The 230,686-nt window shown below is 70.4% G+C and carries 178 protein-coding genes, 1 tRNA gene and 2 riboswitches (2 of these 181 running past the window's edge); of the genes, 105 read left to right on the plus strand and 74 right to left on the minus strand.

What is annotated here, in order from left to right; all coding sequences use genetic code 11:
- Positions 1 to 136 carry the final stretch of an energy transducer TonB gene (locus tag RC1_RS18350; protein ID WP_012568951.1) on the plus strand. Its footprint begins 671 nt before the window's first position, so the window shows 136 of its 807 coding nt (coding positions 672-807); its start codon lies beyond the left edge, outside the window; it ends in the stop codon at positions 134 to 136.
- Between the two features lie 91 nt (positions 137 to 227).
- Here the strand turns inward: RC1_RS18350 and RC1_RS18355 are convergent, their stop codons facing one another.
- The 4 genes from RC1_RS18355 to RC1_RS18370 all read right to left on the minus strand — a co-directional run bounded on the left by RC1_RS18355 (position 228) and on the right by RC1_RS18370 (position 5,905).
- Positions 228 to 1,499, minus strand: coding sequence for a DUF4857 domain-containing protein (locus RC1_RS18355; protein ID WP_012568952.1), 1,272 nt, complete (start codon positions 1,497 to 1,499; stop codon positions 228 to 230).
- A complete protein-coding gene (locus RC1_RS18360; protein ID WP_012568953.1) occupies positions 1,499 to 2,170 on the minus strand; it encodes a hypothetical protein in 672 nt (223 codons plus the stop codon). The genes RC1_RS18355 and RC1_RS18360 overlap by 1 nt, the downstream gene beginning before the upstream one ends.
- Positions 2,171 to 2,180: 10 nt before the next feature.
- Positions 2,181 to 3,068 (minus strand): ABC transporter ATP-binding protein, encoded by an 888-nt coding sequence (locus RC1_RS18365; RefSeq protein WP_012568954.1) that lies wholly within the window; start codon positions 3,066 to 3,068, stop codon positions 2,181 to 2,183.
- Positions 3,069 to 3,166: 98 nt separating this feature from the next.
- Positions 3,167 to 5,905, minus strand: a complete 2,739-nt coding sequence (locus RC1_RS18370; RefSeq protein WP_012568956.1) for a TonB-dependent receptor plug domain-containing protein — start codon at positions 5,903 to 5,905, stop codon at positions 3,167 to 3,169.
- Positions 5,906 to 6,180: 275 nt separating this feature from the next.
- On the opposite strand from RC1_RS18370, the gene dmeF reads away from it, so the two are divergent.
- From dmeF to hutX, 3 genes are read left to right on the plus strand one after another with little or no spacing between them, the layout of a single operon-like run.
- Positions 6,181 to 7,161: a CDF family Co(II)/Ni(II) efflux transporter DmeF gene (dmeF, locus tag RC1_RS18375; RefSeq protein ID WP_012568957.1), complete on the plus strand. Its 981-nt coding sequence runs from the start codon at positions 6,181 to 6,183 to the stop codon at positions 7,159 to 7,161.
- A 37-nt stretch (positions 7,162 to 7,198) separates the two neighbouring features.
- The gene (gene hutW / locus RC1_RS18380; RefSeq protein WP_012568958.1) at positions 7,199 to 8,695 is read left to right on the plus strand and encodes a heme anaerobic degradation radical SAM methyltransferase ChuW/HutW; all 1,497 of its coding nucleotides are present in this window, start codon (positions 7,199 to 7,201) and stop codon (positions 8,693 to 8,695) included.
- Positions 8,692 to 9,189: a heme utilization cystosolic carrier protein HutX gene (gene hutX, locus RC1_RS18385; protein ID WP_012568959.1), complete on the plus strand. Its 498-nt coding sequence runs from the start codon at positions 8,692 to 8,694 to the stop codon at positions 9,187 to 9,189. Before hutW ends, hutX begins: the two co-directional genes overlap by 4 nt.
- 24 nt (positions 9,190 to 9,213) lie before the next feature.
- On the opposite strand, the gene RC1_RS18390 is transcribed toward hutX, so the two are convergent.
- From RC1_RS18390 to RC1_RS18400, 3 genes are all read right to left on the minus strand, one after another.
- Positions 9,214 to 10,143 (minus strand): FecR family protein, encoded by a 930-nt coding sequence (locus RC1_RS18390; protein ID WP_012568960.1) that lies wholly within the window; start codon positions 10,141 to 10,143, stop codon positions 9,214 to 9,216.
- A gap of 89 nt (positions 10,144 to 10,232) precedes the next feature.
- Positions 10,233 to 11,735, minus strand: a complete 1,503-nt coding sequence (locus RC1_RS18395; protein ID WP_012568961.1) for a helicase HerA domain-containing protein — start codon at positions 11,733 to 11,735, stop codon at positions 10,233 to 10,235.
- 96 nt (positions 11,736 to 11,831) lie between these two features.
- The gene (locus RC1_RS18400; protein ID WP_012568962.1) at positions 11,832 to 12,335 is read right to left on the minus strand and encodes an RNA polymerase sigma factor; all 504 of its coding nucleotides are present in this window, start codon (positions 12,333 to 12,335) and stop codon (positions 11,832 to 11,834) included.
- Positions 12,336 to 12,823: 488 nt separating this feature from the next.
- Here RC1_RS18400 and RC1_RS18405 point away from each other — a divergent pair, with 488 nt between their 5' ends.
- Positions 12,824 to 14,650: a tetratricopeptide repeat protein gene (locus tag RC1_RS18405; RefSeq protein WP_012568963.1), complete on the plus strand. Its 1,827-nt coding sequence runs from the start codon at positions 12,824 to 12,826 to the stop codon at positions 14,648 to 14,650.
- Positions 14,651 to 14,791: 141 nt separating this feature from the next.
- On the plus strand, positions 14,792 to 15,145 hold the full coding sequence (locus RC1_RS20490; RefSeq protein ID WP_012568964.1) for an RNA chaperone Hfq: 354 nt from the start codon (positions 14,792 to 14,794) through the stop codon (positions 15,143 to 15,145).
- A gap of 72 nt (positions 15,146 to 15,217) precedes the next feature.
- Here RC1_RS20490 and RC1_RS18415 read toward each other — a convergent pair whose 3' ends face one another.
- The 3 genes from RC1_RS18415 to RC1_RS18425 form a co-directional block, all read right to left on the minus strand.
- Entirely contained in the window at positions 15,218 to 15,550 is a 333-nt protein-coding gene (locus RC1_RS18415; protein WP_012568965.1) for a hypothetical protein, read from the minus strand.
- Positions 15,551 to 15,721: 171 nt separating this feature from the next.
- The gene (locus RC1_RS18420) at positions 15,722 to 16,273 is read right to left on the minus strand and encodes a cytochrome b (RefSeq protein WP_012568966.1); all 552 of its coding nucleotides are present in this window, start codon (positions 16,271 to 16,273) and stop codon (positions 15,722 to 15,724) included.
- Positions 16,274 to 16,469: 196 nt separating this feature from the next.
- A complete protein-coding gene (locus RC1_RS18425; protein ID WP_012568967.1) occupies positions 16,470 to 17,177 on the minus strand; it encodes a Crp/Fnr family transcriptional regulator in 708 nt (235 codons plus the stop codon).
- A 182-nt stretch (positions 17,178 to 17,359) separates the two neighbouring features.
- Here RC1_RS18425 and RC1_RS18430 point away from each other — a divergent pair, with 182 nt between their 5' ends.
- Positions 17,360 to 17,755, plus strand: coding sequence for a rhodanese-like domain-containing protein (locus RC1_RS18430; protein ID WP_012568968.1), 396 nt, complete (start codon positions 17,360 to 17,362; stop codon positions 17,753 to 17,755).
- Positions 17,756 to 17,869: 114 nt separating this feature from the next.
- A complete protein-coding gene (locus RC1_RS18435; RefSeq protein WP_012568969.1) occupies positions 17,870 to 18,310 on the plus strand; it encodes an OsmC family protein in 441 nt (146 codons plus the stop codon).
- Positions 18,311 to 18,372: 62 nt separating this feature from the next.
- On the opposite strand, the gene RC1_RS18440 is transcribed toward RC1_RS18435, so the two are convergent.
- Positions 18,373 to 19,377, minus strand: a complete 1,005-nt coding sequence (locus RC1_RS18440) for an SLAC1 anion channel family protein (protein ID WP_012568970.1) — start codon at positions 19,375 to 19,377, stop codon at positions 18,373 to 18,375.
- 303 nt (positions 19,378 to 19,680) lie between these two features.
- Here RC1_RS18440 and RC1_RS18445 point away from each other — a divergent pair, with 303 nt between their 5' ends.
- From RC1_RS18445 to RC1_RS18565, 25 genes are all read left to right on the plus strand, one after another.
- The gene (locus RC1_RS18445; RefSeq protein ID WP_012568971.1) at positions 19,681 to 20,418 is read left to right on the plus strand and encodes a creatininase family protein; all 738 of its coding nucleotides are present in this window, start codon (positions 19,681 to 19,683) and stop codon (positions 20,416 to 20,418) included.
- Between the two features lie 379 nt (positions 20,419 to 20,797).
- A complete protein-coding gene (locus tag RC1_RS18450) occupies positions 20,798 to 22,876 on the plus strand; it encodes a TonB-dependent hemoglobin/transferrin/lactoferrin family receptor (protein ID WP_012568972.1) in 2,079 nt (692 codons plus the stop codon).
- 99 nt (positions 22,877 to 22,975) lie between these two features.
- Complete coding sequence (gene hemP, locus RC1_RS22355; RefSeq protein ID WP_272912050.1) at positions 22,976 to 23,095, plus strand: hemin uptake protein HemP; 120 nt, start codon at positions 22,976 to 22,978, stop codon at positions 23,093 to 23,095.
- 44 nt (positions 23,096 to 23,139) lie between these two features.
- Complete coding sequence (locus RC1_RS18460) at positions 23,140 to 24,234, plus strand: hemin-degrading factor (RefSeq protein WP_012568974.1); 1,095 nt, start codon at positions 23,140 to 23,142, stop codon at positions 24,232 to 24,234.
- On the plus strand, positions 24,231 to 25,148 hold the full coding sequence (locus RC1_RS18465; protein ID WP_012568975.1) for a heme/hemin ABC transporter substrate-binding protein: 918 nt from the start codon (positions 24,231 to 24,233) through the stop codon (positions 25,146 to 25,148). Before RC1_RS18460 ends, RC1_RS18465 begins: the two co-directional genes overlap by 4 nt.
- A gap of 2 nt (positions 25,149 to 25,150) precedes the next feature.
- Positions 25,151 to 26,242, plus strand: a complete 1,092-nt coding sequence (locus RC1_RS18470) for a FecCD family ABC transporter permease (RefSeq protein ID WP_012568976.1) — start codon at positions 25,151 to 25,153, stop codon at positions 26,240 to 26,242.
- Complete coding sequence (locus tag RC1_RS18475) at positions 26,239 to 27,051, plus strand: heme ABC transporter ATP-binding protein (RefSeq protein ID WP_012568977.1); 813 nt, start codon at positions 26,239 to 26,241, stop codon at positions 27,049 to 27,051. The genes RC1_RS18470 and RC1_RS18475 overlap by 4 nt, the downstream gene beginning before the upstream one ends.
- A 139-nt stretch (positions 27,052 to 27,190) precedes the next feature.
- On the plus strand, positions 27,191 to 27,661 hold the full coding sequence (locus tag RC1_RS18480) for an RrF2 family transcriptional regulator (protein WP_012568978.1): 471 nt from the start codon (positions 27,191 to 27,193) through the stop codon (positions 27,659 to 27,661).
- A 181-nt stretch (positions 27,662 to 27,842) separates the two neighbouring features.
- Positions 27,843 to 30,272: a methyl-accepting chemotaxis protein gene (locus RC1_RS18485; RefSeq protein WP_012568979.1), complete on the plus strand. Its 2,430-nt coding sequence runs from the start codon at positions 27,843 to 27,845 to the stop codon at positions 30,270 to 30,272.
- A 379-nt stretch (positions 30,273 to 30,651) separates the two neighbouring features.
- Positions 30,652 to 31,671 carry a sulfate ABC transporter substrate-binding protein gene (locus RC1_RS18490; protein WP_012568980.1) on the plus strand — a complete coding sequence of 340 codons (1,020 nt, stop codon included), beginning with the start codon at positions 30,652 to 30,654 and terminating at the stop codon, positions 31,669 to 31,671.
- A 151-nt stretch (positions 31,672 to 31,822) separates the two neighbouring features.
- Positions 31,823 to 32,671 carry a sulfate ABC transporter permease subunit CysT gene (gene cysT, locus RC1_RS18495; RefSeq protein ID WP_012568981.1) on the plus strand — a complete coding sequence of 283 codons (849 nt, stop codon included), beginning with the start codon at positions 31,823 to 31,825 and terminating at the stop codon, positions 32,669 to 32,671.
- A complete protein-coding gene (gene cysW, locus RC1_RS18500; protein ID WP_012568982.1) occupies positions 32,656 to 33,636 on the plus strand; it encodes a sulfate ABC transporter permease subunit CysW in 981 nt (326 codons plus the stop codon). The genes cysT and cysW overlap by 16 nt, the downstream gene beginning before the upstream one ends.
- A gap of 10 nt (positions 33,637 to 33,646) precedes the next feature.
- Positions 33,647 to 34,693, plus strand: coding sequence for a sulfate/molybdate ABC transporter ATP-binding protein (locus tag RC1_RS18505; RefSeq protein ID WP_012568983.1), 1,047 nt, complete (start codon positions 33,647 to 33,649; stop codon positions 34,691 to 34,693).
- A gap of 149 nt (positions 34,694 to 34,842) precedes the next feature.
- On the plus strand, positions 34,843 to 35,163 hold the full coding sequence (locus RC1_RS18510; protein WP_012568984.1) for a hypothetical protein: 321 nt from the start codon (positions 34,843 to 34,845) through the stop codon (positions 35,161 to 35,163).
- A gap of 126 nt (positions 35,164 to 35,289) precedes the next feature.
- A riboswitch (cobalamin riboswitch) is annotated at positions 35,290 to 35,485 on the plus strand.
- 198 nt (positions 35,486 to 35,683) lie between these two features.
- Positions 35,684 to 37,573, plus strand: coding sequence for a TonB-dependent receptor plug domain-containing protein (locus tag RC1_RS18515; protein ID WP_012568986.1), 1,890 nt, complete (start codon positions 35,684 to 35,686; stop codon positions 37,571 to 37,573).
- 2 nt (positions 37,574 to 37,575) lie between these two features.
- Positions 37,576 to 38,460: an ABC transporter substrate-binding protein gene (locus tag RC1_RS18520; protein ID WP_012568987.1), complete on the plus strand. Its 885-nt coding sequence runs from the start codon at positions 37,576 to 37,578 to the stop codon at positions 38,458 to 38,460.
- Positions 38,457 to 39,497 (plus strand): FecCD family ABC transporter permease, encoded by a 1,041-nt coding sequence (locus RC1_RS18525; protein ID WP_012568988.1) that lies wholly within the window; start codon positions 38,457 to 38,459, stop codon positions 39,495 to 39,497. The genes RC1_RS18520 and RC1_RS18525 overlap by 4 nt, the downstream gene beginning before the upstream one ends.
- The gene (locus tag RC1_RS18530) at positions 39,494 to 40,300 is read left to right on the plus strand and encodes an ABC transporter ATP-binding protein (RefSeq protein WP_012568989.1); all 807 of its coding nucleotides are present in this window, start codon (positions 39,494 to 39,496) and stop codon (positions 40,298 to 40,300) included. Before RC1_RS18525 ends, RC1_RS18530 begins: the two co-directional genes overlap by 4 nt.
- 133 nt (positions 40,301 to 40,433) lie before the next feature.
- Entirely contained in the window at positions 40,434 to 41,453 is a 1,020-nt protein-coding gene (gene cobD / locus RC1_RS18535; RefSeq protein WP_012568990.1) for a threonine-phosphate decarboxylase CobD, read from the plus strand.
- A gap of 80 nt (positions 41,454 to 41,533) precedes the next feature.
- A complete protein-coding gene (locus RC1_RS21910; protein WP_012568991.1) occupies positions 41,534 to 42,088 on the plus strand; it encodes a hypothetical protein in 555 nt (184 codons plus the stop codon).
- A gap of 542 nt (positions 42,089 to 42,630) precedes the next feature.
- Complete coding sequence (locus RC1_RS18545) at positions 42,631 to 44,763, plus strand: bifunctional diguanylate cyclase/phosphodiesterase (protein WP_041785547.1); 2,133 nt, start codon at positions 42,631 to 42,633, stop codon at positions 44,761 to 44,763.
- Positions 44,760 to 47,744 carry a CheR family methyltransferase gene (locus RC1_RS18550; protein WP_012568994.1) on the plus strand — a complete coding sequence of 995 codons (2,985 nt, stop codon included), beginning with the start codon at positions 44,760 to 44,762 and terminating at the stop codon, positions 47,742 to 47,744. Before RC1_RS18545 ends, RC1_RS18550 begins: the two co-directional genes overlap by 4 nt.
- Positions 47,734 to 48,219, plus strand: a complete 486-nt coding sequence (locus tag RC1_RS18555) for a PAS domain-containing protein (protein ID WP_012568995.1) — start codon at positions 47,734 to 47,736, stop codon at positions 48,217 to 48,219. Before RC1_RS18550 ends, RC1_RS18555 begins: the two co-directional genes overlap by 11 nt.
- A 98-nt stretch (positions 48,220 to 48,317) precedes the next feature.
- A complete protein-coding gene (locus RC1_RS18560) occupies positions 48,318 to 49,442 on the plus strand; it encodes a hypothetical protein (RefSeq protein WP_041785550.1) in 1,125 nt (374 codons plus the stop codon).
- A 139-nt stretch (positions 49,443 to 49,581) separates the two neighbouring features.
- Positions 49,582 to 52,599 (plus strand): ligand-binding sensor domain-containing diguanylate cyclase, encoded by a 3,018-nt coding sequence (locus tag RC1_RS18565; protein WP_041785553.1) that lies wholly within the window; start codon positions 49,582 to 49,584, stop codon positions 52,597 to 52,599.
- Between the two features lie 31 nt (positions 52,600 to 52,630).
- On the opposite strand, the gene RC1_RS18570 is transcribed toward RC1_RS18565, so the two are convergent.
- The gene (locus RC1_RS18570; RefSeq protein WP_012568998.1) at positions 52,631 to 53,089 is read right to left on the minus strand and encodes a hypothetical protein; all 459 of its coding nucleotides are present in this window, start codon (positions 53,087 to 53,089) and stop codon (positions 52,631 to 52,633) included.
- A 118-nt stretch (positions 53,090 to 53,207) separates the two neighbouring features.
- On the opposite strand from RC1_RS18570, the gene RC1_RS18575 reads away from it, so the two are divergent.
- From RC1_RS18575 to RC1_RS18585, 3 genes are all read left to right on the plus strand, one after another.
- Positions 53,208 to 53,675 carry a MarR family winged helix-turn-helix transcriptional regulator gene (locus RC1_RS18575; protein ID WP_041785555.1) on the plus strand — a complete coding sequence of 156 codons (468 nt, stop codon included), beginning with the start codon at positions 53,208 to 53,210 and terminating at the stop codon, positions 53,673 to 53,675.
- A gap of 131 nt (positions 53,676 to 53,806) precedes the next feature.
- Entirely contained in the window at positions 53,807 to 55,006 is a 1,200-nt protein-coding gene (locus RC1_RS18580) for an efflux RND transporter periplasmic adaptor subunit (protein WP_012569001.1), read from the plus strand.
- A gap of 6 nt (positions 55,007 to 55,012) precedes the next feature.
- Positions 55,013 to 58,159 (plus strand): efflux RND transporter permease subunit, encoded by a 3,147-nt coding sequence (locus RC1_RS18585; RefSeq protein WP_012569002.1) that lies wholly within the window; start codon positions 55,013 to 55,015, stop codon positions 58,157 to 58,159.
- A gap of 58 nt (positions 58,160 to 58,217) precedes the next feature.
- On the opposite strand, the gene RC1_RS18590 is transcribed toward RC1_RS18585, so the two are convergent.
- The 3 genes from RC1_RS18590 to RC1_RS18600 form a co-directional block, all read right to left on the minus strand.
- The gene (locus RC1_RS18590; RefSeq protein WP_012569003.1) at positions 58,218 to 60,533 is read right to left on the minus strand and encodes a glucose/quinate/shikimate family membrane-bound PQQ-dependent dehydrogenase; all 2,316 of its coding nucleotides are present in this window, start codon (positions 60,531 to 60,533) and stop codon (positions 58,218 to 58,220) included.
- Positions 60,534 to 60,766: 233 nt separating this feature from the next.
- Positions 60,767 to 62,461 carry a methyl-accepting chemotaxis protein gene (locus RC1_RS18595; RefSeq protein WP_012569004.1) on the minus strand — a complete coding sequence of 565 codons (1,695 nt, stop codon included), beginning with the start codon at positions 62,459 to 62,461 and terminating at the stop codon, positions 60,767 to 60,769.
- A 472-nt stretch (positions 62,462 to 62,933) separates the two neighbouring features.
- The gene (locus tag RC1_RS18600; RefSeq protein ID WP_012569006.1) at positions 62,934 to 65,111 is read right to left on the minus strand and encodes a methyl-accepting chemotaxis protein; all 2,178 of its coding nucleotides are present in this window, start codon (positions 65,109 to 65,111) and stop codon (positions 62,934 to 62,936) included.
- A gap of 355 nt (positions 65,112 to 65,466) precedes the next feature.
- Between RC1_RS18600 and RC1_RS18605 the strand changes: the two genes are divergently transcribed.
- The 5 genes from RC1_RS18605 to RC1_RS18625 all read left to right on the plus strand — a co-directional run bounded on the left by RC1_RS18605 (position 65,467) and on the right by RC1_RS18625 (position 71,903).
- The gene (locus RC1_RS18605; RefSeq protein WP_012569008.1) at positions 65,467 to 67,659 is read left to right on the plus strand and encodes a TonB-dependent receptor; all 2,193 of its coding nucleotides are present in this window, start codon (positions 65,467 to 65,469) and stop codon (positions 67,657 to 67,659) included.
- Between the two features lie 35 nt (positions 67,660 to 67,694).
- Positions 67,695 to 68,258, plus strand: a complete 564-nt coding sequence (locus tag RC1_RS18610) for a hypothetical protein (protein WP_012569009.1) — start codon at positions 67,695 to 67,697, stop codon at positions 68,256 to 68,258.
- A gap of 29 nt (positions 68,259 to 68,287) precedes the next feature.
- On the plus strand, positions 68,288 to 69,748 hold the full coding sequence (locus RC1_RS18615; protein ID WP_012569010.1) for a PepSY-associated TM helix domain-containing protein: 1,461 nt from the start codon (positions 68,288 to 68,290) through the stop codon (positions 69,746 to 69,748).
- A gap of 216 nt (positions 69,749 to 69,964) precedes the next feature.
- Positions 69,965 to 70,318: a hypothetical protein gene (locus RC1_RS18620; RefSeq protein ID WP_012569011.1), complete on the plus strand. Its 354-nt coding sequence runs from the start codon at positions 69,965 to 69,967 to the stop codon at positions 70,316 to 70,318.
- Positions 70,319 to 70,445: 127 nt separating this feature from the next.
- Positions 70,446 to 71,903 carry a hypothetical protein gene (locus tag RC1_RS18625; RefSeq protein WP_012569012.1) on the plus strand — a complete coding sequence of 486 codons (1,458 nt, stop codon included), beginning with the start codon at positions 70,446 to 70,448 and terminating at the stop codon, positions 71,901 to 71,903.
- A 20-nt stretch (positions 71,904 to 71,923) separates the two neighbouring features.
- On the opposite strand, the gene RC1_RS18630 is transcribed toward RC1_RS18625, so the two are convergent.
- The 3 genes from RC1_RS18630 to RC1_RS18640 all read right to left on the minus strand — a co-directional run bounded on the left by RC1_RS18630 (position 71,924) and on the right by RC1_RS18640 (position 77,580).
- Positions 71,924 to 72,910 (minus strand): alpha/beta hydrolase, encoded by a 987-nt coding sequence (locus tag RC1_RS18630; protein ID WP_012569013.1) that lies wholly within the window; start codon positions 72,908 to 72,910, stop codon positions 71,924 to 71,926.
- Positions 72,911 to 73,132: 222 nt separating this feature from the next.
- A complete protein-coding gene (locus tag RC1_RS18635) occupies positions 73,133 to 76,276 on the minus strand; it encodes an efflux RND transporter permease subunit (RefSeq protein WP_012569014.1) in 3,144 nt (1,047 codons plus the stop codon).
- A gap of 110 nt (positions 76,277 to 76,386) precedes the next feature.
- On the minus strand, positions 76,387 to 77,580 hold the full coding sequence (locus RC1_RS18640; protein WP_012569015.1) for an efflux RND transporter periplasmic adaptor subunit: 1,194 nt from the start codon (positions 77,578 to 77,580) through the stop codon (positions 76,387 to 76,389).
- A 200-nt stretch (positions 77,581 to 77,780) separates the two neighbouring features.
- On the opposite strand from RC1_RS18640, the gene RC1_RS18645 reads away from it, so the two are divergent.
- Positions 77,781 to 78,461: a TetR/AcrR family transcriptional regulator gene (locus RC1_RS18645; protein ID WP_234703798.1), complete on the plus strand. Its 681-nt coding sequence runs from the start codon at positions 77,781 to 77,783 to the stop codon at positions 78,459 to 78,461.
- Positions 78,462 to 78,471: 10 nt separating this feature from the next.
- On the opposite strand, the gene RC1_RS18650 is transcribed toward RC1_RS18645, so the two are convergent.
- From RC1_RS18650 to RC1_RS18660, 3 genes are read right to left on the minus strand one after another with little or no spacing between them, the layout of a single operon-like run.
- Positions 78,472 to 78,996, minus strand: a complete 525-nt coding sequence (locus RC1_RS18650; RefSeq protein ID WP_012569017.1) for a periplasmic heavy metal sensor — start codon at positions 78,994 to 78,996, stop codon at positions 78,472 to 78,474.
- Complete coding sequence (locus RC1_RS20495) at positions 78,993 to 79,478, minus strand: hypothetical protein (RefSeq protein ID WP_012569018.1); 486 nt, start codon at positions 79,476 to 79,478, stop codon at positions 78,993 to 78,995. Before RC1_RS20495 ends, RC1_RS18650 begins: the two co-directional genes overlap by 4 nt.
- Positions 79,475 to 80,080 carry a sigma-70 family RNA polymerase sigma factor gene (locus RC1_RS18660; protein ID WP_234703799.1) on the minus strand — a complete coding sequence of 202 codons (606 nt, stop codon included), beginning with the start codon at positions 80,078 to 80,080 and terminating at the stop codon, positions 79,475 to 79,477. Before RC1_RS18660 ends, RC1_RS20495 begins: the two co-directional genes overlap by 4 nt.
- Before the next feature lie 1,791 nt (positions 80,081 to 81,871).
- On the opposite strand from RC1_RS18660, the gene RC1_RS18665 reads away from it, so the two are divergent.
- Positions 81,872 to 87,325 carry a DUF4347 domain-containing protein gene (locus RC1_RS18665; RefSeq protein WP_041785560.1) on the plus strand — a complete coding sequence of 1,818 codons (5,454 nt, stop codon included), beginning with the start codon at positions 81,872 to 81,874 and terminating at the stop codon, positions 87,323 to 87,325.
- Between the two features lie 61 nt (positions 87,326 to 87,386).
- The gene (locus tag RC1_RS22580; protein WP_012569021.1) at positions 87,387 to 90,125 is read left to right on the plus strand and encodes a cadherin domain-containing protein; all 2,739 of its coding nucleotides are present in this window, start codon (positions 87,387 to 87,389) and stop codon (positions 90,123 to 90,125) included.
- 67 nt (positions 90,126 to 90,192) lie between these two features.
- Here RC1_RS22580 and RC1_RS18675 read toward each other — a convergent pair whose 3' ends face one another.
- The 7 genes from RC1_RS18675 to RC1_RS18705 form a co-directional block, all read right to left on the minus strand.
- On the minus strand, positions 90,193 to 91,191 hold the full coding sequence (locus tag RC1_RS18675; RefSeq protein WP_012569022.1) for an FAD:protein FMN transferase: 999 nt from the start codon (positions 91,189 to 91,191) through the stop codon (positions 90,193 to 90,195).
- Entirely contained in the window at positions 91,178 to 91,750 is a 573-nt protein-coding gene (locus RC1_RS18680; RefSeq protein WP_012569023.1) for a nitrous oxide reductase accessory protein NosL, read from the minus strand. The genes RC1_RS18675 and RC1_RS18680 overlap by 14 nt, the downstream gene beginning before the upstream one ends.
- Positions 91,750 to 92,580 (minus strand): ABC transporter permease, encoded by an 831-nt coding sequence (locus RC1_RS18685; protein ID WP_012569024.1) that lies wholly within the window; start codon positions 92,578 to 92,580, stop codon positions 91,750 to 91,752. Before RC1_RS18685 ends, RC1_RS18680 begins: the two co-directional genes overlap by 1 nt.
- Complete coding sequence (locus RC1_RS18690) at positions 92,577 to 93,494, minus strand: ABC transporter ATP-binding protein (RefSeq protein ID WP_012569025.1); 918 nt, start codon at positions 93,492 to 93,494, stop codon at positions 92,577 to 92,579. The genes RC1_RS18685 and RC1_RS18690 overlap by 4 nt, the downstream gene beginning before the upstream one ends.
- On the minus strand, positions 93,491 to 94,879 hold the full coding sequence (locus RC1_RS18695; RefSeq protein WP_012569026.1) for a nitrous oxide reductase family maturation protein NosD: 1,389 nt from the start codon (positions 94,877 to 94,879) through the stop codon (positions 93,491 to 93,493). The genes RC1_RS18690 and RC1_RS18695 overlap by 4 nt, the downstream gene beginning before the upstream one ends.
- A gap of 72 nt (positions 94,880 to 94,951) precedes the next feature.
- Positions 94,952 to 96,880 (minus strand): TAT-dependent nitrous-oxide reductase, encoded by a 1,929-nt coding sequence (nosZ, locus tag RC1_RS18700; protein ID WP_012569027.1) that lies wholly within the window; start codon positions 96,878 to 96,880, stop codon positions 94,952 to 94,954.
- Between the two features lie 52 nt (positions 96,881 to 96,932).
- On the minus strand, positions 96,933 to 99,053 hold the full coding sequence (locus RC1_RS18705) for a NosR/NirI family protein (protein WP_012569028.1): 2,121 nt from the start codon (positions 99,051 to 99,053) through the stop codon (positions 96,933 to 96,935).
- A 448-nt stretch (positions 99,054 to 99,501) separates the two neighbouring features.
- Here RC1_RS18705 and RC1_RS20500 point away from each other — a divergent pair, with 448 nt between their 5' ends.
- The 8 genes from RC1_RS20500 to RC1_RS18745 all read left to right on the plus strand — a co-directional run bounded on the left by RC1_RS20500 (position 99,502) and on the right by RC1_RS18745 (position 111,937).
- On the plus strand, positions 99,502 to 101,883 hold the full coding sequence (locus tag RC1_RS20500) for a PAS domain-containing protein (protein WP_012569030.1): 2,382 nt from the start codon (positions 99,502 to 99,504) through the stop codon (positions 101,881 to 101,883).
- Positions 101,884 to 102,096: 213 nt separating this feature from the next.
- Positions 102,097 to 103,395, plus strand: a complete 1,299-nt coding sequence (locus RC1_RS18715) for an alpha/beta fold hydrolase (protein WP_012569031.1) — start codon at positions 102,097 to 102,099, stop codon at positions 103,393 to 103,395.
- A gap of 8 nt (positions 103,396 to 103,403) precedes the next feature.
- On the plus strand, positions 103,404 to 104,168 hold the full coding sequence (locus RC1_RS18720) for an MlaA family lipoprotein (RefSeq protein WP_012569032.1): 765 nt from the start codon (positions 103,404 to 103,406) through the stop codon (positions 104,166 to 104,168).
- Positions 104,169 to 104,525: 357 nt separating this feature from the next.
- Entirely contained in the window at positions 104,526 to 105,041 is a 516-nt protein-coding gene (locus tag RC1_RS18725; RefSeq protein WP_012569033.1) for a RidA family protein, read from the plus strand.
- 205 nt (positions 105,042 to 105,246) lie between these two features.
- Complete coding sequence (locus tag RC1_RS18730; RefSeq protein ID WP_234703800.1) at positions 105,247 to 107,745, plus strand: TonB-dependent receptor plug domain-containing protein; 2,499 nt, start codon at positions 105,247 to 105,249, stop codon at positions 107,743 to 107,745.
- 183 nt (positions 107,746 to 107,928) lie between these two features.
- A complete protein-coding gene (locus tag RC1_RS18735) occupies positions 107,929 to 109,491 on the plus strand; it encodes a flavin monoamine oxidase family protein (protein WP_234703801.1) in 1,563 nt (520 codons plus the stop codon).
- Positions 109,492 to 109,507: 16 nt separating this feature from the next.
- A complete protein-coding gene (locus tag RC1_RS18740) occupies positions 109,508 to 109,960 on the plus strand; it encodes a c-type cytochrome (RefSeq protein WP_012569037.1) in 453 nt (150 codons plus the stop codon).
- Between the two features lie 192 nt (positions 109,961 to 110,152).
- Entirely contained in the window at positions 110,153 to 111,937 is a 1,785-nt protein-coding gene (locus RC1_RS18745; protein ID WP_012569038.1) for a sensor domain-containing diguanylate cyclase, read from the plus strand.
- A gap of 9 nt (positions 111,938 to 111,946) precedes the next feature.
- Here the strand turns inward: RC1_RS18745 and RC1_RS18750 are convergent, their stop codons facing one another.
- The 4 genes from RC1_RS18750 to RC1_RS18765 all read right to left on the minus strand — a co-directional run bounded on the left by RC1_RS18750 (position 111,947) and on the right by RC1_RS18765 (position 121,578).
- Complete coding sequence (locus RC1_RS18750) at positions 111,947 to 113,254, minus strand: NAD(P)/FAD-dependent oxidoreductase (protein WP_012569039.1); 1,308 nt, start codon at positions 113,252 to 113,254, stop codon at positions 111,947 to 111,949.
- 334 nt (positions 113,255 to 113,588) lie between these two features.
- A complete protein-coding gene (locus RC1_RS18755) occupies positions 113,589 to 118,055 on the minus strand; it encodes a translocation/assembly module TamB domain-containing protein (RefSeq protein WP_012569040.1) in 4,467 nt (1,488 codons plus the stop codon).
- Positions 118,056 to 118,130: 75 nt separating this feature from the next.
- Positions 118,131 to 119,981: an autotransporter assembly complex protein TamA gene (locus tag RC1_RS18760; RefSeq protein ID WP_234703802.1), complete on the minus strand. Its 1,851-nt coding sequence runs from the start codon at positions 119,979 to 119,981 to the stop codon at positions 118,131 to 118,133.
- Between the two features lie 94 nt (positions 119,982 to 120,075).
- The gene (locus RC1_RS18765; protein WP_012569042.1) at positions 120,076 to 121,578 is read right to left on the minus strand and encodes an AMP nucleosidase; all 1,503 of its coding nucleotides are present in this window, start codon (positions 121,576 to 121,578) and stop codon (positions 120,076 to 120,078) included.
- A gap of 125 nt (positions 121,579 to 121,703) precedes the next feature.
- Here RC1_RS18765 and RC1_RS18770 point away from each other — a divergent pair, with 125 nt between their 5' ends.
- Complete coding sequence (locus RC1_RS18770) at positions 121,704 to 122,540, plus strand: trypsin-like serine peptidase (RefSeq protein ID WP_012569044.1); 837 nt, start codon at positions 121,704 to 121,706, stop codon at positions 122,538 to 122,540.
- A 9-nt stretch (positions 122,541 to 122,549) separates the two neighbouring features.
- On the opposite strand, the gene RC1_RS18775 is transcribed toward RC1_RS18770, so the two are convergent.
- The gene (locus tag RC1_RS18775; protein WP_012569045.1) at positions 122,550 to 123,416 is read right to left on the minus strand and encodes an HpcH/HpaI aldolase/citrate lyase family protein; all 867 of its coding nucleotides are present in this window, start codon (positions 123,414 to 123,416) and stop codon (positions 122,550 to 122,552) included.
- An 80-nt stretch (positions 123,417 to 123,496) separates the two neighbouring features.
- Here RC1_RS18775 and pdxY point away from each other — a divergent pair, with 80 nt between their 5' ends.
- The gene (gene pdxY, locus RC1_RS18780) at positions 123,497 to 124,357 is read left to right on the plus strand and encodes a pyridoxal kinase PdxY (protein WP_012569046.1); all 861 of its coding nucleotides are present in this window, start codon (positions 123,497 to 123,499) and stop codon (positions 124,355 to 124,357) included.
- A 108-nt stretch (positions 124,358 to 124,465) separates the two neighbouring features.
- Positions 124,466 to 124,897 carry a hypothetical protein gene (locus tag RC1_RS18785; protein ID WP_012569047.1) on the plus strand — a complete coding sequence of 144 codons (432 nt, stop codon included), beginning with the start codon at positions 124,466 to 124,468 and terminating at the stop codon, positions 124,895 to 124,897.
- An 84-nt stretch (positions 124,898 to 124,981) separates the two neighbouring features.
- Here RC1_RS18785 and RC1_RS18790 read toward each other — a convergent pair whose 3' ends face one another.
- Complete coding sequence (locus RC1_RS18790) at positions 124,982 to 125,998, minus strand: aspartate-semialdehyde dehydrogenase (RefSeq protein ID WP_012569048.1); 1,017 nt, start codon at positions 125,996 to 125,998, stop codon at positions 124,982 to 124,984.
- Positions 125,999 to 126,136: 138 nt separating this feature from the next.
- Between RC1_RS18790 and RC1_RS18795 the strand changes: the two genes are divergently transcribed.
- From RC1_RS18795 to RC1_RS18810, 4 genes are all read left to right on the plus strand, one after another.
- Positions 126,137 to 126,478: an Mpo1-like protein gene (locus RC1_RS18795; RefSeq protein WP_012569049.1), complete on the plus strand. Its 342-nt coding sequence runs from the start codon at positions 126,137 to 126,139 to the stop codon at positions 126,476 to 126,478.
- Between the two features lie 21 nt (positions 126,479 to 126,499).
- Positions 126,500 to 126,760 carry a hypothetical protein gene (locus tag RC1_RS18800; RefSeq protein WP_012569050.1) on the plus strand — a complete coding sequence of 87 codons (261 nt, stop codon included), beginning with the start codon at positions 126,500 to 126,502 and terminating at the stop codon, positions 126,758 to 126,760.
- A 138-nt stretch (positions 126,761 to 126,898) separates the two neighbouring features.
- The gene (locus RC1_RS18805; RefSeq protein WP_012569051.1) at positions 126,899 to 128,188 is read left to right on the plus strand and encodes a pentapeptide repeat-containing protein; all 1,290 of its coding nucleotides are present in this window, start codon (positions 126,899 to 126,901) and stop codon (positions 128,186 to 128,188) included.
- 165 nt (positions 128,189 to 128,353) lie between these two features.
- A complete protein-coding gene (locus RC1_RS18810) occupies positions 128,354 to 130,480 on the plus strand; it encodes a TonB-dependent receptor (protein WP_012569052.1) in 2,127 nt (708 codons plus the stop codon).
- Here RC1_RS18810 and RC1_RS18815 read toward each other — a convergent pair.
- Positions 130,477 to 131,256, minus strand: coding sequence for a GNAT family N-acetyltransferase (locus tag RC1_RS18815; protein WP_012569053.1), 780 nt, complete (start codon positions 131,254 to 131,256; stop codon positions 130,477 to 130,479). The two genes, RC1_RS18810 and RC1_RS18815, sit on opposite strands and share 4 nt — an antisense overlap.
- Before the next feature lie 299 nt (positions 131,257 to 131,555).
- Between RC1_RS18815 and sdhC the strand changes: the two genes are divergently transcribed.
- From sdhC to RC1_RS18835, 4 genes are all read left to right on the plus strand, one after another.
- On the plus strand, positions 131,556 to 131,972 hold the full coding sequence (sdhC, locus tag RC1_RS18820; protein ID WP_012569054.1) for a succinate dehydrogenase, cytochrome b556 subunit: 417 nt from the start codon (positions 131,556 to 131,558) through the stop codon (positions 131,970 to 131,972).
- A gap of 14 nt (positions 131,973 to 131,986) precedes the next feature.
- The gene (sdhD, locus tag RC1_RS18825; RefSeq protein WP_012569055.1) at positions 131,987 to 132,385 is read left to right on the plus strand and encodes a succinate dehydrogenase, hydrophobic membrane anchor protein; all 399 of its coding nucleotides are present in this window, start codon (positions 131,987 to 131,989) and stop codon (positions 132,383 to 132,385) included.
- 11 nt (positions 132,386 to 132,396) lie between these two features.
- Positions 132,397 to 134,187 (plus strand): succinate dehydrogenase flavoprotein subunit, encoded by a 1,791-nt coding sequence (gene sdhA / locus RC1_RS18830; protein ID WP_012569056.1) that lies wholly within the window; start codon positions 132,397 to 132,399, stop codon positions 134,185 to 134,187.
- A gap of 142 nt (positions 134,188 to 134,329) precedes the next feature.
- The gene (locus RC1_RS18835) at positions 134,330 to 135,112 is read left to right on the plus strand and encodes a succinate dehydrogenase iron-sulfur subunit (RefSeq protein WP_012569057.1); all 783 of its coding nucleotides are present in this window, start codon (positions 134,330 to 134,332) and stop codon (positions 135,110 to 135,112) included.
- Between the two features lie 100 nt (positions 135,113 to 135,212).
- Here the strand turns inward: RC1_RS18835 and RC1_RS18840 are convergent, their stop codons facing one another.
- From RC1_RS18840 to RC1_RS18850, 3 genes are all read right to left on the minus strand, one after another.
- A complete protein-coding gene (locus tag RC1_RS18840) occupies positions 135,213 to 135,611 on the minus strand; it encodes a hypothetical protein (protein ID WP_012569058.1) in 399 nt (132 codons plus the stop codon).
- A 169-nt stretch (positions 135,612 to 135,780) separates the two neighbouring features.
- Complete coding sequence (locus RC1_RS18845) at positions 135,781 to 136,572, minus strand: SDR family oxidoreductase (RefSeq protein WP_012569059.1); 792 nt, start codon at positions 136,570 to 136,572, stop codon at positions 135,781 to 135,783.
- Positions 136,569 to 137,267: a septation protein A gene (locus RC1_RS18850; protein ID WP_012569060.1), complete on the minus strand. Its 699-nt coding sequence runs from the start codon at positions 137,265 to 137,267 to the stop codon at positions 136,569 to 136,571. Before RC1_RS18850 ends, RC1_RS18845 begins: the two co-directional genes overlap by 4 nt.
- Positions 137,268 to 137,520: 253 nt before the next feature.
- On the opposite strand from RC1_RS18850, the gene typA reads away from it, so the two are divergent.
- From typA to yddG, 6 genes are all read left to right on the plus strand, one after another.
- On the plus strand, positions 137,521 to 139,344 hold the full coding sequence (gene typA / locus RC1_RS18855) for a translational GTPase TypA (RefSeq protein WP_012569061.1): 1,824 nt from the start codon (positions 137,521 to 137,523) through the stop codon (positions 139,342 to 139,344).
- Between the two features lie 200 nt (positions 139,345 to 139,544).
- Complete coding sequence (locus RC1_RS20505) at positions 139,545 to 141,050, plus strand: sensor histidine kinase (protein ID WP_012569062.1); 1,506 nt, start codon at positions 139,545 to 139,547, stop codon at positions 141,048 to 141,050.
- A gap of 149 nt (positions 141,051 to 141,199) precedes the next feature.
- On the plus strand, positions 141,200 to 142,375 hold the full coding sequence (locus RC1_RS18865; protein WP_012569063.1) for an acetyl-CoA C-acetyltransferase: 1,176 nt from the start codon (positions 141,200 to 141,202) through the stop codon (positions 142,373 to 142,375).
- Positions 142,376 to 142,453: 78 nt separating this feature from the next.
- Positions 142,454 to 143,176: an acetoacetyl-CoA reductase gene (gene phbB, locus RC1_RS18870; protein WP_012569064.1), complete on the plus strand. Its 723-nt coding sequence runs from the start codon at positions 142,454 to 142,456 to the stop codon at positions 143,174 to 143,176.
- A 109-nt stretch (positions 143,177 to 143,285) separates the two neighbouring features.
- Positions 143,286 to 143,744 (plus strand): NUDIX hydrolase, encoded by a 459-nt coding sequence (locus RC1_RS18875; protein WP_012569065.1) that lies wholly within the window; start codon positions 143,286 to 143,288, stop codon positions 143,742 to 143,744.
- A gap of 72 nt (positions 143,745 to 143,816) precedes the next feature.
- On the plus strand, positions 143,817 to 144,722 hold the full coding sequence (yddG, locus tag RC1_RS18880; RefSeq protein ID WP_012569066.1) for an aromatic amino acid exporter YddG: 906 nt from the start codon (positions 143,817 to 143,819) through the stop codon (positions 144,720 to 144,722).
- Between the two features lie 23 nt (positions 144,723 to 144,745).
- Here the strand turns inward: yddG and RC1_RS18885 are convergent, their stop codons facing one another.
- Positions 144,746 to 145,501: a class I SAM-dependent methyltransferase gene (locus RC1_RS18885; protein ID WP_012569067.1), complete on the minus strand. Its 756-nt coding sequence runs from the start codon at positions 145,499 to 145,501 to the stop codon at positions 144,746 to 144,748.
- A gap of 112 nt (positions 145,502 to 145,613) precedes the next feature.
- On the opposite strand from RC1_RS18885, the gene RC1_RS18890 reads away from it, so the two are divergent.
- Complete coding sequence (locus RC1_RS18890) at positions 145,614 to 146,588, plus strand: radical SAM protein (protein WP_012569068.1); 975 nt, start codon at positions 145,614 to 145,616, stop codon at positions 146,586 to 146,588.
- A gap of 171 nt (positions 146,589 to 146,759) precedes the next feature.
- Positions 146,760 to 148,166 carry a porin gene (locus RC1_RS18895; protein WP_012569069.1) on the plus strand — a complete coding sequence of 469 codons (1,407 nt, stop codon included), beginning with the start codon at positions 146,760 to 146,762 and terminating at the stop codon, positions 148,164 to 148,166.
- A gap of 107 nt (positions 148,167 to 148,273) precedes the next feature.
- On the opposite strand, the gene RC1_RS18900 is transcribed toward RC1_RS18895, so the two are convergent.
- Positions 148,274 to 148,966: a UdgX family uracil-DNA binding protein gene (locus RC1_RS18900; protein ID WP_012569070.1), complete on the minus strand. Its 693-nt coding sequence runs from the start codon at positions 148,964 to 148,966 to the stop codon at positions 148,274 to 148,276.
- Between the two features lie 184 nt (positions 148,967 to 149,150).
- Between RC1_RS18900 and RC1_RS18905 the strand changes: the two genes are divergently transcribed.
- Positions 149,151 to 150,128, plus strand: coding sequence for an SDR family oxidoreductase (locus RC1_RS18905; RefSeq protein ID WP_012569071.1), 978 nt, complete (start codon positions 149,151 to 149,153; stop codon positions 150,126 to 150,128).
- An 85-nt stretch (positions 150,129 to 150,213) separates the two neighbouring features.
- Here the strand turns inward: RC1_RS18905 and RC1_RS18910 are convergent, their stop codons facing one another.
- From RC1_RS18910 to RC1_RS18920, 3 genes are read right to left on the minus strand one after another with little or no spacing between them, the layout of a single operon-like run.
- Complete coding sequence (locus RC1_RS18910) at positions 150,214 to 151,200, minus strand: tripartite tricarboxylate transporter substrate-binding protein (protein ID WP_012569072.1); 987 nt, start codon at positions 151,198 to 151,200, stop codon at positions 150,214 to 150,216.
- A gap of 40 nt (positions 151,201 to 151,240) precedes the next feature.
- Entirely contained in the window at positions 151,241 to 152,740 is a 1,500-nt protein-coding gene (locus RC1_RS18915) for a tripartite tricarboxylate transporter permease (protein ID WP_012569073.1), read from the minus strand.
- Positions 152,740 to 153,192, minus strand: coding sequence for a tripartite tricarboxylate transporter TctB family protein (locus tag RC1_RS18920; RefSeq protein ID WP_012569074.1), 453 nt, complete (start codon positions 153,190 to 153,192; stop codon positions 152,740 to 152,742). The genes RC1_RS18915 and RC1_RS18920 overlap by 1 nt, the downstream gene beginning before the upstream one ends.
- 366 nt (positions 153,193 to 153,558) lie before the next feature.
- On the opposite strand from RC1_RS18920, the gene leuD reads away from it, so the two are divergent.
- The 4 genes from leuD to RC1_RS18940 all read left to right on the plus strand — a co-directional run bounded on the left by leuD (position 153,559) and on the right by RC1_RS18940 (position 156,240).
- Positions 153,559 to 154,170: a 3-isopropylmalate dehydratase small subunit gene (leuD, locus tag RC1_RS18925; RefSeq protein ID WP_012569076.1), complete on the plus strand. Its 612-nt coding sequence runs from the start codon at positions 153,559 to 153,561 to the stop codon at positions 154,168 to 154,170.
- A 71-nt stretch (positions 154,171 to 154,241) separates the two neighbouring features.
- Positions 154,242 to 155,354, plus strand: coding sequence for a 3-isopropylmalate dehydrogenase (gene leuB / locus RC1_RS18930; RefSeq protein ID WP_012569077.1), 1,113 nt, complete (start codon positions 154,242 to 154,244; stop codon positions 155,352 to 155,354).
- Positions 155,344 to 155,871 carry a GNAT family N-acetyltransferase gene (locus RC1_RS20510; protein WP_049766767.1) on the plus strand — a complete coding sequence of 176 codons (528 nt, stop codon included), beginning with the start codon at positions 155,344 to 155,346 and terminating at the stop codon, positions 155,869 to 155,871. Before leuB ends, RC1_RS20510 begins: the two co-directional genes overlap by 11 nt.
- 48 nt (positions 155,872 to 155,919) lie before the next feature.
- Positions 155,920 to 156,240, plus strand: coding sequence for a helix-turn-helix domain-containing transcriptional regulator (locus RC1_RS18940; RefSeq protein ID WP_012569079.1), 321 nt, complete (start codon positions 155,920 to 155,922; stop codon positions 156,238 to 156,240).
- 42 nt (positions 156,241 to 156,282) lie between these two features.
- Here the strand turns inward: RC1_RS18940 and gpmA are convergent, their stop codons facing one another.
- Both gpmA and RC1_RS18950 read right to left on the minus strand, forming a co-directional pair.
- Positions 156,283 to 156,969, minus strand: a complete 687-nt coding sequence (gene gpmA, locus RC1_RS18945) for a 2,3-diphosphoglycerate-dependent phosphoglycerate mutase (protein ID WP_012569080.1) — start codon at positions 156,967 to 156,969, stop codon at positions 156,283 to 156,285.
- Positions 156,970 to 157,231: 262 nt separating this feature from the next.
- Positions 157,232 to 158,014 (minus strand): substrate-binding periplasmic protein, encoded by a 783-nt coding sequence (locus tag RC1_RS18950; protein ID WP_041785568.1) that lies wholly within the window; start codon positions 158,012 to 158,014, stop codon positions 157,232 to 157,234.
- Positions 158,015 to 158,263: 249 nt separating this feature from the next.
- On the opposite strand from RC1_RS18950, the gene zapE reads away from it, so the two are divergent.
- Positions 158,264 to 159,388 (plus strand): cell division protein ZapE, encoded by a 1,125-nt coding sequence (gene zapE, locus RC1_RS18955; RefSeq protein ID WP_012569082.1) that lies wholly within the window; start codon positions 158,264 to 158,266, stop codon positions 159,386 to 159,388.
- Positions 159,389 to 159,560: 172 nt separating this feature from the next.
- On the opposite strand, the gene RC1_RS18960 is transcribed toward zapE, so the two are convergent.
- Positions 159,561 to 159,634: transfer RNA gene (locus tag RC1_RS18960), tRNA-Gln, on the minus strand.
- Between the two features lie 362 nt (positions 159,635 to 159,996).
- On the opposite strand from RC1_RS18960, the gene RC1_RS18965 reads away from it, so the two are divergent.
- From RC1_RS18965 to RC1_RS18985, 5 genes are all read left to right on the plus strand, one after another.
- Complete coding sequence (locus RC1_RS18965; protein WP_012569083.1) at positions 159,997 to 160,602, plus strand: GNAT family N-acetyltransferase; 606 nt, start codon at positions 159,997 to 159,999, stop codon at positions 160,600 to 160,602.
- A 119-nt stretch (positions 160,603 to 160,721) separates the two neighbouring features.
- Positions 160,722 to 160,852, plus strand: a riboswitch (TPP riboswitch).
- 64 nt (positions 160,853 to 160,916) lie between these two features.
- Positions 160,917 to 162,788, plus strand: a complete 1,872-nt coding sequence (gene thiC / locus RC1_RS18970) for a phosphomethylpyrimidine synthase ThiC (protein WP_012569084.1) — start codon at positions 160,917 to 160,919, stop codon at positions 162,786 to 162,788.
- A gap of 100 nt (positions 162,789 to 162,888) precedes the next feature.
- Positions 162,889 to 163,581 (plus strand): DUF2987 domain-containing protein, encoded by a 693-nt coding sequence (locus RC1_RS18975; protein WP_012569085.1) that lies wholly within the window; start codon positions 162,889 to 162,891, stop codon positions 163,579 to 163,581.
- A 176-nt stretch (positions 163,582 to 163,757) separates the two neighbouring features.
- Positions 163,758 to 165,335, plus strand: coding sequence for a glutamine-hydrolyzing GMP synthase (gene guaA, locus RC1_RS18980; protein WP_012569086.1), 1,578 nt, complete (start codon positions 163,758 to 163,760; stop codon positions 165,333 to 165,335).
- Positions 165,336 to 165,395: 60 nt separating this feature from the next.
- A complete protein-coding gene (locus RC1_RS18985) occupies positions 165,396 to 165,965 on the plus strand; it encodes a GNAT family N-acetyltransferase (RefSeq protein WP_012569087.1) in 570 nt (189 codons plus the stop codon).
- Positions 165,966 to 165,980: 15 nt separating this feature from the next.
- On the opposite strand, the gene RC1_RS18990 is transcribed toward RC1_RS18985, so the two are convergent.
- Positions 165,981 to 166,739 (minus strand): SDR family oxidoreductase, encoded by a 759-nt coding sequence (locus tag RC1_RS18990; RefSeq protein ID WP_336884701.1) that lies wholly within the window; start codon positions 166,737 to 166,739, stop codon positions 165,981 to 165,983.
- Positions 166,740 to 166,908: 169 nt separating this feature from the next.
- On the minus strand, positions 166,909 to 167,478 hold the full coding sequence (locus tag RC1_RS18995; RefSeq protein WP_012569089.1) for a hemerythrin domain-containing protein: 570 nt from the start codon (positions 167,476 to 167,478) through the stop codon (positions 166,909 to 166,911).
- Positions 167,479 to 167,750: 272 nt separating this feature from the next.
- Here RC1_RS18995 and RC1_RS19000 point away from each other — a divergent pair, with 272 nt between their 5' ends.
- On the plus strand, positions 167,751 to 170,009 hold the full coding sequence (locus RC1_RS19000; RefSeq protein WP_012569090.1) for a nitric-oxide reductase large subunit: 2,259 nt from the start codon (positions 167,751 to 167,753) through the stop codon (positions 170,007 to 170,009).
- 76 nt (positions 170,010 to 170,085) lie between these two features.
- On the opposite strand, the gene RC1_RS19005 is transcribed toward RC1_RS19000, so the two are convergent.
- The 5 genes from RC1_RS19005 to RC1_RS19025 all read right to left on the minus strand — a co-directional run bounded on the left by RC1_RS19005 (position 170,086) and on the right by RC1_RS19025 (position 175,751).
- A complete protein-coding gene (locus RC1_RS19005) occupies positions 170,086 to 170,811 on the minus strand; it encodes a Crp/Fnr family transcriptional regulator (RefSeq protein WP_012569091.1) in 726 nt (241 codons plus the stop codon).
- Positions 170,812 to 170,982: 171 nt separating this feature from the next.
- Positions 170,983 to 172,185 (minus strand): NnrS family protein, encoded by a 1,203-nt coding sequence (locus tag RC1_RS19010; protein ID WP_012569092.1) that lies wholly within the window; start codon positions 172,183 to 172,185, stop codon positions 170,983 to 170,985.
- An 84-nt stretch (positions 172,186 to 172,269) separates the two neighbouring features.
- Positions 172,270 to 172,815, minus strand: a complete 546-nt coding sequence (locus tag RC1_RS19015) for a TlpA family protein disulfide reductase (protein ID WP_041785571.1) — start codon at positions 172,813 to 172,815, stop codon at positions 172,270 to 172,272.
- Positions 172,790 to 174,907 carry a TonB-dependent receptor plug domain-containing protein gene (locus tag RC1_RS19020; protein ID WP_202795551.1) on the minus strand — a complete coding sequence of 706 codons (2,118 nt, stop codon included), beginning with the start codon at positions 174,905 to 174,907 and terminating at the stop codon, positions 172,790 to 172,792. Before RC1_RS19020 ends, RC1_RS19015 begins: the two co-directional genes overlap by 26 nt.
- 412 nt (positions 174,908 to 175,319) lie before the next feature.
- A complete protein-coding gene (locus tag RC1_RS19025) occupies positions 175,320 to 175,751 on the minus strand; it encodes a c-type cytochrome (RefSeq protein WP_012569095.1) in 432 nt (143 codons plus the stop codon).
- Positions 175,752 to 176,053: 302 nt separating this feature from the next.
- On the opposite strand from RC1_RS19025, the gene RC1_RS19030 reads away from it, so the two are divergent.
- Positions 176,054 to 177,136, plus strand: a complete 1,083-nt coding sequence (locus RC1_RS19030; protein WP_049766769.1) for a glycosyltransferase — start codon at positions 176,054 to 176,056, stop codon at positions 177,134 to 177,136.
- Here the strand turns inward: RC1_RS19030 and RC1_RS19035 are convergent.
- The 8 genes from RC1_RS19035 to RC1_RS19070 all read right to left on the minus strand — a co-directional run bounded on the left by RC1_RS19035 (position 177,073) and on the right by RC1_RS19070 (position 186,097).
- Complete coding sequence (locus RC1_RS19035) at positions 177,073 to 178,260, minus strand: NAD(P)/FAD-dependent oxidoreductase (protein WP_012569097.1); 1,188 nt, start codon at positions 178,258 to 178,260, stop codon at positions 177,073 to 177,075. The genes RC1_RS19030 and RC1_RS19035 overlap by 64 nt on opposite strands.
- Positions 178,261 to 178,297: 37 nt before the next feature.
- On the minus strand, positions 178,298 to 179,569 hold the full coding sequence (locus tag RC1_RS19040; protein ID WP_012569098.1) for a class I SAM-dependent methyltransferase: 1,272 nt from the start codon (positions 179,567 to 179,569) through the stop codon (positions 178,298 to 178,300).
- Between the two features lie 43 nt (positions 179,570 to 179,612).
- Positions 179,613 to 180,362 carry an SDR family oxidoreductase gene (locus tag RC1_RS19045; protein ID WP_012569099.1) on the minus strand — a complete coding sequence of 250 codons (750 nt, stop codon included), beginning with the start codon at positions 180,360 to 180,362 and terminating at the stop codon, positions 179,613 to 179,615.
- Positions 180,363 to 181,688: a DUF4910 domain-containing protein gene (locus tag RC1_RS19050; RefSeq protein ID WP_012569100.1), complete on the minus strand. Its 1,326-nt coding sequence runs from the start codon at positions 181,686 to 181,688 to the stop codon at positions 180,363 to 180,365.
- Between the two features lie 9 nt (positions 181,689 to 181,697).
- On the minus strand, positions 181,698 to 182,285 hold the full coding sequence (locus RC1_RS19055) for a dTDP-4-dehydrorhamnose 3,5-epimerase family protein (protein WP_012569101.1): 588 nt from the start codon (positions 182,283 to 182,285) through the stop codon (positions 181,698 to 181,700).
- A gap of 14 nt (positions 182,286 to 182,299) precedes the next feature.
- On the minus strand, positions 182,300 to 183,121 hold the full coding sequence (gene rfbF / locus RC1_RS19060) for a glucose-1-phosphate cytidylyltransferase (protein WP_012569102.1): 822 nt from the start codon (positions 183,119 to 183,121) through the stop codon (positions 182,300 to 182,302).
- A 203-nt stretch (positions 183,122 to 183,324) separates the two neighbouring features.
- On the minus strand, positions 183,325 to 184,881 hold the full coding sequence (locus RC1_RS19065) for a lipopolysaccharide biosynthesis protein (RefSeq protein WP_012569103.1): 1,557 nt from the start codon (positions 184,879 to 184,881) through the stop codon (positions 183,325 to 183,327).
- A gap of 190 nt (positions 184,882 to 185,071) precedes the next feature.
- Entirely contained in the window at positions 185,072 to 186,097 is a 1,026-nt protein-coding gene (locus tag RC1_RS19070; protein WP_148213503.1) for an NAD-dependent epimerase/dehydratase family protein, read from the minus strand.
- A gap of 407 nt (positions 186,098 to 186,504) precedes the next feature.
- Here RC1_RS19070 and RC1_RS19075 point away from each other — a divergent pair, with 407 nt between their 5' ends.
- The 3 genes from RC1_RS19075 (at position 186,505) to RC1_RS19085 (ending at position 189,937) form a co-directional block, all read left to right on the plus strand.
- Positions 186,505 to 187,605, plus strand: coding sequence for an NAD-dependent epimerase/dehydratase family protein (locus RC1_RS19075; RefSeq protein WP_012569106.1), 1,101 nt, complete (start codon positions 186,505 to 186,507; stop codon positions 187,603 to 187,605).
- A 13-nt stretch (positions 187,606 to 187,618) separates the two neighbouring features.
- Positions 187,619 to 188,818 (plus strand): VanZ family protein, encoded by a 1,200-nt coding sequence (locus RC1_RS19080; RefSeq protein WP_012569107.1) that lies wholly within the window; start codon positions 187,619 to 187,621, stop codon positions 188,816 to 188,818.
- Between the two features lie 216 nt (positions 188,819 to 189,034).
- Positions 189,035 to 189,937 carry a glycosyltransferase family 2 protein gene (locus tag RC1_RS19085; RefSeq protein WP_012569108.1) on the plus strand — a complete coding sequence of 301 codons (903 nt, stop codon included), beginning with the start codon at positions 189,035 to 189,037 and terminating at the stop codon, positions 189,935 to 189,937.
- Between the two features lie 72 nt (positions 189,938 to 190,009).
- Here RC1_RS19085 and RC1_RS19090 read toward each other — a convergent pair whose 3' ends face one another.
- The 4 genes from RC1_RS19090 to RC1_RS19105 all read right to left on the minus strand — a co-directional run bounded on the left by RC1_RS19090 (position 190,010) and on the right by RC1_RS19105 (position 193,808).
- Positions 190,010 to 190,663, minus strand: coding sequence for a PIG-L deacetylase family protein (locus RC1_RS19090; protein ID WP_012569109.1), 654 nt, complete (start codon positions 190,661 to 190,663; stop codon positions 190,010 to 190,012).
- Positions 190,664 to 190,670: 7 nt separating this feature from the next.
- A complete protein-coding gene (locus RC1_RS19095) occupies positions 190,671 to 191,510 on the minus strand; it encodes a glucose-1-phosphate cytidylyltransferase (protein WP_012569110.1) in 840 nt (279 codons plus the stop codon).
- Positions 191,507 to 192,823, minus strand: a complete 1,317-nt coding sequence (locus RC1_RS19100) for a class I SAM-dependent methyltransferase (RefSeq protein ID WP_012569111.1) — start codon at positions 192,821 to 192,823, stop codon at positions 191,507 to 191,509. The genes RC1_RS19095 and RC1_RS19100 overlap by 4 nt, the downstream gene beginning before the upstream one ends.
- A gap of 181 nt (positions 192,824 to 193,004) precedes the next feature.
- Positions 193,005 to 193,808, minus strand: coding sequence for an FkbM family methyltransferase (locus RC1_RS19105; RefSeq protein ID WP_012569112.1), 804 nt, complete (start codon positions 193,806 to 193,808; stop codon positions 193,005 to 193,007).
- A 296-nt stretch (positions 193,809 to 194,104) separates the two neighbouring features.
- Here RC1_RS19105 and RC1_RS19110 point away from each other — a divergent pair, with 296 nt between their 5' ends.
- The 3 genes from RC1_RS19110 (at position 194,105) to RC1_RS19120 (ending at position 201,061) form a co-directional block, all read left to right on the plus strand.
- Positions 194,105 to 194,740 (plus strand): sensor histidine kinase, encoded by a 636-nt coding sequence (locus tag RC1_RS19110; protein ID WP_148213504.1) that lies wholly within the window; start codon positions 194,105 to 194,107, stop codon positions 194,738 to 194,740.
- A 165-nt stretch (positions 194,741 to 194,905) separates the two neighbouring features.
- Positions 194,906 to 196,366: a lipopolysaccharide biosynthesis protein gene (locus RC1_RS19115; RefSeq protein ID WP_012569114.1), complete on the plus strand. Its 1,461-nt coding sequence runs from the start codon at positions 194,906 to 194,908 to the stop codon at positions 196,364 to 196,366.
- A gap of 171 nt (positions 196,367 to 196,537) precedes the next feature.
- The gene (locus tag RC1_RS19120; RefSeq protein WP_041785580.1) at positions 196,538 to 201,061 is read left to right on the plus strand and encodes an Ig-like domain-containing protein; all 4,524 of its coding nucleotides are present in this window, start codon (positions 196,538 to 196,540) and stop codon (positions 201,059 to 201,061) included.
- 232 nt (positions 201,062 to 201,293) lie between these two features.
- On the opposite strand, the gene RC1_RS19125 is transcribed toward RC1_RS19120, so the two are convergent.
- The gene (locus tag RC1_RS19125; RefSeq protein WP_012569116.1) at positions 201,294 to 202,736 is read right to left on the minus strand and encodes an undecaprenyl-phosphate glucose phosphotransferase; all 1,443 of its coding nucleotides are present in this window, start codon (positions 202,734 to 202,736) and stop codon (positions 201,294 to 201,296) included.
- An 836-nt stretch (positions 202,737 to 203,572) separates the two neighbouring features.
- Here RC1_RS19125 and RC1_RS19130 point away from each other — a divergent pair.
- From RC1_RS19130 to RC1_RS19140, 3 genes are all read left to right on the plus strand, one after another.
- Entirely contained in the window at positions 203,573 to 204,802 is a 1,230-nt protein-coding gene (locus RC1_RS19130; RefSeq protein ID WP_012569117.1) for an outer membrane beta-barrel protein, read from the plus strand.
- Positions 204,803 to 205,118: 316 nt separating this feature from the next.
- A complete protein-coding gene (locus RC1_RS19135) occupies positions 205,119 to 205,691 on the plus strand; it encodes a polysaccharide biosynthesis/export family protein (RefSeq protein WP_012569118.1) in 573 nt (190 codons plus the stop codon).
- A gap of 85 nt (positions 205,692 to 205,776) precedes the next feature.
- Complete coding sequence (locus RC1_RS19140; RefSeq protein ID WP_012569119.1) at positions 205,777 to 208,017, plus strand: GumC family protein; 2,241 nt, start codon at positions 205,777 to 205,779, stop codon at positions 208,015 to 208,017.
- On the opposite strand, the gene RC1_RS19145 is transcribed toward RC1_RS19140, so the two are convergent.
- Positions 208,005 to 209,249: a WcaI family glycosyltransferase gene (locus RC1_RS19145; RefSeq protein WP_012569120.1), complete on the minus strand. Its 1,245-nt coding sequence runs from the start codon at positions 209,247 to 209,249 to the stop codon at positions 208,005 to 208,007. The genes RC1_RS19140 and RC1_RS19145 overlap by 13 nt on opposite strands.
- Before the next feature lie 132 nt (positions 209,250 to 209,381).
- Between RC1_RS19145 and RC1_RS19150 the strand changes: the two genes are divergently transcribed.
- The 6 genes from RC1_RS19150 to RC1_RS19175 all read left to right on the plus strand — a co-directional run bounded on the left by RC1_RS19150 (position 209,382) and on the right by RC1_RS19175 (position 214,850).
- On the plus strand, positions 209,382 to 209,717 hold the full coding sequence (locus tag RC1_RS19150; protein WP_012569121.1) for a hypothetical protein: 336 nt from the start codon (positions 209,382 to 209,384) through the stop codon (positions 209,715 to 209,717).
- Complete coding sequence (locus tag RC1_RS19155) at positions 209,717 to 210,694, plus strand: hypothetical protein (RefSeq protein WP_012569122.1); 978 nt, start codon at positions 209,717 to 209,719, stop codon at positions 210,692 to 210,694. The genes RC1_RS19150 and RC1_RS19155 overlap by 1 nt, the downstream gene beginning before the upstream one ends.
- A gap of 65 nt (positions 210,695 to 210,759) precedes the next feature.
- The gene (locus RC1_RS20515; RefSeq protein ID WP_012569123.1) at positions 210,760 to 211,608 is read left to right on the plus strand and encodes a class I SAM-dependent methyltransferase; all 849 of its coding nucleotides are present in this window, start codon (positions 210,760 to 210,762) and stop codon (positions 211,606 to 211,608) included.
- Positions 211,605 to 212,813 (plus strand): glycosyltransferase, encoded by a 1,209-nt coding sequence (locus RC1_RS21915; RefSeq protein ID WP_184446402.1) that lies wholly within the window; start codon positions 211,605 to 211,607, stop codon positions 212,811 to 212,813. Before RC1_RS20515 ends, RC1_RS21915 begins: the two co-directional genes overlap by 4 nt.
- A 55-nt stretch (positions 212,814 to 212,868) precedes the next feature.
- A complete protein-coding gene (locus tag RC1_RS19170) occupies positions 212,869 to 214,071 on the plus strand; it encodes a glycosyltransferase family 4 protein (RefSeq protein ID WP_012569125.1) in 1,203 nt (400 codons plus the stop codon).
- The gene (locus RC1_RS19175; protein ID WP_012569126.1) at positions 214,056 to 214,850 is read left to right on the plus strand and encodes an FkbM family methyltransferase; all 795 of its coding nucleotides are present in this window, start codon (positions 214,056 to 214,058) and stop codon (positions 214,848 to 214,850) included. Before RC1_RS19170 ends, RC1_RS19175 begins: the two co-directional genes overlap by 16 nt.
- Here RC1_RS19175 and RC1_RS19180 read toward each other — a convergent pair.
- Positions 214,801 to 215,748: a glycosyltransferase family 2 protein gene (locus RC1_RS19180; protein ID WP_012569127.1), complete on the minus strand. Its 948-nt coding sequence runs from the start codon at positions 215,746 to 215,748 to the stop codon at positions 214,801 to 214,803. The two genes, RC1_RS19175 and RC1_RS19180, sit on opposite strands and share 50 nt — an antisense overlap.
- A 212-nt stretch (positions 215,749 to 215,960) precedes the next feature.
- On the opposite strand from RC1_RS19180, the gene RC1_RS19185 reads away from it, so the two are divergent.
- Positions 215,961 to 216,638, plus strand: coding sequence for a methyltransferase domain-containing protein (locus RC1_RS19185; protein WP_012569128.1), 678 nt, complete (start codon positions 215,961 to 215,963; stop codon positions 216,636 to 216,638).
- Here the strand turns inward: RC1_RS19185 and RC1_RS20520 are convergent.
- Complete coding sequence (locus RC1_RS20520; RefSeq protein WP_012569129.1) at positions 216,596 to 218,746, minus strand: Gfo/Idh/MocA family oxidoreductase; 2,151 nt, start codon at positions 218,744 to 218,746, stop codon at positions 216,596 to 216,598. The two genes, RC1_RS19185 and RC1_RS20520, sit on opposite strands and share 43 nt — an antisense overlap.
- A gap of 4 nt (positions 218,747 to 218,750) precedes the next feature.
- On the minus strand, positions 218,751 to 219,782 hold the full coding sequence (locus tag RC1_RS19195) for a glycosyltransferase family 2 protein (protein WP_012569130.1): 1,032 nt from the start codon (positions 219,780 to 219,782) through the stop codon (positions 218,751 to 218,753).
- 344 nt (positions 219,783 to 220,126) lie between these two features.
- On the opposite strand from RC1_RS19195, the gene RC1_RS20525 reads away from it, so the two are divergent.
- Positions 220,127 to 221,086, plus strand: coding sequence for a glycosyltransferase family 17 protein (locus RC1_RS20525; protein ID WP_012569131.1), 960 nt, complete (start codon positions 220,127 to 220,129; stop codon positions 221,084 to 221,086).
- A gap of 13 nt (positions 221,087 to 221,099) precedes the next feature.
- Here RC1_RS20525 and RC1_RS19205 read toward each other — a convergent pair whose 3' ends face one another.
- Positions 221,100 to 221,870 (minus strand): class I SAM-dependent methyltransferase, encoded by a 771-nt coding sequence (locus RC1_RS19205; RefSeq protein WP_012569132.1) that lies wholly within the window; start codon positions 221,868 to 221,870, stop codon positions 221,100 to 221,102.
- Positions 221,871 to 221,955: 85 nt separating this feature from the next.
- Entirely contained in the window at positions 221,956 to 222,858 is a 903-nt protein-coding gene (locus tag RC1_RS20530) for a class I SAM-dependent methyltransferase (RefSeq protein ID WP_012569133.1), read from the minus strand.
- Between the two features lie 200 nt (positions 222,859 to 223,058).
- Here RC1_RS20530 and RC1_RS19215 point away from each other — a divergent pair, with 200 nt between their 5' ends.
- Positions 223,059 to 224,585, plus strand: coding sequence for a hypothetical protein (locus tag RC1_RS19215; protein WP_012569134.1), 1,527 nt, complete (start codon positions 223,059 to 223,061; stop codon positions 224,583 to 224,585).
- Positions 224,586 to 224,625: 40 nt separating this feature from the next.
- Positions 224,626 to 226,284: a lipopolysaccharide biosynthesis protein gene (locus RC1_RS19220; RefSeq protein WP_012569135.1), complete on the plus strand. Its 1,659-nt coding sequence runs from the start codon at positions 224,626 to 224,628 to the stop codon at positions 226,282 to 226,284.
- Here RC1_RS19220 and RC1_RS21920 read toward each other — a convergent pair.
- Entirely contained in the window at positions 226,174 to 227,028 is an 855-nt protein-coding gene (locus RC1_RS21920; protein WP_049766771.1) for a class I SAM-dependent methyltransferase, read from the minus strand. The two genes, RC1_RS19220 and RC1_RS21920, sit on opposite strands and share 111 nt — an antisense overlap.
- A gap of 258 nt (positions 227,029 to 227,286) precedes the next feature.
- On the opposite strand from RC1_RS21920, the gene RC1_RS19230 reads away from it, so the two are divergent.
- Positions 227,287 to 228,282, plus strand: a complete 996-nt coding sequence (locus RC1_RS19230) for a CgeB family protein (protein WP_012569136.1) — start codon at positions 227,287 to 227,289, stop codon at positions 228,280 to 228,282.
- A complete protein-coding gene (locus RC1_RS19235) occupies positions 228,279 to 229,304 on the plus strand; it encodes a CgeB family protein (RefSeq protein WP_012569137.1) in 1,026 nt (341 codons plus the stop codon). Before RC1_RS19230 ends, RC1_RS19235 begins: the two co-directional genes overlap by 4 nt.
- Positions 229,305 to 229,350: 46 nt before the next feature.
- Here RC1_RS19235 and RC1_RS19240 read toward each other — a convergent pair whose 3' ends face one another.
- Positions 229,351 to 230,686: the 3' portion of an O-antigen ligase family protein gene (locus tag RC1_RS19240; protein WP_012569138.1), read on the minus strand. The gene runs 101 nt beyond the window's last position; 1,336 of the gene's 1,437 nt are visible here — the last part of the coding sequence; the start codon falls outside the window, past its right edge; its stop codon occupies positions 229,351 to 229,353.

The raw sequence follows: 230,686 nt of genomic DNA on the forward strand, positions 1-230,686 counted from the left end.
CGGGGTGGACAGCCTGGACGAGGAGGCGCTGGCGCTGGTGGACCGGGCCCAGCCCTTCCCGCCGCCGCCGCCGGAGATCCAGGGCGAGCGGGTTGAGCTGGTGGTGCCCGTCGATTTCTCCATCCGCACCCGCTGACAGCCTTCCGTTCACCGGACGGTCACCGCCCTTCCGGGGTCCCTGCGGGACAGGAAGGGCGGCGGCCGGGCTGGTCGGATATCCCCTGGGATCAGGCGTCGGCGGCCCGCTGCCGGGACAGTGGTCCCAGCAGCAGCAACGCCAGAAGACCCGCCACCCCGGTCAGCAGGGTCGTGACCAGCTCCAGCGGATGCAGCGGTGCCCGGCTGCGCCGGCGCCAGAGCCAGAGCAGGGCGCAGCACAGCAGCCCGCCGGCCGCCGCCAGCCCGAGATGCTCCGCCGGAACGAGGTGCAGGTGGAGCAGATCGTCCGTCTCCGAGGTCTGCGAGACCGTCAGCGGAAACAGGGCGGACCCGACCATGCTCCGCCGTTCCAGCGAAGCCAGATACTCCGCGGGCAGGGGCAGGTCGAAGCTGTGGACCGGCCGGTACTCCCTGTCCGTCGCCGTCAGGTGGTAGGGGGTGTCGGTGCTGCCGCTCAGGTCGGTGCTCAGCACCGTGCGGTTCAGCGGATCGGTACGCAGCGAGACGGACACCGTGTCGGCGTCGAAACCGGCGGCGGGCAGCGGCACCAGCCGGTCGTCATAGGTCACCAGATGGACGGCATCGTCGCTGACGACGGCACCGATGAACTCGCGGCGCTGGTGTTCTGACACCGTCGCCGCCCGTACACGGCCCGGAACGGTCAGCCCCGTCGCCCGGCACTCGGGCTCCCCCTTCACCAGCTTGAGCTGGAACAGCCGGTTGGCGGAATCGACCAGCAGATAGCCTTCGTCGAACTCCTTGCGGGTGGAGGGGTTGCCGCCGATGGCGACCAGCGGCCAGACGACCCCGGCCCGCGTCATGGCGGCGGTGAAGCGGTCGGACAGGTCCCGGTCCACGCGGCCGTCGGCCACGCGCAGGAATTCCAGCCCGGCCGGCATCACCCGGAACATGTGGTCCGGCAGCGACAGCCGGGCACCCCAGGGGGCGGATTCGATCAGGGTGTGCAGGTTCAGCCCGCCGGAATTCCAGTCGCGCGGCGCCAGCCGCAGCATCTGCAACTGCCGCCGCGCCTCCGCCACGGTGACCGGTACGCCGGCCACCGTTTCGGGGAACTCGCCGTGCTTCTCCAGATCGGCGAAGTAGAGGAAGGGCAGACCGCGGCGGAACGCTTCCTCCGTCACGGGATTGCCCTGTTCGTCCTGGAAACGGGTGTCGTCACGGCCATCCACCCGGACCAGGAAGCTGCCGGCATCGGCGCTGTAGTAGCCCGAGCTCCGCACCGGCTCGGGCAGCGCCGCCCGGTCATACAGGTCGGGCAGGAACCAGCACAGGGCCAGAACGGCCACGAACAGCGTGGCGAGACGGGAGACGGGCGGCATCACGAACTCTCCTTGGTGCGCTGGGCCGCCGCTTCCAGCGGCAGCAGCCAGGGCAGGCAGGCCAGGGCGTACCAGCCCAGGCTGCCGGACATGCCGGCGAAGATGGTGGTGCGGGTCAGCAGGGTGACGAAGGCCAGCCCGGCCAGCGCGATGACAAGACGGCGGTGCAGCGCCGGATCGGCCAGCGTGGCCGCGGTGGCGAGATAGGCCACCATGCCGGCGAGGCACCAGGGCAGGGCGGTCTCCACCATCGGCCCCCAGAGCTGCGGCGGCAGGTTCAGCGACCCGGCCACGGCGGCCAGACCGCCCAGCGCCAGGACCGAGCAGAGCAGCACCAGCCCGAGCCCGACCGCGACCGGGACATAGAGCCCCAGCCACGGCGACACCGGCAGGTGGAACATCAGGCGCAGCCGCCGGCCGGTGCATTCCGGCAGGAACTGCACGCAGGCGTACCAGATCCCCGCGAACGGCAGCACATAGGCCAGGCTGTCGAAGGTGATCTCCTGCTTGTAGGTCAGGGCGTTCCAGAGCTGGGCCGGACCGCGCATGCTGTTGAAGGCGCGCAGGGTCAGCCAGGTATCGACCAGGGCGGCCAGGACGACCAGCGGTGGCACCCAGAAGAGCCGGCGCAGCTTGATGGTTTCCTTGAGCAGGAGGGGCTTCAGCGGCATCGGTCTCTCCTCAGGCGCGGCCGGTCAGGCCGATGAAGGCGTCTTCGAAGCCCATCGGCACCTCTTCCAGGGCATCCACGGCGACGCCGTGGGCGGACAGGTGGGCGGCCATGGCGGCACGGTCGGCGTAGCCGAAGACGGAGACGGAGTGCAGGTTGCGCTCCACGTTGACGACCGGCCCCTCGCGCCGCAGGGCGTCGGTCGCGCCGCTGCGGGGCAGGCGGTACTGCCGGAACCGCTCCATGAAGTCCGCCCGCGTGCAGTCCACGAGCACACGGCCCGCCTGGAGCACGATCATGCGGTCGATCAGCTTCTCCAGTTCCTGCACCACATGGGAGGTCAGCAGCACGGTGGTGCCGCGCTCGCGCACATAGTCCCGCAGCAGGTCCAGGAACAGCCGGCGGTAGCCGACATCCAGGCCCATGGAATAGTCGTCCAGGATCATCAGCCGCGGGTTCTGCGCCATGATCAGGCCCAGCACGACCTGCGAGCGCTGGCCGCAGGACATCCGCGAGACCCGCCGGCTGCGCGGCAGGTTCAACTGGTCCACCAGATCGTAGAAGGCGCTGCGGTCCCAGCGCGGGTAGAAGGGGGCGTGGAAGCGTTCGATCTCGTCGATCGACATGAAGTCGTACTGGATGAAGCCCTCGTGCAGCAGTCCGATGTCCTGCCGCACGGCCGGGGGCAGGGCATGGCTGGGATGGCCCAGCACCCGGCATTCGCCCGACTGGGGCCGCAGGAAGCCCATCAGGATGTTGATGGCGGTGCTCTTGCCGGCGCCGTTCTTGCCCAGAAGGCCGAAGATGCCGCCTTCCTCCACGCGGAAATCCAGCCCGTGCAGCACGGGGGTGTCCCCGTAGCTGTGCCGGAGCTGTCTGCATTCGATCATCGTGCTCATGCGGCCATCGCGGTCGTGGGTCCTTGGAAATCACCGGCCCTGGGGCCGGTCCCGGAACGGGAACCGCCGCCGGCCCAGGGACCGGCGGCGGCAGCGGATCAGAACCGGTAGCCGGCTCCCAGCCAGAAGGCCCTGCCCCGTTCGTAGGGAGCATTGGCATCGGCCGTGTAGGTGCGCGAGTCCAGCAGGTTCTCCACCGTCAGGGTCAGGTCGAGATGCTGGTCCGTCCAGGTCTCGATCCGGTAGACGGCGTTGAGGTCGAACCGCCAGGTGCCGTGGTTCGTGCGCTTCTCGTAGATGTAGTAGGTCGAGTTGTTGACCCGGATGGTCTTGTCCGTGGCGACGATCTCGTCATGGGAGAAGCGGTACTTGCCGGTGACGTTGGTCGACAGCCGGTCGTCGAACCAGTCGGCGGTCCACACCGCGTTGATGGTTACCGGCTGGCCGTAGGTGTCCGCGATCAGCGACAGGTCCCCGCGGCTCACGACCCGTCCGTCGTAATAGACGCTGGTGGTGCCTTCGTCGTCCGGCGTGTTCAGATAGTTCAGGATGTTACGGTCCGTGTCCGACCACGTGCCGTTGATCATGAAGGCGTGGTTGTCGAGCGTCTTCACCCATTCCAGGCTGACCGACCGGTAGTCGATGCGCCCGTTGTTCGTCGGACGGCGGACGGTCCGGCCATCGACCGAGGCCAGTTCCATGGCGATGTCGTCGCGGGTGTCGCGGTCGATGTACTTGGCGCGCGCCTCACCCCACAGCAGCGGGAAGGTCAGGGCGGCCGTCAGTTCGTCCGAATAGGGCGTGTCCACCTCGGCGGACAGGTACGGGTAGGACGGCGTCGTGACGGCCCATTCGTTCCTGTAGACATTGCGGCTTGCCGCGACGCGGGTCTCGCTGACGACGGCCGGGTCCCTGGCATAGAAGGCATAGACCAGCGTGTCGGTCCCGTAGTACCGGCCGGCCGCGAGCGTCAGGCCGACATCGGCCGGCAGGTTGAAGGTGGTGGACAGGCGCGGCGACCAGTTCAGGTTTTCCCAGAAGTCGCCGTAGTCGGCCCGCAGGCCGGCCCGCAGGTCGATGCTCTTCAGGTAGTCGGCGCCCACCTCCAGCGTCCTGTCGGCCTGGAGCCAGAGGCCGTAGGTCGACACGTCCGCCGAGTAGTCACGCTGCGGATAGAAGTTGCGCCGGGTCAGCACCTGTTCGCCGGCGATGCAGCCCGGATCATTCGGATCCGCGCAGACGATGGCGCTGCTGACGGTCGGGGAGAAGTAATGCACCGCCTCGTCATCGCGCTTGCGGGTGCCCTCGGTCCGGTTGAAGTCGAAGCCCGCCGACCAGTCCACCGTCAGGAAGGTCGTGGCCGCCTCGCCCTTGATCTCGATGTTCTCCTGGCTGTCGGCGATGTCGCCGTAGCCGCCCTCCACGCACTGGGTCCCGCCGGCACAGACGCTGGTCTTGCTGCCCGTGCGGCGCCAGGTGTAGGCGGTGTCGGGGGCGTCGCGCTCGGTTTCCCTCAGGCTGTAGCCGGCGGTCAGTTTCGCCGTGACCGCGCTGCCGGTGTAGCGCAGGTCGCCGGTGACCTGGTAGGCGTCCTTCGTCGTTTCCTGGCGGTCGTTCGCCATGTTCCAGCGGGTGTATTCCTGCGTGTAGGGCGAATAGAGGCCCTTCACGTCCAGCACCAGCGCTTCGCTCAGATCCGCCGAGATCCCGGCCAGATAGGTGGCGCTGGTGCTTTTCGTCGCCGGCCGGGTGCCGTCGTCGTAGTTCGCGGTGCGGACGCGGTCCTGTTCCGCCTCGACATAGGAGGCGCCGACCATGCTGCGCAACCCCGGCAGCAGGGGAATGTCGATCAGCGCGTCATAGGACGTCTTCTTGAACTTCGGCTTTTCGGCCGTGGCGTCGGGCTCCTCCCATTCGTAATGGTAGTCCACCCAGGAGTCGCGCTGGTGGGAGATGCTGGCCGATCCGCCAAAGACATCCCGCGGGGCGCGCAGCTTCATCGAGACGACGCCGCCGGTGAAGCCGCTGTAACGGACCGGGACGTTCGAATCGTAGATGGCGATTTCGTCCAGCAGGTCGGCGTTGGTGAACAGCGCCAGCGGATTGTGGATGCCGATATGGTCGGCGTGCGCCTCGTTCGTCTCGGTGACGTCGAAGATCGAACCGTTGTCCAGCCCGTCGATCAGGTACTTGTTGTCGTAGTCCTTGCCGCCGGAGATGCTGATGCGGGCCGGCGACAGGTCCTGTTCCGTCAGCGTGCCGTTGCCGGCGGCGTTCCCCACGGCATAGAGGTCGTCGGCGAAGACGACGTTGGGCGTCGCGCGCAGCAGGCGCATCGGGTCCCGGTTCGGCGTGCCCATCGCCCCGATCAGCTCCCGGCCGATCACGGTGGCGCCGGTCTCGCCGGCCGGCAGGCTGAACTGCTCGGGAATGCCGACGACCCGGACCGGGTCCAGCACCTGCACCGAGGTGTCGCCCGCGGCGACGCCGCGACCGACGATCAGAGCGCCCTCGGCGAAGCGGTAGGGAACCTCGCGCCCTGCCAGCAGGCGGCCGACGGCTTCCTCCGGGCTCATCCGGCCGGAAACGGCGGCGGCGCGCATGTCGGACGGCGTGTCCGGCAGGATCGTCAGCGGGATGCCCGTCTGCCGGGAGAAGGCCTGCAACGCCTCATGCAGCGGCTGGGCCGGGATGTCCAGGCGGACCGTCTCCGGCACGGCGGCACCCGGTTGTGCGCCGCTTTCCTGCGCCAGGGCCGTTCCCTGGCAGGCCAGCAGTGAAATCGGCAGCACGACAGTGGCGGCAAGGCGCCGGACCCGGCCAACGCGATCGCGCATGGGACCCCCTTTTCTTATGCAATTGCGTATCCTTCGCAGCCAAGACGCTGCGCCGCGGCAAATCCGGACACACTTTTTTGCAGCCGATCCGTGGGGCGGCCGGACGAACGGGCGGGGCGCGGGCCGCGTCCTGGGCGCTTGCTCAATCTTGCGAATGCGTCGCATAAGCAGTTGACGCGCCCCGACTGCGGACCTTAGCCTCCCGTCCGTGATCGGCGGCCGGAGCGGGCCGGGGTGCCGGACCGCCGCCGTCACTGACCGCCGGGAGCGTTCCCATGCACAGCCATTCGATGGACCGCTGGACCCACAGCCACAGTTTCGGCCAGGACCGTCCCGCCTCCGGGGAGCGCCGGACCCTGCTGGTCGTCGCCCTGACCGCCATCACCATGGTGGTGGAGGTCGCGGCCGGACTCTGGACCGGTTCCATGGCCCTTCTGGCCGACGGCGTCCACATGGCATCGCACACCCTGGCGCTGGGCATCGCCGCCTTCGCCTATGTCTATGCGCGGCGCCATGCCCATGACGACCGCTTCAGCTTCGGCACCGGCAAGGTCAATGCCCTGGGGGGCTTCACCGGGGCGCTGCTGCTGGCGGTGGTGGCGCTCGGCATGGGCTGGGAGAGCGTGTCGCGGCTGTTCTCCCCGGGCGCGATCGCCTTCGAGGAGGCGATCGTGGTGGCGGTGCTGGGGCTCGTGGTCAATGCCGCCAGTGTCCTGATCCTCGGCGGGCATGGGCACGATCATCATGACCACGATCACCATGGCCACGATCATGCTCACGACCACGATCATGACCATGACCACCTTCATCGCCACGAAGGGCATGCGGCCGGGCACGAGGATCACAATCTCCGTTCCGCCTATCTGCACGTCCTTGCCGACGCCCTGACCTCCGTCCTGGCGATCGTGGCGTTGCTGGGGGCGAAGTATCTCGGCGCCGGCTGGCTCGACCCGGCCATGGGAATCGTGGGGGCGCTGCTGGTCGCCAACTGGTCGCGGGGCCTGATGGCGAGCACCAGCCGGGTCCTGCTCGACCATCAGGCGCCGGACGCCGTCCGGGCGCGTCTGCGCGCCGAGTTCGAGCACGACGGCGACAGGCTGGCCGATCTGCATGTCTGGTCCGTGGGGCCGGGCGTGAGCGCGGCCATTCTCAGCATCGTCACCCACGCGCCGCAGTCGCCCGAGCACTACCGGGCGCGCATCCCCGCCGAACTGGGCATCCGGCACGCGAGCATCGAGGTGAACCGCTGCGGCTGAGGCCCTGCGGTCCGCCCGTCCCGGGAGGAGGTGAACCATGACCCAGGTCGGAGTGCAGCCGCGGGCGTCGCACGCGCCCGCAGCCCCGGAGCGTCCCCACCGGCCCGCCGGGCCGCCTGCCGGGCATTCCGGGGGGCATCCCGGAGGACATCCCGGGGGCCCGCCCGGCGCTGCGGAGCCGCCACCGCTGGAGTCCTTCTTCGCCCGGACCGGGGGCGACCCGCTGGCCACCGCGTTTCCCGGCCGGCGCCCGGTGCATCCGGCCAGCGCCATGGACACGGTGCCCGAGGACGAGATCGTCCCGCTCTGGCAGCGCCTGCACGCCACCGGGCGGACGCGCCGCGCCGTGGCCTATGTGCATGTGCCCTTCTGCGAAAACCACTGCCTGTTCTGCGGTTTCTACCAGAACCCCTGGCGGGCCGAAGCGGGGGCGCCCTATGTCGATGCGGTCATCGCCCAGATGGCCGCCTTCGCCCGCACCCCGGCCCATGCCGGCCCACCGCTCCAGGCGGTCTATCTGGGGGGCGGCACCCCCACGGCGCTGTCCGGCCCCGACATCGCCCGGCTGGTGCGCGCCATCCGCACCCACCTGCCGCTCGCCCCGGACTGCGAGATCACGCTGGAGGGGCGCATCCATTCCTTCGGCCTGGAGAAGGCCCGCGCCGCCTTCGACGCCGGGGTCACCCGCATGTCCTTCGGTGTGCAGAGCTTCTCCGACACCATCCGCCGCCCGCTCGGCCGCAAGGCTCCGCGCCGGCAGCTCATCGCCGAACTGGAAGGGCTCGTGGCGCTGGACCGCGGCGCCATCGTCGCCGACCTGATCTACGGCCTGCCGGACCAGACGCCCGAGGACGTGGCGGCCGACGTGCGGCTCTGCGCGGCGCTGGGGCTGGACGGCTTCGACCTCTATTCGCTGAACGTGATCCCCGGCACGCCGCTGCTGAGCGCCATCGAGAAGGGCAAGAAGCGCGTCGCCGCGCCGGAGGAGCTGGGGCGCTACTTCGCCGCGGGCGAGGAGGCGGCCGAGGCCGAAGGCATGGTGTCGATCTCGACCACGCACTGGCAGGGCAGCCTGCGCGAGCGCAACGTCTACAATCTGGCCGTCAAGACCGGCGCCGACTGCCTGGCCTTCGGTGCCGGGGCCGGCGGGTTCCTGGGCGGCTGCAGTTACCGCATCACCACCGATCTCGACGATTACGCCGCCCGCTCGGGATCGGGCGACTGCCTCACCCGGGGCATGATGCGGCAGGGGGCGGGGTCGGCCGTCGGCCATGCGATCCGCTACGGCATGGAACGCGGGCTGCTGGACCTGTCCCGCGCCGAGGCCGCCCTCACCGCGCTCTGCCCCGCCCCGCGCACAACGCTGGCGGCACACGTCGCACCGCTGCTGGCACAGTGGCAGGAGGCCGGTCTGCTGGCGCCGCAGCACCGTTTCCACCGCCTCACCCGGCCCGGCCGCTTCTGGCAGGTGGCGATGACCGGGCGGCTTCTGGGCTGGCTTGCCCGGCACCCCGACATGAAGGAACTCCGATGACCGCCACCCTGGCCGAGGCGCTCGCCGCGAACCCGACCGCCGCCCTCGAAGACATCGCCCGCGCCGCGGGCACGACGCCGCTCGCCGTCCTCGACGCCCTGCCCGCGGGCGAGGTCACGTCCCTGCCCGGCCACCTCATGGTGGAGGTGCTGGACGACATGGCGGGCTGGGGCGAGATCACCCTGATCGTCAATACCGGCCCCGTGATCCTGGAGGTGAAGGCCCCGCTGAAGGGCGGCACGGTGGCGCACGGCATGTACAACTTCAAGGGCAAGCCGATCGGCGGGCACCTCAAGGTCGATGCCTGCATCCGCGTCGCCTTCGTGCGCCGCCGGCTCTTCTCGACGGAGACCCGCTCGGTCCAGTTCTACGATGCCGACGGGGCCTGCATGTTCAAGGTCTATCTCGGCCGCGATGCCAGGCGGCAGCTTCTTCCCGAACAGATCGCCGCGTTCGACGCGCTGGAGGCCCGTCTGCTGAGCGTGGCGGCGTGACGGGCCGGCGGGCGGGGTGGCTGGTCAGTAGATCACCGTCGTGCCCGGCCAGGGCTGCAGCCGGCGCAGGCCGTAGGCGTCGGCCAGCAGCGCCAGGGTTGCGCCGGCGTCCCGCATCCGGAAGCGCCCGGTGACCGCGGCCGCCGGGGCGGTCGGCAGGACCAGGATGCGCTCCCCACTGGCCGCCGCGAGGGCCCCGGTCACGTCCGCCAGCGGTGCCGCGGCGAAGCTGCGCCAGCCCTGGCGCACCTCGTCCGGGGTGTCCGCCACCGTGCCCGGCGCCGGTTCAACGATCCCCGCCGGGGTGATCTGCACATGGTCGGGCGGGCGCAGGGTGCGCCGCTCCTCCGGTTGGGCGGCGGCCACCGTCTCCACCACCCCGTGGCTGACCGTGACCCCGGTGCGGGAGCCGTCGGCGACCACCAGGAAGCGGGTGCCGACGACGCGGACGCTGCCGTGCGGCGTCTCCACCACCAGGGGCCGCTGCGGGTCCGGGGCGGCCTCGACGATGACGCTGCCGGTGTCCAGCCGGATTTCCCGCAGCCGTTCGTCGAACCGCAGCCAGCCGCGGGAACCGGGGCCGAACGCGACCCCGCTGCCGTCGGCCAGCCGGTCCTCCTGCCACTGCCCGGGCGGCACGGCGATGTCCGGCCGCGGTTCCAGGCCATGGGCGCCGATGACGGCGGCGGCCAGCACGGCCGCCAGCGCCAGGGCCGGGCGCCACGAGCGCCGCGGCGCCGGCCGGGGTGAGCGTGCCGGTCCGGACGGGCCCAGACGGCGGCAGGCTTCCTCGAAGGCGGCGGGATGGGCCGGGTCGGCCTCCAGCCAGTCGCTGAACGCGGCCAGAAGCTGGGGCGCCGCCGCGTCGTCGCGCATCAGCAGCCACCAGCGGCCGGCCTCGGCGCGGGCCGTGGCACGGCGTCGGTCCAGGAAGGGGAAGAGTCGGGTCAGCATGGGTGTCGTGGCCGTCGGGCTTGCTTCAACACCTAAGACGCGGCAGCCGGCGGAATCCGGATACTGCGGAACGCGATTTCCGTCGCCGGTCAGACCGGGCCGGGATCGCCGGCCGGATCGGGTGCCGCCGGATCGCCGGGCCGGGTCTGCCAGCCCAGGCCGGGCAGGGCGACGATGCGCTCCCCTGCCAGGGCCGTGCGCAGGACGATCACGCCGCGCTGCTCCATGTAGGAGAGAAGCCGCCGCGCCCGGCCCGGGGACCGGCTGCCGCAGGCGCGCGCGACCTGGGCGTCGGAGGGGCAGGGGGCGCGTTCCATCGCCGCCCGGGCCAGCAGCAGGAAGACGCCCTGCATCTCCTCCGGCAGCGTGGCCGCGGCGGCCACCGCCCGTTCCCAGTCGGGACTCTCCGCCGACTCCAGATCCACGCCGGCCCGGATCACGCTGACCCGGCGGCGGAACCCGGGCAGGTCCAGGCTCTCCCCCCGCACCCGGTTCATCCGGCAGCGGACCAGGAAATCCTGGTACAGCACCGCATCGCTGCGGAAGGCGCTGTCCGGATCGGCCAGCACCTCGCGCAGCACGGCGTCGAGCTGTGCGGGGTCCGCCTCGGCCTGGGTCTCCGCGCTCTCCGCCGCGGGGCGGGGACGGGCCATGCGCAGCAGCGCGTTGATGTCCTGGGGCGGCGGGGGCGGCGGCCGCCGGGGCGGCAGCGGCACGGGGGAGGCCAGTTCCTCCGCGTCCGGGGTCAGGATCAGGTCGCGGGCGTCGGCCTGCGGCGTCTCCGGCAGCGGCATCAGCTTCGGCGTGCCGCCGCGCCCGGAGGTCTCCACCCCGCCGATCCGGACCGGCAGGGGCCGGCGGCTGACGGCGGGACCCAGCGCCACGAAATGCCCCCGTGCCAGATCGCGGAACATCTCCGCCTGGCGCCGCTCCATGCCCAGCAGGTCGGCGGCGCGGGCCATGTCGATGTCCAGGAAGGTGCGGCCCATGAGGAAGTTGCTGGCCTCGGCAGCCACGTTCTTCGCCAGCTTCGCCAGACGCTGGGTGGCGATGACGCCGGCCAGGCCGCGTTTGCGGCCGCGGCACATCAGGTTGGTCATGGCGCCCAGGCTGGCCTTGCGCGCCTCGTCCGACACCTCGCCGGCGGCGGCCGGGGCGAAGAGCTGCGCCTCGTCCACCACCACCAGCATCGGATACCAGTGGTCACGGTCGGCGTCGAACAGGCCGCCCAGGAAGGCGGCGGCCAGACGCATCTGCATCTCCACCTCCGCCCCTTCCAGGTTCAGCACGACGGAGACGCGGTGCTGGCGGACCCGCGCGGCCACCCGTTGCAGGGCGCCCTCGGAGTGGGCCGCGGCGTCCACCACGACATGGCCGAAGCGGTCGGCCAGGGTCACGAAGTCACCCTCGGGATCGACCACGCACTGCTGCACCCACGGCGCCGACTGCTCCAGCAGGCGCCGCAGCAGGTGCGACTTGCCGGAGCCGGAATTGCCCTGCACCAGCAGCCGGGTCGCCAGCAGCTCCTCCAGGTCCATCTCCACCGGCCTGCCGTCGCCGGCGGCCGTGCCCATGTCGATGCCGACCTTCATCCCGTGTCCTTCGTTGCGAGAGGGGCCGGATATAGCGCAGCCGGGCGCTCGCGGGGAGGGCCATGGGCGGGAGGCGGGTGTGCTTTCCCGGAACGGTCAGTCCCGGACGCTGCGGCGGAGGCGCTGCATGGCCCGGACGATGTGCTTTTCCACCGCCGGCCGGCTCAGGCCGGTCACGGCGCTGATGTCCGCGTGCGACAGGCCGTCGATGCGGCACAGGGTGAAGACCCGGCGGCAGACCGGCGGCAGGGCGTCGATCCCCGCCTGGGCCGCGCGCAGCCGCCGCCGGGCCAGCAGCGTCTCTTCCGGGTCTGGCGCCGCGGCCGGGATGCAGACGGCCTCCGATCCGTCGGCGTCCGCCAGTTCGACCGACCGCCGGCGCCGCCTGCGGATGTCGTGGATCACGTTCAGATGGATGCGGGTCAGCATCGCCTCGGGACTCTGGACCGAGCCCCAGGCCACGTCGCGGCACTTCAGATAGGTGTCCTGGACGGCATCCTCCGCATCCGCGGCCGAGCCCAGGCGCTGGAAGGCCAGGGCGTAGAGCGCGCGCCGTCGGGTCTGGAACAGGGCGTCGATCGGGGCGGGGGGCTGGGTCATCGCGGCGGGGTGGCGGGAACCGGACCGCCGGGGACGGCGGTGTGTTGATTTGCGAATGATTATGACTTGATCGCGCGTCCGGCAAGCACGCCGCTGCAGGGCAGGGCTGTGGCAAAGTCACAGGCAGAGCGCCGGTGCCCCGGGGTTTGCCGGCACCGGCGGAACCTGACGTGATATCGGCCGGGTCGCTACCGGATATCGGAAGGTCCCGGGCGATCCTCGCGTTCCACGCCGCGGTGACACCACTGAACCTGTTCCGTCCGGTGGAAGTCGCGGCTCGGAATCCTGGCACGAGAATTAATGGTTAATGCCCCTCTGCAGTAAACAACTCCTTATGGTTTCCGGAAATATTGAAGTTCTGGCGGGCCATTGTTAAAATTCGGACATGTCTCTGCCATGCATTTCTTTCCTCCTGCGGCGCACACGCTGCCCGGTCCGACGGACCGGCCGCGGCGGGCCGTGCGGCGGCCCCTCGGCGCGGTGAGGCCATGAGGCGACCGGACCGGACTGCTGCCGGCCCCCTCCCGGAACTGCTGCGCCTGGGACTCCGGGCGTGGCGGGAGGGCGACCTGATCCTGGCCGGACGTCTGGCGCGGCAGGTACTCGATCTGGCGCCCGGGCAGGTCAGCGCCCTGCATCTGCTCGGTCTCGTGGCGCGCGACGGCGGCGACGGGGACGAAGCCGTGCGGCTGCTGCGTGCCGCGGTTGCGGCAGCGCCCGGTGATCCGGACCTGCTCTGCGATCTCGGTGCCCTGACGTTCAAGCAGGGCGCTGCCTCCGAAGCGCTCGGTCTGTTCTCCCGGGCCGCCATGCTGGCCCCGGACAGGGCTGCCCCGTTCCATGCCATGGCAGGGGTCCTGGAGGCGCTGGGCCGGACGGAGGAGGCTGAAGCCGCCCTGCGCACGGCACAGCGCCTTTCGCCGGTCGATCCGGGGGTGGCGGCGGATCTCGGGCTGCTGCTGCTCCGCTCCGGCCGGCAGACGGAGGCGCTCGACCTGCTGCGCCGGGCATCGGTGCGCTGTGGCGCCTCCGTGGCACTCGCCCAGGCGCAGGGGCTTGTCCTGCTCGCCCTGGGCCGGACGGAAGAGGCCATCGTCTGGCTGCGCCGGGCCGTGGCGCTGGAGCCTGACCGGGCCGATCTCTGGACCGGGCTCGGGCGGGCCAGTGCCGAGGCGGGGGCCGCCGCGGACGCGCTGCGTGCCTTCCGTCGGGCCACCGCGCTGGCTCCGCTGGATGCCGAGGCGCACGCCCGGCTCGGTCGCTTTCTCTGCCGTCTCGGTCGGCAGGGGGAGGCGATCCACGGCTACCGGGAGCTGGAGCGGTCCCTGCCGCCTTCTGCGGCCCGCAGCCGCCTGATCGCGGACGGGGAGGCTGCGTTCGGCGATCCCGAGCGCGCCCTCGGCCTTTTCGATTCGCTGCTGGCGGAGGGCGGTGACAGCCCCGCAGCCCGCGCCGCCCTCCTGGGCCGGACTGCGGCGCTCCATCTCCGTCTCGGGCGGCCGCGCGCAGCGTGGGCGCAGGCGGAAGCGGCGCTGGCGCTTGATCCCGTCTGTTCCGGCGCACTCCTTGCCGGTGCGGAGGCCGCGCTGCGCGACGACCGTCCGCACGCGGCCCTGGAACTGGCGCGGCGGGCAACGGAAAGCGGCAGGCCACGGGCCGTGGCCCTGATGGCAACGGCCTTGCAGTGCCTGGGTGATCCGCTCGGGCGACGCCTCGCCGACCCTGCGGCGCTGGTCCGGGTGGAGGATCTGCCTCCCCCGCCGGACATGGGGGGACCCGACGGCTTCCGGCGAGCGCTGCTGGAGACGCTTCTGCCGCTGCATGCCGTGCCGGAGGCCTCGACGGGTCCGTCGCCGCTGCTGGAATCGCGGACGGTGGGCAACCTGTTCGCCCGGCCGGCGCTGTCCGCCCCGCTGGAGGCGCTGCGCCGGCAGATCATGGCGGCACTGGACCGTCATCTCGCCGTCCTTCCGGTCGATCCGGAGCATCCGGTGCTGTGCCGTCGGCCGGCGCACCTGCGCATCGTGGACTCCTGGTCGGTGCGTGGCCGTCGCCGCGGCTGTGCCGCCGACCCCGACCAGGGACAGGGATGGCTGTACGGCATCTACCACGTCGATGCGCCGGCCGATGCCGGCAGCCTCAGCTTCGGCCGCCCTCCCTTCGGGACCGGACCCGGGCCGGACCTCCCCTTTCTGGTCCCGCCGCGTCCCGGCCGGCTGGTCCTGTTCCCGTCCTTCCTCTGGCACGGAGCGGTGTCGGGAGAGGGTTCCTGCGTCACCCTGGCCTTCGAGGCGGCCCCCGCCGACGGAGCATGACGGAGGGACCGGCCGGGGCGGGCGGTTGTCCACGCTGTATGCGCGGCCCCGGTCCGCGTGCGAACCCGTTGCAAAGGTGACGCATTGCCCCGATAGTCCGATCGCCCTAGGGTGCCCGGAAGACAAGGAGTCATCAGGTCTATGGCGTTTTCGGAAGCCCTTCAGTCCAAAGTTCTTGATGTACTGCGGACCGGAGGAACAGAGGTCACCGTGTTCCTGGTCACGGGGGTCAGACTGGTCGGGCGTATCGTTGCGCACGACGCCTACAGCCTTGCCCTGACCGGGCATGGCGGTGGTCTGCAACTCATCTACAAGCATGCCGTGACGACTCTGGTTCCGTCGTCGCCGCTCAGCCTGTACGATCCCTCCTCTTCGGCTGACAGGCCTGCAGCGGCGGCTCCGGTCGCCCCGGCGCCGGCGCGGCCCGCCGAACCGCCGAAGAAGCTCAAGCTGGTCCGTCAGGGCACGCGCCTGTCGCTCGCCGCGGAGGAGTGACGGGGCGCCCGCTTTCCGGGCGGCACCGACCCGTCTGCCAGAACGGGCCTTCCCCCGCAGGGGTGGCCGCGGTCAGGGCATGGCCGCGCCGAGCGGTGCGGCGGGGCTGTCCGTCGCGGCGCGCTGTGCTGTCCGCAGCTTGGCATGCGCGCGGGCCATCAGGCCCAGCATCACGGCCTGGCAGACGATGGTCAGAACGGACATGGCGATCAGCGCGCGGTCATGGTTGACCGCCAACGCATAGGCCAGACTGTTCAGGCTGATCCCGAACCAGCCGAGCCACGACCAGGGGGAGATGCCCGCCACCAGCGCGGGCGTCCGCCAGAGCCGCAGCCATTGCGGCACATGGAAGAAAGCCGCGGCGATGCCGCCGACGGCATAGGTCAGCGTGAGAAGGTCCTGCATGGGATGGGCTCGGGGGAGGCGTGAGAACCTCACCTTGCCATGCCATCGGTTAACGGGCCTTCACCGGAACCGGAGGGATCCAGGTCGAAGCGGGGGCAAAGCGGGGACAGGCGCCCGGCGGGGCGTCCCTGAAAGGTCACGCCTTCCGCCTGCCGGCGCCGTCTCCAGGGCTCAGCGCCGCAGGAACGGGATCATCCGCGCCAGCGTGCCGTCGCGCAGGATCAGCGCGTGCTTCATCGCCCCGGCGACATGCAGCACCAGCGCCAGCAGGAACAGCATGGCGACCGCGCCGTGGACACCGCCGGCCAGAGCGTGCAGCGACTCCGACGGCGCTCCCGCCGGCAGGTCGAACAGCCCGGCGACGGAGACCGTAGCACCGCTGGTCAGGACGGCGGTCATGCCCAGCACGGGCAGCGCCAGCATCGTCAGGTAGAGCACGCCCTGCACCGCCTTGGCGACGATCACGTCGCGCCGCGGCCCCTCGGGTGCCGGGGCGGCCCCGCGCAGGACGTTGATGAACCGTGGGATCGCCAGCGCGAGGACCAGCAGGCCGGCCAGCGCGTGCCAGCCCAGCGCGGCGATCTTCTCCGGCCCGTCGGGCATGTCCTCCATCACCTTGCCGAGGACGAAGGCGGCGATCATCGCGGCGGCCATGACCCAGTGGATCACGATCATGCCGGTCGGGTATCTCTCGGTCGGGGCGGCGTTCATCGGGCCGGTCATGGGGGGCGGTCCTGGATCGGTGGAACTGCGGTCGGTCAGCGGTAGGCTGCCCGGCGTCCGCCGTCCTTGACATTCCGCAAGGCAGGGCGGCCCCGGCCTCCCTATCCTGCGATGCGATGCATCAGGACTTGCACGCGCGGAGACGCGGTTGATCCACCGCCCCCGGTCCATCCTCTCCGGTCCAGGCCAGCGTCCGTCAGGCCTGTTCGGCGATGGCCGACAGGGCCGGGCGGTCGCACAGGACCAGGTTGTAGCCTACCTCCCGGATGGCGCCCGTCCGCTTGAACTCGGCGATGGTCCGGCTCGTCGTCTCCAGCGTCACCGCCAGGATCGCCCCCAGATCCTCCCGCGAGAACAGCCGCACCGGCGCCTGCGGCGCCTCTTCCGACAGCAGCAGCAGCAGGCGGGCCAGCCGCTGGCGCACGCTGCCCACCGACAGGTCGGTCAGGAAGTCGTCGGCGATGCTCAGGGCCTCGTGCCACTTCTCCATCAGCCGGAAATGCAGGCGTGGCGTCTCCGCCTGCAGGCGCTGCACGACGGTGACGGGGATGCGGCAGACCTCTACGGGTTGCAGGGCCACGGCGCTGTGGGCGTAGCCGGGCCGCAGCAGCGCCTCCAGCCCGGCGACGCCGCCCGACCGGATCAGCCGGACGATGCGCTGGGTGCCGTCATGTTGCAGGTGGACCAGCTTGACCAGCCCGCGCCGGACGGTGAAGACGGCTTCCGCCGGGTCGTCCACCCCGTAGATCTGGCTGCCGGCCTCGTAGCGCAGCTCCTCGATCGGCGTGTGGATGTGGGCGAAGTCGGACTCCTGGAGATCGGCGAACAGGGCCAGATGGCGGATGCCGCATGTCTGGCACGCCGCCAGCCCCTTCCAGGCCGCCTCGATCTGTGGAGCCCTCACCGCGAATCTCCGATGCCATCCATCCCTGACTTATGCATCCTGCCCGCCATCGGGCAAGGCCCAGCATTGTCGCTCGACCGGGCCGTGGTCGCGGCCGGTCCCACCGGGACGGGCGGATGACCGCCCGTGCAACAGCCACCGGGCCCGCCGGCAGGCGGGCCGTCACGACAAGGGAGAGAAAGATGCCCCAGATCGAATCCTTCGGCATGGCCGAACTGGCCAACTACACCCCGGAGGAGGTCCGCGCCGCCCTGGAGGCCGGCCAGATCACCCTGATCGACGTCCGCACGCCGCACGAATACGCGCTGGAGCACATCCAGGGCGCCCTGCTGTCGCCGATGCCGTTCCTGGAGCCCCGCTACCTGCCGGTCGCCGAGGGGGCCCGGCCGATCGTGTTCCACTGCGGCTCGGGCATGCGCTCGCGCATCGTGGCGCAGCGCTGCATCGATTCGGGCTTCACCCGGGTCGCCCACATGGTCGGCGGCATGGCGGCCTGGAAGCAGGCCGGGCTGCCCTACATCGCCACCGACCTCGCCACCGGCGGCCCGGTCTGGAAGCCGGAAGCGGCCAAGGCCTGACGCCGCCCGGCGGGGCCGCCGGCCTTGCGGATTCTCAATCCGGCCGCCCCGCCGCGGTGCGATCATGGCCCATCCATCCAATCCCGCCCCACCGGATCTGACGAGGTTCCAGGGATGCAAGCCCTCCCCCATATCTATCTGACCAAGGCCACCGGCACCGCCCAGGGCAATGTCCGCCTGGAGGCCGAGGCCGACGTGCCGGCGCTGGACACCGCCGCCCCGCCGCAGTTCGGCGGGCCGAACGGTTTCTGGTCGCCGGAGACCCTGTTCGTCGGCGCCGTCGCCGACTGCTACATCCTGACCTTCCGGGCCATCGCCCGCGCCTCCAAGCTGGAGTGGGAGAGCCTGGAGGTCGATGTCGAAGGCGTGCTCGACCGGGTCGAAGGCGTCAACCGCTTCACCCGCTTCACCGTGAAGCCCCGCCTGCTGGTGAAGGCCGCGGCCGACGCGGAGCGCGCGACGACTCTGCTGGAAAAGGCGGAGCGCACCTGCCTCATCACCAACTCGCTGACCGCGGAAATCCATCTGGAGCCCTCGGTCGGCGTGGCCGCCTGAACCGGCCGGGCCGGTCCCCGCGGACCGGCCCGCCTGCTCCCCCGTGGTGCCGGCGGGGGCCATCACTCCGGGGCGAACAGCGTGCCACCCAGGAGCGCCATCAGCGTGCGGGCCGCCACCGTGGCCACGATGACCGTCGCCAGCAGCAGGGCGGCCGCGGCCAGCCCCGTGGCCCAGGCCGGTCCCTGAAGCCCCCCGTCCTGAACCGCTCCGGTCAGTTCGGCGAGGCGCAGGCAGGCGAGCGCCAGCGCCGCCGAGGGGAAGGTGAAGGCCCACCAGGACACGGCGAAGGGCAGGTTCCGGAAGGACCGCGCCCGCGACAGCAGGATCGCCGCCAGGAAGACCGCCGGCCCCAGCAGGATGCGGGCTGCGGCGTCCAGCACGCCGCCGTTCAGCGCCAGCCAGGACAGGAACCCCACCGACGGCGGCGCCACCAGGATCGCCAGCGTCGGCAGCAGTCGCGCCGGCATCATCCCGTGGAACAGGATGCGGTTCAGCACCACCGGGAACAGCACCAGCCAGAACAGCAGCCCGACGCTGAACAGGAACCAGGACAGCTCCGTATGGCCGAGCGGGACCCCGACGACGGGGGCCAGGATGTTGCCGACCACGGGGATGAACCAGGCCGGCCCGGCCGTGGCGATCTGCTGTTCCCGCGTGATCCAGCGCCCGATGATCAGGCCGGCCAGGGCGATCTGCCCGACCGCTCCGGCCAGCCACAGCCCCTCGGCCACAGCGGGGCGGTAGGGCAGCAGACCGCCGGCCAGGATCATCAGCCCGATGGTCGCGGCCGGGTAGAAGTTCACCCGCACCGGATGGCGGGACTCCGCCGCGGCTTCCTCCGGATGGCGGACCACCTTCAGCAGGTAGAGCGCGCCGACCGCGACGAAGAGGACCGCGGCCAGGGCCAGCAGACCCTCGCCGACAACGGCGGGCAGGCCCAGGACGGTGTGCGCCTTGCGCCAGGCGAGCCCCAGCCCGCCGACGCCCATCACCGTGGCGAACAGGGGCAGGGGCACATGGGCGACCCAGGAGGCCGGCGCGTGGGGGGCGGGAAGGACGGTCATGGGCCGCTCGCGGGACAGGAGGGGGCGGGCAAAGGGGGCACGCCGGGGGCGTCTGGGCCAGAGGCGTGTGGGCTTTGTCAGCGACTGGCCGATCCTGGCAGGGTCCGTCGCGGTCCGTTTTGCGGTTTCGCAAGACAGGCGCGGAATTGACGCAGGAGAACCGGCGGGACAGGGAAGAGGCGGCGGCCGCCACCGGGGCGACGGGCAGGGGTGTGACGGTCGCCGCTTGCGCAGCGTGGCCGGGCGGCGCCAAATCGCCCGATCGAACCCCGAACGGCTCCCCTGAGACCGGAAAGCAGAATCATGCGTCTTCAACTCATGTCCTGGCCCGAGGTCGAGACCTACCTCCAGCGCCGGACGGACATCATCATTCCCATCGGTTCCACCGAACAGCACGGCCCCACCGGCCTGCTGGGCACCGACGCCATCACGGCCGAGGCGATCGCCTGGAAGCTGGGCGAGGCGGTCGGCGCCTGCGTCGGCCCGACGCTGGGGGTCGGCATGGCGCACCACCATCTGGCCTTCGCCGGCACGGTGTCGCTCCGCCCCTCCACCCTGGCCGCCGTGGTGGCCGACGTGGTAGCGAGCCTGCACCGCCACGGTTTCACCCACATGCTGTTCGTCAACGGCCATGGCGGCAATGTCGCCACGGTGAACATGGCGTTCCAGGAGATCGCGGCCGCCAGCTCCTTCGGCGGCGGCTCGGTGCCGCCCGTGTGCAGCATCGTGAACTGGTGGGACGGCAACCGGGTGAAGGATCTGGCCCGCTCGCTCTATGGCGATCAGGACGGCAGCCACGGCACGGCGAGCGAGATCTCCGTCACCTGGGCGGTGCATCCCGACCAGGTCCGCCGTGCCGAGTTCGGTCCCGCCCCGGCGGCGCGGCCCTGGACCGACGCGGCCGACTTCCGCCGCCATTTCCCGGACGGCCGCATCGGCTCCAACCCCGCCCTGTCCGATCCCGCCCATGGCACCGCCCTGATCGACGCGGCGGTGGCCGACCTCACGGAGCGCCACGCCAGCTTCGCCGCGCGCACCTGATCGCCGGCCGGCGGGGAGGGAACTGCCTTCCCGCCGGCCGCCTGCCCCTGCTCTCCATACCGTCTGCCCCTGCACGCCGCTCCCGCACCGGCTCCCCCCGCCGTCCGGCGGGCGCGGCCGTGCGGCCTGCACCTGCCCCAATCCCTTCACCCGCGTATCCCCCGGATCGGGTAGCCCGTCCGTCGCTGGCGTGTTCCGTTGGCGGACAGTCGGGAAACATGATACTTGATAATGCGAACAACTCGCATTACTACGGTCTGATCCTGGTTCAAGCCAGCCGAGACGGCCCGGCCCCATGGTCCCCGTCGGACGCCAGCCAGAACGCCGAACCCTGCCGACCCGCCTTCGATCCGGTCGGGCAGCCCGTTTGGAGTCTCGCATGTCGGTTCGACGCCTTCGCCGGTCCACGGCCCTTGCTCCCCTGCTCACGCTCGCCATCGCCTTCGTGCCGGGTGCCCTCGTCCCGGCGGCCGCTGCTGCCCAGTCCGGCGGCACGGCGCCGGCCGATCCTGCCGCGTCTCCCCCGGCCGAGGACGAGCCGGTCATCCGTCTGAAGCGGATCACCGTCACCGCCACCCGCACGCCGCGTCCGGCGATCGAGGTGCCGGCCGCCATCACCGTAATCGACGAGGAGGAGATCCTGCGCCGTCAGGCCCAGAGCCTGGACGATCTGCTGCGCGACGTTCCCGGCCTGGAGATGGCCGGCGGTCCGCGCACGACGGCGGAACAGCCCAGCATCCGCGGGCTGGGCGATGAACGCATTCTGATCCGCCTGGACGGCGCCCGGCAGAACTTCCAGGCCGGGCACAAGGGGCGGACCTTCCTCGATCCCTCGCTGCTGAAGCAGGTGGACGTGCTCCGCGGACCGGCGTCGGCGCTGTACGGCAGCGGGGCGCTGGGCGGTGTCATCGCCCTCACCACCAAGGATCCCGCCGACCTGCTGAAGGACGGCGACAAGGCGGGCGGACGGGCGCGGCTGTCCTGGCAGGACAACGGCGACGAATTCGTCGCCAGCCTGACCGGCTACGGCGCGCCCAGCGACACGGTCGGCCTTCTGGCCAGCGCCACCTACCGCAACAGCGGCGATGTGGATTCCGGCTCCGACCTGAGCATCCCCTACACCGGCGACGATCTGGTCAGCGGCCTTGTCAAGATGGACTGGGCGGTGCAGCCGGACCACCGGCTGCGGCTGTCCTGGCAGGGCTACCGCAACGACCAGGACCTGCCGTCGGCCCCGGACACCGACGACCTCAGCATCCTGGTGGACCGGATCACCCGCCAGGACACGGCGACGCTCGCCTATGAGGGGCAGTCCGGCCCCTGGTTCGACATGCGCGGCACCGTCTACTGGACGCGCACGAAGCTGGACGAGGACAGGATCGGCCAGCCCCGGGCGGACGATACGGAGCTGGAGACGATCGGCGTCGATCTCGCCAACACCAGCCGCTTCACGGCCGGTCCCGCCGCCGTGGCCCTGACCTACGGCATCGAGGCCTACCGGGACGAGCAGCGCGGCACCCGCGACGGCGGGCCGCGGCCGCAGTTCCCCGATGCCGACAGCGAGGTGCTGGGCCTGTTCGCCCAGGCCGAAACGGTGTTCGCCGAGCGCTTCACCCTGACCCCGGCCATCCGCTACGACCGCTTCGACCAGTCGGCGGACGGGCAGGAGGGGCGCACCGATTCCGAGGTCTCGCCCAGCCTCCGGGCGGCGTTCGACGCGACGCCCTGGATGACCCTGTACGCCAGCTACGCCACGGCCTTCCGGTCGCCCTCGCTGACCGAGCTGTACAACAGCGGCCTGCACTTCCCCGGCGTCTGCCCGATTCCGGGCCGCCCCTGCATCATCCCCAACAACTTCTTCGTCCCGAACCCCGATCTGGAGCCGGAGAGCGGGGCCACCGTCGAGATCGGCGGCAATCTGGATTTCGACGATGTCTTCCTGGCGCGCGACCGGCTGCTCTTGAAGGCCGCCCTGTTCCGCAACGACGTGGACGACTTCATCGAGCAGGCGGTCCTGATCTCCCAGGGCCAGACCACCCGCCGCAACGTGCAGGACGCCATCATCAAGGGCATGGAGGTCGAACTGACCTACGACAGCCCGACCTGGTTCGGCAGCGTGTCGGGCTCTCTGCTGCGCGGCGAGGACGACGACACCGGCCTGTCGCTGGACTCCATCCCGGCCGACCGGCTGGTGCTGACCGCCGGGCGCACCCTGCCGGAGTACGACCTGAGCGCAGGCTGGCGCACGACTCTGGCCGACGAGCAGGACCGGGTGGCGTCGGCCGAGCCCACGGCCGGTTATGTGATCCACGACCTGTTCGTCGTCTGGCAGCCGCGGGAGGCGCTACGGCTGGACCTCGGCATCGACAACATCTTCGACAAGGCCTACCGCCGCCACCTGTCCAGCATCCCCGAGCGGGGCCGGACCTTCAAGGTGGCCGCGGGGGTCAGCTTCTGAAGCATGCAGGAGAAGGAGACACCCATGCTCTCGGAGAGCGACGCCCGGACCGGCCCCCGGGCGCCATCCGGTCCTCCGGACCCCGGACGGGTCCCGCGTGTGCCGCGCATCGACAGCCGTGACCTGCTGCGCGGCGGGCGCGAGATCGTGATCGTCCACGAGGGGGAGGAGTACCGCCTGCGCAGGACCAGCCAAGGCAAGCTGATCCTGACGAAATAACGGCCGACACCACTGAGGCCGACACGACGGAGAGGGAGAGGCGCATGGATCAGATACTGACCGGCTCGCTGCCGGACCTGAAGGCGGCATGGCTGCGGCTGCTGGAGACGACGCCCGGGCTGCGGGCCCGCGACGCCGCCGCCCGGCTCGGGGTGAGCGAGGGCGAACTGGTCGCCGCCCGGGTGGGCGAGGGGCCGGGGGCGGCGCGCGTCGTCCGCCTGGACCCCGGCACGGCGGCCAACGGCTGGGGCGGGCTCATCGAACAGTTGCCCACGCTGGGCGAGGTGATGACCCTGACCCGCAACGAGCATGCCGTGCATGAGAAGCACGGCACCTTCGAGACGGTCTCGATCGGGCCGGGCAGCGGCCTCGTGCTGGGGCTGGAGATCGACCTGCGCCTCTTCCTCAACCACTGGCGCCACGGTTTCGCCGTGCGCGAGGAGGTGAAGAGCGGCCTGCGCCACAGCCTCCAGTTCTTCGACATCGACGGCACCGCCGTCCACAAGGTCTATGTGACAGAGGCGACGGACCGCGCGGCGTTCGACCGGCTGGTCGAGCATTTCCGCGCCCCCGACCAGACTCCGGGCATGGGGGTGCTGCCCTTGCCGGTGCCGCCGCCCGACCGCCCCGATGCGGAGATCGACCTGGCCGGCTTCCGCCGGCACTGGGAGAACCTTCAGGACGCGCACGACTTCTTCCCCATGCTGCGTGAGTTCGGCATCGGGCGGCACCAGGCGTTCCGCCTGATCGGCAGCGACTTCGCGCGGCCCGTGTCGGTGCAGGCGCTGGCGCTCTGCCTGCGCCTCGCTGCCCAGCGGCAGGTGCCGATCATGGTCTTCGCCGGCAATGCCGGCTGCATCCAGATCCATACCGGCCCGGTCGAGCGGATCGAGCCGACGGGTCCCTGGATCAACGTGCTGGATCCCCGCTTCAACCTGCATGTCCGGCAGGACCGGATCGCCAGCGCCTGGGTCGTGCGCAAGCCGACGCGCGAGGGCGTCGTCACCTCGCTGGAGCTGTTCGACGCCGAGGACCGCCAGTTCCTCCAGCTCTTCGGGGAGCGTCGCGGTGGCAAGCCGGAGCGGGCGACCTGGCGCGGCATCCTGGCCGACCTGCCGGAACCGGAGATCGCGGCATGAGATCCCTTCTGCGGGCGGCCCTCGCGCCGCTGATCGGTCTGCTGCTGGCCGCCGCTCCGGCGGCTGCCGATCCGTCCGCCCCCGATCCGTCTCCCCCCGATCCGTCTGCCGCCAGCCGCATCGTCAGCGTGGACGGTGCGGTGACGGAGATCGTCTACGCGCTGGGTCAGGGCGGCCGGGTGGTGGCGACGGACACGACCAGTTCCTGGCCGGCGGAGGTCGCTTCCCTGCCGAAGGTGGGCTACAAGCGCTCCCTGACACCGGAGGGGTTGCTGTCGCTGCGGCCGGACCTGATCCTCGCCAGCAGCACCGCCGGCCCGGCACAGGTGCTGGACGCCGTGCGTGCGGCCGGGGTGCCGGTGGTGACGGTGCCCGATGCGCATTCGACCGAGGGCGTGCTGGCCAAGGTCCGCGCCGTTGCCGTGGCGCTGGGGCTGCCGGCCCAGGGCGAGGCGCTGGCCGGGCGGATCGCCGCCGACCTGGAGACCCAGGCGGCCCGGCTCGCCACGGTCCGGGAACGGCCGCGGGTCCTGTTCGTGATGGATACGGGCCAGGGCGGACTGATGGCCGCCGGGCGCGACACGGCGGCGGACGCGGCCATCGCGCTGGCCGGCGGCATCAACGCCTTCGCCGGGGTCACCGGGCTGAAGCCGCTGACTCCGGAGGCCGCCGTCCTGGCAGCCCCGCAGGTCATCGTCGTGACGCATCAGGCCGCCGACCGCCAGGGCGGGCTCGCCAGCATCGCGGCACACCCCGCGCTGGCCCTGACCCCCGCCGTGCGGGACGGACGCCTCGTCTCTCTCGACGCGCTGCTGGTGCTGGGGTTCGGCCCCCGCATCGGGGAGGCCGTGCGGGTGATGGTGGCGGCTTTCCATCCGGAGCTGCCGGCGCAGGCGGCCGAGGTCCCGCGGTGACGATGGCCGCGGGCGCGAGGCGGGCCGCGCGCGCCGGTGACGCCGGCCGGGAGCGATCCCGGCTCCGGCGCGGTGGCCTGCTGCTGCCGGGGCTGGCGGCGGCGCTGGTCGTGGGCGTCGTCCTGGCGCTCGGCATCGGTGCCCTTCCGGTGCCGCCCGACCGGGTGCTGGGGGCCTTGGGCGTGCGGCTGGGGCTCGTGGCGCCGGATCCTGCCTCCCTGCACGAGGTGGCGGTGGTCACCGGAATCCGCCTGCCGCGCATTCTGATGGCGCTGGCGGTGGGGGCGGCGCTCGCCGTCGCCGGTGCCGTCTTGCAGGCCTGGTTCCGCAACCCCCTGGCCGACCCCGGCCTGATCGGCGTTTCCAGCGGTGCCGCCCTGGCCGCCGTCGCCATGATCGTGCTGGGCGGGCCGCTCGCGGCCCTGCTGGGGGTCTGGGCGCTGCCGCTGGCCGCCTTCGTGGGCGGCACCGCGACGACCCTGCTGATCCACAGCCTCGCCCGGGTGGAGGGGCAGGTGGACGTGGCGACCCTGCTGCTGGCCGGCATCGCCATCAACGCCATCGCCGGGGCGGGCATCGGCATCCTCTCCTTCTTCAGCGACGACCAGCAGCTCCGGGCGCTGACCTTCTGGACCATGGGCAGCCTCACCGTGTCCGACTGGAAGGCCCTGGCCGTGGCGGTGCCGTTGCTGCTGCTGCCGCTGGTCCCGCTGCTGACCATGGCGCGGGGGCTCGACCAGCTCAGCCTGGGCGAGGAGGCGGCCCGCCATCTCGGTCTCGATATCCGCCGGATGAAGACCGTCTCCATCCTGGGCGTCGCGGTGATGGTGGGAGCCGCGGTGGCGGCGGTGGGCCCGATCGGCTTCGTCGGGCTGGTGGTGCCGCACCTGATCCGGCTGCTGGCCGGACCCGGCCACCGTATCCTGCTGCCCGCCGCGGCCCTGGGCGGGGCGCTCCTGGTGCTGCTGGCGGACACGGTGGCGCGCACGCTGGTGGCGCCGGCGGAACTGCCCATCGGTCTGCTGACCGCCGCCATCGGCGGTCCGTTCTTCCTGGGACTGCTGCTCCATCGCAAGGGAGGGCTGCGCGGATGACCCTGGCGGCAAGCGATCTCCGCATCGTGCAGGGCGGGCGGACCCTGCTGGACCGCGTCGATCTCAGCCTCGATCCCGGAGCCTTCACGGTCATCCTGGGACCGAACGGGGCCGGCAAATCCACCCTGCTGCGGGCCCTCTGCGGGGACCTGAAGCCGGCGCGGGGCCGGGTCACGCTGGACGGCGCGGATGTCTGGCGCCTGGGTCCGGTCGAGCTGGCCCGCCGGCGGGCCGTGCTGCCGCAGGACATCAGCGTTTCCTTCCCCTTCCCGGCGCGCGAGGTGGTGGGCTGGGGGGTGCGCGACCTGCCGCCGGCCGCGGCCGACGCGCTGGTGGCCCGCGCCCTGGCCGCGGCCGACGCCGCCCATCTGGCCGACCGCCCCGTCACCCGGCTGTCGGGGGGCGAGCGGCGCCGGGTGCATCTGGCCCGCGCCCTGGCCCAGGCCTGGGCTGCCGACCGACCGGACCTGCGGGCGGTGCTGCTGCTGGACGAGCCGACGGCCGGGCTGGACCCGCGGCACCAGCATCTGGTGCTCCGGCTGGCGGCGGATCTCGCGCGGCAGGGCATGGCGGTGGCCGCCGTGCTGCACGATCTGGACCTTGCCGCGCGCTACGCCGACCGGGTGATGCTGCTGGCCGACGGCCGTCTGGTCGCCCTGGGACCGCCGTCAGCGGTGCTGACGCCCGACACGATCCGCACGGTGTTCGAACTGGACGCCTGGGTGGACCATTGCCGCATCACCGGCGCGCCCCGCATCTACATCCATCCCCCGGTCCCGCCCCCGGTGGTCGCAGAGGCGGCGGAGTAGGGCAGGAGAGCGGGCCTCCGGTGCCACCCTGTGTTGCGCCGGCAACGCTGCACCGCCCGGCAGGCAGAGGGTGCAATCCCCCATTGATGCGCCGGCACCGGAGCCCCACAAAGAGGGGAGCCTTCCGGGAGCGGTATCGATGGCCTCCTCCTCGTCCATGCTGTCACAGCGCTGCAAGTACGCCCTGCGGGCAGCGGTCCACCTGGCCGGACTTTCCGAGCAGGAGGGCTGCGCCCGGATCGCCGACATCGCGGCGGCGGAGAACATCCCGCACAAGTTCCTGGAAGCCATCCTGCTGGATCTGCGCAAGGCGGGCCTGCTGAAGAGCGTCCGTGGCCGTGACGGTGGCTACCGTCTGGCGAAGCCGCCCGAGCATGTCTCCATGGGCGACATCATCCGGGTGGTGGAAGGCACCATCGCCCCGATCCGCTGCGCCAGCCGGAACCGCTTCGAACCCTGCGAAGACTGCGGCAACCCGGACGAGTGCGTGATCCGCTGGGCCATGGTAAAGGCGCGCGACGCCATGGCCGAAGTGCTGGACCGCTGCACGCTGGCCGAAGCCGCCCGCCGCCGGCGGACTCTGGGCACTCCCCTCGACTTCGTGATCTGACGATGTCCGGGCCAGCCGGAGGGGCGTTCTGTCACCCGCGAGTTCCTACCCGCAAACCTTGTGCCAGCCGGCCGATCCGAAGGTTATGGATGACATACAAACTTATGCTTAGGTGGAAATAACCCCGTCCACTATAAAGACTTTGACTTTTTCCACCAGAAAGAGACGACAGGAGGCCGCCTTGCGCGACAACGGGCCCGTGACGGGACGTGAGGTGATGCTCGGCGACGGGGATCTGCTGGTCTCCCGCACCGACACGGCGGGCCGGATCACCTTCGCCAACGATGCGTTCGTGAAGATATCGGGCTTCAGCGAAAAGGAACTGCTGGGCGCGCCGCACAACCTCGTCCGCCACCCGCACATGCCGAAGGAGGCCTTCGCCGACCTCTGGGCCACGGTGAAGTCCGGCCAGCCCTGGGAGGGTCTGGTCAAGAACCGTTGCAAGAACGGCGACCATTACTGGGTCCGCGCCAACGTCACCCCCGTGGTCGAGGCTGGCGAGGTGAAGGGCTATATCTCCATCCGCACCCGGCCCGCCCGGGCGGATGTCGAGGCGGCGGAGCGTCTGTACGCCGCGATCCGCGCCGGCACCGCCAAGGACATCGCCGTCGTCGGCGGCGAACCCGTGCGCAAGGGGCTGTCGGCCTGGGTCCGTCGCACCGCAGCCAGCCTGACCGGCCGTCTCGTCGCCTCCTTCGCCATCATGGTCGTGCTGGTCGCCGCCCTGGGCTGGGTCGGCCTCCAGGGACTGTCCGATACCCAGGAGGGGCTGCGCACGGTCTACGAGGACCGGGTCGTCGCCCTGCGCGACCTGAAGCTGGTATCGGACGAGGTCGCCGTCGCCATCGTGGACGCCGCCAACAAGGTGCGCAGCGGCAGCCTGTCTCCGGCGGAGGGGGCCGATTCCGTCGAGCGGGCTCAGGGAATCCTGAGCAAAGGCTGGAGCGCCTTCAAGGCCACCAGCCTCGATGCGGAGGAGGCCCGGCTCGTCGCCGGGGCGGAAGCCCCTCTGCTGCGGGCCGACGGGGCCATCACCGACCTTCTCGCCCTGTTGCGGCAGGGGGACCGGGCGGCGCTCGACCTGTTCATCCGGGACCGGCTGTACCAGGAGGTGGCGCCCGTCGTCGGCGCCCTGAACGGTCTCGCGGACCTCCAGGTGCGGGTCGCCGCCGAGGAATACGCCAGGGCCAGCGGTCGGTTCGGCACCGTCGTCTGGCTGTTCGCGGCGATGCTGGTGATCGGCGCCGTGGTGGCGGCCGGCGCTGCGACCCTGCTGCTGCGCACCGTGCTCCGGCCGCTCGCCACCCTGGGCCGGCATTTCGAGGCCATCGCCCGGGGCAACCGCGGCCACACCATCGCCCTGCCGCCGGCGGCCGAGTTCCGCCCGGTCACGGCGCAGCTCCGGTCGCTGCGGGCCCGGCTGGCCTTCGCCGCGGAGGAGACGGAGACGCAGACCCGGCGTGCCGCGCTGGAGCGCCAGCGCGCCGTCCTTTCCATGGCCGAGACGGTCGAACGCGAGAGCAACGCCGCCGTCGAGGCGGTGGCCGACCGCACCGGCACCATGGCCCGGGATGCCGACGGCATGGCGAATTCCGCCGACCGCGTCAGCAGCGCCGCCGGGGGCGTCGCCGCCGCGGCCGACCAGGCGCTCGCCAACGCCCAGGCGGTCGCCAGCGCGGCCGAGGAGCTGTCCGCCTCGATCAACGAGATCGTGGCCCAGGTCACCCATGCCAGCGTGATCACCCGCAGCGCGGTGGCCGAGGGCCAGAACACGGCGGAGGCGATCCGCGCCCTGTCCGAGCAGGTCGCCGGGATCGGCGAGGTGGCCCGGCTGATCAACGACATCGCCGCCCGCACCAACCTGCTGGCGCTGAACGCGACGATCGAGGCGGCGCGGGCCGGAGAGGCCGGCAAGGGCTTCGCCGTCGTGGCCGGCGAGGTGAAGTCGCTGGCCAACCAGACCTCGCAGGCGACGGACGAGATCACGGCGCAGATCACGGAGATCCAGCGCGCGACCGCCGCGGCCGTCACCGCGGTCTCCAGCATCGGCCAGCGCATCGGCGAGGTGGATCAGGTGTCCACCACCGTCGCCGCCGCCATGGAGCAGCAGAGCGCGGCCACCCGCGAGATCAGCCGCAACGTCGTGGAGACGACCCAGGCCGCCCGGCAGGTGTCCGAACTGATCGGCACCGTGGCCCGCGATGCCGCGGAGACGGGGCAGCAGGCGGCGGCGGTGCGGGCCAATGCCGGCAGTGTGGCGGACAGCATCCGCGAGCTGCGCCAGGTGCTGGTGCGGGTGGTGCGGACCTCCACCCGCGAGGCGGACCGTCGGACCGAGCAGCGCTTCGCCGTGGACATCCCCTGCGAGGTCCGGCTGGTCGGCGGCAGCCGGCAGGAGGTCCGCTTGAGCGACCTGTCCGTCGGCGGGGCCACGCTGGCCGGAGCGCAGGCGGACATCGGCAGCGAGGGGCTGCTGCACCTGCCCGGCCTGCCGGAGCCGGTGCCCTTCACCGTCCGCGCGGCCGACGGGACCGGCCTGCACGTCGCCTTCGAGCCCCGCCTGCCGGACGGCGTGCCGGCCCGGCTGGCCGGCCACGGCACGGCCGCCTGACGCTGGGGGCCGCCCGTCGTCGCTGCCGGGGCCGATCCGGCGGGGCGATGGCGGGCGGAATCCCGCGGCCACATCCCTCGGCCACATATCACATGCAATGCGCGGCCAATCGCGTCACCAAATCCTATTGACAGAATGGGGATTGCCCGCCAGCATTCCCGGGTCGGCTTCCCGGCCGGCCGCGGCCCTTTGATGTGCAGCTTGCGCCGCGAAACCAAACGCTAAAGCGCCACGAAGCGGGTTCGTGGTGCCCGGTTGCGGAGGGCACCCCGGCAGCGGCATCACGGGCGACCGCCCGGCCCCGCCGGCATCTCCCCTCCCGTCCTCCGGCACCGCGAGGCTCCCGGTTCTCCCGCTTGGCCGGACAAGGGAGTGCCCCATGATCTGGTTTGCACGCGCCGCCGCCGCTGTCGCCCTGGCCGTCGGTATCGCCGCCGCCGCCGCGGTGGCCCAGCCGAAATCCTATGAGATCCTGAACGTCAGCTACGACCCCACGCGGGAGCTGTACAAGGAGTTCAACAAGGTCTTCGCCGAGCGCTACAAGAAAGAGACCGGCGCCACCGTCACCATCAAGACCAGCCATGGTGGCTCGGGCAAGCAGGCCCGGTCGGTCATCGACGGGCTGAACGCCGATGTCGTGACCCTGGCCCTGGCCTACGACATCGACGCCATCGCCGAAAAGACGGATCTGCTGCCGAAGGACTGGCAGACGCGCCTGCCGGACAACAGCACCCCCTACACCAGCACCATCGTGTTCCTGGTCCGCAAGGGCAACCCTAAGGGAATCAAGGACTGGGACGATCTGGTGAAGCCGGGTGTCCAGGTCATCACCCCCAACCCCAAGACCTCGGGCGGGGCGCGCTGGAACTACCTCGCGGCCTGGGCCTACGCCCTGGAGCACGGCGGCGGGGACGAGGCGGCGGCCCGCAGCTTCGTCGAGCGCCTCTACCGCAACGTTCCGGTCCTCGACACCGGCGCCCGCGGCGCCACCACCACCTTCGTCCAGCGCGGCATCGGCGACGTGCTGCTGGCCTGGGAGAACGAGGCCTTCCTGGCGATCGAGGAACTGGGGCCCGACACGGTGGAGATCGTCGTGCCCAGCCTCTCCATCCTGGCCGAGCCGCCGGTGGCGGTGGTGGACAGGAACGTGGACCGCAAGGGCACCCGGGCGGTGGCCGAGGCCTATCTCGCCTTCCTCTACACGCCCGAGGGCCAGGAACTGGTCGCCAGGCACTACTACCGGCCGCGCCTGCCGCAGCTCGCCACCCGCTACAAGGACCGTTTCCCCGCGCTCAAGCTGGTGGAGATCGCCCAGTTCGGCGGCTGGGGGCAGGCCCAGGCGACGCATTTCGCCGACGGCGGCGTGTTCGATCAGATCTATCGACCCGACGGGCGGTGACCTGGTTCCCGATCGGAGACCGTGGCTCCGGGATTCGAGAGTTGACGGACGGTATCGGAATCTGCACGCAATGGACCCCCCGGCGGACCGCGACCCGCGGTGTGCCGGGGGTTTCCGTCATCGGGCAGCCCCCACCACCGGGAGACTTGCGATGACCGTCCTCTGGCAGCCTTTTGCCCGGCCGCGTCGGTCGGTCATCCCCGGGCTGGGGCTCACGCTCGGCGTCACGCTCCTCTACATGGCCCTGGTCGTCCTGATTCCGCTGGCGGCGCTGGTCGCCCGCCCCTGGGAACTGGGCGTCGCCGGATTCCTCGATCAGGTGACGCAGCCGCGGGTGCTGGCGGCGCTGCGGCTCAGCTTCGGGGCGGCATTCCTGGGCGCCTGCATCAACGCCGTCTTCGGTCTGGCCCTCGCCTGGACGCTGGTGCGCTACGATTTCCCGCTGAAGCGGCTGGTGGATGCCGTGGTGGATCTGCCCTTCGCCCTGCCCACCGCGGTGGCCGGCATCGCGCTCACCTCGCTCTATGCCCCCAACGGCTGGATCGGGCAGATCCTGGCGCCGCTGGGGGTGAAGGTCGCCTTCACGCCGCTGGGGGTCATCGTCGCCCTGACCTTCATCGGCCTGCCCTTCGTCGTCCGCACCGTGCAGCCCGTGCTGGAGGATCTGGACAAGGAACTGGAGGAGGCCGCCGCCAGCCTGGGCGCCACCCGGGCGGAGACTTTCCTGCGGGTGATCCTGCCCACCATCCTGCCGGCCCTGCTGACCGGCTTCGCGCTCGCCTTCGCCCGCGCGGTGGGGGAGTACGGCTCCGTCATCTTCATCGCCGGGAACATGCCCATGGTCAGCGAGATCGCCCCCCTTCTCATCGTCATCCGGCTGGAGCAGTTCGACTATGCCGGGGCGGCGGCCATCGGCGTGACCATGCTGCTGGCGAGCTTCGTGCTGCTGCTGGTCATCAACCTGCTGCAACGCTGGACGCGGCGATGGGCCGGGCTGTGAGGGAGCCGCCCGTGACCGCCTCCCCCTGTGACGCCGATCCCGCCGTTCCGGGCAGAGCCGCGTCAGCGGCCAGGGGCGGGTCGGTCCTGGACGATCCTGTCGTGATCGAGCGGCCGCCGGAACGGCGCCGCGGCGTGCTGGAGGATCCGCTCTGGGTGAAGCTCCTGGTCGGCGGGACGGCTCTGGGGTTCCTCGCCCTCTTCATCGCACTGCCGCTCCTCGCCGTCTTCGTGGAGGCGATGCGGCGGGGCTTCGGGCCCTTCTGGGAGGCGCTGGTCGAGCCCGACGCCCTGGCCGCCGTCCGCCTGACCCTGACGGTGGCGGCCATCGCCGTGCCGGCGAACATGGTGTTCGGCGTCTGTGCCGCCTGGGCCATCGCCAAGCACCGCTTCCCCGGCAAGTCGCTGCTGCTGACCCTCGTGGATCTGCCCTTCAGCGTCTCGCCGGTCATCTCCGGCCTTGTCTACGTGCTGCTGTTCGGGGCGCACGGCTGGTTCGGCGGCTGGCTGCGCGAGCACGACATCCAGATCGTCTTCGCCGTGCCGGGGCTGGTGCTGGCGACCCTGTTCGTCACTTTTCCCTTCGTGGCGCGTGAGCTGATCCCGCTGATGCAGGCGCAGGGCACCGACGAGGAGGAGGCGGCCGTCACCCTGGGCGCCAGCGGCTGGCAGACCTTCCTGCGGGTGACGCTGCCGAACATCAAGTGGGGCCTGCTCTACGGCGTGCTGCTCTGCAACGCCCGGGCGATGGGGGAGTTCGGCGCCGTCTCCGTCGTCTCCGGCCACATCCGGGGGGAGACGAACACGATGCCGCTGCATGTCGAGATCCTCTACAACGAATACAATTTCGTGGCCGCCTTCGCCGTCGCTTCCCTGCTGGCGCTGCTGGCGATCGTGACCCTGGTTGCGAAGTCGCTGCTGGAATGGCGGTTCGGGGCCGAGCTGGCCGCCACCCGCAGGCATTGAGGGGCTGCGCATGAGCATCGTCCTGTCCGGCATCACCAAGCGGTTCGGCGTCTTCACGGCGGTCGATCATGTGGACCTGACCATCGCCCCGGGCGAGCTGGTGGCGCTGCTGGGGCCATCCGGATCGGGCAAGACGACCCTGCTGCGCATCATGGGCGGGCTGGACTTCGCCGATTCCGGCCAGCTTCTGATCGACGGCCAGGATGCCACCGCGACCGAGCCGCACGCCCGCCGCGTCGGCTTCGTCTTCCAGCACTACGCCCTGTTCCGGCACATGACGGTGTTCGAGAACGTGGCCTTCGGCCTGCGGGTCGCCCGCCGTCGGCCGAAGCTGGCGGAGGCGGAGATCCGCCGGCGGGTCCTGGAACTGCTGGATCTGGTCCAGCTCGCGCAGCTTGCCGACCGCTATCCGAACCAGCTTTCCGGCGGGCAGCGCCAGCGGGTGGCGCTGGCGCGGGCCCTGGCCACGGAACCGCGCGTGCTGCTGCTGGACGAACCGTTCGGGGCGCTGGACGCCAAGGTGCGCAAGGAGCTGCGGCGCTGGCTGCGGGAGATCCACAAGGGCATGGGCGTCATCACCGTGTTCGTGACCCACGACCAGGAGGAGGCGCTGGAACTGGCCGACCGTGTCGCCATCCTGCATCGGGGGCGGCTGGAGCAGGTGGGCACCCCGGCGGAGATCTACGACCGGCCGGCCACGGCCTTCGTCTGCGATTTCCTGGGCGGCGGCACCCGGCTCGCCTGCACCATCCAGGGCGACCATGCGGAGATCGCGGGGCTGTCGCTGGCCCTGCCGGCCGGTGCCTGGACCCGTGGTCCCGGGATCGCCTTCGTCCGGCCGCATGATGTGGAGGTGCTGCCCGCCGCCGGTCCGGGCAGCCTGTCCGCCCGGGTCCGGGCGGTGCAGCCGGTCGGCCCGGAGCTGCGGCTCGACCTCGACCTGGACGGACAGGTCATGGAGGCCCTGCTGGACCGCCGCACGGCCGATGCGGGGGCGCTGACCCCCGGGGCCGCGGTGGGCGTCAGGCTGCGCCATGTCAACATCTTCCCGGCCTGAGGGATGGCGCCGTTTCCGTCAGGCTGTCGCCTGACCCTGGCGCACGACCGTCGGGCCGAGAGGTGCGAATCAGACGGCAGACACCGCGTTAGCGTCATGTTAACGTAGTTACGCCTCACTTGGGGAGTAACGCGCTCGGAGGCTGTGCGGTGCGTGTCATCATCATAGGATCACAGGCAGAGGATCTGGCGGCGGCCCGGGCGCAGTGCCAGAGCGGTCGGCTTGCCGTCGTCGGCACCGGCGGCTGGCAGGATGCGGTCCGTCTGTTCGATGCCACCCAGCCATCGGCGGTGGTGCTCGCCTCCGCCCCCTTATCCCCCGAAGCCGCCGGGGCGATCTGGTCCTTGCGCGCCCGCGATCCCTTCGTCGCCATCGTGCCGCCGCATGCGGCCTCCGCCATGCCCGGTCACGTCGCACCCGCCGCGCCCGCGGCAGGCGGTCCGTTCCCGATGGGCGGTCTTCCGGGCTGATCCGCCGCCGGCCGGTCGCCGGGTCCTGGGGGCGCGCGCTGGGGCATATCGGGTTATGCGTGTCGCCGCTGCCACAGGTTTCGGAACACCGCCGCTCATCCCTTGTGCCGCGGTTCCGACTAGGCTAACCCTCAGCCCGCCGAAGGTGCCCCGGAAGGGGTGAAAAGGGAACGCGGTGCGGGTCGCAAGGCCCCAGGCCGCGGCTGCCCCCGCAACTGTGAGCGGCGAGCGCTCGCCCATTCATGGCCACTGGGAAACTGGGAAGGCCGGGCGAGCGTCGTGACCCGCAAGCCAGGAGACCTGCCTTCGGAAACGCGTCGCACGGCCGTTGGGCGGGGTGTCCTGGCGGGGCGGATTTCCGTTTCGTGCCGGCGCTTCGGAAGGAGCGTGCCCGTGTCGCTGCCATGCCTGCCATGGCGGTGCCGGACCGGCCTGTCATCCCCCCGACGCGGCAGGTCCGCCGCGCCGGCTGTCGGGCCCTGCTTCCGATTTCGCATCCTTGTGGAACGGAGCCAGAGAAGTGCCCAAGTCCTCCCTGTCGTCCCGTCGCCGTCACGCGCTGTTCGCCGGCCTGACCGCCGCCTCCTGCCTCGGTCTGGCGGTGCAGGCCCAGGCCCAGAGCGCAGGGCGCGATCCCCTGGTCGATGAGATCGTCGTCACCGCGACCCGCACCCCGACCCGGATCGACCGCGTCGGCAGCAGCATCAGCGTCGTCACCGCGGCGGACATCGCGCGCAGCCAGCAGTCGCAGGTCCTGGACGTGCTGAAGCGCGTCCCTGGCATCAGCATCTCGCGCAGCGGCGGCGTCGGCGCCACCTCCAACGTCCGGATCCGCGGCTCCGAGACCAGCATGGTCAAGGTGCTGGTGGACGGGGTGGAGATGAACGACAGCTCCGGCGCGAGCCGCGATTTCGACTTCAATGCCCTGCTGAGCGACGACATCGAGCGGATCGAGGTGCTGCGCGGGCCGCAGAGCGCGCTCTACGGCAACGACGCCATGGCCGGCGTCATCAACATCATCACCCGTCAGGGCGACGGCCCGCTGACCGTCCGCGGACTGGTCGAGGCCGGTGCCTACGACACCTTCCGGCAGAATCTGTCCCTGTCCGGCCGCTCGGGCGACGTCGATTATTCGCTCTCGGGCAGCAACTACAAGACGGACGGCTTCTCCCGTGTCGGCGCGGGCGACGAGAAGGACGGGTCGGAAATGCGCTCCCTGCGGGGGCGGCTCGGCTGGCGCGCCAGCGAGGCGCTGCGCTTCGACTTCTCTGCCGGCTGGGACTGGCTGGACACCGACTTCGATCCCAGCGCCAGCAGCGACGGTCCCGCCTTCCAGGAGAAGGAGACCCTGTTCGGCCATGCCGGCGCGTTCTTCACGGCGCTGGACGGCCGGCTGGAAACCACCCTGTCGGTCGGCGCCAGCCGGACGGACCGCGACTTCGACGAGCCCCAGGGCTGGTACCGCTATTCGACCTTCGACAGCGACCAGCTCAGCGTTGACCTGATGTCCAGCCTGAAGCTGCGCCGGGCGGATGTCGCCACCGTCGGCCTCGCCTGGGACCGGGAGAAGGCGGAGACCACCACCACCAGCAGCCGGGGCGTCACCACGCCGGGCGTCGATGCGGATGTCGAGACCTGGGGCGTCTTCGGCCAGTATCTCGCGGCCCTGACCGAGGAACTGTCGGTCACCCTGGGCGCCCGCCACGACCATAACGACCAGTTCGGCGGCGACACCACCTGGCGCGCCACGGCGGCCTATGCGCTGTCCCCGGTGGGCACCACGCTGCGCGCCAGCTACGGTACGGCCCGCCGCGCGCCCAGCCTGTACCAGCTCTTCGACCCGACCTACGGCAACCGGCGCCTGGAGACGGAGAAGAGCTGGGGCGCCGATGCCGGGATCGAGCAGGCCCTCTTCGACGGCAAGGTCACCGCGGGCGTGTCCGTGTTCCGCAACAGCTACCGCAACCTGATCGCCTTCACCTCCAGCTACGTGAACATCGGCCGCGCCCGGACCCAGGGCGTGGAGACGACGCTGGCCGTGCAGCCGGTTTCCTGGCTCTCGCTGGATGCGAACTACACCCTGCTGGACACGGAGAACCGGGACAACGGCCGCGACCTGCCGCGGCGGCCGCGCCATTCGTTCAACCTGGGCGCGGACGTGACGGTGACGGACGCGGTCACCCTGGGGGCGGACCTGCGCCATGTCACCTCGCAGCTCGACCGCGCGTCGGCCACCTCGCCGCGGGTGGACGGCTACACGGTCGTGAACCTGCTGGGCCGCTGGGAGCTGACGGACAGCCTGAGCCTGTTCGGCCGGGTCGAGAACCTGTTCGACGAGGACTACCAGGAGGTCCTGAACTACAACACGCCCGGCCGCTCCGCCTATATCGGCATCCAGGCGGCGTTCTGAGCATGGGCCGGCGCGTCGCCGCCGCCCTCCTGCCGCTCGCCCTCGTCCTGTCCTCCGTCGTCCTGTCCGTCGCGGGCCTGCCCGGTCCGGCGGCCGGGGCGACGGACGGGGTGGGGGCGGCGCCCCGCCGTGTCGTCTCGCTCTCGCTCTGCGCCGACCAGTTCGTGCTGGCCGTGGCGGAGCGGGAGCAGATCGCCGGCCTCAGCCGCCTTGCCGCGGACCCGAACCTGACGCCCTTCGCGGCGCAGGCTTCGGGTCTGCACCGGCACGGCGGCACGGCGGAGGAGATCCTGATGCTGAAGCCCGACCTGGTGGTGGACGGCGGTTTCACCCGCGGTCGCACGGTCGCCATGCTGGAGCATCTCGGCGTGCCGGTGCTGCGGCTGCGCGGTGCGGTGACCCTGGCCGGCATCCTGCCCCAGATCGACGCCGTGGCGGCGGCGGTCGGGCAGCCGGAGCGAGGCCGGGCGCTGCGGCGCGCCCTGGAGGCACGGTTGGCCGGGGCGGGCACCGCCCCCGCCCTGGGCACCGCCATGCTGTACCGGCCGGGGGGCGAGGTTCCCGGCTCCCGCGGCATCGTCAACGACATGATGGCCGCGGCCGGCCTGACGAACATCGGCGGGCGTCTCTCCACCCGCCCGAACGGCCGTGTCATGGTGGAACAGCTCGCGCTCGATCCGCCGGACGTTCTGGTGGTGGACAGCCGCCGGCCGGACCGGCCCGGTGTGGGCCAGTCGGTGCTGGACCACCCCGCGCTGCGCCCACTGGCAGGGCGGATGCGGGAGGTGTCCTTCCCCTTGAAGTACTGGCTCTGCGCCGGCCCCGGCTCCATCGACGGGGTGGCCCTGCTGCGTGAGGCCGTCCGCGGCGGGGGAGGGGCGTCATGACCGCCGCCGCTGCCGACCGAGCCCGCCCCCCGGACGCAGCCCGGCCGCGGGGAGACGGGCTCCTGCTGGCCGGGCTTGGGCTGCTGCTGGCCGCCCTGTTCCTGGTGTCCCTGCTGGTCGGTCCGGCCCCGGTCCCGCCCGGACAGATCCTGGCGGGGCTGGCGGGGCGGGGCGATCCCGCCGTGGTGCTGGTGGCGCAGGAGGTGCGCCTGCCGCGCGCCCTGCTGGGGGCGCTGGTGGGGGCCGGTCTGGGCATGGCGGGGGCGGCCCTGCAGGGATTCCTGCGCAACCCGCTGGCCGATCCGGGCCTTGTCGGGGCGTCCGCCTCCGCCTCGTTCGGCGCCGTGCTGGTGCTCTATTTCGGGCTCTCCGCCCAGCTTGCGCTCGCCATGCCGCTGGCCGGGATGGCGGGGGCCGGCTGCGGCATGGCGCTGATCCTCATGCTGGCAGGAAGGCAGGCCAGCGTGCTGTCCCTCATCCTCGCCGGCGTGGCGGTGCAGACCCTCGCCGGGGCGCTGACCTCGCTGGCCCTGAACCTCGCGCCCAACCCGCACGCGGCCCTGGAGATCGCCTTCTGGCTGCTGGGGTCGCTGACCGACCGGACGCGCGACCATGTGCTGCTGGCGGCCCCCTTCCTGCTTGTCGGGATGGCGATGCTGGCGCGGGAGCGGCACAGCCTGGACGCGCTGGGCCTGGGCGAACGCACGGCGGCCAGCCTGGGCGTGGACGTGGCGGCGCTGCGCCGCCGCATCGTGCTGGGCACGGTGCTGGCTGTCGGGCCGGGGGTGGCCGTGACGGGTGCCATCGGCTTCATCGGGCTGGTGGTGCCGCACCTGCTGAGGCCCTTCGTCGGGCACGAGCCGGGGCGCCTGCTGCTGCCCAGTGCCCTGGCCGGCGGTGCCCTGCTGCTGGCGGCCGATATCCTGGTCCGGCTGGTGCCGACCAATGACGAGCTGAAGCTGGGTGTCGTCACCGGCCTGATCGGGGCGCCCTTCTTCCTGCTCCTGCTCAACCGGCTGAGGGCGGAGGTGCGATGACGGGGCTCCGGGCACACGAGCTGGGGATCGACCTGGGCGGCCGGGCCGTGCTGGACGGGGTGTCCGTCGGGCTCCGGCCGGGGGAACTGGTCGGGCTGATCGGCCCCAACGGGGCGGGCAAGACGACCCTGCTGGGGACGCTCGCCGGCCTCTCCCGGCCCGACCGGGGGCAGGTCAGCCTGGACGGCCGTCCCCTGGCCGGGCTGCCGCCGGCGGAGCGGGCGCGGCGGCTGGCCTTCCTCGACCAGCAGGCCGGCAGCCACTGGCCGCTGCGGGTGGAGCGCGTGGTCACGCTGGGCCGCCTGCCCCACGCCGATCCCTGGCGCGGCAGCGGCGGGGCGGACGCGGCTGCCGTCGGGCGGGCGATGGCCCGCTGCGGCGTCACCGGCCTGCGCGACCGCGTGGTGACGACGCTGTCGGGCGGCGAGCGGGCGCGGGTGATGCTGGCCCGCGCCCTGGCGGTGGAGCCCGACTATCTGCTGGCGGACGAGCCGGCGGCGGGGCTCGACCCCTACCACCAGCTCCAGCTCATGGAACTGCTGGCCGGGCTGGCGGCGGAGGGCATGGGGGTGATGGTGGTGCTGCACGAGCTGGCGCTGGCGCTGCGCTTCTGCACCCGCCTCTGCCTCATGGCGGAAGGTGGCGCCATCGTGGCCGACAGCGATCCGGCCACGCTGCTCTCCGGTGGCCGGCTGGAGCAGGTCTACGCCATCGAACTGCTGCGCGGAGTCCGGGAGGGGCAGCCCTACGCGCTCGCCTGGCGGCGGGCGGACGCGGCGGACATGGGGGGCCGCCGGGGCTGAGACGATGCGGCCACGCGCGGTTCTGCCCGCCGGCCCGCGGCCGGGTCTGGACGCCGCCGCGGCGCTGGCTTATGGGCAGTGCTGGCATTCCGCCGGCCGGGGAAGAAGCATGAACGGGGACAGCGGAGACAGCGTGACCGCAGGGCAGGGCCTGCTGCCGCATGGCGGCGACCTGGACACCGCGCGCCGGACCTGGCCGGACGCCCCCGGCCCCTGGATCGACCTGTCCACGGGGATCAACCCCTGGCCCTTCCCGGTCGGGCCGCTGGAGCCGGAGAGCTGGACCCGGCTGCCCGGTGCGGCCGCCCTTGCCGCCCTCCGTCACGCGGCCGCCCGGCGCTACGGCGTTCCGGACGCGGGCCGTGTCGCGGCGGCGCCGGGCACCCAGGCGCTGATCCAGCTTCTGCCACGGCTGCGGCCCCCCGCGCGGGTCGCCATCCAGTCGCCCACCTACAACGAGCATGCCCACTGCTGGGCCGCGGCCGGCCACGAGGTGACGGCCGTTCCCGGCATCGACGCCCTGCCCGACGACACTGAGGTCTGCGTCGTCGTCAACCCGAACAATCCCGACGGCCGCCTGCACCCGCCGCGGCGGGTGCTGGAGCTCGCGGCGGCCCTGGCCCGGCGGGGCGGCTGGCTGGTGGTGGACGAGGCGTTCGCCGACACCTGCCCCGAGGCCAGCGTCGCCCCGGCGGCGGGCATGCCGGGGCTGGTCGTGCTGCGCAGCTTCGGGAAGTTCTACGGGCTGGCGGGTCTGCGGCTGGGGTTCGTCCTGGCGGACACCGCCCTCGTGGCCGCGGTCGAGGCGGCACTCGGCCCCTGGAGCGTCTCCGGCCCGGCGCTGGAGATCGGCCGCCGCGCGCTGGAGGACGATGCCTGGACGGCGGCGACCCGCCTCCGGCTGGAGGCCGCCGCGGCGGCGCTCGACGCCGATCTGGCAGCGGCCGGGCTGACGGTCGTGGGCGGCACGCCGCTGTTCCGGCTGGTGCGGACCCCGGCCGCCCTGGCCCTGTCCGGGGCGCTGGCCGCCGCCGGACTCTGGGTGCGCCGCTTTCCCGACCGGCCGGACCTCCTGCGCTTCGGCCTGCCGCCGGACGATCCGGCGCGGGCCCGGCTGCGGCAGGTCGTCCGCGATCCGGTCTGGCGGGGCTGAGGGCGTCAGGGCAGCGGATCTGCGGCGTGTAAGGGCTGAGGAGTGCCGTCCGGCGCGCTCCACCAACGCCGAGGACCCCCATGGCCAGTTCCATTTCCGGTTACGGGAGCACGTCCCTGCTCCAGCAGGCGCTCCTGTCCTCCCTGAAGCGCACGAGCACGACCGACGACGAGACGACCGCCACGACCGTGGCGGACACCGTCACCACGACCGCCGGAACGGATGCGGAGTCGGAGGGCACGTCCTTCGAGGAGAAGCTGGCTGCCAGACTCGCGGCCGATGTCGAGGCCGGGACGCTCAGCGAGGACGATGCCGACCTGATCGCGAAGACGTTTGACGAGCTCGCCCAGTCCCTGGGCGGGGGCGGTCGTCCGGCCGGCGGACCGCCTCCCGGCGGGGCCGGTGGACCGCCCCCCGGCGGCGCGGGCGGACCGCCTCCGGGCGGCGGGATGCCCCCTGGCGGTGCTGCCGGCGGGGCGGAGACGGAGTCCGACAGTTCGGCAACCACCTCCGTCTATGAGACGGCGCTGAGCCTCCTGAAGCAGAATGCGGAGGAGGAGGGCACGGATTCCGGCACCGCGACCGCCTATCTGAGCAAGCTCCTCTCCGGCGGTCTGGTCGATACCAGGGCCTGACGGGTCAAGCCCCTGGGCAGCGGGCGCCAGATCGCGCCGGCCGGATGCCGGCCGGATGCCATGGGCGTCCCTTCATGCCCCCATGCTTCCAGGTCGCCTGCCACGGCGGTTCCCGTGCCGCCGTGGCAGGCGACATTCAACATCCACGATTGATTCTGTTCTGATTCCACCCCTCTGGCCCGATGGGGCGGACGGGACCGGCCGGTCCGTGCCAGCGGCCATATGCTCCTGTGGTAACTGTCCGATACCGTGGCAATGTCCCGTCGTGAGTGACGTGGCGGCGGGGCAGGGTGCCGGCTATTTCAGATTGTGGATTCCGGCGGCACGGTCGCTGCTGCTGCCCGTGGAAGTGGTGTCTTCTCAATTAACCACAGGCTGTCATGGGCAGTGACAGCTTTATGGGCTAGCCTGTTCGCGTGTCCGCGGGACTGTGCCGGATGCCCGACAGGGTAGGCGCTGCCGCTGGCCGGAAGAGGCAATGGTCCTGGGTAGCGAAGCGTGCCGACGTGATGGCGAAGCAACTCGAGTCTCTTCTGGACAGAATGACCGCAGCGTTCCTGGGGGGGGATCTCCCCGGCCTGGATCGGATCGTCCTGGAAGGGGCCGAGGCCCTGACAGGAAGCGGGGTCAGCTACCTGCAGTTCTTTGATCCGCTGGATGGGACGGCGACCACGGCAATGTGGTCCCGACCCGCCGCGGGGGCGGCCCCGCCGCCGGATGTCCATGACCATGCCACAGGCGGTCTCTGGGAAGACTGCCTCCGCAGCGGTCGCGCCGTCGTCCAGAACACGGTGGGCGCGGCCGTGCGGGAAGCCGGTGCGCTTCCCCGGAACGGCGCGATGCCCCCCCCGGCGAAGCCGGTCGGCCATGTCGCGCTGTGGCGGCATCTCGGCGTCCCCGTTCTGGAGACCGGGCCGGCTCCGTTCGTCCTGGGCGTCGGTAACAAGCCCGCCCCCTACGGTCCGGAAGACATGGCCGTACTGGAGCGGATCAGCGGTGTCTTCGCGGCGATGCGGGCCGCGCTCCTGTACCGCCGGCGCGAGCGGGCCCGCGTCGCCTCGGTCGGCGGTCAGGACTGGACGGCCGGCATCGACGGCACCTTCCGCCCGTCGGCCGATTTCCTGGTGGCGCTCGGGTACGATCCGGCGCTGCCGCCGGACCTTTCCGCCCTGATCGCCGCGGAGGACCGGCCGGCCTTCGCCGCGGCCATGGAGGGCGCTGCCGACGGTATACCGCTGTCGGTCGATGTGAGGCTGGCGACGGCTGACGGGCGTGTCCGCTGGTACAGCCTGTTCGGCAGCGTGGACCGCGACGAGCGGGGGACGTTCCAGCAGGTCCTCGGCATCGCCCTGGACCGGGAGTCCGAGCGGGGCCTGTCGGACCGGGCGCGCTGGCTGGCATCGCACGATGCCCTGACACGGCTGCCCAACCGTTCCTCCCTTCTGAATCATCTGGCGGAGATCCAGGGCAGTCCCGGCGGGGGCAGCCAGATCGCGCTGTTCGCGCTCGATCTCGACAAGTTCAGCAGCGTCAACGCCAAGATCGGCGTGGATGCGGGGGATCGACTGTTGCGCCAGGTGGCGGACGAGCTGACGCTGCGCCTGGATGCGGGCGACCTGCTGTCCCGTACCGGGGGGGACGAGTTCTGTCTTGTCAAGCACGCTCCCCTGACCCCAGCCCAGGCCGGCCAGTTCGCCGAGGAACTGCTCTCGGCCGTGCGCGCCGTTGTCGTGCCGGACGAGGATATCGGTTTCCTGACCGCCGGAATCGGTATCAGCCTGTCGGCGTCGGGACCCCGGCCCGAAACATCGCTGGAGCAGGCGGAATCGGCCCTGCACATGGCCCGTGCCCAGGGCGGAAACCACTTCGCCTTCTTCGAGCGGCAGGCCACCGAGCGGCAGATGGACGAGATCCGCCTGTCGCGCCTCGTCTCCAGCCCGGCCTTCTGGGACAGTCTGCGGGTGGTCTACCAGGCTCAGGTCCGCCTCTCCGACCAGCGTATCATGGGGGTGGAGGCGCTGGTCCGCTCCGACCTCAGCGGCCAGATGGGCATCGGTACGGAACGGCTGATCGCCACCATCGAGGACATGGGCCTGACCCAGCGACTCGGGCGCGCCGTGCGCGATCTCGTCATCGCCGACGTCAAGGCCATGGGGCTCACGGACGAGGAGCTGCCGGTCATCTCCATCAACTTCTCGCCCGTCGAATTCGCCGACGTGGACCATGTGCGCGACTTCATCGCCGCCATCAAGGCGAGCGGCCTCAATCCGGAGAAGTTCGAGATCGAGATCACCGAGCGGTCCCTGCTGGCCGCGTCGGAGGCGCTGGATGTCGTGCAGTCCATGCTGCAACAGAGCGGCGTCCGCCTCGCGCTCGACGATTTCGGCTCCGGCTACTCGTCCTTGCGCTATCTGACCCATATCCAGGTGGACAAGATCAAGATCGACAAGGTCTTCATCAACGGGATCGAGACGAACGGCCGTGAGCGCCGGGTCGTGGAATCCATCATCGCGCTCGCCCGCGGCCTGGATGCCGTGGCCCTGGCGGAAGGGGTGGAGGAGGCGGGACAGGCCCGCCTGCTCAAGGACCTGGGCTGTGAGATGGCCCAGGGCTACCATTTCTGCCGGCCCGTCGGGCGCACGCTGATCCTTCAGATGATCAGGGGGAACGGTTGACCACGCGCCGCCACCCCGCCCCCGATCTCCCGACGGCTGCAAAGGCGCCGGAGCCCCGTCTCCGGTGCGGGCCGGCGCCGGTCTCCCTGCACGGCCGGCCGGACTTCATCGTCGCGCTGGGGGCCTCGGCCGGCGGGCTGGAGGCGTTGCAGGATTTCTTCTCCGCGCTCGACCCGGTGCAGGCGCGCCCGGCGGCCTTCATCGTCGTGCAGCATCTCTCGCCCGACCATAAGAGCATGATGCCGGACCTGCTGACCCGGAGCACATGCCTGCCGATCACCGTGATCGAGGACGGCATGCCGCTCGTGGCCGGGCAGGTCTTCCTGATTCCGCCCTCGGTGACGCTGCGCATCACGCCGACCGGGCGCTTCGCGTTGCGCCCGAAGACCCCCGGCGTCGTCAGCCTGCCCATCGACATCCTGTTCACGTCGATGGCCGAGGTGTTCAAGAACAACTGCATCGGGGTCGTGCTGTCCGGCACCGGCAGCGACGGCACGCGCGGCGTGGTGGCGATCAACAGCGTCGGCGGCCTGACGCTCGCGCAGACTCCTTCCTCGGCCCAGTTCGACGGCATGCCCCGCAGCGCCATCGCCACCGGCTACGTGGACGAGCAGGGGGATGCGCGACAGCTCGCCCGCCGCGTCCTGGAATACCTGCACGGCCAGGTCCCCGAACCCGTGCTGCTGCATGCCCCGGACGGGGTGTCCGGCCCCGAGCAGGAGGGATACCGCGCGATCCTGGAGGATCTGAGCACCCGGACCGCCATTCCCTTCGACCAGTACAAGCAGTCCACCGTCGTCCGCCGCATCCACCGCCGGATGACCCTCCGCCACTGTGCCAGCCTGACCGACTACGCCAAGCTCCTGCGCGGCGATCCCGCGGAGTTGCAGACGCTGCGCCGTGAGGTTCTGATCGGCGTCACCCGGTTCTTCCGCGACGGTCCCGCCTTCGACGAGCTGGCCAGGCTCCTGCCCGACCTGCTGGCGCACAAGGCGAAGGGCGAACCGCTGCGGATCTGGTCGGCCGGGTGCTCCACAGGGGAAGAAGCCTACTCCCTGGCCATCCTGGTCCATGAGGCGATGCAGGCGGCGGGCCTGAGCCTTGAGGTGAAGATCTTCGCCACCGACGTGGTGCAGGACTATCTCGACGTCGCCTCCGCCGGGCTCTATCCCGCGACCATCGAGGCCGAGCTGTCGCCGCAGCGGCTGGATGCCTGTTTCGTCCGCCAGGGGGAGATGTACCGCATCACCCCGGCGATCCGGCGCATGGTGATCTTCGCCCGGCACAACGTCATCACCGACGCCCCCTTCACCAAGGTCGATCTGCTGGTCTGCCGCAACACGCTGATCTACTTCGAGGCGTCCCTCCAGGAGAAGGTCATCAAGCGCTTCCAGTACGCGCTGACGGACGGCGGCATCCTGTTCCTGGGCAGCAGCGAGAGCCTGGGACCCGCCGCGCGCGATTTCATGGTCCTTTCCTCCAAGAACAAGATCTTCCGGACCTTGCGGCCGGGGGCCCTGTCGCTGGAGGCGTTGCAGATCGGGCGCATGGACCGGGCCCTGCACGTCGTCTCCCGGCCGCCGGGCGTGGCGGACCCGGCGACGCCGATGGACCGGATCAAGGATGCGCTGATCGACACCCTCCTGCCGCCCAGCATCCTGCTGACCGAAACGCGGGAGATCGCGCATGTGTTCGGGGATGTCTCCCGCTTCCTGCGGCTGCCGAAGGGGCAGGCGACCCTGGATCCTGCCCGCATGATGGCGCCCGGCGCCAGCGCCACCCTGCTTCAGGTCCTGGCGGTGGCCAGACGGGACCGTGCCCCCGTGTTCTCTGCCCCGATCGCCCTCGGGCGCCCGGCGGACGGCCCTGTCGAAGCCTTCCGCATCCGGGCGGCGCCGGTGGCGCACGAGGCGCCGCTGGACCAGTTGATGGTCGTGACCTTCCTGCCTGTGCAGGCGGCGGCCATCGTTCCGGATCCGGCCGACGCTGCGGAAGCCCCCAGCGCCCGCATCGAGATGCTGGAAGGGGAACTGGCGATCACACGGGAACACCTTCAGTCTACCATCGAAGAACTGGAGGCGGCCAACGAGGAACTGCAGGCGGCCAACGAGGAGCTTCTGGCTTCCAACGAGGAACTGCAATCGACGAACGAGGAACTGCAGTCGGTCAATGAGGAACTCTATACGGTCAACAGCGAGTATCAGGAGAAGATCCAGCTTCTGGTGAAGGCGAATGCCGATCTGGACCTGATGGCGCGGGCGGCGGCAATCCCGACGATCTTCGTGGATTCGGAGATCGTCCTGACCCGGTTCACGCCGGATTCCCGCCTGATCTACGATTTCCGCGATACCGACATCGGTCGCCCGCTCGGGGATTTCTCGAACAAGATCGGCTATGCGACCTTGCCGCGCGACCTCGGGGCGGTGGTGCAGCAGCGGACCGGCCGGGAGGTCTACTGGCGGACCCGGGACGGCACCGACTACCTGATCCGCATGATGCCCTATTCCGACGGCGAGGGGGCCGTGCTGGGCGCGGTCGTCGCCTTCATCGACATCACCAAGCTGAACCAGCTTGAAAGTCTCCAGAACCTCATCGATTCACTGCCCGAGCATCTGGCCGTCCTGGATGGCGACGGGAACATCCAGTTCGTCAACTCCGCCTGGACCCGGTTCGCCGCAGCCAATGAGGGAGACGCCGAGCGGGTCGGCGTCGGCACCAACTATTTCGATGCCTGCGTGGGTGCCGTGCCCCGCGACAGCTACGCTGCCAAGGCGGCGGCCGGGCTGCGTGCCGTGCTCAGCCGCAGCATCGAGCATTTCTCCCTGCGCTATCCCTGCCATTCACCGACCGAGAAGCGCTGGTTCCTGATGCATGCGGCTCCCCTGCAAGGCAGCGGGGGCGGCGCTGTGGTCAGCCATATCAACATCACGTCGCTGGTCGGTGCGAACGACGAGGAGGAGGTCTTGTCCCATGAAGCCTGATCCGGATACCACCGGTCGGGGCCTGGACCGGATCGGCATGGACCCGACGAAGCTGTCCAAGGACGAGCTGGTCCAGGAATGGAACGTCCGTGAGGAGGAACTGCGCCTCCAGAACGAACAGTTGCGCGAGTCGGAACTGCGGGCCGTTACCCAGCTCCAGCGCTTCGAGACGATGTTCAACCACTTTCCGCTGCCCGTGGTGATCGTCGATGACCATCTGGTCATCGTCGATGCCAACCGGGCGGCGAAGGAGACGCTGCCGGCCCTGATCCGGGTCCGGGACAGCTCGCTGGTGCGCTTCCTGGACGCCCCGACCCGTTCGTCCGTGACCCGGACGCTGGTCCAGGGCGGCGTCGCCGACATCGACGCCGGGCTGCACCTCCAGGCGCCGGTCGCCTACCGGCTACGGGTCGTCCCGCTGCATTCCGATCCGGGCCGCATGAACTACGCTGTCATCTTCCAGCCCCGGACCTGACGGCGTGTCTTTACCGGCACGAGAAAGGCCTTGCCTGTCCACCCGTTCTGGATTGGACTAGGCGGATGCGAGGTGGTCTCACAGGCACCGCGGATCTGTTGCGCCAGGTCCAGTCCGGTCAGGCCGGCGGCGTTGCCGTCGCCCTGGACCTGTGGGAGGTGCCGCACGCCGAAAATCCCCTGTTCCGGCGGGCGGTGATGGAACTGGTGGACCGCTTCGCCGGCCGCTTCACGCCGGAGATCGTGGACACCGGTCCCTACTCGCAGGTCTTCCTGTTCCACGGGACGTCGCCCGATCCGTTCATCGAGAAGCTGCATGCCGTCGCATCCGACTTCGCCGGGCAGCATCTGACGGCGCCGCGCTTCACCGTCTTCCATCTGCCGGCCGATACCGCCCGTTTCGTCGCCCATCTGCGCCGGCTTCTGCCGGCCGCTGACGACCCCCGGCCCAGTGCCCTGACCCCGGCCGAAGCGCAGCGGCTGGCCGCGATCCACCGGCTGGGCGCCTATGAGCAGGTGCTGTCGCGGGCGGACATCGCCGCCGTGGTCCGCGAATCGCCGGTCTGGCGGCACGATGACGACGGGGGCTGGTCGCTGCTGTTCAGCGAGGTCACGGTCGCCCTGGACAGCCTGGAACGCGCCATCGGCGTTCCGCTGCGCCACGATCCCTGGCTGTTGCAGCAGATCTCCCCCATTCTGGACCGCCGCATCATCCGGCATTTCCAGACGGAGCCGACGCGGCTGCAATCCCCGCACAGCATCAACCTGCTGGCCGGAACCGTGGTCGAGCCGGTCTTCCAGGAGTTCATGCGCGGGCTCAGCTTCGACCAGCGCGTCAACCTGATCGTCGAACTGCCGGTCACGGATCCGGACCTGAGCCGCGAGCGGCTGGAGGAAGCGGTGGATGTCCTGCGGCTCTGGGACTGCCGGGTCGCTTTCGACCACCTGTCCCTGCGCAACACGGATCCCGGCTTCCTGCCGCTGGCGGCGGCGGACTACCTGAAGGTGGACATGCGCGGTCTGGACCAGGCGGCGGGCGCCTGGGAGCCGCGGATTCCCGACTGGATGCTCCGCTTCGGACTCGGGCGGCTGATCGCGCTCTGCCCGGATTCGTCCTGCGAGACGGAACTCAGCCGGAGCCTCGGCTTCCAGCTCCTGGAGCGACGGACCCGGCCCCCCGCCGATGGTCCGCCTGCCGGTTCCAGCGGACGACCTGCCGGATGAGCATGGCTGGAGACGCATTGTTTGCGCGCAGGGCCGGGCAGAGATGTGTGAAGGACTGGAAACGCCTGTGACGCTGTATGGTCATGTCTTCCCCCGCCCTCTCTCCGCGTTGTCCGTCATGACAAGCCGTGTTCTTCCAGTGCTCGCACTCATCCTTGCGGCCCTGGCCCTCGCGCCTCCTGCCCGGGCCAACGATCACTGGCAGGTTCTGGCGACCCCGGCTTTCGACAGCATCGGGCAGCGCGACGGTCTTCCCCATCCGATTGTCACCGCGGTCGTGCAGGATGCCCAGGGGTTCATGTGGGTGGGGACCCAGGGCGGTCTCTCGCGGTTCGACGGCTACCGGCTGCGGACCTATCTCGCCACCCCCTCCGATCCGGCGGGTCTCCCCCATGCCTATATCCTGGCCCTGCATGTGGACCATGCGGGCCGTCTGTGGGTCGGGACGGCGGGTGCGGGGGCCGCCTGGTATGACGAAACCCGTGACCGCTTCATCCCGCTGTCGCCGGACAGGGGGATGCTGCCGCATCCGCTCGTGCAGGACTTCGCCGACGACGGGCGGGGCGGGCTGTGGATCGCCACCCGCGGCGGCCTCGCCCACCGTACCGCCGACGGGACGCTTGTCACGGTCAGTCAAGGCGTGCCCGACCCGCGCATCAGTTCTCTGCTGCGGGATGACCGTGGCGCCGTCTGGATCGGGACTCAGGGGGGGCTCGCGCGGGTCGCTCCGGACGGTGACGGCCCGCGCCCCTTTCCCGGGCTGCCGGAAGGGATGGCGGCCCGGGTGCTGGGCAAGGACGCCGCCGACCGTATCCATGTCGCGGTGACGACCTCCGACAACGATCAGCTCTGGCGCGGCGGCGTGGACGGGTTCACGCCGGTCAAGGGGGCGGACGGGCAGAACCTCGGCTTTCCCCGTGGCAGTCTTGTCCGCATGGTCGATACCGGCACCGGCAGCCTGTGGATCGCCACGCTCAGGGACGGGATCATCGAACTGGAGGCGAAGACGGGGCGGACACACCCGATCCGGCACGACCGGGCCGACGACCTCAGCCTCGCCGACGATGTGCTCTTCGCCCTGTTCCGCGACCGTGGCGGCATGATCTGGGTGGGCACCCGCAACGGTCTCTCCCGGGTCGATGCTGCCGCTGCCAGCGTGACCTCGATCCGTTATTCGCCCTTGCGCCGCGAGGGGTTGAGCGGGGCCGACATCATGGCGGTCGATGCCCTGTCCGACGGCCGTGTGGCGGTGGGATATCTCGCCGGCGGCATCGACATTCTGGACCCGCGCGACGGGGTGGTCGAACGGCTGCCTCCGGGTGGCCTGCTGCCGGACGGGGCTGTGCTGGCCGTCCGGTTGCACGCGGGCCGCTACTATGTCGGCATGCAGCACGGTTTGGCGATCATCGATCCGGTTGCCCGCACGGTCAGCCGCCCCACGATGCCGGACCCGGACCGTGTCGTCCATTCGCTCCTCTTCCGCGAGGGACGCCTTCTGCTGGGCGGACGGGCGGGCCTGTTCGTCCTGGGGGCGTCGGGGAAGACGGTCGAGCGGTTCCGCTGCGTCGCGGCCGACGGGACGGACGCCGCGGCGGGTCTTGCCAATGCGATGTCGCTGCTGAACGGACCCGACGGGCGGCTCTGGGCCGGCACGCCCGACGGTCTGCATGCGGTGGATACCGGAACCTGCACCGGCCAGGTCCTGCGTCACGATCCCGCCGATCCGGCATCGCTGCCGGAGGGACTGTTGAGCGTGGTGCGCTTTGACAGCCAGGGACGCCCCTGGGTCGGCACCATGGGCAGTGGCCTTGCCGTCGGCGAACCGGGCGGCGGGACGCGCTTCCGCACCCTGACGACGGCCGACGGGCTGCCGAACAACAATATCGGGGAGATCCTGGAGGACCGCACCGGGGCCTTCTGGATCAGCACCGCCGATGGCATCGGCCGCGTCGCCCCCGATCTGACGGTGACGGCGTTCCGAGCGGCGGAGGGCGTCTCGCTTCCCGCCTACTGGGCGCGCTCCGGTGCTGCCACGCCGGCCGGGGACATGCTGTTCGGTGCCGGCGGCGGCCTGACCGTGATCGAGCCGGCCGAGCTGGGGCCGCATCGGCCGCACCCGCCGGTGCGGCTGACAGGACTGCGTGCCGGCGGGGTTGAGCAGCCGGTCGGGCTTTACAACGGCACCCGCATGGCCCCGCCGCTCGTCCTGCCGGGCCAGCAGCGCAGCCTTTCCGTCGATTTCGCCGCCCTGGGGTATGTCGCTGCCGACCTGATGCGTTACCGGGTCCGTCTGGACGGCTTCGACAGCGACTGGACCGACCGGGGACCGGCCGACCGCAGCGTCGCCTACACCAACCTGCCGCCCGGGGACTATGTCCTGCGGATCCAGGCGGTCGCCCCTGGCGAGGACTGGGGAGCGGACGATTTCACCCTGGATGTCCGGGTCGAGGCCGGCTGGTATCAGACCAATGCCTTCCGCGCCCTCATGGTGATGCTGGCGGCGCTGCTGGTGGTGGCCATCGTGCAGGGCCGCACATCTGTTCTACGCCGCCGTCAGGCCCAGTTGCAGAAGGAGGTGGCGGAGCGGACCCGGGAACTGGAACTGGCGAACCGACGGCTGGAGCAGCTTGCCAACACCGATCCGCTCACCGGCATTCTGAACCACCGGGCCTTCTGGGCGGCGCTGGAGGCGGAATGGGACCGGGCCTGCCGCTATGGCCGCGTGTTCAGTGTCTTGCAGATCGACATGGACCATTTCAAGCGGGTCAACGACACCTATGGACATGCGGCGGGGGATGCTGTTCTGCAGACGCTGACGGACCGGGTCGGCCGGCTGCTGCGCTCGGTGGACAGGTTCGGCCGCCTGGGTGGTGAGGAATTCGCCGTGCTCCTGCCCGATACCGGATACGAGGGGGCGGTGCAGGTGGCCGAACGCATCCTGGACGCCATCCGCACCGAACCCGTCCTTTTCGAAGGGACCGCGATACCGATTTCGGCCAGCATCGGCGGCAGTTCGCTGCGCCCCGACGACGCCAACGTGAACGTCATCCTGCACCGGGCGGATGCGGCGCTGTACGCGGCGAAGGGGCGGGGGCGCAGCCAGGCGGCCTTCGCCGAGGACGGGGCCGGCTGGCTGGATCAGGCCCGCCCGGCCTGAGCGAAGGCCGCAGCTTCCCCGTGCAGCCGTCCTACACGGCCGTCCGGCGCCGCAGGCGGCCGCTCAGGACAAACCCGTCGCGCGCGTTCAGGCCCAGCAGCACGAGGTTCGTGGCACCGGCCAGCAGTTCCACCGCCTGCACGGCATAGAAAGTTGCGTCGAAGGCACCGGCCTCCGCCTTCGCTGCCAGGAACAGGGCGGCCGGAACCAGCACCAGCAGCCCGTTCGCCGCGATCAGCGGCATGCGCCGGCGCTTCGCCGCGGCCAGGGGCGCTGTCCACCCGGCCCCCAGGCGGAAGCCCGACCCGCCGGCGAGCGCGATCGCCGGGATCAGCACCAGCAGCAGCCAGGGGATCGCCGTCTTCACGACGACGATGTCCGCCGGCGTGCCCGCCAGTTCCGCCAGCAGGGTGGCAATGAGGAACCCCGACACCATCAGCAGGGCGGTGGCGCCGGCGACGGGATGGATGAGCTTCACAAGGGAGCGCATGGCGAGGGTCCTTCCGCAGGGGCCGGGCCGGGGATCGGCCGGCGGGGACGGGTCCGTCAATATACATAGCATGCCATATATCATTGCATGGCATGCTATGCAAGACCAGTATCCCCGCATGGCCTTCGACAAGACGACCTCGGCGGGCTATCTCGCCAACCATCTGGCCCGGCTCTTCGCGATCCGGCTGCAGGAGCGCATCCGGCCCCTGGGGCTGGCCCCGGCCCAGTTCATGACCCTGATCGAACTCTGGCGGCAGGACGGGCTGACCCAGCGCGAGCTGGTCGAACGCCTGGACGTGGAGCAGGCGACCATGGCCAAGACCCTGGCCCGGATGGAACGCGACGGGCTGGTCGTCCGCCGGCCGCATCCGGGTGACGGACGGGCACAGCAGGTCTGGCTGACCGAGACAGCCCGCCTGCTGCAAGGACCGGCCACTGCTGCCGCGCAGGACGTGAACCGGGCGGCGCTCGCCCCCCTGTCCGAGCCGGAGCGGCGGCAGCTCATCGACCTGATCGCCCGGGTGGTTGCGGGGATGCGCGCAGACGGGGCCATCCCCTCCGATAATTCGGCCGCCGACGGCTGAAGCTACGCCGGTTTTTCGGATCGGCCCGCACGATGATCCGTGCGGATTCGCCCTCCCGGCTGTTGCAGGCGCGCAGGTCCGGTTTTCTGCCCCGGAGTCCTGTCCGGGTTCCTGGCAGCCAAGGCGCGCCCATGATCCACCCCAGCCGCACCGGCCGGTCGCTCCGGGCCGCTCTCGCCTTCCTCCTTGTGGTCGTGCCCGGACCGGCGGTCGCGCAGGCGCCCGGCGGGGCCGGTGGCCCGCCTCCCGCCGTCGTGACGGCGGAGGTCGGGACGGCGCCGATCGCACCGCCCGCCGAGTTCGTCGGCCGTGTCGAGGCGGTCGCCAGTTTCGAGGCCCGGCCGCGGGTGTCCGGTACGCTGGAGGCCGTGGCCTTCGAGGAGGGCACGGATGTCGAGGCGGGCCAGCTCCTCTACGTCATCGAGCCGGCGCCCTACGAGGCCGAGAGGACCGCCGCCGAGGCCCAGCTCGCCCGCGCCCAGGCCCAGTTGACCGAGGCATCGGAATCCGCGCGCCGGGCGGAGGCGCTGCGCTCCAAGGGAACCGTCAGCGAGGCCGCCCTGGACGAGGCCCAGGCCGCGCTCGCCTCGGCCGAGGCCGACGTGCTGGCCGCCAAGGCGCAGCTCCAGCAGACGGAACTGCGGCTCTCCTATACCCGCATCGCCAGCCCGATCGCCGGACGCATCGGGGCGACCGCCGTCACCGCCGGCAATCTGGTGACGCCCGAGACGGGCGTGCTGACGACGGTCGTCGATCTCGATCCGATCCGCGTCACCTTCTCCGTCTCGGACCGGCAGGTGCTCCAGGTCATGCAGCAGACCGGGGCGGAGACCCTGGCGCAGCTCGGCGACCGCTTCGTGCCGACCTTGCGGCTGGCGACGGGGGCGGACTATCCCCACCGCGGCCGGGTCGAGTTCATGGACAACCGGGTCGATCCGCGCACCGGCACCGTCACCGTGCGCGCCCTGTTTCCCAACCCGGACCGGCTGCTGCTGCCCGGCCAGTACGCCACGGTGCTGGTCCGGCCGCAGGCGGTGGAGAGCGGGCCCGCGGTCCCGGTCAGTGCCGTGCAGCGCGACCGCGAGGGGCCGTTCGTGCTGGTCGTCGACTCCGACAACGTGGCGCGGATGCGGCGGGTGACCCTGGGGGCGCAGTCCGACGGGCTGTTCGCGGTCGAGCAGGGTCTGGACCCCGGCGAGGTGATCGTGGTGACGGGGCAGCAGAAGGCCCGCCCCGGCGCCCCCGTCCGCCCCGTGCCCGATACGGCGTCGGAGGCTCCTCCGGCCGGTGAAGCCGCGCCCGCCATCGACGGCTCCGGCGGGCAGGGCTAGGCCGGCATGATCTCGCACATCTTCGTCCGCCGGCCGAACCTGGCCATCGTGCTGTCGCTGGTCCTGCTGGTGGCGGGGCTGCTGGCCCTGCGCGCCATCCCCGTCGCGCAGTTCCCGCCGATCACCCCGCCCGCCGTGCAGGTCAGCGCGACCTATCCCGGCGCCAACGCCCAGGTGGTGGCGGAAACGGTGGCGGCCCCCATCGAGGCCCAGGTGAACGGGGTGGACGACATGCTCTACATGTCCTCCACCAGCACCGATGCCGGCAGTTACTCCCTGACGGTGACCTTCGAGGTCGGCACCGACCCCGACCTTGCGGCCATCAACGTACAGAACCGGGTGCAGCTCGCCACGGCCCTGCTGCCCTCGGCCGTGGCGCGTCAGGGGGTGGCGGTCCGCAAGCAGTCCACGAACATGCTGCTGGCCGTGAACCTGTTCGCCACGGACGAGCGGCTGGATTCCCTCTTCATCAGCAACTATGCCAGCCTGAACCTGCGCGATCGCGTCGCCCGCATCGAGGGGGTGGGCGAGGCGCAGGTGCTGGGGGCGCTGACCTACAGCATGCGGATCTGGATGTATCCGGACCGGATGACGTCGCTGGGCGTCACGGCCGGGGACATCATCTCGGCGCTGGAGGCGCAGAACGTGCAGGCGCCGGCCGGCCAGATCGGCGCCCCGCCGATCGGCACCGACCAGCGCCAGCAGCTCACCGTCATCGCCGAGGGCCGGCTGGAGGATGCGCAGGAGTTCCGTCAGGTCGTCGTGCGGGTCGGCGAAGCCGGTGCCCTGGTCCGGCTGGGCGACGTGGCCGATGTGGAACTGGGGGCGCAGACCTACACGGCCAGCGCCCGGCTGAACGGCCAGCCCTCCGCCACGCTGGTCGTCTACCAGTCGCCCGACGCGAACGCGCTGGAGGTCGCGGACTCCGTGCGGGCGGAGATCGAGCGGCTGGCCGGTCAGTTCCCGCCCGGTCTCGACTACGCGGTGGTGTTCGACACCACCCGCTTCGTCTCCGCCACCATCGAGGAGATCGCGCTCACCCTGGCGATCACCTTCGTGCTGGTGGTCGGGGTGACCTTCCTCTTCCTTCAGGATTTCCGCTCGACCCTGATCCCGACGCTGGCGATCCCGGTGTCGCTGGTCGCCACCTTTGCCGTGCTGCTGGTCCTGGGCTACAGCGCCAACACCGTCACCCTCTTCGCGCTGGTGCTTGCCATCGGGCTGGTCGTGGACGATGCCATCGTTGTGGTGGAGAACGTCCACCGCGTCATGGGGGATGCGCCCGACCTGGCCCCCGGAACCGCCGCCATCCGGGCGATGGGGGAGGTGACGGGTCCGATCGTCGCCTCCACCCTCGTGCTGGCGGCGGTCTTCGTGCCCGTCGCCTTCCTGCCCGGCATCACAGGCCAGCTCTACCGCCAGTTCGCCGTGACGATCACGGTCGCCTTCCTGATCTCCGGTCTCGTCTCCCTGACGCTCAGCCCCGCCCTCTGCGCCCTGATCCTGAAGCCGGGCCACCAGCCCCGGCGGCGCGGGCCGCTGGGACTGTTCAACCGGGTGCTGGACCGGACCCGGGCGGGCTACGGTGCCCTGGTCGGGCGGCTGGGCCGGCATCTCATCGTGGTGACGGGGGCACTGGCGCTGGTGATCGCCGGCGGCTGGGTCTCGCTGCGCGCGGTGCCGACCGCCTTCCTGCCGGCGGAGGATGCCGGTTACTTCTTCGTCAACATCCAGCTCCCGAGCGCCGCCGCCCTCAACCGGACGGAGGAGGTGGTGGACCGGGTGGCGTCCATGGTGCAGGAGACGCCGGGCGTCGCGGACGTCATCACCGTTTCCGGGTTCAGCCTTCTGGGCGGCGGCGGCTCCAACGCCGGGCTCGCCATCGTCGTGCTGGAGCCCTGGGCCGACCGGTCGGAGGAGGAGAGCGTGCAGGCCCTGATCGGGGCGCTCACGCCCCGCTTCTACGCCATGCCGGAGGCGAACATCGTCGCCTTCAACCCGCCCTCGATCCCCGGGCTGGGGGCCACCGGCGGTTTCGACCTGCGCCTCCAGGCGCTGTCGGGGCAGTCGCCGCAGGAGCTGGCGTCGGTGCTGCGCGGCCTGCTGGTCGCGGCCAACCAGAACCCGGCATTGCAGGCGGTCTTCTCCACCTATTCAGCGGACGTGCCGCATCTTTTCGTGGACCTGGACCGCACCCGCGCGGCGACGCTGGGCGTCACCCCGGCCGAGGTGTTCGGGACCCTCCAGGCGCATCTCGGCTCGGCCTACGTGAACGACTTCAACCTGTACGGCCGGGTCTTCCAGGTCCGGGTCCAGGACGCGCCGCAGTACCGCGACACGGCCAGCGTGATCCAGCGGCTGCATGTCCGGGCCCGGAGCGGGGAGCTGGTGCCGCTTTCCAGTCTGGTCAGCGTGGATACCGCCCTCGCTCCCGATTCCATCGGCCGCTACAACCAGTTCCTGGCGGCCACGGTGAACGGTGAGGCGGCGGCCGGCCGCACCTCGGGCGAAGCGCTGGCAGCCATGGAGGGGGTGCTGGCGGAAACGCTGCCCGACGGCTTCGGCTACGAATGGTCGGACCTGTCCTTCCAGGAGGCCCGCGCGGGCGGGGCTGCGGCGCTGGTCTTCGGTCTTGCGCTGCTGTTCGCCTTCCTGTTCCTGGTGGCGCAGTTCGAGAGCTGGACCCTGCCTCTGGCGGTGGTGCTCTCCGTCTCCGTGGCCCTCCTGGGAGCACTGGGCGGGCTGCTGCTCACGGCGTCGCCGCTGGACGTCTATGCCCAGATCGGCCTTGTCCTGCTGGTCGGGCTGGCGGCGAAGAACGCCATCCTGATCGTGGAGTTCAGCCGCACCCGCCTGGAGCACGGCATGTCGGTGATCGACGCGGCGGTGGATGGCGCACGCACGCGGTTCCGGGCCGTGCTGATGACCGCCTTCTCCTTCATCCTCGGCGTCGTGCCGCTGCTGGTCGCCTCCGGGGCGGGGGCCGCCAGCCGCCAGTCCATCGGCATCACCGTCTTCAGCGGCATGCTGGCGGCGACGCTGGTGGGCATCATCTTCGTGCCGCTGCTGTTCGTGCTGATCGAGCGGCTGGCGCTGCGCGTCCGTCGCCGGCGCAGCCCCGCCGGAGACCGGCGGCGGGAGGCGGCGGAATAGGACGGTGCGCCCGGTCCGGACGCCCCCCCCCCTCGGAGCCTGCTGTCGGCGTCTACCGTCAGCGCGGCAGGGCGAAGGCCACGACGAAGTCGCCCGTGTCGGTGCCGATGGAGCCGTGGCCGCCGGCCACCTGCACCACGTACTGCCGGCCATCGACCATGTAGGTCATGGGCGTGGCCTGCCCGCCGGCCGGCAGCCGGTGTTCCCAGATCTGCCGGCCCGTCGTCAGATCATAGGTGCGCAGGTAGTTGTCGATGGTCGCGCTCAGGAAGACCACGCCGCCCGCCGTGATGACCGGACCGCCCAGACCGGGCACGCCGATCCGGATCGGCACGGGAACCGGGGCCGCGTCCTGGATGGTGCCGTTCCTGTGCATCCAGGCGATCCCGCCGGTGCGCAGGTCCGCGCCGGCCACGTAGCCCCAGGGTGGCTGCTGGCAGGGCAGGCCCAGGGGCGACAGGAAGGGCTGCATGATGACACCGTAGGGGCCGCCGACATTCAGGTTCAGCCCGGCCTCGCCGGTGTTCACCTCCTGCTCGGGGCCGATCCGGTCGGCCGGGATGAGCTGCGAGGTGAAGGCCAGATGGGTGGGCATGCCGACCATCACCTGCCGCACCGGGTCCACGGCGATGGAGCCCCAGTTGAACACACCGAAATTGCCCGGGTAGACCAGGGTCCCCTGCGTGGAGGGCGGGGTGTAGCGCCCCTCGTAGCGCAGCGACCGGAACTTGATCCGGCAGGCGAGCTGGTCGAGCAGGCTGACGCCCCACATGTCCGCTTCCTGCAGGGGCCGGGGCGTGAAGGCCAGCGCGGAGACGGGCTGGGTGGGGGCGCTGAAATCCTCCGGGATCGTGCCGCCGGGGGCGGGGACCTCCCGCACCGGCAGGATCGGCTCGCCGGTGCGGCGGTCCAGCACGTAGACGTCGCCCTGCTTGGTCGGCGCGACGATGGCCGGGACGCGGCCGCCGGGCATGTCGAGATCGAGCAGCAGCGGCTGTGCCGGCACGTCCATGTCCCAGAGATCGTGATGGACCGTCTGGAAGACCCAGCGCACCTGCCCCGTCTCAAGGTCCAGCGCCGTGACGGAGGAGGAGAACCGCTCGACCGCCGGGCTGCGGCCCATGCCGAGCTGGTCCGGTGTCCGGTTGCCCAGGGGGACGTAGAGCATCCCCAGGTCCGGATCGGCGCTCATCACCGACCAGGTGTTGGGCGAGTTCGGCGTGTAGGTCTCTCCCGGCGGCAGCGGCTCGGTGCGGTCCGGATTGCCGGAATCCCAGTTCCAGACCAGATCGCCCGTGTCCACGTCGTAGGCCCGGATGACGCCCGAGGGCGCCTGGACGGCATAGTTGTCGTTCACGGCGCCGCCGATGATGACCAGCCCGCGCGCCACCACGGGCGGCGAGGTGGAATAGTAGAAGCCGGCCTTCTGGTTCGGCATGTGCGCCCAGAGATCGACCGCGCCGTTCTCGCCGAAGCCGGTGCAGACGGCGCCGGTGGCGGCATCCAGGGCGATCAGCCGGGCATCGGAGGTCGGCAGGAAGATCCGCGCGGCGCAGCTCTGCCCTGCGAGTTCCGGGTCGGCATGGTAGGAGACGCCGCGGCAGGTCTGGTGCTGCCGGTTCTCCTCCAGCCCCACCATCGGGTTGAAGCGCCACCGCTCCTCCCCGGTCGCCGCGTCCACGGCGATGGCGAGGTTGTGCGGCGTGCAGAGATAGAGCAGACCGTCCACCATCAGCGGCGTGACCTGATAGGTCGTCTCCGTCACGTCCTCCGGCCGCATCACGTCGCCGGTGCGGTAGGTCCAGGCCACCTGCAAGCGGTCGACATTGCGGGGCGTGATCTGGTCCAGCGGCGAATAACGCTGTCCCTTCAGCGTCCGGCCGTAATGGTGCCATTCGCCGGGCGGCACGCTGTCGTCGCTCAGGGCGGGATCGGCCGCCGCCTGTGCCGTCCGTGCGGGGGCGAGCTGCCCGGCGGTGCGGTGCTCGTCCCGCGTCAGGGCCAGCCCGGCCGTTGCCACGCAGGCCAGCACGGCCAGTCCCAGCGCGATCCGGCCGAGGCCCCAGCCGGAAGCCTCCCGCGTGGCCCAGGGCGTCAGCAGCCAGACGGCGGCCAGGATGACCAGCCCGCCGCGGGTGCCCAGGGGCCACCAGTCGAGGCCGGCTTCCGTCACGGCCCAGGCGAGCGTGCCGACCAGGACGGCGGCGAACAGCAGCCGTGCGAGGGTCCCGGACCGCGGCAGCAGGGCCGCGGTCAGGAGGAATCCCAGGCCGGCGAGCAGGTAGTACCAGCTTCCGCCGAGCGAAATCAGCCAGACACCGCCGGCGGCCAGGGGAAGTCCGATCAGGACGAGCAGGACGAGGGAGAGGACCATCGGCTTCGGCTCCGGTGCCGGACGCTCTCGTCGTCGCTGCACGACCGGCGGTACGGGGGCTGGGCGGGAACGGTCCGCGACCGGACCGCGCGGCGGCTGCACGCCGGCGCTCACGCGGCCCGGGGAAAGGCCGCGCGCTGGTCAATGCGCAGGATCGCCGAAGGTTCCCGGCCCGTGCCGGAGCGGGAGCGTCGGAGGGGGTAGCCGGACGGGACTGGCCGGAAGGGGAGCGGTCAGGCGCTGCGACGCTGCCCGACCTCGTCCGTCGCCTCGCGGACGATGGTGACGATCTTCTGGCGCAGGGCGTTGACGCTGTCCGCCACATCCGTGGTCTTGGCATGGACCCGGGCCGCCTGGCTGCCGGTCTCGCGTGCCGTGCTGGCGACGGCGCTGATGAGCCGCGCGACCTCGCGGGCGGCGTTGCTCGTCTCGCCCACGCTGTCGCTGATCTCCTGTGTGGCCTTGCGCTGCTCCTCCACCGCCAGGGCGATGGCGCCGGAGATCTCGTGGATCTGCGACACGCTGGTCGTCATCTGGTGGACGGCCGCCACGGCGTCGGTGCTGCGCTGCTGGATGGCGGCGAGGCTGGCCGTGATCTCCTCGGTGGAGCGGGCGGTCTGGGTGGCGAGGTTCTTCACCTCCCCGGCGACGACGGCGAAGCCCTTGCCCGCTTCCCCGGCGCGGGCCGCCTCGATCGTGGCGTTCAGCGCCAGCAGGTTCGTCTGCTGGGCGATGTCGCGGATCAACTGGGCGATGGTGCCGATCCGCTCGATGTCCTGCGACAGCCCGTCAATGACATCGGCCGCCGCCTGTGTCTCACCCACGGCCGTTTCGGTGACCGCACCGGCGCTGGCGACCTGCCGGGCGATCTCCTGGATGGCCGCGCCGAGCTGCTCCGTGGCGACGGCGACCGCGCTGGCATTCGCCAGCGCCTCCTCCGCCGCGGCGGCCACGCCGCTGGCGTCATGGCTGACCCGGTCGGCGGCGCTGGACATGCCGGTGGCGTCGCTCGCCATGGCATCGGTGTCGGAGGCGACGGTCTTCACCGCCTCGATGGATTCCCGCTCCACCGTCTCGGCCATGCGGCGCAACGCCTGCTCGCGATCCCGTGCCGCCCGGGTCTCCAGCTCGACCCGTTCCAGATGGGTGTAGGCCAGCCGCGCGCGCAGGGCGCGGATCTGGCCGGCCAGGGGGATGAAATCGGGGCAGGTGGGGATTTCGACGTCATGGCGGAAGTCGCTGCGCGCCGTCGCCTCCAGGTGCGCCTGGGCGCGGCCCAGTTCCCGCTTGGTAAGCGTGAGCACACCGAAGATGCCGCCGGCCCCCGCCGCCAGGGCTGCCGCCAGCAGCCCGATGACCTCGGGTTCGCCGCTCCAGGCCATGGCGGCCAACAGCAGGATGGCGTAGGCGGCGAAGCCGATCATGGCGCGGCCGCTGATGCTCCGCAGCATCCGCCCGGCCCGGCCCGCCGGCGTGGTGGGCCGGACCTCGCCCTCCTTCAGCATGATGCCCTTGGCGCGGCCGGTGCGGATGTCGGCGTAGAGCGCCTCGCAGGCGTCGATCTGGGCCCGGGTCGGCGCCTGCCGGATGGAGATGTAGCCCACCAGCCGGCCGCCCTCGACCTCGGGCGTGACATTGGCGCGGACCCAGTAATGGTCGCCGTTCTTGCGCCGGTTCTTGACCACGCCCTCCCACGGCTTGCCCGACTGGATCGTCGCCCAGAGATCGGCGAAGGCGACCTTGGGCATGTCGGGATGGCGCAGGATGTTGTGCGGGGCGCCGAGCAGCTCCTTCTCGGTGTAGCCGGACATCTCCACGAAGGTCTGGTTCACGAAGGTGATCCGACCTTTGAGATCCGTCCTCGACACGATGAAGGCACCCTCGGGCATGGGCACTTCCTTGCCGGTGACGGGACCGTTGTCGCGCATGCGGGAACTCCGGGAGAGAGGCGTGGCGGGGGGCAGGGCAGGGGGGGCAGTGTGTCGATCGGCGGGCACGCGACGGCGCCCGCGCGGCGCTGGAGAGCGGGCGGGTCAGGTCGTCATCGGGGGGCGCTCGGGGACGGATCGGGGCAGAGAGGTGGATGGCCAGGGAGCATCGGGACGCGCATTTCCCGGACCCGGTGTCAGGCCCGTTCCTTGGGGGAGGCATGACGGCGAAACCCGCCCTTTGTCCGACGGCATGGACAAAGGACTGGTTAATAAAATTTTAACCTTAATCTACTCTTGCGGTAGGGGTATTATTAAGTCGGCTCACGACTTCCGCTCTTGATCCAGATCAATCGTAGGTCGGATGGATGCACCGATTTGTGTGCATTCATCCGCTCTCTGCCGGTCTCCGCAGTCTGGGCGTGCGCGCTCCCCGACGGAGCAGGGCCGCCGAGCGCCCCGGAAATCCTGTTCAGGCAGCCCGGGTCGCCCCGTCCCGGTCGGCCGTTGCAGAGCGCACCACCCGCACGATCACCTGACGCAGGTCCTCGACACTGGTCGCCACCTCGGATGCTTCGTCGCGCACCCGCGCGGCATCGCTGCCGGTGGCGGATGCCTCGTCCGACACGTCCGCGATCCGGGTGGAGACATTGCGGGCGGCCTCGGCCGCCTCGGCCACGCTGCGCGCGATCTCCCCCGTCGCCGCCGCCTGTTCCTCGATCGCCGCGGCGATGGCGGTGGAGATGCTGTCCACCTCCTCGATCCGCCGGGAGATGCGGCCGACGGACTCGACGGCCAGCCGGGTCGCGGCCTGGATGCCGGCGATCTGGTGCTGGATGTCCTCCGTGGAACGTGAGGTCTGGTTGGCCAGCGACTTGACCTCGTGCGCCACGACGGCGAAGCCCTTGCCGGCCTCCCCGGCGCGGGCGGCCTCGATGGTCGCGTTCAGCGCCAGCAGGTTCGTCTGGCCGGCGATGTCGTTGATGATGGTGGCGAACTCGCCGATGCGGCTGACCGCATCGGACAGGGCGGCGATGGTCTGCTGCGTGTCGGTTCCGGCTTTCACCGCCTCCCGCGTGACGCTGGTGGCCTGGCCGATCTGGGCCGTGATCTCGCGGATGGAGGCGGACAGCTCCTCCGTCGCCGCGGCGACGGTGTTGGCACTGGTCAGGGCCTCGGACGCGGCGGCGGACACGCTGCCGGAACTTTCCGTGACCCGGCCGGCGGCCTCGGCGATGCCATCCACGCGGCTGGTCATCCGGCGCGTCCGCTCGGACACCGTGGCGACCGCGCTGCCGGCCTCCCGCTCGACCGTATCGGCCATGCGCAGCAGGGCGGAGCGCCGGGCTTCTTCGGCTTCCTGGCGTTGCTCGGCCTGCTCCTGCTGGCCATAGGCCAGTCTGGCCCGCAGACTGCGCATCTGGGCGCTCAGACGGGTGAATTCCGCCACCGGCGATGTCGGGATCGCGTGGGCGAAGTCGCCGCGGGCCAGGGCGTCGAAATCGACCTCGGCCCGGGTCAGCGGCCGTCGGATCGAGCGCAGGACCATGGCGCCCAGCCCCACCATCAGCGCGGCCAGCAGGCCGACGACTGCCACGGTCTCCCAGAGACGGCTGCGGAAGGCGGCCGTGGCGTCATCGAACGCTGCGTGCGCGGCCTGCGCCATCTCCGCCTGCAGGTCACGTCCATCCTGGACCGCCGCCTCGAACAGGGGTCTGATCTTGGTGTCCAGCAGTCTCTTCACACCGTCGGCGTCGCCGTGCAGGGCTTTCTCCAGGGCGGGCGACAGCCCTTCCTGCCGGTACAGCGCCCGCCGTTCGACGAAGCGTCTGGCCGCTTCCGCCGTCCCCGGATCGTGCTGCTTGAACTCTGTCAGTTCAGCATTGATCGCCTCGGAAGTGCTCCGGACCTGCGCCACCTGTCCGGCGATCACTTCCGGCGCGGCGCCCGTGCGCAGCGCCAGCGCGATGGCGGTGACCGCCTCCTGGTTGGCGCGCATCAGGTCCAGGGCGGCGCCCAGGTTCAGCGCGGGACGCATGTTCTCCTGAAAGACGGTGTGCAGGCGTTCGTTGCTGTCCGCCATGCCGGACAGACCGGACCAGGCGCCGACGCCGCCGGCCACCATGCCGATGGCGATCATCGCGGTCAGGCGCCCGGTGATGCTGCGGATGAAGCGTCTCACCCTCGCGCCCGGCCCCGCGGCGATGACGGCGCCTTCCCGGATGCGCTCGCCGGCGGCGCGGTTTTCACGGAAGCGGGCATAGGCTTCCTCGGCCGCGGCGATCTCCGCCCGGGTCGGCCGGGAGCGGATGGAGACATAGCCGACGACGCGCCCGTTCTCCACCTGCGGGGTGACGTTGGCGCGGACCCAGTAATGGTCGCCGTTCTTGCAGCGGTTCTTGACCAGCCCCTCCCAGGGGCGGCCTGCCTTGACCGTGGCCCAGAGGTCCGCGAACGCCTCCTTCGGCATGTGCGGATGGCGGACGAGGTTGTGCGGCGCGCCGACAAGCTCCTCCCGGGAGAAGCCGCTGATCTCGATGAACGCCCGGTTCACGAAGACGATCCGGCCTCCGGTGTCGGTGCGCGACACCAGCAGTTCGTCGTCGCGCAGTTCCACTTCCCGACCCGTGATCGGCCCATTGTCGCGCACTGGCGTCCCCCGTCGTTCCGCCGCCGTCGACCGCGGTGCGGCCGATCCGTGTCGGTTCAGGGAGCGAATTAGTTTCACCGGATTCGGGTCCCATCTATCCCGATGGAGGGATGGCCGATGGAGGGATGGGGACACGAGCCGGCCAATCCATGGCGCTTTGTCCGGACCGGATAAAGAAACATACGGACGAGATCGGACTGATTGCGTGGGATCGGGAGGTCATCGGCACAATGCTGTCAGAAGCGCGTTGCGCCGTCTCCTCAAGTATGCAATTTAGAAGCGTTCGCACGCGTAGCGCTGGCGCCCGGTACGTCCCCCGATACGCCCCCCCGATATCCCCCTGGAGTCCCCTCGGATGACGCGCGTCCTTTCCGGTTCCGCAGCCCTGGCCCTGGTGATCGGCCTCGCCGCCCCGGCTTTCGCCCAGTCCACGCCCATGCCCACGTCCACGCCCACGCCCGCCAGCGACCAGGAGATCGAGGAGATCATCGTCATCGGCAGCGGCTCCCAGGTCGGCCTGACCGGGGCCTATGCCGGCGGCCAGGTGGCCCGCGGCGGGCGCGCCGGCCTGCTGGGCAACCTGGACATGATGGACGCGCCCTTCGCCACCACGGCCTACACCTCGGCGCTGATCGGGCAGCAGCAGGCCAAGAGCGTGGCGGACGTGCTCCAGAACGACCCCGTGGTGCGGGTCGCCCGCGGCTTCGGGAACTTCCAGGAACTCTATGTGATCCGCGGCTTCCCGGTCTATTCGGACGACATGACCTACAATGGCGTCTACGGCATCCTGCCGCGCCAGTACGTCGCCGCCGAACTGCTGGAGCGGGTCGAGGTCTTCCGCGGTGCCAATTCCTTCCTCAACGGTGCCGCCCCCGGCGGCAGCGCCGCCGGCGGTTCGGTCAATCTGGTGCCGAAGCGCGCGCCGAAGGACCCGCTGAACCGCGTCACCCTGGGCTTCGAGAATGACGGTCAGGGCTATGCCGCCGTGGACGTCGCGCGCCGCTTCGGCCAGGGCGACGCCGCCGGCATCCGGCTGAACGCCGTGCGGCGCGACGGCGAGACCTCGGTGGAGGGGCAGGACCGCGAGCTGAGCGTGCTCGCCTTCGGCGCCGACTACCAGGGCGAGCGGCTGCGTCTGTCCGCCGACATCGGCTATCAGGACCACCATATCGACGCGCCGCGGCCCAGCGTCACCCCGCTGGGCGCCATCCCGTCGGCCCCCGACGCCGCCCGCAATTTCGCCCAGCCCTGGACCTACAGCGACGAGGAACAGCGTTTCGGCGCCGTCCGGGCGGAATACGACCTGACCGACCGGATCACGGCCTGGGCCGCGTTCGGCGCGCGCGACGGCAAGGAGGACAACGTCCTGGCCAACCCGGACGCGCTGGCCGACGGCACCACCAGCGCCTACCGGTTCGACAATGTGCGCGAGGACACGGTCTACTCCGCCGATACCGGCATCCGCGGCGACTTCGCCACCGGCCCGGTCGGGCACCGCGTGATCCTGTCGGGCTCCGCTGTCTCGCTGAAGTCGCGCAACGCCTACGCCTTCTCCAGCTTCGCCGGGTTCGCGGGCAATCTCTACCGTCCGGTCGCGGTGACGGCCCCGGCGGCCGATTTCTTCGTCGGCGGCGACCTGTCCGACCCGCACGTCACCGAGAGGAGCGACAACACCAGCCTGGCGCTGGCCGACATGCTGTCGTTCCTGGACGGCACGGTGCTGCTGACCGTGGGCGCCCGCTACCAGAGCATCGAGACGAAGACCTACGACTACAACACGGGGGCGCGGCTGTCCGGCTACGACGACGATGCGGTCACCCCGACCGTCGCCCTGGTCTACAAGCCGACGGATCAGATCTCCCTCTACGGCAACTACGCCGAGAGCCTGCGGCCGGGCGAGGTCGCCCCGGCCACCAGCGGCAGCAGCCCGGTGCTGAACGCGGGCGAGGCCTTCAGTCCCTACACCGCCGAACAGTACGAGATCGGCGCCAAGTACGATGCCGGGAGCTTCGGCGCCACGCTCAGCGCCTTCACCATCACGCTGCCGAGTTCGATCGTCGAGGACAACGTCTTCTCCGTCTCGGGCGAGCAGCGCAACCGCGGCCTGGAACTGAGCGTCTTCGGCGAGCCCGTCGAAGGGGTGCGCCTGCTGGGCGGGCTGACCTGGATCGACGCCGAGCTGACCCGCACGGCCAGCGGCGTCAACGAGGGGAACACGGCGATCGGCGTGCCCGACCTTCAGCTCAACGTGAACGTCGCCTGGGACGTGCCCGTGCTGCCGGGCCTGACGGTGGATGCACGGATGGTCCATACGGCGTCGCAGTATGCCGACGCCGCCAACACCACCAGCATCCCGTCCTGGACCCGCTTCGACCTGGGCGCCAGCTACGAGGTCGACCTCGCGGGCCGGGCCGTCGCCCTGCGCGGCCGGGTCGAGAACGTGACCGGCAAGGACTACTGGGCCTCCGCCGGAGGCTATCCGGGAGCGAACTATCTGGTGCTCGGCACGCCGCGCACCTTCATCCTGTCCGCCGCGGTGGACTTCTGAGGGGCGGGTGCTCGCCGGAAAGGGGAGAAGGGACGATGCCTGAAGCGGTGCCGATGGCGCTGGCCGCCGTCGCGGCGGCGGGGGCGGGCGTGGGCCTGCTGTACCAGTGCTGGCGTCGGCGCCCGGCGCGGGCCGGCTGGCTGGTCGCTCTGGGCTGGCTGCTGCTGGCGGTGTCGCTGCTGCCCTGGGTCCGGGCCGCGGGCGCGGAGTTCGGCACCGCCTACGCGCTGCTGGCCGTCACCGGCGCCGGCTGGGCCGGTGTCCTGGCCGCGGCGGAACTGCGCCGGCCCCGGCGTCAGGCGGCCGTTGGCGGCGGCGCCGAGGCTGCGGAGACCGGGCCGGGCCGGGGCGTCCGGCGCCACCTGCTGCTGTTCGTCCTGGCGGTGCCCGTCGCGGCCGCGGCTGCGGCGTTCGCCACCGTCGGGCTGACCCGCCTGCTGCCCTGGACCGTGGTGGACCGCATGGCCCTGTCCGCCCTGCTGATGCCGGTGGTCTGGGGCTGTGCCGCCTACTGGGTCACGGCCGATCCGCGGCCGCTGCGCCCCGTGCTGGGGATGGTGGTCGCCGCCCTGGTCGGCGGCGTCGCCATCATCGTCTGACCGAGACCGCTCCGGCCAAGGAGGCTCCCATGCCCTTCGCGCCCTCGCCCGCGCTGGTCCGCCGCTCCCTGTCCAGTCATTCCTGGCTGGGTCTGCTGGCCGGGTTCCTGATGTACCTGATCTGCCTGTCCGGCGCGCTGATCGTCTTCGTGCACGAGTTCGAGCGCTGGGAGCAGCCCGACGTGCCGGAGTTCACCGGCTACGACCCTGCCATGGTCGCGCGCGCCTACGGGACGGTGATGGCGGGGGACGTCGGGGACACCCACCACATGTACGTGCTGCTGCCGACGGAGGAGATGCCGCGCCTGCTCATCGCTTCGGACACCGAGGGCTGGGCCGTCAACCCGGACGGCACGATCGCCGGCGGGGTCAGCCACGAGTGGACGCACCTGCTGGAGCATCTGCACGTCTATCTGCACCTGCCGTCCACGCTCGGGCTGATCGTCGTCGGTGCGTTGGGGGCGATGCTCTGCGGTCTGATCGTCTCCGGTTTCGTGGCGCACCCGCGCATCTTCAAGGACGCCTTCGCCCTTCGGCTGCGCGGGTCACGCCAGCTCGAACAGGCCGACCTGCACAACCGGCTCAGCGTCTGGGGGGCGCCGTTCCATCTGGTGATCGCGGTCACCGGGGCCTATTTCGGGGTCGCCACCCTGCTGCTGCCGCTGTTCGCGGGGACCTATTTCGGCGGCGATACCGAGAAGGCGATGGCGGCCGTGTTCGGGGCCGAGCCGGCGCTGGAGCAGTCGCCGGGGCCGCTGGGCATCGACCGGGCGCTGGCCGCGATGCCCGCCATCGCCCCGGGCACCCGGCCCTTCTACGTGACGGTCGAGGATGTCGGCACGCCGCAGCAGTACATGATCGTCGGGGCGCAGCATCCCGACCGGCTGATCTATGCCGAGCAGTACCGTTTCGATTCCACCGGCGCGTATCTGGGGCCGGCCGGGTTCGCCGACGGGGAGGCGGGCAAGCAGGTCCTGTTCTCCGTCTACCGGGTGCATTTCGGCCATTTCGGCGGTCTGCCGGTGAAGATCGTCTATGCCCTGTTCGGGCTGGCGCTGACGGTCGTCTCCGTCACCGGGGTCAATCTCTGGCTGGTCAAGCGGCGCCGCCGGGATGCCTGGAACAATGTCTGGGCGGGCGTCGTCTGGGGCGCCCCGCTGGCCCTGGCGCTGACGGCGCTGCTGTCGCTCGGCACCGGCATCGCCTCCGTCGTGCTGTTCTGGGGAACCCTGCTGGCGACGGCCGGGCTGGCGCAATGGTGGGATGACGAGGCGCGCACCCGGTCCCGCCTGCTGCTGGCAAGCGGCGGAGCAGTCCTGCTGGTCGTGCTGGTGCATGGGCTGCGCTTCGGCGGCGACGCCCTGGCCGGCGCCGCGCTCGGCGTCAACCTGACCCTGCTCGCCATCGCAGCCGGCCTGCTGCTGGCGGGATTTCGCCTGCGCGGGGCGCGCCGGCCGGCGGCCGTCACCGTCTCCACCCAGGGTGCCTGACCCGGACTGCCGCGTGGAGTCGGTGCCGCGGAGTACGCCCCAAGGGTAGCATGCATTTGAATGCAATCGCGCCATGATTGCTTTTGTGCCCCTGATGCGTATGCTCGGATGAACGGGAGCGTTCCGCGCGGGCGTTCCCGCCGGTCCTCATCCTGGCACGGGGGTGGAAATGCGTTCTGTCTGGAAGGCGGCGTTGCGGCCCGCCGCCTGGGCGTCATGGTGGACAGCCCCGACGTTGTGGAGGCCGGCGCCTCGGTCGGCCTCGGCAAGAGGATCGTCAGGAACCATCTCGCCACCTTCGAGACGCTGCAGATCGGCGACGAGACGATCCGCAATCCCAAGCTGTGCATCGTGCCGATGCACCGCTACAGCCGCTACCAACCGCGGTTCTCCCGCCTGAACGTCCAGGTCGAGGACCTGCCGCAGATGCTGATCGGGGCCGACTGGTTCCTGGCGCACCGCGTTCTCATCTCCAATTCGCAGCGCCGCGTCTATTTCACCTACAACGGTCGCAAGCCCATCTTCCAGACGGTGCCGCCGCCGGGTGAGGAGGACACGACGGACTCCTGATCCCCTGCTTCGGAGACCGCCCGCGGGGCGCGACAGAAGCCTGCCGGCGCGCTACTTTCTACCGAGTGGCGCCCGGGAAGGTTACAGGTGAGCCGGGGCTGCATCGGTTCCGAACGGGGAGCGGCCCATGCCCTATGGTGTTCTGACACCGTTCGTCCGCCGCTTCACGGCGTGGCTGGAGGATGTGCTCGGCACCGAAGCCGCCGGCGATGAACGCCATCCGGACGAGCATCTCTGGACGTCCGCGGCGTTGCGGCGGCGGTTGCGTGATTTCATCGAAGAACATCCCCAGGCTCCGGCCGCCTGTCTCAACCTGATCGGGCTGGACGTGCTGAAGGCCCATCTCGGGCCGCGCTGGCCGGCCGCTGCCACCCGCGTGCAGATGCTGGCCGAGCACATGCTGGTCGAGCTGTCCGGGCCGGACGATCTCTGGTTCCGCTTCGAGGACGACCACTACATCGTCGTCTTCGCCCATCTGGACAAGGCGGAGGCACAGGCCCGCTGCGCCCGCTTCATCGCCCGGCTGAATGCGCTCCTGCTGGGCACGCCCGATCTCACCGGCCTTGTCTTCGAGACGGTCCTGATCGACGCGCGCTCGCTGGCCGTCGAACGGGTGCCGCTCCACAGCATGATGGACGAGGCGGCCCCCGCAGCCCGGTCAGCGCCCGCGCCGCTTCCCTCGGGCGCGGCCGGGGCGACGTCTCCGGGTGCCCAGGGGGCGCCGGACGTGCAGGCGGAGGCTCCGCCGACGTCGGTAACCAGCCCCGGGACGGTCCCGGCGGCGGGTGTCGCCATGGCCCCCTGCGGGCCGGCCGAGGCCCGCACGGCCCAGCCCGTGTCGCAACCGCCGCAGCTTCCCACCCCGCCGCCCATCGAACTGCGCTACGAGCCGGTGTGGGACGTGCGCGCCGGTGCCGTGACCACCTATCTGGCCCGCGCCGTCCGCGAAGGGTCGGGCGGGATGCACGGCGTCGGCTACGATGTGCTGTCCGACCACCGCCCGGACTCCATCGCCTCGCTGGACGGGCTGGTGCTGATGGAGGCGCGGTCCGTTCTGGCCGAGCTGTTCGAGAACCGTTTCCGGCTCCTGATCTCCGTGCCTGTGCATGTCGAGACGTTGGCGCAGGCGGGGCGACGCAGCGCCTATATGGAGATCTGCCGGGAGACACCGCGCCACCTGACGCCCTTCATCCTGTTCTGGCTGCACGGGCTGGGTCCCGGCGTGCCGGCGGGGCGGCTGGCCGAACTGGTCGGGATGCTGAAGCCTTTCAGCCGGGCCGTGCTGGCGCATCTCGACCTGGGCCAGGTCGATCCCGGCCCGCTGGTGACGGGGGGCCTTTCCATGGTCGGCATGGACCTGCCGTTGCCGGTGCAGACGCCGGCGCGGCTGCCGGAGGTGCTCCGGCTCCTGTCCGCCCTGAACAGGCGCGGCCTGCGCCTCTATGCCGGGGGTATCCGGCACGGGGAGACGGCGACCGCCCTCGTCAAGGCGGGGGTCGATCATATCTACGGTCCCGCCGTGGGGCCGCTCCGTGCCACGCCGGAGCACATGCTCCGCTTCTCCGAGAGCGATCTGCACGCCTGATCCGGCCGAGCGGCCGGCCTTCAGCCGGTGCCGAGGCGGCCGCCGTCGAGATAGCGCAGCACCGCATCGGCCACCGGCGGGCGCCGTTGCAGCGTCCAGTGGTCGCTCAGCACGAACAGACCGTCCTCCGCCCCGTCCAGCCAGGCCTCGGCGGTGCGCACGACGCCGTCATTGTCGCCGTCCAGCCAGGGATTGATGCCCCGGCGGTCACCGCGGCCGGCCATGACCACGGCAAAGGGGAAGTCCGGGACGGGCAGGACGCGGGCGTGCCGGGGCAGGGTGGCCAGCCCGCCGGGGCCGGCGACTCCCAGCAGGGAGGTGGCGACCAGCCGGGCGGCAAGCTGGCTGCCCTGGTTCGGCGTGCCCAGCAGCACCGCGCGGCGGCAGTCCAGCCGCCGCCGCCATGCCGCGTCGGGCCGCAGCGAACAGCGCAGGATCAGTCCGCCCAGACTGTAGGCGACGAAGGAAACAGCACGGGCGCCGTGGTCGGCCAGGGCGTCCAGCACTTCTCCCAGGGCCTGGGTGTTCTCCTCCATGCCCCGGAACAGGCTGGCATAGCCGAGATTGACCGCGTAGCGGCCGTGCCGCCGCAGCGCCGTCTCCAGCGGCTCCATGGCATCATGCCCGCAGCCCAGCCCGTGCAGCAGGATGACGACATGGGCCGGCACCCGCAGGCCGTGCGGGACCGCAGCCAGACAGTCCGCCCGGCTGCCGGTCAGCACCCTGCCGCGGCCGGGGTCCAGCAGACGGTGCTGTCCGGTCAGCGCATGGTGCTGGACCCGCCATTCGCCGATGACGAAGACATCCGACCAGACATGGGCGCCGCCCAGCACGGGCACCGCCAGCCAGGCGCGCAGCGGCGTCTGTCGCAGGGGGATGCGCTCGCCCCGGGTGGGCGCGGCCTCCGGCCCGGGTCCTGATCCGGCGGCCGGGGGGACCGGGGCAAGAGAGCGGACCCGGGCGAGGCGGCGGGCCGTCAGGGTTGCCTTGGTCAGAGCGGCGTTCATCGGCGGTCCGGGGCGGGAAATCGGAAGTGTTACAGATTCCCTACAGCCCGGACCGTTGCCGGGACCTTAACCGCCGGGTCCCGGGCGCCTGGATGTCCCCGCCCCCCTCCTTCCGCACAGGTCGTTCCGGACAGGCCCTCCGGGGGCCGGAACGGAAACGGCGGCCGTAGCCGGCCGCCGTCCCCTGTCACCCGATGTCCGCCCGTGATGTCCGCCCGTGGCTCACTCGGCCGGGCCGGGCTGCTGTTGCGGTGCGGGGGCACCGCGCCAGCGGGTGGTCACCTTCATCACCGCGACGAAGAAGACCGGCACGAAGTAGATCGCCAGCACGGTGGCCGCGATCATGCCGCCCATCACGCCGGTGCCGATGGCGTTCTGGCTCTCCGCACCGGCTCCCTTGGCGATGGCCAGCGGCAGCACGCCCAGGATGAAGGCCAGCGAGGTCATCAGGATCGGCCGCAGGCGCAGCCGGGCAGCCTCGATCGTCGCCTCGATCAGCCCCATCCCCTGTTCGTAGAGCGACTTTGCGAACTCCACGATCAGGATGGCGTTCTTCGAGGCGAGGCCGATCGTCGTCAGCAGGCCGACCTGGAAGTAGACGTCGCTGGGCAGGCCGCGCCCCAGGGCGGCAACGACGGCCCCGAGCACGCCCAGCGGCACCACCAGCATCACCGCCGCCGGCACCGACCAGCTCTCGTAGAGCGCGGCGAGGCACAGGAAGATGACCAGGGTGGACAGAGCGTACAGCGCCGGTGCCTGTGCCCCGGTCAGCCGCTCTTCATAGGACAGGCCGGTCCATTCCAGGCCGATGCCCGGCGGCAGTCTGCCGACCAGTTCCTCCATCGCCGCCATCGCTTCGCCGGAGCTGATCCCCGGCGCCGCCGAGCCCTGGATGTTGACCGACGGCACACCGTTGTAGCGTTCCAGCTGCGGCGAACCGTAGGTCCAGTGCCCGGTGGCGAAGGCCGAGAAGGGGACCATCTGGCCGGACGCATTGCGCACATACCAGTTGTCGATGTCGCCCGGCAGCATCCTGTAGGGAGCGTCCGCCTGGACATAGACGCGCTTGACGCGGCCGTTGTCGATGAAGTCATCGACGTAGCTCGATCCCCAGGCCGTCTGGAGAGTCCGGTTGATGTCCGCGATCGACAGGCCCAGGGCGCGCGCCTTCTCCCTGTCCACGTCCACGCGGTACTGCGGGGAATCGTCCAGACCGTTCGGACGGACCCCGGCCAGACGGGGGTCCTGCGCCGCCATGCCCAGAAGCTGATTCCGGGCCTGCATCAGCGCATCGTGTCCGACGCCGGCGCGATCGACGAGCTGCATGTCGAAGCCCGTGGCGTTACCCAGACCGGGGACGGACGGGGGCATGATCGTGAAGACCATGGCATCCTTCACCCGCATCAGGGCGCCCATGGCCCTGCCGGCGAGAGCTTCTGCCTTCAGGGCGGGCGCGTCACGCAGCTCCCAGTCGCGCAGGCGGACGAAGGCCATGCCGGCATTCTGGCCGCGGCCGGCGAAGCTGAAGCCGCTGACCGTGAACAGGCCCTCGACCGCCTCCTTCTCCGTCTCCAGGAAGTGCTTCTCGACCGTCTTCGCCGTCTCCAGGGTGCGTTCCAGGGTGGCGCCCGGCGGCGCCGTCCACAGCACGAAGAGCTGGCCGCGGTCCTCCGTCGGCAGGAACGAGGTCGGCATGCGGGAGAACAGCACCCCCAGTCCGATCAGGATCAGGACATAGGCGATGCCGTACCGGCCCAGCCGGTTGACCGCCCCGCGGACGCCGCCCTGATAGGCGCGCAGGCTGCGGTCGAAGCCCCGGTTGAACCAGCCGAAGGGGCCGCGGGTGTGGGCGTGGCCCCCATCGGCATGGGGCTTCAGGATGGTGGCGCACAGCGCCGGCGTCAGGATCAGGGCGACCAGCACCGACAGGCCCATCGCCGAGACGATGGTCAGTGAGAACTGGCGGTAGATCACGCCCGCCGATCCGCCGAAGAAGGCCATCGGAACGAACACGGCCGACAGCACCAGCGCGATGCCGATCAGCGCCCCGGTGATCTGTTCCATGGATTTGCGCGTCGCCTCGCGCGGGGGCAGCTTCTCCTCCGCCATCACGCGCTCGACATTCTCGACCACGACGATGGCGTCATCGACCAGCAGGCCGATCGCCAGCACCATGGCGAACATCGTCAGCACGTTGATGGTGAAGCCGAAGGCCGAGAGGATGCCGAAGGTCCCCAGCAGCACTACCGGCACCGCGATGGTCGGGATCAGCGTCGCCCGGAAGTTCTGGAGGAAGACGAACATCACCAGGAAGACCAGGGCGATGGCTTCCAGCAGCGTATGCACCACGCCTTCGATCGAGAGCTTGATGAAGGGAGTGGTGTCCAGCGGATAGATCACCTCCAGCCCAGGCGGGAAGAAGGGCTGCAGGTCGGCCACGCGGGCACGCACCGCCTCGGCCGTATCGAGCGCATTGGCTCCCGTGGCGAGGCGGATGGCGAGGCCGGAGGCGGGGTTGCCGTTGTAGCGGCCCTTGATCTCGTAGCTGTCCTGGCCCAGTTCGACCCGCGCCACGTCGCTCAGCCGCACCTGCGAACCGTCCGCGTTGACGCGCAGCAGGATGCCGGCGAACTCGTCGGCTGTGCGCATGCGCGTCTGGGCAACGATGGTGGCGTTGAGCTGCTGGCCCGGAACCGACGGGGCGCCGCCGAGCTGGCCGGCGGAAATCTGTGCGTTCTCGGCCTCGACGGCGTTGATGACGTCGGTGACCGTCATCCCGTAGGAGTTCATCCGCTCCGGGTCCAGCCAGATGCGCATGGCATTCTGGGGGCCGAAGACGATCACGGTGCCGACACCGGGCACGCGGCTCATCGGGTCCTGGATGGTCGAGGCCACGTAGTCGGAGATCTCGCCCTCCGTCATCGAGCCATCGGCGGAGACGAAGCCCACCACCATCAGGAAGTCGCGCGCCGACTTCGTGACCGTCAGGCCGCGCTGCTGCACCTCCTGCGGAAGCTGCGGGATGGCAAGCTGCAGCTTGTTCTGCACCTGCACCTGGGCGATGTCGGGATCGGCCTCGGGCTCGAAGGTCAGGGTGATGCTGACATTGCCCTGCGAGTCGCTGGTCGAGGAGAAGTACCGGAGATAGTCGATGCCGGTCAGCTTCTGCTCGATCACCTGGGTGACCGTATCTTCCAGCGTGCTGGCGGAGGCGCCCGGATAGGAAGCGGTGATGGTCACGGCCGGTGGCGCGATCGTCGGATACTGCTCGATCGGCAGCCTGAAGATCGCAAGCGCGCCGGCCAGCATGATGACGATCGCAATGACCCAGGCGAAGATCGGGCGATCGATGAAGAACTTGGCCATGTGGGTGTCCTTTGCCGGCCCGGAGCGTCAGACGACGCGGGCCGCCCAGATGTCTGCCGCGCGCCTGCCGGCGCGGATGTGCCTGCCGCTGTCGGGCTGTTGCCCGGGTGTCAGTCCGCCTTGCGCGGCGCGGCGGACTGGCCGGTCGCCACCTGCGCGGCGGTCATGGGAACCGGCTTCACCGCGGCGCCGGGACGGATCTTCTGGAGCCCCTCCATCACGATCCGCTCGCCCGGCTTCAGCCCGGCGGAGACCAGCCAGTCGGAGCCGATGGCCTGTGCCGCCTGGACCGGGCGCGGGTTGACGGTGCCGTCATCGCCCACGACCCAGACCATGGCACTGCCGTCCGGCTGGCGCACCACCGCCCGCTGCGAAATCAGGATGGCATCCTCCCGTGCGCCCTGCAGCACCCGGGCCCGGACGAACAGGCCCGGCAGCAGATCCTGGTTGGGGTTGGGCACGACGGCGCGGAGCAGCACCGAGTTGGTGCCGGTATCCACGGTCACGTCGGCGAACTGCAGTTCGCCGGGGATGCCGTATTCGACGCCTTCGACCTCCAGCGTCACCGGGGTCCGGCCGTTGGTGGAGAGCACGCGCCCTTCGGCGATGTCGCGCCGCAGCCGCATGAGCTGCGAGACGGACTGGGTGATGTCGACATAGATCGGGTCGAGCTGCTGGATGGTCGCCAGCGGGTTGGCCTGATTGGCCGTGACCAGCGCGCCCTCCGTGACCGAGGACTTGCCGATCCGGCCGGAGATCGGCGCATAGACCTTCGTGTAGCCGAGATCGATCTGCGCCTTCTGCAAAGAGGCGCGCGCGGCGGCGACACGGGCTTCCCCCTGTCCTTCCGCGGCGATGGCATCGTCAAGCGCCTGCTGGCTGACGGTGCTGGTCTTCACCAGCTCGCGGTAGCGCTTGGCCTTGGCCCGCTGGGCCTTCAGGTTGGCCTCGGCCTCGGACAGCTCGGCCTTGGCGCTGGCGACCGTCGCCTCGTAGGGAGCGGGGTCGATCTGGTAGAGCTGGTCGCCCTCCTTGACCGTGCCGCCTTCCTGGAACAGTCGCTTCTGGATGATGCCGTTCACCTGCGGCCGCACCTCGGCGACGCGGAAGGCGCTGGTGCGGCCGGGAAGTTCGGTCGTCACCGGGACGGGCTTCGTCTCCACGGTGGCGACACCGACCTCCACCGGACCCTGCGGCCCCATGCCGGGCGGTCCGCCGGCCTGCTGCGGAGCCTCGCCGCAGGCGGCGAGCAGAAGGGTCACGGCCGCTGCGGCGGAGATCAGCGCCTTGTTCACTCGGGGCATGGGGAAACCTGTTCTGTCTCGAGTTCGGGCAGGCTGACCAGGGGTTGCCGCTTTGTCGCGTCGTGGCCCATGGACATGAACTGTCCCGTACAGTACATTCGCTGGGGGGATTACATAGCCTTTATGTGGCAATGCCGCAAGGGGAGGGGGAGTTGATGGTCGCGGAACACCGGGCCGGCCCGGGGGCCGGTCCGCGCAGCATGGCACGCCGTCGTGCCCTGCTGGACGCGGCGACGCGCCTGTTCGTCGAAAAGGGATTCGAGAAGACGACGCTGAGCGATATCATCGCTCTGGCGGGCGGGTCCCGGGCGACGCTCTATGAACAGTTCGGGGACAAGGAAGGCCTGTTCCGGGCTGTTCTTGAAGCGCACCAGGAGCGGTTCCTGGCAAACCTGGAATGCGTGGAGGCCAACCCTTCGCTGCGTCCCGAGGATGCGCTGACGCATATGGCGCGCGGCTTTCTGCGCGCCATGCTGCATGACGATTCCCTGTCGGTGCTGCGCGTGCTGGTCGCCGAGGGCGGGCGGGTGCCGGGAATCGCGGAGACGTTCCTGGCCATGGGACCGGACACCACGGCGGCCCGGGTGGCGGACTATCTGCGTGTGCTGAGCGCCAAGGGACTGCTGCGGATCGATGATCCTGCAATGGCAGCCCGGGCCTTCCTGGGCATGATCGTGGGCCGGCTGTTCCTCGACCGTCTGGTCGATCCGCAACGGGCGATCGATCCGGAGAAGGAAGACCTCTACATCCGCCGGGCCGTGCGACTGTTCCTGGCCGGGGCGGCCTGCTGTCCGCAGGCGGCGAAAGGACCGGGGGCGGAGGTGCCGCTCCGCCCCGGCTGTCCGGCCCCGGCGCTGGCCAGGATCGCCGGCGCTTCCTGATCTGTCCGGTTCAGTGCCCGGGGGCGCCCTCCGGCGGCGGGGGGGCCTCTCCCGGGCCGAAGCGGCCGGGACCGGCCGCGCCGGGCGGCGGGGGACTGCGCCGCGGTCCCAGCAGGAAGGGAAGCTCGGCCAGCCGCCTGCGGCCCTCGGGCGACAGTCTTGCCGCCGCTTCCACCATGGCCTCATGCTGGCGCTGCTCGAACCGCACCCGCTCCTGCGTGCCGCGGTCGAGGGCCGCCCGCAGGGCCGCCGGATCGAACGGCTCCGCGGTCAGCGCGGCGCTGGTGGCGCGGATGTTCTCCTCCATCAGCCCGCCCAGCTCGCGGAAACCGTCGCGCGGGCGGAGGACCGTCTGCAACACCTCGGCATCCGCCGGGGGCAGCCCCTTGCTGATCCGCTGCGCCATCGCCTCCGGATCAGGGCGGAAATGGGGGGGTTCCGGCCCGGCCAGCAGCGGTGGCAGAAGCGCCCCCGCCAGGAACAGATTGAGGGCGACGGACCCCGCCAGGGTCCAGTCCTTGCGCGTCATGGTCATTGCACGTCACCGGCCATCGCTGTCAGGGTGAGGGGCGGAAACAGAAGGGCGGGGCTGCCCGTCGCCGTCCGGCTGTCCAGGCGGATGATGCCCAGCACCAGACCCGCCGCCAGCGCCCCGGCCATCAGACCGGCCCGGGGCCAGCGCCGGACCGGCGCCGTCATCCAGGGGAGCACCGCCGGCCGCGGCGGCCCGGCCGTTCCGTCCCGTGCGGCAGGCAACATGTCCGTCAGGACCCCGGTCGGGCTGTCGGGCAGTGTGGCCGCCAGAGCGCCGCGCACGACGCGCTCCACCGCGTCGGGCGGGGGCGGGAGGCGCAGCGCCTCCAGCATCATGTCCAGCGCCTTTTCGCGCTCCAGCAGGGCGACCGCCGTCGGCGACCGCGCCAGGAGCTGCCGGGCGGGTTCTCTCTCCCGCTCCGGCCAGCGGTCGATGTCGGCGCCATGGCATGCCGCCATCGTCTCGAATTCCGTTTCCGTCATGGCACCCACTCCGCCCCCATCACCCCCAGGGTCTGAAGCCTTCCCCGCAGCGCCCGCCGCGCCCGGGTCAGCATCTGTTCCACAGCGCCCGTCGTGACGCCCATCACCGCAGCCGCCTCCGCCGCGGTATGGTCGTCGTAGTAGCAGAGTGCGACTGCCGCCCGCTGCCGTTCCGGCAGGCCGTCCAGCGCCTGCGACAGCAGGTCGGCCGTCTGGCGTTCGGCGATCCGCTGCGGTGCCGGGCGCTCGGGCGCTTCGGGCTCTGCGATCTCCTCCAGCGTCAGCCCTGCCGGACGGCGGCGCCGGTCCAGGCAGAGATTCAGCACGATGCGGTGGAACCAGGTGGTGAAGCGCGCCCCGCCGTCGGGGTTCCACCGCTCCGCCGCCCGCCAGACACGCACCATCGCCTCCTGTACGATGTCCTCGTCCTCACCGGCGCCGCATCCCAGGCGGCGCGCCAGGGCAAGGGCGCGCGCTGCGTGCCGTCGGACCAGCACGGCGAAGGCCGCACGGTCCCCTGCCGACACCCGCTCCATCAGGTCCTCGTCGGTCGCTCCGTCCAGAAGTGACTGGACGGATGCGCCCCGGACGTTCGCATCCACGATCGACCGCCTCCGCATCCTGTCGCCCCCTTATACGGCGGGTCCGGGATTTCCTGACGCCGCCGGGCGTATCCCCACGGTCTTCCCCCCGGCACGGGGCAGGACATCGCCGCGACGGGCCGGGCGGCACCGGCGGCCGCCCCGGGAATCGGAAGAGTTTCCCGGGGCGGCGTCGGCTTTTCCTCCGGGATGCGTACAAGGATGTGCCGGCGCGACGCCGGACCGGCGCCGTCCTGATCCCGCGGTGCCGGGTTTCCCTTCAAGGATCCGTTACGGCGCCGGCCGGCCATGCCCCGCCGCCAGTGCCGCGGGCGGCCGCCCCGACCTCCCCTCCGGGGGCGGCCGCCCCCCTTTCCAGGGTCACGGCCACGCAGTCCTCAGGCGCCGGCCGTGACGCACGGCGTTTCCGCAAGGCTGTGAAGGCGTCGCGCGCATGGGCGGGCTCTTGCCTGCGACCAGGGGGCAGCCTACTCCTTAAGTCATATAAAGCGACGGATTTCCCGAGAGTGACGCTCACCGCCCCGGCCAGCGTTGGCGAGAACGGTGTGCCTGGGCTGCCTGGAGGGCACCGGGCGCGTTCCGCCGTCCATTCGCGTGACAGGGCGTCCGGGGCGGAGCGGGGGCCGTCCCCGGGTGACCGCGGGCGCCATGGTCTGTTCGGCTGGCTGGTCGTCTTTCTCTGGGTCTTCTTCGCGCTCCTGCCGCCGGCGCTTCCGGCGTGCCAGCCGGCTGCGTTGGGGGCGGCGCTGCTGGCCGCGACCACCGACGATCCCCTGATCCTGCCCGACGCGCGCACGGATCGTCTGATCGAACGCAGCATGCCGGGGCCGGGCGGCGGCGACACCCCGCTCCCTGTGGCGGCAGCCGCGGTGCATCCCCCGCTCCAGCTCCGGTCTCATCCAGCAGTGCGTGGCTCTGTCGCGCGCCGGCAGTCGGCCGGGCTGCGGCCGGCACCGCGGGGACCACCCGCCGCCTGACCCGGGCGCATGCTCATCCTGAACAATCTGACATGAAGAAACCGCGCGCGGAATGCAGGCGTGCGAACGGTTATTATTTGTATTTTTTCAGAAATCGCAAATGCAGGATAAAGACATGGGGGCGAAAATATCAATTGATATTCATGGCTTCTGTTGATCTATTGGGGGTGCTTGCCGATTCCTGGTGAGCGCGTTGTTCCAACTGCCAATATCAACTGGCCCGCGCCATCGGGGACGCCCGGCGGCGCGGGTTTCTTTTTGTCCGGAGCCAGGGTCGGAAGCGGGCGGGCCGGTGGGCGATGTTTCCACCTTCAGGGGCACGCTGCACCGCTACGAAGGCGCGGGGGGGGGGAGCCGGCAGCAGAAAACCCGGTCCCGTCCGGGCGGTGAAGAGGCCGTCCTTGGTGCTGTCAGGCGCTGTATTGGGAAAAACCATCAAGAAAACTTCACCCAAAGTTGAGATTGAGTCGGGGAAAGAGGGTTGCCCGCCCTCCTTTCCGAGTGTATTAATTCTTAAAAGAAATACAGATATGGTTAACACGTTAGCACAAGACGGCAGACTGGATGGAGATGATCTGTCCGACCCTGTCTGCGGTACCCCGATCACCTGACTGCGCAGTTTTCAGATCCGAATTCCTTCCTCCGACACCGCCTTCCTGCCATCCCCTGCTGGAGCCCTTCTTCGATGAGCCTGGACGCCTTCTCCCCCGCGATCCCTGGTGATGCGGTTTCCGCCTTTCCGTCCGTTGATGGGGTTTTTCCCGGTTCCGTCGGTGCCGGATGGGAAACGCCGCGGAATGCCGCCCGGCGGGAAGTGGCCTTCATCGACCGGGGCATCGCCGACTGGCGCACCCTGGCCGCCGGCGTGAAGCCCGGGGTCGAGACCGTGCTGCTGGACGCAGGCGAGGACGGTCTGGCGCGGATGGCGGCCTGGGCGCGGACCCGGCAGGGCTATGACGCCATCCATGTCTTCTCCCACGGCAGCGCCGGGACGCTGATCCTGGGGGCGCTGGTGCTGGATGCCGTGACGGCCGGCGCCCGCGCCGCCGACCTCGCCACCCTGGGGGCGGCGCTGGGCGATGACGGCGACCTGCTGCTCTACGGCTGCGAGGTGGCGAAGGGGGAAACGGGGGCGGCCTTCGTGGACCGGCTGGCCGGGCTGACCGGGGCCGCTGTTGCCGCTTCCGTGGATCTGACGGGTAACGAGGCGTTCGGTGGAACCTGGGCGCTGGCGTACCCTGGCCGCCCTGATGACCTTGGGCCGTTCCCGCTCGTTCCGGCGCAGGTCAGCGCCTTTCAGGGGACGCTCGCCGATGCCAGCTTCACGTTTGATGGCGGAACGGGCGAAGTGAGTCGTTTTGATGGTCCCGACACTGACGACATCCTGTGGACCCAGGATGGCTATACGCTCAAGATAAAGTTCGGGGCTGATATCATAAATGACGGCGTTGGGGAGGTTTTGCCGCTTGGCTATGGCTTGCCGTCGGCGCGGTTGGCGCTCCAGTTGCTCAACTACACATCAGCCACAATCACACTCACCTTCAGTCTTGTCGATGGCTCTTTTTTCACGCTGAACTCCATTGACCTGTCCAATGCAGAAGGCCTCCCCTCCGCCAATGAAGGGGATGATCTTGGCTATGTCCTTTCCGCCTCGGGCAGATCAGACATCACCGGGGCCGTCTACCATTCAGATACGGGGGGAGCATCTCAATATCAGACGATCAGCGCCCCCGGCATGAATTTCATAACGTCGTTCCAGATCACGCTGGCCGATGCTGACAATATCGCAGCCCTCCTGGACAATATCATCTTCTCCAACATCGTCCGTGCCAATGCTCCCGTCATGACGGGGATCGCCGGTACGGTCGCCATCACGGAGGATGTTGCCAGCAGCCTGCACAGCATCTTCGCCGGAGCCAGCTTCACGGACAGCGACAGTGCCAGCGTCAGTTTCACCATCACGGCCAGCGCCGGCACCTTGACGGCCGGTTCGGGGAGCGGGGTGACCGTGAGCGGCACCGGGACCGGCACGCTGACGCTGGCGGGGAGCCCGGGCGACATCCGGACCTTCCTCCAGACCGACGGCACGGTGACCTACCTCCAGGCCACGCCCGATGAGAGCGGCACCAACAAGGCGACCCTGACCTTGTCCTCCGCCGATGACGAGGGGTCGGTGGCGCTGGGCAGCGTGCAGGTGAACATCACCGCCGTGAACGACGCGCCGGTCCTCACCTCCGACGGAGGCGGCGCCACGGCCAGCGTCACGGTGGCGGAGAATACGACGGCGGTCACCACGGTGGTGGCGACCGATGTCGATGGCGACACGATCACCTATTCCATCGACGGCGGTGCCGATGCGGCCCTGTTCAGCATCGACGGCAGCACCGGCGCCCTGACCTTCAAGGCGGCCCCGGATTTCGAGAGCCCGGCCGACAGCGATGCCGACAACAGCTATGCCGTTGTGGTCAAGGCGTCCGACGGCACTGTATCCGACACCCAGACCGTCAATGTCACCGTCACCGACGTCACTGAAGCGCCGACGCTGACGGCCACCGCTGCCAACCCCACCTTCACGGAGGGCGGCAGTGCGGTGGCGCTGTTCACCGGGGCCACCGCCAGCGCCGTGGATGCCGGCCAGACCATCACCGGCTTCACCCTGACCGTCAGCAATGTCGCCTCGGGCGACGTGCTGCGGATCGGCGGGGCCGATTGCGGGTTGGACGGCGACGGCATCTGGAGCGTCGGCGGCGGCACAAACAATGCGGCGGTGGTCTTCACCGGCGGCACCGCCACGATGACCATCACCGGCCTGTCGCTCAGCGCCACCGACTTCCAGACCCTGATCACCGACGCCCGGTTCTCCTGCAGCAGCGACAGTCCCGAAGCGACGGCTCGGACGGTGACGATCACGGGCCTGACCGACAGCGGCGCCAGCAACAACAGCACCAGCCTGGCCCTGGCCTCCACCGTCAGCGTGCTGAGCCAGCCGGACGTGACATCGGTGACGCTGCCGGCGGATTCCACCTACAAGATCGGTGACAGCCTGAACTTCACCGTGACCTTCGATCAGGCGGTGACGGTCGACACGTCGGGGGGGACGCCGCGGCTGGTTCTCGATGTCGGCGGCGAGACCCGGTATGCGACGTTTGTTTCGGGGGACGGCTCGACCACACTGGTCTTCAGCTACACGGTCGACTCAGGGGACACGGATGCGGACGGCATTGCGGTCTCCGCGACCTCCATCGATCTGAACGGGGGCACCCTGACCGGCACCACCGGCAGCGTCAACGCCGACCTTGACCTCGGCACGCCGGGCAGCCTCGCCAACGTCAAGGTGGACGGCGTCGCGCCGACCATCACCGGTGTCAGCATTCCCGACCAGACCCATAAGATCGGCGACACCGTCACCGTCACCATCACGGCCGGGGAGGCCGGGCTGTCGCTGCATGGCGGCAGCGTGAACGGCATCGCCCTGACCGACTTCGCGGACAAGGGCGGCGGCACCTACACCGCCACATATACCGTGGCCGAGGGCAACGCCGACCGGGCGGCGGGCGAGGACATCCCCGTCGAGATCGTGCTGAAGGATGCCGCCGGCAACATCTCCAACAGCTGGACGACGCCGATCAGTCAGAGCAACGACGCCATCGACGCCACTGCGCCGGCGGCACCGACGCTGGGCTTCACCGATACCGGGGTCTCCGACAGCGACGGCATCACCACCGACACCACTCTTGAGATCGGCAACCTGGAGGCTGGCGCCACCTGGCAGTACCGGTTGGACGACAAGGCGAGCTGGGTGGACGGCACCGGCACGACCCTGACATTGGCTGAGGGCGAGTACAGAAACAGTACCGCGGTGGCCGTCCGTCAGATCGATGCCGCCGGCAACCAGGGCGACATCCGGACGCTGACTATCACGGTCGATACGACGACGCCGATCATCACGACGGGCCGGGACACGCCGGCCGATCCCCTGACCAATCTCGATGAACTGATCTACACGCTGTCGTTCGACGAAGACGTGGTCAATTTCGACCTCACCGATCTGGAGATGCTGGGCACCAACGGCAACCCTGGTGCGGTGACGCTGGATCTGACCCAGATTGATCCCCGCAACTACACGGTCAAGGTCTCCGGCGGCAATATCGCCAACTATAATGGGGACCTTTACCTGAGTGTTGCCCAGGCGCATGACATCACTGACGTTGCCGGGAACAAACTGCAGATCGGGGCCGGGAATTTCGTCGAATACACCCTGGACAACACGGCTCCGGCCACGCCGACCCTGGCGCTGTCCGTTGATACCGGCAGCAGCGCCAGCGATCTCGTCACCAGCAACGGCACGGTGAGCGTCAGCGGGCTGGAGGACGGAACGGTCCGCGAATACTCGCTTGACGCCGGCAAGACCTGGACCCCCTTCAACGGCAGCGAGATCAGCCTGAGCGGCGACGGTGCCAAGGCGGTCATCGTCCGTCAGACGGATGAGGCCGGCAATGTGTCCGCCGGGAGCACGCCGCTCAGCTTCACGCTCGACACCACCGCCGCCACGGTGACGTCTGTGGCCGTGCCGTCCAACGCCGCCTACAAGGCCGGCGATGATCTGATCTTCACCGTCAATGTCGGCGAGGATGTCGTCGTCACCGGCACGCCCAGGCTGGGGCTGACCATCGGGTCCAGCACCGTGCATGCCAGCTACGATGCGGCTTCCAGCACGGCCACGGCGCTGAAATTCATCTACACGGTGCAGGCCGGCGATCTGGATGCCGACGGCGTCACGGTCGGGGCGCTGGATCTGAACGGTGGCAGCATCGGCGATGCCGCCGGCAACGCCCTGACCCTGACGCTGAACAGCGTGGGCGCCACGGGCGGGGTGCTCGTGGACGCGGTGGCGCCGACGCTGGTCAGTTCGACCCCCGCGGATGATGCCGGCTATGTGGCGCTGGACAGCACCATCACGCTGACCTTCAGCGAGACTATCTTCATCAATGATGGCGCCAAGTCGATTCACATCTACAGCAAGGGCGCTCTGGTAGAGAGCTTCGTGCTCAGCACGCCGGCCGGCGGGGCGCCGGGTGACGGCGGGTTCCAGATCAGCGGCAACACGCTGATCCTCAATCCCAGCGCGCCTTTTGACGGCGACACCACCTATTCCGTCCGCATCGATGCCGGTGCCCTCAAGGATGCCGGCGGCAATCTTCTTGCCGGCATCACCGATGACACCACGCTGAACTTCAAGACCCTCGACCCCGCCTCCCTGGTGACGGATGCTGCCGGGTTCGACACGACGACCGGCAGCCACATTCTGAACAGCGTGTCGGCCACGGCGGGGAACGAGACGATCATCGTCGCCGCCCCCTCGCATCTCGCGGGCTCGACCCTGGACGGCGGCGCCGGCAAGGACACGGTGCGGCTGGGGGCCGGCAAGGGCAGCAGCTTCGATCTCACCGCTGCGGCGACGGTCGCGGGGGTGGAGACGCTGGTGGTGGACAGCGCCCACGCCGGTCCGGTGACGGTGACGCTGAGCAGCGCCAAGGGCCTGAACAGCCTGACCACGCTCACCGGCACCGGGGATGACGCGCTGGTGCTCGCCGGCGGCGGCACGGCGGAGACCTTCGATCTCTCCGCTGCGGCGCTGTCCGGCTTCAGCGCGGTGCAGATGAGCGGGGCCGCCCTCACCGGCTATACGCTCAGGCTGGACGCCACCCAGATCACGGACATCCAGGCCCCCGGCATGATCGGGGCCGTCACCGGCTCGGCCGGCAGCAACGACACGCTGGTGCTGGCCGGCAGCGGCTACGTCACCCTGACCGCCCAGGGGCTGGTGCTGAGCGGGATCGAGACGGTCAGCTTCGACAACGACGCGCTGAGCCGCACCGTCGTCATCGATCAGGCGCTGAACCTCGCCTTCGGGCTGAGCGGGACCAACAGCGTGTCCACGGCCGTGGCGGCCCTCGACCTGTCGGGCAAGAGCCTGACCGGGGTCGATGCGCTCGTCTCCACCAGCGACACGGGCACCGCCTTCCGGCTGGCCGAGAGCCAGATCGGCAGCGGCAAGGTGACGTCGGTCAGCGGCGGCAGCGGGGCCAGTGACAGCCTGCGCGTGGACGGCGACGCCGTCGATTTCAGCAGCCTGACCCCTGTCGGGCATCGAGACCCTGTCCAACCAGCAGGCGGGCGGCGGCATCGGCGTCACCGACACCGTCCTGGCCGGCCTCACCGCCATCAGCGGCGAGGACGGCTGGATCAGCAGCAACGCCAGCTATGATGTCAGCAAGATCAGCCTGAGCGGCATCTTCGAGCTGCGTTCCAGCGCCAGCGACGGGACCGTGACGATCACCGTCGGGGGCGATCAGATCGGCAGCGGCAAGGTGGAGAGGATCACCGCCCAGGCCGGCGCGGATGTCACCCTGGTGACCTCCAGCGCGAGCTTCGATGCCAGCGAACTGACCGTGACCAACATCGATACGATCACCACGACCCGGGCCGGTGGCACGGCCATCACCGACAGCGGTGAATCCACCCGGATCATCGGCGGCAGCGGTGCGGACACCCTTGCGGGCAGTTTCGGTGACGATACGCTGGACGGTGGCGCCGGCGACGACATCTTCCTCTACGGGGGCGGCAACACCGACAACGGCCGCGACCTGATCCAGAACCTGGCCACCGGCGACATCATCCGCGTCAGCAATGCCGATTTCAGCGCCACCACCATCACGGCGGGCAACGGCACCAGCGTCGGTCTGAACGAAATTCAGATCGCCACCGCCAACGGCAGGACCACGCTTCATATCGGGACTGACGCCCAGGCCGACGCCGCCGATCTGGTGATCGACCTCGACGGCCTCTACACGGCCGACAATTTCAAGCTCAGCGGCAGCGACATCACGGTGAACCTGAACGCATCCCCCGTGATCACAGCGCCCGGGACGGCGGCGGTTGCGGAGAACGCGACAGGGGTGACGCTGGGCACGATCAGCCTCGCCGACGGCGACAACGACGCCCAGACGGTGACGCTGTCGGTGGGCAGCGGCAGCTTCGGCCTGGATACGGCGGGCCTGAGCGTGGTGAGCGACGACACGACGGCGGGGCGGACCCTGGTGGTCTCGGGCAGTGTCGGGGCGCTGAACACGGCCCTGGCGGGGCTCACCTACACGCCGGTCGCCAACACGTCCGGCAGTGTCGATCTCGTGGTCTCCACCAAGGACGGCAAGGGCGGAACGGACAGCGGGACCGTCAAGATCACGGTCAGCGATGTCAATCCCGTGCTGGCGCCGCAGAGCTTCACCGTGGCGGAGAACAGCGCGGCGGGGACCGTCGTCGGCACCGCGGTCGCCAGCGGCGACACCAACGGGCTGATCTGGTCGATCAGCGGCGGCACGGGGGCGGGCCTGTTCACGATCGACGCGGCCAGCGGCCAGATCAAGGTGGCCCAGGGAGCGGTCCTGGATTTCGAGACCACGGCGAGCTACACGCTGACGGTGGCGGTCGATGACGAGGACGCGGACACCACCGCCGATGCCACGACCACGGTGACCGTCACCCTCAGCGACGTGGACGAGACCCCGGTCACGCCGCCGCCTGTGGTGGTGATCCCGCCGTCGCCGCCGGCACCGCCGCTGCCGCCGGCGCCGCCGGGACCACCGGCCGCCCCGCCGCCGCCGCCGGTGGTTCCGACGACGGTGACGGCGACGGAGGACGGGGTGTCGGTGGGCCGCGGCAGCGGCAGCGACAGCCTGACCGGGCGGCCGGTGGAGCAGGTCGTGGTGGCGCCGGTTCCGAGCAGCCGCCAGGATGTCAGCGGCACGCCGACGGCGAACGCGGACATCCGGCTGGGCGGCAGCAGCAGTGCGCCGGTCCTGGTGGCGACGCTGCCGGTGGGGGTCGGGCTGCAGGCCTCGGGGGCGACGACGCTGACCCTGGCGGAACTCTCCGCGGCGGCGGGGGTGGAGGCCGGGCGCATCCAGGCGGCCGGCACGGTATCGACCGGCACGGTCGATCTGGCGGGCCTGTCGACGGTGCTGCCCGGGAGCACGCCGGTGACGCTGCGGACGGTGACGCCGACGCTGACGGCGGGCAGCACGACACCGCCCGGTCAGCCGATCCTCCTCTCGGTGCCGACCTCGACCGACACGTCGGGGATGGTCACGGCGGTGGTGATCGACGGCCGCTCGCTGCCGTCGGGGACGAACATCGAACTGCGCGACGTTGACTATGCGGTTGTGACGGGCAGCGTGTTCGTGACCGGGGGCACCGGGTCGAACGTGGTGATCGGGGACGATGCGCGGCAGTACATCCGGCTCGGCCCGGACGACGACACGCTGCGCGGCGGCGGCGGCGACGACACGGTGGGGTCGGGGGAGGGCCGCGACCTGCTCTACGGCGACGAGGGCAATGACAGCGTGTTCGGCGGGGAGGGGTATGACCGTCTCTCCGGCGGGGCGGGGGACGACACGATCGACGGCGGCTCGGGGGTCGATGTCGTCCGCATCGAGGCGGCGCGCTCGGCGGTGACGCTGGAGGCGGCGGGTCCCTGGGGCGTGCGGCTGAGCGGGGCGGCGACGGGCACGGACGTGGCCAGCGGGGTCGAACTGATCCGGTTCGACGACCAGGTGGTCTATGTCACCCTGCCGGTGCGCTTCGCGGCGGTGCAGCCGGACGGCGGCGGGGCGTTCGACGAGGCCTTCTACCTCGCCCAGTGGGCGGACGTGCGGGCCGCGGTGGCGGACGGCCGGTTCCAGAGCGGCCTGGAGCACTATCTGGCGTTCGGTCAGGCCGAGGGGCGCGACCCGACCCCGCTGTTCGACGAGGAGGCGTACCTGGCCCGCTGGGCCGACGTGCGCGTCGCGGTGGAGGCCGGGCAGTTCCACTCGGGCTACGAGCACTATCTTGCGTTCGGCTGGCGCGAGGACCGCGATCCCTCCGCCTGGTTCGACCTGTCGGCCTATCTGCAGCGCAACCCCGATGTCGCCGACGCCGGCATCGATCCCCTGCGCCACTGGCTCGTCTGGGGCATCGGCGAAGACCGCATCGCCACCGCCGCAGACACCGGCCTCTGGCTCGCCTGACGGGCTCGCTCGACCCGAGACCAAGGGGCGCCCCGCACGCCGGGGCGCCCCTGCAGAGGCGGGGGGCTCAGCCCCCCGCCGCCATCCCCAGAACGGTCGTCCGGCCGTCGGCGCCGGTCAGGAACGCCGTCGTTCCCGGATACCGCGACAGCAGCGCCGCCGCGGCCTCCCCCGGCATGCCGGACAGGGCGGTGGACAGGGCGTCGGCCGTGGTCGCCGTCGGCGCCCCGACGCTGACGGTGCGCCAGAGCGCCCCCGGCCGGCCGGTCGCGGGATCGATCAGGTGGCCGAAGCGGCCGGCCATGTCGAACACGGTGCCCGTGGCGGCCGAGGTGGCGACGGCGGCTCCCGTCAGGGCCAGCGGCCCGTTGGCGCCGGCGTCGTCCAGCCCGACCTGCCAGGGCCGGCCGTCGGGGCGCCGGCCCTGGGCCCGGATCTCCCCCATGTCCACCAGCACGTCGTCCAGCCCCTCCTGCCGCAGCAGTTCCACGATGCGGTCGGTGATGTAGCCCTGGGCGATGCCGTTCAGGGTCGCCTGCATGCCGGGCCGGGCGAAGGCGATGCGACCGGCTCCGATCTCGACCGCCTGGAAGCCGACCAGCCGCCGGACGGCCTCGATCCGGGCCGGGGCGGGGCCGGCGGGATCGGCGCCCGCCTGCGCGAAGTGCCCGGCGTGGAGCGCCCAGAGCGGCTGCACCGTCATGTCGAAGCGTCCCCCGCTGGCCCGGGCGAAGGCGGCCGCCTCCGCCATCAGGCGCACCAGATCGGCGGGGGCGTCGTCCAGGCGGCCGTCCCGGTTCAGCCGGACCAGGGCGCTGTCGGCGCGGTGGAGGCTGAACACCCGTTCCAGCCGCGCCACCTCGGCAAGGCACAACCCGATCAGCCGGCGGGCTTCCGCCGCGTCGGGATGCACCAGCCGCAGACAGGCGTCCGCCCCCAGCGCCGTCCCGCGCCAGCCGTGCAGCAGGCCGGCCCGGGCCGCGGCGGCGGACGGCAGCAGGGCGAGGCCGGCAACGGCGGCGGTCAGGCCCAGGAAGCGGCGGCGGCTCCGGTCAATGCCCTCCATGGCCGCCTCCGCCGGGAGCGTGCGGAGGCATCGCGGCGGGAACGACCTCCGCCTCGGGTGCGTCCGTCTCCAGGATCTCCGCCGGCGTGATGTCGGCGAAGCGCCGCACGGCGCCACCATGCTCCTGTGCGAAGCGGCGGGCCGCCGCCTCCTCGGCGAAGGGGTACAGCTCGGCCCCGGTCATGGCAGCCGGCGCGCTCGACCCGGTGACGTACCAGGCCTGCCGCGCCTCCACCCAGGCGTCGGGATCGGCGGCGTCCGGGGCCGTCGCCCGGCCCATGTCGGAGACGAAGGCGGCGGCGATGGTCTTCGGCTCCTCCGGCAGCATCAGGAAGGCGAAGGTGTCGCGCACCGAGGACAGCCAGACGGGCCGGCTGCGGCCGCGGACATGCACCTGCCCCTTGGGACCGGGATGGTCGGACAGGTTCATGCCGCAGTACTGGCCGACGGCGTCGGCGGTGATGGCGGCGGGGCGGACCGCCGCCTCGGCCCGGGGTTCGGCCCCGCAGCCGGACAGCAGGAGGGCGGCCAGGGCGGCCGTGGCGAGGGGCAGGCGCATCAGATCTGTCTCCGCGAGAAGATGAGGGTGGCTAGGCCGAGGGGCAGCAGCATCCAGCCGGCGAGGGCGGCCAGCAGCAGGCCCGGCGCGGGCGTGCCGTGGGCGGCCACGCCGGCCATGCCGGCATGGCGGCCGACCTCGGGCAGGCCGGCGAGGTTGAAGAGGCGGTAGGCGTCGGCCGGGTTGGCCAGCAGCAGCAGGTCCAGCAGCCCGCTGCCCAGTCCCTGGCCCTGGGTCGCCACCAGCAGGCCGAGCAGCGCCATGTCGTAGAGCAGGACGAAGACCAGCCAGAGCGCCACGGCGATGCCGGCGGCGGTGCCGCGGTCGCGCACGCAGGTGCTGGCGAGATAGCCCAGCGAGACGAAGGCGCCGCCCAGCAGCACGCTCGATCCCAGCAGGGCGGCGAAGGCGGACCAGCTCTCCGGCGCGATCTCCGGCGCCGTGGCCCAGAGCACGGCGCCGGCGCTGCCGTAACCGCACAGGGTGGCGAAGGCGATGATGGCGAGATGGCCCAGGAACTTGCCCAGCAGGGCCTGCCAGCGCGACACCGGATAGCTCAGCAGCAGCAGCATGGTGCCACGCTCGATCTCGCCCACCACGGCGTCGAAGGACAGCAGCAGCGCCAGCAGCGGCAGCAGGAAGATGGTCAGGCTGGACAGGCTGACGATCGTCACCTCCAGCGGGTTGACGCCGACGCTGCCGGTGGGCGCGCTGCCCAGGAAGGTCAGCGTCAGCGCCAGGGCCGCCAGCAGCAGGGTCGTGGCGGCGACCCAGCGGTTGCGCAGGCCGTCTCGCACCTCCTTGAGGGCGATGGTGGGGACCGGGCTCATGCGGCATCCTCGCGGGTCAGGAAGTGGGCGTAGATCTCGTCCAGGCTGGGCTGCAGCACCTGCAGGTCGGCCACCCCGTCGGTCTCCAGCAGGTGCCGCAGCAGCTCCAGCTTGTCGGACGGGGCGCAGGCCAGCTCGACCACCGTGCCGCCCGCGGGCGGCAGGCCGTGGCGGTCGCGCAGGCGGTCCGCGGCCTCCGGGCCGGCCGCCGTCACCCGCAGCCGCACCGGCAGGTCGGCCAGCCGGCGCAGCGTGTCCAGGCAGCCCTCGGCCACCTTGCGGCCACGGTTCATCACGACGACCCGGTCGGCCTGGCCCTCCAGCTCCGTCAGCGCGTGGCTGCACAGCAGCACCGTCGTTCCGGCGTCGCGCAGATCGCGGATGACGGCGTAGAAGCTGCGCCGCAGGGCGGGGTCCAGGCCGGTCGTCGGTTCGTCCAGCAGCAGCAGGCGCGGTGCCCCCAGCAGCGCCTGCGCCAGACCCAGGCGCTGGCGCATGCCCTTGGAATAGGTGCCGATGCGGCGGTCGGCCGCTTCGTGCTCCAGCCCGACCCGCGCCAGCAGGGCCGGGGTGTCGCGGGTCGGCAGGCCCTTCAGCCGGGCGTAGAAGTCCAGACACTCCCGCCCGCTCATGCCGGGATGGAAGGCGACGTTCTCCGGCAGGAAGCCGATCCGCTGGCGCAGGCGGGCCGCCTGCGCGCCGGCCGGGTCCTCGCCCAGGACACGGAGGCTTCCCGCCGTGGGGTGGGTCAGGCCCAGCATCAGCTTGATCAGCGAGCTTTTGCCGGCGCCGTTGTGCCCGACCAGGGCGACGCATTCGCCCGCGTGCAGGGTCAGGTCCACCCCGATCACGGCATCCTGCCGCCCGTAACGCTTCGAGAGGCCGCGGGCGGCCACGGTTTCGCCTGGGGTCATGGCCGGTCTCCTTCCGCCGCCGTCTGCCGGGGCGGCGCGTCCGACGCTGGAATGGCCGGCGGGGTCATCAGGGCGGCGCTGTCCACGACGCCGCCGGGATGCAGCGAAGGGAACTGCTTCTGCGCCCAGCGGATCACCTGGACGGCGGGACTGTTCAGCAGCAGTTTCGCCTGCGGGTGGGCCCAGACCACGCGGTCCACCACGTCGTTGGGCCGGTAGGCCTCGTCCGCGATGCCGTCGCCGTCCAGGTCGAAGGCGGCGTTGTCGCTCCAGTAGTTGCCCACCCCGCCCTCGGACCAGTCCAGGGACCGGGTGCCGACATACTTGACCTGGGTGCGGTTGCCGACGAAGGCGTTGCCGCTCAGGCTGTTGCGTTCGGAGCCGGCGGTGAAGTGGATGCCGATCTCGCAGCCCTCGAAGCGGTTGCCGCGCAGCACATTCTTGTTGGCGTTGTAGATGAAGACGCACTTGCCGGTGCCGAACCGCGGGGCGGTGGGATCGGCGTCGGTCTCCAGCGGCATGTCGGCATCGCGGTCCTGCGACGGGGTGCCGGTCAGCGCCGTCCCGAACCGGCCCGACACGACATTGCCCTCGATACGGGAGCCGTTGGCGTAGTTCAGCAGCAGGCCGTGCTGGCGGTCGCCGCGGGACAGGTTGTCCCGCACGACCAGCCGGTGGGAGTACATCAGCGCGTAGCCGACATCGTTGCCGACCGAGCGGTTGCCGGAGATCTCGCTGTCGTTCGTGTACATGTAGTGGATGGCGAAGCGGACATTCCGGAAGTCGTTGCCGTGGAACAGGTTGTTGCGGCTGGTGGTGACGAAGATGCCGTCGCGTCCGCCCTCCACCACATTGTCCACGACGCGGGTGCCGGGGGCGTTCCAGAGCTGGATGCCGTTGCCGCGCTCGCTCAGCCGCAGATCGCTGCGGCCGTGGATCGTGTTGCCGCGGATCAGGCTGTCCGCCGCGCCCCAGACATAGATGCCGATCAGGGTGCCGCGCAGGACATTGTCCTCGACGACGGCTCCGGTGGCGGTCCTGTCCAGGAAGATGCCGGAATTCTGGTCGAACAGGCTGCCGCCGGAATTGCGGACGTCCAGCCCCCGCAGCGTCACGCCGGGGGCGGTGACGGTCAGGCTGTTGCCGGTTCCGCCACCGTCGATCACGGCGCCGGGCTCCGCCGTCAGGATCACGGGCACGGCGACCGTCACCGGCCCCGGATGCAGGCCGGGGCGCAGCACCAGCGTATCGCCGGGACCGGCGGCCGCCAGCGCCGCCGGCAGCATGCCGGGCTCGACGCCGACGGTGGCCGCCGCGGCCGGCGGGCAGGAAAGCAGGCCCAGCGCCGCGGCGCCGGCCAGCAGAAGGGGGATCGGTCTGGGCACGGGAGCGGTCCTGGCAGCGGGAAGGCCCCCTCCCCGCCGCGGGGTGCGGGGAGGGGAGGGCAAGCTTCGGGCTCAGGCGCTCTTCGGTTCGACGATCATGCGGCCGCCCATTTCCATGTGCAGCGCATGGCAGAACCACTGGCAGTAGTACCAGAACACGCCGGGCCGGTCGGCGGTGAAGGTCACCGACGAGGTCTGCTGCGGCCCGATCTCCATGGCGATGCCGTGGTTGGTCAGAGTGAAACCGTGGGTCAGGTCGTCCACGTCGTCGATGTTGGTGACGTAGACGGTGACCTCGTCGCCTTCCCGCACCGTGAACTCGTCCAGCGCGAAGACCGGGGCGTTGGAGTACATGTAGACCCGCACCTTGTCGCCGTCGCGGATCACCTTGGCGTCCGTCTCCAGCGTCACCCCGTCCGCCGCCGCCTGCCGGCGCGCGTCCTCCCACATCGGGTCGGCGCGGTCGTAGACGCTGCGCGGATTGACCTTGGAATGATGCACGATCAGCGTGTCGTGCGGTTCGGCGAAGGTCGGGCCGTCATGCACCAGCTTCATCTCGTCGCCGGAGATGTCGATGAGCTGGTCGTTCTCCGGCTTCAGCGGACCGACGTTCAGGAACCGGTCCTTGGAGAACTTGTTCAAGGTGATCAGCCACTTGCCGTCCGCCTCCCTGGTCTGACCCATGGAGGAGTGCAGGTGCCCCGGCTGGTAGTGGACATCCAGCTTCTGCACGATGGGGGAGACGTTCTCGCCCGTATAGGCGCGCCTGGCCTTGTCGATGTTCCACTTCACGACCTGGCTGTCCAGGAACAGGGTGGTGTAGGCGTTGCCGCGGCCGTCATAGGCGGTGTGGAGCGGCCCGAGCCCGAGCTGCGGCTCGGCCACCACCACGTCGCGCGGCTTGATCCTGTCATCGAACAGATCGTCGAAACGGCGGACATCCATCACCGTCACGGTCGGCGACAGCTTGCCGTTCGCGGTCAGGTGGATGCCGTCCGGGGCCATGTTGACGCCGTGCGGGCTGTTCGGGATCGGCACGTAGCGGGTGTAGGGGGAGCCGTGGCGGCCGTCCACCACCGGCACGCCGTTGATGACCTGGGCCTTGCCGCTGCGGACGGCTTCCTCGATGCGCTTGAGGTTGAAGACGACCAGCCAGTCCTGCTCCTTGGCCGTCATCTCCGCCAGCGTGACGCCCTCCTCGGAATTGTAGCAGGTGGAGAAGGCGTACTTGCCCTGGTAGTCGGCTTCCGTGTTGTCCAGGTTGCCGTCCACCCAGACCTGCCAGGCCACCTTCATGGTGTCGCCGTCCACGGCCGTGAAGTGGGAGCGGTAGCGCTTGGTGTCCGTCAGCCCCTTGCCGTCGTTCGGTGTCGGCACGCGCTGCTCGCCGTTGGCGAAGATGTAGCCGGTGCGCGGGTACTTCTGCAGCCGCAGCCCGTGGATGGCCGAGGCGTTGGGGATCTCGATGATCCTGTCGGCCCGCATGATGTCGCAGCGGATGCGCGCGATGCGGGTGTTGGCCTTGTCGTTGCAGAAGATGTAGCGGCCGTCGTAGGTGCCGTCCGTGAACGACATGTGCGGGTGGTGCAGGTCGCCGTTCAGGTAGGACCCGCCGCGGCTCTCCAGGAACCTGCGGGTCTCCGGCAGCAGGCCGTCGGTCAGGATCTTCCGGCTTTCGTTGGTCAGGCCCCAGCCGGTGGCGCTGCAGCGGTTGAAGACCGGGATGCGGATCAGCTCGCGCATCGAGGGCAGGCCCATGATGCGGATCTCGCCCGAATGACCGCCGGAATGGAAGACGTAGTACTCGTCCAGGTCGCCGGGCTTCACCTCGGTGACGCTGCGGCCGCTGGCGGCGGCGGCCGGTGCCGGGGCGACCAGCCCGCCGGCGGTGACGGCGGCACCGCCCAGGGCGCCGAAGCCGGCCAGGGCCGCGGCCTTCGCAGTGCCGCCCAGCAGGGCGCGTCGGTTGAGCCCTTCGGTCTTCTCGTTGCTGTCGTCCATGACGTGGCTCCTCGGGAAATCCGCTGTTGTCGGGGAAGGGGATGTGACCGGGTCAGGGCGCGGCCGGGGCGGCTGTCGTCCGGGCGGCGACCGCCGGCCGCGGCGTGGTCGTCGGATCGGAGGTCAGGGCCGCGGCCTGCCGCGCCTTCTTCTTGAGGCGCGCCACCACGACCGGGCAGAGGCTCTGGTGGTGGTACAGCACCTGGCAGTTCAGGCACTGGATGCACTCGTTGGGGTTGATGTGGCCTTCCGGGTGGATGGCCTGGACCGGGCAGTCGATGGCGCAGCGCTGGCAGGGATTGCCGCAGTCGCGGTAGCGCCGCAGCCAGGCGAACATCCGCAGCCGCCCGGGGATGGCCAGCGCCGCGCCCAGCGGGCACAGGTAGCGGCAGTAGAAGCGCTCGATGAACAGGCCGGCGACCAGCAGGGCCACCGCGAACAGCACGAACCACCAGTCGCGCAGGAAGTGCAGGATGATCGCGGTCTTGAAGGGCTCGACCTCGGCCGCCACCTCGGCCGTGCCCAGGCTGTGCAGCGACAGGCCGAACAGCACCAGGAAGATGATGTACTTCAGCGGCCACAGGCGCTCGTGCAGGCCGAATGGCACGGTGATCTGCGGCACCTTCAGCCGCCGTGCCAGCCGGTTGGTCAGCTCCTGCAGGGCGCCGAACGGGCAGAGCCAGCCGCAGAACGCCCCCCGCCCCCAGAACAGCAGCGACGCCGCCACCGAGAACCACAGGATGAACACCAGCGGGTCCATCAGGAAGTAGTCCCAGCGGAATTCGTGGCGCAGGGCCTCCACGAAGGTCAGGACATTGACGACCGAAAGCTGGGCATGGGCGTACCAGCCCAGCCAGAGCAGGGTGAACAGCAGCACGCCGGTACGGACCCGGCCGAACAGGCGGGGCCGGCGGACCAGCGCATCCTGGAAGAAGAAGATCGCCGTGACAGCGCCGATGGCGGCCAGGGTCAGGGCGATGTCCAGCCGGCGCGTCTCCCAGATGCGCTGCCAGAGCGGCACCGGCCCGGCCGTCGGGGTGGCGGCGGCCGTCGCCGCGCTCTGCTGCGCCGGCGTGGGGGCGGGAAGCGCGACGGGTGCGACCGGCGCCAGATAGGTTTCCGGCAGGCTGTAGCCCAGGTCGAAGCTGACGAAGCTCTTGTCCAGGGCGGCGACCGCCCGCTGCACCAGCAGTTGCAGCCGCCAGGGGGCCGCCGGGTCGAAAGCCATCGTCTCCGGCACGGCGAAGACGCCGATCTCCGCCAGCTCCGGTGCCCCTTCCGCGGCGAGGGACCCGATGCGGCGGTGCTGGCGGTCGCGGAAGCGGGTGCCGGCATCGCCCTGGACCAGTTCGATCCGGTCGAAGATGCCGCCGCGGACATAGCCCGAGCCCTTGAAGGAATAGCGGCCGGACGCCCCGATCAGCAGGGCCTGCTGCCCGGGCTTCAGGGTCGCCGCCAGCGCCGCGTACCCGGCATCGCCCAACAGGCTGCGGCCGATGCCGGGCACGCTGGCGACGGCCATGTAGAGGTCGATGAAGGTGTCGTCGTCGGGTCCCGGCTCCGGCCGCTCGATGGCGTCGGCGCGGCCGGTGCGGGCGAAGGCGTCGTTCACGTCGGCCACGGTCAGGTGCAGCCGGCGGACGGACCCGTCCCCCAGCAGCGCCGTCCAGTCGCGCCGCTCCGTCCGGTCCAGGGCGACGGTGCGCGGCGGCGGTGCCGGTGTGGCCGCCCCGGCGCCCGCCAGTCCCAGCGCGGCGGCCAGCCGGCGCGCGGACCGCACCATGCTGTCGCCGATGACCATGACGGTCACCGTGGCGCCCGACACGATGTCCACCGGCGGCTGCGACCCGTCCGACAGGTCGGGCGCGAAGACGTTCCGACCGACATAGCCGGCGATGAAGGTCTCCACCCGCGACACCGGAATGCCGACCAGAACGATGGGTTCGTGGTGCCCGACGAGCTTCGCGCCGGCGATGGTGCCGTCCGGGGTCAGGCCGACGATCACGTCGATGGGGCGGCCGGAATAGCCGGTCGTGTCCACCAGATCGGAGGTCAGGTAAGCGTGACCCAGCAGGTCCTGGCCGCGATAGACCGGCACGGCCGGCCCCCGCGGATCGGGCGAGCCGAAGCGGTCGGCGCCGGGAATCAGCTCGGCCGGGGTGGCGCGATCCATGTATTCGTTAAGACGCGATGTGCCGCCATCGCGTGATTCCGCGTTGGCGAGCGCCGTATCAGAAATATGAATGGCCAGGATAAGCGAAAGCGACAGTAACCACTTCGAAAACAGCGGGAAGGATCGCGTCGATCGCATAAGCCGGCACCTTTCCGCGTCGCTTTCGGCGCGTTTCCGTCTCGGGCGATCTCTGCGGTGATCGGGATCGCCGGTCAAATCGATTCGGATGAAACGACCCGTCGTGCCTCAGAAGGTCACGGTCAGCGTTCCGTCCGTTCGGGACCGGTGCATCTGTAACGACGTCGTGCGGCGCCATCGTTGTGCGGGAACAAACAACCGCCATTCCGGTCGGCTTCCCTCGGCCGTCCGGCCAGGGGCAGGACGCCCGCTGTCCGATGGAATCTATCACTTTTGCCCGGCTCGCCCGGACTCTGCGCGCTGCTAAAGTATGCGACCGGACGCTGACCCACGGGACCACATCCTGCCTTCTCTTCGACGCCTCGGCCAGTTCAGTGGCCTTGCCCTGGCCGGAGCGGCCATCGCCGCCCTGGTCGGCTGGATCACCGGACTGCTGCCGGAGACAGCGCCGACCCGGCCCCTCGCCGCGCTCTGCCTCATCCTCGGCGGCGCAGCCCTGTATGCGGCCGGGCGGCACGCGGCGGGAGCCAGCCCCGCCGGGATGCAGACGCAGGCACAGCTCCGCGAGGAGCGCGACCGCGCCCGAGCCTGCCTGAACGCGGCACAGGTCATGCTCCTGGTGCTGGACCGCACGGGGCGGATCGAAACCATCAACCGTTGTGGCGCCGCCATCCTGGGCCACGCCGACGAAGCGGCCCTGGTCGGGTGCGACTGGTTCGAACTGGCGATCCCGCCCAGCCGCCGGGAGGAGGTCCGCCGCGTCTTCGATGCCCTGATGCGGGAAGAGGCCAGCGCCCCCGAATGGTACGAGAACACGGTCCGGCGTGCCGACGGGTCCGAACGGCTGATCGTCTGGCGCAACGCCCTGCTGCGTGACGCCGACGGGCGGATCGCCGGCATCCTCGCTTCCGGCGAGGACGTGACCGAGCGCAGGCTGGCGGAGCAGCAGGCGCGGGCCGGCGAGGCGACGCTCAGTGCCGTTCTGGACGCGCTGCCGGTCGGTGTCCTGATCGCCGATGCGGACGGACGCATCCTGCGGGACAATGCGGCCCACCGCGCCCTCTGGGGAACGGCGCCCGGGCTTCCGGGGCAGCACACCGGCGGGCGTGTCGGCTGGTGGCCCGAAACCGGCCAGCCCCTCCGGGCACAGGACTGGGCGATGAGCCGGGCCCTGCGCACGGGGGAGGTGGTGCGTGGCGAACTGGTGGAATGTCAGCGCACCGGCACCGGCGAGCGCCGGCTCCACCTGAACAGTGCGGCCCCTGTGCGCGATGCCGACGGCAGCATCGTCGGTGGCGTGGCCGTGGAGCAGGACGTGACCGAGCGCCTCGCCCAGGAGCGGGCGCTGCGCACCCAGTCCGAGCGGGTGGAACTGGCGCTGGATGCCGGGGCCATCGTCGGCACCTGGGTCTGGGATCTGCCGACCGACCATTTCACCGCCGATGCGCGCTTCGCGGCGTCCTTCAACCTCGATCCCGAACGCTGCCGGACCGGCCTCGGCATCGAGGCGGTGGTCGCCTCTGTCCATCCTGAGGACAAGCCCCGCCTGATGGCAGCCATCGCCGAGGCGATCGGCCGGGGTGGTCCCTATGCCTGCCAGTACCGCGTCATGCGCAACGACGGGGTCTACCGCTGGATCGAGGCCAACGGCCGGGTGGAGCATGCGGCGGATGGAACGCCCCTGCGCTTTCCCGGCGTTCTGCTCGACATTGATGAGAGGCGATCCGCGGAGGCGGAGCGGGACCGTATCACCACGCTCCTGCGCACCTTCATCGATGCCGTGCCGGGGGTGGTCTACGCCAAGGACCGCGCCGGCCGCATGCTGATCGCCAACCGCGGCACCAGCGAACTGATCGGCAAGCCGCCGGAATTCTACATCGGCCGCACCGACGCCGAATTCCTGGACAGCCCGGAAGACGCGGCCGTCATCATGGCGACCGACCGCCGGATCATGGACTCCGGGGAGGTCGAACAGGTCGAGGAACAGGTGCGGCTGCCGGACGGGACACCGGCCTTCTGGCTGTCCACCAAGGCACCCCTGCGCGATGCGGCGGGGCGGGTGATCGGCCTGATCGGGACGTCGGTCGATGTCTCCGAACGCAAGCGCGAGGAGGCGCGCCAGGCCCTGCTGATGCGCGAGGTGGATCACCGGGCGAAGAACGCGCTCGCCGTCGTCTCCAGCGTCGTGCGCCTGACCCGGCAGGACACGGTGGAGGGCTTCATCGACGCCCTGGACGGCCGGGTCGCAGCTCTGGCACGGGCGCACTCGCTGCTGGCGCAGGAGCGCTGGACGGGTGGGGAGCTGGGCACGCTGGCGGCTGCAGAGCTGGCGGCCTACGGCGATGCCGCCCGCCTGTCCGGGCCGCGGGTGGTGCTGGTGCCCGACGCCGTACAGCCGACCGCCATGGTGCTGCACGAGCTGGCGACCAACGCGGCCAAGCATGGCGCGCTGTCGCTGTCGGGCGGCCATGTATCGCTGGTCTGGATACGGCGGCCGGAGGGCGGACTGTGGCTGGACTGGCGGGAGGAGGGCGGCCCGCCGGTGCCGGGGCCACCGTCGCGCCGTGGTTTCGGATCGGAGGTGCTGCGCGCCACTGCGGCCCAGTTGGGTGGCCCCGTCGAATTCCACTGGGATCCGGCAGGGCTGCGCTGCCGCCTGGGCATCGGCGCCGAGAACCTCGTCGGCGCCTGAAGACGCCGTCCTGTGTGCGGTGCGGGAACAGCGTCATCATGCGTGCGTTTGAGTGTCGATTCCTGGAGTATAGCTTCCAGAGATCGTCCCGCTCCCGTCCGTGCCGGGACGGATCGACCGACCGCAGTTCCGGGAGGACCGGGCGTGCATGACGCTTCGGATGATGTGAGGACCCGCCACCGGGCAAGCCCCGGCCCGGTGCGGGGGGTACTGGTGCGCCTGTTCTCCCTGCTGCTGGTTCTGGGGCTGGCCGGTGGCTGCGCCGGGTCCCCGGAGCCGCCGCCGGCTCCCGCCGCTCCGATCCCGGACTACGACTACCCGATCGGCAATCCCTGGGCCGCCACGGTGCTGGGGACCCCGCCGGCGATGCGGGCGCCGGAGGACCCGGACCTGTCGCCGGCCCGGCGCGGGCTGACCGTCTTCCCGGACCGGACGATCCCGGACGGCTTCTGGTATCAGGACCGGCTGCGCTATTCCGAACTGTTGCAGCCCGGGCCGGCGCCGCTGGTCTTCGTCGTCGCCGGCACCGGCGCCGACGACCGCGCCCGGCACATGCTGGCGCTGGCCCAGGGGCTGTACCGGGCCGGGGTGCATGTCGTGCTGCTGCCCTCGCCGACCCATCCGAACTTCATCATCGCCGGCAGCAGCACCATGCTGCCCGGCCGGGCGGAGACGGACGCCGCCGATCTCTACCGCATCATGCGGCTGGTGGATGCGCGGCTGCGCAAGGACCACCGGATCACCGGCTACAGCCTGACCGGCTACAGCCTTGGCGCCTGGCATGCCGCCTTCGTGGCGCATCTTGACGAGCGCGAGCGCGCCTTCGGCTTCGACCGCGTGCTGCTGATCAACCCGCCGCTCAGCCTCTACCGCTCGATCCAGCGCATCGACGAGATGCTGCTGCGGGGCCTGCCGGACGGGATCGACGGGCTGAACACCTTCCTGGACCGGGCGGTGGCGCGGCTGACCGCCGTGACCGGCACCGACGCGCTGGATTTCAACGACCCGGACTTCACCTTCGACACCTATGCCCGCCTGCGCCCCGACGACGACCGGGTGGCGACGGCGATCGGTCTGTCCTTCCGGCTGTCGGCGGCGAACCTGATCTTCACCGCCGACGTGATGCGCGGCGGCGGCTACATCTTCCCCGCGGGGCGTCCGTTCCGGACGGTCACCCCGATGTCGGACTATTTCGCCGTCGCCATCCGGACCAGCCTGCTCGACTATTTCGAGGACATCTACGCCGACTATTATCTGCAGCAGAATCCGGGACTGACCCGGGCCGACCTGCTGGACCAGACCAGCCTGCGGGTCATCGGCCCCTGGCTGGAAGCGAACCCCAGGGTCTGGCTGATGACGAACGCCGACGACGTGATCCTGGCACCGGGCGACCTGGAGGAACTGCGTCGCCTGTTCGGTTCCCGCAGCCGCATCTACCCCAACGGCGGCCATATGGGAAACCTCCAGCACCGGGCCGTGATGGCCTTCATCACCTCGTATCTCGCACCATGAGGCCGGACATGCCCCGCCGCGCTCCCCTCAGCGCCCTGGCCCGGCCGCTGCTGCTCGTTCTGCTTCTCGGCGGCTGTGCGGGCACGGCCGATCCCGGCGGCCATGCGCCGCCACAGCGCCAGCTTCCCGACCTCTACGACCGGCCGACGCAGGTGCGCGACCCGCTCTACGTCCCCGATCCGCTGGAGGGGACGAACCGCCGGCTCTACCGCTTCAATGCCCGGCTCGACGAGTACGTGCTGATCCCTGTCGTCGATGCCTATGTCGCGGTCACGCCGGGCTTCGTGCGCAAGCGCGTGTCGTCCTTCTTCCTGAATCTGGGCGAGATCAACACCTTCCTCAATTCGGTGCTGCAACTGCGGGCGGGCAAAGCCGGGCCGACGCTGGTGCGTTTCGCGGTGAACTCCACCCTGGGCCTTCTGGGCCTGTTCGACGTGGCGTCGGAGCTGGGCATCCGGCGCGAGTCCGAGGATTTCGGCCAGACGCTGGGCTACTGGGGCGTGGGGCCAGGGGCCTATCTGGTGCTGCCTGCCCTTGGTCCCTCCAACGTGCGCGATGCGGTGGGGCAGGTGCTGGACTGGGCCAGTTTCTCCTACATCATGCCCGACCGGATCGACGGGCATACGGGCTACAAGGTTGCCCGCTACGGGCTGGGGCCCGTCGACACCCGCTACCGGGTGCCCTTCCGCTACCATTCCACCGGCTCGCCCTTCGAGTACGAGCTGGTCCGCTACGGCCTGACCGAGGCCCGGGCCGTGGAGGTCCAGCGATAGGGGCTCGCAGGGGCTTTTCTTTCCCGTAGTCTTTCCCCTCTGTCAGATCGAGATACCGGCAGGCGACCCGTCTGCCTGCCGGGTGCGTCGCCGTCTGCAAGTGACCTCAAGGGCTTGGGCGGGTTTGCCGCAGTGCGGCCGGTTGCCGCGGAACTGGGCATGTGCGCGAATCCCGGGCGGACTGACCGAATAATCACCAAGAGATGCCAAGGAAAGGCCGCGGAAATCAAGATTTCGCGGCCGCAGAAATGTGGCGCGCTAATTGCAAGAATATGGCCAGCGCGGGACGCTGGAGACATACCAACATAAGTTGTGCATCCGGGCCCGTTTCCTGGTTCACCAGCAAGGAGGCTGAAGTTGAAGTTCATCCGATCCATGTCCCTGGTGCTCGGCGCTGCCGCCCTCCTTTCCGGCGGGGCCGTCCAGGCCGAGGAGATCAAGCGGACCAACGTCCCGGACTTTCCCATCGCCTCCGTCGTTCAGGTGCCGCCGGGCTCGACCTTCTATTTCCTCAGCGGCACGGTGCCGCCGATCGTCGATGCCGAGGCGCCGAAGGGCAGCATCCGCTCCTTCGGCAGCACGAAGACCCAGACCGTCAATGTGCTGAACCGGATCAAGGACATCCTCGCCGGGCAGGGCCTCGCCCTGGGGGATGTGATCCAGATGACCGTGTTCCTGGTCGGCGATCCCGAGATCGGCGGCCGGATGGACTTCGCCGGCATGATGGAGGGCTATTCGCAGTTCTTCGGTACGCCGGACCAGCCGAACAAGCCGACCCGGTCCACCGTCCAGGTGGCGGGCCTCGTGAGTCCGGGCATGCTCGTGGAGATCGAGGTCCTGGCGGCCAAGGCCCCCGCGCCCGCTACGCCGTGACGGGTCGGCGGCGCCCCGGGGCAACCGGATAACCCGGACCCCACGGGCAGGGGCGCCGCCTGCTTCCGACGACAAGACAGGGGAACGGGCCGTCTCCGGACGGTCCCGCACCAGCCGGCATGCCTGGCTGAACGAACCCCTGCGTCTCCGGGGAGGGAAGGTCTCCTGGAAGGGGCCTGACCGAATGAACAGGGAGCCGCACACAATGAGAAGCAGTCAGAAGGGCAGTCTTCAGAAGGGCAGTCTGACGGGTACTCTCCCGCGCAGGGGGAGCGGCATCGCCGATACTGTTTCCCGGCGCCTCATGCTGGGGCTGGCGGCCGGAAGCTGCCTTGTCCCGGTCCTGTCTCCGCCGGCGCTGGCGCAGGAGAGCCTGGACGAGATCATCGTGACGGGCACGCGCGTCAGCAACCGCACGGCCACGGAATCGCTCTCCCCCATCGACGTGTTCGGGGCCGACGATCTGCAACGCCAGGGACCGACGGACACCAACGACATCCTGCGGACGCTGGTTCCGTCCTTCAATGTCAGCCGCAACGCGATCTCCGACGGCTCCACCTTCGTCCGGCCGCCGACGTTGCGGGGCCTTCCCCCCGACCAGACCCTGGTCCTGGTGAACGGCAAGCGCCGCCACCGCTCGGCCCTGGTCCAGCTCGGCGGCGGTGCGCTGGCCGCGGGCGCCCAGGCTCCCGATCTGGCGCAGATCCCCAGCATCGCCATCAAGCAGGTCGAAGTGCTGCGCGACGGCGCCTCGGCCCAGTACGGCTCCGACGCCATCGCCGGCGTCATCAACTTCCAGCTCAAGGATGATGCCGACGGCGGCTCGGCCAGCCTGCAATACGGCTCCACCTTCGAGGGCGACGGCGACAATCTGCGGGCCCAGGCCAATGTCGGGCTGCCGCTGGGCGATACCGGCTTCTTCAATGCCAGCGCGGAGTACGTGAACGCCGACCCGACCAACCGCGGGCTCCAGCATCCGGAAGCGACGGCCGGGGCGCCCGATCCGGTGATGAACTGGGGCGACCCGAATTCCGAGGCCGAGCGCCTGTTCGTCAATTCCGGCATCGACCTGGGCGAAGGCAAGAGCATCTTCGCCTTCGGCAACTACGGCAGCAGCAAGACGGACGGCAGTTTCTACTACCGCCCGCCGACACTGGATCACGCCGTGAACGGGCCGACGATCCCGGTTCCCGGCCAGCCCTCCGGCTTCCGCTTCACCGACTGGTTTCCGGACGGCTTCACGCCCCGCTTCTACGGCGACCTCAAGGACGCCTCCATCGTCGGCGGGTTCCGCCACGAGCTGGACTCCGGCTTCCGCTATGAGCTGAGCGCCGGTTTCGGGCGCAGCCAGCTTGACTACGACCTGAAGAACACGGTCAACCCGTCGCTCGGCCCCGACAGCCCGACCTCCTTCTATGTCGGCCGGATGGTGCAGGAGGAGACGAACCTCAACGCCGACTTCGCCTATCCGGTCGAGGTCGGGCTGGCCAGCCCGCTGAACATCGCCTTCGGTGGTGAGTACCGGCGCGAGCTGTATGAGATCGGCCCCGGCGATACCGCCTCCTACGCGGTCGGCCCCTACGCCTACTTCATCGATGCGCGCACCGGCCTGCCGACGGGCCTGCCGGTCGGCTCCAACGGTTATCCGGGGTTCCGGCCCGAGGATTCGGGGGAGTTCAAGCGCGACAACGTCGCCGCCTATCTCGATACCGAGGTCGATCTCGTCGAAGGCTTCACCCTGGGCGTCGCCGGCCGCTACGAGGACTTCGACGATTTCGGAGACAAGATCAACTGGAAGGTCAGCGGCCGCTACGAGCTGACGGACGACCTGGCCCTGCGCGGCTCCGTCAACACCGGCTTCCGGGTGCCGACACCGGGTCAGGCGCAGACCTCGTCGGTGCAGACGACCTTCGTCGCCGGCAACCCCAACCCGGTGGCCCGCGGCACCTATCCCGCCGCCAGCGTCGTCGCCCGCTACTTCGGGGCCGAGCCGCTGACGCCGGAGGAATCCTTCAACATCGCCGGCGGCTTCGTGGCGACGCTGCCGGGCGCCGTGACCCTGACGGTCGACTACTACAACATCAAGGTCGAGGACCGCATCGCCATCTCCGGCGACTTCGAGCCGACCGCGGCGGACCAGGCCGCCCTGGCGGCGCTGGGCGTGCCGGGGGCGAACACGCTGGGGCTGGTCAATTACTTCACCAACGCCTTCGACACCCGGACCGAGGGCATCGACGTCGTCGCCAACACCAGCTTTGATGCCGGCGAGGGCACCCTGGCCCTGACCGGCGCCCTCAACTACAACCGCACCAAGGTCACCAAACGCGACGAGACGGTGATCGGCGACACGCGCAAGGCCGACATCGAGGACATGCTCCCCGACTGGCGCGGCACCCTCACGGCCCTCTACACGATCGGGCCGTTCTCGCTCCAGACCCGCGGCAGCTACTATTCCAAGTGGACGGACACCGGTTCCTACGCCCAGACCTTCGGGTCGGAATGGCTGTTCGATGCCGAGGTCTCCTACACCCATGCGGAGTGGCTGACGCTCTCCGTCGGGGTGGACAACCTCTTCGACAACCATCCGGACCGCGTCTACACGCAGGCTGACGGAACCTACTCCTACGGGCAGGTCTACCCGGACAGTTCGCCCTTCGGGTACAATGGCGGGCTCTGGTACGCCCGCCTCACGGCCACCTTCTGACGTCGTCCGCAGCGATGCGGGCGAGGGCGCCCGCATCGCCTCGGCCTGATCCGCAAGGCCGGTGTCCCCCAGTCCATGGTGCGCACCGGCCGCGATGTTCGAGGTTACGGAATGCTCCCATCACCATCCCATCCCATCGGTGCCGCGGTCCGTGGTCCCCTGACGCGCCGGCGTCTTCTGGCCATGATCGGCGTATCGGCCGGCAGCTCGCTGATGTACCAGGCCGCCAGCAGCCTGGGGCTGGCCGCGGAGTCCGAGTTCAAGGGACCGCCGGCATTGTCCGCGGCGCCCGCCGGGGCCTCCGTGCTGATCCTGGGGGCTGGCGTCGCCGGCCTCGTGGCCGCCTACGAGCTGTCGAAGGCGGGCTACAGGGTCCAGGTCCTGGAATACCGCGACCGGCCGGGCGGCCGCTGCTGGACCCTGCGCGGCGGCGACGTCTACACGGAGCTGGGCGGCTTCACCCAGACGGTCGGCTTCGATCCCGGCAACTACGTCAATCCGGGACCCTGGCGCATTCCCCACCATCACCACGGGGTGATGCACTACTGCATGACCCTGGGCGTTCCGCTGGAGCCCTTCACCCAGGTCAACTACAACGCCTACGTCCATTCCAAGGACGCCTTCGGCGGCAAGCCGGTCCGCTACCGCGAGGTCGAAGCCGACTTCCAGGGCCATGTGGCGGACCTGCTGGCCAAGCTCGCGCACAAGGGCGGGCTCGATGGTCTGGTCGAGAAGGAGGACACCGAGCGCCTGCTGGAAGCCCTGCGCGACTGGGGGGCGCTGGACCGCGAGATGCAGTACCGCGCGGGTGGGGAGTCCAGCATGCGCCGGGGCTTCGCCAGACCGCCCGGCGGCGGTCTGTCGGGTGAGCCGGTCCCGTCCGAGCCGATCGGCTTCGCTGACATCCTGCGCTCCGGCCTCTGGCGCCAGATCGCCGCCGGCAACGAACTGGAATTCCAGACCACCCTGTTCCAGCCCGTGGGCGGCATGGACAGGGTGGCCTACGCTCTGGCGGAGCAGGTCAAGGACAGGATCCGCTACGGGGCACGGGTCCGCGGCATCCACCAGGACGACAGCGGCGTCACCGTCAGCTTCGACGACGGCAAGGGGGGCGGTCCGGAGATGGCCCGGGCGGACTGGTGCCTCTGCACCATCCCGCTCTCGGTCCTCAGCCAGATTCCGCTCAATGTCGGCCCGGACATGGCGCATGCCATCGCCGCTGTCCCGTATGAGGCCAGCCTGAAGATCGGGTTGCAGTTCAAGCGCCGCTTCTGGGAACAGGACGACGCCATCTATGGCGGGATGAGCTACACCGACCTGCCCATCTCGCTGATCGGCTACCCCAACACCGGCTACGGCTCCAAGGGCAAGGCGGTGCTGCTCGGCGCCTATGCCTGGGGACCCTACGCCTACGAGTTCAGCGCCATGCCGCCGGAGGAGCGGGTCCGGCGGGCCGTGGAGTTCGGCGCCCAGATCCATCCGCAGTACCGGGAGGAGTTCGACTGCGGCGTCGCCGTGGCCTGGCACCGGGTGCCCTGGACCATGGGCTGCTTCGGCCACTGGACCGAGAAGACCCGGGCCCAGCACTACCGCAACCTCTGCCAGATCGACGGCCGCATCCTGCTGGCCGGCGAGCACGCCTCCTACCTGCCCGCCTGGCAGGAAGGCGCCGTCACCTCGGCCCTGGACGCCATCACCCGCCTGCACCAGCGCATCGTCGCGCAGCCCGCGCCGTCGAAGACCTGAAGGGGAGGAAAGGACGATGAAAGCGATGATGAACCCGACGCGGAAGCGGACCCTGTCCGGGCTCCTTGGCACGGCTGCGGTCCTTGCGGCGGTCACCGCCGTTCTGCCGGCGGCGGCGCAGTCCACCGACGTGCAGTCCAGCGCCTTCGCGGCACCGGACCGTTTCGCCTACAGTGACGGCGGCGAGCTTTACCGCGCCATCTGCCAGGGCTGCCACATGCCGACGGGGGAGGGGGCTTCCGGTGCCGGCGCCTATCCGGCACTGGCCGCAAATCCCAATCTGGAGGTCGCGGCCTATCCGGTTTCCATGGTGGTGGGTGGACGCAAGGCGATGCCGTCCTTCTCCTTCCTCTCGGATGCGCAGATCAGTGCCGTGGTCGGCTATGTCCGCACCCATTTCGGCAACCAGTTCCCCGATCCCGTCCCGGTCGAGGAGGTGGCGGCGGCCCGGCAGGCTGCGCACAACTGAGGATGGCGTCCACGGGATCCGGGGCGGCGGCACCCCCGCCGCCGATCCCCCGCCTGCGCCGCGTTCCACCCGCCCCGATCCGCCGTCTGCCGCCGATGCGCATAAATGCGCATGCTTCATGTTTCCTTCCTGCAAAGGAGTGCTAATTTTGAGCTAAACTAATCCCAGACATCCTTGGTTGAAGCGGGCAGCATGACCGGTCGAATCGATTGGATCAGGAGGGGGGGCGAGAGCCGTGCCCGGCAGGACAGTCACGACCGGCAGGACGGTGTCGCCAGACTGCGGCCGGTGCAGGCCGTGGCCGACCGGCCGTCGTCCCCGGATCCCCCGGTCCCCGACGGCTCCACCTTCGACGCCCTCTTCGCCACCAATGCCGCCCCGATCCTGCTGATCGACCCGGAGCGCGACGGCGCCATCGTCGATGTGAACCCGAAGGCGGCCGAGTTCTACGGCCACAGCCGGGAACGGTTCCGGACCCTGCATGTCTGGGACATCAACACCCTGGACCGCTCCGTCCTGCCGGTGATGCGGGAAATCTCCTCCTGGAGCGGCGGGCATTATCCCCAGCGGTTCCGCCATCGCATGGCCGACGGCTCGCTGCGCGATGTCCAGGTCTATGCCGGCCCCATCCAGCTCCAGGGTCGGCGCCTGCTGCTCTGCATCATCCATGACGTGACGGCGGTGATCGAGGCCGAGCTGTTCAACCGGCTGCTCCTTGAAAGCGTGCAGGACGGTGTCTGCGGTGTCGATCTCCTGGGCAACGTCACCTTCGTGAATCCGGCAGCGGTACAGGCCTTCGGCTACAGCCACGAGAGCGAGCTGATGCGGGGCGGCATCGGCCGTTTCCTCGTTCCCGGCGGGACCGGGGCCGCGGCGCATCCCGTCCTGCAGGTCGCGGCGACGGGCAGCCCTGTCCGCGATCTTGAATGCCCCCTCTTCCGCCAGGACGGATCGCCGTTCCCGGCACGGATCACCGCCAGCCCCGTGCGTGGCCGGGACGGGGTTGTCGGGGTCGTTGTCAGCTTCTGCGACCTGACGGAGGAGAAGGAGCGCGACGCGCGGGTCACCGACCTCACCAACTCCTTGCCGGGGGCGGTCTTCCAGGCCGAGATCCGGCCCGACGGCCGGGTGTTGCCGACCTATTTCAGTTCCGCCGCCAACACGCTGGTGGGTCTGCCGCCGGGTGCCGATCTGACGATGCCCGGGGTGCTGGCGGGCGCCATGAGCCGCAAGCAGTGGATCGGAGTCCTGTACGGGCTGCGCCGGGCCGCGCGGGAGGGTGTGGCCTGGGACCAGGAGTTCCACGTCCATCCGCCCGAGGCCGGGACGGACGGGGCAGGGGGCGCCGATCCGGCCCCCGGACGTTGGCTGCTGGGCCGGGCCCGGCCGCGGCCGCGGCCGGACGGCACCGTCTCCATCAACGGCGTGCTGCTGGACATCACCGAGCGCAAGCGGCTGGAGGCGTCGCTGGAGCAGGCGGCGCTGAACGATCCCCTGACGGGCGTCTGGAACCGCCGCCGCTTCGAACAGGCGCTGGAGGAAGCGGCCGCGCGCGCCCTGCGCTACGGGCGCCCCTTCTCGCTGCTGCTGATCGACATCGACCATTTCAAGCAGTTCAACGACACGCACGGCCACGCCCTCGGGGACCGGGCGTTGCAGATGGTGGCGGGCGTCCTGGCCGGGCGCTCGCGGCAGGTGGACTGCCTCGCCCGGTGGGGCGGGGAGGAGTTCTCCCTGCTGTTGCCCGAGACGGATGCCGTCTCGGCGCAGGCCCTGGCCTCTGACCTGCGCCGCGCCGTCGCCGCGCTGTCCATCGCCGACGTCGGGCCAGGGGACGTCGGGCCAGGGGGCGTCACCGTCAGCATCGGCGTCGGGCAGGCCACCCCGGGTGAGAGCATCGACGCCCTGTTCCGGCGGGTGGACGCGGCTCTCTACCGCGCCAAGGCCGCCGGCCGGAACCAGGTTCACCTGGCCTGAGACGGCTGCTCAGTCCTGTCCGACGGGCGCTGCGACGACATCGGGGCGCGACTTGATCAGGCGGATGTTGAGCTGGTCGAGCAGCAGCTTCTCATAGAAAGGCTGCTTCCGTCCGACCCTGATCTTGTTCATGAAGTAGCGCTCGAAGCCGATCTTTGCCCAGTGGACCCAGCGGCCCTTGGACGACCAGTTGACGTTGCGCGGGGGGATCTGGGGCTGGGCCACGAAGGCCACCCCGCCGTCGCCGAAATCGGCAAGGCAGACGGCGTTCCAGGTCGCCTGGCTGTGGGCCGGCCTGCCGCGCAGCAGGCAGCGCAGATTCTCCGCCGTGGCGGTGACCATGGATTCGATCATGAAGCCGGTCTTCGGCACGCCGACCGGCACCGGCGTCGGCCCCGTCGGTGCGATCGCCACGCAGACGCCGACGGCGAACACGTTCGGGAAGGTCGGATTGCGCTGGTAGGCGTCCACGACGACGAAGCCGCGGGGGTTCACCAGCCCTTCCGCACCGCGCAGGGCCGCCACGCCGCGGAAGGCCGGCAGGATCATGGAATAGGCGAAGGGCAGGGCGTGGGTCCTGCGGATCTGGCCGTCGTCGGTCAGTTCCTCCACGCTCATGCTGCCCGCTTCCACCCCCAGGATGCGGGCGTTGGTGATCCATTTGATGTGCCGGTTGCGCAGTTCGCTTTCCAGCAGCGACTTGGTGTCCCCCACCCCGTCCAGTCCCAGATGTCCGATATAGGGCTCGGCCGTCACGAAGGTCATGGGAACCTGGTCGCGGATGCGGCGGCGGCGCAGTTCCGTATCCAGGATCAGGGCGAACTCGTAGGCCGGACCGAAGCACGAAGCCCCTTGTGCCGCCCCGACGATGATCGGGCCGGGTTTCGCCAGGAAGCGGTCGAAGGCTTCCTTGGCCTTCACGGCGTGGTCGATATGGCAGATGGAATGCGTGAAGCCGTCCGGTCCCAGGCCCGGGACCTCGTCGAAGGCCAGCTCCGGTCCGGTGGCGATCACCAGATAGTCGTAGCCGAGCGACGACCCATCGGTAAGGTCGATCCGGTTCTCTGCCGGATGCAGGCGCTCCGCGCCGGTGGAGACGAACCTGATCCGGCGGCGTGCCATGACGTTGTCCAGATCGACTTCAATGTCCTGCCGGTCCCGCCACCCGACTGCGATCCACGGATTGGACGGAACGAAGTGGAAGGTCCGGCCCTGACCGATCACGGTCAGGCGGTCTTCTTTTCTCAGGGTCGGCAGGATTTCGAAAGCTGCCAGCGTTCCCCCCAGGCCCGCGCCCAGGACCACGATCTCGGCCATGCGTTCCTCCCATCGGGTGGCGGATACCCGCCGTGCCATTTCCCTGGGGCTGGCAGAACCCAGCCCGAGCTGCCCCTTTCTTTTATCTTCGGAGCTTCGCAGATAAGAAATAACATGACGATCCGCCCCTGGCAAGACGACATGAATGAACCGGCGCCGGCATCTGGTGTGTCCGGCTCAGACGGTTCTCCGACACGCAGTATGGATGGTCCGACAGGCTGATCCGATGCCGGTGCCGGAGCGGGCCGGCCTTGCCCCCGGTCGCGGGAGGGCTGCGTCCGGCCCACGGCGGCCCCCAGGGGCAGCCTCCGGCCGCCCGGTGATCCCGCTGGGATCAGTAATCCCACTGGAACTGGACGCCGACCTTGCTCTCGCGGCCGACTTCACCGCGCAGGCGGATCGCCTCGGTGACGTCGTACTCCACCGTGGCGCGGCTCTCGCCGGTGCCCAGATCCTGCTCCACGCCGAGATAGACCTCGTCGCCGATGTAGCGGCCGGCGGCCACGGTGCCCAGGCCCTCGCCGGTTTCCGAGCCGCGCAGCTCCAGCCGGTCCACCCCCAGGGAGCGTCGGAAATCGTCCAGCACGCCGGGGCCGCTGCCCAGAACGCCCGTGAGCTGGGCGGCGCTCTGGGCGAGCTGCACCGCCTCCAGCGCGGACAGGTCGCCCAGGCCCCGGTCGAACAGCAGCCGGGCCAGCACCTCGTCCTCCGGCAGGGCCGGTTCGGAGGTCAGCTTGACCGCCGGCTTGGACGGGGTGCCGCTGACGGCGATGATGGCGGTCAGGTTGCCGCGCTCGGCGCGCGCTTCCAGGTCCAGCCGCGGCTCCAGCGAACCGTCGCCGGTGAAGGTCAGGACCCCGCGGCTGAGGGCGAAGGTCTGGCCCAGCACGTCGGCCTGTCCCTTCAGCAGCGTGATGGCGCCGACCACCAGCGGTTCGTCCGTGGAGCCGCGCACGTCCAGGTCGGCCTTGAATTCGGCATCCACGCCGCGGCCCTGGATGTAGATCTCGTTCGGTGCCTGCACGTCCAGGTCCAGGTTGATCCGGATGCCGGTGTCGGGGGCAGGGGGCTCGGGCGCCGTCTCGGCCACGGCCGTGGGCGGCGGCGGGGCATCGCCGGCCGGTGCCGCCGGACGGTCCAGGCCGGCACGGTCCGGCGCGCTGCGGCCGCCCGGCGGCTTGTGCCCGGGCACCCGCATGGACCGGGCTATTTCCTCCGCGCCGGGGCTGTTGACCTCCTGGATCTCCAGGTCCACCACCTGCCGCGGCAGCCGGTCGGGGATGCTCACATTGGCCTGCCGGATACGCACCCCGCCCGACAGCAGCGCCTGCACGAAGCTGCCGCGCAGGGTCAGGTCGGCGTCGGCATCGGCCCGGACCAGATCGGTCTGCGCCACGCGGGCGCGGTCGGCCAGCAGGCGCAGGTCGATCTGGCGGTCCCCGAAGGCGGGGTCCAGACGCACGGCGCCGCTCAGCTCGATCCGGCCCCCGTTGGGCGTGCGGCCTTGCAGGTCGCGCACGCGCAGCCCGTCCGGGTCGCCGACCAGGGTGCCCTGGATCTCCTGGACGACGGTGCCCAGCGTCTGATTCTCGTAGCGTCCCCCGGCGATGCTGGCGGTTCCGGCCAGGGCGGTGTCTCCCGCCGTGCCCGTCAGGTCCAGATCGGCGGTCAGCCGGCCGGCGATGCGGTCGCCGCTGGCGGCCAGCAGGTCGTTGAGCTGCGACAGCTCCAGGGTGCCCTCCAGGCTGCCGGAGACCGGCCGGTCCGCCGGTACGGCGAAGGACAGGGGGGCGGCCGCCAGCACCAGCGGCAGGTCGGCGCGGGCGGTCAGGTCGGCCGTGCCGGCCTTGCTGTCCGTCTCCGCCGTCAGCCGGGCCCGGCCGCCGCGCCAGTCGCCGGTGATGCGGATGTCCACGGGGGCGATCACGGTCTGCTCCGCCGGGGCGACGCGGAAGCGGGCGATGGTCAGACGCAGGTTGCCGGTCGGGTCGGCCGGGCTGCCGCCCAGGGTCAGGGTCCCGTCCAGGCTGCCGTCCACGGTCAGGGTCGGATCGGCCAGTTGCAGGAGCGCGAGTGGAACCGAGCGCAGCCGGGCGTCGGCCTGGAAGCGCCGTGGACCCAGGTCGGCCTCCAGCGCGATGCGGGCGTCGGCGGAGGCGAGCGCCAGCCCGTCCACCCGCAGGCTCCCGTCGCCGAAGGCCAGCACCGCCGGCTTCGTCAATCGCAGCGGGGTGCCGCCAAGGTCGGCGGACAGGCGCTCCAGCGCGATCCGGGTCGCGTCCGCGTCCTGCCCCAGGGTCGCGGCCCCGCTCAGGGTCAGGGGCTGCCCGGCCCGTCGGCCCGCCGCCTCCACCGTCAGGGCGGCGGCCGTCAGGGGGCCGCGGGCGGTGGCCTCCAGCCGTTCCAGGGTCATGTCGGATGCGCGCAGCCCGCTGCCGCTCAGGCGCAGGTCCAGCGTCGGCTTCGTCACGGCGTCGCTGATGCTCCCGGACAGTGCGATCCGGCGGGCTCCCTGGCCGGCGCCGGGCCGGTCCAGCTCGCGCAGGGTCGCGTCCAGCTCCACCCGCTGCCCGCCGCGCCGGGTGCTCAGCACGACGCGGCCCTCGCCCCGGCCCGACAGCTTCTGGCCGGCCAGCGCGGCCAGCGGTGACAGGTCGGGCAGGCCGGCCGTGAGCGTGCCGTCGGCGGTGCGGGCGGCAAGATCGGCCACCACGTCGCCCGTGACGCTGTTCTCCGCGACCCGGAGGTCCAGATCGGAAAGCCGCAGGCTGTCCCCGGCCAGGGCGAAGCGGCCGGACAGTCGGGCCGGTTCGCCTTCCACCTGCGTCCGGGCGCTCAGCGTCCCCTCGGGGGCGGCGGGCAGGCCGGTGGCGGAAAGCTCCAGCGTGGCCTCTCCGTAGCGCCGCCCCTGCACGGCAAGGTCGGCGGCGCTGCCCGTCGCCTCCAGGTCCAGGGCTTCCGTCGGCCCCGCGATCCGGGCGGTGAGCTGCACCGAGCCCGCCAGCGGCGTACCCAGCGCCGCTCCCAGCGGCGCCAGATCGGCGAGCGTCGCCTTCGTCTCCGCCGTCAGCCGCCCGGCCTCCAGCCGGGCGGTGCCGGAAGCCGCCAGCCGGCCCGTCTTCAGCGACAGGGCGGGAACCCGGAGCGCGTCGTCGCTGACGATGCGGCCGGCCAGTTTCGTCTCAGGCCCCAGAAGGGCATCCGCGGCGGCGATGCCGGTGGCGAGCTTCCGTCCGGTGGCGTCGATCTCCGCCGTCAGCACGCCGTTCCGGCGGGTGATCCCCGCCGTTGCCGCCAGCGCCCCGGACAGGTCGGTGCCGGCCAGCCCCGACAGGGGGGCCAGGCTGTCCGCCGTCAGCCGGAGGGCCGCCTCGGCCTCCGTCCCCCAGCCGCGCAGGGTGGCGCTGCCGGTGGCATCCAGGGCGGGGGCATCCAGGGACAGCCGGTCCAGCCGGACCACCCCCTCCGCCGTCTCCACCATGCCGCCGGCCGACAGGATGGTGCGCGGGGCCAGCAGGGGGGCCAGCCGCGCATCCCCTGCCGTGGCGCCCTGGAGCATGGCCGTCGCCGTCACCGCCAGCCGGTCGAAGCCGTCCTGCGGCTCCACGGTGGCGTCCAGCACCAGCGTCTCCGCACCGAACTGGCCCCAGGCGGGGTCGTCGGCGGTCAGTCTGGCGACGATGGCGGGGCCGGCAGCCGGCCCTTCGATCCGGGCGGCGAGCTGGGCGTTGCCGAAGACCGGCTCCGTCAGCACCGTATGCAGGGCCGACTCCGCTCCGGCACTGAAGATCAGGCCGGCGTTGAGCGCGTCCGACGCGATGTCGTAGACGCCCTGGCCGGCCAGCGTTCCGGCGGCGGTGGTGACGGTGAAGCCGTCCAGGGCGATCCGCTCGCCGGGCCGCAGCAGGCCGCCCGCGGCCACCGTGACCGTGCGGCCCAGCAGGGCGCCGACCGTGTCCGGCGCCAGGGCTGCCACGTTGCCGGACAGGTCCAGGCCGAAGGCGAAGGCATCGCCGGTCGGGCGGATGCGGGCCTCCCCGGTCGCGCTGGCGACATCGCCGGCGCTGGCCTCCAGGCGTCCGGTCCAGTCGGTCAGGGGGCCTTCGCCGGTGACGGCCACGTCCACCGGCGGTCGGCCGGGGATCTCCAGCAGCCGGGCCAGCACACCGCCGGCCGGTTCGGCCAGCCGCAGATCCAGATCCAGGCTCGTTCCCGGGACGTAGGTCGCGCGCAGGGCAGCGGTGCCGGGGCTCTCATCGATGCGCTCGACGCGCAGATCCACGCTGCCGCCCAGCCGGCCGGCGGGCAGACTGCCTTGGCCTCCGGCCGTCAGCAGGGCAGGGGTGCCGCCCAGCAGGGCCGCCCCCAGTTCGACCCGCTCCAACGCCAGCCGGTCCACGTCCACCGCCACCGGCAGGGAGAAGGGGCCGGCGTCGGTCTCCGGTTCCGGGTCGGGATCGGACACGGGGGCGCGGGCCACCGCGACACGGCCCGCCGTCAGCGCGTCCACCTGCACGGTGCCGGTCAGCAGATCCAGCGGCGACCAGTCCAGCCGCGCCCCCTCCACCGTCAGCCAGACACCCTCGCGGTCGGCCAGGGTCAGCCGGGCGACGCCCAGGTCGAACAGGCCGCCTTCCGCTCCCTCGATCTCCAACCCGGGGACCAGCGGTTCCACCTGCGCCAGCACCGTCTCCCGTCCGCCGGGCGTGGACAGCCAGACCAGCGCCCCGGCCACGGCCAGGACGACCAGCCCCAGAAGGGTTCCGACGATCCAGAGGGTCCAACGCAGTGCAGGATGCATCCGGCTTCCCCGCCTTCTTCTTTCATTTCACACGGACCCGGCGGGATGCCGCGTCCGGACCGGCCCCCGGCGGCGTCAGAACGCCTGTCCGATGCTGACATAGAACTGGAAACTGGAATCGCCCTCCTGCTTGTTCAGCGGAACGGCGAAGTCCACCCGGATCGGGCCGATCCCGGTGTAGTAGCGGGCACCGATGCCGGCGCCCCAGCGCAGCTCCTCCCCGAAATCGGGGAAGGTCTCGTCATAGACGTTGCCGGCATCCACGAAGGGCACGATGCCGATGCTGTCGGTCACCTTGATGCGCAGTTCGACACTCGCCTCGATCAGCGACTTGCCGCCCAGCGGGTCGCCGTCGGGGGCCTTCGGGCCGACCTCCTGGTAGCCGTAGCCGCGGATCGAGCCGCCGCCGCCGGCATAGAACCGCTTGTCGGCGGGCACCCCCGCCAGCGTCGAGCCGAAGATGCTGCCGTAGGAGAGGCGCCCCGCGGCCACGTAGTCGCCGCTGCCGGTCAGGTCCCAGTAGGTGCTGCCGGTCAGCCGGCTGACGGTGAAGTTGTCGCTGTCCCCGAAGGGGACGACATAGGGCGTCACCAGGGCGCTCAGGCGGAAGCCGGATGTGGGGTTCAGCAGATCGTTGCTGCGGTCCCAGGTCACCGCCGCGGGCACGCCGACCAGGGTGTTCGTCGTCTCCCGCAGCCCGTCCTCGACGCGCGACTGTTCGAAGGTCACGCCCAGGCTGCCGGTCAGGCTGTCCGTCAGCGGCCGTTCGACGATGGCGGACAGCACGACGGCATCGCGCCGGTAGGCGTCGGGCCGTTCCGACAGGATCTCGCCCGACAGGGACAGCGACTGGCCCCGGCTCAGAAAATCCGGCTCGCGGTAGAGCACGTTCAGATTGTAGTCGTAGTCCGTCGGGTTCAGGTTCGCATCGCGGGCGATGCCGGAGATTTCGGCGCCGACCCGGAGCCGCTCCGCCCCGCCCAGCAGGTTGCGGTGACCCCAGTAGGCGTTGGCGCCGAACCCCTCCGAGGTGGAATAGTCGAAGCCGAAGCCGATGAAGCGCATGTCCTGTTCGCGCACGACGACGTTCACCGGGGCTTCCGTTCCCTGCGCGGGCTCCGGCCCCAAGGCCAGCCGGACGCTGTTGAAGACGCCCAGTTCCGTCAGGGATTCCTGGGCCTTGTCCATCAGGGCGGGGTCGTAGCGGTCGCCCCGTTTCCAGGGCAGGCGTCGGCGGACGGCGATCCCCCCCACCGTGTCCAGACCACTGACGCTGACCTCTCCGAACTGCACCAAGGGGCCCGGCAGTACCGTGAAGTCGATGTCCATGGCCTGGCGGGCATGATCGACCAGCACCCTGCGGTCCAGCACCCGGGCATAGGCATAGCCCTCCGCCGCCAGCCGGGCGCGCAGCCGGTCCTCCGCGTCCATCACGGCGGCGCCGCGGGCGGGGGAACCGGGGGGCAGCCCCACGTCCCCGGGCGCGATCGCGCCGCCCGGCAGCACCTCTCCCGATGTCGTCCGGACGGAGACGGTGCCGATGGTGTAACGCTGCCCCGGCCGGACCCGGACCGTGACCGTAGCCGGGCTGGCGCCGGTGTCCACGTCGATGTCCAGCACGGCGGCGAAATATCCCTCCGACCGCAGCGCGGCGGCCAGCCGGTCACGGTCCGCCTCGGCCCGCCGACGCAGGCCGATGGGGGAGGGGGGCGGCTGGTCGCGCAGGGCGACCAGCCGGGACACCTCCTCCAGCAGCCCGCGCACATCGCCGGTTCCGTCCAGCCCGGTCAGCTCGACGGTGTAGGGGGTCTCCTGCGCCCTGGCGGCCTTCGGCTGCGTCAGCAGGACCGGCAGCGCCAACAGCACCAGCAGGGGCAGGAAACGGATGGGGAAGCCGGCCTGTCGGGCCGTCGGGGGTGGCATCATGTCGGACATAACGGTCGCGGGCGGCGGGAGGACACTCTGTCCGGCGAAATGGGGCGAAAAACCGGATGAGCGGCCTCCCGGCCGGGGCCCGCGTCTACTGGAACGCCGCCTCGACGAAGCTGCGCAGCTTGCGGCTGTGCAGCTTCTCCAGCCCGTAGTCGCGCATGATCTCCAGCGCCAGCATGCCGATGGCCAGGTGCTGGTCCACCCGCTCGCGGTAGAACCGGTTGGCCATGCCCGGCAGCTTCAGCTCGCCGTGCAGCGGCTTGTCGGAGACGCACAGCAGCGTGCCGTAGGGCACCCGGAAACGGAAGCCGTTGGCGGCGACGGTGGCGCTCTCCATGTCCAGCGCGATGGCGCGGGACTGGCTGAAGCGCTGCACCGGCTCGCGGTAGTCGCGCAGCTCCCAGTTGCGGTTGTCGATGGTGGCGACGGTCCCCGTCCGCATGATCGCCTTCAGGTCATAGCCTTCCAGCCCGGTGATGCGGGCCACCGCCCCTTCCAGCGCCACCTGCACCTCGGCCAGCGGCGGCACCGGAACCCAGGTCGGCAGGTCGGCGTCCAGCACCTTGTCCTCGCGGACATAGCCGTGCGCCAGCACGTAGTCGCCCAGCCGCTGGGTGTCGCGCAGGCCGGCGCAGTGGCCCAGCATCAGCCAGACATGCGGGCGCAGCACGGCGATGTGGTCGCTGATCGTCTTGGCGTTGGAGGGGCCGACGCCGATGTTGACGATGGTGATGCCGTTCCCGTCCGCCCGCTTCAGGTGGTAGGCCGGCATCTGCGGCAGCCGCGCTGCCCGCTCGCCCTCCGGCTCCCGGCCGGGATGCACCGCCTGGTTCCAGGTGATGCGGTCGCCCGGTTCGACGAAGGCGACATACTGCCGGCGGTATTCGGCCACCGCCGGATCGTCGGCGGGCTGCATGATCTCGTGCCCGCGGCGCACGAACTCGTCGATGTAGAACTGGTAGTTCGTGAACAGCACGTAGTTCTGCACATGGTCCGGGCTGGTCGCCGTGTAGTGCTTCAGCCGGTGCAGGCTGTAGTCCACCCGTGGCGCCGTGAACAGGGCCAGCGGCTCCGGCTCGCCCGGCGGGGTCACATGCGTGCCGTTGACGATGCTGTCGTCCATCAGCGACAGGTCGGGCAGGTCGAAGAACTCCCGGAGCTGGTGCAGCCGCTCGGGATCCAGGTTGCCCTCCACATGCATGCCTTCCGGAAAGGCGAACTGGATCGGGATGGGGACATCGGAGACCCCGACCTCCAGCGGTGCGGCGTGGTTCTTCAGGAGCTGCCGGAACTGCTCGCGGTAATAGTGGCCGAAGATGTCCGGCCGGGTCAGCGTCGTGCGGTAGAGGCCCGGGGCCGCGACGAACCCGAAGGAGAGACGGCTGTCCACCCGGGGCTCGTGCTGGACGCGGATCTGTACGAAGGGATAGCAGGCCCGCACCCGCCCGCCCAGGTCGGCGCCGCCGGCGAAGGCGGCGAATCGGTCGCGCAGATGGCCCGCGGCGATGTCGTACAGCTCGGCGACGCGGCGCAGCGCCGCGTCAGCATCCTGGAAACTCTCGATCTTTCCATGTTCGACCGTGCCAGGCACGTCGTCCTCCTCTTCTTTCCTTTTCTTCTCCTTCGTCCCCTCTCATTCCGGCACGGTCCGGTCAAGCGGGATGTGAAGACCGCGGGGGTGGCCGTGGCCGGCCGGCCGGGGCTATGGTGGCGTCCATGCGGACGCTCCGGTTTCTCCTCCTCCCGCTTCTGGCCGCGATGCTGACGCCGTGGCCGGCGCTGTCCCAGACCGCCCCGCAGCGGCCGGCGCTGCCGGGCATCATCGGGGCGGACGACCGCCGGCCGTTCGAGCCCGACGTCTGGCCCTACACCGCGATCGGCCGGGTGAACCGGGAGGCGGGCGGCTTCTGCACCGGCACGCTGGTGGCGCCGCGGCTGGTGCTGACGGCGGCGCACTGCCTGCTGCATCCCCGAACGCGGCTGTTCGTGCCGGCCCACACCCTCCATTTCGTGGCGGGTTACCGGCGCGGGGAGTTCGCGGTACATGCCCGCGGCGTGTCCTATGAGGTGGGGCCGGGCTACCGGCCCGGGCGCGGTGCCAGCCTCGCCACGGTCACCCACGACTGGGCGTTGCTGGTGCTGGATGCTCCGGTGGCGCTGCGGCCGGTGCCGGTGCGCCCGCTCTCCCCCGCGGCGGTGGAGGCGGCGCTGGGCCGGCACACCCTGTCGCGCATCGGCTACGGCCAGGACCGGGCGCACCTGCCGATGCGGGCCGCCGGCTGCGGCCTGACCGGGATCGGCAGCGGAATCGCCACGGCGCAGGGGCGGGCCGACCCGGACCTCTGGCTGCACGACTGCGACGCCGTGCCGGGGGACAGCGGCTCCGCCATCCTCAGCGGCAGCGGCGACGACCTGGCCGTGGTGGCGGTGCAGGTCGCCGTCACGAACGCCGGCTACAATGCCGCCGTTTCTGCCGCCGCCTTCGCCCAGGCGCTGGCGCGGCTCTCCGACGCGGGCGGGGGACTTCCGCCGCCCCCCGCGGCCCCGCGCTGACGGGGGACGTCAGCCCGCGATACCCACGGCCTCCGCCAGCGCGACCAGCCGGCGGGCCTGCTCCACATGCAGCGCCTCGACCAGCTTGCCGTCCACCACCGTGATGCCCTTGCCGGCGGCGGTCGCCTCGGCATGGGCGGCGATCAGACGGCGGGCGCGGGCGACCTCGTCGGGCGTCGGGGCGAAGGCCCGGTTCGCCGCTTCGATCTGGTTGGGATGGATCAGGGTCTTGCCGTCGAAGCCCAGGTCCCGCCCCTGCCGGCAGGCGGCCGCCAGCCCGTCGGCGTCGTCCAGGTCCAGATGCACCCCGTCCAGCACGGCCAGCCCGTTCGCCCGGCCGGCCAGCAGCACGAGTCCGAAGCTCGCCAGGAAGGGCAGGCGGTCGGGCGTGTGGGCGCAGCGCAGGTCCTTCGCCAGATCGGAGGTGCCCATCACCAGGCAGGCGAGGCGGCGGGAGCCGGCGGCGACCTCGGCCACGGTCAGGACACCGCGCGGCGTCTCCACCATCGCCCACAGGGCGAGGCTCTCCGGCGCCCCGGCGGCGGCCAGCACCCGCTCCGCCTGGCGCAGCGCCTCCGCCGTCTCCACCTTCGGCAGCAGCACGGCGTCGGCCCCGCAGGTCGCGGCGGCGGTCAGGTCGGCATGGCCCCAGGGCGTGTCCAGCCCGTTGACCCGCACCACCACCTCGCGTCGGCCGTAGCCGCCCGCCTGCGCCGCGGCGACGACCTGCTCGCGCGCCTGTGCCTTGGCTTCCGGGGTCACCGCGTCCTCCAGGTCCAGGATCAGCCCGTCCGCGGGCAGCGTCCGGGCCTTCTCCAGCGCCCGGGCGTTCGCACCGGGCATGTAGAGGACGGAGCGGCGGGGGCGGTCATGCATGGCGGATCTCCCGGGACCAGGGTTCTCGGCCGGCATCCTAGGCGCTAGGGTCGGATCAGGAAAGCCTGACCCGGACCGCGATGAAGACCATCCTGACCATCCAGTCCCACGTCGCCTTCGGCCACGTGGGCAACCGTGCCGCCGTCTTCCCCCTGGAACGGCTGGGCTGCGAGGCCATCGCCGTGAACACGGTGCAGTTCTCCAACCACACCGGCTACGGTGCCTGGACCGGCACCGTCTTTCCGCCCGACCATGTGGCGGAGATCCTGGCGGGGGTGGAGGCTCGCGGCGGGCTTGCCGGCTGCGACGCGGTGCTGACCGGCTACATGGGCGACGCCGCCCTGGGGGCCGTCGTGCTGGACGCGGTGGTCCGGGTCAAGGCGCTGAACAGGCGGGCCGTCTGGTGCTGCGACCCGGTGATGGGCGATGTCGGGCGCGGCTTCTTCGTCCGTCCGGGAATCCCGGAGTTCTTCCGGGACCGGGCGGTGCCGCTGGCGGATGTCATCACCCCCAACCAGTTCGAGCTGGAATACCTCTCCGGCCGCGCCGTGGACGACCTTGCCGGCGCGCTGGAGGCGACGGCCGCGGTCCGCGCCCTGGGGCCGCGGCTGGCGCTGGTCACCAGCCTCGCCCGGCGGGACGCGCCGGCCGACCGGATCGAGATGCTGCTGGACACGCCGGACGGCGCCTGGATCGTCGCCACCCCGCGGCTCGACCTCAGCCCGCCGGCGAACGGGGCGGGCGACGCCACCGCCGCGCTGTTCCTGGCGAAGCTGCTGGAGACGGGCTCCCCGGCCGAGGCGCTGGGCCATGCCGCTTCCGCCATCTATGCCGTCTTCACCGCCACGGCCGCGGCCGGCCGGCGGGAGTTGCAGCTCATCGCCGCGCAGGAGGAACTGGTGCGTCCGCGCTGTCTGTTCACGCCCGAGAAGGTGCGCTGACCGCCGCAGCCGCGTGGTCGCCGCGCGGGGCCGCCGCAGTCGCTTTCGCTTGTCACCGCCCCGTCCCCGCGCTACCCCCGTCGGCAGCATGGTTTCCGGAGTCGTCCCATGGTCCGCACCGCCTTCCTGCCGCTCGTCCTGCTCCTTGCGCTGCCCGCCCTGCCGGCTGCGGCCCAGGGAGGGGCCCAGGGAGGGGCCCAGGCCGGGGATGCGCCCGCGGGTCCGACGGGGGAGTTCGGCTGCGAGGTCGGGCGGGAGAATCCCTGCCGCGGCCGGGTCGATTTCGAGCGTGGCCGCTCTTACGAGTTCCGTATCGCCGGCCCCGGCGAGGCCGTCTTCCACAACGAGGGCAACCGGCGCTGCGTGCTGGAATACAGCCTGACCGAATCAGCCCTGGCCACCACCGGCCGGCGGCTGGAGATGGCGCCGGGCCAGTCCACCACACTGCCGGTCAAGGATGCCACCGGCATGATCGTGCGCTTCTTCAGCCGCGGGCTGGGCACGCCCACCTGCGATCTGCTGGTGGAACTGCGCGGCTGATCCGCCCCTCCCGGAACGGAACGGCGGCTCTGGGGGCCGCCGCCCTGGGGGCCGCCGTTCTGGATGTGTCCGCGCAGCGGACGGTCAGAGATGGCCGTCGCGGATCATCGTCTCGGCGATCTGGACCGCGTTCAGCGCGGCGCCCTTGCGCAGATTGTCGCCGACGATCCACATGGACAGGCCGTTCTCCACGGTGATGTCCTCGCGCAGGCGGCTGACGAAGACATTGTCCTCCCCCGCCACCTCGACCGGGGTGACATATCCCTCGTCCACGCGGTGGTCGATGACGGAGACGCCAGGGGCGGCGCGCAGGGCGCGGCGGGCCTCCTCCACCGTGATCGGGCGCTCGAACTCGACGTTCACCACCTCGGAATGGCCGATGAAGACCGGCACGCGCACGCAGGTGGCGGTGACCTTGATCTTCGGGTCCAGGATCTTCTTCGTCTCCACCACCATCTTCCACTCTTCCTTGGTGGCGCCGTCGTCCATGAAGGAGTCGATGTGCGGGATGACGTTGAAGGCGATCTGCTTGGTGAACTTCTTCCGCTCCACCGGATCGTTGACGTAGATGGCGCGGGTCTGGGTGAACAGCTCGTCCATGGCGTCCTTGCCGGCGCCGGAGACGGACTGGTAGGTCGCCACCACGACGCGCCGGATCGTCGCCAGATCGTGCAGCGGCTTCAGCGCCACCACCATCTGGATGGTGGAGCAGTTCGGGTTGGCGATGATGCCCTTCTTGCACCAGCCGGCGATGGCGCCGGGGTTCACTTCCGGCACGACCAGCGGCACGTCGGGGTCCATGCGGAACTGGCTGGTGTTGTCGATCACCACGGCCCCCGCTTCGGCGGCACGCGGCGCGAAGGCAGCCGATACCTTCGCCCCCGGCGAGGACAGCACGATGTCGATGCCCTTGAAGTCGAACCGCGACAGGTCCTGGACCCGTAGCTCGTCATCCTCCCCGAAGGAGACGACCTGCCCGACGGAGCGCTCGGACGCCAGCGCCACCACCTCGTCGGCAGGGAAGCTGCGCTCCGCCAGGATTTGCAGCATTTCGCGCCCGACATTGCCGGTGGCGCCCACGACGGCGACCTTGTAGCCCATCTTCCCGTTCCCTGCTGACGGTTTCGACTGAAACAGTCCGTGGCTTGACAAGCCGCGGGTTGCATCCTGACTTATCCATCGGGCGTCGTCTTGACAAGAATCCGACGTCCGCGCTCAGGCGGCGGGAGGAATGCGTCCATGGCTGAACGCCTCTACACGACCTACACCGACTTCTGGCCCTTCTACCTGCGCGAACACAGCCGACCGGCGACCCGCGCCTTCCACTATGTCGGCACGGCCCTGGGGCTGGCCTGTGTCCTCTATGCGCTGGCGGCTGCGCGGCCGCTCTGGTTGCTCGGTCTGCCCCTGTGCGGTTACTTCTTCGCCTGGCTGTCCCATGCCACGGTGGAGCGGAACCGGCCGGCGACCTTCACCTATCCGCTGTGGTCTCTGGTCAGCGACTTCCGCATGTTCTTCCTCTTCCTGTCCGGCCGGCTGGAGGGGGAACTGCGGCGGGCCGGGGTGCCGGCCGGGACATGAGCTGAGAAGGGATGCGGTCCGGTGACGTCCATCGTTGAAACCATTGCCCAGTCGATCAAGCGCGCGGACCGCACCCTGTTCAACGAGAACTACGTCAAGCAGGCCGAGGCGGTTGTCGAGGGGCTGCGTCGGGCGGGGTACGAGGTGGTGCCCCTGCGCCCGCCCGAGCCGCTGGTGGAGTACGCGGTCGAGAACATCCCCTTCGGCCGGCTGCGCCCGTCCGACCTGATCCGCACGCTCTATACCACCATGGTATCGAACTGCCGCAGGTTCACCGGCTGACGCGACAGGTCCGTCGCCTGTCGCCGCCGGGCGGACGGATCGCATTTTGCTAAACTTCCCGCTTCCCAACGGCGGGGCCGTGCCGGTCTAATGCGCTCTCCGGGCGCACCTTGCGTCCCGTGAAGGCCGGTTCCGTCCATGCACGTCTGCGAGGGTGGCGACGAGTCCACGATCTGGCGGCGGCCCTCCCTGCCGGAGGTGCTTCAGGCCGTCGCACGGCATCAGAAGCTGCTGGAAGGGCGGCCCGGCGGCCAGCGCGCCATCTTCGTCCTGTGCGACCTGTCGGAGATGCCGCTCTCCGGTGTCAACCTCTCCGACGCGGACCTGACGGGCTCCCGCTTCGACCGGGCGCTGCTGGCCCGGACCCGGCTCAAGGGCGCCAACCTGTTCGCCGCGGATCTGCGGCTGACGAACCTGCAACAGGCCGATCTCAGCCGCGCCGACATGCGCGGCATCATCCTGCGCGGGGCCGACCTGTCGGGCGCCCGCCTGCGCGAGGCGGACGTGCGGGAGGCGGTGCTGGCCGTCTACCGCGGCGGCCGGCCGCTGCCGCAGACCTTCGACGGGCGCATCCCGAACCTCACCGGCCTGATCGCCGCCAAGGCGGACTTCAGCGAGGTCCGGATGAACGGTGCGGTCGTCCTGCGGGCGGACTTCACCGACGCCAATCTCGCGCGGGTCGATCTGCGCGACGCCGATCTGCGCGGCGCCAATTTCCGGGGCGCCAACCTGGAGGGGGCCAACCTTCAGGGCGCCCAGGTCCAGGAGGCGGACTTTGCCGGTGCCGTGCTGACCGACGCGCAGTTGCGCGACGTGCAGGCGGCGGGGGCCAACTTCCGCGGCGCCATCCTCGACCCGCGCGGGACCGCCGACCTGCGGGTCCGTGGCGCCCTGCTGCCCGGCGGGGGGGAGGCGGCGGAGGTTCTGTTCGACGTTCTGGATCAGCATGCCGCCTGGGTCCACACCGCCGGCCGGGAGGGGCGGCGGGCCGACCTGACCGGCTGGGACATCTCTGCCAAGGATCTGCGCCACGTTACCCTGACCGCGGCGAACCTCTCCTGCGTGCTGGCCCGGCGCACCCTGCTGACCGGGGTCAATCTCGTGATGGCCGACCTCTCCTGCGCCGACCTGCACTCCGCCACGCTTGTCGGAGCCGACCTGCGCGGCGCCAACCTGGAGCGGGCACATCTGGCCGGGGCCGACCTTCAGGGTGCCAACCTGGGTGTCCTGGTCGGGCTGGGGGCTCCCGACCGGCGCTGGCCGACCCGGCTCAACCGCGCCCGGCTGGCCGGGGCCAATCTGCGTAACGCGGACCTGCGCGGCGCCCTTCTGGCCGAGGCGGACCTGCGCCAGGCCGACCTGCGCGGCGCCCGGCTGGACGGTGCGGTTCTCGACGGCGCCAGCCTTCAGGGCGTCCGCCAGGACTGACCGGCCGCCGTGGCATTCGTGCCACCGCCCCCGTGCTCCCGCTGTTCCCGCCTGGTCTTCGCTGGAGCGTTGACGCGCGCCCGTCTTCCTGCCAAGAAGCGATACGTTATAACATCACGTACCGGGCCGCCGGCTGGCGGGCCCGTTCTGCGAGGGGAGTTCCCGATGAAGGTCGCATGGGCAGCCGCGACGGTCGCGGCGCTGGGCGGGGGCGTGCTGGTACCAGGCGTCGCGCAGGCGCAGACGGCCGAGCCCGATCCGCACGGGCGGACAGGGATCGAGGAGATCGTCATCACCGCCTCGCCCTTCGGCCAGCGGCGTTTCGACGTGCTGCAAGGCACGTCCGTGCTGGCCGGTGAGGCGCTGGAGCGGGCCTTGTCCGCCTCGATCGGCGAGACGCTGGACCGGCTGCCGGGTGTCAGCCAGACCGCCTTCGGCCAGGGCGCGTCCCGGCCCGTGATCCGCGGCCTGGGCGGTGACCGCGTGCGCGTGCTGGTCGGTGGCATCGGCACCATCGACGCCTCCAGCACCAGCCCGGACCATGCCCCGGCCGTCGATCTCGCCACGGCGCAGCGGGTCGAGGTGGTGCGCGGGCCGGCGGCCCTGCTCTACGGCTCCAACGCCATCGGCGGTGTCGTCAACGTGCTGGACGGCCGCGTCCCGATGGCGCGGCCCGAGGGCGGGACGTCGGCCCTGGCCCGGCTGGGCTATGGCAGCAACGCCAATGAGCGTCTGGCCGCCGCGGGCGTGGACCAGGCGCTGGGCGACACCCTGGTGCTGCATGCCGACGGCTACTACCGCAAGGCCGACGACTTCGAGGTGGACGGCCATGCCTGGTCCGCCGCGCGGCGGGCCGAGGAGGCGGCGGAGCATGCCGGCCACGACCACGAGATCGACCAGGGTCCGGTCGGGACCGTGGACAACAGCGATCTGGAGCAGAAGGGCGGCACCCTGGGCCTGAGCGCCGTCGGCGACTGGGGCTTCCTGGGCGCCAGTGTCGGCCGCACCGACTCCCGGTACGGCATTCCCGGCGGGCATTCCCACGGGCACGCCGAAGGGGAGGACCACGATCATGATCACGACCATGGTCACGATCATGGCGAGGAAGAGAATGTCCATATCGATCTGGAACAGACCCGCCTGGACGTGATCGGGGAGATCGACCGCGACTTCCTGGTCTTCGACAGCGCTCGGCTGCGGTTCGGCTGGGCCGACTACAAGCACACGGAGCTGGAAGGCGACGAGGTCGGCACCGTCTTCAAGAACAAGGGCTGGGAAGGCCGGGTGGAACTGGTGCAGCGGCCGATCCAGGGGGTGCTGGGTGGCAGCCTGGACGGCGCGTCCGGTGTCCAGGCCCTGCGCCGCGATTTCCGCGCCGATGGCGAGGAGGCCTTCGTGCCGCCCAGCGTGACCGAACAGTACGGCCTGTTCACGGCGCAGCGGCTGGACATCGGTCCCTGGGCTCTGGAGGCCGGTGCGCGCATCGAGCGGCAGTCGGTCGAGGCGTCCGGCATCGGCTTCGACCGCGACTTCACCGGCCTCAGCCTTTCCGGCGGGGCGGCCTACCGTTTCGCGGACGGCTGGCTGCTGGGCGCCAGCCTGTCCCGCACCGAGCGGGCACCGAACGCGGAGGAACTGCTGTCCGACGGGCCGCACCTCGCCACCGGCATCTACGAGGTCGGCGACCGCACCCTGGACGAAGAGACGGCCGTGGGTGTCGAGGCGACCCTGAAGAAGACCGGCGGTCCCGTCACCGGCGCCATCAACATCTACCGCACCGACTTCGACGGCTTCATCTACGAGGCCTTCACCGGGGCGGAGGAGGACGGGCTGCCGGTGGCGCAGTATTCTGCCGCCGACGCCCGCTTCTGGGGGTTCGAGGTCGAACTGGGCACGGCGGTCTGGCGCAGCGGCGACCAGGCCGTGCTGCTGGACGCCTCCGCCGAATATGTCCGGACCCGGAACAAGGATCTGGACGAACCCCTGCCGCGTATCCCGCCGCTCCAGCTCCGCGGCGGCGTCTCCTATGAGACGCCCGTCTTCGCCGCCCGGGCGGAAGTGGTCTGGGCCGACGACCAGGACCGCACGGCCTCCTTCGAGGTGCCGACGGACGGCTATACCGTCCTGAACGCCTCGCTGGACTGGCATCCGTTCGCGGACCGCGACATCAGCCTGCTGCTGGAGGCCCGCAACCTGACGGACGAGGAGGTCCGGCTCTCCACCTCCTTCCTGAAGGACCGCGTGCCGCAGCCCGGCCGCGACTTCCGCGTGCTGCTGCGGGGGGCGTTCTAGCCTTCCGCCGGGACAACGGCGGCCGGCCGCCAGTAGCTGTAGCCATAGGCATTGCTGAAGCCGAGGCGGGCATAGAGGCGGTTGGCCGGGGCGTTGTCGCACCCGACCTGGAGGTAGGCGCCCCGCGCCCCCTCCCGGCGGGCGGCGGCCAGCACGGCCCGCACCGCGCGGCCGCCATGGCCGCGGCCACGCAGGTCCGGCCGCGTCGCCACCTTGAACACCCCGACCCGGCCGCGGTCCACCACGCCCAGCGCGACCGCGGCCGCCTGCCCCTTCTCCCAGGCCGTGGCATAGAGGCAGGGCATCGGGATCGCCGCCAGGATGGCGCGCAGGAAGGGCAGTTCCCTTTCCGGCACCGGCACCATCGCCAGCCAGGCCCGCAGCCAGCCCTCCTCCAGCAGCGGCGCGATGGCGGTCGCGGCCGGCAGCTCGGCCGGCAGGGCGTCCAGCACCTGCACGGCATTGTCGCCCTGTCTGGCGAATCCCGCCCCCGTGAGCGCCTTCTCCAGCCCGTCGGGGCACAGCGGCGTCGTGCGGAACAGCGGCGTCAGGCCGTGGGCGCGGTATTGCGCCGCAGCGAAGGCGATCTTCTCCGCCAGCGGCAGCACGCCGGGCGCGATCACGGTCACCGAATTGGCCCGGCCCGTATGTCCGCCGGAGAAGCGCAGCAGCCAGCCGTCATGGTGGACCGTCTTCAGGGCCGGCCACGCGGTCAGGCCCAGGTCTTCCAGCAGCGCGGTGTCGGCCAGCAGCGCGGTTCGGTCAGGGGCGGCCACGGCGGTCCCCGGGGTGCAGGAGGGGAAGGGCAAGCACCCAGGGTAGCCGGGGGGCGGTGCCCGGGCAACGGTCATGCAGCCTAACCCTTTGGTCGGGCAACTCTGTTGCGGGGCCATGCCGGCGGCGTTGACGAACCTCGGACGGGTCGGGTAATCAACACAAGGACTTGCACTGCCTGCCCACCGCCGGCGGAGCCCGTTCCCCATGGCCTCTCCGGGCCGACAGGGAGCGTGGCCTTCCCGCCGGCCAATCCGGACCGACAGAGCCGGACGCACCCGGAACCCGAGGATCGCCACCCATGACCGAGCAATCCGCGGCCACCACGCCCACGTCGGGGCGCCCCCGGCCGCTGTCCCCCCATCTCCAGGTCTACCGGCTGCCGCTTCCGGCGATCGCCTCCATCACCCACCGCGTCACCGGGGTGGGGCTGGCCGCCGGCACGCTGCTGCTGGCCTGGTGGCTGATCGCCGCAGCGACGGGACCGGAGGCCTTTGCCACGGTGCAGGCGGTCGCCGGCTCGCCCCTGGGGCTGCTGTGCCTGCTCGGCTGGGTCTGGGCGTTCTGGTACCACGCCATGAACGGTGTGCGGCACCTGCTCTGGGATGCCGGCTACGGCCTGGAACTGGGGCCTGTCTACCGCGGTGGCTACCTCGTCTGGGGCGGCTCCATCGGCCTGACGGTCGCCACGGCGATCGTCGCCTTCTCCGTCATGTGAGAGGACTGAAACCCATGTCCGCCAACCAGCCCGATGCCGGTTTCCGCACCCCGCTGGGGCGCGTCCGGGGCCTCGGTTCCGCCCGTTCCGGTTCCGCCCATTGGTTCGGCTACCGGATGCTGGCCGCGGCCAACGTGCCGCTGCTGCTCTGGCTCCTGGTGTCGCTGATCCCGCTTGCCGGAGCCGGCCATGCCGAAGTGGTGGCCTTCCTGCAACGGCCGTTGAACGCCGTCCTGATGCTGCTGACGATCGGCGCCATCTTCTACCATGCCGCCTACGGCATGATGGAAGTGCTGGAGGACTACGTCCAGGCCAAGCTGGTGAAGACCCTGGCCGCCGCCCTGATCAAGGGTGGCTGCCTGCTGCTGGCGGTCGCCAGCGCCTTCGCCGTCCTCAAGATCGCTCTCGCCTGAAGGTCCACGACATGGCAACCGCCTACCCGATCACCGACCACTACTACGACGTCGTCGTCGTGGGCGCCGGCGGCGCCGGCCTGCGCGCCACCTTCGGCATGGCCGAGAAGGGGCTGAAGACGGCCTGCATCACCAAGGTGTTCCCGACCCGCAGCCACACCGTGGCGGCGCAGGGCGGCATCTCGGCGGCGCTGGGCAACATGGGCGAGGACGACTGGCGCTACCACATGTACGACACCGTGAAGGGGTCGGACTGGCTGGGCGACCAGGATGCGATCGAGTACATGTGCCGCGAGGCGATCCCGGCCATCATCGAGCTGGAGCATTACGGCGTGCCCTTCTCCCGCACGGCGGAGGGCAAGATCTACCAGCGCGCCTTCGGCGGCATGACCACCCGTTACGGGGAGGGGCGCGCCTACCGTACCTGCGCCGCCGCCGACCGCACCGGCCATGCCATCCTGCACACGCTCTACCAGCAGTCGCTGAAGCATCAGGCGGAGTTCTTCGTCGAGTACTTCGCCCTCGACCTCATCATGGACGATGAGGGCGTCTGCCGCGGCGTGCTCGCCTGGAACCTGGACGACGGCACGATCCACCGCTTCCGCGCGCACCAGACGGTGCTGGCGACGGGTGGCTACGGCCGCGCCTACTTCTCCTGCACCTCGGCCCACACCTCCACCGGCGACGGCGGCGGCATGGCGTTGCGCGCCGGCCTGCCGTTGCAGGACATGGAGTTCGTGCAGTTCCACCCGACCGGCGTCTATGGCGCAGGCTGCCTGATCACCGAGGGCGTCCGCGGCGAGGGCGGCTATCTGACCAACGCCAAGGGCGAGCGCTTCATGGAGCGTTACGCGCCCTCGGCCAAGGACCTCGCCAGCCGCGACGTGGTCAGCCGCTCCATGACCATCGAGATCCGCGAGGGGCGCGGCGTCGGCGAGCATGCCGACCACATCCACCTGCACCTGGAGCACCTGGACCCGGCGATCATCCACGAACGCCTGCCCGGCATCGCCGAGACGGCGAAGATCTTCGCCGGCGTGGACGTGACGAAGGAGCCGATCCCGGTGCTGCCGACCGTCCACTACAACATGGGCGGCATCCCGACCAACTATAAGGCGGAGGTGGTCGCCCCCCACGGCGACGATCCGGACCGCGTCGTTCCCGGCCTGATGGCGATCGGGGAGGCGGCCTGCGTCTCCGTCCACGGCGCCAACCGCCTGGGCTCCAACTCGCTGCTCGATCTCGTGGTGTTCGGCCGCGCCGCCGCCATCCGCGCGGCGGAGATCGTGACGCCCGGCGCGCCGCACAAGGACCTGCCGGCCAGCAGCGTCGATCACGCGCTGGAGCGGCTGGACCGCCACCGCAACGCCAAGGGCGAGGTGCGCGTGGCGCACCTGCGGCTGGAGATGCAGAAGGTCATGCAGAACAACTGCGCCGTCTTCCGCACCGGCGAGGTGCTGGAGGAGGGCGTGGAACTGATGCGCAAGGCCTGGGAGAAGCGGCCCTTCATCGGCGTCAGCGACCGTTCCCTGATCTGGAACTCCGATCTGGTGGAGGCGCTGGAGCTGGACAACCTGATGTACCAGGCCGTCGCCACCATCACCTCGGCCGCCAACCGCCAGGAGAGCCGCGGCGCCCACGCCCGCGAGGACTTCCCCGAGCGCGACGACGAGACCTGGATGAAGCACACGGTCGTGTGGGTGAAGCCGGACGGCGACGTCGCCCTGGACTACCGCCCGGTCCACATGAACACCCTGACCAACGAGGTCCAGGCCTTCCCGCCCAAGGCGCGGGTGTACTGAGGGCCAGGGTACTGAGAAACGGGGGCGCCGTCGCCGGCGCCCCTCCCTTGCGAACCGCCTGTCACCCACCGCCCGCCCGGGCGGCACGACGAAATGGAACGCCGGCAGCACCGGACGCCGCCAGTCTGAGGACGGAACGACAATGGTCGAATTCACCCTTCCTGCCAATTCCCGGGTCAAGTCCGGAAAGACCGTCCGGTCCGCTTCCAAGGAGGCGAAGCGGACCCGCCGCTTCCGCATCTACCGCTACGATCCGGACTCCGGCGAGAACCCGCGGGAGGACGTCTTCGAGATCGACCTCGACAAGTGCGGGCCGATGGTCCTGGACGCGCTCAACCACATCAAGAACGATGTGGACAGCACGCTGACCTTCCGCCGGTCCTGCCGCGAGGGCATCTGCGGCTCCTGCGCGATGAACATCGACGGGCGCAACACGCTGGCCTGCCTGAAGCCGATCGACGAGGTGAAGGGCGACGTCAAGATCTACCCGCTGCCGCACCAGCCGGTGGTGAAGGATCTGGTGCCGGACCTGTCGCAGAACTACGCCCAGCTCGCTTCGGTGAAGCCGTGGCTGCAGACGCAGAGCCCGGCGCCCTCGCGCGAGCGTCTGCAGAGCCCGGAGGAGCGCGAGAAGCTGAACGGCCTCTACGAGTGCATCCTCTGCTTCTGCTGCACCACCGCCTGCCCCAGCTACTGGTGGAACGGGGATCGCTATCTCGGTCCGGCGGTGCTGTTGCAGGCCTACCGCTTCATCGCCGACAGCCGCGATGAGATGACGGGCGAGCGCCTCGACAATCTGGAGGACCCGTTCCGGCTCTACCGCTGCCACACCATCATGAGCTGCACCCAGACCTGCCCCAAGGGTCTGAACCCGGCCAAGGCGATCGCCGAGATCAAGAAGCTGCTGGTCGAACGGCGGAGCTGATCCCCGGACCGCCCCGGCGGCCATGGGACGGAGACGATGAAGGGCGGACCCCGAGGGGCCCGCCCTTCTGCATTACCGGGCAGGGAGCTGCCGGGCCGGCTCAGCGCACCGTCGCCACGTCCGTCAGCGCGCCGTCGGTGACCGTGCAGCGGATGGTCCGGGTCTCCTGGCCGTCGCGGCCGCGCTTGGGCGTCAGGGTGAAGGTCTGCGTCACCGTCTGCTTCGCCGCTTCCGTCCGCATCTCCGGCAGCTCGAAGGCGATCCGGTAATCGTCGTCGTAGCTGCGGTAGACCTCGCGGCGGCAGATGTCGGTGGCCGAGCGCGGCCGGTAGGCCCCGTCGCGCCACTCATCCGTCTCCCCGTTCACCTCGATGGCGCAGCCGGTCAGGAACAGCAGGGCGCCGAGCAGCGGCAGCAGGCCGAGCGTCAGGCGGTCGGCCGGCGTCCGGGCGGTCTGTCGGGCGAGAACGGCGGTCGGTCGGTCGGTCGGGGCGGGCATCCGTGTCTCCTCGGGTCTCGCGCCCGGACTGATCCTTCAGGGCGCACGGGAAGGGAGGATACGGGGCCGCCGTCGTCGCGCAACTGCCGTTACCCCCGCGTTACCCGGCTTTACCGCGCGGCAATGCGCCGTCGCGGTCCGGTAACGGGGGCGTCCGGCGCGGGAGGGGTCAGCGCACCCTGGCGCGGGCGATGGCGCGGGCGAACAGGCCGGGGAAGAAGCGCTTGAGCGCCAGGGCCGCCGCCTCGCGCCTGCCGCCGACATAGACCTCGTCCCGGCCGGCGGCCAGGGCGTCCAGGATGCGGGCGGCACAGATGTCCGGATCCAGGCCCGCGGCCAGCATGGCGTCCATGCTGCCCTGGGGCGTGCCGTCGCCGGTCAGCGCGTTCTGCGAGACGGCGGTGCGGATGAAGCCCGGCATCACCAGGGTGACGCCGACGCCCGTGCCCGCCAGCTCCGCCCGCAGGCTGTCGAAGAAGCCGTGCAGCGCGTGCTTGCTGGCGGCGTAGGTCGAGCGCAGCGGCGTGCCCAGCTTGCCGACCACGCTGGTGATGACGACGATGCGGCCGTCGCCCTGCTCCAGCAGGTGCGGCAGCAGGGCCTTGGTCACGGCGACGCTGCCGAAGAAGTTCACCTGCATGATGCGCTGGTCCACCTCCAGCGCCGTGTCCTTCGCCAGACTGCGCTGGCTGATGCCGGCATTGTTGACCAGCAGGTCCACGCGCCCGAAGGCGGCAACCGCGTCCCGTGCCTTCTCCGGGGCCTCCGCCAGCGCGGCCACGTCCATCGGCAACAGCGCGACCTCGGCCCCGCCGCAGGCCGCGCGCACCCGCTCCAGCTCCGCCTGCCGGCGGGCGGAGAGCACCAGCCTCGCCCCGCGGGCCGCGAACGCCTTGGCCAGCGCCTCCCCGATGCCGGAGGAGGCGCCCGTGATCCAGACGACGCGGCCCCGGAAACTCATGGCGCCCGGTCCTTCTCCCCGGCCGGGGGTTCCGCTGCCTCCGGCACCTGATGCTTCAGGAGGACCGGGATCTGCGCCGCGCTGAAGACCAGCGTCAGCGGCAGGATGCCGAACACCTTGAAGGTCACCCAGTCGTCCGTGCCCAGGGTGCGCCAGACCACCTCGTTCAGGCCGGCCAGCAGCAGGAAGAACCAGGCCCAGCGCACCGTCAGGATGCGCCAGCCGCGGTCCGTCAGCTCCATCACCGTGCCCAGCACCAGCTTCAGCAGGTTCCGGCGCAGCGCCAGACCGGCGAACAGGGTGGCGGCGAACAGCAGGTTCACCACCGTGGGCTTGATCTTGATGAACAGGTCGTCGTGCAGCCACAGGGTCAGACCGCCGAACAGCATGACGAAGAAGCAGCCCACCACCGGCATCACCGGCAGCCGCCGCTCCAGGTGCCAGTTCACGGCCAGCGCCGTGGCGGTGGCGGCCATGAAGACCGCCGTGCCCGCCATGATGCCCTGGAGATTGTTGACGACGAAGAACACGGCCAGCGGCCCCGCCTCCAGCAGCAGGCGGAGGAGCGGCGGCAGCGGCCGGCGCGTGGGCAGCGTGCTGCCGGCCGCGCTCCCGGTCGCGCCGGCGGCATGGCCGGAGTCGGGGGCGGAAACGGGCGTGTCGGCGGCGGGTGCGGCGGGGATCGTCTCGGACATGCCCCTGATGTAGCGGTCCCGTGCCCGGGCCGCCAGAGCCGATTTCCGCCCCCATCCCGACATCGCCGGGCGCGCCCACGGCCCGGACAGGGCACCCATGCCGGGGTTTGCGCTTCCCGAAACGGGCTCAGGCCGCTATATATCCGCCCGACACCGCCCGGCCCCTGCCTGATGCATGGAGCCGGGCATTTTTCGTGCGCCGCTGCCGTCCCGGCCGGGGACCGCCGCCGCGCCCTGCTTCGGGACGGACCCCATGGAACTGCGCAATATCGCCATCATCGCGCACGTCGACCACGGCAAGACGACGCTGGTGGACATGCTTCTCAAGCAGTCCGGCTCCTTCCGCGAGCACCAGCAGGTCGCGGAACGGGCCATGGACTCCAACGACCTGGAACGCGAGCGCGGCATCACCATCCTGGCGAAGTGCACCAGCGTCGTCTGGGACGGCACCCGCATCAACATCGTGGACACGCCGGGCCACGCCGATTTCGGCGGCGAGGTCGAACGCATCCTGAACATGGTGGACGGTGTCTGCCTGCTCGTCGATGCGGCGGAAGGTCCCCTGCCGCAGACCAAGTTCGTGCTGGGCAAGGCGCTGAAGCTCGGCCTGCGTCCCATGGTGGTCATCAACAAGGTGGACCGTCCCGACGCCCGCCCGGACGAGGTCCACAATGAGATCTTCGATCTGTTCGCCGCCCTGGACGCCAATGACGAACAGCTCGACTTCCCGACCCTGTTCGCCTCCGGCCGCAACGGCTGGGCGATCGAGCACCTGGACGACGAGCGCAAGGACCTGAAGCCCCTGTTCGATCTGGTCCGCCGCCATGTCCCGGCGCCCAAGGTGGTGGCCGACGCGCCCTTCACCATGCTGGCGACGACGCTGGAGGCGAACCCCTATCTCGGCCGCCTGCTGACGGGCCGCATCCAGTCGGGCAAGGTCCGCCCGAACATGGCGATCAAGGCGCTGACCCGCGATGGCAAGCTGATCGAGGCCGGCCGCGTCTCCAAGGTTCTGGCCTTCCGCGGGCTGGAGCGCGTCGGCATCGACGAGGCGGAGGCGGGCGACATCGTGGCGCTCGCCGGCCTGACCAAGGCGACCGTGGCCGACACCATCTGCGACACCTCCGTCGAAGAGGCGCTGCCGGCACAGCCGATCGACCCGCCGACCCTGGCCATGACCTTCGGCGTCAACGACAGCCCGCTGGCGGGCCGCGAGGGCGACAAGGTCACCAGCCGCATGATCCGTGACCGCCTGATGCGCGAGGCGGAGGGCAACGTCGCCCTGCGCATCCGCGAGACGGAGAACACCGACGCCTATGAGGTGGCGGGCCGCGGCGAGCTTCAGCTCGGCATCCTGATCGAGACGATGCGCCGCGAAGGCTACGAGCTGTCCATCAGCCGTCCGCGTGTGCTGTTCAAGCCCGATCCCGCCACCGGCCAGCGGCTGGAGCCGATCGAGGAGGTGGTGATCGACGTGGACGAGGAATACTCGGGCGTCGTCGTCAACAAGCTGAACGAGCGCAAGGGCGAGATGCTGGAGATGCGTCCGTCCGGCGGCAACAAGGTCCGGCTGGTCTTCCACGTCCCCTCGCGCGGCCTGATCGGCTATCAGGGGGAATTCCTGACCGACACCCGCGGCACCGGCGTGATGAACCGCCTGTTCCACGGCTATGCCCCGTACAAGGGGCCGATCCAGGGCCGGCGCAACGGCGTTCTGATCGCCAACTCCGACGGCGAGGCGGTGGCCTATGCGCTGTGGAACCTGGAGGACCGCGGCCCGATGATGATCGAGCCGGGCTGGAAGGTGTACCGCGGCATGATCGTGGGCGAGCACACCCGCGGCAACGACCTGGAAGTCAATGTGCTGAAGGGCAAGCAGCTCACCAACATCCGCACCACCTCGAAGGACGAGGCCGTGCGCCTGACCCCGCCGATCAACATGTCGCTGGAGAAGGCGCTCAGCTACATCGAGGATGACGAGCTGGTGGAGGTGACGCCGAAGTCCATCCGCCTGCGCAAGAAGCTGCTCGATCCGAACGACCGCAAGCGCGCCGAGAAGCAGGCCGAGGCGAGCTGAGCCACGGGCTCCGGTCCGGTCCTGGGTCGGTCTCCGGAAAAACCCCCGCCCTCACCGGGCGGGGGTTTTTTCATCGGGATCATGGTGTCGGATCGATCTCCGCTTCTGCTGTGGGAGAGGGGCTCGCATCTCCATTGAGTCGGCGGTCCGTTTCGGCCACTGTCTCGCGCGGGGATGGACCAGAGGGCGCGCGGACGGTCATGGATGGACGTTTGCACGGGCGGCTCCTGGATACCGCCGGAACGGTGGCGGAAGGCCTGATCGACTGCTTCCTGCCGTCGCCGGTCCGCGACGGCGGAGAGGAACGCGCGCTGGTCCGCTACCGGAGCTGGGTCCGCACGGCGCTGGTCATCATCCTTGTCTCCGCCGGCTTCGCCGTCGGTTCCCTGTTCTGGGGGGGAGAGTCCGGCTTCGCTGCCTTCCTGGGCTTCCTGCTGTTCACCGTCGGCGTGATGGTCCAGCTTCTTGCCATCCGAGACGGCTGGCCGTTGACCCAGGTGCACCTGGCCGCCATCGCCACCATGTCCGTGCTGACCTGGCTGCTGTCGCAGACGGGCGGCGTCGCCTCACCCTTCACGGTCCTGATGCTGGTCGGGGCCCTGGTCATCAGCAATTTCGGCCGTCCGGGGCTGATCGCCCTGATGTTCGGCGTCTTCACGGTCTATGTCCTGCTGGTCTACGCCCTGGGGCAGGCGGGCCTGCTGCCCGCGGCGCCGGAGGTGCAGAGCGACGCCTGGCATCTGGCGGCGCTGCTGGGGGCGGTCGCGGTCGGGCTGACCGGCAACATCTCCGCCCAGGCGGCCCGGCGTCAGGCCCGCAGCATGCTGCGGCAGGCCCGCGACACCGCGGAGGCCCGTCGCGCCCAGGCGGAGGAAGCCCACCGCGAGGCGGAGGCTGCCCTGGCCATCCTGCGCGCGGCACAGGAGCAGATCGTTCTGCAGGAGAAGCTCGCCTCCCTGGGCGGGCTGGTCGCCGGGGTGGCGCACGAGGTCAGCGCCCCCGTCGGCATCGTCATCACCGGCATCTCCCAGATCCGCGACGAGATCGCTGTCCTGCGCGACGCCCTGGCCCGCAACGCCATGACGCCCGCCGACCTGGAGGAATTCCTCAAGACATCGGACGAGCTGTGCCGGCTGATCCAGGCCAACGGGCGGCGCGCGGCCGACCTGATCGGCGCCTTCAAGGAGGTGGCGGCGGACCAGTCGAGCGAGGGCCGCCGCAGCTTCGACCTTGCCGCCTATGTCCGCGAGGTGCTGGCCAGCCTGTCGCCGAAGGTGCGGGAGGCCGGGCACCGGGTGGAGGTGGCGATCGAGGACGGGCTGGTGGTGGACAGCTATCCGGGGCCGCTCGCCCAGGTGCTGACGAACCTCGTGTTGAACTCCCTGTTGCATGGCTATGAGGACGGCAGCGCGGGAACCCTTCGGATCGAGGCGCGGCGGCGTGGCGGCGGCTGGGTCGAACTGGTCTACAGCGACGACGGCCGCGGTATCCCGCGCGCCCTGTGGCCGCGCATCTTCGAGCCCTTCTTCACCACCCGGCGCGACCGGGGCGGCACCGGCATCGGCCTGCACCTGGTCTGGAGCATCGTCACCGGCACCCTGGGCGGTCAGGTGCAGGTGGGCGAGACGCCGACGGGCGGAGCGCGCTTCGTCGTCCGCTTCCCGTCCATCGCACCCGATCGGCATACGGCCAGTCCCGATCCCTGATTCCCCCGATCACCGGAAGGGGCATGGGCGGGCCGCGGCTGCCCCTTCCGGCGATCGGGGCGACGGCGCCTTGCGCAGCACAACCGGCACTCGTAATCTTGCCCCGGGACCGTCTCAACCATAAAGCAACCCACGGAGCGGAGGACTTAATGGTCGATGTTGTCATTGCCGGCGCGGCGCGCACGGCCATCGGTGCCTTCAACGGCGGTCTCAGCACCGTTCCTGCCCATTATCTGGGGGAAGTCGTCATCCGTGAGGCGCTGGCCCGCGCCCGGACCGACGCGGCCGAGGTGTCGGAAGTCGTGCTGGGCCAGATCCTGACGGCGGGCGCCGGCCAGAATCCTGCGCGGCAGGCGGCGGTGAACGCCGGCATCCCGGTGGAGCGGACGGCCTACGGCATCAACCAGCTCTGCGGCTCGGGTCTGCGCACGGTGGCGCTGGGCTATCAGGCGATCCTGCTGGGCGATGCCGAGGTGGTGGTCGCCGGCGGGCAGGAGAGCATGAGCCAGTCGCCGCACTGCGCCCATCTGCGCCCGGGTGTGCGCATGGGCGACGCGACCTTCGTCGATACCATGCTGAAGGACGGCCTGCTGGACGCCTTCAACGCCTATCACATGGGCAACACGGCGGAGAACGTCGCGGACAAGTGGCAGATCACCCGCGAGCAGCAGGATGAATTCGCCGCCGCCTCGCAGCAGAAGGCGGAGGCCGCGATGAAGGCCGGCCGCTTCAAGGACGAGATCGTCCCGGTGAAGATCGCCACCCGCAAGGGCGAGGTGGTGGTGGACACCGACGAGCACCCCAAGGCCGGCACCACGGCCGAGGCGCTGGCGAAGCTCCGACCGGCCTTCCGGAAGGACGGCACGGTCACCGCCGGCAACGCTTCGGGCATCAATGACGGGGCGGCGGCGCTGGTGCTGATGACGGCCGACAACGCCGCCCGCCGCGACGTCGCCCCGCTGGCCCGCATCGTCTCCTGGGCCACGGCCGGCGTCGATCCGGCGGTGATGGGCTCCGGCCCGATCCCGGCCTCCCGCGCCGCGCTGAAGAAGGCGGGCTGGACGGTGGACGATCTCGACCTGATCGAGGCCAACGAGGCGTTCGCCGCCCAGGCCTGCGCCGTGAACAAGGATCTCGGCTGGGATACGGCCAAGGTCAACGTGAACGGCGGCGCCATCGCGCTCGGCCATCCGATCGGCGCCTCCGGCGCGCGGGTGCTGGTCACGCTGCTGCACGAGATGCAGAAGCGCGACGCGAAGAAGGGGCTCGCCACGCTCTGCATCGGCGGCGGCATGGGCATCGCCCTCTGCGTCGCCCGCGACTGAGCCTCACTCCCGGCGGGGCCGCGGTCCGCGGCCCGCTGTCCAGGTGTCAACCAACCGACCAATCGGGGGGAAACGAAGATGGGACGCGTTGCATTGGTTACCGGCGGTACCCGCGGCATCGGCGAAGCGATCTCCGTGGCGCTCAAGGATGCCGGTTATTCGGTGGCCGCCAACTATGGCGGCAATGACGATGCCGCCCGCCAGTTCTCGCAGCGGACCGGCATCCCCGCCTACAGGTTCGACGTCTCGGACTTCGAGGCGGTGCAGGCCGGCGTCGCCCGCGTGGTCAGCGACCTCGGCCCGGTGGAGGTGCTGGTGAACAATGCGGGCATCACCCGCGACACCACCATCCACCGCATGACCTTCGAGCAGTGGGACGAGGTGATCCGCACCAACCTGACCTCCTGCTTCAACCTCTCCCGCGCCGTCATCGAGGGCATGCGCGAGCGCGGCTTCGGCCGCATCGTCAACATCGGCTCCGTCAACGGCCAGGCCGGGCAGTACGGCCAGGTCAACTACGCCGCCGCCAAGTCCGGCCTGCACGGCTTCACCAAGGCGCTGGCGCAGGAAGGGGCGGCCAAGGGCATCACGGTCAATGCCATAGCCCCCGGCTACATCGACACGGACATGGTCCGCTCGGTGCCGCCGAACGTGCTGGAGAAGATCGTCGCCCGCATCCCCGTCGGCCGCCTGGGCAAGGCGGAGGAGATCGCCCGCGGCGTGCTGTTCCTGGTCGGGGACGATGCCGGCTTCATCACCGGCAGCACCCTCTCCATCAACGGCGGCCAGCACATGTACTGATCCGGCGGACCCGTTCCCGCCCGGTCCGGACGGCCCCGGGAATTTCCCGGGGCCGTCCGTCGTTCCGGTCGGTCTTGCGGCGTCCGGCCGGGGCGGCTACTCAGGGGCGATGACCGCCCCGACGCTCACACTGCCCGTCCACGCCTTCCCCGACCAGCCGCGCGTCGGCGTCGGCTGCATCGTCTGGAAGGGTGACCGAATCCTGCTCGTCCGGCGCGGCAAGCCGCCGGGGGAGGGGGAGTGGAGCCTGCCCGGCGGCAGCCAGGAGCTGGGGGAGACCCTGGCCGATACCGCGGCCCGCGAGGTTCTGGAAGAGACAGGCATCGTCGCCCGTCCGACCGGCGTGCTGACGGCGGTGGACAGCATTCTGCGTGACCCGGACGGCCGCATCCGCTTCCACTTCACCATCGTCAACGTAGAGGCCGACTGGCTCTCGGGCGAGCCGGTTCCCGGCGACGACGCGCTGGAGGCGTGTTGGGCGACAGCCGAGGAGTGGCGGTCGCTGGTGGCCTGGCCTGCGCTGCTGGAGGTGCTCGATCTCGCACGGATGCGGCGGACGCAGGTCTGACCGGCCGGGCGACGGGGCGTTCCCTGTGCGCCCCCCCTTGCGGGTGTCGCGGTGCCCGCGTACCACCATGGCATGTCCAGCCCCGCCGCCGTCCTCTCGCCCGCCGCCCCTGCCATCCGCCGCGCCACCCTGATCGGTGCGACGGCCGTCCTGCTCTGGGCGACTCTCGCCACGCTCACCTCCTTTGCTGGCCCGGTGCCGCCGTTCCAGATGGTGGCGATGAGCTTCGGCATCGGCGGCATCACGGGCCTTCTGGTCCAGATCGTCCGCCGCCGGCCTCTGTCGCAGGCGCTGTTCCAGCCGCTGCCGGTCTGGCTGCTGGGGGTGGGTGGTCTGTTCGGCTACCATTTCTTCTACTTCATCGCCATGCGTACTGCGCCGGCGGTGGAGGCGAACCTCATCAACTATCTCTGGCCGCTGTTCATCGTCCTGTTCTCCGGCCTGCTGCCGGGCGAGCGGTTGGGGCGCGCCGCGCTCGCGGGGGCTGCGGCCGGGCTGGCGGGCACGCTGCTGCTGGTCGGCGGCGGGGCCGAGGCGGGGGAGATGGGCGGCGGCCACTGGGCCGGGTACCTGTCGGCGCTGGCCTGCGCCCTGATCTGGTCGGCCTATTCCGTGGCGATGCGCCGGCACGGCGAGGTGCCGACGGAGGCGGTGACCGGGTTCTGCCTCGGCACTTCGGTGCTGGCCGCCCTCTGCCACCTGCTGTTCGAGGTGACGGTGTGGCCGCAGGGGGCGGCCTGGCTGGTGGTGCTGGCGATGGGGCTGGGGCCGCTCGGCATCGCCTTCTTCGTCTGGGACTACGGCATCAAGCGTGGCGACATCCAGACCCTTGGGGCGCTCAGCTATGCCGCCCCGCTGCTCTCCACGGCACTGCTGATCGCGCTCGGCCGCGGCGAGCCGACGCCGACCCTGGGGCTGGCCTGCCTGCTGATCGTCGGTGGCGCCGTCATCGCCGGCCGCGGCCTCGCCCGCGGATAGCGCTATCCGGCCCGGGCGGGAGGCTATTCCTCCGGCTGGCGGTGGCTCGCACTGCGGCCGAAGACCGGCCGGGCGGCGGGGGCCAGCAGGCGGCTGCGTTCCGGCGCCTTCACCCGGCCGGCCGAGGCGTAGATCTGTTTCGACGCCTCCACCACGATCACCCCGGCGAAAGCCTTGAACCAGCGCGCGCCGATCTCCTCCCAGGCGCCGGCGCCGGCCAGCAGGAAGCGCGACCGCGCCGGCGGCATGAACAGCGCGCAGCTTTCCTTCTCCGGGACGAACAGGTTGGCGCGCAGCGTCTTCTTGAGCTGGGAGGAGGAGTAGGGGGAGCCGTTGCCGAACGGCGTGCGGTCGGACCGGGCCCAGATGCTGCGCCGGTTCGGCACGATGGCGATCAGGCGGCCGCCGCCCGCCAGCACGCGCCAGACCTCACGCAGCATCGGGCGCAGATGCTCGGTGTATTCAAGCCCGTGGATCAGCAGCACCCGGTCCACCGACATGTCCGGCAGGGGCAGCTCCGCCTCGTCCGTCAGGGTCACCAGCCCCGGCCCCTCCTGCGGCCAGAACACCACGCCCTGGCTGGCCGGCATCATCGCCAGGACCCGCTCCGCCTCGTCGCGGAACGGTCGCAGATAGGGCGTGGCGTAGCCGATGCCCAGCACCCGCTGCCCGGTCACGTCCGGCCACAGCTCGCGGACGCGGCGGCGGATCAGCCGCCGCACCACCTGCCCCAGGCTGCCTTCGTAGAATTCGCGCAGATCGACGACGTCGCTGTACATGGCCGCACGCTAGCACGAACGGGTCCGGCCCGGGGAGTGTAAGCGGTCCCGCAACGGACTACCTTTCCCCGGGACTGCCCCTGCGGGGCCCGCAGCCGCTACGGAAGACCGCATGACCGCCTCCGCCGCCCCCTCCTGCCCGACCGTTGCGACCACGCCGCTGGATCCGGCGAAGTTCCGCGATCCCGCCGTGACCGCGCGGGGGGAGCGGCGCGCCTGGGTGACATTGGCGGCGTTGCGTACCCTCTGGCTCAACACCGGAACGCTCTGCAACATCGCCTGCGCCAACTGCTACATCGAATCGAGCCCGCGCAACGACGCGCTGGTTTATCTCGCCCGGGCCGAGGCGAAGGCGTACCTGGACGAGATTGCCGCGGCCGGCTGGCCGACGCGGGAGATCGGGCTGACCGGCGGCGAGCCTTTCATGAACCGTGATGTCCCCGGCATCCTGGAGGACATTCTGGACGGCGGCTTCCGTGCCCTGGTCCTGACCAACGCCATGCGGCCGATGCAGCGGCACCGGGCAGCACTCCTGCGTCTGCGCGACCGGCACGGGGCGCGGCTGTCGCTGCGGGTCTCTCTCGACCATTACGGCCGGGCCGTGCATGAGGCGGAGCGGGGACCGGGCTCCTGGGAGCCGGCGCTGCGCGGGCTGGTCTGGCTGGCCACCAACGGTTTCGACGTCTCCGTCGCCGGGCGCGATCTCCCGGGCGAAGGAGAGGACCGGCTCCGCGCCGGCTATGCCCGGCTGTTCGCGGATCTGGGACTCGGCATCGATGCCGCCGATCCCGCCCGCCTCGTCCTCTTCCCCGAGATGGATGCCCGCCGCGACGTGCCGGAGATCACGGAAGCCTGCTGGGGCATCCTGGGGCGGAGCCCGGACCAGATGATGTGTGCCGGCAGCCGTATGGTCGTGAAGCGCAAGGGTACGGACCGGCCGACGGTCGTCGCCTGCACCCTGCTGCCCTACGATCCGCGCTTCGATCTCGGCCCGACGCTGGCGGGGGCACACGGGCCGGTGGCGCTCAACCATCCCCATTGCGCCAGATTCTGCGTTCTGGGCGGAGCATCGTGCAGCGCCGGCTGAGGTAACGCGCACGGGTTGCACACCTGCAATCTGTGACATGCAAGTCATACTGTCATCAAATCGTCAATCCCCGGACATATTGGACTCGTCCGCCACGCGGTTTCGGTTACGCTTCTTCTGCATCCGCCCGTTCGGGCCACGGCCATAACAACGGTACAGAGGAGGAAGCGCATGAGGTCTCTCCCAGGGCTCTTGGCGACGACAGCGGCCGCGCTCGTGCTGGCGGCGGCGCCGGCAGCGGCGCAGGGCCAGCCGAGTCAGGCACAGATCGACGCCCTCAACCGGCAGATCCAGGCTCTTCAGAGCCAGCTCGAAACCCTGCGGGAGTCCGTCGAGAAGCAGATCCAGACGGTCGACAAGCGGACCGCCGACATGCCGACCGTCACGGTGAATGCCGGGCGGCCGCGCATCGTCTCCGCCGACAAGGCGTTCGACGTGGCGCTGCGCACGCGCTTCCACATCGACTATGGCAACTGGTTCCCCGATTCCGGTATCTCCGCGGACCTGCCGGACGGCTTCAATGTCCGCCGCGCCTTCTTCGGCATCGCCGGCACGGTCTACCGCGACTGGGCCTTCGAGTTCACGCTCGACGCCTCCAGCAGCCGCGGCACCAGCACCCGTCTGCAGGCGGCGAACATCGCCTATACCGGCGTTCCGGGCTGGCGTTTCGAGATCGGCCTGATGCAGCCGCCCTTCACGCTGGATGACGCCACGGGCTCCAACGACATCCCGTTCATCGAGCGCTCGGCCATCACCAACACGATCACCAACATCGTGGCCAGCGAAAGCCGCGCCGCGGTCGGCGTCCGCAAGACCGGCTCCAACTACATGGTGGCGGCCTATCTGACGGGCGATCAGGCGGCGATCAGCCCCGTCGGCGGCGACGACCAGCTCGCTGCCATCGGCCGGGGCGCCTTCCTGGTCCATAGCGCGCAGAACCAGGAGGTGGCGATCGGCGCCTCCGTCGGTACGGTGATCACGCCGCGCCAGGGCACCGGACCGGGGGCGGCCCGGCCCTACCTGTTCGCCGACCGGCCGGAGAACCGGATCGGCGGCGGCACCCTGCTGGTCAGCGGCGGCACGCTGGACCTGGAAGACTACACGGTCTGGGGTGGCGACATCGGCGCCAGCTTCAACAATTTCTGGGCCGCAGCCGAGTACTATGCCCAGGATGTCGAGACACGGGACAGCCCCGCCACCGTGGCGGACGAAGGGGCAGACCTGAGCTTCGAGGGCTATTACGTCTCGCTGGGCTACATTCTCACGGGCGAACACCGGAAGTACAACATCGGCACGGGTGGCTGGGCCGGTGTCGTGCCGTCGGCGCCGTTCAACTCCCAGGGCGGCATCGGTGCCTGGGAACTGGCGGTCCGCTACTCCGTCAACGATCTCCAGGACCCCGATTACGTGACGCCGCTGGAAGGCAAGCAGACGGTCTGGACCTTCGGCGTCAACTGGTACGTCAACGCGGCCATCCGCTTCATGCTGAACTACCAGATGATCGACATCGAACGGCCGGCTCCGCTGGTGGATGCCGACGCCGACGCCATCATCGGGCGCTTGCAGTTCCAGTTCTGAGTTCCGGTTCCGACTGTTCCTTTCGTCAGCCTCCTTGGCCCCGCACCCTCCCGGTGCGGGGCTTCTTTCTGCCCGCCCGCGTCTTCTGCCCGCCCGCGGCGCCCCGGCTACAGCAGGCGGCCTTGCCCCATCCCCATGCGGGCGGGTTCATCGCTCCTGCTCCGCCCGGCCAGCCGGTCGGCGATCCGGGCCAGGTCGTCCACGAAGCGTTCGTAGGCCGCCCGCTGCGTCTCCCGGTCCTCGATCCGCAACAATGACGACGGATGCACCGTCGCCGTGATCCAGCCCGCCAGCGGCGTGCGCAGGAACTGGCCGCGTTCCTCCGTCACCTTGAAGGTCCGGCCGATCAGGGCCTGCGCCGCCGTGGCGCCCAGGCAGACGATGCCCTCCGGTGCGATGGCGGCGATCTCGTTCTCCAGCCAGGGAAGACAGGCCAGGATCTCCAGCCGTCCGGGCTTCTCGTGCAGCCGGCGGTGGCCCCGCTGCACCCATTTGAAGTGCTTGACCGCGTTGGTGACGTAGATGCCGGTGCGGTCGATCCCGGCCGCGTTCAGGGCAAGGTCCATGAGCTGTCCTGCCGGACCGACGAAGGGGCGCCCCTGGGCGTCCTCCCGGTCGCCCGGCTGTTCCCCGACCAGCACCAGCCGCGCCCGCTCCGGCCCCTCCCCGAACACGGTCCGGGTGCCGGTCTCGTGCAGCGGACAGGCGGTGCAGCCCGCCGCGGCCTCGCGCAGGGCGGGGATGGTGCGGGCCGGCGGCAGGAAGCGGGCCGCTGTATCGGGCGGTGCGCGCGGCGGCATGATCGCTTCTCCCTGACGGTTCCCGACCCGGTTGCGGACCCTTCCGGCTCAATTGCGCGAATCCGGGAAAGTTCCCGTTCCGCGGGCCGTCGTGCCGAATGACGCCGTTGCCTGTTGGGGCGCCAGGATCGGCTCCGGGGCGGGAAATGGCCCTGCGGGGCCGGAACCGGAGGAGGAGAAGGGCATGCATGCAGCGCAGCGGGACGGACGCCTGGACGGTACCACGGTGGTGATCGCGGGGGCGTCCAGCGGCATCGGGCGGGCTACCGCCCGGGCGTTCGCTGCCCAGGGCGCCCGGCTCGTGCTCGCGGCCCGGCGGCGCGACATGCTGGAGGACGCGGCGGCGGAGTGCCGGCGGGCCGGTGGGGAGGCCATCGCCGTGCCGGCGGACGTCACCAGCCCGTCCGACATGCGCCATCTGCTGGACGCGGCCACCGATCGCTTCGGCGGGGTCGATGTCTGGATCAACAATGCCGGCGTGGGTGCCGTCGGCTGGTTCGAGGATGTCCCGCTGGAGGCGCACCGCCGCACCATCGAAACCAACCTGCTGGGTCCGCTGAACGGCGCCCATGCCGTGCTGCCGCACTTCATCGACCGTGGCCGCGGCGTGCTCATCAACACCAACTCCATCGGTGCCTGGGTCTATCCGCCCGGAGCGGTCGCCTATGCCGCCGCCAAAGCCGGCCTGCACGGCATGACCGAGGCGCTGCGCCACGAGATGCGCCGGCATCCCGGCGTGCATGTCTGCGCGATCTATCCGTACTTCGTGGACACGCCGGGCCTTAAGCATGCCGGCAACTACACCGGCCGCACCCTGAACCCGCGGGGACCGATGCAGTCCCCCGGGCGGATCGCGCGGCTCATGGTGGATCTCGCGGCCCACCCGCGGCGACGGGTGCCGGTGGGGCTGCCGACCCTGCTGGGGCGCGTCGCCTATGCCCTGGCGCCGGACCTCGTGGGCCGAGCCATGCTGGCGGGGGTGGAGATGGCGCTCGCCCGGGCGAGCCCGGGGCGGAACGGGTCGGGCAACCTGTTCGGCCCACCGGAGGACCGGATGGCGGTGCGGGGCGGCGGGCAGTCGCTGCTGCCCGTGGCGGTCGGCCTGGGGGCTGCGGGTCTGCTGGCGGCCGGGGCGCTGGCCGCCGGCCGGCGCGCTACCTGACCCGACCGGACGGCGGCAGGTCCCGGCAAGCAGAAGGGCCGCGACGTTGCCGCCGCGGCCCCTGCGTCCTTCGTGCGGGTGCGGGTCAGTCGGCGTAGGTGCCGGCGCGCTGGATGACGGGGCGCCAGCGCTCGATCTCCTCCTTCAGGAACGCGGCATGGACGTCCGGCGTGGCGCGCTCCTGCGCCACGGGCGCGGTGCCCAGTTCGGCGAAGCGGGTCTTCACCAGATCGCTCTGCAGCGCCGTCTGCAAGGCGGCGGACAGCTTCTGCACCACCGCGTCGGGCGTGCCCTTGGGCGCATAGATGCCGTGCCAGACGGCGACCTGAACCTCCGGCAGCCCGGCCTCGACCGTCGTCGGCAGGTCCGGCAGGGAGGCGACGCGGTCCGGCGTCGTCACCGCATAGGCCTTGATCGCTCCGCCCTTGATCTGGCCGGTGGTGTTGGTGGTCTGGTCGCACAGGATGTCCACCTGCCCGCCGACCAGATCGTTGATGGCGGGGCCGGTGCCCTTGTAGGGCACGGTGTTCAGCGGCGTGCCCAGCGCCTCCTGGAACAGCATGCCGCACAGGTGCGAGGCGGCGCCGACGCCGGCATGGGCCATGTTGATCTTGTCGGCATTGGCCTTCACATGGGTGACCAGCCCCTTCAGGTCGTCGGCGGGGAAGTCCTTGCGCGCCACGATGGTCATCGGCACGTCGGTGACCAGGCCCACGGCGCGGAAGTCGGCCAGGGCGTCGAAGGGCAGCTTGCGGTACAGCGTGGCCGAGGTGGCCATGCCGATATGATGCAGCAGCAGGGTGTAGCCGTCGGGCTCGGCCTTGGCCACCCGGGCCGCGCCGATGGTGCCGCCGGCGCCGCCGACATTCTCGATCACGACCTGCTGACCCAGCGCACCGCTCATCTCCTGCGCGACCAGCCGGGCGACGGTATCCGTCGGGCCGCCGGCGGAGAAGGGCACGACCATGGTGATCGGACGGGTCGGATAATCCTGGGCCGCGGCCGGCCCGGTCAGCACGCCCGCGGCCAGGACGGTCGCCGCGGCGGCGGCGATCACGGATGTAAGACGCATGGCTTCCCCCTTGTGGTCTGTCTGGTTGGTTGCACGCGACTCATTCCCTGAAGGCCTCGTCGCGCTTGCGGCGCAGCGAGGGCATCAGCACGATCAGCAGCAGCCCGACCGCCATCAGGAGCAGGGCGAGGCTCAGCGGCCGCTCCACGAAGATCATCGGATCGCCGCGGGCGATCAGGAAGGACCGCCGCAGATTCTCCTCCATCAGCGGTCCCAGGACGAAGGCCAGCAGCAGCGGCGCCGGCTCGAAGCCCAGCTTCGCCAACCCGTAGCCGGCGAAGCCGAATACCGACAGCATCAGCACGTCCACGTAAGAGCCGTTCACGGTGTAGACGCCGACGCAGCAGAACAGCAGGATCGCCGGATAGAGCAGCCGGTAGGGCATCCGCAGCAGTCGGACCCAGACGCCGACCAGGGGCAGATTGATGATGACCAGCATGGCGTTGCCGATCCACATGCTGGCGATCATGCCCCAGAACAGGCGGGGATTCTCGGTCATCACCTGCGGTCCGGGGATGATGCCCTGGATCGTCATGGCGCCGACCATCATCGCCATCACCGCGTTGGGCGGGATGCCCAGGGTCAGCAGCGGGATGAAGCTGGTCTGGGCGCCGGCGTTGTTGGCACTCTCCGGCCCGGCCACGCCCTCGATCGCGCCGCGGCCGAACCGGCCGGGATCACGGGCGAGCTTCTTCTCCAGCGTGTAGCTGGCATAGGGCGCCAGCACGGCGCCGTTGCCCGGCAGGATGCCCAGGACGGAGCCGATGCCGGTGCCCCGCAGCACGGCCGGGAAGGACTGGCGGATGTCAGCCCAGGTCGGCATCAGCCCCTTGATGGGCTTGTCCAGCACGCCGCGCTGTTCGGGGTTCTCCAGGTTGCGCAGAATTTCCGCCACGCCGAACAGGCCGACCGCCAGCGTGGTGAAGTTGATGCCCTCGGCGAACTGCGCAATGCCGAAGGTCAGCCGCGGCGCTCCGGTTTCGATGTCCGATCCGATCGATCCCAGCAGCAGCCCGACCAGGATCATCGCCACCGCCTTCACGAAGGAACTGCTGGCCAGTACCGTGGCACCGACCAGACCGAACAGCATCAGGGCGAAATACTCCGGCGGGCCGAAGGCCTGGGCGGCCTGCGCCAGCAGCGGCCCGATCAGGGCCACCAGGAAGGTCGCCACGGTCCCCGCGAAGAACGACCCCAGGGCCGCGATCGCCAGCGCCGGGCCGGCGCGGCCCTGGCGCGCCATCTGGTGCCCGTCCAGCGTCGTCACCACGGCCGAGGTCTCGCCCGGCATGTTGACCAGGATCGCCGTGGTGGAGCCGCCGTACTGCGCCCCGTAATAGATGCCCGCCAGCATGATCAGCGCGCCCAGCGGGTCCAGGCTGAAGGTGATCGGCAGCAGGATGGCGATGGTGGCGATAGGGCCGAGGCCCGGCAGCACGCCGATCAGCGTGCCGACCAGAGCCCCTACGAAGCAGAGGCCCAGATTCATCGGCGAGAAGGCGGCACCGAAGCCCAGGGCCAGATTGGCGAAGATGTCCATCAGAAGCGCGGCCAGATCGAGAGCGGGAGCCCGAGCAGGATCGGGAACAGGATGACGGCGAAGAGGATGAGCCCCGCCCCGAAGATCAGCGTGCCGCGCCAGCGGAAGTCGGGCGCTGCGACGGAGGTGACCAGCAGCAGTACCACGCTCGCCAGGATCAGCCCGGCCGGCCGGATCAGAAGGCCGAACAGGGTGATCGCCAGCAGCACCGGCAGCAGCCGGCGCCAGCGGAACGGCGCGATCGTGTCACCGCGGACCCGCAGTCCGCGCAGCGCGATTCCGGCCCCGAACAGGGCGATCAGCCCCGACAGCACGGTGGGAAAGTAGCCCGGTCCCATACGGGAGGTCCGGCCCATGTCCAGATCCGCGGCCTGCCATGCCGCGACGGCTGCCAGGGCGACCAGGACCAGGCCGCCCGCCACATCCTGCGGACTGCGGATGCGCAGCGTCATCACGGCGCCGCTCTTCCGGTGATGGCGGTTGCACGGCTGGCCGCCATGGTGCCCGTTGCGGTATTGGCGGCGCCCAGGCACGACAACCGGCCCTGCCTGGCGGCGGAGCTTTTACCCATCCGGATTCCCCCGTTGCCCCCGTGTCGCCGCATCTGGTCGGCGGTGATCATGGTATCGACCATAGCTTGTACATACTCGCCAGGAACCTTGCAATCGGCCAGCCAGGGCGGGCATCGTGACGGCCACACGGTCGGATTGCGAATGAAAGTTTCTGTCGGACGCATGCCAGGGCAAGCAAATTGCCGCTTCGCGGTTGCGCCCGTCTATGGCATGAAGTCACCCGTTCCCGTCACGCCAGAGGCCGTCATGGAGAAGTTCACCGTTCTCACCGGGGTCGCCGCCCCCTTGCGCATCATGAACGTCGATACGGACATGATCATCCCCGCGCGCTACCTGAAGACGATCAAGCGCACGGGTCTGGGGGCCGGCCTCTTCTCCTCCCTGCGGTTCGACGATACCGGGGCCGAGCGGCCGGACTTCGTGCTGAACCAGCGCGCCTACCGCAACGCCACCATCCTGATCGCCGGCGACAATTTCGGCTGCGGCTCCAGCCGCGAGCATGCGCCCTGGGCGTTGCTGGACTACGGCATCCGCTGCGTGATCGCGCCCAGCTTCGCGGACATCTTCTTCAACAACTGCTTCAAGAACGGCATCCTGCCGATCGCCCTGCCCGAGCCGGTGGTGGAAAAGCTGATGGCGGCGGCCGACAACGGCGCCAACGCCACCTTCACCGTGGACCTGGAGGCGCAGCGGATCGCCATGCCGGACGGTGAGAGCATTCCCTTCGAGGTCGAGCCGTTTCGGCGCGAATGCCTGTTGAACGGCTGGGACGACATCGGCCTGACGCTGCGCCAGTCCGAGCGGATCGACGCCTACGAGGCGCGCCAGCGCACCGAGCAGCCCTGGGCGCTCGGCTGAGGGGCTGCCCCTTTCCAGGCCCTGGCCGAGCGGCTAAGAAGAGACAACAAGAACACACCGGAGTAATCACCATGGCTGGCACCCGTTCCCTGCTCCTGCTTCCCGGCGACGGCATCGGGCCGGAGGTGATGCGCCAGGTCCGGCGCTACATCGACTGGATGGCCCGCAAGCGCGGCATCGAGTTCACCGTGGAGGAGGGGCTGGTCGGCGGCGCCGCCATCGACGCCCAGGGCGTGCCCCTGACGGACGCCACGCTGGAGAAGGCGAAGGCGGCGGACGCCGTGCTGTTCGGCGCCGTCGGCGGGCCGAAGTGGGACGGGCTCGGCTTCGACATGCGTCCGGAAGCCGGCCTGCTGCGCCTGCGCAAGGAGCTGGACCTGTTCGCCAACCTGCGCCCGGCCAAGGTGTTCGATGCCCTGGTGGACGCCTCCAGCCTGAAGCCGGACATCGTGCGCGGGCTGGACGTGATGATCGTGCGCGAGCTGACGGGCGGCATCTATTTCGGGGAGCCGCGCGGCATCGAGGACCTGGGCAACGGCCAGCGCCGCGGCGTGAACACCCAGGTCTACACGACGGCGGAGATCCACCGCGTCGCCCGCATCGCCTTCGAGCTGGCGCGCAAGCGCGGCAACAAGGTCTGCTCGGTTGAGAAGGGCAACGTCATGGAATCCGGCCTGCTCTGGCGGCAGGAGGTGACGGCCCTGCACCGCGCCGAATACGGCGACGTGGAGCTGAGCCACATGCTGGCCGATGCCTGCTCCATGCAGCTCGTCCGTAATCCCGGCCAGTTCGACGTGATCGTCACCGACAACCTGTTCGGCGACATGCTCTCGGACGAGGCGGCGATGCTGACCGGCTCCATCGGCATGCTGCCCAGCGCCTCGCTCGGCGCGCCGGATGCGGACGGCAGGCGCCGCGCACTGTACGAGCCGGTCCACGGCTCCGCCCCGGACATCGCCGGGCGTGACATGGCGAACCCCATCGCCATGCTGCTGTCGCTGGGCATGGCGCTGCGCTGGTCGTTCGACCTGCATGCCGAGGCCGACATGCTGGAACAGGCGGTGCAGAACGTGCTGCGCACGGGCATGCGCACTTCCGACATCATGCAGCCGGGGATGGCGCGCTGCTCCACCTCGGTGATGGCGGACACCATCCTGCGCGAACTGGACAAGCTTGCCGCCTGATCCGGACGCCGATGCCGTGGACCGCCCGGACGGTCCCCGCCGGCCCCGCCCCCGGGTCCGTCCGGCCCGTCCGGAGGATGCGGAGGTGGCGGCGGCCATGATCGCCGCGCTGAGCAGCGAGGAGGGAATGCCCCCTGCCGCGCTGACGCCGGCGCTCTTCAGGCGCCAGGGCTTCGGCCCTGCGCGCCTGTTCCTGCCGCTCATCGCCGAACTGGACGGCCGCCCGGCGGGCGTCGCCCTGCTGACCCGCGGCTACGACAGCCAGTCGGCCCGCGCCGGCCTCGTCGTCGAAGACCTCTATGTGGACCCCTCGTCCCGCCGCTGCGGGGTGGCACGGGCGCTGATGGCCGAGGCCGCACGGCTGGCACAGGCGGACGGGGGCGCCTGGGTCGGCTGGCACGTCCGTCGCGGGAACCTGCGCGCCCAGCTCTTCTATCGCTCCCTCGGTGCCGTGGCGGAGACGGTGGACATCATGGGCCTCTCCGGGGAAGCCTTCGACGCCCTCGCGCGGGAGTGACTGCGGCGCGCAACCTGTGGTATTCTTCTGCCTTCGGGAGGGAACGCCATGACCCTGACATGTCAGTTCGAGCCGACGGTCAAGGCCCGCGCCGATCGGGACCCGGAGTTCCGTCGGGCGCTGGTGGCCGAGGCCGTCAATTCCTTCGTGGAGGGTGACATCGCCACGATGAAGACCCTCCTGCGCGACTATATCAACGCGACGGACGGATTCGATGCCGTGGCCGGGACCCTCGGGAAATCGAGCAAGAGCCTGATGCGCTCGCTGGGTCCCAAGGGCAATCCGCAGCTTGATACGCTCGCCCCGCTCATGGCCTACGCCGCGCGGCGCGAGCGTATCGGCGGCTTCACCGTGGTCGCCGCCGGGTAGGGCCGTCCCCGCCGGCGAGCCCGGCAGGGACGGAAAGACCGGCTACAGGAAGAAGCGGTCGGTCGGCTTCAGGGCGTCGTCCAGCTCGTAGACCAGCGGACGCCCGGTCGGGATCTCGAAGCCGGTGATCTCCTCCTCGGACAGGCCGGAGAGGTACATGACCAGCCCGCGCAGGCTGTTGCCGTGGGCGGAGATCAGCACGCGCTGGCCGGCGCGGATCTGCGGCGCGATGCTCTCATGCCAGTAGGGCAGCACCCGCGCCACGCAGTCCTTCAGGCTCTCGGTGCGGGGAAGCTGCTCCTTGCTCAACCCCTTGTAGCGCCGGTCGCCGTCCGGCAGGCGCTCGTCGCCCTCGGGCAGCGGCGGCGGCGGGATGTCGTAGCTGCGGCGCCAGATGTGGACCTGCTCCTTGCCGTGCTGCGCGGCGGTCTGGGTCTTGTTCAGCCCCTGCAACCCGCCATAGTGCCGCTCGTTCAGGCGCCAGTCCTTCTGCACCGGCAGCCAGAGCCGGTCCATCGTCTCCAGCACCAGGTTCAGCGTCTTGATGGCGCGCTTCAGCACGGACGTGTGGCAGGCGTCGAAGTCGTAGCCGGCCGCGAGCAGCTTCTCGCCCGCCGCCTTCGCCTCGGCCACGCCCTGCTCGGTCAGTTCCACGTCCGTCCAGCCGGTGAACAGATCCTGCTGGTTCCAGACGCTCTGGCCGTGGCGGATGAGGACGAGCTTGGTCATGGCGGTCTTTCCCTGGTTTCCCCGTGGCCGCGTCCTAGCACACCCGCCCCGTCGCACCAAGCCCCCGGAGGGCGTGCCGCCGCTCCGCAGCGGACTGTCGGGCTCCTCCGTCCTGCACTATGGGGCCTGCGCTACGGGGCCTGCACTACGTAAAGGAAGATCGGCCTGCCGCCGAGAGCGGCCCGGCGGCGCGTGGAGCCGTGCGCAGGCCGGTTCACAGAAGGGAGACAGGGGAGCGACGGGGAGGCCTGTGCGTGCAAGGTCAGGGATACGGCGCCGCGACGATGGCATCGCGGCTGCCGTCCGCTGCCATGCCGTCCAGCACCGCATCGAACCGGCCGACGGTGTCCGGCGTCACGCTGCGCCGGCTGAACAGGACATAGGCGTCGTTCGGCAGGGACAGCGGATGCGCCTCCATCCCCCCGACCCGACCGCTGTCGAGCAGCCGTTGCAGCACCAGCGCCCCGTCGAAATAGCCGTCGATCCGGCCCCGTTGCAGCATGGCCCGGGCCGTCTCCACCGTGGGAACCTGGACCGCGACCCGGGCCAGCCGGCCGCTCAGCAGCATCATTTCGAACTCACGGCTCGGCATGGCGCCCAGGATGATGCCCAGGCGGAAGTCCAGGCCCGCCAGTTCCTCCAGGGTCCGGCAATGCCAGCGTCCGCTTTCGCCACGACGGACGACCAGCACGTTCGGTCCTTCCCGGTAGGGGTGGGAGTACAGGCCGAACACCGTGCGCTCATCCGTGCGGGCGAGGCCGGCAATGGCATCGATCCGGCCCTCGCGCAGCCGCGCCATCAGCCGGCTGCGGGGGCCTTCCTCCCACGCCAGGGCGCACCCCATGCGCCGGGCGGCCTCGGTCATCAGACGGAGGTCGATCCCGTCCAGACGGCCGTCCTCCGTGCGGTACTGGTACGGCTCCCACGAGGTCCAGCCGAACGTCAGATGGCACGGGCTGTCCGCCCGCGCCACGGATGCGGCAAGGACATTCAGCAGCAGGCCGATCAGAAAGCCGCCCAGCCGGGCCGGAAAGGACGCGTTCAAATCCGGGTGTCTCAGCATCGCCGCTCAACCGATCGGACGACTCTGCCATCGCCGACCCGCACGGTTCAAGCGTGCTTGGTTAATCCGATGCGAACAGCCGTCGCAGGCGGTCGCCGGCACCGCTCCGCCGCCGCTCCGCTTGCGACCCCGTCCGGCCATCCGCTAAAGGAGGACGCGGGGCGCCGCGACTCAGGGTCGGGCGGACGGCGCCCGTCTGCCGCCCCCGTTCCCCTTGCCGGAAGCCTGCCCATGACCGAAGGACCGCTCGCTGCCTATCGTGCCCGTCGCGGCACGGGCACGCTGAAGGCCGATCCCTGCCAGGAGCTGGCGGCGGAAAAGCTCCAGAGCCTCTGGCATGCCCTGCGCGACTACCGTCCGGCGCTGGGGCAGGGCGGCTGGCGGGCGCGCTTCGGCTTGACCCGCCGGCCCGATCCGGCGCCGCAGGGGCTCTACATCTACGGCGATGTCGGCCGCGGCAAGTCCATGCTGATGGACCTGTTCTTCGAGACCGCGCCGGTGGAACGCCGCCGTCGCGTCCACTTCCACGCCTTCATGCTGGAGGTGCATTCCCGGCTGCACGCGCTGCGCAGCGGCGGCGGAAGCGCCCGCCATGCGGACGAACTGCTGCCCGACCTCGCCCGCCAGATCGCGGAAGAGGCGTGGCTGCTCTGCTTCGACGAATTCCACGTCACCGACGTGGCCGATGCCATGATCCTCGGCCGCCTGTTCACGGCCCTGTTCGACCTGGGCGTCGTCGTCGTGGCGACCAGCAACTGGGGACCCGACGACCTCTACAAGGACGGGCTCCAGCGCGACCGCTTCCTGCCCTTCATCGCCCTGCTGAAGGACCGGCTGGACGTGTTGCACCTCGCCGGGCGGACCGACTACCGGCTGTCCCGCATGCTGGGGGCGAAGGTCTTCCACTATCCGCCGGGGCCGGCGGCCGCTGCGGCGCTGTCCCGCGCCTTCGACGATCTGGCCGAGGGGGCGGCCCCGCGCGCCTGCCATCTGCTCGTGCAGGGCCGGCGCGTGGAGGTGCCGAAGGAGGCGAACGGCGTCGCCTGGTTCCATTTCGACGCGCTGTGCCGGCAGCCGCTGGGGGCCGGCGACTACCTTGCCATCGCCACCCACTTCCATACCGTGATCGTGGAGGGCATTCCCCGCCTGCCGGCGGAGCAGCGCAACGAGGCCAAGCGGTTCATGACGCTGGTGGATGCGCTCTACGAACACAAGGTGAAGCTGATCGCCTCGTCGGAGGTGGCGCCGGAGCGCATCTACGCCGACGGCGCCCACGCCTTCGAATTCCAGCGCACGGTGAGCCGCCTGATGGAGATGCAGAGCGAGGAGTATCTGCGGGTGCCGCACCTGACGTGACCCTGAAGCGGCCGGCTGAGACTGTGTCCCGCGGTGGCAATGCCAGGGGGCCTCGGCAAGAAGGCGTCGCGTCCACTGCCCATGACAGATGGCCATGGCATCAGCGATGCCGTGTCAGGATGTAATTCGGAAAAAGCGTGTCCGGGAGGATTTCCTGGATGAGTCCAGGCGGTGGCTGGGGGACTAGGATTCGAACCTAGACTGGCGGAGTCAGAGTCCGCTGTCCTACCGTTAGACGATCCCCCATCCGGGCCTTCGTCGGTGGCGGTGTTGCCAGCGACCGTCGAAGTGGGCGCGCTTCTAACACAGGGTTTCGGGCTTGTGAACCCCTTTCTTCATGTTCATCGCAAGATCGTGGGATCGGTACCGTTCCCCTGCTTCCGCCACGCGGTTCCCAGGCCCGACAGATCACATGTCAGCGACACTCTCCCTCCGTCGGGTTGGAGTTACGGGGGAATTGCGGCAGGATGGTCGTCCGAAGCCGGGAGCCGAAGGATGCAGCCGTCGCCCCAGTCGCCCGCCCCAGTCCCGCCGCCCCTTTCCGGGCGCGGTTCCGCCTGCCGTCCGGAGCGGCATTCCCCCGGTGCGGTCCCGCCCGGAGGGATGCCATGAGCGGCGACGCGCCGGACACCCCCCGCCGCGCCAGGCCGGGCGCGGGCATCCGACCGGCGATCCCGGCGGATGCCGCGGGCATCGCGCGGGTCCATGTCACGAGCTGGCGCTCCACCTATCCGGGGATGCTGCCCGACCGTTATCTGGTCGGGCTGTCGCCGCCCGCCTATGCCGCCCGCTGGCGCACCATGCTGGCGGCCGAGGGGCGCGGCCGGCGCACCTTCGTCGCCGTCGATCCGGACGACCCGCACGCCCGCAACGGCGTCATCGGATTTGGCTCCTGCGGGCCGCAGCGCACCTCGCTGGAGGGGTATGGCGGGGAGTTCTACGCCCTTTACATGCTGGATCACATGCAGGGGATGGGCTGGGGCCGCCGCCTGATGGGCGCCATGGCGCAGGAACTGCTGGAGTGCGGCATGCGCTCCGCCGTCGTCTGGGTGCTGCGCGACAACCCCTCGCGCTGGTTCTATGAACGGATGGGCGGGACGCGGCTGGCCGAACAGCCGATCAGCTTCGCCGGCGCCCGCCTGACGGAGATCGCCTACGGCTGGACCGATCTGGTCCCGCTGGCGCGGCAGGCCGCCGATCCGCATGTGGGCTGACCCCCCGTGATCTGATCGGCCCGGACCCCGATCCGGGCGGTGCGGTCCGTTCCCTTAGGCCGGAGGGAGCGCCGTCCCTTCCGCCCGGTTGACAGGGCGCGCGAAACGCCCCACCGTCCGCTGGTTTCCAGGGGTGCCCCGGCAGGGGCTGAGACACCGCAGGCCGGCCGCCAGGGGCGGACAGGCGCGCGGGAACCCTTAGAACCTGATCCGGGTCGTACCGGCGTAGGGATGGAACCGGCGGATGCCCTGCATCCGCTCCGGCCGCTTCGCGCAGCGCCCGGATCTCCGCAACCCAGACGGTGGAGATCCCAGTGCCCGACATCCACAGCCCGCTTTCCGCCCCCGACGGCTTCGCCGTGACCACGGGGCCGCTGCCCTCTTCCCGCAAGATCCATGTCGAAAGCCCGCGGCTGGCCGGCGTCCGCGTCGCCCTGCGGGAGATCGACCTGACCGAAGGCTCCGGCGAGCCGCCGGTGCGGGTCTATGACACCTCCGGCCCTTATACCGATCCGGCCCATGCGACCGACATCCGCGCCGGCCTGCCGGCCCTGCGCCGTGCCTGGATCGAGGCGCGCGGCGATGTCGAGACCTATGACGGCCGCGCCGTGCGGCCGGAGGACAACGGCCTGAAGGACGGGGAGGTCAGCCGCGTCCCCGTCTTCGACCGGAGCGGGCGCCGCCCCTTGCGGGCCATCGGCGGCCGGGCCGTCACCCAGCTCGCCTACGCCCGCGCCGGCATCGTCACGCCGGAGATGGAATACGTCGCCATCCGCGAGAATCTGGGCCGGGCGACGCTGCGCGAGCAGGGCCGCACGGTCCGCGACCTGGGCGGGGAGAGCTTCGGGGCCGCCATCCCCGAGCATGTGACCGGCGAGTTCGTGCGCGACGAGATCGCCCGCGGCCGTGCCATCCTTCCGGCCAACATCAACCACCCGGAGGCCGAGCCGATGATCATCGGCCGGAACTTCCTGGTGAAGATCAACGCCAACATCGGCAACTCCGCCGTCACCTCCAGCGTGGCGGAGGAGGTGGACAAGCTGGTCTGGGCCATCCGCTGGGGGGCCGACACGGTGATGGACCTCTCCACCGGCCGCAACATCCACACCATCCGCGAATGGATCATCCGCAACAGCCCGGTGCCGATCGGCACCGTGCCGATCTATCAGGCGCTGGAGAAGGTGGGCGGCCAGGCCGAGGAGCTGACCTGGGAGATCTTCCGCGACACCCTGATCGAGCAGGCCGAGCAGGGGGTGGACTACTTCACCATCCATGCCGGCGTGCGGCTGCCCTACATCCCGCTGACGGCACGGCGCGTCACCGGCATCGTCAGCCGCGGCGGTTCGATCCTGGCGAAGTGGTGCCTGGCCCACCACAAGGAGAATTTCCTCTACACCCATTTCGAGGAAATCTGCGAGATCATGAAGGCCTACGACGTGGCCTTCTCCCTGGGCGACGGGCTGCGCCCCGGCTCCATCGCGGACGCCAACGACGCCGCCCAGTTCGCGGAGCTGGAGACGCTGGGCGAGCTGACGAAGACCGCCTGGAAGCACGACGTCCAGGTGATGATCGAGGGGCCGGGCCATGTGCCCATGCACCTGATCAAGGAGAACATGGACAAGCAGCTCCGCGAATGCGGGGAGGCGCCGTTCTACACGCTGGGGCCGCTCACCACCGACATCGCGCCGGGCTACGACCACATCACCAGCGGCATCGGGGCTGCCATGATCGGCTGGTTCGGCACGGCCATGCTCTGCTATGTGACGCCGAAGGAGCATCTGGGCCTGCCCGACCGCGACGACGTGAAGGTGGGCGTGGTGACCTACAAGATCGCCGCGCACGCCGCCGACCTCGCCAAGGGCCACCCGGCGGCGCGGGAGCGCGACGACGCGCTGTCCCGCGCGCGGTTCGAGTTCCGCTGGAAGGACCAGTTCAACCTGTCGCTGGACCCCGAGACGGCGGAGCGGTTCCACGACCAGACCCTGCCGGCCGAAGGGGCCAAGCTGGCGCACTTCTGCTCCATGTGCGGGCCGAAGTTCTGTTCCATGAAGATCACGCAGGAGGTGCGGGACTATGCCGCCCGGCAGGAGGCGGAAGCCGGCATGGCCGCCATGTCGGAGACCTTCAAGGAAAAGGGCGGGCAGATCTACCTGTCCGACCGGCCCCTTCCGGCCGACCATCACTGACCGGAGACGGGGGCCGGGGGCGGCGCCCGGTGACGGGACGCACAGCACGGTGCGGCGGATGTGTTAGGATGACGCATCCGGAATTGCCGCAGCGTGCGCCATGCCCTTCAGCCGCTTCCTGACGGTTCTTCGTACTGGTCTTCTCGCCGGCCTTCTCGCCGGACCGGTCCTGGCCGGTCCGGCGGCCGCCTTCGAGGTCCCCTACAAGGACTTCTATGACGAGCTGAAACGCTTCGAGCCCCGGCCGGGGACGGAGCGTCTGGCGCTGCGCACCTCGCTCCGCGCCAAGGACCGGAACGCGGAGCTGGGGCCGGTGGAGATGCGAATCCTGACGGCGGACGGCCCGCAGCCCGTGCCCGTGGACGCGAAGAACGCCTTCGCCCTGCCGTTGAACCCCGCCTGGGTGGAGGAGGGGGCGCGGATCGAGCTGAACCAGGACCCGGAACGGTTCGAGATCCGGGTCCAGGTCGGCATGAAGCTCGACGATCCGACCCGCTTCTCCTATGCGGACGTGGTCGCCGCCTTCGGCCAGTTCGATGCCGTGATCGGGAAGGAGGCCGGGTTCTTCGCCTTCGCCGTGCCGTCGGCCAAGGTGCTGCGCGTCCAGTGCGGCACCGGCTGCACGGCCACCCTGGCAGGCCCCAAGGGCGAAAGCACGATCGCGGCCGACGACCGCGGCCGCGTGAACATCCCCAAGGAGCGGCGGCTGCTGAAGGAGAACCCGACCATCACCCTGTCGCGGCCCGCCCTCTGGACCTCCATCAGCACGAAGGACAGCGGGACCCGGGACTGACGGTTGTCAGGCCGGGGGACCGTCAGGGGCGGCGGACGGGCGGGGGCGCCCTGCGCCGGGCGCGCTTGCGGCCCCCCGCCCCCTGGGATAGGTTGCGGCGCACTTTCCGCCGCCCATCCACGGCGCCGGTGTCCCCCTGCGGGGACGCGGGCGCCCCGCCGCAGGTCAGTGCATCCATGCCGAACACTCCCGCTCCCGCCGCCCTTACCACCGACCGGGTCCTGATCCTGGACTTCGGTTCGCAGGTGACGCAGCTCATCGCCCGCCGCATCCGCGAGGCCGGCGTCTACTGCGAGATCCTTCCCTTCAGCGTCGGGGACGAGCGGGTGCGGGCCTTCGCCCCCCGCGCCGTGATCCTGTCCGGCGGCCCGGCCAGCGTGACCGAGGCCGGCAGCCCCCGCGCGCCCGAGGCGGTGTGGACCCTGGGCGTGCCGGTGCTGGGCATCTGCTACGGCCAGCAGACCATGTGCGAACAGCTCGGCGGCAAGGTGGAGCCGGGCGACACGCGGGAGTTCGGCCGCGCCTTCGTGGATGTGCGGGAGCCCTGCGCCCTGTTCGAGGGCGTCTGGACGCCCGGCGCGCGGGAGCAGGTGTGGATGAGCCACGGCGACCGCGTCGCCCGCCTGCCCGACGGCTTCCGCACCGTCGCCACCAGCGAGGGCGCGCCCTTCGCCATCGTGGCCGACGATGTGCGCCGCTTCTACGGCGTGCAGTTCCACCCGGAGGTGGTCCACACCCCGCACGGCGATGCCCTGATCCGCAACTTCCTGTTCGGCGTCTCGGGCCTGTCCGGTGGCTGGACGATGGCCGCCTACCGCGCCCAGTCGGTGGAGAAGATCCGCGCCCAGGTCGGCACGGGCAAGGTGATCTGCGGCCTGTCCGGCGGCGTGGACAGCTCCGTCGCCGCCGTGCTGATCCATGAGGCGGTCGGCGAGCAGCTCACCTGCATCTTCGTCGATACCGGCCTGATGCGGGCCGGGGAGGCGCAGGAGGTGGTGACGCTGTTCCGCGACCACTACAACATCCCGCTGGTGCATGTGGACGCGGCCGACCTGTTCCTGGGCGAGCTGGAGGGTGTGAGCGACCCGGAGGTCAAGCGCAAGACCATCGGGCGGCTGTTCATCGAGGTGTTCGACCGCGAGGCGGCGAAGATCGGCGGGGCGGAGTTCCTGGCCCAGGGCACGCTCTATCCGGACGTGATCGAGAGCGTCAGCTTCACCGGCGGCCCGTCGGTGACGATCAAGTCGCACCACAATGTCGGCGGCCTGCCCGAGCGCATGAAGCTCAAGCTGGTCGAGCCGCTGCGCGAGCTGTTCAAGGACGAGGTGCGGGCGCTGGGCCGCGAGCTGGGCCTGCCGCACAGCTTCGTCGGCCGCCACCCGTTCCCCGGTCCGGGCCTCGCCATCCGCGTGCCCGGCGAGATCACGCGGGAGAAGCTGGAGATCCTGCGCAAGGCGGACCAGATCTACCTGGAAGAGATCCGCAACGCCGGCCTCTACGACGCCATCTGGCAGGCCTTCGCCGTGCTGCTGCCGGTGCGCACGGTCGGCGTGATGGGCGACGGCCGCACCTACGACTATGCCTGCGCGCTCCGCGCGGTGACGTCGGTGGACGGCATGACGGCCGACTACTATCCGTTCGACCACGGCTTCCTGGGCCGCGTCGCCACCCGCATCATCAACGAGGTCCGCGGCATCAACCGCGTCACCTACGACATCACCAGCAAGCCCCCCGGCACCATCGAGTGGGAATGAGGGGGCGGGGGCAGCGGTGATGCCGGCCTTCACGGGCCGGCCCCTGCCGTGAGAAGACGAATGGATGCCATTGAGACCGACCGGCTTGTCCTGCGGAATTTCCGGAAAGACGATGCCGCCGATCTGTTCGCCTATCTGCGCGAGCCCGCGGCAAGCTGCTTCCTGTCCCTGAAGCTCGAAGACCTGCGGGCTGCGGAGGCCGAGGCGGAGAAGCGGAGCGGAAGCGACGAGTCCATCGCCGTCTGCCTGAAAGGGCCGGGCACGCTCATCGGCGATCTGTTCACCTTCACCGAGGAAGATACCGTCTCCGTCGGCTGGAACTTCAATCCGGCGTTCGGCGGAGCCGGATACGCCACGGAAGCCGCGCGGGCCCTGTTCGCCCACCTGTTCACGACCGTCGGGGCCCGCCGTCTCTACGCCTATGTCGAGGACCACAACATCCCGTCCCGGCGCCTCTGCGAGAGGCTGGGAATGCGGCAGGAGGGGCTGTTCAAGGAGTTCATCTCGTTCAGGAACGACGAGAACGGGAAGCCGGTCTTCGAGAACACGATGCAGTACGCGATCCTGCGGAAGGAATGGGAGGCCCGCCGGCAGGTGCCGGCGGCGCCTGCGTCCGGCGCGCAGGCCTGACCCGGCGGGCTGTTCTCAAGCGGCCTGCTGGCCCTTGGTGATCGAGTTCCCGCCATCAGCCAGCAGTGCCGTTCCCGTGATGAACGACGCGGCGTCGGACAGCAGGAACACGGCGGCGCGGGCGATCTCCTCGGGCGCAGCCATGCGCTTCAGGGCATGCATGGCGCGCACGGCGTCGTGAAAGCCGGGATCGTCCCCGGCCATCGGCGTCAGTGTTCCGCCGGGAAGAAGGGCGTTCGCGCGCAGCCCTGCCGGCCCGTGCTCGGCGGCGAGCACCTGCACGAGACCGATGAGACCGGCCTTGGAGGCTGCGTAGGCCCCCATGCCCGGCAGGCCGATCGTATGGCCCACGAAGGAGGACGTGAACAGGATCGAGCCGCCCCCCCCGGAGAGCAGAGCCGGGACCTGATGCTTGGCGGCATAGAAGGCCGACGTCAGATTGACGCCGATCACCTTGTGCCAGGTGGCGCTGTCCATCTCCGGGACGGGGCCGAGGTCTCCGGTGATACCGGCATTGTTGAAGGCGCCGTCGAGCCTCCCGAACCGCTCTATCGCGTGTTGCACCAGGGCGGCGTGATAGGCTTCCTGCTCCACATCCCCGGCCACGGCGAGAGCCGTGCCGCCTTCCGCCCTGATGCTGGCCACATGCTGGTCGAGCAGCCCGGCGCGGCGCGCCCCCAGCACCACGTTGGCCCCCTGCCGCGCAAGAAGCCTTGCGGCGGCCTCACCGATTCCGCTGCTGGCGCCGGTGACGATGACCGTCTTTCCCCGCATCTGCATGTCCGAAGATCCCTGTTGATGATGCAATGGCAGATACGGGACCGACGCGGGCAGAACGACCCGATTGTTGCGCTGGAATCAGTGAGTGCCAACCCCGCCCGGGCCACATGCACGGATCTGCTGGTACGGGAAGCCGGTCGGGGAACCCGCCCCGATCGTGTGGTCATTTCATGAGCGGAACGCCATAGCGCGGGAACAGGATGTCGTTCTCCAGCAGGACGTGGTTGCGCGCCTCGGCCACGAACCGGGCCAGCCGCTCGCACAGCGCCGTCCAGGTGCCGCAGGCGCCCGGCGGGGCGGTGCCGGCCATCTCCTCCAGCCGGTCGAGCTGCTCCAGGAAGTCGTCATGTTCCTCCACCATGCAGGCGATCGGCCCGGCGATGACCGGGGAACCGCCGACCAGCATCATGGGGAAGAGCACCTCCTCCTCCTTCTCCATGTGGGTCTCCAGCTCGTCCCGCACCGCCGCCAGCAGCTCGACCAGCCCCTCGGGGCAGGCGGCATGCCCGGCATGGGCCCGCTCCACCCGCCGGGCCAGCGGGATCAGCTCGGCCAGATCGCGCCGGTGCCCGGTATGGTGGCGGTCCAGGATGTGGCGGATCAGCTCCGGCGTCGCCAGGACCGCCGCCTCCGTTGCCGTCAGCCGGGGGGCGCCCCCGTCGTCCTCCCCGACCTCCGCGGGCCGCGGGGGGGCGTTCCGTGCCATGCCGAACCGTGAGAAATCGGCGACCATCTCCTGCTCCCTGACCGTTTCGCCGCCGCGCGCCGCGGCGGTCCCGGCGCACCAGGCCACAGGGAGGGGGCACGCTCTTTGTCGGCGCGCAAACCGGAACGCATCCGGCGGGTGATCTTTGCGGGCCCTCGGGTCCACCACGCTTTCCGGTTGTCCGCGGACAAAGAGCGCCGGCCGCCGCCGGCCCTAGGGTCCGCGCATTCCGGCGGGCCGACCCGGCGCCGCCGGTCAGGCCGGGCGGCGGACGCCCGGACCCATGAGGAATTCCAACGATGCAGACCAGAAGACTATGGCTGGTCCTGGCCCTGGTGATGGCGGCCTCCTTCGCCGCGCTCGGGCTGATGGGCCGGCAGATCCACCGCGAGGCTCCCCCCATGCCGGAGGCGGTCGTCCGTGCCGACGGCAGCGTCCTCTTCAGCCGCGACGACATCGAGCAGGGCCGTCTCGCCTGGCAGTCCATGGGCGGCATGCAGGTCGGCTCCATCTGGGGCCATGGCGGCTATCTCGCGCCGGACTGGTCGGCGGACTGGCTGCACCGTGAGGCGGTGGCGCTGCTGGACCTCTGGGCCGGGCGCGAGCGCGGCATGCCCTTCGCCTCGCTCGATGCCGAGGCGCAGGCCGCCCTGACCAGCCGGCTCACCCGCGAGATCCGCACGAACAGCTACGACCCGGCCGCCGGCAGCATCACCGTGTCCGACGACCGTGCCGCCGCCATCATGGCCGTGGCCGGGCACTATGAGCGCCTGCTGGGCGACGACCCGACGATGACGCCGCTGCGCGAGCAGTATGCCATCGCCGACAACGCCGTGCCCGACGCCGGGCGCCGCGCCGACATCGCCGCCTTCTATTTCTGGACGGCCTGGGCCGCCGGCACCGACCGCCCCGGCGACAGCGTCACCTATACGAACAACTGGCCGCACGAGCCGCTGATCGGCAACACCGCCACCACCCCCAACGTGATGTGGTCGGTGCTGAGCGTCGTCCTGCTGGTGGCTGGCATCGGCGCGCTGGTCTGGCACCACGCCCGCACCCGGCAGGAGGACGCTCCCGTCCCGCCGACCGCGGACCCGCTGCTCTCGCTGCGGCCGACGCCCTCCATGCGCGCCACGCGCAAGTACTTCGTGACCGTGATCGGCCTGTTCCTGGCCCAGGTGACCCTGGGGGCCCTGACCGCGCACTACGCGGTGGAAGGGCACGACTTCTACGGCATCCCCCTGTCGCAGCTCCTGCCCTATGCGGTGACCCGCACCTGGCACACGCAGCTCGCCGTGTTCTGGATCGCCACCGCCTGGCTGGCCACGGGCCTCTACATCGCCCCGGCCGTCTCCGGCCACGAGCCGCGCTTCCAGCGCCTCGGCGTCAACGTGCTGTGGGCCGCGCTGGTGCTGGTTGTCGTCGGCTCCCTTGCGGGCGAATGGCTGGGCGTGCAGCAGGCCTTCGACCTGGAGACCAACTGGTGGTTCGGGCACCAGGGCTGGGAGTATGTCGATCTCGGCCGCTTCTGGCAGATCCTGCTGTTCGTCGGGCTGATGCTCTGGCTGGTGCTGGTCGGGCGCGCCCTCTGGCCGGCGCTGAAGGTGCCGTCGGAAAGCCGGCCGGTGCTGTGGATCCTGTTCCTGTCCACGGTCGCCATCGGTCTGTTCTATGCGGCCGGCTTCATGTGGGGCAAGCACACCCACATCAGCATGGTCGAGTACTGGCGCTGGTGGGTGGTCCACCTGTGGGTGGAAGGCTTCTTCGAGGTCTTCGCCACGGCGGTCGTCTCCCTGATCTTCGTCCGCCTGGGCCTTGTCCGGGCCGCCACGGCCAACGCGGCCGTGCTGGCCGGGACCATCGTCTTCCTGACCGGCGGCGTGCTGGGCACGGCGCACCACTGGTACTTCTCCGGCACCCCGGTCTCGGTGATCGCGGTGGGCGCCGTCTTCTCCGCCCTGGAGGTGGTGCCGCTGGCGCTCGTGGGCGCCGAGGCGTTCGAGACCTACCGCCACACGAAGGCAGCCCCCTGGGTTCAGGCCTACCGCTGGCCGATCCTGTTCTTCGTGGCGGTGTCCTTCTGGAACCTGCTGGGGGCCGGCGTCTTCGGCTTCCTCATCAACCCGCCGATCTCGCTCTACTACGTGCAGGGCCTGAACCTGACGGCCAACCACGGCCATGCGGCGCTGTTCGGGGTGTACGGCATGCTGGGCATCGGGCTGATGCTGTTCTGCCTGCGCGGCCTGCTGCACCGTGGCTGGAGCGACGGGCTGCTGCGCACCGCCTTCTGGGCGCTGAACGCCGGGCTGGCGATGATGACCTTCCTGTCGCTGTTCCCGGCCGGGGCGGTGCAGGCCTGGGCCAGCATCTGCTACGGCCTCTGGTATGCCCGCTCGGCCGAGCTGGTCCATTCGCCCCTGATGGAGACCCTGGTCTGGATGCGGGTGCCCGGCGACATCGTGTTCAGTGCCGGCGCCCTCGTGCTGGCCCTGTTCGTCTGGCGGCTGATCCGCGGCGGCAGCCGGGCCGGGAAGGTCCAGGCCGTACCGGCGGAATGACGCCACCCTGGTCCGGCGTCGGAAGGGGGAGGGGCCTCGGCTCCTCCCCCTTTCCGTTGTGAACCGGGCGGTGCGGTCAGGACCGCTTCGGGGCGACGGGAAGGTCCTCGGCGATGGCGAGCAGCCGGTCGGGCCGGGCCACCACCACCTGCTGCCGGCCGCCTTCCACGATCCCTGCCGATTCCCAGCCGCTGACGATACGGCTGACGGTGTGCAGGGTCGTGCCCGTCATCTCCGCCAGGTCCTGGCGGCTCAGGGGGAAGTCGATCTCGACGCCCGCCTCCACCGGCTTGCCGGCCTGCTTCGCCAGCCGCAGGAGCGCGTGCGCCACCCGGCGCTCCACCCGCTGGGTGGACAGCTCGCGCAGCCGGGTCTGCAGGTCCTCCAGCCGGTTGCCCAGCATGCCCAGGGTGTTCAGGGCGATCTGCGGATGCTCCCGCATCAGCCGCAGCATGGCGTCTGCGGACCAGACGATCTCCACGCTGTCCGTCAGGGTGACGGCATCGCCGGGATAGCCGCTCTTCAGGAACATGGCGAGGGTGCCGTACATCTCGCCCGGCCCGACGAACTGGACCACGACCTGCTGGCCGTCCGGTCCGGTCTGCTGGATCTTGATGCGGCCGTCCAGCAGCGCGTGGCAGGTCAGGGCCTTGGCCCCTTGCGTGAAGACGGTCGTGCCCTTCGGCACCAGCCGCGTCTGCCCGGCGGCGATCACCGCCTCCAGGGCCTCCAGCGGCAGCCCGTCGAACATCCTCATGCCGTTCAGGACGGCGGCATCCGGCTTCAGCGGCGGCTTCGGCATGGCCTCTCCTCCCCAGGTCCCGATGCAAACGGGTCCGACGGAAACCAGGGCACGGGCCCGAGGTCCCGTTCTTTTTCAAAGACAGAAAACGCCCCCCGTTTCCGGGAGGCGTCTGCTCCGGTCCCTGCCGTCCGGCGGGTCAGCCGGCCCGTCCGGATCAGCCCGGCGAGGTCAACCCGGCCTGCCATCCGCCCGTGCCAGCAGCAGGATCGGTGCGTAGACGATGCAGTAGAGCACGAAGGCCGCCGTCCAGCACAGGCCGGACAGGGCGAACGCCGTCTGCGGGTCCGGCAGCAGCGGTGCCGCCAGACGCGACAGGGCCGCCAGGGTGATCAGGAGATAGGCCGCGGTCACCGGCCGGGCCACCACCAGCGCGCGCCCCGTGTGCCCCAGCGAGGCCCGCGACATCACCGCCAGGATCATGGTGGAGAAGGCGCCGATCGTCACCGCATGGGCCCAGGCGGCGCCGATCTCCAGCCCGCCCAGCAGCCACGCCGCCTGCAGCAGCAGCCCGGCCGGCACCCAGGCATAGCCCAGATGCAGCACCCACAGGATCGGCTGGTTCAGGGTGCGCAGCCCGTGCCAGCCGGACAGCCGCAGCGCGTGCGCCCCGGCCGCGGCGGCCGCGACCGCCCCCTCCAGCCGGGAGTCCGGGGCCAGCAGGCCGACCGGGATCAGCAGGACCAGCAGCCCCAGGGCCGCCCGGTCCAGCCAGGGCCGCTGGGCGATCTCCACGGCGCTGCCGTCCCGCCGCAGGGCGCTTGAGGTGAAGGACGGCACGATGCGGCCACCGATCAGCGCCACCATCAGCAGCACGATCCCCAGCGCAAGGCGCTTGCCCGCATCGCCCGCGCCGGCCAGCAGGCCCAGCCGTTCGGCATGGAACAGGGCGCAGCCGACTGTCAGCAGCGCCAGCATGCCGATGAAGACGTAGTTCCGCCGGTTGCCCGCCCGCACGATGGAGGGCAGGACCAGGGCGGCCAGGGCAGGCAGGAAGGCGGTGTCGATCAGCGCCGCCGCCAGGGGCGGGACCGGCAGGAAGGGGCTCATCGCCACCCGGCCCGCCAGCCACAGCGCGGCCAGCGCCGCCAGTGGCGGTCCGCCATGGCCCCGCGCCCCCGTCCAGTTCGGCACGGCGGTCAGCAGGAAGCCGGCGATGGCAGCCGCGACGAAGCCGTACAGCATCTCGTGCCGGTGCCAGGCGACGGGGTCCGCCGGCATCCAGGGCACCGCCCCCGCCATGACGGCCAGCCAGGTGGCGACGGAGGCGACGGCGTAGAGGCCGGCTCCCAGGAAGAAGGGGCGGAAGCCCGCGGCGAACAGGGCAAGTCCCCGTCGTCCGGGCAGCGGAAGGGTGTCTGCGGCGCTCGGCATGGTCCGGTGTCCCTGTCGGAATCTGTCCGGACCCTAGCGGCCGGGGCCGCGCCGGTCTTTGTCCGCGGGCAAGTCCGCGCCGGATCAGGGCGCCGCCGTCACCGCCGCGGCCAGGGACTCCAGCGCCCCACGTCCCTGAAGGCCGCGCCGCTCCCCGACGATGCGGCCGTCGGGGGCCACGGCGAACAGCCGTGGCGTCCCCTCCGGATCGCCCAGGGCCGTCAGCAGGGCCGGGCTGCCGCGGTAGGCCGGCACCCCGGCCCGCGCCCGGCGCAGCTCGGCCAGCAGGTCCGGGGTCCGACCGTGCAGGGAGACGGCCGCGACGGCGATCTCCGGATGCGCGGCGGCGAACCCCTCCAGCTCCCGGAACTGCACGAGGCAGTGCGGGCAGTGCGGCTGGAACAGCACCACCAGCGCCGGCCGGTCGCGCAACCGCTCGAAGGGGGGCGCCCCCTCCAGCGGCTGGGCGGGCAGGTCGAACAGGCCGGCGGCGGTCCGCGGCTGGGCCGGAACCTCGGCCACCGTGGCGGCCACCGCCGCCGGGCTGGACCCCGGCACCAGCAGGGCCGCCGCCAGCAGGAAAGCCGCCGCAGGCCCGCGGTGCTCAGAAGGAGAAGCGGGTGCCGGCATAGAGTTCGCGTCCCCGCAGCGGGCCGTAGATGTAGGCGACGTCATAGCCACCGTCCGGCTTGAAGAAGAGCGGCGTCTCCTCGTCCTTCACCTGGGTGTAGTCCAACAGGTTGCGGCCGCCGACATAGAGGGCGATGTCCTCGGTGACAGCGTACTCGATGCGGGCGTCCACGGTGACGAAGGCGTCCGCGTGGGTCGATTTCGGGATGGTCAGCCCGGCGTCCTCGTAGCCCTCATAGCCGTAGTCCGTCAGGTCGCGCGGCCCGATCCAGGTCATGTTCACGTCGATGTCCCAGGCGCCCGGATGCCATTCCAGGCCCAGGATCGCCCGTTCCTCGATCGGGGCCACGCCGAAGATCGAGCGCATCACGTCGTCATGCTCGAACTTCTCCAGCGTCAGCGACAGGTCCAGCGTGTCGGTCAGCTTGTAGCCGATGTCGATCGTGCCGCCATAGGCATGGCCGGTCTCGTCGCGCTGGGTCAGAACGGGGACCGCGTTGCCGTCGATCTCCACCTCGTCCAGCGCCGCCAGATTGTCGATGGCGGTCCAGGCCAGCGCCGCCGTCCAGTTCAGCCGTCCGCCCGTGTAGCTCAGCGCGTAGGTGAGGGAGGTGGAGGTCTCAAGCTCGTCCACCTCGATCAGGAAGCCCTGGCCGGCATCCAGGATGCCGTGGTCGGACTCGAAGAAGGACAGGGGCGCGCGGTAGCCGCGGCCTGCCGACACGCGCGAGGTCCACTGGTCGGAATGCTGGTAGCGCAGGTCGATCCGGGGCGAGACCATCGTCTCGTCGATGTCCGTGCCCGGCCGCTGGGCGTCGATGAAGTCGGCCTCGACCCAGTCCAGCCGCAGCGCCGTGGCGACCTCAAGCTCGCGCAGCGGTGTCCAGGTGTGCTGCACGAACAGGCCGTTGGTCAGATAGTCGAAGCTGTCCGAGATGTAGTTCGGGTTGCCCAGCGCCGCGTCGGAAGCCGAGCGCAGCGTCTCGTCGCGCCGGTCGCCGCCGACGGTCAGCAGGTGGTCGGCGTCGATCGACCAGTTCAGCCGTCCCGTCAGGTACAGCATCTTGTTGTCGGCACGGTAGTCGAAGCCCTCATAGAACGAGTCCTGCTCGTGCTTCGACCAGCTCACCCCCAGGTCGGCGTTCAGGTCGTCGGTCAGTTCCTGGAAGTAGCGGCCGGACAGTTCCTTGCGCTTTGTCTCGATCCACTCCGTGGTTTCCCACGGCTTGCCGATGTAGCGGTTGCGCACGTCATCGCCGGCGAACAGGCGGTCGGACGGGTCCGGCGAGGTCCTGAATCCGTCCAGGGTCGCGCCGATCGAGGCCGTGGTGTCGCCGATCACGGGGCCGCCGAACACCTCGGACCGGGTGTAGGCGCCGCGCAGCGAGACGGTGCTGCCCTGCGTCGGGTCGAAGGAGGCGCGGGCCGTGTAGTTGGTGTTCTCCAGGAACGGGTTTTCGCTGACCCCGTTGTCGTCGCCGTCCACCTGGTCGCGCTCGTCGTGCTGGGCGCTGAAGAGTGCACGGAACAGCCCGTCGTCGCTGGCATAGGTGGCGACGGCATCGCCCTGACGGTAGCCGAAGCTGCCGCCGGCGGCGTTGACCGTCACCCCGGTGGAGGTCGGGTCCTGGGTGACGATGTTGATGGTGCCGCCGATCGCCTCCGGCGCGGTCAGCGAGGCGCCGGCGCCGCGGGCGATCTCGATCCGCTCGACGCCCGCCATGGACAGCGCGTCGGGACCGTAGAAGCCGGACACCAGGGTGTGCGCCGGCAGCCCGTCGATCAGGAAGGTCGTGTGCTGGCCGCCCAGGCCGTTGAGCATGACGCGCTTGACGGCGCACATGGAGCATTCGTTGTTGACGCGGACGCCGGGGCTGAACTGCAACGCCTCGGACAGCACGGCCGACTGGGTGGCCCGCAGCTCCCCCAGCCCGACCACCTCGGTCTGCTGGATCGTGTCCGCCAGCTTGCCCGCTTCCAGGGCCCGCGCCCGCGCGGTGATCACGATCTCCTCGACATCCGGCCGGGGAGCCTGAGCCTCGTGCGCCGCGGCGGCATCCGTCACCGCCAGGACGGCAAGGGCCGTCCCCATCCACTTCCGCATCCTTCGCCTCAACTCGACAGCGGTTGACCTGAGGCGCTGCTTATATGCAAATGCGAGCGATTCGCAATACTGGATGTGACGGATGCGACAGCCCCGACACCATCCCGATCGGAACGTCTCGGCTGCAAAGTGGGATGTCCCTCGGAAAATTCGCAGAAAAGTGGCGAAGAATCCCGATTTCGCCGGCGGGGCATTGGCCGGACATGCCGGTGCGACCCGGCGTCGCAGGGCGCCGCGGGACGCCGCGGAGATCGCTCCGTGCAGGGGGCGGAACGGCAAAGGGATGCAGCATCGGCCGATGCTGCATCCCTTGCAGGCGACCCTGACGGGCCGCAGACCTCGCGGGGCCACGCCCTTCAGGACGTGCCCGGTCGTCCGGTTCTCGACAGGAGAGCGGACCTCAGTTGGAGAAGGTCTTCAGGTAGGCGACGACGTCCTTGCGCTCCTGCTCGTTCGGGAGCTTGAAGACCATCTTCGTGGAGCCCTTGGCCGCTTCCGGATTGCCGGCGTCGGTCACGAACTTGCGCAGGAAGGCGTTCGGGTCCGGCAGGTAGGCCATGATGTTTTCGGCCGTCCAGTGCAGGCCGGCTTCACCCGCCGCATGGTTCAGGGCGGAATAGCTGAACCCCGGCGCAACGCCGGCCTGACGGCCGACGACACCGGTGAGGACCGGACCGACGAGGTTCTTGGCATCCGGGCCGATCCGGTGGCAGGCCATGCACTTCTTGAACACGGCTTCGCCCTTGACCGGATCGCCATCCTGAGCCAGCGCCCCGCTGGCGGAAAGCGCGACAAGCCCGGACAGGGCCAGGGTGGCGAACGACTTCTTCACTGCTGCTTCCCTTCGCTCGGTTGACTGTTCGGGGGCCGCCCCCGGGAACGCGGCACTCTGGCGGTAGAATGACGTCCTCATCCTTTCGAGAGGATGAAAGCCAGTTCATGATTCCGTCATGCCGAGGTTCCGCTCCGGGACCTGCGGGCTCCGTCGGAAGGAGCCCGTCAACCGTTCTAGGCCGTCCGGTGCATCCTTCGCCCCTGGCCTCCGACACAAGGCCGGATGGCATGCCGTTCGATTTTCCGGCGCCATGACCGACATCCTGCGCATCGCCAATCCGGAACACGGACCCAGCCAGCATGTCCGAGACGGTCACCGCCCTTGTCGTGACGTACAACCGCTTCGAGCTGCTCCTGCTCACCCTCGGGGCGCTTCAGGCCCAGACGCGGCCGGTGGACCGCATCGTCCTGCTGGACAACGGCTCCACCGACGGCACCTTCGCGCGTCTTCTGGCGGCGGGGCTCGACCTGTCGCGTGTCGATTATGTCCGGCTCGATCCCAACCGCGGTCCGGCGCGCGGCTTCTGGCAGGGCATGTCCTATGCCGTCGCCGACGGGGCGGACTGGGTCTGGGTGATGGACGATGACGTGCTGCCCGATCCGGACTGCCTGGAGACCCTGCTGCGGGCGCTGGACAGGCTGCCGCCGCCCGCGGCCCTGGGCTATCTCCAGAGCCGCGTGGTGGGAGAGGACGGCCGTTCCCAGAACACGCCGGAGGTGGCATGGCGGACGGAGGACGGCAACTATCCTGACTGGGAGCGCCTGCTGAAGCACGGCATCGTCGCCACCAGCAAGGCGGCCCTGACCTCCACCCTGATCCCCCGCACGACGCTGGAACGGTTTCCGCCGCCCTCGCCGGACTTCTTCATGTGGGGGGAGGATTCGGACTTCACCCTGCGCGTCACGGCCGAACTGCCGGCCTTCCTGGTCGGGGCCAGCCGGGCCGTGCATCTGCGCAGGATCGCCCGGCCGGTGAACCCGCTGACGGAGACGGACCCGGTGCGGCTGCGCTACATGCGCTACAAGTGCCGCAACAACGTCTACATCCGGCGGCGCTACTACGGCTTCTGGCCCATGATGGACTGCCTCTGGGGGGCCGGCAGCCAGTTCGTGCGCGCGCTGGCCCGCGGTAACCTGTCGGCCGCCAGGGCGCTCGCGTTCGGCACCCTGTCCGCCTTCCGGTTCCGGCCGCGCCTGACGCCGACCGCCGCCCCCGCCCTGATGGCGGAGCACCGGGTGCTGCTGCGCCGGGGCCAGCGGGTCGGCCGCCCGGACAGCGCGCGCCTGGACGGGGCCGCCGCCCCGGGGCCGGTGCCGGGCTATGCGCCGGCCGCGGCAGCCCCGGCCGCTGCCCCGGTAGACGCGGCGGCCCTGTCGTCCTGAGTTCCATCGGACGCGGCCTCCGGGGCCAGCAGCAGGGCGGCGACCATCCGGCCGATGGCGGGGGAGGCCGTCAGGCCGGGGGACTCGATCCCGTAGAGGTTCACGAGGCCCGGCACCCCGTGCCGGCGCGGCCCCTGGATCACGAAGTCGGCGTCGGGCTCTCCCGGTCCCACCACCTTGGGCCTTATGCCGGCATAGCCCGGCTGCAACGCCCCGTCGGGCAGGCCCGGCCAGTAGCGCCGGACGGCGGCGTAGAAGCGGTCGCCGCGGGCCGGTTCCACCCTGTAGTCGATGTGATCGACCCATTCCACGTCGGGGCCGAAGCGCACCTGTCCGCCCAGGTCCAGCGTGGCGTGGACGCCCAGGCCACCCGGTTCCGGCACCGGGTAGACCAGGTGGCTGAACGGGTGCCGTCCGGCCAGGGAGAAGTAGCTGCCCTTCGCCATCCAGCGCCGTGGGATCGTCTCCGGCGGCAGGCCGCGCAGCCGTGCCGCCACCGCCTGCGCCTGAAGCCCGGCGGCGTTGACCAGCAGCGATGCCATGACCCGGCAGGGCTCCGCCCCGCCGACGGTCAGGACGAAGCCGTCCTCCGTCACCCCCCCGGCCTCCAGGGGGCTGGCCGGTACCACGGCCGCCCCGTGCCTCTCCGCCTCGTGGCGGTAGGCCAGCATCAGGGCGTGGCTGTCGATGATGCCCGACGACGGCGACCAGAGGGCGGCCGTACAGACGACCTCCGGTTCCAGGTCGCGCACCCGGTCCGGGCCGATCAGCTCCAGGTCCGTCACCCCGTTGGCCTCGGCACGGGCGCGGATCGCCGCCAGCCGGTCCGCCTGGGCGGGGGAGGTGGCGACGATCAGCTTGCCGCAGGCCCGGTGCGGCACGTCCCGCTCGCGGCAGAAGGCGTAGAGCGCCTGCCGGCCCTCGACGCAGAGGCGCGCCTTCAGCGACCCCGGCGGGTAGTAGAGGCCGGCATGGATCACCTCGCTGCTGCGCGAGCTGGTGCCGGTGCCGACCGTCGGCTCCGCTTCCAGCACGATCACCTCGCGCCCCGCCAGGGCCAGGGCGCGGGCGACGGCCAGCCCGACCACGCCCGCCCCGACCACCACCGCGTCCACCCGCTCCATGGGCAGCCTCCCGCTTCTTCCCGGCGCGCTCGCGCCGTCAGCCGGCCAGCGCGCCGATCTTGACGGCGGCCGGGGCCGTGCCGTCGGTCACCGTCGGCGTCGGCACCGGCAGGATGAAGCGGCCGCCGGCCTCGGCAAAGGCCCTTTGCTGCGCCATGATCTCCCGCCCGAAGTTCCAGGCCAGGATCAGGAGATAGTCCGGCCGGTCGTTCTCCAGCGCCTCCACGGGGCGGATGGGCAGCCCCAGCCCCGGCATATGGCGGCCCACCTTGTGCGGGTTGCGGTCCACCACATACGCCAGGGCCGTGTGGTCCAGCCCGGCATAGTTCAGCAGCGTGGCACCCTTGGCCGCGGCGCCGTAGGCGGCGATGCGGGCCCCCTGCGACCGCAGCTCCCCCACCAGGGCACGCAGGTCCTCGCGCACGCGGGCCACCCGCCCGGCGAAGTCGGCATAGAAGGGCAGCCGGTCCATGCCCAGCCGCCGTTCCTCCGCCATCAGGGCGGCCAGCCGCGGCGAGGCACCCGGCCGCCGGCTGACCGTCAGCCGCAGCGAGCCGCCGTGGATGTCCAGCCGCTCCACCTCGTTCAGGTACAGCCCGTGACGGCCGAACAGGGGCTCCAGCGCCGTCAGCGAATAGTAGAAGACGTGCTCGTGGTAGATGGTGTCGAAGGCGCAGCTCTCCACCAGATCCAGCAGATAGGGGAATTCGAATTCGGCGATGCCGTCGTCCTTCAGCAGGACGGCGAAGCCCTCGACGAAGCCGTTGATCCCCTCCACATGCGCCAGCACGTTGTTCGCCAGGATCACGTCGGCCTGCTTCCCCTCGGCCGCCAGCCGGCGGGCCAGATCGGCGCCGAAGAAGTCCCCGACCGTCGGCACGCCGATCTCCCGCGCCGCCGCGGCGGGACCGGCAGCCGGGTCGATGCCCAGGACGGGAATGCCGGCTGCCACGAAGTTGCGCAGCAGATAGCCGTCGTTGCTGGCGACCTCCACCACCAGACTGTCCGGCCCCAGCCGGCGGTCGCCGATCAGGCGCAGGGCATGGTCGCGGCTGTGCGCCAGCAGGAAGGGCGAGACGGAAGAGTAGTAGGGATAGTCGCGGCCGAACAGCTCCGCCGGCGGGATCGTCTCCGTCACCTGCACCAGGGCGCAGGCGCCGCAGAAGGCGACCTCCAGCGGGAAGCGGGGTTCCGGCCCGCCGATCCGCTCCGGCTCGACGAGCGCGTTGGCGATCGGCTGCATCCCGAGGTCCAGGATGGGGGTCAGGTCGGTGCTGCCGCAGGATCGGCACTGGTGAAGCTGGCTCATCGGAAGGACGCTCCTGGCGTGCGGGTGACGTGGCTGGAAGGGATCAGGCGGCGGCCGGCCCGGCGGCGGGCAAGGGATCGGGCGGGCGGCCCAGGGGGCGGATGGTGATGTCCGAAACCTCCGCGGTGCGCGGCAGCACCAGGGCCGCCATCACCATGGCGGCGATGTCGTCGGGCCGGATGAAGGTGTCCGGATCGTAAGGATGGCCCTTTGTTTCCTGGATCGCCCGTTGCATCGGCGTGTCGGTCGAACCGGGGTAGACGGACAGCACGCGGATGCCGCTGCCCTGGACCTCCAGCCGCAGCGTGTCGGCCAGCGCCCGCAGCGCGTGCTTGGAGGCGGCGTAGGGCCCGACATGCTCGGCCACGTCCAGCCCGCGGGTCGAGTTCAGGAACACGACCATGCCCTGCGTCGCCCGCAGCCGCGGCAGCAGCCGCCGGGTCAGCAGGGTCGGCGCCTCGACATTGACGGCCAGCAGGGACCGCAACGTCGCGTCCTCCGTCGTCTCCCAGGGGCCGCTGTCATGCACGCCCGCGGCATGCACGATCAGGTCGATCCGGGGCAGGGCGAGCGCCGCGTCCGCCAGACGGCCGGCATCCCGGGCAAGGTCGCAGGCGTGATGGCGGGTCCGCCCCGGCGGCAGCGTCGCGGCCAGCGCCGCCAGCGCCGCGTCGGATCGGGCGGAGAGCAGAAGATCCATGCCGGATTCCGCCAGCCGGCGCACCAGCGCGCGGCCGATGCCGCCGGTGGCTCCGGTGACCAGCGCCAGCGACCGCTCTTCCGCAGCGACCATTCAGGTCGCCTCCACGATCAGTCCGGCCTCTGCGGCGAGGACGGCCGCGTCGCGCAGCTCGCGGAAGCTCAGGCCGGTATGCTCCGCCATGTCGAGCAGCGAGCGCGTGCCGTCGGCAAGGTTCAGGACCCAGAGCAGCGAGTCCTGGCAGGCCACCCCCTGCTGCGCGCTGAGCAGACGGTAGAGGCCGCGCCGGCCGAGCTGCGGCTCGCCGCGGCCGTCCACGCGCCGCCAGACGCGGTTCGCTTCCAGCAGGTCCAGCACCTCGCCCAGCACCTCGTAGCTTTCCTCCAGCGCCTCGGGGCGCACCAGGTCAAGGTTGTCGGCGGAGGTGTGGTACTCGGGGAAGCCGCGGTCGGGAGAGCGCATGAAGCAGCCCACCGGCAGGTCGAAGCCGGGAGACCCGTACTGGCGCTCGTCATAGCCCATGGGCCTGAACGGCCTGACCTCAAGGGAGGCGCCGCGGTCGCGGCAGACCTGGGCGACGGCGCGGTCGATCACGGCATCGCCGCGCCGGCTGCGCTTGTAGTGGAAGCCGCCGGGGTCGCCGACGCAGGTCAGCACCAGCCCGTGCCGGATGTGGTGCAGCGTCGGCTCGTTGCGGGCCAGCCAGGTGATGGCGCCGATGGTGGCCGGCACGAAGACGAAGCGGTAGCTCAGCCGCCGCGGTCGCTCCCGCCCCCCCTGGGCCAGCACCCGCCGGGCCAGCCATGTCGCCACGGCGATGCCGGACAGGTTGTCGTTGGCGAGGCTCGGGTGGCAGCAATGGGCATGGATCAGCACCTCGTCCGTGCTCTCCCCCGGCACCAGCAGATCGCCGTAGGTCAGGCTGCCGGGAGCGAGGGTGCTGTCGATCACCACGCGGTAGGCTTCGTCCGTCATGGACTCCCATTGCCGGTGGCTGACGCAGAAGCCCCAGGAGTTGGCGAAGTAGCCGGTGTGGTAGGGGATCAGGTCCGGCTTGTCCGGCAGGGTGTGGACATGCCGGGCCAGCTCCCCGCGCGGCAGCACGGCGTCCACGGGCCGGCTGTAGCCGACGACGTGCAGGGTGCTGTCGCGGAAGTCCACCAGAGTGCGCCCGTCCAGACTCTCGATCCGGGCGCCGCGGATCGTCCATTCGTCCGGCACCGTCCAGTCCAGCACGTCGGTGCCGCTCGGCACCTCGTGGACCTGAAGGGGAATCCGGCCGGCGATCCGTTGGATCGTCTCGCGCAGGCCCGGCCCCGTGATGCTGCGGCAGAGCGGGAACAGCTCCCGCATGAAGGCGTGCATGGCGTCGCCGGGCGACAGCTCCGGGCGCGTCTCGCTGGGAACGGCGATGTCCATGGTCGGGCCTCAGAGAGCAGGGGTGGCCGGAGCGGGAGCCGCCGCCGGCAGCAGCCAGGGGAAGCGTTGCGCCAGCGGCGGCCAGGACAGGTCCTTGTCGGAGACCGGACCCGGCGGCAGCGGCCAGCGGATGGCCACGGCGGGGTCGTCGTGGCGGAAGCCGTCGTAGTACTCCGGCCGGTAGGGCTCGCCGCCCATGAAGTACTCGACCGTCACGTCGTCGGTCAGGGTCTGGAAGCCGTGGGCGACGCCGGCCGGGATGTAGAGCATGGTATCGTCGCCCTCGCCCAGCTCCAGGCTGTGCAGCCGCCCGCGGGTGGGGGAGCCCGCGCGCAGGTCCACGATCACGTCATGGACCCGCCCGCGGGTGATGCGGACCAGCTTGGATTCCGCGTGCGGCGCGCGCTGGAAGTGCATGCCGCGGACGGTGCCGCGGCTGCGGGTGACCGACCAGTTCGCCTGCACGAAGTCGAAGTCGATGCCGGCGTCGGCAAAAGTCTGCCGGCACCAGGTCCGGGCGAAGGCGCCGCGGTCGTCGCGGTGCGCCTTCAGGCGGACGAGGCGGGCCTCGGCGATGGCGGTGGGCTCGAACCTCATGGGGGCCTCGGCCGTCACACGGCGCGGAGCTTCGCGGGGGTCGCGGCGCCGGTCGCCGGCTCCCGGTCCCAGACCCGCCAGGGGGCCCGGCCGTTCTTCCAGAGATCCTCCAGCACCATCTTGTCGCGCAGCGTGTCCATCGGCTGCCAGAAGCCGGTGTGGCGGAAGGCCTGGAGCTGGTTCGCCGCGACCAGCCGCTCCATCGGTTCGCGCTCCCAGACGCTGTGATCGCCGTCGATGAAGTCCACGACCGACGGTTCCAGCACGAAGAAGCCGCCGTTGATGAAGCCGCCATCCTCCGGCCCCTTCTCGCGGAAGCCCTGCACCCGCGGTTCGCCGGGTTGCAGGTGCAGCGCGCCGAAGCGGCCGGGCTGGGTGACGGCCGTGACCGTCGCCAGCAGCCCGCTTTCCTGGTGCTGCGCGATCAGGGCGGCGATGTCCACATCGCCGACGCCGTCGCCGTAGGTCATGCAGAAGGTGCCGTCCAGCAGATGCGCCACCCGGCGCAGGCGGCCGCCGGTCATCGTCTCCAGCCCGGTATCGACCAGGGTGACCCGCCAGGGCTCCACCTCCCGCGGGGCGATCTGCATCGACTGCCGCGCCAGATCGAAGGTCACGTCCCCGTTGGAAAGCATGAAGTCGCGGAAATAGATCTTCAGAAGTTCGCTCTTGTAGCCGCAGCAGACAATGAAGTCGCGCAGCCCGTAGTGCGAATATATCTTCATGATATGCCAGATGATCGGCTTGCCACCGATCTCGACCAGCGGCTTCGGACGCACGTTGCTTTCTTCGCTGATGCGGGTTCCGTATCCGCCCGCGAGGATGACGACCTTCATGACATCTCCCGAAAGAATGGGTCTGCCAGCCGCGTCTCTGGCCCGTCTCGGAACGCTTTGCGCGGCATCCAGGGTCGGCGCCATTCCGGCTGAGCGCCCCGGATTCGGGGGTGCGGCCTCGGGGAAGGCAGCGCCCCCCGCCGGAGAGGTGGCGTCGCTTCCGAGGAACCGCTTCGGGGGGGGGGCGGCGACGGAAGCGGGCGTCAGTCCCCGGCCGGAACGGCGGTGGCCGGGCCAGTCTCCCGCGTCTTCCCGTTGCTGCGGCCCAGCGCCAGCCCGATCAGGTCCAGGCAGGTGCGCAGACTGCGCCGGCCGACCGTCAGCAGCACCAGGGCATAGGCCAGCACGCCGGCAGTGGCGGCCAGCGGTTCCGCCAGCAGCCGGTGCGGCAGGGTCAGGTGCAGGCCGGCGACCGTCTGCCAGGCGGCGACGAACGCGGCGGAAGCCAGCAGCACCGGCCCCAGCCGCCGCAGCACCTGGAGCGGCGGAATGCCGATCGCCCGGTGCAGCGCCAGCAGGTCCAGCGGCAGGAAGCAGCACTGCCGGACCACCAGGGCCGCGGCCAGGGCGACAAGGCCGCGGTCGATCAGCAGCGCGATCAGCAGCAGGTTGCAGGCCGCCCCCAGCCCGATCAGCAGCATGAAGCGCCCGGCATGCCCGACGCCGCGCAGCACGGTGCCCGACATGCTGCCGATGATGGTGGGGATGCCGCCCAGCGCCAGCCAGCGCAGAACCTCCCCGGCGGTCCGCCAGTCCGACCCGAAGGCGAGTTCCACCAGCGCCGGCGCCACCGCCGACAGGCCCAGCAACAGCACGGAGGACACCGCCAGCACCGCCTCCGTCAACAGCAGGAAGGTCGAGCCGAGCCGGACCCTGTCCTGCTGCACACGGGAGAACAGGGGAAAGGCAACCTGCGTCGTGGTCCGGGACAGCAGGGTGATGACCGTCTCCTGGATCCGCTGTGCCAGCACATAGAACCCCAGCACCACAGGGCTGGCCAGCAGGCCGACCAGCAGCTTGTCGGCCTGGCTGTAGGCGAACATCAGCAGCCGTGTGCCGGCGGTCTTGAGCGTGAAGGGCAGCAGTTCGGCGACATGCGGGCGGGAGAAGCGCAGCCGTGGCCGCCACGCCACCGCCCGCCAGAGCATCAGCGTGCCGACCAGCCTCTCCACGGTGAACTGCCCGACCAGCGCCCACACACCGGCCCCGGCCACCGCCAGGGCGATGCCGGTGATCCCGCCGGCGACGATGCCGGCCAGGGTCCGTACCGCGATGGCGCGGAAGGCCATGCGCCGGAACAGCAGCGCCTGATGGACGGCGCCGCTCGATCCCACCACCAGCACCGCGGCCCCGACCCAGATCAGCGGCGCCAGCTCCGGCGTGTCGTAGGCCTGCTGGATGGCCGGGGCCGCGACGGCACCGGCTCCTGCCAGCAGGAGCGAGAGGCCGAGATTGAGCCAGAAGACGCCGTCCAGGTGCTCGTCCGCCAGCGCCGGACGCTGGATCAGGGCCTCGCCCAGACCATCGTCCAGGATCGCCTGGGCGAAGGCCACCAGCACGACGATCACGGCGAAGCTGCCGAAGTCGTGCGGGGTCAGCAGGCGGGCCAGCACCAGCATGACCAGCAGCGAGATGATCTGCCGGCCCCAGTTGTTCGCCATCGACCAGAGGGCCCCCTTGGCCGCCTGCCGGCCGAGCCCCGCGGCCTCTCCCGGCGTCTGCCCTTCCGGCAGGGTGGTCTCGGTCTTCAGATCCGGCATGGGGTGACAGGCCCGCGTGAGTTCCCGAACGGGGACTCCAACGCGGCACCGGAGCCGCCGGGCAGGGGGATGGCCGGTTTAGTCGCGTCGTTCCGGTTGCGTGCCACGGACGTCGCCGCGAGGGGCATGGCGGGGTAACCCTCTCCGACACCGTGGCCGGGAGGGGGAAACCGCCGTCGGATGCGACGGGTCAGCCGGCGCGGGCCAGGGGCGGATGCTTCTCTGCCGGCGATTCCCTCTCCAGATGCTCCCGGTAGTGCCCGATCGTGCGGGTCAGGCCCTCGGCCAGCGTCGTCGTCGGGCGCCAGCCGAGCCGCTCCAGCGCCGGGCCGGTGTCGGCCGCGCGGATCATCTCCAGCGGCCGGTCGGGCAGAGCCCCGAAGTGCAGCAGGTCGCTCCGCCCCAGCATCTCCCCCGCGAGCGTCAGGCAGTCGCGCAGCGTCACCAGCCGGCCGGTGCCGATGTCGATGGAGTCCGCTCCGGTATAGGGGGCGAGGCCGGCACGCAGGAAGGCATCGGTCACGTCGTCCACGAACACCCAGTCCACCGGCCGCAGTCCACTGCCCAGCCGTGCCGGCTCGCCCCGCAGCAGCGCCAGGAGGGAGGCCGGGATGACCTTGTACTCCTTCTGTCCCGGCCCGTAGGTCATCATCAGCCGCAGCACCGTCACCGGCAGCCCGTGCAGCGCCGCCATCATCCGGGCATAGCCGGCCGTGGTCCATTTCGCGGCGGCATAGGGGGAAGACGGGACGGCCTCACCGGCCTCGCCGGTCGGCTCCTCCAGCGACGCCGCCAGCACCAGCCGGTCCACGCCGCGGCGGGTCGCCTCCACCAGCACGTTGACGGTGGCGATCACGTCGTTGCGGATGCTCTCCCCGATCAGATCGACCTCGCGCCCGCCGCGGCTGTCGCTGGTCAGGTGGTAGACGATCTCCGGCCGGATGTGGGCGAAGGCTTCGGCCAGCCGCTCGGGGACGCTGGCATCGCAGGGCCACCAGCCGGCGGGTTCCGCCGGCAGGCCCGGGCGCCAGGGGCTGCGCGACATGCCCCAGACCTGCGCCCCCAGCCGGCCCAGACGGGTCACCAGATGCGCGCCCAGGAAGCCACTGGCCCCGATCACCAGCACCCGTCGGCCCCGCAGGGCGCTGACATCGATCGACGGTGGGGTGACCGCCGATGGGGGGCGCAGCGACGAGGGGGGCGGTGTCGCGGGCATGGGACCTCCGCTTTCCGGTGGGGGGAATCCCGGCGGGGATGCATGGGCGGGCTCTGAACGTGGTTCACTTTAGGATCGGAAACCGAAAGAGGATCGACCCTGCCAGACGGCGGAGCCTGCCGGCGCCGGACCTATGGCCTTGGGAAGGGGGCAGGCCGAGGGCCGGCCTGCTCCCTGCCAAGTTCCTGCAGCGCCATGGCAAGGGCGAAAGCGGGTGATCCCCGCGGCGTCGGGGGCCTCCCCGCCCGGCGGGGCGGCATCCCCGTACCGTACATGCGGGGGCGGCGGAGTACTCCCCCTGCCTGCCGTGCCGCGCTGCACCCTGCCCGCCACAGCCCCCGTTTAACAGGCGATCCGCCGGACCGATCTGGCCGGCGCCGACACTGGCAGACGAAGGATTCACCGCGATGAAGGTGCTGGTTACCGGGTCGGAAGGATACATCGGGTCCGTCCTCGGCCCGTACCTGATCGCCCGTGGGCATCGGGTTACCGGGCTGGACACCGGCTTCTACACGGCCGGACTGCTCTATCAGGACGCCAAGGAGCGGCCGCCGCTGGTGGCGCGCGACATCCGCGATGTCGGGCCCGAGGACCTCCAGGGCTTCGACGCCGTCGTGCATCTGGCCGAACTGTCGAACGATCCGCTCGGCGCGCATGACCGCGACACCACCATGGACATCAACTGGAACGGCTCGCGCTCGCTGGCCGAGGCCGCGCGGCGGGCCGGGGTGCGCCGCTTCGTCTACGCCTCCTCCTGCTCCGTCTACGGTGTCGGCAACGAGGGCGAGGTGAAGGACGAGACCTCCGAACCCGATCCGCGCACGGCCTATGCCGAGTGCAAGGTGCTGTGCGAGCGGCACCTCGCCACGGTGAACGATCCAGACCGCTTCGCCACCACCTGCCTGCGCAACGCCACGGCCTTCGGCGCGTCGCCGCGCATGCGTTTCGACATCGTGCTGAACAACCTCGCCGGGCTGGCCTGGACCACCGGCCGCATCGCCATGTCCAGCGACGGTACGCCGTGGCGGCCACTGGTCCACGTCCTGGACATCTGCCGCGCCGTGGAGCTGACGCTGGCGGCGCCGTCGGAGCGGGTGGCCGGGCAGATCTTCAATGTCGGCGCCGATGACCAGAACTACCGCGTGCGGGAGATCGCCGGCATCGTCGGCGAGGTCTTCACCGGATCGGAGGTGACCTTCGGCGAGCCCGGCGCGGACAACCGCAGCTACCGCGTCTCCTTCGCCCGGATCCGGGAGCATCTGCCGGATTTCCGCTGCGACTGGTCGGCCCGGGCGGGAGCGGTGCAGCTCCACAGCCTGTTCCGCGCCATCGCCCTCTCGGGGGAGGATTTCGAGGCACCGCCCTTCACCCGGCTGAAGGAGTTGCGGCGTCTGCTCGACCTGGGACGGCTCGACGGCCGCTTCCGCTGGCACGGGCTGGACATCGACGAGCCGCACACCGGCACGCAGGCAGGCGGTGCCGCGCCGCAGGCCCGGGCCGTCGCCTGAGACCGTCGCGGCCGTGATCCTGCCCCTGCGGCTTCCGGCAGCGGCGGCGGCGCTGGTCTGCCTCGCCGCCGTTCTCTACGGCTCCCTCCATCCGTTCCGCTTCGCCTGGCCGGAGACGGGAGCGGCGTCGGCATGGCTGTCCGCCGGGTCGGAGGGCAGCCACGCGGCGGAGATGCTGGTAAACCTGCTGCTCTATGCGCCGACGGCGGCCCTGGCCGTCGCGGCCCGGGGCGGGGTGTCGATGCGCCGCGCGGCCCTGCTGGCCGGGTTCGGGGGCTTTCTCCTGTCCCTGGGGGTGGAGACGGCGCAGACTGTGATGCCCGACCGCACCTCCAGTCTGCTGGATCTGGGCCTCAACACCCTCGGCGCCGCGCTGGGTGGGGCGATGGGGGCGGTCGTGGCGCCGCGTCTGGTCCGGGGACTGTCCCTGCGCCGGGTGGTGGCACAGCCCTTCGTGCTGCTGCTGCTGGCGGCGGTCGCCGGCTACCGTCTCTATCCCTATGTGCCCTCGCTCGACCCCGACCATGTCTGGGCGGGCTTCTACTACGCCTTCGACCTGCACACGGCACCGCCCCTGACGGTGCTGCGCGGTACCGTCACCTGGCTGACCCTTGCGGTGCTGGTGGAGGCCTTGTCGGGGCGCCGGCTGGCGCGGCTGGCGGCGCCGCTCGCCATCGCCCTGCTGCTGGTGGCCGAGGTGACGCTGGACCGTAACCGGCTCTATGCCTCCGATCTGCTGTCGGCGCTGCTGGGGGGGATGCTCTGGGCCGTCGTGCCCTGGCGGCGCGGGCCCTGGCGCTGGCTGCTGGCCGGGCTGGCGGTCGCGGCCGTCGTCGCCGGGCGTCTGCGTGCCGGCGACGCCCTGACCGATCCGCTGGCGGGGCTGGTTCCCTTCGCGGAACTGCACGGGCGCCATCTGACGGCTGTCTTCCTGGCCCTGTTCGAAAAGACCTTCCGCCTGGGATCCGTGCTCTGGCTGCTCTGGTCGGCCGGGCTGGACCGGCGGCGGGCGGCCCTGGGTTTCGCAGGACTGCTGCTGCTGGGGGAGGTGGTCCGGACGGTGCTTGGGGGCGTGCCGCTGACGACGGATGTGGCCCTCGTCCTGATCCTGGCGGCCGTCTGGCGGCTGCTGGAACCGGCACGGCCTCCACCGCCGGCCGTGCCGGGTCGCAGCTGTGGTACCGGGGACACGCTCCCGTCCCGGTCGCTGTGACCTCTCCTCCGGGACGAAACCAAACCGTGTCCCGCATCGTTTCTGAACCTGAGAAGCCGGATTCAGCCCAGGGCGTGGAAGATGACCCGGGCGTCGGAGAGTCCGGACGCGGCCGCACCGCAAGCCCGACCCGGCGCGGCCTGTGACAAAAAGGGGGAATCCCGTGCCGGTCGTTTCCACCACCCTCGTTCCCGCGGCACAGCCGGGGAGGTCCTGATGCCCCTGGTCTCCATCGGTCTGCCGGTCTTCAACGGCGAGCGCTACCTGGCCCGGGCGATCGAGACGATCCTCGGCCAGAGCTTCCGGGACTTCGAACTGATCGTCTGCGACAACGCCTCGACGGACCGGACCCCGGCGATCCTGGCCGAGGCGGCCCGCCACGATGACCGCATCCGCTATGTCCGCAACAACGCCAACATCGGCGCGGCGCCGAACTGGAACCGGGTCTTCTCCATGGCGACCGGCGTGCTGTTCAAGTGGGCGTCGCACGATGACCTTCATGCCCCCACCTATCTGGAACGCTGCGTTGCCGCCATGCAGGCCGATCCGGGCCTGGTGCTCTGCCACACCGCCACCACGCTGGTGGACGAGGACGAGGCGGAACTGCCCCGCGACCCGCTCGACGGCACCTACCGGGACCGGGCGGGCAACCTGCGCTTCGGGGCTCCGCCCCCGACCCGGGCGCAGAGTCCCGACCCCGTGCAGCGCTTCCGCGATATCCATGTGGACATGATCCGCTGCTTCGACATCTTCGGGCTGATGCGCAGCGACGTGCTCCGGCGCACTGCGTTGCACCGCTCCTATTACGGGTCGGACAAGGCGCTGCTGGTGGAACTGGCGTTGCTGGGGCGTTTCTCCGAGGTGCCGGAGCCGCTGTTCCTGAAGCGCGACCATGCCGAGACATCGCTGACCCTCTCGGCGGCGGAGAAGGCGCGCTGGATCGACCCGGCCTGCCGGCCCCCGAAGCTGCTGCCGCGTCGCCTCTACTACGCCCAGGTGCTCGACGCGCTGGGGCGCAGCGGGCTGTCACCGGCGGAGAAGGCGCGCTGTCTGGGCATCATCGCGGCGAACGTGAAATGGCGCGGCCTGCTGCGTCGGGCGCTGCCGCACCAGAGCTGACCGTGCGGGATCGTTTCCACGTCGCGGAAACGATCCCGCACGGTCATGCGTCCCGCGGCGGGAAGAAGAATCTTAAAGACACAATTTGCAGGCGTGGAAGCCCTCGGCATAGCCCTCCGGGGCCGCCGACTGGATGCCGCGCAGCCGCATCAGTCCCAGGAAGGTCTCCGGCGTGAACCAGGAGCGGGCGCGCTGGCTGCCGAAATGCTGCATCAGCAGGCCGGCCTTGCGCTCCGCCGCAGCGCGGGTCAGGGGCACATACAGGTTGGGGTTGCCGGTGTCGCCGTCGTATTTCGGGATCTCGTATTCCAGGACCAGGTGGTTGCGGAAGCTGTTCCAGGTCAGATCCGCCAGTGTGCGGTGATCCTGGTGCCGGTCCTCGCGGTGATGGGTCAGGACCAGATCAGGTTGTCCGCTCCGTTTCAGGGCTTCGAAGCACTGCTTGATCTCCGTGAACTGTGCGGGGAAGAAGCCGTCGCGGAAGGTGTGGACGTCGATCCGGCTGCGGGCCGCCCCGTGCAGGAAGTCCGCGGCGCTGTCCCGCGCCTCGGCGGCCCGGACATCGTCGGCGGCGAAGACGACCCAGTGGACGCTGCTGCCGGGATGGCGTTCCAGCAGGGTCAGCAGGGTGCCGCCACAGCCGATCTCCACATCGTCGGAATGGGCGCCCAGGCACAGGATGTCGAGCGGCGTGCCGGGGCCGCGGCCGAGGGAGAGGGTCAGCATGGCGCCCTCACGCGGCGGCGAAGCCGACGGCACGCGGCGTCGGGGCGCTGTTGTCCTGGGGCTGGTCCTGCGGGTCGCGCCAGACCTCCCAGGGGGCAGGACCGGGGGACAGGGCCGCTTCCAGCGTCTGAAGATCCTTGAAGGTGTCGCAGCCGCGCCAGAAGCCGGTATGTTCATGCACCAGCAGCCGGCGGGCGTCGATCAGGCGCTGGAAGGGCTCCTCCACCAGTTCCTCGCCGGGCACGATGTAGTCGAAGATCTCCTGTCGGAACGCGAAGTAGCCCGCATTCACCCAGAGATCCGCGTCCTCCACATTGTCCACCCGTGTCACCCGTCCCGCCGTGTCATGGCGGACGAAGTGGAAGCTGGTGTTCGGCCGCGCCGCCATGAAGGCGGCCGTCGCGTTGCTGGCCGCCAGCCTGTCCGTGATCTCCGGCAACGGGCAGTCGGTCAGCCCGTCGCTGTAGTTGGCCAGGAACATCTCCTCGTCGCGCAGGAAGCGGCGGACGGCCAGCAGGCGCTGGCCGATGTTGCTGGCGGTGCCCGTGTCCACGAAGGTGATACGCCAGTCGTCGATGTCGCGGCGCAGCAGTTCCAGCCGCTTCGCCCCTTCCGACAGCACGAAGTCGTTGGACACGCACTCATCGTACTTCAGGAAGAAGTCCTTGATGACGTGTCCCTTGTGGCCCAGGCACAGAATGAAGTCCTTGTGCCCGTAATGGGCGTAGTAGCGCATCAGGTGCCACAGGATCGGCCGGGTGCCGATCGGCACCATCGGCTTCGGCAAGGCGTCGGAATAATCGCGCATGCGGAGTCCGAGGCCGCCGCAGAACAGGACCACTTTCATGGCGCGGTTCCCTTCGAGAGATCGGCGGGGTCGATGATGACGGGTTCGGGGATCGGCACGATGAAGCGGCCGCCCCAGTCGGCGATGGGGGCGAGCTGACGCATGATCTCGTCCTTCAGGTTCCAGGGCAGGATCAGCACGCAGTCCGGCCGCGTCCGGTCGATCCGATCGGGCGGGTGGATCGGGATGCGGGTACCGGGCAGCAGGCGCCCGTGCTTGTAGGGGTTGCGGTCCACCGTGTAGTCCAGCAGGTCGGTGCGGATGCCGCAGTAGTTCAACAGCGTGTTGCCCTTGCCCGGGGCGCCGTAGCCGACGACGCTCAGCCCCTGGTCACGCAGGTCCGACAGCAGCCGGAGCAGCCGCCGCTTGGTCCGGCGCACCCGGGCGTCGAAGGCGCGATAGGTCGCCATGTCCTCCAGCCCCCGCTCGCGCTCGGTGGCGCAGAGCGCCTCCACCGCCGGCATCGTCGGGTGCGCGGCTCCCTCATGGCAGGCGTAGATGCGCAGGGAGCCGCCATGGGTCCACAGCTCCTCCACATCGAACACCCGCAGCCCGTGTCCCGCCAGCAGGCGGCGCACCGTGCCCAGGGAGAAGTAGGAGAAATGCTCGTGGTAGATCGTGTCGAACTGGTTCTCCTCGATCAGCCGCAGCAGATGGGGGAATTCCAGGGTCAGCACGCCTTCCGGCTTCAGCAGCACCGGGAAGCCGCCGACAAAGGCGTGCAGGTCCGGCACCTGTGCCAGCACATTGTTGCCGGCGATCAGGTCGGCCTGTCTGCCCTCGGCCGCCAGTTCCCGTGCCAGAGCGGCATCGAAGAAGCGGACCAGGGTCGGCACACCCGCTTCCTCTGCCACGCGCGCGACATTTGCGGCGGGCTCGATGCCCAGGCAGGGGATGCCGCGCTCGACCGCGTTGCGCAGCAGGTAGCCGTCATTGCTCGCCACCTCGACGACGAAGCTGTTCCGGCCCAGGCCGAAGCGTGCCGTCATCGCCGCCACATAGTCGGCGGCATGCGCCAGCCATGCCCGGGAGAAGGAGGAGAAGTAGGCGTACTCGCCGAAGATGTCGTCCGGCGGCACATATTCGCCGAGCTGCACCAGCCAGCAGTGCGGGCAGACCTTGACGTCCAGCGGGTAGAACATCTCCCCTTCGTCGGCCCGCTCCGGCGGGACGAAGCTCTCGCACAGGGGGGAGAGGCCCAGATCGACGAAGGGCTCCAGGCCGTGGCTGCAGGCGCGGCAGGTCGTATGCCCGCGGCTGCGGGCGGCGGTGTCGCCCTGGGGGGCGCCGTGGGTCAGGACGGAGGCGTCCATGGTGGCTCCGGGTCGGGTCAGAGAAGCTCCCGGGGAAGAACCCGTGGCCGCGGCACTCGGCCCGGGGTTTCTGGTGGCGCCCCGCCTGGGGAGGCCCCTACGGCGGAGGGGGCATCAAGTGTCCAGGCGGAGGATCGCCGGGCCTTCCGGGGGAGGGGAGAGCCGAAGGGCGGAGCGCCCCTCATTCCTGGTCGGCGGGGGGCCCCAGCCGGGCCGCCAGCGCGAAGAGGACACGGGGGCGGTCGGGGTGGATGAACAGGAAGTTGTGGATGTAGGCGTCGCTGTAGGAGGCGCCGACCCGCTTGGCGTTCTCCGGCCGCTGCAGGATTTCCGGGCGGAAACGTCCGAGCGGATGCAGGCGCCCCTCATGCAGGAAGAAGCCCCGGTAGCCCAGACCCGCCAGCATCGTCTCGATCCGCTGGCGGGCTCCGGGGACGTGCCTGTCCTCGCTGCCGACCAGGATCGTGGGGCGGTCGCGGGCAATGCACTGCCGCCCGCCCTCCAGGATCGGGTATTCGTGCCCTTCGGCATGCACCTTGAGAAAGCCGAGATCGCGCAGACCCAGCCCGTCCAGGGTGCGGAGAGGAACCTCAAGGGTGCGGCGCTCGAACTCCCGGTTCACCGCCTCCTCGATGGTGGCGCGGGAGGCCAGCTCCCCTGCCGCCGTCAGGGGGATGGCGAGGCGGGCGGTGCCCTCCTGATCCGACAGGGCGCAGGCCAGCACCTCGACATTGCGGCCGGTTCCGCGCCGCAGCTTCGCAGCCAGCGCCGGGTTCGGTTCCACCGCCACGGTCCGGGCGGAGGCACGGGCGATGTGCCAGGTGTAGACCCCGACATTGGCCCCGACATCGACCGACGTTCCGTCGGGGTCGCAGAGCAGGGGAACCAGGGGCAGCTCCATCTCGCCGGCTGTCAGTCCGCGACGGGCGCGCAGCCGCAGCTTCGCACTCTCCGGCACGACCTGTCGCAACAGGGTCCCAAGCATGTGATCGAACTCCGCAGTCGGTTCCGAGGGGCAGGCGCGGGATGGCAACCGTTCCGGTCCATGCCGTCCACAGGCGCGTTACCTTGCTAAACAGAGTTCCTGCCTGGCCGGACAGCGGTAACAGGTGTCTTCCCCAATTCCCGCCGCCTCTACCGAAGGAAGGAATCGGCAGCATGCAGACGCCCTACCTCGGAAGAGGGCGGGAGCTTTTGCCGCGTGTGCGCTTTCTTCGCCGTGTGACACAGACGGGGACAGTAATGGGTAACGAGAACGTCCGGAGGGAAGCGGTTCCGTTGGTGGAAGTCTTGACCTCCGACGCGGACACCATGACGGCGACACTGCTTCCGGGGGCCGTCCATCATGCCGCGCTGGGCGGCATGGTTTCCCTTGCCAAGTCGCTGGAGGCCGAAATCCGGGCGATCCGCGACCCCGTGGCCCGGGCCGCCCTGGACGGGGCCCGCTCGCGGGTCGTGGCGCTGGCCCAGGCGCAGCGTGTCCTGGCCGACCTGGGGGAGACCTGTGCCGCCGATCTCGGGACGGCCTTGCGCGAACTGGGATCGGCGCTGCTCCTGGCGCACCAGGTCGATGGACGGAGCCTCCGGTTCGAGGTGCGCTGCTGGGGAGTGCCGCTGCTGCCCCGCTCCCTGGCGTTTCCCCTGGGGCTTGCTGCCAACGAGCTGATCGGCAATGCCCTGCGCTATGCCTTCCGCCGCCGCAGCAGCGGCCGCATCGAGGTGGATCTCCGCTGCGCCGGAGGCCGGCTCGTCCTGTGTGTCGCCGACGACGGGGAGGGGATCTCCGACCGGACCCTGTCCAGCGGCAGCACCGGCCTGTGGCTGGTCCGCGCCATCGCCGGGCAGCTCGGCGGCCATGTCGATGTGGACCGGCGTGAGGGCACCGCGATCAGCCTCGTCCTTCCCCATCTCCCCTGAGCCCCCGCCGCAGCGGATCGGCCGGACGGGCGAAGGGTGGGGCCCTGTCTATGCCCAAGGCCCCATGGGCAACCCTTCCGATCGCGTGCTTGATCGGGGCCGCAGCGCGCCGCCGTCCGCCGGTCCGGCCGCATCCCCGATCCCCCGTGCAAGGTCCGCATCCCCATGAATCTGCGCCGGCTCGCCCTGGAAGGCGCGTTCTGGTCCTCCGCGGAGGGCTGGAGCCGCCAGCTCGCATCGCTCGTCATCTTCGTCGCCGTCGCGCGCCTGCTGTCGCCGGCGGAGATCGGCCTGTTCGCCATGGTCGTGATCGTTCTGGCGGCGGTCCAGACGGTTCTCGACGAAGGACTGAACGAGGTGCTGATCCAGCGGGAGCCGCTGGACGATCTCCACCTGGATTCTGCCTTCTGGTGCAATGTCCTCCTCACCGGCGGCGTCTGTGGCGCGCTTGTGCTGGCGGCACCGCTGCTGGCCCGTCTCTTCGACGAGCCTGGCCTCGCACCGCTGCTCCAGGTCGTGGCGCTGGCGCCGCTGCTGGTCGGTCTCTGCGGTGTGCAGCAGGCGCTGCTGCGCCGGCAGCTCCGCTACAGACTGCTGGTCGTCCGCTCGCTGGCGGGCATCGCGGCCGGCGGGGTCGTCGGTATCCTGCTGGCCGTGCAGGGGTACGGCGCCTGGGCCCTGGTGGCGCAGCAGGTGGTGGACCGGGCGGTCGGGGCGGCCGTGCTGTGGGCCGGCGCCGGCTGGACGCCGCGGGCACGCTTCTCCCTGTCCCACGCCCGCGACCTGATGCCGTACAGCGCCTTCCTCACAGCCACCCGGATCGTCAATTTCTGTAGCAAGCATGTCGACCGCTATCTGGTCGGGCTGCTGATGGGGCCGGCGGCGCTGGGTGTCTATACCCTGGCCTACCGTGTGCACGATACGCTGAGCTTCCTGATCGTTCAGGGCGTCGCCAATGTCGGCATGAGCACCTTCGCCCGGCTTCAGGCCGAACGCGAGCGCATGCGGCGGGCGCTCTATGCCGCGGTCGAGCTTGGCGGCCTGCTGGCCACGCCCGTCTTCCTCGGCGTTTCCGCGGTGGCGTCCAATCTGGTCGTCACCTTCTTCGGCGAGGGCTGGCGGGAGAGCGGCACCATCCTGGCCGTCATCGCCCTGCTGGGCGTGCCGGGTCTGGTCAGCAACTTCGCCGGTGCCGTGATCCGCGCCACCGGCAGCGCCGGTCTGCTGCTGGCCCTGCTGACCGCCAGCGCCGTCGCCAACGTGGCCGTGGTGCTGGTCAGTGTGCAGTACGGGCTGGTCGTCATCTCCATCGCCATCCTGCTGCGCAATCTCGCCTTCGTGCCGGTCTATCTCTGGATCATGCGCCGGCTGATCGGTGTCCGTCCGGGCGATTACCTTGCCTGCTTCATGCCCGGTTTCCTCGCGGCAGCGGGCATGGCCGTGATCGTTCATGGTGTCGGGCTCGTGCTGGCACCCTCTCTGACCGCCCCCGCGGCGCTGGGGGTACAGGTGGCGGTGGGGCTTGTCGCCTATGCGGTCCTGCTGCGGCTGTTCGCGCCGACGGCGCTGGCCCGCGCGCTGGCCGTCCTGCGGCACTACCGCCAGCTCCGCTCGGTGGAGGCATGATCCAGGCTGCCTTTTCCCGTGCCTGGAAACTGTTTCCTTCCCTTTTGAGCGATTCTATAAATTAACAAGCTCTGACCATATCGGCATGCCGGTTGCCGGATCGATCAGGTTGATCCGAGTTGCCTGGATTTTAATGTCGTGAATTTCTGGGAAGAATCGGGAAAGGACGCGATGTCGGTCTCCAGCGTTTCTGTCAGCCTGACGGGTGATGGCAATGTCGATACTCTGCTCTATGGCAGGAAGTGGGGTTCAAACTCAATCACTTACAGCTTCCCGGCCGACGCGTCTGACCTTTCTGATTACCCGGCCGGCACTGCGATCGATTCTTCTTATTTTTCTGCCCTTACCGCAGCCCAGCAGACGGCCGTCCGGGCCGCCCTGAATGCCTGGTCGGAGGTCAGCGGGCTGAGCTTCACCCAGGCCGCGACACCGGCGCAGGGCGACATCCGCCTCTACTGGTATCTCAGCCCGGACAATCTGACGGCCCGTATCGTCGATTACCCGTCCGACCAGCCCGAAGGCGGGGATCTGCAGCTTGGCAGTGCCGCCGGCGTGGCCAGTTGGGACCCCGGCAGTTACGCCTATTTCCTGCTGCTGCACGAACTGGGGCATGCCCTCGGGCTGAAGCATCCGCACGATTCGGTCAACGGTTTCCCGGCCGCGGATTCATCGCAGGACTGGGTCGGCCTCTCCGTGATGAGCTACCGCAGCCAGGCCGGCGGCCCGGTTGAAGGCTATTCACTCGCGGCGGGTAGCTATCCGTTCAGGCCGATGCTGAACGACATCGCCGCCATCCAGGCCCTGTATGGCCCGAACTGGAGCACCAACGCGGGCGATACGACGTACTCCTTCGATCCGACCGCTCCGGTCATCTTCATGACGCTCTGGGACGGCGGCGGCGACGATACGTACAATTTCGCGAGCTACGCCACGGACCTGACGGTATCGCTGTTGCCGGGCGAATGGATCAGCCTGGGCGGGCAACAGGCCATCCTGGACACGGGCAGCGGTGTGCGGGCACCGGGCAACATCGCCAACCCTTATCTGTACCAGGGCGACCAGCGGTCCCTGATCGAGAATGCGATCGGCGGTTCGGGGCATGACCGCATCACCGGCAACGTCGCCGACAACAGGCTGGAGGGCCGTGACGGGAACGACACGCTGACCGGCGGTGACGGCAACGACACGCTCATCGGCGGGAACGGCAACGACAGCCTTCTCGGCGGGAACGGCTCCGATTCCCTCAGCGGGGGCGCCGACAACGACACGCTGGAGGGCGGGGCCGGCGACGACACCCTGGAAGGCGGGAGCGGTGCCGATGTCTTCGTCTTCCAGTCGGGAGTCGACGCCGGCATCGACCGGATCGCGGATTTCTCGGCCGACGACAGTATTCTCGTGCCCGTCACACTCTCGGGCACGGTCACGGCCGGTAACGGGGCCGGGCTCGGTGCGGGCGATGTCCAGGTGGAGGGGGCGGCGGGCGTCTCACGCCTCCATATCGGGCTGGACGGCATCCCGGGGGCTGATCTGGTGATCGACCTCACGGGCCCCTTCTCCAAGGACAATTTCGTCCTGACGGGCCAGGAGATCGCATATACGTCCGATACCGTCCTGCCGGCCGTCGCAGGCATCGTGCTCATGGGCTCTCCCGGGGCCAACGCCACCTCCGTCACGTACCGGGTCAGCTTCGACGAAAGCGTCCTGGGCGTCACGGCGGGGGATTTCCTCCTGACGACGACGGGAACGGCTTCGGGCAGCATCAGTGGCGTGACGGCGGTCTCCGGCTTCCAGTACGATGTCACGGTGACCGGGATCACGGGGGCGGGCACGCTGCGCCTGGATCTGGCCGGCGCCAGCGATATCACCGACCTTGCCGGCAATGGAAACGGCACCAACGGCAGTGTCCCCCTCTTCGCTGGCGGCGATGTCCACACGATCGACGCCACCGCGCCGCTGGTCACCAGCATCGTGCGGCAGTCGCCGTCCGCCGCCACCACGAACGCCGACAGTCTGACCTTCCGCATCACCTTCAACGAGGCGGTGAGCAACCTCGACGCCGCCGACTTCGCTGTCGCCGGGACGACGGGCACGGTGACGGCCGTGACTTCCGCCGGGAGCAACGCCTTCGATGTGACGGTCAGCGGCGGAGACCTCGCGTCCCTGAACGGAACCGTGACGCTGTCCTTCGCCGGCGGTCAGAACATCACGGACACGGCCGGCAACGCCCTGGTCTCGACGACGCCCACGGGGACGAACGAGAACAGCTATATCCTGGACAACACCGGGGTCACCCCCGTCATTACCGGCATCGCGTCCGATACCGGCCTGTCGGACAGCGACGGGATCACCAGTGAGACCCGGCTGGTCTTCGGCGGGACGGCCGAGGCCGGCAACACGGTGACGCTCCGGCTCGACGGTTCGGAGATCGGGACGGTGACGGCCGACGGGAGCGGGCACTGGAGCATCGACCATCGCGGCACGCTCCTTGCGGATGGCAACCACACGGCCGTCGCCACCGCGATCGACGACGCCGGAAACGAAACCACCTCGACCGCTTTCTCCCTGCGCGTGGACAGTGCGGCCCCGACCTTCACTTCAGGACCCGGCAGCATCGCGGAAGGGGCCGCCGCCGGGACACTGGCGCTCCAGCTTGCCGTGACGGATGCCAGCCCGGTCAGCTACAGCCTGCTCGGCGGCACCGGCGTGGAACTCTTCGATCTCGATCCGGCGACCGGACGGATCACGCTCGCCCAGGATGTCGGGCTCGATCATGACGGGACGAGCAGCTACACCCTCACGGTGCGGGCAAGCGACGTTGCCGGCAACAGCCGCGACCAGAGTTTCACGATTGCCGTGACGAACGTGGCGCCCACGGTGCCCGTCGATACGAACACGGCGCCGGACAGGGTTGTCGAAGGGGCGTCGGCAGGGACGCGGGTGGGGATCACGGCGATGGCCACCGACCCGGGCGGCGGGACGGTAAGCTGGAGCCTGACGGACGATGCCGGCGGGCGGTTCCGGATCGACGCGGCGACAGGTGTCGTGATGGTGCGGGACGGCGGCCTGATCAACTACGGGGCAGCGACCAGCCACACCATCGTCGTGACCGCGACGGACGCCGGCGGGCTGACCGCCTCGCAGAACTTCACGATCGCGGTGACCCAGGCCCCCGATCCGGAGCCGCCGCCTCCACCACCACCACCACCGCCTGTGGTGGTGATCCCGCCGTCGCCGCCAGGGCCGCCGCTGCCGCCGGCGCCGCCGGGACCACCGGCCGCCCCGCCGCCGCCGCCGGTGGTTCCGACGACGGTGACGGCGACGGAGGACGGGGTGTCGGTGGGGCGCGGCAGCGGCAGCGACAGCCTGACCGGGCGGCCGGTGGAGCAGGTCGTGGTGGCGCCGGTTCCGACCAGCCGCCAGGATGCCGGCGGCACGCCGACGGCGAACGCGGACATCCGGCTGGGCGGCAGCAGCAGTGTGCCTGTCCTGGTGGCGACGCTGCCGGTGGGGGTCGGGCTGCAGGCCTCGGGGGCGACGACGCTGACCCTGGCGGAACTCTCCGCAGCGGCGGGGGTGGAGGCCGGGCGCATCCAGGCGGCCGGCACGGTATCGACCGGCACGGTCGATCTGGCGGGCCTGTCGACGCTGCTGCCCGGGAGCACGCCGGTGACGCTGCGGACGGTGACGCCGACGCTGACGGCGGGCAGCACGACACCGCCCGGTCAGCCGATCCTCCTCTCGGTGCCGACCTCGACCGACACGTCGGGGATGGTCACGGCGGTGGTGATCGACGGCCGCTCGCTGCCGTCGGGGACGAACATCGAACTGCGCGACGTTGACTATGCGGTTGTGACGGGCAGCGTGTTCGTGACCGGGGGCACCGGGTCGAACGTGGTGATCGGGGACGATGCGCGGCAGTACATCCGGCTCGGCCCGGACGACGACACGCTGCGCGGCGGCGGCGGCGACGACACGGTGGGGTCGGGGGAGGGCCGCGACCTGCTCTACGGCGACGAGGGCAATGACAGCGTGTTCGGCGGGGAGGGGTATGACCGTCTCTCCGGCGGGGCGGGGGACGACACGATCGACGGCGGCTCGGGGGTCGATGTCGTCCGCATCGAGGCGGCGCGCTCGGCGGTGACGCTGGAGGCGACGGGCCCCTGGGGCGTGCGGCTGAGCGGGGCGGCGACGGGCACGGACGTGGCCAGCGGGGTCGAACTGATCCGGTTCGACGACCAGGTGGTCTATGTCACCCTGCCGGTGCGCTTCGAGGCGGTGCAGCCGGACGGCGGCGGGGCGTTCGACGAGGCCTTCTACCTCGCCCAGTGGGCGGACGTGCGGGCCGCGGTGGCGGACGGCCGGTTCCAGAGCGGCCTGGAGCACTATCTGGCGTTCGGTCAGGCCGAGGGGCGCGACCCGACCCCGCTGTTCGACGAGGAGGCGTACCTGGCCCGCTGGGCCGACGTGCGCGTCGCGGTGGAGGCCGGGCAGTTCCACTCGGGCTACGAGCACTATCTTGCGTTCGGCTGGCGCGAGGACCGCGATCCCTCCGCCTGGTTCGACCTGTCGGCCTATCTGCAGCGCAACTCCGATGTCGCCGACGCCGGCATCGATCCCCTGCGCCACTGGCTCGTCTGGGGCATCGGCGAAGACCGCATCGCCACCGCCGCAGACACCGGCCTCTGGCTCGCCTGACGGGCTCGCCCGACCCGAGGCCAAGGGGCGCCCCGCACGCCGGGGCGCCCCCGTCAGAACTACCCCCCGTCAGAGGCGGGGGCAGTCGGAGCCTTCCTGGGCTATGGCAAGGAGAGGATCAGGGGGATCGTCCGGGCGCAGGTCGCAGGCCTTTCCCATGGCGGTGCATCGTCAGGGATCCCCGTAGATCTGTCCGCTGGAGATATCCCCAGGAACGGGGCTGTCTGCCCCGTCAGTACACGTCCCGCCCTGCCAGCTTGATCGCGGTGAGGACCAGGATCTTGATGTCCAGGGCCAGCGACCAGTTCTCGACATAGTACAGATCCTGCTCGATGCGGCGCTGCAGTGTCTCGACATCCGGGACCTCGCCGCGCAGGCCGGTCACCTGGGCCAGCCCCGTCATGCCCGGCTTGACCCGGTGGCGCGCCATGTAGCTCTCGACCTGCTCGCTGAATGCGGTGTCGTGCACCAGCGCGTGCGGCCGCGGACCGACCAGCGACATCTCTCCCCGCAGCACGTTGATGAGCTGCGGCAGTTCATCCAGGCTGCTGGCGCGCAGGAACCGTCCCATCCGGGTGACGCGCGGGTCGCGCCGGGTCACCTGTTGCAGCGGCCCGGTCCCGTCCTCCGTGACATGCAGGGTCCGGAACTTCAGCACGGTGAAGCTGGCCTTTCCGAAGCCGCCGCGCCGCTGCCGGAACAGGGCCGGGCCGGGGCTGTCCAGCCGGATCAGCGCCGCCAGCAGCAGCAGCAGGGGGGACAGCACCACCAGCAGAGCGCTCCCCACCACGATGTCGAAGAGGCGCTTGACCGTCCGGTCCATCTCCGCCAGGGGCGGTCGCGCGACCGTGATGACCGCCGGATCGTCGGTCAGGCCGAAGTCGCTGCGCCGCCGCAACACCCCGGGCGGCGGCAGGATCTTCACCGCGACGGGCAGGAAGCGGGTCGCCCCGACATAGGCTTCAAGGGCCGCGTCGTCGTCCAGCGGCGGAGCCAGCAGGACCTGGTCGATCCGGTAGCGGGTGCAGAGAACCGCGATCTCGCGCACGGCATCGCGCAGATCGGGTGCCGCCGGGGCCGCTCCGTCCCCGCCATCGCCGCTGCCCCGGGGCGCAACGGCGACCGTGGCCAGGACGGCGTTCTCCCGGTCCGACAGGTAGGGCAGCAGGGCTTCAATCCGGTCGGTCGGCCCGACGAGCACGGAATGGCCGCAGAGCCGCCCGGTTTCGCGCAGCCAGGTCAGCACATAGCGGTAGAACAGCCGGACCGAACCGAGGGCGACGAAGCCGAGCAGCGCCCAGGAGCCCAGCCAGATGCGTGAATACTGACCACTCGTCTTGGCGGCGAAGCTGAGCGCGATCACCAGCAGGACGGCCAGCCCCCAGCTGCTGGCGACGCGCCGCACGGCGGTCACCGGATCGCTCATGCTCTCCGGCCGGTGGGTCCGGAACATGGGGCCGAGGAAAAGAAAGGCAAAGGCCCCGAGGGCAACCAGGACGGCATAATCGTCCGGTAGCTCGGACTGACCGAAGCGAAGGCTGACCGCCGCAAGGGCAGCCGCAATGATGATCGTCAGGTCAGAACTCTGGAAAACCACCTGAACGGCCCGCTTGCTCCAGCGGGAGGGGCGCCGGACAGCAGAATGTGAGCTCTTTTCCGGGGCAGCCGTCGTCACGGTGGGCTCAACACTGTTAACCCCGTCTTAACGCCGCATATCCGGGAGAGGTACATCACCATGACAAATGAAGCAAGGAGCTTTCCTAAAAATTCATTAAATCCCATTTGTCCTATATGGAATTATCGCATGAGAATTCCGAATGAGTATTGATCGTTCCATGCAAAAATCGAGCGCTGATTTGTGACGCTTAGAAATTGAAAGCATCATTCAGCGCATCAAGATTTTTGGTTAATGAAAATCAAGGCAATGTAATGTCATCGGATATTCTAGCAGCAATATAATCTCAATATAATCATGGCTGGCTCTTTTGCTGAAGATTCCGGGTCGGGATTGATGGTCGTTTTCTTGGCGCAACTCTTCATTGGGGGTCCGGCCCGCCGATCATCGAAGGTCTCGCACGCCTTCGCCGCGGCCTGATCCGCTCGCTGCGCTCAAATGTGCAGGCCGGACCGTTTCCGGGGCGGTGGGGGCGGTCAGTTCGGGAACGCAATCGAAGTTGATCCGACGGTTCCGGTCGCCAGCGACATGGGAGCTCCCGAGTCGGGCTTGCGGAACGATGTCCTTTTCGCCCTGTGACAGTTTCCCTTCCTGCAATGGAGGCGGAACGATCAGGTGGTTTGAGTTTTCCGCGCCGGCGTCTTCCGCCGTCTTTCGCCTGATGGTCGGGATGGAAAACAACATCCCTGCCGGAAGTGTGGCCAGGAAGAGTCGGGTCATATCTCTAGTCTTGAGAATTCGGGCGGCTGATGCTACGGATGGGGTAAGTCCTGAACGGTGCTGCCCATTTCGGACAGTATCTCATACCCGAACACTCCACGACATGGGTGGGCCCGATGCGCAATGCAGTCAAACTCGCTGCCGCGGCAACCGTTCTGGTCAGCGCGCTTCCGCTGGTCGCAGTCGCTCAGGAGGATGCGCGGGGCGTTCCGGTGCTCAACCGGGGGCGGCCGGACTACGATGCCGCGGGCGTCCGTGCCGGCGGCTTCATGGTGATGCCGTCGCTGAAGCTCGCCGGGCAGTATGACGACAATATCTTCGCCTCGGAGAACGAGGTCGATGACTACATCCTGGTCGCTTCGCCGTCCCTCAGGGTGCGGTCGAACTGGAACAATCATGCCCTGAATTTCCAGGCCGGCGCCGATGTCGGGCGCTACCAGGACAACGACCAGGAGGATTACGAGGACTATCTGGTCGGTCTGGACGGTCGGATCGACATCGCCCGTGGCACCACGGCGCGCGCTGACGGCAGCTATGCCCGCAAGCATGAGGAGCGGGGCTCGCCCAACGATGCCGGCGGGCGCGAACCGACCGAGTATGATCTTGTGACGCTGGGGGCGGGGTTCGACCGCTCGCTGGCCCGCCTGGGCTTCCGGCTTGGCGGCGACTACCAGAGCTTCAACTTCGACGATGTCGCCGGCGTCGGCTCCCAGATCATCGACCAGGACAACCGTGACCGTGAGGAATACGGCGTCACAGCCCGGGTCAGCTACGAGACCACGCCCAATGCCCGCGGTTTCGTGCAGGCGGCCTACAACTGGCGCCGCTACGATACCAATCCGGTGCGCGATTCCGATGGCTACCGCCTGACGGCCGGTGTCGAGCTCGACCTCGGCGGCATCACCACCGGCGAGCTGTTCGCCGGCTACCGTAGCCAGTCCTACGACGATCCGCTGTTCGATGATGCCAGCGGCTTCACCTACGGCGCCAACCTGACCTGGAACGCTACGGCTCTCACCACGCTGATCTTCACCGTCTCCAACACGACCGAGGAGACGACGCAGGCCGGCAGTTCGTCCTACATCGCCAGCCTCTACCGGGTGCAGGTCGATCACGAACTGATGCGCAACGTCATCCTGTCCGGTTTCGCCTCCTACATCGACAACGACTACAAGGGCATCACCCGTCAGGAGGATGTGATCGGTCTCGGCGCAAGCGCCAAGTACCTGATCAACCGCAACTTCTCTGCCGAACTCGGCTATCGGATGACCGACCGGGACGTCAACGTGGCCGGTTCCGATTACACCCGCAACATCTTCTTCCTGAATCTTACGGCGGCTCTCTGACCCGTTGATGACGGGCTGACCTGCTGCGCGAACGGAACGGTGCAGGAGCGAGGCAGGCGGAGTCCTGCCCGCGTCCTCGCTCTCTGCGTCCGGCGGGTCCTGCGCCCGGTTCATCCGGGGCGGGCCGGAGTGCTGCGGTGCTTACTGGATGACAGGCCTGGATGCCGTATCGGTCGGTTCCCCGTAAATCAAGCACGCCTGAACCGATGATCTTTTTGTTTTCGGATCCTGAGCCGGTTCTGCATCAGCTCCGATGGAGATTCGCCGGGAATCCGTGGTAAAGTGATCAGGTCTTGTGGAGCCTTGGTCGGGGACAATGCTGGAAATCCTGCTGCAGTCGGGGAGGAGGCGGTCGGATCTGTTCCGCTGCATCCTGATGCTGTTCTTCCTGCCGGTCCTGTTCCTGGGGGCGACCATACCTGTGGCATCAGCCGCGGAGTACCGCCTGGGCTCCGGTGATAAGCTGCGCGTTGCCGTCTTCGCCGAGCCCGACCTGTCGGGCGAGTTCGAGGTCGAAGGGGCCGGTATCATCTCGCTGCCCCTGATCGGCCAGCTCAAGGCGGGCGGCCTGACCCCGCGGGAACTGGAACGGGCCATCGCCGAGAAGCTGGCCGACGGCTATCTCGTGAACCCGCGCGTCAGCGTCGAGGTCATGAACTACCGGCCCTTCTTCATTCTGGGCGAGGTCAATTCGCCGGGAAGCTACGCCTATGTCAACGGCATGACGGTCCTGAACGCCGTGGCCCTGGCCGGGGGCTACACCTACCGGGCCCGCAAGGACCGCATCGTGATCCTGCGCGGGGGCCGGAGCAACGATGAGGAACTGGCGTCGGAAGCCACCGAGGTCCTGCCCGGCGACATCATCCGCATTCCGGAGCGACTGTTCTAGACAGGCCCCGGTCCCCCCCTTGCGCCGGTCGCCGTCGATGTTCGGACCCCGGTGCCGCCCGACATCTGGAACAGGAACGCCGTAAATGTCGCCAGAGGCAGTTGACCGACCCGATCCGGCCGGACCGGCCGCCAGGACCAATGCGGATGAGGAACTCCGTCTCATCATCCGCATCCTGATGCGGCGGTGGCTGGTCATCCTCTGCGCGCTCCTGTTCTCCTTCCTTGTCTCCGTCGTCATCGCTTACATGCTTCCCGCCCGCTATACGGCGGAAGCGGTCGTCATGCTCGACATGCGCCGCACCCAGGTGGTGGATGTCGAGGCAGTCGTCTCGGGGCTCCGTCCGGAGGCTGCCGTCGTGCGCAGCGAGATGGACGTGATCTCCTCCCGCGTCATGGCGGCCAAGGTCACGGACCGCCTGGATCTGCTGAACGCTCCGGACTTCAACGGCACAGCCCCGCTGCCGCACTCCCTGTTCAGCTATGTCGATCCCGTCGGTTGGCTCCGCTCTCTCGTCCGAATGATCACCGCGGGCGGCGAGGGGCCGAAGGAACCACAGACGGAGGAGGAGCGTCGGGCGGATCTGCGCGAACGCATCATAACGGAGGTGCGGGCGGGCCTGCGCACCAGCAATGACGGGCGCTCCTTCTCCATCCGGATCAGCTATACGGCGCGCGATCCCCTCAGGGCGGCACAGCTGGCCAACGCCTATGCCGACACCTATCTGGTCGACCAGCTGGAAGCGAAGTATGAGGCGACCCGGCGCGCCAACGAATGGCTCAGTTCCCGCCTGGGTGAACTCCGCGACCAGGTCAGGGTCGCCGAGGAGGCGGTCACCCGCTACCGCGAGGAGCAGAACCTCGTGGAGGCGCGGGGCGGCACCGTCACGGCGCAGCAGCTTGCCGAGATCAATTCCCAGCTTGTCATCGCCCGCACGGAGCGCACCCAGGCGGAGGCCCGCCTGCGCGGTGCCCAGACCCTGCTCCAGGCGGATGCGCGCGGCTCCGCGACCTCCGAGGCTCTGACCTCCGCGCTCATCCAGCGGCTCCGGGAGGAGGAGAGCCAACTGCGTCGCCGGGAGGCGGAACTGGCCACCCGGTACGGGCCGCGGCACCCGACGATGATCAATCTCCAGGCCGAAATCCGCAACATCCAGGAGAAGCTGCGGGACGAGGCCCGGCGCATCGTCCAGAGCCTTGCCAATGATCTCCAGGTCGCCAGGGCGAAGGAGGCCAGCCTTCAGCAGAGCCTGAACCAGCTTCAGTCGCAGTCCGGGGTCAGTCTCCAGGCGGAGGTGAAACTGCGTGAACTGGAACGCGAGGCGCAGGCCAACCGCCTGCTCTATGAGAACTTCCTGGGCCGCTTCAAGGAGACGACCGAGCAGAAGGATCTCCAGACCTCCGATGCGCGTCTGATCTCCAACGCCGTCGTGCCGACGGCCCCCTCCTATCCGAACAAGAGCCTGATCGCCATGTTCGGGCTTGGCTTCGGCCTGCTGCTCGGCATGGCTCTCGCCTTCGCCATCGAGCGTCTCGACCGGGGTTTCCGTCTGGCAGAGGATGTCGAGGCGCAGACGGGTACATCGGTGCTCGCCGTGGTGCCGGCCTTGAAACGGGGATCCCCGCCGCCGGAAGAATTCCTCCTGAACAAACCGCTGTCCAGCTTCGCGGAAGCGATGCGGACCGTCCGGACGGCGATCCACTTCTCGAACGTGGACCGCCCGCCGAAGGTCATCATGGTGACCTCGGCCGTGCCCGGCGAAGGCAAGAGCACCCTGTGCCTGTCCCTGGCCCGTTCCCTCGCCTCGTCGGGGAACAAGGTCCTGCTCATCGATGCCGACCTGCGCCGTCCCCGCATCGGCTCCGCCCTCGCCGGCAACGGCCACTCCGGCGACCTCTCGGAACTGCTGATCGGGGACCGCGCCCCGGAGGATGTCATCCGGGTGGATACCCGCACCGACCTGCACTATGTCGTGGCCCAGAGCAAGGCGCCGAACCCTCAGGATCTGCTGGCCTCCCGGCAGATGGAGCGGTTCGTCCGCGGATGCGCCGATGTCTACGACTACGTCGTCATCGACACGCCGCCGGTCATGGCCGTGGCCGATGCCATCTCGGTTTCGCGCTATGTCGATGCCTGCCTGTTCGTGTTGCGCTGGGCAGAAACCCCGCGCGATTTCGCCCTTACCGCCATCCGGACCCTGCGGAAGTACAATGTGCCGGTGATCGGTACGGTGCTGAGCATGGTCAATGTGCGGCAACAGGCGAAATACGGCTATGGAGATCACGGCTACTATTACAGCCGCTACAGCCAGTACTATAAAGACTGAGCCGGTTTCCTGCCGGCGGACCGCAGCAGAACGTCCTCGAACCGGCCCAGCACGGCTTCCTTCGACCAATATTCCACTGCAGTACGCCGGGCCGCGTCCCCCAGGCTCCGGCGCAGACCGGCATCGTCCGCCAGGGTCGCCAGGGCGTCCGCCATCCGGGCCGCGTCCCCCGGCGGCACGGCGATCCCGCAGCCGGCGATGGCGTCATGCACCTGCGTCCCCGGGGCGCAGCCGCAGATGCCGGGTCGCCCGCTGGCCAGCATTCCGGTGAGCTTGGACGGCATTACGAGATCGGCGGCGTCCGCCCGCTGCGGCAGCAGATGGATGTCCGCCAGGTTCAACAGATCGTTCAGCCGTTCCACGGGTTGCAGCGGCAGGAAACGGAGGTTCGTCAGCCCGCGGGCCGCCTCGCGCAGGACGGGCAGGGCAGGACCTTCGCCAGCGATGCAGACCACGATGCGGGGCCTGTCCGCCAGCAGCCGGGCGACCTCGATCAGCATCTCCAGCCCCTGCTTGCGGCCGAGAGTGCCGGCGTAGAGGGCGACCACGTCGTCGTCGCCCAGCCCCACCTCGCGCCGCAGCGGGCTGGGACCGTCCAGCGGCCGGATCGCCGCCGTGTCCACCCAGTTCGGGAACAGGTGCAGCCTCTCCGCGGGTACGCCCTTGCCGGCCAGACGCTCGGCCATGCGGGGGGCGATGGTGCTGACGACCGCGAACCGCCGCAGCAGGGTGCGCTCCACCGCAAGGGCGAAGCGGCGGAGCCCTCCGTGCCCGAGCAGGCCCAGGTCGAAGGCGGCATCGACCTCCAGGTCCTGGACATGCAGCCACCCCACCGCCCGCGCCAGGAAGGCGGCCACCAGCGCCGCGGGCGCTCCCGCCAGGGGTGGTTCGATCGCCATGACGACGTCCGGCCGGAACGCGACGGATCTTGCGACCATCACGGGAAACGAGGAGACGGCGAAGGACAGCAGATGGAGCAGGCGTCGGACGCCGCCGGGGGTGCGCGGCACCCACAGGGGACAGCGCACGACCGCCGCTCCGTCCAGCCTCTCGCTGTGATAGGTCCAGGCCCGGTAGCCAGGCTGCACCCGCCAGAAGGGATAGTAGGGCGGCGCACAGACGATGGTCACCTCATGCCCGCGGGCGGACAGCCACGCCACCATCTCGCCGTTGTACTTGCCGATGCCGGTCGGCTCGGGGTGGTGGTTCAGGGTCAGCAGCAGCAGTCGCATGGATCCCCCGATCGGGCACCCCCGGAAGGTACACCCGTCCGCCGGTCCGGACCAGGGCGGGCCGTGGTCTTGACAGGGGACTAAAAATAGGAATAAAAACCACATATAGGACCGATGACCGGGAGAGAAATCATGGACACGCTCATGCCCCTCGATGCGGACGGCAGGCCCCTCAATGTCCTGCGCCTCCGTTCCGGTGGGGCGCACACGCTCATGGTCGGGGCGACCAGCACCCGCAACGCCGTCGCCTTCGATCCGGGGACCCGGGTCGTCAGCCTCTATGCCACGGGTCCCTGCTTCATCAGCTTCGGCGCTGCCGACGTGGTGGCGGGCAGCGCCGACCATTACTTCCCCTTCGGCATCTGCTGCGACCTCGCCATCGCCGATGCCCACGGCCAGGGGGCGACGCACATCGCGGCGGTGCGCGCCGACACCGACTGCCGGCTCTACGTTTCGGAGAAGGTCTGATGCTGGCCGGTCTGCGCCTCGGGGCGGTCCCGTCGGCGGTCCTGCGTCCGGCCTGCGACTGGGATCTGGCCGGCGGCCTGCCGGCCGGGATCTCCTTCCTGCGCGGGAGCGCGGCAACCTGCGTGGATGCTGCCGTCCGGATCGTGCCGATCCCTGCGAACGGCCCCCGTTTCGACCACGATCCGGCCACCGGGAAGCCCCTGGGGCTGCTGATCGAGGGGCCCCGCACGAACTTCCTGCCCGACAGTTTCGCACCGGCGACCCGCACGGTATCGCTCCCCGCGGGCAGCTACACCCTGTCGGTCGGTTCCGGGGGGAGTCTCGCGGTGACGGGGGCCGCCGCCGGGACCGCAGCGCCTGGCGTGCCGCTGACGCTGACGCTCTCCGCTCCGGGCTCCCTGACCGTCACCGTGCAGGGGCAGCCGCACTGGTACCAGTGTGAGGATGGCCCCTTCGCGTCATCCCCCATCGCCACGCCACCCGGGGCGTCCGCGCGCCGGGAGGCGGACGAGGTCCGCGTCCTGCTCGGTTCCTGGCACCGGCAGGAGGCCGGGACCTGGATCGTGGACTTCCGCCCGGGCGCGGGCTTCGTACCGGCGCAGTATCTGATGACCGTATCGGACGGAACGGCATCGGAGCGACACAGCGTCTATCGCTGGGCGGCCGGGCTGATCGCCTATGACATGAATGCCGGCGGCGTTCAGCGCAGCAGCCTGGTCCCGGCCAACGCCCTGGTGGCCCTGACCCCTTCCCGGGTGGCCGCGGCCTGGTCGCGGCAGGGCGTGGCCTTCTGCCTGAACGGCGGTCCGGTAGTGACCGCCGCCGTCCCCGCGCTGGCCGCCGGGATCTCCCGCATGACCCTGGGGGCGCAGACGTCGGGCCTTGCCCAGTCGCTTTTCGGCCACATCCGGCGGGTGCGGTACTTTCCCGACCGTCTGCCGGCATCGCTGCTCCGTTCGATGACGGCCACGCCCTGAAGCGGCATACCATTGGTGCGGCGACCATGGCATGATCCTACCTCTTCCGTGCCCAGCGAGGTGCGATGACGACCGCCCGGCGCCCCGGACTGCTGGACCAGCTCGACCTTCTCCTGTTGCGCCTGGCAAAGCGCAGGCGAGAGCGTTTCAGCACCGAGCAGGCGTTCTACGACACCTTCTTCACGGAGGCGGACGTGGAGAAGTACCGGAGCGATGTGCGGAATGTCTGGCGGTTCCGGACCGTGGCGGACATCCAGGCCCGGCTCTTCGACGACCGCCCGGCGACGGTCGTCGATGTGGGCTGCGGTCTGGCGGCCGTCGCCACGCATCTGCCCGCTGCCGCCACCTACCGGGGGGTCGAGTTCAGCCCGGCGACCCTGGCCCTGGCGGCGCGGCTGCATGCCGGGCGCCCAGGCATCCGGCTGGAGCAGGGCGGGTTTCCGGACCTGCCGGTGGGCGATGGCGAGGCCGATCTCGCCCTCTGCTTCGAGGTGGTGGAGCATGTCCGCGACGACGGGGCGGCGGTGCGGGAACTGGCCCGGATCGTCAGGCCGGGCGGCTATCTCCTGTTCAGTGTTCCCGGCACCCACTACTGGCCGGAATACGAATCGCTGATCGGTCATTTCCGCCACTACACGGGAGATGCGGCGCGCGATCTGCTGCGGGACGCCGGCTTCGACATCGTCCGGGGCGTTCCGCAGCACCGCGGATTCTGGCGCCTCTACCATTACGGCTACGTGGCCGCGCTGGCGGGTGCCGCGCTGCTGACACGGGTGACGGGGCGGCCCGTGTCCCTGTTCTCCAGCGGTATCTACCGGGCGCTGTCGCGCCGTGTTCTGTCGACCCTGGCCGACGACGGCGTGCGGGACGACCCCGGTTCCACTTTCCTCCTCGCGCGCAGGCGCGGCCCGTGAGCGGCCCCCGGGTGCTGCGTGTGATCGGCGGGCTCGATCCCGATTTCGGTGGTCCGTCCGTTTCCGCCGTGACCTCTGCCATCGCCGCTGTCCGGGCGGGTGTTCCCACCGATCTTCTTTTCCCGGCCGGGGATCCGGATGCGGCCCTGGGCTTCCCGGCCGTCAGGGCGCTGGCGCAGGGCGGGGTCGGCGTCCGCTGTGTGCCGCTGCTGCGGCTGGCCCCGGCCCTGTCGCGCAGCCTGGGTATCAGCCCCGACCTCTCCCGGAATCTGCGCCGGCAGGTATCCGGGTACGACATTCTGCACGCCCACGGCGCCTGGACCCATGCCACCCTGGCGGCGATGGCGGCGGCGGGGGCTGCCGGCCTGCCCTTCGTCCTCAGCCCGCACGAAGGACTGACCCGCTACGACCTGTCCCATGCCCGTGCCGCCCCCCTCCGGATCGCCAAGCATCTGCTGAAGCGGCGGTTCGAGGCGCGTTGTGCTGCCATCGTCTACTCCTCCGGGCTGGAGCGGCGGGACAGTGCGTCCCCGTCGGCGCGGGCACGGGCGGCCGTGATCCATCATGCCGTGGTGGACGACCGGGACGTGCCGTCGGCGGCCCGGCGGAAGGGCAGCATGCTGCGGCTGGGTTTTCTCGGGCGCCTGCATCCCAAGAAGAATCTGGACGTGCTCATCCGGGCTCTGGCCCTGCTGCCGCCTGAGGTGACCCTGACCGTCGCAGGCAGCGGCGAGGACGCTGCGGTGCGGGACCTACGGGGGCTGGCCGAGGCCGAAAACGTGGCCGGCCGCATCGACTGGCGCGGATTCGTGACCGGCGGGGCGAAGGACCGCTTTCTGGCGGAGATCGACCTGCTCTGCATGCCGTCCACCTATGAATGCTTCGGCATGGCAGCGGTGGAGGCGCTGGCCCGAGGCGTGCCGGTGCTGCTGTCGCCGGACTGCGGGGTGACGGCCCCCCTGGCCGACGCCGGCGCGGCACTGGTGGCCGACCCCCGGCCCGGTCCTGTGGCGGCGGCGGTCGGCACCCTGCTGGCGGATGCCGGCCGGTGGAAGGACCTGTCGGTGCGTGGCCAGGAGGCGGCACGCACCCGCTTCTCCTTCTCCGCCCACGGGGCGGCACTGCGCGCACTCTATTCGTCCCTGCCGGCAGCGGGAGCTTCCGCCGACGATGCGGGGTGTCCGTCGGCCCGCGATCATGGGTAGAATGGCGTCGCTCCGGGCCGGCCGAAGCCGATACCGGCTCTCTCGATCCGTGCCGATGCGCATCACCGTCTCCACCATCGCCCGCTTCCACAGTTTCGACCTCGCGGCGCAGCTTCAGGCGCGCGGGCACCTCGCGGCCGTCTTCACGGGCTATCCGCGCCGCAAGCTCCTGGACACGGGCGTCGATCCGGCGCTGATCCGGAGCTTTCCCTGGGTCCAGACGCCCTACATGGCGCTGCTCCGGTACGGCCTGCTGCCGTCCCGGGCGGAGCGGGAGATGGCCCATCTCGCCCACCGGACGCTGGACGGGCATGTCGCGCGGACCCTGCCGGACTGCGACCTTGTCAGCGTGCTGTCGGGGGCCGGCGTGGCGACCGGCAAGGCGGCGCGGCGGCGCGGCATCGCCTATGTCTGCGACCGTGGATCGGCCCATATCCGGACCCAGGACCGTCTTCTGGCGGAGGAGTTCGACCGGGTGGGCCTGCCCTGGCGCGGCATCGACCCCCGGGTGATCGAGCGGGAGCTGGAAGAGTACGATCTCGCGGACCGGATCACCGTTCCGTCCGGTGCCGTGCGGGACAGCTTCGTGGCCCAGGGCGTGGCGCCCGGGAAGCTGGCCGTCGTTCCCTATGGTGTGGATCTCGGTCTTTTCCGCCGGGTGGCTCCGCGGGCGCCGGAATTCCGCATCCTGTTCGTCGGCGGCCTTTCGGTGCGCAAGGGGCTGCACGACCTGTTCGCCGCTGTCCGGCTGGCCGGGATCCCCGGGGCCAGACTGGTGCTGGCCGGTGGCGGACTTCCCGAGACCGCCCGTCTTCTGGCCGCTGCCGGCGTACCGTTCGACTGGCTCGGTTCCCTGTCCTGGTCCGACCTGGTCCGCGAGTTCTCCGCGGCTGCCGCCTTCGTCCTGCCGTCGATCGAAGACGGGTTCGGGCTGGTCGTCTCCCAGGCGATGGCGTGTGGCTGTCCCGTCATCGTCTCCCGGAACGTGGGAGCGGCCGATCTGGTGCAGGAGGGGGTGACCGGGTTCGTCGTGCCGATCCGCAGTCCGGAGGTCATCGCGGACCGTCTTGTCAGGCTGCACCGTGACACGGACCTCTGGGCCGGCCTCTCGGCCGCTGCGGTCGGTCGGGTGCGGCACATCGGCGGCTGGCGCGACTACGGCGACCGGAGCTGCGCCGTCTTCCGGGAAACCATCGAGGCGCCGGGCCACCGGCTCCCTGGCCCTGCGGGGGGAGCGGAGCGATGCGGAGCGGAGTGACGGGCCTGCCCGGCCGTGCCGCGAAGCTGCTGCGCCTGCTCTCCCGCCCGGGATACCGGCGGGGGCTGGCAGTCGGCGTCGCCGCGGCGGTGGAGCATGAGGCGGCGATCCGTGCTCTGCCCGTCGGCATGCTGATCGACGTGGGCGCCAATGTGGGGCAGTTCTCCCTGCTGGTGCGGACGTTGCACCCCGCCGCCCGGATCGTGGCGTTCGAGCCGCTGGCGGAGCCTGCCGCTCGCTACGGGCGCCTTTTCGCCGACGCCCCGGGCGTAGACCTGCACCGGCATGCGCTCGGCTCTGCCGAGGGGAACGCGACGATCCACCTGTCCCGGCGGCTGGACAGTTCGAGCCTGCTGCCCATTTCCCCCGTACAGGAGCAGACCTTCGCCGGCACGGGCGAGGTCGGCGTCCGGACCGTTCCGGTCCGCCGCCTGGATGCCGTGCTCTCCCCGGCGTCGCTGACCGGCCAGGTCCTGCTGAAGCTGGACGTCCAGGGATTCGAGCTGGAGGTGATCCGCGGTTTCTCCGTGGGACTGGCGGCGGTGGAGCATGTCTATGCCGAGGTCTCCTTCCTGCCCCTCTACGAAGGGCAGCCGCTGGCGCCGGCCATCATCGCGGACCTGCACGCCCGGGGGTTCGACCTCGCCGGCGTCTACAATCTCTCGACCGACCGCGAGGGGCGGAGCGTGCAGGCCGACATGCTGTTCGCCAACCGGCGGCGCCGATCCGTCACCGCCGCTCCCAGTCCGGCGGGCATCGGCCCAGACGCTCCAGGATGAGATCGCGGTAGGCCTGCGCGACGGGGCTGGCGCCGTTCCTCAGCTCGGCCAGGAACAGGTCCACCTTGAACTCGTAGAAGGCCCGCAGCAGGCAGTATTTCAGCCCCGTGCGCCCCATCAGAAGGCCCAGCCGCGCCACGTAGACATAGGCGAAGACCCACAGGAAACGCAGCGGCAGGTGCCGGTACGACCAGTGTTTCAGCCTCCGGCGCCGCGCCATGGGGCCGGGCAGGGCACAGGCCCCGTGGTCCGCAGCGGGCCTGTGCAGGTCGATGAAGGCCTCCACCGCCTCCATCTCCGCATAGGCGACATGGCGCTCCAGATAGCGGCGGATGCCCTTGCCGTCCTCATGCAGCAGCGGACTGGCGAGAAAGCCCACGGGACCGTCGGCCAGCATGTGCTCATGGACCAGCCGCCGTTCGTAGCGGGCGCGGCCCCGGCGGATCAGGCGGATCTGATAGTCCGGGTACATCCCGGCCCGGCGCAGGAAGACCCCGTCCACCACGTTCCTGCGCGGGATGGCGAAGGCCACCTCCGGCCGGTCACCGTGCAGGATGGCGGCGATCTCCGCCAGCAGGTCCGGCCCGATGCGCTCGTCGGCATCCAGCAGCAGAACCCAGTCGGTCCGGAACTCCAGATTGTCCAGGGCCCAGTTCTTGTGATCGGCGAAATTGTCGAAGACCCGCTGATGGAAGCGGGCGCCCCATGCCCGGGCGATCCGTTCCGTGCCGTCCGTGCTGTGGCTGTCGAAGACGACGACCTCGGCGAAGGCGCCCAGGGTGCCGAGAGTGGCGGGCAGGGCGCGTTCCTCGTTCCGGGTCGGGATCACCACCGTGACCGGCAGCCTGCCCGTGGACGGGACAACCGGAAGCTCGGAGGCGGGGAGCCCGTCGTCCATCGGATGTCCTGTTCCCGGTCGCCGCCCGGCGGGCGTCATGCTAAAGAAAGAACAAAGGTATCAGGAGGATGGAGGCCGTCTCAAGCAAGGACTGCCTCAAGCGAAGACTGCCTCGAATAAGAGCGGCCTCGAATAAGGACGGCATCAGGCAAGGGGCTCCTGAAGCGGGGACTGACCGGGGGCGATACGGGAAGGGACAGGCGGTGCCAGGTATGGACGCGATCATCGATACCCCGGTCGAGGCCAAGAAGGCCCCCGTCGTGGTCGAACGGATTCTGACGACACTGGGCGGCATCCGGTCGGTGCTGGACATCGGCTGCGGGGACGGGATCGTGCGCCTGCATCTGCCGGCGGGGGTCCGCTATCTTGGCATCGACGCCGATGCCGGTCTGCGGGTCCCGGTCAGGGCCGCCAACGTCATCTACATGAAGCCCGGGGAGTCAGCCTTCGACCATGTGCCGGACGAACCGTTCGACGCCGTCCTGCTGCTGGATGTGCTGGAGCATACCCAGGATTTCACCGGCCTGTTCATCCAGGCCTGCGCAAAGTCCCCGCGCTATGTGGTCGTCACCCTGCCGAACGAGATGAACGGGGTCCGGCGGCTCGCCTTCCTGCGGGGCCGCTGCCCGCCGGAGCAGAGCATCGCCCAGGTCGGCAAACCCGACGGACACCGGCACATGTGGCTGGTTGACCCCGATGTTGCGACCGAGGTGCTGCTCCGGACGGCCGGGCCGCTGGGGTACCGGCTGCGTCAGCGGCACGACTGGCGGCTCTGGCCGCGCTCGCCGGTCAAGCGGCTGGCGTACCGGCTGCTGTGCGCGGTGGCTTCGGCCCGGGTCTGGAGTTTTCACACCGTGCTGGTCTTCGAGCGGGTGCCGTCGGCCGGATAGATCGCGTCGGCCAGCAGCAGCAGCGACTCCATCATCGTCGGGCCGATCTCCTCCAGCGCGAAGGGGGACGGCGCTGTGGCGGACGCGCCGGCGGTCCGGCGCAGATGGTCGGCCAGGATTCTGGCGTGGGGCAGGGCGCGCCGCGCCGTCCCGCCGCGGCGTGGTAACAGCCTCTGCCATGCCATGCCGGCCAGCCTCCCGGCCGCGGACCAGCCATCGTCCACGGGATTGCCGCGGCGTGGCAGGATGCGGAACCCCTCGGGGAAGAAGTCCAGCACCACCGCGGCGCGCTCGAACTCGATCTCGATCCGGGTGCGGGTCGCGGTCCCCGTCGCATCCAGCTCGAAGCCCAGCGTGGCCCCCGATGCGGTGGCGCACAGCCCGACGGCGGAAACGACGGCCGACCCGTCCCGGCGCAGCACCCGGTCCACGGCGCGCACCTCCGTGACCGGGCCGGTGACCTGCAGCGCGATGTCCAGGAAATGCAGCCCCAGTTCCAGCAGCAGTACCCGGTGGGTCACCTCCCGGTGGGCCCAGCGTGCCGGTTCGTTCAGGATGCGGCCGGTGTGGAACACCACCCGCGCGCGCACGGGCGCGCCGGGATCGTGCGCCGCCAGGAAGCGCCAGAGCCGCAGCGTGTTGGGACGCAGCCGGTAGTTCTGGACGATGCTGACCGCCCGGCCGGTGTCCGCCGCCGCGGCCCGCAGCATCGCCAGCCCCGGACGGTCCAGGCTGGCCGGTTTCTCCAGCACGACGTCGCAGCCCGCCCGGAGCAGCCGGGTCCCCAGGGTCGGGTGGGTGATGCCGGGCGTGGCGACGATCGCCGTGGCGCCCTCCAGCAGGGATGCCGGAACCGCGTCCAGGTCCGCGAACGCCGTCGCGCCCGGCAGCCTTGCGGCGACCGATCCGGCCAGGGACGGGATCGGGTCCACCACGCCGACGACCCTGACCGGCAGGGCGGCCAGGGCGGGCAGATGCATCTCCTCCACGATCCGGCCGGCGCCGATCAGAATCACCGGCCGCCGGTCCCGTCCGGCCCCCGCCAGCGGGGTCGCGGCGACGGCCAGCAGCCGCTCCGCCCGGAGGCGCGCGGCAGCGTCGGCCCCGGTGGCGGGGGCGGGATCCCGGTCGAGGGTCAGGGCCTGCCGCAGGCAGGTCTCCGCCGTTCCCGTCGGCCTGACGCCCGTCTTCCGCCAGAAGGAGGCGCTGTCGAGCATCGCCGGGTCGAAGGCGTAGAGACGGCGCACCTTGTGCGGCAGGTCCTTCCGTCGGCCGCCGAGGCGGAACAGCCCCTCCAGAACCCAGGCAGCCGCCATGACCAGGAAGGCGGGAAGGGCGATGCGGAACCGGGGCCGTCCGGTCATGCGGGCATAGGAGGCCAGGAACCGCCGTCTGGTCGGCAGGGGCGGGGACAGGATGTCGATACTGTGGAACCGGCCGGGCTCCGCGGCCTGGGCGCAGAGGGCGGTGAGTCCGGCCGAGAGATCGTCCATGGCCAGAAGCGGCACGGCCGCGGCGCCCTGCCCGGTGATGACACCGATGCCCAGCGGCAGTTCCACGGCCGTGCCCGCCAGGGCGCCGGCCATGTCGGTCCCGAAGACCAGCCCCGGACGCACCAGCACGACCTCCATGCTGCCGTGCCGGCCGGCCTGGACGGCCTCCTGCACGGCGATGTCCGCCAGGGTCTTCGATTCGGCATAGACTCCGCGCCGCTCCGGGAAGGGTTCCAGCGCCCTGCCGTCCAGCCGGGAGGGATCGGCCGCCGGGATGCCCGGATAGACGCTCAGGGAGCTGACATGGACGAACCGCGTCACCCCCGCCGCGCGGCAGGCATCGAGCAGGGCGAGCGTTCCCTCCACGGACGTCCGGTTGATCTGCGCACGGTCGCCGGAACTGCCCGTCGCCAGATGGATGACGGCATCCGTGCCGGGGGGGATGTCGGCCGCCGTCACGGCCAGGATGTCCTTCACCACCGCCCCGGCAAGGACGGGCGCAAGCTCCGGCACCGTGCGGCGGCCGAGCGCATGGACCTGATGCCCGGCATCGGCGGCCTGGCGGACGAGGCTACGGCCGATGAAGCCGCTGGCACCGGAGATCAGAAGGCGCATGGTCTCAGAGTCCGCGATGGTCGAGGAGGGAAGGGGACCCGGCCGGGGGCGACACCCCGTCCGACAGCCGGCGGATCAGGTCGCGCCGCTGGCGCCCGAGGCCGAGCGGATCCGCCCGCCCGCCGAGCCGGACCAGATAGCGCCAGAGCACGGGGAACAGCCCCCAGCTCCGGCGCAGCAGGGCGATCCCGCCCAGCGCCGCCGCCCAGTCGCCATGGCGGGCGGCGTGGGCGATCCAGGACACGTACTGCACTCCCCTGTGAGAGAGCAGCAGCGAGCGCGCCGGACCGGGCCGTGCGGAACGGTCGATCAGCGTCTCCAGGACCGGCCTGTCCTCGCGGATCATCCGCAGGTCGCGGCCCAGGACAAAGGTCGCCCGGCCGGCATGGGCGCGGAGATCGACCAGGCTCTCGTCCAGGAACAGGAAGGGACGGCGGGCCACCAGATCCAGCCACATCATGAAGTCGGCCGTCATGCTGAGCGTGTCGCGGAAGGGCAGGTCGCGCGCCAGTGCCCCGTCCACCGCGACGGTCGAGAGATTGCCGGGCAGGCAGCCGAAATGGATGAACAGTTCGTTCGCCGCCTCGCCGTCGTAGAACCCGCTCGGCAGCCCGTCATAGTGGCGCGGCCGGTCGATGGCCCTGCCACCGTCGTCGATGGTGCAGCCCCGGAAGAAGCAGAAGGAGAACCGGCCCAGCGCAGGGCCGGCCACGGCCTCCAGCCGGGCCAGCAGGCCGGGCCGCATGATGTCGTCCTGGCAGAAGATCTGCACCAGATCGCCGTCGGTGTGGCGGATCGCGTTGTTCAGGTTCGTGAAGATGCCGGGACGGTCCGGGTTGCGCACCACCCGCACCCACGGATGGCGCGCGGCGAAGCCGGTCACGGTCTCCCATGTGGCGTCCTGGGACGGATCGTAGCTGATCACCAGCTCATCCGGCGGGCGGGTCTGGGCGGCGATGCCGTCCAGGCAGGCCCCGAGATGCCGGGCGCCCTCGTAGACCGGCATGGCAACCGAGATGCGGAGGGGATGCGGCATCTGGGCGTTCCGGCGTCCGGCAGAGCGTCAGCGGCACGCCGATTGACGCGCCGGAGCAGTCTTCATACTCTTTATCTACTTCGGCAGGATGTTTTCCGCAACGTGGATATTCTGCCTGGACCGCCATCCGAAGACTGGGGCGACCCCCGGGGACCGTTTTTGCTGAACGATGCGGAGGGGAAGGAGGGTTTTCCCTGCGCCCCGCCCGGCGCAACTCTGCGCGTGCTGCCGGCCGGGCGGGTGGATATTCTATCCCCGCCCGGAACCGTCCCGTGCACGGCAGAGCCCACCCCGCCTGCCCCCACACCGCTCCGTCCCAGTTCCCGCCCTGCCCGGACACGTCCATGCCCCGCCTCATCGACTGCTTCATCTTCTTCAATGAACTGGACGTGCTGGAGATCCGCCTGCGCGAACTGGCCGGGGTGGTCGATCGCTTCGTGCTGGTCGAGGCCACGCACAGCTTCCGGGGCCACCCCAAGGATCTGGTCTTCGCCGCCAACCGGGCGCGGTTCGCTCCCTACCTCGACAGGATCACCCATGTCGTCGTTGACGACATGCCCTGCGATCCCGACCCCTGGGTGAACGAGAGATTCCAGCGCAACGCCATCGCCCGGGGTCTTCACGGCGCAGCCCCCGACGACATCGTCGTCGTTTCCGACGTGGACGAAATCCCGCGCGCCTCCGTTATGGCGGAGCTGCGCGGCACTCCCTTCAAGGCCGCCGGGCTGCGCATGCGCCTCTACTATGTCAGGCTCAATTATCAGAATCTGGTCGGCAGCGCGTCGCACGCGGTCTGGTCGGTGGCCCAGCCCTTCGCCCGCTTCCGGTCGGCCCAGGCGGCCCGGGACCTCCGTCCCGCCCTGGACGCGGCCGACGGCGCGCTGCCGCCGGGCCATCTCGTCCTGCCCGACGCGGGCTGGCATTTCTCCTACCTGGGGGACAAGGAGCGCATTCTGAACAAGGTGCGCAACTTCTCCCATGCGGAGATCGATACGGCCGCGCTCGAAGCCCTGGACATCGACGGGCTCATGCGGTCCGGGACGGATCTTCTCGGGCGCGGCGGGATGGTCTGGGGGGTCGTTCCCGGCGGTCATGGCCTGCCCGACGCCGTGCTCGCCGATCCCGACCGCTATGCCGCCCTGCTGGCGCCCTGCGATCCCGCAGACCTCGACCGCACCCTCATGCGTGTGGTCGCCGGGGGGGAGGCGCTGCGGCGGGCGGAACAGGACGCGCCTGTCCTCACCATGATGCGGCGCCGGTTCAGGCGGTGGCGGAGTCTGGCCGGGCTGCCCGCTCTCGGCTGAGGCGGCCGGTCCGTCAGATCCGGGCGGGATGCCTGCCGAAGCGCCGGGCGAGGGCCGCGGCCGCCACCCGGGGCAGGGCCGCCAGCATCAGCTTCAGCGAGAAACTGTCCAGGCTGGTGGCGCCCAGGGTGGCGTCGTTCTCCGGATGCACGAGATTCCGCGGTGCGCCCGCCGCATGACCTGCGGCCAGCAGCCTCGCATGGACACTGTCCGGGCCGGTGTTCCTGCAGAAGAGCAGCAGGTTCTGCCGGTAGAAATACTCGACCGTGCCGTCGCTCCAGATCCGGTCTCGCAGGATGTCGAAGCACTCGAATCCATTTCTGCGGAAGTGATGATCCCAGTAGAGCGGCCACTGCTCGTTGACATGCCCGTTCCCCCCCTGGAACGGGATGGCGGCGGAGAAGAGAACCGTGTCCGACAGCAGGCAGAGGAACGAGATCAACCTTCCGGCAGCCGTCTCCGGAACATGCTCCGCCACCTCAAGGCAGACGGCCAGATCGAACCGCCGGTCCGGAACCGGCGGGTTCTGAAGATCAATGTCCCGGAAACTCTCCACGGGGATGCGAAGCTGATCCAGTGGCACCCAGGGGCCGTCCATGCCGGACACATCGGCGCCGGAGCGGCGGAATTCCGACGCCCATGTGCCCACCCCGCAGCCGATGTCCACCACACTCCGGGCCCCGACGAAGGACTGGACAAGCGGAACCACGGTCTGCGCCGATGCCAGCGAACCGCCGGACTGGGAACGGTAGAAACTGCCTGCATAGATCGGGTGCGATGGCATCGGGGTAACTCCATCAGCCCGCAGACCGGTGCGGATGGACAGAGTGGCAGGAGCAGCCGCGGCGGGACAGCGTAAAATGAAGACCTCACGCGCGCTTGCGCGCTTCGACGAAGAGAAGCCCGTTCTCCCGGCAGTATCGGGCCGTTTCCGGATCAGTTCCGATCAGGTCGGCACCGCGCCGGAGCCATGCGCCGATCTCCGGCCCGTAGGTCTGGTGGACCGCGTCCACATCGATCTGGAACGGGTCGCTGAACAGCCTGGGGGCGAGGTTGATCATGAACCGGGCGCTCACCTTGGCGGCATCGCGCAGTCGGGCGGCATGCCGCCTGAGGCGGATGCGCGTGTCATAGGCGGTGACGAGTGCATCCAGAATCCGCCCCCGGCGCAGCTTCTCACGCCCCGTCCCGGGGCTGAAGCCCAGCCGTTGAGAGGATGACAGGCCTCTGCCGAGGAAATCGGGACAGAGCACGATGACAAGGCCGCCGGGCGCACAGACGCGCAGGCATTCATCCAGGAAGAGGTGCGGGAAGACGACGTGTTCCAGGACAAAGACGCTGAAGACAAGATCGAAGGCGGCGTCCGCGAAGGGCAGCCTGCGGGGAACCTTCAGGGGAACGAACCGGGCGTCCGGGAAGCGTCGTGAATTCTCCGCCATGAGATCGGCCGGGAAGTCGCAGCCTGTGTACCCGGCCGCACTCACCCCGGGGTTGCGCAGAATTCCGGCAAGACCGCAGCCCACCTCCAGCACCCGCCGCCCGGCCGTCAGGGAGACGATCCGGCCGAACGGGCCACGGGCTTCCGTCCAGTTCGTGAAATCTCCGTTCTCCAGGGTGAAGTAGTCCAGATTGCCGGCGTAGAACGCCGCAAGCTGCTGTTCCAGCCGGCCCAGGGCAGGGCCGTTCACAGGGTCGGTGGCGGCGACCCAGCGGAACCGCCGGTCCGGAACGGGCAGCCCCGGGCCGGTCGTGATCCAGGTCGGGTCGCCCATGCCTGCCTCCCCGGTGATGCTGCCATCCGGGTGGCACGGATAAGCCAAAGTTGGTACGCTGCCAATGCGGAAGATCGGAACAGTCCGTTTCCGGCCGTTTCCCGGCCGGGCGGGCCGATGCGCCTTCTCCGGCCAGCACGGTAACGGGTCGGCGCGGGAACGGGCCGGCACGGTAACGGAATCACAGGCGGACCTGGACCATGACGACAGCCGTGCCGGGTCCCGTGACCGACGCCCGGATCGCCAAGACATCGCTGCTGCTGCGGATCGCACTGACCGTTCTGGGCCTTCTGGCCCTGTTCGTCGGCGCCGGCCTGCAATCGGCGGCCATCATGGTCCTGGGTTTTCTCTGTCTGACGGCGCCCGCCCTCTTCGCCTTCGCGGAAATCGTCTGGAGTCCGCGGGAGAACTGGTCGGCCTGCCGTCTTCTCGCGGCTGCGCTCCAGTTCTTCCATTTCTTCGGCGGGGCGCTCAGCCTGTTCCTGGCTCCGGGCGAGGATACGCTGCGCGCCGTCTACTATCCGCGTTTCGACGGGGAGCAGGCCATCGTCGGCGCCCTGTATGTCGTGCTGTTCTGCGCGGCGCTGTCATTCCTTGGCCGGTACGAGCGTGCGTCCTGGGCGCCGACCTTCGACCTGCTGGGCCGCGGGGGCGGGTCCGGGTCGCGGATCGGCGGCTTCTTCGTCGTTCTCATCGTGGCCGAGGTCTATGTCCTGTCCATCGGCGACTGGGGTTTCCGCGGGCTGACCTCCAGCATCGAGGGGGAGGCTCCCATCCTCGCCAACGTGATCGGCGCACTGCTGCTGCCGGTCGTCGCCTGCTGCGGCTGGATTCTGGGGCAGGGTCTCCGCCGCCATTCCCTTGTCTTTATCGTGACCACACTGGTGACGCTGGCGGTCCAGATCTTCCTCTGCGCCCTCTGGGGACGGTTGAGCTTCGCAAGTGCCCTCATCATCGGCACGGTCTTCCATCTCTGGGCCCGGTATCTCGCGTGCGGTCGCCGGGTCCGTCCGGGCTGGCTGGTCGCCGCCGGCCTCGTTCTGCTGGGCACCATCACGACGGCCACCCAGCTTCAGTACATGCTCCGCATCGGCATGAACCGGGTCGCCGATGTCGGCGTCGAGGGCGGCATGCTCGACGGTCTGAGCGTGGCCTACAGCGTCGTCCAGGCGGAGCGCGAACTGGCGGCCGCCTCCAGTTTCGAGAATCTGAGCTACCGCGCCTTCATGTTCGGCTATGCGGCGGATGTCGTTCACCAGTATCCGGCGTCGGACATGCTGGGGGGGCTGCATCTTGCGATGTCGGCGATCGTCACCGTTCCGCGCTTCGTCATTCCGGGCAAGGCCGAACTGGTGCGGACCGTCCCCTTCACCGAGGACATCGTGAACGAGGTGATCGGCCGGCCGCCGTCGGACGAGGCGTTCAGTCCTGTGATCGGCTCCTTCGCGGATTTCTGGTTCGCCGGGCTGATCGTGTACCCTGTCGTGATATTTCTGATCATCCGCGTCTGCGCCCATGTCATGGGCTGGTTCCAGGACTCCTATGTCGCGGTGATGGGGCTGGGGCTGATGTTCCAGTTCTTCCTCGCGGCAGAGGGCACCATGACGCTGTACTTCTCAGCCCTGCGCTACGCTCTGGTCTTCCTGCTCCTCGATCTGGTCTTCCGCCTGTTCCGGTCCTTCAGCGCGCGGCCCGCCCTGTCGGCCGGCCGGCCCGCGCTGCGCTGATCCGGGCGGACCCGCATTGGACGGCGGTGACGATCGGTCGGTGAAAGGGTCCCTGACCCGGGGATTCGGCGCCCGCTTCGTTCTGTTCGGGCTCACCTTCGGGCAGCAGTTCCTGCTGGTTCCGGCCTATCTGCATGCCTGGGGGGCGGGCGTCTACCAGGACTGGCTGGTGATCGGGGCCGTCGCGGCCATGGCCGGCCTGCTCGACCTCGGCATGCAGTTCTATTTCGGCAACAGGCTGACCATGCAGTGGGCTGCCCGTGAGGAGGCGGCCTACGCGAAGACCCTGAAGATCGCGCTGGGGTGCTACGCGGTGGTCACCGCCTCGGCCATAGCCGGCATCGGTGCCCTGCTGCTGCTGACCGATCCCGTGGCGCTGCTGAAGCTCGGGACGATGGCGCCGGACGACGCCTTCCTGGCCCTGGCCGGCTGCACCCTGGTGAACATCCTGGCCGTCGGCATGGGTATTCTCGGGGTCCTCTACAGGACCCGCGGGCGCTACGAACGGTCGGTCTACATGGGTATCCTGCATTCGCTCTACACGGTGCTGGCGACCCTTGTCTGTCTTCTCCTGGGGGCGGGGCCGTCGCAGATCGCCCTCGTCACGCTGGGCGGGGTCGTCCTCTTCCTCGTCGTCCTTCCCTGGGATCTCCGCCGTCAGTTCGGCTCCCTGCCCTGGGGGCTCGCCCTGCCGGACCGGGCGGAGCTGCGCGACATCGCGGGCCGCGGCGGGCTCTATGCCGTCGGACCGCTCTACCAGATGTCGGTGACGCAGCTCCCGATCCTGGTGCTCAACCATCTCGCCCCGGCGGGCAACGCGGTGATCCTGTTCAGCATCGCCCGCACGCTGGCCGGCATGGTCCGGCAGCTTCCGGCGCAGCTCGCTCCCGGGATCGGCGTGGAGATGTCGATCAAGTACGCGCGGGAGGATCTCGCCGGCGTCCGCAGCATGTTTCTCAGGACCAGCCGCTTCCTGGGCGGCGTCGCCGGCTTCGCCGCCGGTGTCTCCCTCGCCGCGGCGGAGCCGTTCGTCCGGATCTGGACCGGGGGCGCCGTGGCCCTGGATCTGCCTGTCTTCGCCGTCCTGCTGGCCGGCATCCTTGCCGTCAGCCCCGCGATTCCCAGCCAGACGTTCCTGAGCTTCACCAACCGTCCCCAGGCGCTGACCCTCAGCTATCTGCTGCATGCCGGCCTGTCGTTGCTGCTCATGCTCCTGCTGATCCCCGGGCAGGGGGCCGTCGGTGCCGCCGTCGCGCTGGCGGTGGGGGAGACCGTGGCCATCGGTCTGTTCCTGCCGGCTCTCTGCCATCCGCGGCTGGGGCTGCCGCTGTTTGCCTTTCTGGCGGAAAGTGGGCTCCGGATCGCCGGCGCGGCCCTGGTCTCCTGGGGCCTGGCGGGGGCGGCCGGGGCGCTCGTGGCGCCTGTGTCGCCCCTGACGCTCGGCCTGTTCGGCGCGCTCTGGCTGGCTGGGGCCGTGCCGGCGGCCTACCGGATGGTGCTTTCGGCGGATCAGCGCGACTGGCTGCGGCAGGGCGCGCGCCACCGCCTCGCCCGCTTCGCCGGCGGCGGGATCGGGCGCGCCGGGCGATCACAGCCCCAGCCGGCGGGCGACCGAGCGGAGAAGGCTGCCGCCGAGGTGCGGTCGCCGGATGGCTGCCGGGATGAAGCTGCTGCCCAGCCGCCGTCCCAGGTGGGCTGACAGGTTGTGCCAGCCCGTCCAGCCGGGGGGTGTCGGCGGGGCCGTGTCGCCGGCCTCCTGCTCCGCCTCCAGATCCAGCCGGTTGAAGGCGGGGTCCGTCAGGTAGCGGTTGTCCTCCGGGTTCCGCCCCTTCTCGATGAAGATCAGGTAGCGGTAGAAGGAGATGCCGACGATCTGCCGGACGAAGGGGTTCGCCACCCCCTCCAGCGTCGTCAGCGCATGCCAGTCGGCGCTCCCGTCCGGTACATGGTTGATGCCGTAGATCAGTTCGGAGAAGGCGTCCAGCGCATCCACCCGGTCGTAGCGGCTGAACTGCGCCACGTCCTCCACGACATAGACGCCGCCCTCGGCCAGATGGGGGAACCAGGTGCGGAAGGTCTCGATCTGTGCCTGGGGATGATGGGCGCCGTCGTCGATGATGATGTCGAAGGATGTCCGCCCGAACCGCTCCAGTGCGGTGCGGGCCACCGCCGGGCTCTGGCTGTCCCCGATCTGGATGGCAAAGCCGTCCGCCTCCAGCCGGGCGCATCCCGGATCGCAGTCCAGCCCGCAGACGGTGGCTTTCGGGAAGAACTCACGCCAGACCTTGAGCGAACGACCGCCCTGCACACCGATTTCCAGCAGCGAACGGACGGCGTGACGGCGGTGGCCGAAATGTATCCAGTAGTAACGGAAATAATCATGTGTGATCTTGGTCGGCCGGACGCGTTCGGCGATGTGATCCAGGTCGGTTTTTTCGGTCATGGCGTTTCCCTCCCCGTGATCGGCATGTGTCCGTCGGTCAGTCTGTGACTTATCAGAACTGGATTCGATGTGTTCGCCGTGATATGTCAGAGCGATCCATTGACGAAAGGCGGCCGATGACCGGATCAGTCCCGTCGTCTGCGCTCCTGTCCCTGATGAAGCATGACCCGGATACTCTATGTCGGTAGCCTGAGTCCAACGGGCACCTGCTGGCACCGCCATATGGCGCTTGGCCGGCTGGGATTCCGGCTCCGGTCGATGGACACGGACATCTATACCGAGGCCGGCAGCCGCGCTGCCCGCTATCTCCGGCTCCGGCTGGGCAGGGGGGAGCTGATCGACAGTTTCAACCGCGCCCTGCTGGATCAGGTCGCCTGCGCCCGTCCGGACATCGTCTGGTGCGACAAGGCCCTGCTGCTGCGCCCCGGGACGGTGCGCGAGATCCGCCGCCTCGGGGCCTGCGTCCTCCACTACAACCCGGACAACCCCTTCGGCCTGCGCCGGGACCCGGGCTGGCGGCATTTCCTTGCGGCCCTGCCGGAGTACGACGCGCATCTGGTCCCCCGCCGCAGCAATCTGGAGGACTATCCACGCCACGGGGCGCGGCGGGTGGTGGTGATGCCCTTCGCCTTCGAACCGACGGTGCATTATCCTCCGCCGGAGGGCTGGACGGAGGCGGACAGGCCGTATGAAGTCAGTTTCATCGGCTCTCCCTATGACGACAGGCCGCAGTTCATCTCTGCCCTGGCCGCGCGTCTCGGGCGGGAGGTGACGGTCCATGGTAGCCGGTGGCCCCGGCGGAACCGGCAACCTTCGGATCCACTGGTCCGGCACCGGGGGCCGGCGCCCGGGGAGCGCTACCGCGAGGCGATCTGGCGGTCCCGCATCTGCCTGGGCTTCGTCACCCGGTCCAACATCGACGATCTGGCGACGCGGACCTTCGAGCTGGCGGCGGCGGGGGCGGCGATCGTCGCCTACCGGACGCCGGACCAGCTTGCCGCTCTGCAGGATGGCGGGGAGGCCCTGTTCTTCTCCGATCTCGCGGAATGCGCCCGGCAGGTCGGGCTCCTTCTGGATGATCCGGACCGGCGGACGGAAATGGGCAAGGCGGCAGCCCGGCGGGCCTGGCGGTCCGGCTACGACAATGACAGCCGCATCGCCGCTGCGCTGGACGAACTGGGCATTCCGGTCCCGGAACGGCCGATCCGGCCTGAGAGGCCGATGCCCCCGATGCCCCCGATGATGACGGCATGACCATGGTGCAGCGCCGCATCCTCTATGCCGGAGAGATGTCCGGCATCTCGAACACCCGGCACCGCATCGCCGCCTTGCGGCGGCTGGGCCATGCGGTGATCGAATTCGACATGACCCCCTACCTGACCGCGGGCTCCCGGCTTGCGCGCCAGATCCGGTATCGCTTGCAGCGGGGACGCTCGGCGGAGCGGTGCAACCAGGATCTCCGCCTCGCGGTTGAGCATGTCCGGCCGGATATCGTCTGGGCGGACAAGGCTGTCCTGGTCCGCCGGGAAACCGTGGCGGCCCTGCGGACGGCGGGGCGGCGCGTCGTCCACTACAATCCCGACAATCCATTCGGGCCGAGGCGGGACGGCTGCTGGGGCGCGTTCCTGACGGCCCTGCCGGAATACGACGTCCACATCGTCCCCCGCCCTTCGAACCTGGAGGAGTACAGGCGGGCCGGAGCCCGGGAGGTCCGCCTGATGCCTTTCGGCTACGAACCCACCGTGCATTTCCCTCCGCCTGCCGGCTGGTCGGACAGGGACCGGCCCTTCGCTGTCTCCTTCATCGGTGCCCCCTACGACGACCGGGCGCCCTTCATCGATGCGCTGCGCGTGGAGTACGGCATCAATGTGCATGTCCACAGCGGCGCATGGCCGGCCCGCTGGCGGTCGCGCCTGGGGGCGAGCCACCATCCTTCCACCTACGGTTCCGGCTACCGCGAGACGATCTGGAAGAGCCGCATCTGTCTCAGCTTCGTGACCCGCTCCAACGTGGACACGCTGGCCCGGCGGACCTTCGAGATCGCGGGCTGCGGCGGGTTCCTGCTGGCGCAGCGCACCGGGGACCATATGAAGAGCTTCGAGGAGGGACGGGAGGCGCTGTTCTTCGACGATGTGCGGGACTGCGCGGGGCTGATCCACCGTTTCATGCACGATGAGGAGGCCCGGTCCCTGATCGCCGCCGCCGGGCGCTGCCGGGCGGAGATGTCGGGCTACGGCAACGATGCCCGTCTGGCCGCCGTGCTGGAGGGGTTGTGACGGGTCCGCGCGCCCGCTGCCGGTCCCGCGCTCCCGTGGCGGGCCGTCATGACGGGTCCCGGGAGCTGCGGGACTGGGCATGGCCCATCCCGAGCAGGGCCGCGCAGGTGGCCGCGACCGCGGGCATCTGAAGGCTGAAATCCACCAGGGAGTGGACGGCGACCACCGTCACGGCGGCCGCGGCGGCACCAGGGCAGGCCCAGTCGCGTCGGCGCGTCACGCTGCCCCGGACGCAGCGGATCGCCACCGCCGCGATGCTGCCCCACAGCACCAGGGCCGCTGGTATCCCCAGACCCAGCATGCCTTCCAGATAGTCGTTGTGCCCCCGGTCAACGCTCAGCAGGGGGGCGTTGCCGGACAGCGCCAGGGCCGCCTGCCGGTCAAGGAACAGACTGAAGGTCTGCTCGAAGGCGCCCATGCCGTACCCGACCAGGGGCGAGCTGGCGATCGCCCGCAGCATCACCGTGTTGTAGATCTCGCGTGCCTGGACCGCTCCTTCGTTGACGATCCGGAAGATCGTGCCCTCTCCGCCGATCTGGAGCATGACCGTCAGGCCGACGAGCCCGCAGAGCAGCAGCAGGGCACGCAGCAGTCCCGTCCGGCGCCGGGCCCGGGCGCAGAGCAGGATGGCGACGGCCGAACCTGCCGCCGCCGCCGCCAGACCGCCGCGGGAATGGCTCATCAGAATCCCCGACAGCAGAACGACGGCAGCGGCCAGAAGGATCAGTCCGTAGGTGCCGGCGCGCTCCACCATGCCCAGGAGCGCCAGCCGCCGGGTGTCCGGGTCGGTCCAGGCTTCGCTCAGCTTGCCGACCAGCAGCGCCAGGGTGCTGACCAGCCCCAGCGCAGCGAAGCAGGCGAAGGAGTTGCGGTTGACGAAGGTCGATGCGACGTCGTCGTGGTAGGCCCAGCGTTCCATCCAGAGGATGCGGTTGTCCAGGAACAGATAGGTAGCGATTCCGTAGACGGCATAGAAAAGGCAGCCGGCCACCACGGCCGCCAGCAGCCTGTGGGCGTTGCGGCGGTTGCGGCAGAGCTGGGCGGAGACGAAGAAGATCGCGGCGCAGGCCGCGAGCATGCCCGCCGACCGGATCGTCGCATCCGGGGCCAGCGAGATGCGGTGGCCGATATCCCGTCCCAGAATCGCTCCCGTTTCCGCCCAGAGCGGGTGCGCGATCGCCTCCGGCCAGACGGGAAGCGCCTGGAGCACCGCCCACAGGGCGACAGCCGCCACGGCCAGGGCCGGTCCGGTGCCATGCGGCCACAGCCCTCCCTCTCTTCCGGAGCCCCTTAGGGACAGGAGCGTCCAGCCCGCCAGAAGCGCGCCTGCCGCCATGACGAACAGGTTCGCGGCCCAGGGGCGCGCCCCGCCGAACGGCAGG

Source organism: Rhodospirillum centenum SW (genome assembly GCF_000016185.1).
GTDB lineage: Bacteria > Pseudomonadota > Alphaproteobacteria > Azospirillales > Azospirillaceae > Rhodocista > Rhodocista centena.

Coding starts and splice junctions, on each gene's coding strand:
- sdhC (WP_012569054.1), top strand. CDS start 131,556: ATGACCGAGCAATCCGCGGCCACCACGCCCACGTCGGGGCGCCCCCGG.
- RC1_RS18740 (WP_012569037.1), top strand. CDS start 109,508: ATGAAAGCGATGATGAACCCGACGCGGAAGCGGACCCTGTCCGGGCTC.
- RC1_RS18845 (WP_012569059.1), bottom strand. CDS start 136,572: ATGAGTTTCCGGGGCCGCGTCGTCTGGATCACGGGCGCCTCCTCCGGC.
- RC1_RS18505 (WP_012568983.1), top strand. CDS start 33,647: ATGAGCATCGTCCTGTCCGGCATCACCAAGCGGTTCGGCGTCTTCACG.
- yddG (WP_012569066.1), top strand. CDS start 143,817: ATGTCCAGCCCCGCCGCCGTCCTCTCGCCCGCCGCCCCTGCCATCCGC.
- RC1_RS18965 (WP_012569083.1), top strand. CDS start 159,997: ATGAGCGGCGACGCGCCGGACACCCCCCGCCGCGCCAGGCCGGGCGCG.
- phbB (WP_012569064.1), top strand. CDS start 142,454: ATGGGACGCGTTGCATTGGTTACCGGCGGTACCCGCGGCATCGGCGAA.
- RC1_RS19130 (WP_012569117.1), top strand. CDS start 203,573: ATGCGCAATGCAGTCAAACTCGCTGCCGCGGCAACCGTTCTGGTCAGC.
- RC1_RS18580 (WP_012569001.1), top strand. CDS start 53,807: ATGATCCACCCCAGCCGCACCGGCCGGTCGCTCCGGGCCGCTCTCGCC.
- RC1_RS19105 (WP_012569112.1), bottom strand. CDS start 193,808: ATGCTTGGGACCCTGTTGCGACAGGTCGTGCCGGAGAGTGCGAAGCTG.
- RC1_RS18405 (WP_012568963.1), top strand. CDS start 12,824: ATGAGGCGACCGGACCGGACTGCTGCCGGCCCCCTCCCGGAACTGCTG.
- RC1_RS19090 (WP_012569109.1), bottom strand. CDS start 190,663: ATGCTGACCCTCTCCCTCGGCCGCGGCCCCGGCACGCCGCTCGACATC.
- RC1_RS18835 (WP_012569057.1), top strand. CDS start 134,330: ATGGTCGAATTCACCCTTCCTGCCAATTCCCGGGTCAAGTCCGGAAAG.
- RC1_RS18630 (WP_012569013.1), bottom strand. CDS start 72,910: ATGAACGCCGCTCTGACCAAGGCAACCCTGACGGCCCGCCGCCTCGCC.
- RC1_RS19055 (WP_012569101.1), bottom strand. CDS start 182,285: ATGAGGTTCGAGCCCACCGCCATCGCCGAGGCCCGCCTCGTCCGCCTG.
- typA (WP_012569061.1), top strand. CDS start 137,521: ATGGAACTGCGCAATATCGCCATCATCGCGCACGTCGACCACGGCAAG.
- rfbF (WP_012569102.1), bottom strand. CDS start 183,121: ATGAAGGTCGTCATCCTCGCGGGCGGATACGGAACCCGCATCAGCGAA.
- RC1_RS19175 (WP_012569126.1), top strand. CDS start 214,056: ATGCGGAGCGGAGTGACGGGCCTGCCCGGCCGTGCCGCGAAGCTGCTG.
- RC1_RS19115 (WP_012569114.1), top strand. CDS start 194,906: ATGAATCTGCGCCGGCTCGCCCTGGAAGGCGCGTTCTGGTCCTCCGCG.
- RC1_RS18545 (WP_041785547.1), top strand. CDS start 42,631: ATGACCGCAGCGTTCCTGGGGGGGGATCTCCCCGGCCTGGATCGGATC.
- RC1_RS18645 (WP_234703798.1), top strand. CDS start 77,781: ATGGCACGCCGTCGTGCCCTGCTGGACGCGGCGACGCGCCTGTTCGTC.
- RC1_RS18370 (WP_012568956.1), bottom strand. CDS start 5,905: ATGCGCGATCGCGTTGGCCGGGTCCGGCGCCTTGCCGCCACTGTCGTG.
- RC1_RS18890 (WP_012569068.1), top strand. CDS start 145,614: ATGACCGCCTCCGCCGCCCCCTCCTGCCCGACCGTTGCGACCACGCCG.
- nosZ (WP_012569027.1), bottom strand. CDS start 96,880: ATGGACGACAGCAACGAGAAGACCGAAGGGCTCAACCGACGCGCCCTG.
- RC1_RS18895 (WP_012569069.1), top strand. CDS start 146,760: ATGAGGTCTCTCCCAGGGCTCTTGGCGACGACAGCGGCCGCGCTCGTG.
- RC1_RS18530 (WP_012568989.1), top strand. CDS start 39,494: ATGACGGGGCTCCGGGCACACGAGCTGGGGATCGACCTGGGCGGCCGG.
- RC1_RS19215 (WP_012569134.1), top strand. CDS start 223,059: ATGACGACAGCCGTGCCGGGTCCCGTGACCGACGCCCGGATCGCCAAG.
- RC1_RS19150 (WP_012569121.1), top strand. CDS start 209,382: ATGGACACGCTCATGCCCCTCGATGCGGACGGCAGGCCCCTCAATGTC.
- leuB (WP_012569077.1), top strand. CDS start 154,242: ATGGCTGGCACCCGTTCCCTGCTCCTGCTTCCCGGCGACGGCATCGGG.
- RC1_RS19155 (WP_012569122.1), top strand. CDS start 209,717: ATGCTGGCCGGTCTGCGCCTCGGGGCGGTCCCGTCGGCGGTCCTGCGT.
- RC1_RS18785 (WP_012569047.1), top strand. CDS start 124,466: ATGGTCCGCACCGCCTTCCTGCCGCTCGTCCTGCTCCTTGCGCTGCCC.
- RC1_RS18595 (WP_012569004.1), bottom strand. CDS start 62,461: ATGCGCGACAACGGTCCCGTCACCGGCAAGGAAGTGCCCATGCCCGAG.
- RC1_RS19180 (WP_012569127.1), bottom strand. CDS start 215,748: ATGGACGACGGGCTCCCCGCCTCCGAGCTTCCGGTTGTCCCGTCCACG.
- RC1_RS18360 (WP_012568953.1), bottom strand. CDS start 2,170: ATGCCGCTGAAGCCCCTCCTGCTCAAGGAAACCATCAAGCTGCGCCGG.
- RC1_RS18905 (WP_012569071.1), top strand. CDS start 149,151: ATGCATGCAGCGCAGCGGGACGGACGCCTGGACGGTACCACGGTGGTG.
- RC1_RS18690 (WP_012569025.1), bottom strand. CDS start 93,494: ATGACCCCAGGCGAAACCGTGGCCGCCCGCGGCCTCTCGAAGCGTTAC.
- RC1_RS18920 (WP_012569074.1), bottom strand. CDS start 153,192: ATGACGCTGCGCATCCGCAGTCCGCAGGATGTGGCGGGCGGCCTGGTC.
- RC1_RS18605 (WP_012569008.1), top strand. CDS start 65,467: ATGACGCGCGTCCTTTCCGGTTCCGCAGCCCTGGCCCTGGTGATCGGC.
- RC1_RS18625 (WP_012569012.1), top strand. CDS start 70,446: ATGCCCTATGGTGTTCTGACACCGTTCGTCCGCCGCTTCACGGCGTGG.
- RC1_RS18575 (WP_041785555.1), top strand. CDS start 53,208: ATGGCCTTCGACAAGACGACCTCGGCGGGCTATCTCGCCAACCATCTG.
- RC1_RS20495 (WP_012569018.1), bottom strand. CDS start 79,478: ATGACGGAAACGGAATTCGAGACGATGGCGGCATGCCATGGCGCCGAC.
- RC1_RS18415 (WP_012568965.1), bottom strand. CDS start 15,550: ATGCAGGACCTTCTCACGCTGACCTATGCCGTCGGCGGCATCGCCGCG.
- guaA (WP_012569086.1), top strand. CDS start 163,758: ATGCCGAACACTCCCGCTCCCGCCGCCCTTACCACCGACCGGGTCCTG.
- RC1_RS18435 (WP_012568969.1), top strand. CDS start 17,870: ATGCAAGCCCTCCCCCATATCTATCTGACCAAGGCCACCGGCACCGCC.
- RC1_RS18840 (WP_012569058.1), bottom strand. CDS start 135,611: ATGCCCGCCCCGACCGACCGACCGACCGCCGTTCTCGCCCGACAGACC.
- RC1_RS19140 (WP_012569119.1), top strand. CDS start 205,777: ATGTCGCCAGAGGCAGTTGACCGACCCGATCCGGCCGGACCGGCCGCC.
- gpmA (WP_012569080.1), bottom strand. CDS start 156,969: ATGACCAAGCTCGTCCTCATCCGCCACGGCCAGAGCGTCTGGAACCAG.
- RC1_RS18810 (WP_012569052.1), top strand. CDS start 128,354: ATGAAGGTCGCATGGGCAGCCGCGACGGTCGCGGCGCTGGGCGGGGGC.
- RC1_RS18750 (WP_012569039.1), bottom strand. CDS start 113,254: ATGGCCGAGATCGTGGTCCTGGGCGCGGGCCTGGGGGGAACGCTGGCA.
- RC1_RS18445 (WP_012568971.1), top strand. CDS start 19,681: ATGCGTCTTCAACTCATGTCCTGGCCCGAGGTCGAGACCTACCTCCAG.
- RC1_RS19085 (WP_012569108.1), top strand. CDS start 189,035: ATGCCCCTGGTCTCCATCGGTCTGCCGGTCTTCAACGGCGAGCGCTAC.
- RC1_RS18755 (WP_012569040.1), bottom strand. CDS start 118,055: ATGCATCCTGCACTGCGTTGGACCCTCTGGATCGTCGGAACCCTTCTG.
- RC1_RS18805 (WP_012569051.1), top strand. CDS start 126,899: ATGCACGTCTGCGAGGGTGGCGACGAGTCCACGATCTGGCGGCGGCCC.
- RC1_RS18470 (WP_012568976.1), top strand. CDS start 25,151: ATGGCCGCGGGCGCGAGGCGGGCCGCGCGCGCCGGTGACGCCGGCCGG.
- RC1_RS18590 (WP_012569003.1), bottom strand. CDS start 60,533: ATGGTCCTCTCCCTCGTCCTGCTCGTCCTGATCGGACTTCCCCTGGCC.
- RC1_RS18940 (WP_012569079.1), top strand. CDS start 155,920: ATGACCCTGACATGTCAGTTCGAGCCGACGGTCAAGGCCCGCGCCGAT.
- sdhA (WP_012569056.1), top strand. CDS start 132,397: ATGGCAACCGCCTACCCGATCACCGACCACTACTACGACGTCGTCGTC.
- RC1_RS18450 (WP_012568972.1), top strand. CDS start 20,798: ATGTCGGTTCGACGCCTTCGCCGGTCCACGGCCCTTGCTCCCCTGCTC.
- RC1_RS18480 (WP_012568978.1), top strand. CDS start 27,191: ATGGCCTCCTCCTCGTCCATGCTGTCACAGCGCTGCAAGTACGCCCTG.
- RC1_RS18640 (WP_012569015.1), bottom strand. CDS start 77,580: ATGCCCCGAGTGAACAAGGCGCTGATCTCCGCCGCAGCGGCCGTGACC.
- RC1_RS18635 (WP_012569014.1), bottom strand. CDS start 76,276: ATGGCCAAGTTCTTCATCGATCGCCCGATCTTCGCCTGGGTCATTGCG.
- RC1_RS18490 (WP_012568980.1), top strand. CDS start 30,652: ATGATCTGGTTTGCACGCGCCGCCGCCGCTGTCGCCCTGGCCGTCGGT.
- RC1_RS18985 (WP_012569087.1), top strand. CDS start 165,396: ATGGATGCCATTGAGACCGACCGGCTTGTCCTGCGGAATTTCCGGAAA.
- RC1_RS19005 (WP_012569091.1), bottom strand. CDS start 170,811: ATGCCGAAGCCGCCGCTGAAGCCGGATGCCGCCGTCCTGAACGGCATG.
- sdhD (WP_012569055.1), top strand. CDS start 131,987: ATGTCCGCCAACCAGCCCGATGCCGGTTTCCGCACCCCGCTGGGGCGC.
- RC1_RS19065 (WP_012569103.1), bottom strand. CDS start 184,881: ATGCCGGATCTGAAGACCGAGACCACCCTGCCGGAAGGGCAGACGCCG.
- RC1_RS18585 (WP_012569002.1), top strand. CDS start 55,013: ATGATCTCGCACATCTTCGTCCGCCGGCCGAACCTGGCCATCGTGCTG.
- RC1_RS18365 (WP_012568954.1), bottom strand. CDS start 3,068: ATGAGCACGATGATCGAATGCAGACAGCTCCGGCACAGCTACGGGGAC.
- leuD (WP_012569076.1), top strand. CDS start 153,559: ATGGAGAAGTTCACCGTTCTCACCGGGGTCGCCGCCCCCTTGCGCATC.
- RC1_RS18915 (WP_012569073.1), bottom strand. CDS start 152,740: ATGGACATCTTCGCCAATCTGGCCCTGGGCTTCGGTGCCGCCTTCTCG.
- pdxY (WP_012569046.1), top strand. CDS start 123,497: ATGAAGACCATCCTGACCATCCAGTCCCACGTCGCCTTCGGCCACGTG.
- RC1_RS18885 (WP_012569067.1), bottom strand. CDS start 145,501: ATGTACAGCGACGTCGTCGATCTGCGCGAATTCTACGAAGGCAGCCTG.
- RC1_RS20500 (WP_012569030.1), top strand. CDS start 99,502: ATGCGACCGGACGCTGACCCACGGGACCACATCCTGCCTTCTCTTCGA.
- RC1_RS19205 (WP_012569132.1), bottom strand. CDS start 221,870: ATGCCATCGCACCCGATCTATGCAGGCAGTTTCTACCGTTCCCAGTCC.
- RC1_RS18865 (WP_012569063.1), top strand. CDS start 141,200: ATGGTCGATGTTGTCATTGCCGGCGCGGCGCGCACGGCCATCGGTGCC.
- RC1_RS18465 (WP_012568975.1), top strand. CDS start 24,231: ATGAGATCCCTTCTGCGGGCGGCCCTCGCGCCGCTGATCGGTCTGCTG.
- RC1_RS19030 (WP_049766769.1), top strand. CDS start 176,054: ATGTCCGAGACGGTCACCGCCCTTGTCGTGACGTACAACCGCTTCGAG.
- RC1_RS18770 (WP_012569044.1), top strand. CDS start 121,704: ATGCGGACGCTCCGGTTTCTCCTCCTCCCGCTTCTGGCCGCGATGCTG.
- RC1_RS19170 (WP_012569125.1), top strand. CDS start 212,869: ATGCGCATCACCGTCTCCACCATCGCCCGCTTCCACAGTTTCGACCTC.
- RC1_RS19235 (WP_012569137.1), top strand. CDS start 228,279: ATGACCATGGTGCAGCGCCGCATCCTCTATGCCGGAGAGATGTCCGGC.
- RC1_RS19000 (WP_012569090.1), top strand. CDS start 167,751: ATGCAGACCAGAAGACTATGGCTGGTCCTGGCCCTGGTGATGGCGGCC.
- RC1_RS18440 (WP_012568970.1), bottom strand. CDS start 19,377: ATGACCGTCCTTCCCGCCCCCCACGCGCCGGCCTCCTGGGTCGCCCAT.
- RC1_RS18990 (WP_336884701.1), bottom strand. CDS start 166,739: ATGCGGGGAAAGACGGTCATCGTCACCGGCGCCAGCAGCGGAATCGGT.
- RC1_RS19035 (WP_012569097.1), bottom strand. CDS start 178,260: ATGGAGCGGGTGGACGCGGTGGTGGTCGGGGCGGGCGTGGTCGGGCTG.
- RC1_RS19120 (WP_041785580.1), top strand. CDS start 196,538: ATGTCGGTCTCCAGCGTTTCTGTCAGCCTGACGGGTGATGGCAATGTC.
- RC1_RS18430 (WP_012568968.1), top strand. CDS start 17,360: ATGCCCCAGATCGAATCCTTCGGCATGGCCGAACTGGCCAACTACACC.
- RC1_RS19145 (WP_012569120.1), bottom strand. CDS start 209,249: ATGCGACTGCTGCTGCTGACCCTGAACCACCACCCCGAGCCGACCGGC.
- RC1_RS18900 (WP_012569070.1), bottom strand. CDS start 148,966: ATGCCGCCGCGCGCACCGCCCGATACAGCGGCCCGCTTCCTGCCGCCG.
- RC1_RS19100 (WP_012569111.1), bottom strand. CDS start 192,823: ATGGACGCCTCCGTCCTGACCCACGGCGCCCCCCAGGGCGACACCGCC.
- RC1_RS19020 (WP_202795551.1), bottom strand. CDS start 174,907: ATGGGGACGGCCCTTGCCGTCCTGGCGGTGACGGATGCCGCCGCGGCG.
- RC1_RS21910 (WP_012568991.1), top strand. CDS start 41,534: ATGGCCAGTTCCATTTCCGGTTACGGGAGCACGTCCCTGCTCCAGCAG.
- RC1_RS18680 (WP_012569023.1), bottom strand. CDS start 91,750: ATGCGCCTGCCCCTCGCCACGGCCGCCCTGGCCGCCCTCCTGCTGTCC.
- RC1_RS18390 (WP_012568960.1), bottom strand. CDS start 10,143: ATGCTGACCCGACTCTTCCCCTTCCTGGACCGACGCCGTGCCACGGCC.
- RC1_RS18760 (WP_234703802.1), bottom strand. CDS start 119,981: ATGATGCCACCCCCGACGGCCCGACAGGCCGGCTTCCCCATCCGTTTC.
- RC1_RS18790 (WP_012569048.1), bottom strand. CDS start 125,998: ATGGGCTACAAGGTCGCCGTCGTGGGCGCCACCGGCAATGTCGGGCGC.
- RC1_RS18775 (WP_012569045.1), bottom strand. CDS start 123,416: ATGCATGACCGCCCCCGCCGCTCCGTCCTCTACATGCCCGGTGCGAAC.
- RC1_RS20530 (WP_012569133.1), bottom strand. CDS start 222,858: ATGGGCGACCCGACCTGGATCACGACCGGCCCGGGGCTGCCCGTTCCG.
- RC1_RS21920 (WP_049766771.1), bottom strand. CDS start 227,028: ATGACCGAAAAAACCGACCTGGATCACATCGCCGAACGCGTCCGGCCG.
- RC1_RS19135 (WP_012569118.1), top strand. CDS start 205,119: ATGCTGGAAATCCTGCTGCAGTCGGGGAGGAGGCGGTCGGATCTGTTC.
- RC1_RS20505 (WP_012569062.1), top strand. CDS start 139,545: ATGGATGGACGTTTGCACGGGCGGCTCCTGGATACCGCCGGAACGGTG.
- RC1_RS18685 (WP_012569024.1), bottom strand. CDS start 92,580: ATGAGCCCGGTCCCCACCATCGCCCTCAAGGAGGTGCGAGACGGCCTG.
- RC1_RS20525 (WP_012569131.1), top strand. CDS start 220,127: ATGCCCCGCCTCATCGACTGCTTCATCTTCTTCAATGAACTGGACGTG.
- RC1_RS18610 (WP_012569009.1), top strand. CDS start 67,695: ATGCCTGAAGCGGTGCCGATGGCGCTGGCCGCCGTCGCGGCGGCGGGG.
- RC1_RS20490 (WP_012568964.1), top strand. CDS start 14,792: ATGGCGTTTTCGGAAGCCCTTCAGTCCAAAGTTCTTGATGTACTGCGG.
- zapE (WP_012569082.1), top strand. CDS start 158,264: ATGACCGAAGGACCGCTCGCTGCCTATCGTGCCCGTCGCGGCACGGGC.
- RC1_RS18995 (WP_012569089.1), bottom strand. CDS start 167,478: ATGGTCGCCGATTTCTCACGGTTCGGCATGGCACGGAACGCCCCCCCG.
- RC1_RS18735 (WP_234703801.1), top strand. CDS start 107,929: ATGATCGGCGTATCGGCCGGCAGCTCGCTGATGTACCAGGCCGCCAGC.
- RC1_RS19075 (WP_012569106.1), top strand. CDS start 186,505: ATGAAGGTGCTGGTTACCGGGTCGGAAGGATACATCGGGTCCGTCCTC.
- RC1_RS19185 (WP_012569128.1), top strand. CDS start 215,961: ATGGACGCGATCATCGATACCCCGGTCGAGGCCAAGAAGGCCCCCGTC.
- RC1_RS19010 (WP_012569092.1), bottom strand. CDS start 172,185: ATGCCGAGCGCCGCAGACACCCTTCCGCTGCCCGGACGACGGGGACTT.
- RC1_RS18520 (WP_012568987.1), top strand. CDS start 37,576: ATGGGCCGGCGCGTCGCCGCCGCCCTCCTGCCGCTCGCCCTCGTCCTG.
- RC1_RS18395 (WP_012568961.1), bottom strand. CDS start 11,735: ATGAAGGTCGGCATCGACATGGGCACGGCCGCCGGCGACGGCAGGCCG.
- RC1_RS18555 (WP_012568995.1), top strand. CDS start 47,734: ATGAAGCCTGATCCGGATACCACCGGTCGGGGCCTGGACCGGATCGGC.
- RC1_RS18420 (WP_012568966.1), bottom strand. CDS start 16,273: ATGACCGGCCCGATGAACGCCGCCCCGACCGAGAGATACCCGACCGGC.
- RC1_RS18850 (WP_012569060.1), bottom strand. CDS start 137,267: ATGTCCGAGACGATCCCCGCCGCACCCGCCGCCGACACGCCCGTTTCC.
- RC1_RS18620 (WP_012569011.1), top strand. CDS start 69,965: ATGGTGGACAGCCCCGACGTTGTGGAGGCCGGCGCCTCGGTCGGCCTC.
- RC1_RS18650 (WP_012569017.1), bottom strand. CDS start 78,996: ATGACCATGACGCGCAAGGACTGGACCCTGGCGGGGTCCGTCGCCCTC.
- RC1_RS18570 (WP_012568998.1), bottom strand. CDS start 53,089: ATGCGCTCCCTTGTGAAGCTCATCCATCCCGTCGCCGGCGCCACCGCC.
- RC1_RS18795 (WP_012569049.1), top strand. CDS start 126,137: ATGGCTGAACGCCTCTACACGACCTACACCGACTTCTGGCCCTTCTAC.
- RC1_RS19195 (WP_012569130.1), bottom strand. CDS start 219,782: ATGCCGCATCCCCTCCGCATCTCGGTTGCCATGCCGGTCTACGAGGGC.
- RC1_RS19045 (WP_012569099.1), bottom strand. CDS start 180,362: ATGGTCGCTGCGGAAGAGCGGTCGCTGGCGCTGGTCACCGGAGCCACC.
- RC1_RS19070 (WP_148213503.1), bottom strand. CDS start 186,097: ATGCCCGCGACACCGCCCCCCTCGTCGCTGCGCCCCCCATCGGCGGTC.
- RC1_RS20520 (WP_012569129.1), bottom strand. CDS start 218,746: ATGCGCCTTCTGATCTCCGGTGCCAGCGGCTTCATCGGCCGTAGCCTC.
- RC1_RS19230 (WP_012569136.1), top strand. CDS start 227,287: ATGGACACGGACATCTATACCGAGGCCGGCAGCCGCGCTGCCCGCTAT.
- RC1_RS18355 (WP_012568952.1), bottom strand. CDS start 1,499: ATGCCGCCCGTCTCCCGTCTCGCCACGCTGTTCGTGGCCGTTCTGGCC.
- RC1_RS18910 (WP_012569072.1), bottom strand. CDS start 151,200: ATGCGTCTTACATCCGTGATCGCCGCCGCCGCGGCGACCGTCCTGGCC.
- RC1_RS18525 (WP_012568988.1), top strand. CDS start 38,457: ATGACCGCCGCCGCTGCCGACCGAGCCCGCCCCCCGGACGCAGCCCGG.
- RC1_RS18615 (WP_012569010.1), top strand. CDS start 68,288: ATGCCCTTCGCGCCCTCGCCCGCGCTGGTCCGCCGCTCCCTGTCCAGT.
- RC1_RS18875 (WP_012569065.1), top strand. CDS start 143,286: ATGACCGCCCCGACGCTCACACTGCCCGTCCACGCCTTCCCCGACCAG.
- RC1_RS18460 (WP_012568974.1), top strand. CDS start 23,140: ATGGATCAGATACTGACCGGCTCGCTGCCGGACCTGAAGGCGGCATGG.
- RC1_RS19050 (WP_012569100.1), bottom strand. CDS start 181,688: ATGGACATCGCCGTTCCCAGCGAGACGCGCCCGGAGCTGTCGCCCGGC.
- RC1_RS18675 (WP_012569022.1), bottom strand. CDS start 91,191: ATGGAGGGCATTGACCGGAGCCGCCGCCGCTTCCTGGGCCTGACCGCC.
- RC1_RS19095 (WP_012569110.1), bottom strand. CDS start 191,510: ATGAAAGTGGTCCTGTTCTGCGGCGGCCTCGGACTCCGCATGCGCGAT.
- RC1_RS18975 (WP_012569085.1), top strand. CDS start 162,889: ATGCCCTTCAGCCGCTTCCTGACGGTTCTTCGTACTGGTCTTCTCGCC.
- RC1_RS18720 (WP_012569032.1), top strand. CDS start 103,404: ATGCCCCGCCGCGCTCCCCTCAGCGCCCTGGCCCGGCCGCTGCTGCTC.
- RC1_RS19040 (WP_012569098.1), bottom strand. CDS start 179,569: ATGAGCCAGCTTCACCAGTGCCGATCCTGCGGCAGCACCGACCTGACC.
- hutW (WP_012568958.1), top strand. CDS start 7,199: ATGACCCAGGTCGGAGTGCAGCCGCGGGCGTCGCACGCGCCCGCAGCC.
- RC1_RS19015 (WP_041785571.1), bottom strand. CDS start 172,815: ATGCCGGCACCCGCTTCTCCTTCTGAGCACCGCGGGCCTGCGGCGGCT.
- hutX (WP_012568959.1), top strand. CDS start 8,692: ATGACCGCCACCCTGGCCGAGGCGCTCGCCGCGAACCCGACCGCCGCC.
- cysT (WP_012568981.1), top strand. CDS start 31,823: ATGACCGTCCTCTGGCAGCCTTTTGCCCGGCCGCGTCGGTCGGTCATC.
- cysW (WP_012568982.1), top strand. CDS start 32,656: ATGGGCCGGGCTGTGAGGGAGCCGCCCGTGACCGCCTCCCCCTGTGAC.
- RC1_RS18745 (WP_012569038.1), top strand. CDS start 110,153: ATGACCGGTCGAATCGATTGGATCAGGAGGGGGGGCGAGAGCCGTGCC.
- RC1_RS18475 (WP_012568977.1), top strand. CDS start 26,239: ATGACCCTGGCGGCAAGCGATCTCCGCATCGTGCAGGGCGGGCGGACC.
- dmeF (WP_012568957.1), top strand. CDS start 6,181: ATGCACAGCCATTCGATGGACCGCTGGACCCACAGCCACAGTTTCGGC.
- RC1_RS18730 (WP_234703800.1), top strand. CDS start 105,247: ATGAGAAGCAGTCAGAAGGGCAGTCTTCAGAAGGGCAGTCTGACGGGT.
- RC1_RS20515 (WP_012569123.1), top strand. CDS start 210,760: ATGACGACCGCCCGGCGCCCCGGACTGCTGGACCAGCTCGACCTTCTC.
- RC1_RS18400 (WP_012568962.1), bottom strand. CDS start 12,335: ATGACCCAGCCCCCCGCCCCGATCGACGCCCTGTTCCAGACCCGACGG.
- RC1_RS18705 (WP_012569028.1), bottom strand. CDS start 99,053: ATGGATCGCGCCACCCCGGCCGAGCTGATTCCCGGCGCCGACCGCTTC.